Annotated in this window: 186 protein-coding genes and 11 pseudogenes (1 of these 197 running past the window's edge); 125 read left to right on the top strand and 72 right to left on the bottom strand. The window is 66.9% G+C overall.

Annotated elements, in window-relative coordinates:
- The 29 genes from SSPN_RS61000 to SSPN_RS0135845 all read left to right on the top strand — a co-directional run.
- On the top strand, positions 1 to 1629 hold a 1629-nt coding region (locus tag SSPN_RS61000), incomplete at its 5' end, for a coiled-coil domain-containing protein (protein WP_010314515.1).
- The gene (locus tag SSPN_RS57285; protein WP_010314517.1) at positions 1556 to 2710 is read left to right on the top strand and encodes a hypothetical protein; all 1155 of its coding nucleotides are present in this window, start codon (positions 1556 to 1558) and stop codon (positions 2708 to 2710) included. The genes SSPN_RS61000 and SSPN_RS57285, both read left to right, overlap by 74 nt.
- 44 nt (positions 2711 to 2754) lie before the next feature.
- Entirely contained in the window at positions 2755 to 3228 is a 474-nt protein-coding gene (locus SSPN_RS58040) for a hypothetical protein (protein ID WP_192814562.1), read from the top strand.
- Positions 3203 to 4000, top strand: coding sequence for a hypothetical protein (locus SSPN_RS58045; protein ID WP_192814560.1), 798 nt, complete (start codon positions 3203 to 3205; stop codon positions 3998 to 4000). The genes SSPN_RS58040 and SSPN_RS58045 overlap by 26 nt, the downstream gene beginning before the upstream one ends.
- A 270-nt stretch (positions 4001 to 4270) precedes the next feature.
- Positions 4271 to 4618, top strand: a complete 348-nt coding sequence (locus tag SSPN_RS55950) for a hypothetical protein (protein WP_143539584.1) — start codon at positions 4271 to 4273, stop codon at positions 4616 to 4618.
- Positions 4619 to 5712: 1094 nt separating this feature from the next.
- Positions 5713 to 5937 (top strand): hypothetical protein, encoded by a 225-nt coding sequence (locus SSPN_RS61010; RefSeq protein WP_029536065.1) that lies wholly within the window; start codon positions 5713 to 5715, stop codon positions 5935 to 5937.
- Between the two features lie 43 nt (positions 5938 to 5980).
- A complete protein-coding gene (locus SSPN_RS0135735) occupies positions 5981 to 6847 on the top strand; it encodes a hypothetical protein (RefSeq protein ID WP_010314523.1) in 867 nt (288 codons plus the stop codon).
- Entirely contained in the window at positions 6823 to 7494 is a 672-nt protein-coding gene (locus tag SSPN_RS49635) for a Pvc16 family protein (RefSeq protein ID WP_010314525.1), read from the top strand. Before SSPN_RS0135735 ends, SSPN_RS49635 begins: the two co-directional genes overlap by 25 nt.
- Positions 7495 to 9078 carry a phage tail sheath C-terminal domain-containing protein gene (locus tag SSPN_RS0135745; protein WP_010314527.1) on the top strand — a complete coding sequence of 528 codons (1584 nt, stop codon included), beginning with the start codon at positions 7495 to 7497 and terminating at the stop codon, positions 9076 to 9078.
- Between the two features lie 28 nt (positions 9079 to 9106).
- Entirely contained in the window at positions 9107 to 9553 is a 447-nt protein-coding gene (locus SSPN_RS0135750) for a phage tail protein (protein ID WP_010314529.1), read from the top strand.
- A gap of 70 nt (positions 9554 to 9623) precedes the next feature.
- Complete coding sequence (locus SSPN_RS0135755) at positions 9624 to 11243, top strand: phage tail sheath family protein (protein ID WP_170121562.1); 1620 nt, start codon at positions 9624 to 9626, stop codon at positions 11241 to 11243.
- Entirely contained in the window at positions 11236 to 11676 is a 441-nt protein-coding gene (locus SSPN_RS0135760) for a phage tail protein (RefSeq protein ID WP_010314534.1), read from the top strand. The genes SSPN_RS0135755 and SSPN_RS0135760 overlap by 8 nt, the downstream gene beginning before the upstream one ends.
- Entirely contained in the window at positions 11673 to 11879 is a 207-nt protein-coding gene (locus tag SSPN_RS0135765) for a hypothetical protein (RefSeq protein WP_029536066.1), read from the top strand. The genes SSPN_RS0135760 and SSPN_RS0135765 overlap by 4 nt, the downstream gene beginning before the upstream one ends.
- Before the next feature lie 14 nt (positions 11880 to 11893).
- Positions 11894 to 12571 (top strand): CIS tube protein, encoded by a 678-nt coding sequence (locus SSPN_RS0135770; protein ID WP_010314538.1) that lies wholly within the window; start codon positions 11894 to 11896, stop codon positions 12569 to 12571.
- A complete protein-coding gene (locus SSPN_RS49640; RefSeq protein ID WP_010314540.1) occupies positions 12568 to 13641 on the top strand; it encodes a phage late control D family protein in 1074 nt (357 codons plus the stop codon). The genes SSPN_RS0135770 and SSPN_RS49640 overlap by 4 nt, the downstream gene beginning before the upstream one ends.
- A 140-nt stretch (positions 13642 to 13781) precedes the next feature.
- Positions 13782 to 14399 carry a phage baseplate assembly protein V gene (locus SSPN_RS0135780; RefSeq protein ID WP_158309697.1) on the top strand — a complete coding sequence of 206 codons (618 nt, stop codon included), beginning with the start codon at positions 13782 to 13784 and terminating at the stop codon, positions 14397 to 14399.
- A 30-nt stretch (positions 14400 to 14429) separates the two neighbouring features.
- Positions 14430 to 14819, top strand: coding sequence for a PAAR domain-containing protein (locus tag SSPN_RS0135785; RefSeq protein WP_010314544.1), 390 nt, complete (start codon positions 14430 to 14432; stop codon positions 14817 to 14819).
- 2 nt (positions 14820 to 14821) lie between these two features.
- Positions 14822 to 15241 carry a GPW/gp25 family protein gene (locus SSPN_RS0135790; RefSeq protein WP_010314547.1) on the top strand — a complete coding sequence of 140 codons (420 nt, stop codon included), beginning with the start codon at positions 14822 to 14824 and terminating at the stop codon, positions 15239 to 15241.
- Positions 15238 to 17220 carry a putative baseplate assembly protein gene (locus tag SSPN_RS0135795; protein ID WP_010314549.1) on the top strand — a complete coding sequence of 661 codons (1983 nt, stop codon included), beginning with the start codon at positions 15238 to 15240 and terminating at the stop codon, positions 17218 to 17220. Before SSPN_RS0135790 ends, SSPN_RS0135795 begins: the two co-directional genes overlap by 4 nt.
- Before the next feature lie 68 nt (positions 17221 to 17288).
- A complete protein-coding gene (locus SSPN_RS0135800; protein ID WP_143539585.1) occupies positions 17289 to 18443 on the top strand; it encodes a hypothetical protein in 1155 nt (384 codons plus the stop codon).
- Between the two features lie 84 nt (positions 18444 to 18527).
- Complete coding sequence (locus SSPN_RS0135805) at positions 18528 to 19442, top strand: hypothetical protein (RefSeq protein ID WP_143539586.1); 915 nt, start codon at positions 18528 to 18530, stop codon at positions 19440 to 19442.
- 143 nt (positions 19443 to 19585) lie between these two features.
- Positions 19586 to 20386, top strand: a complete 801-nt coding sequence (locus SSPN_RS0135810; protein WP_148272100.1) for a hypothetical protein — start codon at positions 19586 to 19588, stop codon at positions 20384 to 20386.
- The gene (locus tag SSPN_RS0135815; RefSeq protein WP_010314558.1) at positions 20383 to 21324 is read left to right on the top strand and encodes a hypothetical protein; all 942 of its coding nucleotides are present in this window, start codon (positions 20383 to 20385) and stop codon (positions 21322 to 21324) included. Before SSPN_RS0135810 ends, SSPN_RS0135815 begins: the two co-directional genes overlap by 4 nt.
- 25 nt (positions 21325 to 21349) lie before the next feature.
- Positions 21350 to 22525 (top strand): hypothetical protein, encoded by a 1176-nt coding sequence (locus tag SSPN_RS0135820; protein ID WP_029536069.1) that lies wholly within the window; start codon positions 21350 to 21352, stop codon positions 22523 to 22525.
- Between the two features lie 4 nt (positions 22526 to 22529).
- A complete protein-coding gene (locus SSPN_RS58050) occupies positions 22530 to 25211 on the top strand; it encodes a hypothetical protein (RefSeq protein ID WP_010314563.1) in 2682 nt (893 codons plus the stop codon).
- Positions 25208 to 27295: an ATP-binding protein gene (locus SSPN_RS0135830; RefSeq protein WP_010314565.1), complete on the top strand. Its 2088-nt coding sequence runs from the start codon at positions 25208 to 25210 to the stop codon at positions 27293 to 27295. The genes SSPN_RS58050 and SSPN_RS0135830 overlap by 4 nt, the downstream gene beginning before the upstream one ends.
- 24 nt (positions 27296 to 27319) lie before the next feature.
- The gene (locus SSPN_RS0135835) at positions 27320 to 27658 is read left to right on the top strand and encodes a hypothetical protein (RefSeq protein ID WP_143539588.1); all 339 of its coding nucleotides are present in this window, start codon (positions 27320 to 27322) and stop codon (positions 27656 to 27658) included.
- Positions 27659 to 27686: 28 nt separating this feature from the next.
- Complete coding sequence (locus SSPN_RS0135840) at positions 27687 to 28328, top strand: hypothetical protein (RefSeq protein WP_010314570.1); 642 nt, start codon at positions 27687 to 27689, stop codon at positions 28326 to 28328.
- A gap of 9 nt (positions 28329 to 28337) precedes the next feature.
- Positions 28338 to 29201, top strand: coding sequence for a hypothetical protein (locus SSPN_RS0135845; RefSeq protein ID WP_010314572.1), 864 nt, complete (start codon positions 28338 to 28340; stop codon positions 29199 to 29201).
- A 50-nt stretch (positions 29202 to 29251) separates the two neighbouring features.
- Here SSPN_RS0135845 and SSPN_RS49645 read toward each other — a convergent pair whose 3' ends face one another.
- Positions 29252 to 31201: an eCIS core domain-containing protein gene (locus tag SSPN_RS49645; protein WP_202798990.1), complete on the bottom strand. Its 1950-nt coding sequence runs from the start codon at positions 31199 to 31201 to the stop codon at positions 29252 to 29254.
- A gap of 779 nt (positions 31202 to 31980) precedes the next feature.
- Here SSPN_RS49645 and SSPN_RS0135855 point away from each other — a divergent pair.
- Positions 31981 to 32406, top strand: coding sequence for an SsgA family sporulation/cell division regulator (locus tag SSPN_RS0135855; protein WP_010314576.1), 426 nt, complete (start codon positions 31981 to 31983; stop codon positions 32404 to 32406).
- A 374-nt stretch (positions 32407 to 32780) separates the two neighbouring features.
- Here SSPN_RS0135855 and SSPN_RS0135860 read toward each other — a convergent pair whose 3' ends face one another.
- The 8 genes and pseudogenes from SSPN_RS0135860 to SSPN_RS0135890 all read right to left on the bottom strand — a co-directional run bounded on the left by SSPN_RS0135860 (position 32781) and on the right by SSPN_RS0135890 (position 42946).
- Positions 32781 to 35867, bottom strand: coding sequence for a discoidin domain-containing protein (locus SSPN_RS0135860; protein WP_010314577.1), 3087 nt, complete (start codon positions 35865 to 35867; stop codon positions 32781 to 32783).
- 212 nt (positions 35868 to 36079) lie between these two features.
- A pseudogene (locus SSPN_RS61015) lies at positions 36080 to 36377 on the bottom strand (IS30 family transposase); the annotation flags it as partial.
- Positions 36378 to 36744: 367 nt separating this feature from the next.
- Positions 36745 to 37797, bottom strand: a complete 1053-nt coding sequence (locus SSPN_RS0135865; protein WP_010314578.1) for a terpene synthase family protein — start codon at positions 37795 to 37797, stop codon at positions 36745 to 36747.
- A gap of 98 nt (positions 37798 to 37895) precedes the next feature.
- Entirely contained in the window at positions 37896 to 38897 is a 1002-nt protein-coding gene (locus SSPN_RS47490) for a Rieske 2Fe-2S domain-containing protein (RefSeq protein ID WP_192814561.1), read from the bottom strand.
- A 95-nt stretch (positions 38898 to 38992) separates the two neighbouring features.
- Positions 38993 to 40003, bottom strand: a complete 1011-nt coding sequence (locus SSPN_RS47495; RefSeq protein WP_083822303.1) for a Rieske 2Fe-2S domain-containing protein — start codon at positions 40001 to 40003, stop codon at positions 38993 to 38995.
- A gap of 95 nt (positions 40004 to 40098) precedes the next feature.
- Positions 40099 to 40902, bottom strand: coding sequence for an aromatic ring-hydroxylating dioxygenase subunit alpha (locus tag SSPN_RS0135880; RefSeq protein ID WP_010314581.1), 804 nt, complete (start codon positions 40900 to 40902; stop codon positions 40099 to 40101).
- Positions 40848 to 41150, bottom strand: a complete 303-nt coding sequence (locus tag SSPN_RS63130; protein WP_148272102.1) for a Rieske 2Fe-2S domain-containing protein — start codon at positions 41148 to 41150, stop codon at positions 40848 to 40850. Before SSPN_RS63130 ends, SSPN_RS0135880 begins: the two co-directional genes overlap by 55 nt.
- Before the next feature lie 710 nt (positions 41151 to 41860).
- Positions 41861 to 42946, bottom strand: a complete 1086-nt coding sequence (locus tag SSPN_RS0135890) for a polyprenyl synthetase family protein (protein WP_202798991.1) — start codon at positions 42944 to 42946, stop codon at positions 41861 to 41863.
- A gap of 1525 nt (positions 42947 to 44471) precedes the next feature.
- Between SSPN_RS0135890 and SSPN_RS0135900 the strand changes: the two genes are divergently transcribed.
- Both SSPN_RS0135900 and SSPN_RS63135 read left to right on the top strand, forming a co-directional pair.
- Complete coding sequence (locus SSPN_RS0135900; protein ID WP_010314587.1) at positions 44472 to 45758, top strand: hypothetical protein; 1287 nt, start codon at positions 44472 to 44474, stop codon at positions 45756 to 45758.
- A 7-nt stretch (positions 45759 to 45765) separates the two neighbouring features.
- Positions 45766 to 46067: pseudogene (locus tag SSPN_RS63135) on the top strand (hypothetical protein); the annotation flags it as partial.
- A gap of 91 nt (positions 46068 to 46158) precedes the next feature.
- Here the strand turns inward: SSPN_RS63135 and SSPN_RS0135905 are convergent.
- From SSPN_RS0135905 to SSPN_RS0135930, 6 genes are all read right to left on the bottom strand, one after another.
- Positions 46159 to 46893, bottom strand: coding sequence for an SDR family NAD(P)-dependent oxidoreductase (locus SSPN_RS0135905; protein WP_010314589.1), 735 nt, complete (start codon positions 46891 to 46893; stop codon positions 46159 to 46161).
- Between the two features lie 17 nt (positions 46894 to 46910).
- The gene (locus tag SSPN_RS0135910) at positions 46911 to 47852 is read right to left on the bottom strand and encodes an MBL fold metallo-hydrolase (protein WP_010314592.1); all 942 of its coding nucleotides are present in this window, start codon (positions 47850 to 47852) and stop codon (positions 46911 to 46913) included.
- The gene (locus SSPN_RS0135915; RefSeq protein ID WP_010314594.1) at positions 47849 to 49645 is read right to left on the bottom strand and encodes a hydantoinase B/oxoprolinase family protein; all 1797 of its coding nucleotides are present in this window, start codon (positions 49643 to 49645) and stop codon (positions 47849 to 47851) included. The genes SSPN_RS0135910 and SSPN_RS0135915 overlap by 4 nt, the downstream gene beginning before the upstream one ends.
- Entirely contained in the window at positions 49642 to 51756 is a 2115-nt protein-coding gene (locus SSPN_RS0135920) for a hydantoinase/oxoprolinase family protein (protein WP_010314597.1), read from the bottom strand. The genes SSPN_RS0135915 and SSPN_RS0135920 overlap by 4 nt, the downstream gene beginning before the upstream one ends.
- A 317-nt stretch (positions 51757 to 52073) precedes the next feature.
- Positions 52074 to 52835: an SDR family oxidoreductase gene (locus SSPN_RS0135925; protein WP_010314600.1), complete on the bottom strand. Its 762-nt coding sequence runs from the start codon at positions 52833 to 52835 to the stop codon at positions 52074 to 52076.
- The gene (locus SSPN_RS0135930; RefSeq protein WP_010314601.1) at positions 52832 to 53767 is read right to left on the bottom strand and encodes a beta-keto acid cleavage family enzyme; all 936 of its coding nucleotides are present in this window, start codon (positions 53765 to 53767) and stop codon (positions 52832 to 52834) included. Before SSPN_RS0135930 ends, SSPN_RS0135925 begins: the two co-directional genes overlap by 4 nt.
- A 105-nt stretch (positions 53768 to 53872) precedes the next feature.
- Here SSPN_RS0135930 and SSPN_RS47500 point away from each other — a divergent pair, with 105 nt between their 5' ends.
- The gene (locus SSPN_RS47500) at positions 53873 to 54592 is read left to right on the top strand and encodes a GntR family transcriptional regulator (protein WP_010314602.1); all 720 of its coding nucleotides are present in this window, start codon (positions 53873 to 53875) and stop codon (positions 54590 to 54592) included.
- A 114-nt stretch (positions 54593 to 54706) separates the two neighbouring features.
- On the opposite strand, the gene SSPN_RS55965 is transcribed toward SSPN_RS47500, so the two are convergent.
- A complete protein-coding gene (locus tag SSPN_RS55965) occupies positions 54707 to 55015 on the bottom strand; it encodes a hypothetical protein (RefSeq protein WP_143539589.1) in 309 nt (102 codons plus the stop codon).
- Positions 55016 to 55206: 191 nt separating this feature from the next.
- Positions 55207 to 55758, bottom strand: coding sequence for a TetR/AcrR family transcriptional regulator (locus SSPN_RS0135945; RefSeq protein ID WP_237710930.1), 552 nt, complete (start codon positions 55756 to 55758; stop codon positions 55207 to 55209).
- A gap of 435 nt (positions 55759 to 56193) precedes the next feature.
- On the opposite strand from SSPN_RS0135945, the gene SSPN_RS47505 reads away from it, so the two are divergent.
- From SSPN_RS47505 to SSPN_RS49650, 13 genes and pseudogenes are all read left to right on the top strand, one after another.
- Complete coding sequence (locus SSPN_RS47505; protein ID WP_010314606.1) at positions 56194 to 57348, top strand: alpha/beta hydrolase family protein; 1155 nt, start codon at positions 56194 to 56196, stop codon at positions 57346 to 57348.
- Positions 57349 to 57411: 63 nt separating this feature from the next.
- Positions 57412 to 58845: an APC family permease gene (locus tag SSPN_RS0135955; protein WP_010314607.1), complete on the top strand. Its 1434-nt coding sequence runs from the start codon at positions 57412 to 57414 to the stop codon at positions 58843 to 58845.
- A gap of 16 nt (positions 58846 to 58861) precedes the next feature.
- Positions 58862 to 60485: pseudogene (locus SSPN_RS47510) on the top strand (long-chain fatty acid--CoA ligase).
- Between the two features lie 757 nt (positions 60486 to 61242).
- Positions 61243 to 63165 carry a hypothetical protein gene (locus SSPN_RS0135965; RefSeq protein WP_010314611.1) on the top strand — a complete coding sequence of 641 codons (1923 nt, stop codon included), beginning with the start codon at positions 61243 to 61245 and terminating at the stop codon, positions 63163 to 63165.
- A 301-nt stretch (positions 63166 to 63466) separates the two neighbouring features.
- Entirely contained in the window at positions 63467 to 63976 is a 510-nt protein-coding gene (locus SSPN_RS0135970; protein WP_010314613.1) for a MarR family winged helix-turn-helix transcriptional regulator, read from the top strand.
- Positions 63973 to 66501: an MFS transporter gene (locus SSPN_RS0135975; RefSeq protein ID WP_010314615.1), complete on the top strand. Its 2529-nt coding sequence runs from the start codon at positions 63973 to 63975 to the stop codon at positions 66499 to 66501. The genes SSPN_RS0135970 and SSPN_RS0135975 overlap by 4 nt, the downstream gene beginning before the upstream one ends.
- A gap of 264 nt (positions 66502 to 66765) precedes the next feature.
- Positions 66766 to 66933: a hypothetical protein gene (locus SSPN_RS55970; protein ID WP_010314617.1), complete on the top strand. Its 168-nt coding sequence runs from the start codon at positions 66766 to 66768 to the stop codon at positions 66931 to 66933.
- A gap of 268 nt (positions 66934 to 67201) precedes the next feature.
- Complete coding sequence (locus tag SSPN_RS47515; protein WP_010314620.1) at positions 67202 to 69475, top strand: polyprenyl synthetase family protein; 2274 nt, start codon at positions 67202 to 67204, stop codon at positions 69473 to 69475.
- Between the two features lie 15 nt (positions 69476 to 69490).
- A complete protein-coding gene (locus tag SSPN_RS0135990) occupies positions 69491 to 70096 on the top strand; it encodes an ABC transporter ATP-binding protein (protein WP_010314621.1) in 606 nt (201 codons plus the stop codon).
- A 69-nt stretch (positions 70097 to 70165) separates the two neighbouring features.
- The gene (locus tag SSPN_RS0135995; protein WP_203218538.1) at positions 70166 to 70891 is read left to right on the top strand and encodes an ABC transporter permease; all 726 of its coding nucleotides are present in this window, start codon (positions 70166 to 70168) and stop codon (positions 70889 to 70891) included.
- A gap of 140 nt (positions 70892 to 71031) precedes the next feature.
- A pseudogene (locus SSPN_RS61020) lies at positions 71032 to 71145 on the top strand (helix-turn-helix domain-containing protein); the annotation flags it as partial.
- Between the two features lie 474 nt (positions 71146 to 71619).
- Entirely contained in the window at positions 71620 to 72981 is a 1362-nt protein-coding gene (locus SSPN_RS0136000) for a wax ester/triacylglycerol synthase family O-acyltransferase (RefSeq protein WP_010314625.1), read from the top strand.
- Between the two features lie 113 nt (positions 72982 to 73094).
- A complete protein-coding gene (locus SSPN_RS49650) occupies positions 73095 to 73475 on the top strand; it encodes a hypothetical protein (protein WP_010314626.1) in 381 nt (126 codons plus the stop codon).
- Positions 73476 to 73503: 28 nt separating this feature from the next.
- On the opposite strand, the gene SSPN_RS47525 is transcribed toward SSPN_RS49650, so the two are convergent.
- The 3 genes from SSPN_RS47525 to SSPN_RS47530 are packed head-to-tail and all read right to left on the bottom strand — an operon-like array spanning position 73504 to position 78388.
- Complete coding sequence (locus SSPN_RS47525) at positions 73504 to 76689, bottom strand: cation-translocating P-type ATPase (protein ID WP_049887723.1); 3186 nt, start codon at positions 76687 to 76689, stop codon at positions 73504 to 73506.
- On the bottom strand, positions 76650 to 78125 hold the full coding sequence (locus SSPN_RS54070) for a heavy metal translocating P-type ATPase (protein WP_049887724.1): 1476 nt from the start codon (positions 78123 to 78125) through the stop codon (positions 76650 to 76652). The genes SSPN_RS47525 and SSPN_RS54070 overlap by 40 nt, the downstream gene beginning before the upstream one ends.
- Positions 78122 to 78388 carry a hypothetical protein gene (locus SSPN_RS47530; protein ID WP_049887725.1) on the bottom strand — a complete coding sequence of 89 codons (267 nt, stop codon included), beginning with the start codon at positions 78386 to 78388 and terminating at the stop codon, positions 78122 to 78124. The genes SSPN_RS54070 and SSPN_RS47530 overlap by 4 nt, the downstream gene beginning before the upstream one ends.
- 875 nt (positions 78389 to 79263) lie before the next feature.
- Between SSPN_RS47530 and tkt the strand changes: the two genes are divergently transcribed.
- Genes tkt through zwf form a run of 5 tightly spaced genes read left to right on the top strand, consistent with a single transcriptional unit; the run spans position 79264 to position 86564 of the window.
- Positions 79264 to 81324, top strand: coding sequence for a transketolase (gene tkt / locus SSPN_RS0136020; protein ID WP_010314629.1), 2061 nt, complete (start codon positions 79264 to 79266; stop codon positions 81322 to 81324).
- Positions 81321 to 82406 carry a transaldolase gene (gene tal / locus SSPN_RS0136025; RefSeq protein WP_010314631.1) on the top strand — a complete coding sequence of 362 codons (1086 nt, stop codon included), beginning with the start codon at positions 81321 to 81323 and terminating at the stop codon, positions 82404 to 82406. The genes tkt and tal overlap by 4 nt, the downstream gene beginning before the upstream one ends.
- A gap of 29 nt (positions 82407 to 82435) precedes the next feature.
- Positions 82436 to 84091: a glucose-6-phosphate isomerase gene (pgi, locus tag SSPN_RS0136030; protein WP_010314633.1), complete on the top strand. Its 1656-nt coding sequence runs from the start codon at positions 82436 to 82438 to the stop codon at positions 84089 to 84091.
- On the top strand, positions 84088 to 85122 hold the full coding sequence (gene gnd, locus SSPN_RS0136035; RefSeq protein ID WP_010314636.1) for a phosphogluconate dehydrogenase (NAD(+)-dependent, decarboxylating): 1035 nt from the start codon (positions 84088 to 84090) through the stop codon (positions 85120 to 85122). Before pgi ends, gnd begins: the two co-directional genes overlap by 4 nt.
- Positions 85119 to 86564 (top strand): glucose-6-phosphate dehydrogenase, encoded by a 1446-nt coding sequence (gene zwf, locus SSPN_RS0136040; RefSeq protein WP_010314638.1) that lies wholly within the window; start codon positions 85119 to 85121, stop codon positions 86562 to 86564. The genes gnd and zwf overlap by 4 nt, the downstream gene beginning before the upstream one ends.
- Positions 86565 to 87053: 489 nt before the next feature.
- Here zwf and SSPN_RS0136045 read toward each other — a convergent pair whose 3' ends face one another.
- Positions 87054 to 87992, bottom strand: a complete 939-nt coding sequence (locus SSPN_RS0136045) for an alcohol dehydrogenase catalytic domain-containing protein (protein WP_010314640.1) — start codon at positions 87990 to 87992, stop codon at positions 87054 to 87056.
- Between the two features lie 162 nt (positions 87993 to 88154).
- On the opposite strand from SSPN_RS0136045, the gene SSPN_RS0136050 reads away from it, so the two are divergent.
- The 3 genes from SSPN_RS0136050 (at position 88155) to SSPN_RS0136060 (ending at position 91327) form a co-directional block, all read left to right on the top strand.
- The gene (locus tag SSPN_RS0136050) at positions 88155 to 88976 is read left to right on the top strand and encodes a mycofactocin-coupled SDR family oxidoreductase (protein ID WP_010314643.1); all 822 of its coding nucleotides are present in this window, start codon (positions 88155 to 88157) and stop codon (positions 88974 to 88976) included.
- 914 nt (positions 88977 to 89890) lie between these two features.
- The gene (locus tag SSPN_RS0136055) at positions 89891 to 90733 is read left to right on the top strand and encodes an enoyl-CoA hydratase-related protein (RefSeq protein WP_029536074.1); all 843 of its coding nucleotides are present in this window, start codon (positions 89891 to 89893) and stop codon (positions 90731 to 90733) included.
- Positions 90734 to 90820: 87 nt separating this feature from the next.
- Positions 90821 to 91327, top strand: a complete 507-nt coding sequence (locus SSPN_RS0136060; RefSeq protein ID WP_044576887.1) for a nuclear transport factor 2 family protein — start codon at positions 90821 to 90823, stop codon at positions 91325 to 91327.
- Positions 91328 to 91372: 45 nt separating this feature from the next.
- On the opposite strand, the gene SSPN_RS63140 is transcribed toward SSPN_RS0136060, so the two are convergent.
- Positions 91373 to 91711 (bottom strand): TetR-type transcription factor C-terminal domain-containing protein, encoded by a 339-nt coding sequence (locus tag SSPN_RS63140; RefSeq protein WP_394378721.1) that lies wholly within the window; start codon positions 91709 to 91711, stop codon positions 91373 to 91375.
- A gap of 223 nt (positions 91712 to 91934) precedes the next feature.
- Between SSPN_RS63140 and SSPN_RS0136065 the strand changes: the two genes are divergently transcribed.
- From SSPN_RS0136065 to SSPN_RS0136105, 9 genes are all read left to right on the top strand, one after another.
- Entirely contained in the window at positions 91935 to 92615 is a 681-nt protein-coding gene (locus tag SSPN_RS0136065; RefSeq protein ID WP_010314648.1) for a carboxymuconolactone decarboxylase family protein, read from the top strand.
- A 137-nt stretch (positions 92616 to 92752) separates the two neighbouring features.
- Positions 92753 to 93253: a nuclear transport factor 2 family protein gene (locus SSPN_RS0136070; RefSeq protein WP_044576890.1), complete on the top strand. Its 501-nt coding sequence runs from the start codon at positions 92753 to 92755 to the stop codon at positions 93251 to 93253.
- A 30-nt stretch (positions 93254 to 93283) separates the two neighbouring features.
- On the top strand, positions 93284 to 94060 hold the full coding sequence (locus tag SSPN_RS0136075) for an enoyl-CoA hydratase-related protein (protein ID WP_010314652.1): 777 nt from the start codon (positions 93284 to 93286) through the stop codon (positions 94058 to 94060).
- Between the two features lie 424 nt (positions 94061 to 94484).
- Positions 94485 to 96065, top strand: coding sequence for a class I adenylate-forming enzyme family protein (locus SSPN_RS0136080; protein WP_010314653.1), 1581 nt, complete (start codon positions 94485 to 94487; stop codon positions 96063 to 96065).
- The gene (locus SSPN_RS0136085; protein WP_029536075.1) at positions 96062 to 97579 is read left to right on the top strand and encodes a class I adenylate-forming enzyme family protein; all 1518 of its coding nucleotides are present in this window, start codon (positions 96062 to 96064) and stop codon (positions 97577 to 97579) included. The genes SSPN_RS0136080 and SSPN_RS0136085 overlap by 4 nt, the downstream gene beginning before the upstream one ends.
- The gene (locus SSPN_RS0136090) at positions 97579 to 100836 is read left to right on the top strand and encodes an acetyl-CoA carboxylase family protein (RefSeq protein WP_010314655.1); all 3258 of its coding nucleotides are present in this window, start codon (positions 97579 to 97581) and stop codon (positions 100834 to 100836) included. Before SSPN_RS0136085 ends, SSPN_RS0136090 begins: the two co-directional genes overlap by 1 nt.
- A 120-nt stretch (positions 100837 to 100956) precedes the next feature.
- On the top strand, positions 100957 to 102846 hold the full coding sequence (locus SSPN_RS0136095; protein ID WP_010314656.1) for a flavin-containing monooxygenase: 1890 nt from the start codon (positions 100957 to 100959) through the stop codon (positions 102844 to 102846).
- A gap of 268 nt (positions 102847 to 103114) precedes the next feature.
- Positions 103115 to 104374, top strand: a complete 1260-nt coding sequence (locus SSPN_RS0136100; RefSeq protein ID WP_202798992.1) for an MFS transporter — start codon at positions 103115 to 103117, stop codon at positions 104372 to 104374.
- Positions 104375 to 104408: 34 nt separating this feature from the next.
- Positions 104409 to 106094 carry a class I adenylate-forming enzyme family protein gene (locus SSPN_RS0136105; RefSeq protein WP_203218539.1) on the top strand — a complete coding sequence of 562 codons (1686 nt, stop codon included), beginning with the start codon at positions 104409 to 104411 and terminating at the stop codon, positions 106092 to 106094.
- Positions 106095 to 106154: 60 nt separating this feature from the next.
- On the opposite strand, the gene SSPN_RS61940 is transcribed toward SSPN_RS0136105, so the two are convergent.
- The 4 genes from SSPN_RS61940 to SSPN_RS0136125 all read right to left on the bottom strand — a co-directional run bounded on the left by SSPN_RS61940 (position 106155) and on the right by SSPN_RS0136125 (position 109079).
- Positions 106155 to 106499: a TetR family transcriptional regulator gene (locus SSPN_RS61940; RefSeq protein ID WP_083822306.1), complete on the bottom strand. Its 345-nt coding sequence runs from the start codon at positions 106497 to 106499 to the stop codon at positions 106155 to 106157.
- Positions 106500 to 106777: 278 nt separating this feature from the next.
- Positions 106778 to 107971, bottom strand: a complete 1194-nt coding sequence (locus SSPN_RS0136115) for an acetyl-CoA C-acyltransferase (protein ID WP_044576750.1) — start codon at positions 107969 to 107971, stop codon at positions 106778 to 106780.
- Positions 107972 to 108016: 45 nt separating this feature from the next.
- Positions 108017 to 108763, bottom strand: a complete 747-nt coding sequence (locus SSPN_RS0136120; RefSeq protein ID WP_010314663.1) for an enoyl-CoA hydratase/isomerase family protein — start codon at positions 108761 to 108763, stop codon at positions 108017 to 108019.
- A gap of 70 nt (positions 108764 to 108833) precedes the next feature.
- Entirely contained in the window at positions 108834 to 109079 is a 246-nt protein-coding gene (locus SSPN_RS0136125) for a hypothetical protein (protein ID WP_010314665.1), read from the bottom strand.
- Positions 109080 to 109229: 150 nt separating this feature from the next.
- Here SSPN_RS0136125 and SSPN_RS0136130 point away from each other — a divergent pair, with 150 nt between their 5' ends.
- A complete protein-coding gene (locus tag SSPN_RS0136130) occupies positions 109230 to 109925 on the top strand; it encodes a TetR/AcrR family transcriptional regulator (RefSeq protein WP_010314669.1) in 696 nt (231 codons plus the stop codon).
- Between the two features lie 446 nt (positions 109926 to 110371).
- Here SSPN_RS0136130 and SSPN_RS47535 read toward each other — a convergent pair whose 3' ends face one another.
- Positions 110372 to 110701, bottom strand: coding sequence for a nuclear transport factor 2 family protein (locus SSPN_RS47535; RefSeq protein ID WP_010314671.1), 330 nt, complete (start codon positions 110699 to 110701; stop codon positions 110372 to 110374).
- 412 nt (positions 110702 to 111113) lie between these two features.
- On the opposite strand from SSPN_RS47535, the gene SSPN_RS0136140 reads away from it, so the two are divergent.
- From SSPN_RS0136140 to SSPN_RS47545, 8 genes are all read left to right on the top strand, one after another.
- The gene (locus SSPN_RS0136140; RefSeq protein ID WP_010314674.1) at positions 111114 to 111611 is read left to right on the top strand and encodes a flavin reductase family protein; all 498 of its coding nucleotides are present in this window, start codon (positions 111114 to 111116) and stop codon (positions 111609 to 111611) included.
- 17 nt (positions 111612 to 111628) lie between these two features.
- The gene (gene ribB / locus SSPN_RS47540) at positions 111629 to 112768 is read left to right on the top strand and encodes a 3,4-dihydroxy-2-butanone-4-phosphate synthase (protein WP_010314675.1); all 1140 of its coding nucleotides are present in this window, start codon (positions 111629 to 111631) and stop codon (positions 112766 to 112768) included.
- A 50-nt stretch (positions 112769 to 112818) separates the two neighbouring features.
- Positions 112819 to 113973: an LLM class flavin-dependent oxidoreductase gene (locus tag SSPN_RS0136150; RefSeq protein ID WP_010314677.1), complete on the top strand. Its 1155-nt coding sequence runs from the start codon at positions 112819 to 112821 to the stop codon at positions 113971 to 113973.
- A 29-nt stretch (positions 113974 to 114002) separates the two neighbouring features.
- Positions 114003 to 114407: a nuclear transport factor 2 family protein gene (locus SSPN_RS0136155; RefSeq protein ID WP_010314679.1), complete on the top strand. Its 405-nt coding sequence runs from the start codon at positions 114003 to 114005 to the stop codon at positions 114405 to 114407.
- A gap of 89 nt (positions 114408 to 114496) precedes the next feature.
- A complete protein-coding gene (locus SSPN_RS0136160) occupies positions 114497 to 115603 on the top strand; it encodes an LLM class flavin-dependent oxidoreductase (protein ID WP_010314682.1) in 1107 nt (368 codons plus the stop codon).
- A gap of 34 nt (positions 115604 to 115637) precedes the next feature.
- Positions 115638 to 116471 (top strand): mycofactocin-coupled SDR family oxidoreductase, encoded by an 834-nt coding sequence (locus SSPN_RS0136165; protein ID WP_010314683.1) that lies wholly within the window; start codon positions 115638 to 115640, stop codon positions 116469 to 116471.
- Between the two features lie 270 nt (positions 116472 to 116741).
- Entirely contained in the window at positions 116742 to 117857 is a 1116-nt protein-coding gene (locus SSPN_RS0136170) for an LLM class flavin-dependent oxidoreductase (RefSeq protein WP_010314685.1), read from the top strand.
- A gap of 239 nt (positions 117858 to 118096) precedes the next feature.
- Positions 118097 to 118687, top strand: coding sequence for a polysaccharide deacetylase family protein (locus SSPN_RS47545; protein ID WP_237710931.1), 591 nt, complete (start codon positions 118097 to 118099; stop codon positions 118685 to 118687).
- Between the two features lie 375 nt (positions 118688 to 119062).
- Here SSPN_RS47545 and SSPN_RS47550 read toward each other — a convergent pair whose 3' ends face one another.
- From SSPN_RS47550 to SSPN_RS47555, 10 genes are all read right to left on the bottom strand, one after another.
- Positions 119063 to 120109: a Gfo/Idh/MocA family protein gene (locus tag SSPN_RS47550; RefSeq protein WP_010314688.1), complete on the bottom strand. Its 1047-nt coding sequence runs from the start codon at positions 120107 to 120109 to the stop codon at positions 119063 to 119065.
- A 22-nt stretch (positions 120110 to 120131) separates the two neighbouring features.
- Positions 120132 to 120872, bottom strand: coding sequence for an SDR family oxidoreductase (locus tag SSPN_RS0136185; RefSeq protein WP_010314690.1), 741 nt, complete (start codon positions 120870 to 120872; stop codon positions 120132 to 120134).
- 30 nt (positions 120873 to 120902) lie between these two features.
- Positions 120903 to 122201 carry an MFS transporter gene (locus SSPN_RS0136190; RefSeq protein ID WP_029536078.1) on the bottom strand — a complete coding sequence of 433 codons (1299 nt, stop codon included), beginning with the start codon at positions 122199 to 122201 and terminating at the stop codon, positions 120903 to 120905.
- A gap of 104 nt (positions 122202 to 122305) precedes the next feature.
- Positions 122306 to 123409: an FAD-dependent oxidoreductase gene (locus SSPN_RS0136195; RefSeq protein WP_010314695.1), complete on the bottom strand. Its 1104-nt coding sequence runs from the start codon at positions 123407 to 123409 to the stop codon at positions 122306 to 122308.
- Positions 123399 to 123827, bottom strand: coding sequence for a RidA family protein (locus tag SSPN_RS0136200; protein WP_010314698.1), 429 nt, complete (start codon positions 123825 to 123827; stop codon positions 123399 to 123401). Before SSPN_RS0136200 ends, SSPN_RS0136195 begins: the two co-directional genes overlap by 11 nt.
- Positions 123824 to 125062: an aminotransferase class I/II-fold pyridoxal phosphate-dependent enzyme gene (locus tag SSPN_RS0136205; RefSeq protein ID WP_010314700.1), complete on the bottom strand. Its 1239-nt coding sequence runs from the start codon at positions 125060 to 125062 to the stop codon at positions 123824 to 123826. Before SSPN_RS0136205 ends, SSPN_RS0136200 begins: the two co-directional genes overlap by 4 nt.
- Positions 125063 to 125065: 3 nt before the next feature.
- Positions 125066 to 126709 (bottom strand): hydantoinase B/oxoprolinase family protein, encoded by a 1644-nt coding sequence (locus tag SSPN_RS0136210; RefSeq protein WP_010314702.1) that lies wholly within the window; start codon positions 126707 to 126709, stop codon positions 125066 to 125068.
- The gene (locus SSPN_RS0136215) at positions 126706 to 128781 is read right to left on the bottom strand and encodes a hydantoinase/oxoprolinase family protein (protein WP_010314703.1); all 2076 of its coding nucleotides are present in this window, start codon (positions 128779 to 128781) and stop codon (positions 126706 to 126708) included. The genes SSPN_RS0136210 and SSPN_RS0136215 overlap by 4 nt, the downstream gene beginning before the upstream one ends.
- Positions 128782 to 128916: 135 nt before the next feature.
- Positions 128917 to 129588, bottom strand: coding sequence for a GntR family transcriptional regulator (locus tag SSPN_RS0136220; RefSeq protein WP_010314705.1), 672 nt, complete (start codon positions 129586 to 129588; stop codon positions 128917 to 128919).
- Positions 129589 to 129992: 404 nt separating this feature from the next.
- On the bottom strand, positions 129993 to 131462 hold the full coding sequence (locus SSPN_RS47555) for an aspartate aminotransferase family protein (RefSeq protein WP_202798993.1): 1470 nt from the start codon (positions 131460 to 131462) through the stop codon (positions 129993 to 129995).
- Positions 131463 to 132045: 583 nt separating this feature from the next.
- On the opposite strand from SSPN_RS47555, the gene SSPN_RS57300 reads away from it, so the two are divergent.
- The 3 genes from SSPN_RS57300 to SSPN_RS0136245 all read left to right on the top strand — a co-directional run bounded on the left by SSPN_RS57300 (position 132046) and on the right by SSPN_RS0136245 (position 133819).
- Entirely contained in the window at positions 132046 to 132210 is a 165-nt protein-coding gene (locus tag SSPN_RS57300) for a hypothetical protein (protein WP_010314711.1), read from the top strand.
- Between the two features lie 359 nt (positions 132211 to 132569).
- On the top strand, positions 132570 to 132809 hold the full coding sequence (locus SSPN_RS0136240; protein WP_148272104.1) for a hypothetical protein: 240 nt from the start codon (positions 132570 to 132572) through the stop codon (positions 132807 to 132809).
- Positions 132806 to 133819 carry a methyltransferase gene (locus tag SSPN_RS0136245; RefSeq protein ID WP_049887727.1) on the top strand — a complete coding sequence of 338 codons (1014 nt, stop codon included), beginning with the start codon at positions 132806 to 132808 and terminating at the stop codon, positions 133817 to 133819. The genes SSPN_RS0136240 and SSPN_RS0136245 overlap by 4 nt, the downstream gene beginning before the upstream one ends.
- A 48-nt stretch (positions 133820 to 133867) precedes the next feature.
- Here SSPN_RS0136245 and SSPN_RS62340 read toward each other — a convergent pair whose 3' ends face one another.
- The 5 genes from SSPN_RS62340 to SSPN_RS0136270 all read right to left on the bottom strand — a co-directional run bounded on the left by SSPN_RS62340 (position 133868) and on the right by SSPN_RS0136270 (position 139709).
- Complete coding sequence (locus tag SSPN_RS62340; protein WP_337466399.1) at positions 133868 to 134293, bottom strand: transposase; 426 nt, start codon at positions 134291 to 134293, stop codon at positions 133868 to 133870.
- Positions 134179 to 135090 (bottom strand): L-tyrosine/L-tryptophan isonitrile synthase family protein, encoded by a 912-nt coding sequence (locus tag SSPN_RS0136255; protein ID WP_010314720.1) that lies wholly within the window; start codon positions 135088 to 135090, stop codon positions 134179 to 134181. Before SSPN_RS0136255 ends, SSPN_RS62340 begins: the two co-directional genes overlap by 115 nt.
- Before the next feature lie 70 nt (positions 135091 to 135160).
- Positions 135161 to 136381 carry a cytochrome P450 family protein gene (locus SSPN_RS0136260; protein WP_010314722.1) on the bottom strand — a complete coding sequence of 407 codons (1221 nt, stop codon included), beginning with the start codon at positions 136379 to 136381 and terminating at the stop codon, positions 135161 to 135163.
- Between the two features lie 19 nt (positions 136382 to 136400).
- A complete protein-coding gene (gene asnB / locus SSPN_RS0136265) occupies positions 136401 to 138218 on the bottom strand; it encodes an asparagine synthase (glutamine-hydrolyzing) (protein ID WP_010314724.1) in 1818 nt (605 codons plus the stop codon).
- A gap of 144 nt (positions 138219 to 138362) precedes the next feature.
- A complete protein-coding gene (locus SSPN_RS0136270) occupies positions 138363 to 139709 on the bottom strand; it encodes an MFS transporter (protein ID WP_044576756.1) in 1347 nt (448 codons plus the stop codon).
- Between the two features lie 190 nt (positions 139710 to 139899).
- On the opposite strand from SSPN_RS0136270, the gene SSPN_RS0136275 reads away from it, so the two are divergent.
- Genes SSPN_RS0136275 through SSPN_RS0136290 form a run of 4 tightly spaced genes read left to right on the top strand, consistent with a single transcriptional unit; the run spans position 139900 to position 143235 of the window.
- Positions 139900 to 140907, top strand: a complete 1008-nt coding sequence (locus SSPN_RS0136275) for an ABC transporter substrate-binding protein (RefSeq protein WP_237710932.1) — start codon at positions 139900 to 139902, stop codon at positions 140905 to 140907.
- The gene (locus SSPN_RS0136280; RefSeq protein ID WP_010314731.1) at positions 140904 to 141977 is read left to right on the top strand and encodes a FecCD family ABC transporter permease; all 1074 of its coding nucleotides are present in this window, start codon (positions 140904 to 140906) and stop codon (positions 141975 to 141977) included. The genes SSPN_RS0136275 and SSPN_RS0136280 overlap by 4 nt, the downstream gene beginning before the upstream one ends.
- The gene (locus SSPN_RS0136285) at positions 141974 to 142744 is read left to right on the top strand and encodes an ABC transporter ATP-binding protein (RefSeq protein WP_010314733.1); all 771 of its coding nucleotides are present in this window, start codon (positions 141974 to 141976) and stop codon (positions 142742 to 142744) included. The genes SSPN_RS0136280 and SSPN_RS0136285 overlap by 4 nt, the downstream gene beginning before the upstream one ends.
- 59 nt (positions 142745 to 142803) lie before the next feature.
- Positions 142804 to 143235 carry a zf-HC2 domain-containing protein gene (locus SSPN_RS0136290; RefSeq protein ID WP_010314735.1) on the top strand — a complete coding sequence of 144 codons (432 nt, stop codon included), beginning with the start codon at positions 142804 to 142806 and terminating at the stop codon, positions 143233 to 143235.
- 913 nt (positions 143236 to 144148) lie between these two features.
- On the opposite strand, the gene SSPN_RS61030 is transcribed toward SSPN_RS0136290, so the two are convergent.
- Positions 144149 to 144406 (bottom strand): hypothetical protein, encoded by a 258-nt coding sequence (locus tag SSPN_RS61030; RefSeq protein ID WP_049887728.1) that lies wholly within the window; start codon positions 144404 to 144406, stop codon positions 144149 to 144151.
- 65 nt (positions 144407 to 144471) lie between these two features.
- Here SSPN_RS61030 and SSPN_RS47560 point away from each other — a divergent pair, with 65 nt between their 5' ends.
- Positions 144472 to 145920, top strand: coding sequence for a bifunctional copper resistance protein CopD/cytochrome c oxidase assembly protein (locus SSPN_RS47560; protein WP_010314739.1), 1449 nt, complete (start codon positions 144472 to 144474; stop codon positions 145918 to 145920).
- 168 nt (positions 145921 to 146088) lie between these two features.
- Positions 146089 to 148301 (top strand): annotated as a pseudogene (locus SSPN_RS47565) (heavy metal translocating P-type ATPase).
- Between the two features lie 161 nt (positions 148302 to 148462).
- Here the strand turns inward: SSPN_RS47565 and SSPN_RS47570 are convergent.
- Both SSPN_RS47570 and SSPN_RS0136315 read right to left on the bottom strand, forming a co-directional pair.
- A complete protein-coding gene (locus SSPN_RS47570) occupies positions 148463 to 149203 on the bottom strand; it encodes a zf-HC2 domain-containing protein (protein WP_010314741.1) in 741 nt (246 codons plus the stop codon).
- 64 nt (positions 149204 to 149267) lie between these two features.
- Positions 149268 to 149837, bottom strand: coding sequence for a sigma-70 family RNA polymerase sigma factor (locus tag SSPN_RS0136315; protein ID WP_010314742.1), 570 nt, complete (start codon positions 149835 to 149837; stop codon positions 149268 to 149270).
- A gap of 215 nt (positions 149838 to 150052) precedes the next feature.
- Between SSPN_RS0136315 and SSPN_RS61035 the strand changes: the two genes are divergently transcribed.
- From SSPN_RS61035 to SSPN_RS0136330, 3 genes are all read left to right on the top strand, one after another.
- Entirely contained in the window at positions 150053 to 150418 is a 366-nt protein-coding gene (locus SSPN_RS61035; RefSeq protein WP_010314746.1) for a cation transporter, read from the top strand.
- Positions 150419 to 150446: 28 nt separating this feature from the next.
- Positions 150447 to 150629, top strand: coding sequence for a hypothetical protein (locus SSPN_RS61040; protein WP_010314747.1), 183 nt, complete (start codon positions 150447 to 150449; stop codon positions 150627 to 150629).
- 167 nt (positions 150630 to 150796) lie between these two features.
- A complete protein-coding gene (locus SSPN_RS0136330) occupies positions 150797 to 152128 on the top strand; it encodes a helix-turn-helix domain-containing protein (RefSeq protein WP_143539591.1) in 1332 nt (443 codons plus the stop codon).
- A 177-nt stretch (positions 152129 to 152305) separates the two neighbouring features.
- Here the strand turns inward: SSPN_RS0136330 and SSPN_RS0136335 are convergent, their stop codons facing one another.
- The 5 genes and pseudogenes from SSPN_RS0136335 to SSPN_RS63145 all read right to left on the bottom strand — a co-directional run.
- Positions 152306 to 153790 (bottom strand): aldehyde dehydrogenase family protein, encoded by a 1485-nt coding sequence (locus tag SSPN_RS0136335; protein ID WP_010314751.1) that lies wholly within the window; start codon positions 153788 to 153790, stop codon positions 152306 to 152308.
- Positions 153777 to 155387 carry an AMP-binding protein gene (locus SSPN_RS0136340; protein WP_063713980.1) on the bottom strand — a complete coding sequence of 537 codons (1611 nt, stop codon included), beginning with the start codon at positions 155385 to 155387 and terminating at the stop codon, positions 153777 to 153779. The genes SSPN_RS0136335 and SSPN_RS0136340 overlap by 14 nt, the downstream gene beginning before the upstream one ends.
- Position 155388: 1 nt before the next feature.
- Positions 155389 to 155808, bottom strand: coding sequence for a 3-aminobutyryl-CoA ammonia lyase (gene kal / locus SSPN_RS61045; protein ID WP_010314755.1), 420 nt, complete (start codon positions 155806 to 155808; stop codon positions 155389 to 155391).
- The gene (locus SSPN_RS61050) at positions 155805 to 156230 is read right to left on the bottom strand and encodes an MDR/zinc-dependent alcohol dehydrogenase-like family protein (RefSeq protein WP_237710933.1); all 426 of its coding nucleotides are present in this window, start codon (positions 156228 to 156230) and stop codon (positions 155805 to 155807) included. Before SSPN_RS61050 ends, kal begins: the two co-directional genes overlap by 4 nt.
- Positions 156199 to 156309: pseudogene (locus tag SSPN_RS63145) on the bottom strand (hypothetical protein); the annotation flags it as partial. The gene SSPN_RS61050 and the pseudogene SSPN_RS63145, both read right to left, overlap by 32 nt.
- Here SSPN_RS63145 and SSPN_RS61945 point away from each other — a divergent pair.
- Positions 156284 to 156406 carry a hypothetical protein gene (locus SSPN_RS61945; protein ID WP_272941796.1) on the top strand — a complete coding sequence of 41 codons (123 nt, stop codon included), beginning with the start codon at positions 156284 to 156286 and terminating at the stop codon, positions 156404 to 156406. The pseudogene SSPN_RS63145 and the gene SSPN_RS61945 overlap by 26 nt on opposite strands.
- A 140-nt stretch (positions 156407 to 156546) precedes the next feature.
- Here SSPN_RS61945 and SSPN_RS63150 read toward each other — a convergent pair.
- Positions 156547 to 156843, bottom strand: a pseudogene (locus SSPN_RS63150) (alcohol dehydrogenase catalytic domain-containing protein); the annotation flags it as partial.
- Between SSPN_RS63150 and SSPN_RS61950 the strand changes: the two are divergent.
- The gene (locus tag SSPN_RS61950; RefSeq protein ID WP_272941797.1) at positions 156814 to 156936 is read left to right on the top strand and encodes a hypothetical protein; all 123 of its coding nucleotides are present in this window, start codon (positions 156814 to 156816) and stop codon (positions 156934 to 156936) included. The pseudogene SSPN_RS63150 and the gene SSPN_RS61950 sit on opposite strands and share 30 nt — an antisense overlap.
- Before the next feature lie 435 nt (positions 156937 to 157371).
- On the top strand, positions 157372 to 157581 hold the full coding sequence (locus SSPN_RS0136365) for a hypothetical protein (protein ID WP_143539592.1): 210 nt from the start codon (positions 157372 to 157374) through the stop codon (positions 157579 to 157581).
- A 15-nt stretch (positions 157582 to 157596) separates the two neighbouring features.
- Here the strand turns inward: SSPN_RS0136365 and SSPN_RS0136370 are convergent, their stop codons facing one another.
- Together SSPN_RS0136370 and SSPN_RS0136375 are read right to left on the bottom strand one after the other, a co-directional pair.
- Positions 157597 to 159294, bottom strand: coding sequence for an FAD-dependent oxidoreductase (locus SSPN_RS0136370; protein ID WP_010314764.1), 1698 nt, complete (start codon positions 159292 to 159294; stop codon positions 157597 to 157599).
- Between the two features lie 34 nt (positions 159295 to 159328).
- Positions 159329 to 160696: an aldehyde dehydrogenase family protein gene (locus SSPN_RS0136375; RefSeq protein ID WP_010314766.1), complete on the bottom strand. Its 1368-nt coding sequence runs from the start codon at positions 160694 to 160696 to the stop codon at positions 159329 to 159331.
- Positions 160697 to 160931: 235 nt separating this feature from the next.
- Between SSPN_RS0136375 and SSPN_RS63360 the strand changes: the two are divergent.
- The 9 genes and pseudogenes from SSPN_RS63360 to SSPN_RS0136415 all read left to right on the top strand — a co-directional run.
- Positions 160932 to 161036: pseudogene (locus tag SSPN_RS63360) on the top strand (hypothetical protein); the annotation flags it as partial.
- A gap of 120 nt (positions 161037 to 161156) precedes the next feature.
- A pseudogene (locus SSPN_RS63365) lies at positions 161157 to 161446 on the top strand (alanine dehydrogenase); the annotation flags it as partial.
- Positions 161447 to 161656: 210 nt separating this feature from the next.
- A complete protein-coding gene (locus SSPN_RS0136385) occupies positions 161657 to 163039 on the top strand; it encodes a glutamine synthetase family protein (protein ID WP_010314770.1) in 1383 nt (460 codons plus the stop codon).
- 39 nt (positions 163040 to 163078) lie between these two features.
- Complete coding sequence (locus SSPN_RS0136390; RefSeq protein ID WP_010314772.1) at positions 163079 to 163852, top strand: SDR family NAD(P)-dependent oxidoreductase; 774 nt, start codon at positions 163079 to 163081, stop codon at positions 163850 to 163852.
- A gap of 1 nt (position 163853) precedes the next feature.
- The gene (locus tag SSPN_RS0136395) at positions 163854 to 164573 is read left to right on the top strand and encodes a gamma-glutamyl-gamma-aminobutyrate hydrolase family protein (protein ID WP_029536083.1); all 720 of its coding nucleotides are present in this window, start codon (positions 163854 to 163856) and stop codon (positions 164571 to 164573) included.
- 10 nt (positions 164574 to 164583) lie between these two features.
- Complete coding sequence (locus tag SSPN_RS0136400) at positions 164584 to 165747, top strand: cytochrome P450 (RefSeq protein ID WP_010314777.1); 1164 nt, start codon at positions 164584 to 164586, stop codon at positions 165745 to 165747.
- A 5-nt stretch (positions 165748 to 165752) separates the two neighbouring features.
- Positions 165753 to 165953 (top strand): ferredoxin, encoded by a 201-nt coding sequence (locus tag SSPN_RS0136405; RefSeq protein ID WP_029536084.1) that lies wholly within the window; start codon positions 165753 to 165755, stop codon positions 165951 to 165953.
- A 4-nt stretch (positions 165954 to 165957) separates the two neighbouring features.
- On the top strand, positions 165958 to 167130 hold the full coding sequence (locus tag SSPN_RS0136410; RefSeq protein WP_010314781.1) for an NAD(P)/FAD-dependent oxidoreductase: 1173 nt from the start codon (positions 165958 to 165960) through the stop codon (positions 167128 to 167130).
- Positions 167131 to 167253: 123 nt separating this feature from the next.
- Positions 167254 to 168954 carry a helix-turn-helix domain-containing protein gene (locus SSPN_RS0136415; RefSeq protein WP_237710950.1) on the top strand — a complete coding sequence of 567 codons (1701 nt, stop codon included), beginning with the start codon at positions 167254 to 167256 and terminating at the stop codon, positions 168952 to 168954.
- Between the two features lie 52 nt (positions 168955 to 169006).
- Here the strand turns inward: SSPN_RS0136415 and SSPN_RS0136420 are convergent, their stop codons facing one another.
- From SSPN_RS0136420 to SSPN_RS0136430, 4 genes and pseudogenes are all read right to left on the bottom strand, one after another.
- Complete coding sequence (locus SSPN_RS0136420) at positions 169007 to 170464, bottom strand: APC family permease (RefSeq protein ID WP_010314784.1); 1458 nt, start codon at positions 170462 to 170464, stop codon at positions 169007 to 169009.
- A gap of 803 nt (positions 170465 to 171267) precedes the next feature.
- Positions 171268 to 171423 (bottom strand): annotated as a pseudogene (locus tag SSPN_RS61055) (polyprenyl synthetase family protein); the annotation flags it as partial.
- 425 nt (positions 171424 to 171848) lie between these two features.
- On the bottom strand, positions 171849 to 173879 hold the full coding sequence (locus SSPN_RS0136425) for a phosphocholine-specific phospholipase C (RefSeq protein ID WP_010314785.1): 2031 nt from the start codon (positions 173877 to 173879) through the stop codon (positions 171849 to 171851).
- 67 nt (positions 173880 to 173946) lie between these two features.
- Positions 173947 to 174141 carry a hypothetical protein gene (locus tag SSPN_RS0136430; RefSeq protein WP_010314786.1) on the bottom strand — a complete coding sequence of 65 codons (195 nt, stop codon included), beginning with the start codon at positions 174139 to 174141 and terminating at the stop codon, positions 173947 to 173949.
- Positions 174142 to 174250: 109 nt separating this feature from the next.
- On the opposite strand from SSPN_RS0136430, the gene SSPN_RS47580 reads away from it, so the two are divergent.
- From SSPN_RS47580 to SSPN_RS0136460, 7 genes and pseudogenes are all read left to right on the top strand, one after another.
- A complete protein-coding gene (locus SSPN_RS47580) occupies positions 174251 to 174844 on the top strand; it encodes a CBS domain-containing protein (RefSeq protein WP_101376627.1) in 594 nt (197 codons plus the stop codon).
- A gap of 94 nt (positions 174845 to 174938) precedes the next feature.
- A complete protein-coding gene (locus tag SSPN_RS47585; protein WP_143539593.1) occupies positions 174939 to 175190 on the top strand; it encodes a hypothetical protein in 252 nt (83 codons plus the stop codon).
- Positions 175191 to 175379: 189 nt separating this feature from the next.
- Positions 175380 to 175664 carry a hypothetical protein gene (locus tag SSPN_RS0136445; protein WP_010314790.1) on the top strand — a complete coding sequence of 95 codons (285 nt, stop codon included), beginning with the start codon at positions 175380 to 175382 and terminating at the stop codon, positions 175662 to 175664.
- Positions 175665 to 176009: 345 nt separating this feature from the next.
- Positions 176010 to 176120: pseudogene (locus SSPN_RS63155) on the top strand (DUF1348 domain-containing protein); the annotation flags it as partial.
- Positions 176121 to 176307: 187 nt separating this feature from the next.
- Entirely contained in the window at positions 176308 to 177411 is a 1104-nt protein-coding gene (locus tag SSPN_RS0136450) for an inorganic phosphate transporter (RefSeq protein WP_029536085.1), read from the top strand.
- A gap of 17 nt (positions 177412 to 177428) precedes the next feature.
- Entirely contained in the window at positions 177429 to 177653 is a 225-nt protein-coding gene (locus tag SSPN_RS0136455; protein WP_010314795.1) for a hypothetical protein, read from the top strand.
- Positions 177654 to 178529: 876 nt separating this feature from the next.
- The gene (locus tag SSPN_RS0136460; RefSeq protein ID WP_010314798.1) at positions 178530 to 178955 is read left to right on the top strand and encodes an SsgA family sporulation/cell division regulator; all 426 of its coding nucleotides are present in this window, start codon (positions 178530 to 178532) and stop codon (positions 178953 to 178955) included.
- A gap of 382 nt (positions 178956 to 179337) precedes the next feature.
- Here the strand turns inward: SSPN_RS0136460 and SSPN_RS0136465 are convergent, their stop codons facing one another.
- The 5 genes from SSPN_RS0136465 to SSPN_RS0136485 are packed head-to-tail and all read right to left on the bottom strand — an operon-like array spanning position 179338 to position 190767.
- On the bottom strand, positions 179338 to 181071 hold the full coding sequence (locus SSPN_RS0136465) for an ABC transporter ATP-binding protein (RefSeq protein WP_010314800.1): 1734 nt from the start codon (positions 181069 to 181071) through the stop codon (positions 179338 to 179340).
- On the bottom strand, positions 181068 to 182825 hold the full coding sequence (locus tag SSPN_RS0136470; protein WP_010314802.1) for an ABC transporter ATP-binding protein: 1758 nt from the start codon (positions 182823 to 182825) through the stop codon (positions 181068 to 181070). Before SSPN_RS0136470 ends, SSPN_RS0136465 begins: the two co-directional genes overlap by 4 nt.
- On the bottom strand, positions 182822 to 189322 hold the full coding sequence (locus SSPN_RS0136475) for a non-ribosomal peptide synthetase (RefSeq protein ID WP_010314804.1): 6501 nt from the start codon (positions 189320 to 189322) through the stop codon (positions 182822 to 182824). The genes SSPN_RS0136470 and SSPN_RS0136475 overlap by 4 nt, the downstream gene beginning before the upstream one ends.
- Positions 189319 to 189510: a tautomerase family protein gene (locus SSPN_RS0136480; RefSeq protein ID WP_010314807.1), complete on the bottom strand. Its 192-nt coding sequence runs from the start codon at positions 189508 to 189510 to the stop codon at positions 189319 to 189321. Before SSPN_RS0136480 ends, SSPN_RS0136475 begins: the two co-directional genes overlap by 4 nt.
- Positions 189511 to 189519: 9 nt before the next feature.
- Positions 189520 to 190767, bottom strand: coding sequence for a DegT/DnrJ/EryC1/StrS family aminotransferase (locus SSPN_RS0136485; RefSeq protein WP_010314808.1), 1248 nt, complete (start codon positions 190765 to 190767; stop codon positions 189520 to 189522).
- Positions 190768 to 191037: 270 nt separating this feature from the next.
- Here SSPN_RS0136485 and SSPN_RS0136490 point away from each other — a divergent pair, with 270 nt between their 5' ends.
- Positions 191038 to 192114: an LLM class flavin-dependent oxidoreductase gene (locus SSPN_RS0136490; protein ID WP_010314811.1), complete on the top strand. Its 1077-nt coding sequence runs from the start codon at positions 191038 to 191040 to the stop codon at positions 192112 to 192114.
- A gap of 16 nt (positions 192115 to 192130) precedes the next feature.
- Entirely contained in the window at positions 192131 to 193282 is a 1152-nt protein-coding gene (gene solA / locus SSPN_RS0136495; protein WP_010314812.1) for an N-methyl-L-tryptophan oxidase, read from the top strand.
- 8 nt (positions 193283 to 193290) lie between these two features.
- On the opposite strand, the gene SSPN_RS0136500 is transcribed toward solA, so the two are convergent.
- A complete protein-coding gene (locus SSPN_RS0136500; RefSeq protein ID WP_010314813.1) occupies positions 193291 to 194622 on the bottom strand; it encodes a (2,3-dihydroxybenzoyl)adenylate synthase in 1332 nt (443 codons plus the stop codon).
- A 209-nt stretch (positions 194623 to 194831) separates the two neighbouring features.
- Between SSPN_RS0136500 and SSPN_RS58870 the strand changes: the two genes are divergently transcribed.
- The 8 genes from SSPN_RS58870 to SSPN_RS0136535 are packed head-to-tail and all read left to right on the top strand — an operon-like array spanning position 194832 to position 207418.
- Positions 194832 to 195764 carry a condensation domain-containing protein gene (locus tag SSPN_RS58870; RefSeq protein ID WP_202798995.1) on the top strand — a complete coding sequence of 311 codons (933 nt, stop codon included), beginning with the start codon at positions 194832 to 194834 and terminating at the stop codon, positions 195762 to 195764.
- Positions 195662 to 200290, top strand: a complete 4629-nt coding sequence (locus tag SSPN_RS61060) for a non-ribosomal peptide synthetase (RefSeq protein ID WP_420188684.1) — start codon at positions 195662 to 195664, stop codon at positions 200288 to 200290. Before SSPN_RS58870 ends, SSPN_RS61060 begins: the two co-directional genes overlap by 103 nt.
- Entirely contained in the window at positions 200287 to 201381 is a 1095-nt protein-coding gene (locus SSPN_RS47595; RefSeq protein ID WP_044576768.1) for a saccharopine dehydrogenase NADP-binding domain-containing protein, read from the top strand. Before SSPN_RS61060 ends, SSPN_RS47595 begins: the two co-directional genes overlap by 4 nt.
- Positions 201378 to 203210, top strand: coding sequence for a Gfo/Idh/MocA family oxidoreductase (locus tag SSPN_RS0136515; protein WP_010314816.1), 1833 nt, complete (start codon positions 201378 to 201380; stop codon positions 203208 to 203210). Before SSPN_RS47595 ends, SSPN_RS0136515 begins: the two co-directional genes overlap by 4 nt.
- Positions 203207 to 204418, top strand: coding sequence for a cytochrome P450 (locus tag SSPN_RS0136520; protein ID WP_010314818.1), 1212 nt, complete (start codon positions 203207 to 203209; stop codon positions 204416 to 204418). Before SSPN_RS0136515 ends, SSPN_RS0136520 begins: the two co-directional genes overlap by 4 nt.
- 5 nt (positions 204419 to 204423) lie before the next feature.
- On the top strand, positions 204424 to 205206 hold the full coding sequence (locus SSPN_RS0136525; protein WP_101377291.1) for a thioesterase II family protein: 783 nt from the start codon (positions 204424 to 204426) through the stop codon (positions 205204 to 205206).
- A complete protein-coding gene (locus tag SSPN_RS0136530) occupies positions 205203 to 205955 on the top strand; it encodes a class I SAM-dependent methyltransferase (protein WP_203218541.1) in 753 nt (250 codons plus the stop codon). Before SSPN_RS0136525 ends, SSPN_RS0136530 begins: the two co-directional genes overlap by 4 nt.
- Positions 205952 to 207418 carry an MFS transporter gene (locus SSPN_RS0136535; protein WP_010314824.1) on the top strand — a complete coding sequence of 489 codons (1467 nt, stop codon included), beginning with the start codon at positions 205952 to 205954 and terminating at the stop codon, positions 207416 to 207418. The genes SSPN_RS0136530 and SSPN_RS0136535 overlap by 4 nt, the downstream gene beginning before the upstream one ends.
- A gap of 151 nt (positions 207419 to 207569) precedes the next feature.
- On the opposite strand, the gene SSPN_RS47600 is transcribed toward SSPN_RS0136535, so the two are convergent.
- The 7 genes from SSPN_RS47600 to SSPN_RS0136575 form a co-directional block, all read right to left on the bottom strand.
- Positions 207570 to 209078 carry an ABC transporter ATP-binding protein gene (locus SSPN_RS47600; protein WP_010314826.1) on the bottom strand — a complete coding sequence of 503 codons (1509 nt, stop codon included), beginning with the start codon at positions 209076 to 209078 and terminating at the stop codon, positions 207570 to 207572.
- The gene (locus tag SSPN_RS0136545) at positions 209075 to 209884 is read right to left on the bottom strand and encodes an ABC transporter permease (RefSeq protein WP_010314828.1); all 810 of its coding nucleotides are present in this window, start codon (positions 209882 to 209884) and stop codon (positions 209075 to 209077) included. The genes SSPN_RS47600 and SSPN_RS0136545 overlap by 4 nt, the downstream gene beginning before the upstream one ends.
- A complete protein-coding gene (locus tag SSPN_RS0136550; RefSeq protein ID WP_010314829.1) occupies positions 209884 to 210834 on the bottom strand; it encodes an ABC transporter permease in 951 nt (316 codons plus the stop codon). The genes SSPN_RS0136545 and SSPN_RS0136550 overlap by 1 nt, the downstream gene beginning before the upstream one ends.
- Entirely contained in the window at positions 210831 to 212372 is a 1542-nt protein-coding gene (locus SSPN_RS0136555) for an ABC transporter substrate-binding protein (RefSeq protein WP_010314830.1), read from the bottom strand. Before SSPN_RS0136555 ends, SSPN_RS0136550 begins: the two co-directional genes overlap by 4 nt.
- A gap of 32 nt (positions 212373 to 212404) precedes the next feature.
- Entirely contained in the window at positions 212405 to 212641 is a 237-nt protein-coding gene (locus SSPN_RS0136560) for a ferredoxin (protein ID WP_010314831.1), read from the bottom strand.
- Between the two features lie 498 nt (positions 212642 to 213139).
- On the bottom strand, positions 213140 to 214603 hold the full coding sequence (locus tag SSPN_RS0136570; protein WP_010314834.1) for an NCS1 family nucleobase:cation symporter-1: 1464 nt from the start codon (positions 214601 to 214603) through the stop codon (positions 213140 to 213142).
- A 338-nt stretch (positions 214604 to 214941) separates the two neighbouring features.
- Positions 214942 to 215778 (bottom strand): FCD domain-containing protein, encoded by an 837-nt coding sequence (locus SSPN_RS0136575; RefSeq protein ID WP_083822312.1) that lies wholly within the window; start codon positions 215776 to 215778, stop codon positions 214942 to 214944.
- 174 nt (positions 215779 to 215952) lie between these two features.
- Between SSPN_RS0136575 and SSPN_RS47610 the strand changes: the two genes are divergently transcribed.
- The 5 genes from SSPN_RS47610 to SSPN_RS0136600 all read left to right on the top strand — a co-directional run bounded on the left by SSPN_RS47610 (position 215953) and on the right by SSPN_RS0136600 (position 221096).
- Complete coding sequence (locus SSPN_RS47610) at positions 215953 to 217503, top strand: NCS1 family nucleobase:cation symporter-1 (RefSeq protein ID WP_237710935.1); 1551 nt, start codon at positions 215953 to 215955, stop codon at positions 217501 to 217503.
- A gap of 38 nt (positions 217504 to 217541) precedes the next feature.
- A complete protein-coding gene (locus tag SSPN_RS49665; protein ID WP_010314837.1) occupies positions 217542 to 218501 on the top strand; it encodes an NAD-dependent epimerase/dehydratase family protein in 960 nt (319 codons plus the stop codon).
- 4 nt (positions 218502 to 218505) lie between these two features.
- A complete protein-coding gene (locus tag SSPN_RS0136590; RefSeq protein WP_010314838.1) occupies positions 218506 to 219249 on the top strand; it encodes an SDR family NAD(P)-dependent oxidoreductase in 744 nt (247 codons plus the stop codon).
- Positions 219250 to 219388: 139 nt separating this feature from the next.
- Positions 219389 to 220084, top strand: a complete 696-nt coding sequence (locus SSPN_RS0136595) for an AroM family protein (protein WP_083822314.1) — start codon at positions 219389 to 219391, stop codon at positions 220082 to 220084.
- 34 nt (positions 220085 to 220118) lie between these two features.
- The gene (locus SSPN_RS0136600; protein ID WP_010314842.1) at positions 220119 to 221096 is read left to right on the top strand and encodes a polysaccharide deacetylase family protein; all 978 of its coding nucleotides are present in this window, start codon (positions 220119 to 220121) and stop codon (positions 221094 to 221096) included.
- A 181-nt stretch (positions 221097 to 221277) separates the two neighbouring features.
- Here the strand turns inward: SSPN_RS0136600 and SSPN_RS53020 are convergent, their stop codons facing one another.
- The gene (locus SSPN_RS53020; RefSeq protein WP_202798996.1) at positions 221278 to 222672 is read right to left on the bottom strand and encodes a mandelate racemase/muconate lactonizing enzyme family protein; all 1395 of its coding nucleotides are present in this window, start codon (positions 222670 to 222672) and stop codon (positions 221278 to 221280) included.
- 513 nt (positions 222673 to 223185) lie between these two features.
- Positions 223186 to 223881 (bottom strand): GntR family transcriptional regulator, encoded by a 696-nt coding sequence (locus SSPN_RS47620; protein ID WP_083822315.1) that lies wholly within the window; start codon positions 223879 to 223881, stop codon positions 223186 to 223188.
- Positions 223882 to 224087: 206 nt separating this feature from the next.
- On the opposite strand from SSPN_RS47620, the gene SSPN_RS47625 reads away from it, so the two are divergent.
- The 7 genes from SSPN_RS47625 to SSPN_RS49675 form a co-directional block, all read left to right on the top strand.
- Complete coding sequence (locus SSPN_RS47625; RefSeq protein ID WP_010314850.1) at positions 224088 to 224984, top strand: dihydrodipicolinate synthase family protein; 897 nt, start codon at positions 224088 to 224090, stop codon at positions 224982 to 224984.
- 4 nt (positions 224985 to 224988) lie between these two features.
- The gene (locus tag SSPN_RS47630; RefSeq protein WP_010314852.1) at positions 224989 to 226119 is read left to right on the top strand and encodes a mandelate racemase/muconate lactonizing enzyme family protein; all 1131 of its coding nucleotides are present in this window, start codon (positions 224989 to 224991) and stop codon (positions 226117 to 226119) included.
- Positions 226116 to 226901 carry an SDR family NAD(P)-dependent oxidoreductase gene (locus SSPN_RS0136625; protein ID WP_010314854.1) on the top strand — a complete coding sequence of 262 codons (786 nt, stop codon included), beginning with the start codon at positions 226116 to 226118 and terminating at the stop codon, positions 226899 to 226901. The genes SSPN_RS47630 and SSPN_RS0136625 overlap by 4 nt, the downstream gene beginning before the upstream one ends.
- Positions 226898 to 227908 (top strand): M24 family metallopeptidase, encoded by a 1011-nt coding sequence (locus SSPN_RS49670; RefSeq protein ID WP_143539594.1) that lies wholly within the window; start codon positions 226898 to 226900, stop codon positions 227906 to 227908. The genes SSPN_RS0136625 and SSPN_RS49670 overlap by 4 nt, the downstream gene beginning before the upstream one ends.
- Before the next feature lie 71 nt (positions 227909 to 227979).
- Positions 227980 to 229359 (top strand): flavin monoamine oxidase family protein, encoded by a 1380-nt coding sequence (locus SSPN_RS0136635; RefSeq protein WP_010314869.1) that lies wholly within the window; start codon positions 227980 to 227982, stop codon positions 229357 to 229359.
- 67 nt (positions 229360 to 229426) lie between these two features.
- Complete coding sequence (locus SSPN_RS0136640; protein ID WP_010314871.1) at positions 229427 to 230308, top strand: transporter substrate-binding domain-containing protein; 882 nt, start codon at positions 229427 to 229429, stop codon at positions 230306 to 230308.
- Positions 230309 to 230348: 40 nt separating this feature from the next.
- A protein-coding gene (locus SSPN_RS49675) for an ABC transporter permease subunit (RefSeq protein ID WP_010314873.1) crosses the window boundary here: on the top strand, positions 230349 to 230686 show its 5' portion. Its footprint extends 298 nt past the window's final position; the window shows 338 of its 636 coding nt (coding positions 1-338); it begins with the start codon at positions 230349 to 230351; its stop codon lies off the right edge, out of view.

The raw sequence follows: 230686 nt of genomic DNA on the forward strand, positions 1-230686 counted from the left end.
GCTGGCGAGGGTTCCGGCGGGGTTACGCGGCGGAAGGTGGACGCGGCCGCTGCTGTTGGGGCTGTTTCCGGGAGTCCGGGTGATGGTGGGAGTGGGGTGCTCACGGCGGCGGAGCAGGCAGCACCGCAGGACCCGAGTGCGGAGTCGAAACAGAAGGAATATAACGCGAAGCATTACCAGGCGAGAAAGGCTGCTGCCGCCCGGGTTGTGGAGTTGAAGAAGCAGGGGCCGCTGACTGAGGAGCAGGAGGCGGAGTTGGTGGAGCTCCAGCCGAAGGCGCAGCAGTTGAAGAAAAAGCAGGATGCAGACGCGGCGCGGTCCCACGCGAGAAAGGTTGCTGCCGCCCGGATTGCGCTGTTGGAGGCGTTGGCGGAGCGGGAGCGGCTGACTGGGGAGAAGGAGGCGGAGTTGGCGGAGCTCCGGCCGAAGGTGGCGCAGCAGAAGCAGAAACAGAAGGAAAAGAGCGCGAAGCGGTCCCAGGCGGGAAAGGCTGCTGCCGCCCGGGTTGCGGAGTTGAAGGCTCAGGAGGAGCTGACTAAGGAGGAGGCGGCGGAGCTGGCGAAGCTCGAGGCGGAGGTGGCGAAGCAGAGGGAAAGGTGGAGGAAAGCTAGCGCGAAGCATCGCCCGGCGAAAAAGGCCGCCGCTGCCGCCGCGATTGCGGAGTTGGAGGCGTTGGAGGAGCAGGGGACGCTGACTTCGGAGCAGCAGGCCGAGCTCAAGTTGCGGCGAGAAATAAAAATGAACGAAACTGAGGTACATCGCCTGGTAAACCAGGTAACGCTAGGGAACAAGACCGCTAAGGAAGTCAAGGCGCTGGAGGCGTTGCCGCGGAGTGTTGAGATTGAGGCCAAGCTGCCTACGTTGCGGAGCAAGGTGGCTAGGTTGGCCGCGTTTGCGGAGCCGTTGAAGGAAACGAAACAAAGGCTTGCGGAAAGCAGGAAGAAGCTCAAGCTGATGCAGGAGGCTGGATCGGGGCGGATTGCGGGTTTGGAGGCAAGTGGGCAGCAGGATGAGCAGAGCGCAATGGTTTCGAGCGGGGTATCGGAGTGGACTGGGGCTGATCGGGACGAGCGGGGCCAGGGGATGGCCGACTTCGATCTCGGTGCGTGGCTTGATCGGGAGCTGGCGGATTTGGATGTGTCGTGGGATGCGGGTCCGGCGGAGCAGCGTGGGGCGGAACGGGACGCGTGGTCGGGTGGGGGCGTTGATCTCGGTGCGTCGGTTGATGAGGCGATCGAGGATTCAGCTGGCGACGGGCAGGCTGCGGCATCGCCGTCCACTTTGGACGAAAATCGGCAGACGGATTTGGAGGCGTTGCGGGAGTCGGATGCGGCTATGCAGACGGAGTGGGGGGAGCCGCGAGAGGGGTTGGACGAGGCTGATCAGGGGCAGGTGGAGGGTGCGATCCGCGATGCGGCGCAGGATTCGCGGGTTGCGCAGCTGCGGGAGTCGCTGAAGCAGGCTGAGTCTGACCTGGCTTCGTTGGAGGCGTTGCCGGGTTGGGACGAGAACCTGCGGGCGGAGTTCGCGACGTTGCCGATGTTCGATCAGGGTTATGCGGACGGACTGGGAGCAGGCGCAGCGGCGTATCGAGGCGTTGCGGGCGGAATTGGCCGGGATTGCGGATGACGAGCGCAGGGGTGCACAGGGTGGGGTGTCGCAGGATGTGGGGGAGGGAGTGGGTGGTGTCGAGGCGATTGCCGGAGGGTTTGATTTCGCCGAGTTCCTCCCCGACTACACCGACGGGGAGGGTTCCGTTCGGTCGTTTGGGGTTGAAGGCGATAACGGTCTGTCTTTCGGTGAGCCGTTTCCGGCGTCTGCGGTGTGGCCGGGTGCGGGGGGTGCGGCGGAGTTTGGGGTGTGGGGGGTTGCGGGTCCGGTAGTGGGGGGGGGGTCGGTTGGGGATTGGTATCGGTTTCTGCCGGGGGTGAATCAGGCTAATTTTGGTTCCGGTGATGAGCGTTATCAGGTGAACTGCCAGGAGGCGGTGGTGGCGCTTCACAATTCTGTCGGGTTCGGTCGGCAGTTTGTGGCGGGTCCGGCTGGTGTTGATCGGGATCCGGCTGGGTTGGAGGCGGCGTTCGGGGCGAAGGCCCGGTGGGTGGGGGGTGTTGCTGGGGTTGAGCAGTATGCGCGGAGCGGGCCGGTGGGTGTGGGTGTGCCGGTGATTTACCAGCGAGCCGACGGTAGCGCGCATGTGATCGCTGCGGTGCATGCCGGGGACCGCGATGGGCATGAGGTGGTGGATCTGCTGGATCCGCAGAAGGGGGAGGTCGCTGAGAAAGCTGATGTTTTGGCTGCGACCAAGGTGTGGGTGATTCCGGTGCCAGAGGCCGAACCGGACCGGGCGATGGTGGTGTTGCCGCCCAGTGGTTCCGGGTTGCGCAGCCAGGGCTGGGGATCCGGGCTGCCCATCGAGGTGACGGGCCTGAAGCGTCAGCCCGGTGCGTCCAGGCCGGAGGCCGGGAAAACCGGCCCGAAAGGCACGACGAGGACACGGGGGGAGATCGATGAGCGGGCGGAGGCTGGCGAGAGTTCGTGGGCGGTGGTCGACCAGAGTTCGCGGAGGGCCCGGCAGGAGGTGCCAGCAGCCGCTGCTGGGATTGACCCCGGGAGTCCGGGCAAGAGCTGCTCACCCCGACCGATCAGCCAGCGCAACAGGACGAGCGGAGTGCGCAGCGGAAACAGAAAAAGAAGGAAATTAGCGTGAGGCATCGCCGGGTGAGAAGGGCCGAAGTCGATCGGGTTGCGGAGTTGGAGGAGTTTCCGCTGACTGAGGAGCAGGAGGTGGAACTGGCGGCGCTCCAGCCGAGGGAGGCGCATCGGAAACAGCAAATGAAGGCAAAGAGTGCGAGGCATCGCCGGGTGAGAAGGGCCGAAGCCGATCGGGTTGCGGAGTTGGAGGAGTTGGCGGGACGGGCGCCGCTGACTGAGGAGCAGGAGGCGGAACTGGCGGCGCTCCAGCCGAAGGTGGTGCAGCGGAAACAGCAAAACACGGAAAGAGCCGCGAAGGATTACCAGACGAGAAAAGCTGCCGCCGATCGGGTTGCGGAGTTGGGGGAGTTGGTGGGGGGGGGGGGAGGAGCAGGAGGCGGAACTGGCGGCGCTCCAGCCGAAGGCGGAGCGGCGGAAACAGCAAACGAAGAAAAAGAACGCGAAGTATTACCAGACGAGAAAAGCTGCCGCCGATCGGGTTGCGGAGTTGGAGGAGTTGGCGTCGCTGACTGAGGAGCAGGAGGCGGAACTGGCGGCGCTCCAGCCCAAGACGGCGCAGCGGAAACAGCAAAAGAGGGAAAGGGACGCGAGGTATCGCAAGGTGAGAAAGGTCGCCGCCGCCGGCGCGATTGCGAGCTTGGAGGAGTTGGAGGAGCAGGGGCCGCTGACTTTGGACCAGCAGGCCGAGCTCAATTTGCGGCGGGAAATAGAAATGGGAGAAAAGGAGAGTGCTCGGCTGAGTGGGCGAGTAACGAGACTGAAAGAAGGGGCTGCGGAGATCGAGGCGTTGGAGGCGTTGCCGCGGAGTATCGAGATTGAGTCCAAGCTGCGTACGTTGCGGGACAAGGCGGCTGAGCGGGCTGATCCTGCGGAGCAGTTGAAGGAGACGAGGCGAAGGCTGGCGGAAAGCAGGACGAAGCTCAAGCTGATGCAGGAGGCTGGGTCGGGTCGGATTGCGGGCGTGGTGGCAAGTGGGCAGCAGGATGCAATGGTGCTAGGTGAGGTGGGGGAGTGGACTGGGGCTGGGCAGGGCGAACAGGACGCGGGGCCGGCTGACGTCGATCTCGATGAGTGGCATGACCGGGCGTTGTGGGAGTCGGATGAGCACACGGCGGATGCGGTGGAGGGCACGGAGGATGCGGTGGAGGGTGCGGAGGATGCTGGCGTGATGCAGGGGGAGGATCCTGCCTACGAGGAGTTTGTCGCGACCGCGTTGACCGCGTTCCTGCGACAGGATGCTGGGGAGGGTGCGGCGGATGCTGGGGAGTCGGGTAGTGGGCAGTGAGGCGGTGAGGGCTGGGTATCGGCGGACAATCAGGCTGGAAAACCCACCACAGGCGTGAATAATGCAGGCATCTCCAAGGATGCCCGCCAGCTTCGGCAAAATCGGGCAACGCCCTCCATAGCGCCCTGCGTTGCCTCGGCGAGCGTGCCAACTCCGAACTCAAAACCACGTGTAAAAGGCGCTCCACCGCTACCGCGGCTGCCCCTGGCGCCTCGGTGACATCGTCGCCGCCGCCCTGGTCCTGCTTTATCACGAACACGACCGCATCGCATGACCAAACAAGAGTCGATCACACAACGCAACAAGAAGTTACGCGGAAACGCTCACAATCTTACCCAACTCGGCGGTACATGGATTCCAAAGATCCCCGCTCATCCGCGCGCAACTACACAGCGTAATAGCTATCATGTCACAAACGGTGCATTAAAAAACAGGATTTCTTTACATGGCACAAGGGGGCGATGGCGCAGCAATGCGCCGCCGCTACGCGGCTGGCGTATGGCGTTCTGCCTGATTGAAGACCACGGCCTGGGCGGCAAGACGACCCGCATCACTCCGCTGAATGGACGCTCGGTTGGTGCTTTCGCTAATCTAGAAAAGTGTTCACCTCTGGCGTAGTGTCACCCGATTGACCTATACACTTTGCGGATCGACTACGGCAGTCTAGCTACTTAGAAACTTCCGCCGGCTGAATCAGAAACCTGGGTAGTCCGAGAATGGGGAGCTGCGTCACTGTCGGCTGAATACGGTCACCTGCGCGTCTTTTGTGTGAAGGGGAAACCATTAATGCCGTCCTCGAAAACACTCGATGCCGTTTTTACTCCAGCCAAGGTCGAACCGGGTTCCAGTGTGCAAGTCAGCATTAGCGGACTGCCGTCCGATGTCCGGTCGGTCAGCATCGTGTCCGCAGCTGTCGAAGGCGGTCCAGAACCGCAAACGCTCGATGTGACCGTCGGATCGGATGGTGCGGGCACGGCGTCCGGCGACATCGTAATCAATTCTGACCTGACGCCCGGAGAACAGGCAATCGAAGTGCGCCGAGACGGGCCAGATGGCGACGTGGTCGGTAATGTTACTTTCACGGTGAGCGAATCGTCCGATCCTGTCGCTACGCCAAAAAGCGGGAGGGCCGGGCCTCCCGGCGCCAAAGGCGATAAGGGAGATAAAGGCGACCCCGGGCCCAAGGGGGACAAAGGCGACACCGGCCCCAGGGGTCCTAGGGGAGATAGGGGAGACCAGGGCGATCCGGGCGAGAAGGGGGATTCTGGTCCCAAGGGAGGCTCCGGTCCGAAAGGTGACCGCGGTGATAAGGGCGAGCCGGGTGCCGCCGGTTCTAACGGCCGGAAGGGCGATCCTGGAGAAAAGGGCGATCCTGGAGAAAAGGGCGATCCCGGTCCGAAGGGGGAAACTGGCCCCAAGGGGGACGCTGGCCCCCAGGGGGAAACTGGCCCGAAGGGGGAAACTGGTCCCAAGGGAGATGCCCCAAGGGGGAAACTGGTCCCAAGGGAGACGCTGGCCCCAAGGGGGAAACTGGCCCCCAGGGAGCCGAGGGGGGCCGTGGCGAGAAGGGAGACGCTGGCCCCAAGGGCGACAAGGGGGATCCTGGAAAGGACGGAACCGCCGGGCACCCAATTCTTGTTGACGACTACACGATATCAGCCAACGAGTTGCGAACCCGTAAGCTGAACACGATCTGGTCCAGGAACGTGACCGTGAAAAATCTTTCCCCGGATACCGTCCTGTTGTCATCCAAGGAGGGTCAGGGGATTGCACATGATTACCTGGCGTCCGTGGAAGTGTCCGGTTATGAGCGCTTCAAAGATGGCTTCACCATCTTTCTCCGGAAGGTGACCGAGCCGGCCTGGACCGAAAAGAGCGGTAAAGTCCTGGTGCGCACCGTTGTCTACTCCGCGGCCCCCTCTCAGTTCGGCGACTGAATTCGACGAACATCTTCTCCCATTCCGAGCGTGAAGGCTGGTCATGGCAGACGACTTCGACGAGAGCAACGTGAATCCACCCGACGACCCGGACGCCGTACTGCGTGAGCTGAAAAATCAGGCTGACTATGGAAAATTGTTCGCCGCGACGCTGGCCAAAGATTCGACGAGTATCGACAAGGCAGTCGGTGAACTGACCAAGAATCGCGCCGATATCGACAAAAGCGAAAAGGACTACGTCACCGGCGACTATCTGAAGAAGTTTTCCGAACTGCGGGCACGCATCGACGACAAATGGCCATGCCTGCGTCGAGTGCTCGAAGAGAATGCTGACCTTGCCGACCTGGTCATACGAACATTTCGCGAGGACATCCTCCAGGCGGGGAAAAAACTGGAGGAGATCACCGAGCACCTGACGCGGGCACAGCAGGAACTCGACTCGCGGACACGGGAACTCGCCGACAAACAGCAGGCCCTCAAGGACCTGCTGACCCTGCCGGCTGATCTGGTGAAACAGCTGACCACAATGACCGGCCTGGAAAAGCGGGTGCAGGATGCCGCACAGGATCCCACGAGAGCCTTCGAGGCATATGCCACGGCCGACGAGATCATTCGGCAGTTCGAGGAAGAACTCTTCATACCGACCGTGGATGAATTCCACCGGCTCGTGTTCGCCCGCTGGGGTGAGGTGGTCCGCTCCCAACGGGAACTGGCGAAGGCCCAGGACAAGGTGTCCAAACTCACCGGCAAGAAGACAACGGTCGAGCAGGCAGTGAAAGACCTGAGCAATGACCGAATCGCCGAACTGTTGCGGCGCTGGACCTCAGCACTGCTGCGGTCAGTGACCTCGTCACCGGATGAAGAGCGGGTTGAAGAGGCGGCGGAGTGGGCCACGTCCACGTCGCCCTGAACTTGGTCAGCCGGGCGTTGCGCGAGGTACTGGCCCTCGGATACCGCGCCGACCCGGTGGTGGACGCGCTCGTGGGAACGAAGGGTGTCGTGTTCACCGATCCGGGCGAGACGGCCAAGGACGCGCCGGGATGCCTGTCGCTGTGGCTGTACCGGGTCATGGAGAACGGCTATCTGCGCAACATCCCCGTCGAGGAACCACCGGGATCGACCACCCGTCGGCAGCCGCCGCTGTCGTTGGACCTGCACTACCTGCTGACCCCGTTCACCTCGTCGGCCGAGAACGACCAGATCCTGCTCAGCAGTTCGATGCAACTGTTGCACGACAACGCCATCGTCTACGTCCAGGACCCGGTCGCGGGAACGATCGATGAGATCAGGGTCGTGCTCGGCCGGCCGGAGCAGGCCGAGCTGACCGGGATCTGGGAAGCACTACACGCCCCGTACCGGCTCTCGGTCACCTATGTGGTGCGGGTGGTGCGGATCGACAGTACCCGCGTGGACGACACAGCGCTGGTCGTCGACGTGCGAACGATCTATTCGTCGCTGTGGCCAGAATCGGGGACGGTTCCCCTGGAGATCTCTGACCGTCATTTCGCCCCACCCAACGGTGAATCAGCCGTCCAAGAACGCAACCGAGGAGGGTAGATGCCCGAGTACCTCTCTCCCGGCACCTACGTCGAAGAGCTGCCGAGCGACGTGCTTCCGATCCAGGGGGTGAGCACCAGCACCGCGGGATTCGCCGGCCTGACCGAGCGTGGCCCGACCCAAGCGACACTGATCACCTCATGGCCCGAGTACCAGCGTTGGTACGGCGGCATCCTCGACCCGGCCCAGTCATATCTGCCGATCGCGGTGCAGGGGTTCTTCACCAATGGCGGCCAGCGGGTGTTCGTGGCCAGGATCGTGCCGGAGTCGGCCACGACCGCGACGCTCACCCTGCCCGCCGATGGCGACGGAGCGCCGAAGGTCACAGCGGTGGGCCCAGGCGGGTGGGGCGGGCGGGTGTACGTCAAGGTCAGCCCGGCCACGAAGAACACCAAGGGGTTCCGGCTCTCGGTGGCCTATTACCGGGGCAAGCCGCCGGAGACCATCGACGTGGTCAAATTCCCGCCGACGGTGTCCGAGGACTACGACGAACTCGGTGCCGACCGCAGCGCCGGACGGTTCGCGGAGGGTGTGGTCAACCCCGCCTCGCACCTGATCTCGCTGTCCTGGCCGAAGGACAAAACCCCCTCCGTGCCCAGCAACGGGGACTGGACCCCGCTCGCAGTCGAAGCCGACGACCCCTCGGTGAAACCGACCGCCAAGGACTTCCAGGGCCGCGACGGATCCGGCGGGTCCGGCCCCACCGGTCTGGCCGCGCTTGCCGCCTTGGATGAGGTTGCCATCCTCGCGGTGCCCGACGCCGTAAACGCTGCCCTGATAACGGACAGCAACGAACGCGTGACCATCGTCGGGAGCGTCCTCGACCAGTGCGAGTCGCTGCGGGACCGGTTTGCCATCCTCGACGTGGAGCAGGGCGCCTCGGACGTCAAGTCCATCGCCACCCAGTTCGTCTCCCGCCGGTCCAACTACGCGGCCATCTACTACCCGCACCTGCGGATACTCGATTCGTCCAGCCGGGCACCGATCCTGGTACCGCCAAGCGGATTCGTCGCCGGGATCTACGCCCACAACGACGTCACCAGGGGCGTGCACAAGGCGCCGGCCAACTACCAGGTGCAGGGCATCCTCACCCGGGACGTGCAACCCGGTGTCGGGCCGCTGGAGTTCACGATCTCCAAGGGACAGCAAGACATACTCAACCCCCAGGGTGTCAACGTGATCCGGGACTTCCGGACCACCGGGCAAGGGATCAGGGTATGGGGCGCTAGGACGATCTCCAGCGAACCGGACTGGACCTACATCAACGTGCGCAGGCTGTTCACCTACGTTGAGGAATCGGTGGAAAGAAGCCTGCAGTGGGTGGTGTTCGAGCCGAACTCCGAACCCACCTGGGCCAGGTTGCGCCGGACGGTCGACACCTTCCTGGAGCAGGTATGGCGGGACGGCGCGCTGATGGGCAGCACCCGCCAGGCGGCCTACTTCGTCCGGTGTGACAACTCCACCATGTCTGTCGACGACATCCTCAACGGCCGCTTGATCTGCTTGATCGGCCTCGCCGCGGTGCGTCCCGCGGAATTCGTGGTGCTGCGCTTCTCGCAGAAGACCATCGAGGCCGCCACCTGATCCCGACCGACCATCTGGAGAAAAGACGATGGCACAGACCGGAAAGCGAGTCGACCCGTTCGCGGCGTTCAACTTCACCCTCGACATCGACGGACTCGCCGGGTCGCACGGTTTCTCGGAGTGCAGTGGGGCCAACACCGAGCAGGACGTCATCGAGTACCGCGAGGGCAACATGGACTTCACGGTGATCAAACTGCCTGGGTTGAAGAAGTTCGGCGACATCACCCTGAAACGGGGCTTCACCACCAACCGGGAGCTGTGGGACTGGCGGCGTGCGGTACTGGAAGGCACCGTCGTGCGTCGCACCGGCCACATCGTGCTCAACGACGAGGCAGGCAAGCCCGCACTGCGCTGGAAGTTCACCAACGCCTGGCCGAAGCAGTACTCCGCGCCGTCGCTGAGCGGCACCGCCACCGAGGTGGCGATCGAGGAACTGGTGCTGGTCGTGGAAAGCTTCGAGTTGGACGCGGCGTAACATGCGCGGCCAGTCGACCAGCACCGTGCTCTCGAACCCGCTTGGCGCGCACCGTACCCCGGGTGTCCGGATGGAATGGCTGGACGCCGCACCGCAGGGCCGTAGCATCGTACCGACCGACGTCGCCGGTTTCGTCGGCGTGGCCGAGCGCGGACCGCTGCACAGCGCGGTCCGGGTCGACGGCCTGAGCCAGTTCCAGGGGGTGTTCGGCAGGACGCTTCCGTATTCGTACCTCGCGTACGCGGTGGAGGCGTTCTTCGCCAACGGCGGCAACCGATGCTGGGTCGTCCGGGTCGCCAACCCGGACGATGCCGTGGCCGCCAGCGCGATCGTGCCGGTCGGGGACGCCGACACCGCGTTGGTGGTGACCGCCAGCAGTCCTGGCACCTGGGGCAACGCGGTTGAGTGCCATGTGCGGCCGATGATGCACGGAAGATTCTCACTGGAACTGCGCTGCGGTGGGGTTCGCGAGGTCTGGCGCGGGCTGGCGAGCGCCCCGGACGCCTCGGCTGGCCGAGACCCGATCGCCGTCCTCAACGATCTGGTGACCGGTTCTCGTTTGGTGGCGGTGCGGTGGTGGGCCGACGGTGTTGGGTATCCAGCGGGCACCGCCGTGGGGTATCCGTCAGCTGGCTCCGCCGACGGCGTGCTGCTCACCGGCGGTGCCGACGGTCTGTCCACCCTGCGTCCCGAGCATTTCGGCGCAGAGCCGACTCGATGGGGTGTCGAGGCGCTTGACCTGGTCGACGAGGTTTCCTTGGTGAGCGTGCCAGACTGCTTCTCGCCTCCGGCGTCGCAGGGCGGGGTGCCCAGACCACGGCCCTGTGCCCCAAAGTCCTCAGTGGAGCTTCGTCCGCCGCGCCCGGTGTTCGACCTCGCGGCGCTCGCCCGGGTGCAGCAGGCGGCAGTCTGGCACTGTGAACGGCGGCGGGACCGGGTCGCGCTCTTGGACGTCCCCCGCGAGGGCGTGGACGGTCTCCCCGCAGGCACGGCTGACGTGATCGCGTGGCGAGACCAGTTCGACTCTTCCTACGCCGCGCTGTACCACCCCTGGATCGTGGTGCCCGACCGTAACGTGACCAGCCGGACGCCTACCAGCCGGACCATAGTCCCGCCCAGCGGCCACGTCGCCGGGCTGTGTGCGTTGGGAGACAACACGACTGGCGTGCACAAGGCCCCGGCGGGCAGCGTGCTCCAACTGGCCATCGACACGGCCGTCGACCTGGACTCGGTGGAGCACGGCGACCTTGACCACGCCGGCGTCAACGTGATCCGGATGGCACGCGGTGTCCGGGTACTTGGCAACCGGACGCTGACCAAGCGGCACTCGTGGTTGGGGCGGCTGAACGTGCGGCGGCTGCTGGTGGCATTGGAGGAACAGGTCGCCGTGGAGACCGCGTGGACCACGTTCGAGGCCAACGGGACCAAACTCTGCGGCGAGCTGGAAAGTTTGGTGCGCGATGTCCTCGAGGACGCCAGGCGCAGAGGTCTGCTGGCCGGTGCGACACCGGACGAGGCGTACTCGGTGTGCTGCGACGAGTCCGTCAACCCTCCTGCGGATCTGGCCGAAGGCAGGATCGCCTGTCTGATCGGGATTCAGCCACCACCGCCGGCCGAGTTCCTGGTGGTCCGAATGGTCCGGACCCCGGCAGGTGTGCTGGCCGAGCAGCCGGGAGGCGGCAATGGCTGAGCTGGGCACGCAGACCTACCCGTTCGTTGGCTTCCGGTTCGAGGTGCGACTGGATGCGCTGTCGGTCGGTGGCTTCAGCGAGTGCGGCGGCCTGCGGCTGCGCACCGAGATCCAGGACTTCATTGAGGGCGGGCTGAACACTCACGTGCACAAGCTGCCCGTGCGGGTTACGCAGAGCGACATCACCCTGCGGCGCGGGGTGGCGGACCGGGTGCTGTGGGACTGGTATGCCGAGCTGGCGGCAGGAACCGTCCGCCGACGCGGCGGCGCGATCCTGGTGCGCGACGCGAGCGGTAGCAAGGTGGTGGCCGAATGGCGGTTCCAGCGCGCCCTGCCGGTGACCTGGATCGGCCCGGAGCTCGACGCGTCGCAGAGCCGGGTCGCGGTGGAGACGATCGAACTGGCCCACGAGGGTCTTGAACGGAGGAGATGACAGCCGTGCCACTGCACATCGAGAACATGACCAGCCAGGTGCGCACTCAACCCGACAGTCCTTCGTGGACGGACGGGGAGCTGGACCGGATCGTGGACCTGGTGGTCGCCCGGCTGGACCGCGACCGGCGGGCCGCCGCGATGCTGGCGGAGGCCACCGACTTATGGCCGGACGCCGGTGGCCGTCGGTCGAGCGCAGGCTAAGAGGTCCTGAGCCGATGACCCTCACCAAGATCCACTTTGAGGTCCTGGACAAGGCCGCCGTCGACCGGGCCCGTGGCCTGCTCGACCAGTTCGACGCCCAGTTCAACCCGGCCGACTACACCCTGACCAAGGGCGCCCAGTTCGCCGAGATCGGCATCCCCGGGGTGGATTCGCCGATTCTCCAGTTCGTCCGGGGCGATACCGAGCGGCTGACCCTGGAGCTGCTGTTCGACACCACCGAGTCCGGCATGGGCGACAAGGCGGTCGACGTGACCACGCTGACCAGGCACGTCTACCAGCTCGTCAAGATCCAGCCGGCGACCCATGCCGCCCCCCGGTTCCGGGTCACCTGGGGCAAGGGGCTGTCGTTCACCGCCGTCGCCGAGCAGGTGCAGCAGCGCTTCACCCTGTTCAGCCCGGCAGGCATTCCGCTGCGGGCGACGGTGACCCTGACCATGCGGGAGTACAAGTCGCTGGAGACCCAGCTCGCCGAGCTGAAGCTCCAGTCCCCGGATCACACCAAGATCCGGGTCATCGCCCGGGGGGACACGCTGGCCGGCGTCGCGGCCGAGGCATACGACGATCCCCGGCACTGGCGAACGATCGCCGACGCCAACCCCGGCGTCGATCCGAGGCGACCAGAGCCGGGGACACTGCTGGAGATTCCGCCGCTGCCGTTGGGGACCTCATGAGCACCGGCCAGGTGATCTACCAAGACCAGGACTTCTACGTTCCGGCGTTCGAGGTGAACCCGCCGGGCAAACGAATGCCGCGCGACGTGTTGCACGACGTGCTGGACGTGACCTACCGCGACGGTATCGACGAAGTCGACAGCTTCTCGATCACAGTGAACAACTGGGACAGTGCCAAACGGACGTTCAAATACAGCGACAGCACCACCTTCCTGCCTGGTAAGAAACTGGAACTGTGGGTCGGCTACCGGGGCAAGGGCGCACTGAGCCGGCTGATGACCGGTGAGATCACCGCGATGCGACCGAGTTTCCCGGCCTCCGGCCGGCCGACGTTGGTGGTGACCGTGCTCAACCTGCTGCATCGGTTGCGCGACAAGCAGAACACCTTCGTATACGAGAACAAAACCGACAGCCAAATCGCCAAGCAGGTCGCCGACCGGCTCGGTGTGCCGATCCGCACCGCGCCCTCGGCCGAACAGCCGTATCCGTACCTGTTGCAGGACAACGAGTACGACGTGCTGTTCCTGATGAGACTGGCCGCGCGGGCCGGCTACGACCTGTGGGTGGACGAGGAGCGCGGCGGTGGCAAGGCCGTGCTGCACTTCGAGCCATCGGCCGCGGCCGGTCGGGTCGACTACCGGTTGACCTGGGGCAAATCGTTGATCGAGTTCGAGCCGACGCTGAACACCGCGCGGCAGGTCAACGAGGTGGTGGTGCGGGCGTGGGATCGCAGGCGCAAGAAGCAGATCACCGCGACCGCGAAACGGGGGTCCTCCGGCGACCCGGCCGTGCGGGCCGCGTTCGCCGGGCGGGGCGAGGTCATATCCGCCGTTGTCGCCAGTGAGCAGGAGGCACACCGGATCGCCAAGGACCGGCTCGCGGAGATCGGGCAGAGCATGGTGCAGGCCACCGGGTCCACGGTCGGTCTGCCGGAGCTGAGGGCCGGCCGCAAGATGCGCATCGACGGGCTCGGGCGTCGATTCGATGGTACCTACTTCGTCACGGGAACCCGGCATTCGCTGGGTGACTCGGGCTACCGCACCTCCTTCGACTGCCGCCGAGAGGACTGAGAGCTTATTTGACAACCGCCGAAGCGGCTTTCTACGCCATACCTGAGGTTCCGCTAAATGACCGGCTACAAAGCCATTTTCAAGCACCCCTGAGAGGACAGATGCCACATTTCGCCGGACAGGGCCTGCTGGTTGGTCTCGTGATCGACCTGAACGATCCGGAACACCTCGGCCGGGTGAAGGTCAGCTACCCGGAACTGGGCGACGTGCGCAGCGACTGGGCCAGGCTGGTCACCCCAATGGCGGGCAAACGCAGGGGAATGGTGTTCCGTCCGGAGACCGGCGATGAGGTACTGGTCGGTTTCCTCCAGGGCGACAGCCGTGCGCCCTACGTCCTCGGCTCCGTGTGGAACGCCGCGGACCCGCCTCCGGCCGACGACGGCAAGGCAACCGAGAACAACTGGCGGTTCATCACGTCCCGAAGTGGCCACGTGATCCGGTTCGACGACACGCCGGGCAAGGAGAAGGTCGAGGTGATCGACAAGGACAAGCAGTGCTCGGTGACCATCGACAGCACCAGGAAGCAGATCACGATCAAGGCAGGCTCCGGCGGAATCAAACTGTCCGCACCGGAGGGGACCATCACGCTGTCGGGCAAGACCATCGAACTCGACGCGAGCACCACCGTTAAGGCGAAGGCCGATCAGAGCCTGGGACTGACTGCGGGCACGTCACTGAAGGCCGAGGCCGGCACCACATTGTCCACGACGGCCGGGCAGAAGGTCACCATCCGTGGCCTGACCGTGGACATCAACTAGAGAACGTTGCTCCTGGAGGGAAGACAGCGCATGGGCAAACCGGCGGCGAAGCTAGGGGACCGGGTCACCGGGATGGACACCCACCTGGTGCAACCACCCGGTCCGGTGCCACCGACCCCGGTGCCGTTGCCCTTCAGCGGCACGCTGATCGGGCAGCTGTCCCGGAACGTCCGGATCGAGGGCCGGCCCGCGGCCACCGTCGGCAGCACCGCGACGAACCTGCCCCCGCACATTCCGCCGGGCGGGACATTCGTCAAACCACCGACCAACCAGGGCCGGGTGATGGTCGGCAGCCTTACCGTCCGGATCAACGGCAAGCCCGCGGCGCGTGCCGGAGACCCCGTGCTGACTTGCAACGACCCGGTCGACCTTCCAGTCGGCAGGGTGCTGGCCGTGGGCACCGTACGGATCGGGGGCTGAGCATGGACATCGACATGCTCGGCAAGGGGATGGCGTTTCCGATCCGGTGGGATGTGGCCGGTCGGCCGCGGCTGGTCGAAGGCTCGGAGAAGATTCAGCAGGGCATCTTGATGATCATGGCAACCGCGCTCGGGGAACGCGTCATGCGCCCCGACTTCGGTTGTGGCATCCACGATCTGGTTTTCCAGCCCAACACCGCGACCCTGCATGGTGTGGTCATCGAGCAGGTCCGGGAGGCGCTCATCCGGTGGGAGCCCCGGATCGACCTGCTGGACGTGCGGGCCGAGGTTCCGCCGGACACCCCGCACTGCCTGCTGATCCGGGTCGACTACCGGATCCGCGCGAACAACGCGACCCAGAACGTGGTCTATCCGTTCGTTCTTGACGAGGGCGACGCCGCCGTGGCCGGAGGCCGGCGATGACACTCGACTTCCCAAACCTGGACACCCGGACCTACGACGACCTGGTGGCCGAGGCGCGGCGGCGGATCATCCGGTTCGTGCCGGAGTGGACCGACTTCAATGCCAGCGATCCGGGCACCGCGCTGGTCGAGCTGTTCTGCTGGCTTACCGAAACCCTGCTCTACGAGACCAACCGGATGCCCGACCTGGCCTACGTGAAGTTCCTGGAACTGGTCGGGTTCTCGCAGCATCCGGCGGTGCCGGCCACCGTCGATCTCACGTTCGTGCCGATGGCCCAGGTGCCCGACGCGCGGGTGTCCAGTGGCACCCAAGCATCGGCCATCGGCGCCGACGGCTCACCGGTGGTGTTCGAGACCGACGAGGACCTGGCGCTGGTGTCCTATCCGCTGACCCACATCGGGGTCGCGCACCAGGGCCAGTACTCACCCGTGCTCCAGCCGTTGATGGACCCGCCGCCCACGTACCGGCCGTTCGGCTGCCGACCGAAGCACGGCGACGCGCTGTACCTGGGGTTCGCCCCGCTGGCTCCGGTCGCCGACGGCACCCCCGCGCCACCGGCCCGCTTCCCCGAATTGCTGCGGTTGCAGGTGAAAGTGCCGCCGGAGGCGGGCCTGCTCCAGTCGCTCAGCGCGGCGGAGGTGAACGAGCTTCCGGACCCGCCGGTGCAGCTGACCTGGGAGTACCAGGCGCATCGCGGTTCTGACACCGCCCTGGAGTGGCGGCCGGTGTCCGTGCTGAGCGATACGACCGGCCGGCTGACCCACGACGGCTACCTGGTGATCGCCGGCCCCCAGGACGTTCCCCTGACGTCCGTGCGCGAGGTCGACGGCGAGCGCTACTGGCTACGGTGCCGACTGGCCAAGGGTGCCTACGCGGAGGAACTGGAACCGCTGGTCGAAGCGGTGTCGCTGAACACTGTGAGCGCCCGAAACCTGGTCACCGAGCACGAGGAGCTGCTGGGACATTCCGAAGGGCACCCGAGCGAGACCTACCAGCTCCGGCAGACCCCGGTCGAGCTGACCAGCGTCGTCCTGGAGACGCGTGCGGAGGCCGGCCCCGCCAGACGCTGGAACGCCAAGGCCGATCTGCTCTCATCCGGACCGGCCGATCCGGACTTCATGCTGGAACCCACTACCGGGGTGGTCACTTTCGGCGACGGCCGCCGTGGCCTGATTCCCCCGGCTAACGCCGAAATCGTGGCCGCGAGCTATCGCCACGGCGGTGGTGTCGCGGGCAACGTTCCCGCCGGGGCGGTGATGACCCTGCTGGCCGAACTCCCCGGGGTCGACCATGTCACCAACCACCGACCCGCCACCGGCGGCGCCGACCGGCAGTCACTTGAGGAGCTCAAGACCTCCGCGAAGGCGATGCTGCGCAGCCAACGCCGGGCGGTCACAGCGGAGGACTACGCCAGCTTCGCCCGGCAGGTTCCCGGGGTCGCCGACGCGATCGCCCGGCCGCTGGTCCACCCGGATCATCCGGGCGAGCAGGTTCCCGGTGTGGTCACGGTCGTCATCGCCGCCCGCCGCGAGGCGTACGGGCCGCGCGTGGCCCCGGTGCTACTCGCCACGGTCTGCCGGTCGCTGGAGCGGGTTCGGGTGCTCGCCACCGAACTGCATGTCACTCAGCCGGAACTGGTCGAGTTCGCACTCACGATCACGCTGCGGCGCCTTCCCCCGGACCGGACTGAAGATCAGGTCAAACAGGACGTGATCAAGGCGGTCAAGCGGTTTATGGACCCCTTCGCCCCCGGACCGGGCGCGATGTTCCGCACCGAGCTGCGGTTCGCTGACCTGTGGCGCGAGCTGCTTTCGGTTACCGGGTTCCAGAACGCCACCGACATCGAGATCGACGTTGAGCCGGCGCCTACGGAGACGCCGAACAAGCAGACGTACACGGTGCGGCTAAAGCCAGGCCAGCTCGCCGTGCTCAAACCTGACGGCGTCACGGTCACGTTCACGAAGGGCGGGGACCGATGAGGCCGAGGGGACCGACGCACTGGCTGCTGGACCAGCGCACCGGATGGCGCACCGCGACCCGGGATCAGGTGTCCGACCACGGCGACCTGACGGTGGTACCGACCCACACTGTTGGCACCTGGACCAGCCTGGTACTGGACAGCCGGATCGACCAGTGCGCGTGGGACCGGGTGGAACTGGACTTCTCCAGCATGCCTGCGCAGAGCGTGGCCACAGTGGAGACTGCATCGTTTCACCAGCCACCTTGGCAGATCGACGAGGGCGACTGGACCAGAAGCGGCCATCACCACGCACCGAACGACCTGGCGGCGCACACCGTCGACTGGCCGGTACGGTCCGGACCGGGCCGCTATCTCGCCGTCCGGTTGCGCCTGACGCGGCCGACCGGCGGTACCCTCGCCATCCACGCGATGCGGGTGCACTATCCCAAGGCGACGTGGCTGGATTTCCTTCCTGCGGTGTTCCGCGCCGACGACGAGAGCCGGGATCTGCTGGAGCGTTTTTTCGGCGCGCTGGGCGGTGAATGGGATCCGATCATCGCCCGCATCCGCGATCTGCCGGCATCCTTTGATCTCGGTGCCGTGCCGGGCGGGGTGCCCATGCGGTTTCTGGCGAGCTGGTTCGGCATCGCACTGTCCACGGGCCCCACCAGCGCGGCGGAAACCGTGCGTTACGAACGCGAACGCAGAATGCTTCAGGCGGGCGTCGCGGCCATGCAAATCAGGGGTACCCCGGCGGCGTTGCGGATACTGCTGGTCGCACTGTTGACCAATCTCACCGGCGTCAACGTCGGGCGCACTCACTTTCCAGTGCTGCTGGAGGGAAAGCCTGCGGTAGGCGGCTGGTTCATCCTCTGCCGACCCGACCGGGCGGTGTTGTGCGGCCCGACCCAGCTGTGGGGCGCAGAAGCGGTCGGCCGGCTGCGGATCGGGACCTATTCCCAGGTGGGCAAGGCAAAGCTGATTGGTGTGGGCGATCCGGCTAAGGATGCCGCTGCCGTCATGACCACCGGGCACCACTTCCGGGTCTACCTGCCGTCGGCCTGGCTCGAGATCGAGGGTGTCCGGGACGCGGTCCGCGCGCTGATCGACGCGGAACGGCCGGCCACCGCCAGTTACGAACTCTGTGCGGTGTCCGGCCGGGTCGTGGTCGGAGCGCAATCCATCGTGGGTGTCAACACCATTGTGTCTCCTCCTTCTCTGCCCGCCGCGACGATGAATTGAGGTGGCAGCCCGGTAATGCCCAGCACCTTTGATCCCCTGACCACACAGCAACTCGAACGCAACCTGTACTTCACCGGGAAGGCGATGGCCGCGAGAGACTTCGCCGCTGATCCAGATTATTCGTTGCGGGTTCACCGGGCACACAACCGGTTGTGCCACGGCTGGGGAATCCTCGATGGGCTGGTTGTCAGTGCTGTCTCGTCGACCTGTGTGCGGGTCGGCCCCGGCGTCGGGCTCGACAGACACGGCCGGGAGGTGGTTCGCGGCAAGCAGCCGGACGTCGACGTGTCGCTCTGTTCCCTGCCGGCACTGCTGTGTATCCGCTATCACGAGGAAACGACCGAACCGGTCCCGCCGGTATCCATTGCATCGGCCGACGCACCGAAGTCCGAGTACAACCGGGTGCGGGAAAGCGCGGAACCCGTGTGGGTCACCGACCGCACACGATGGCAGAAAATCATCACCAATGATTGGTACGACGACCAGGGTAACGAAGACCGGGACCTGATTCCGCTTGCCGTCGTTCGCAATGTTGGCGACGGACAACCCTGCACGGTCGAACCCGTACGGCAAACCCTGTTCCCGCCAGGCCGGTTGACCCGGATCTCATCGGTGAACTGGCCGCATAACGGGGTATCACAGTTGCGCGATCTGGTCGTGCGCTTCGAGCGTCCGCTGCACGCCACCGCGCATGGCGTTTCCCCGAACACCTTCCTCGTCCAAACGGCTACGGGCCCGTTCGCGGACCGGAAAAGACTGCCCTGTCCAGATGGGAGATCACCGGAACTGGATACGGCCAGGAAGGTCATCACCTACCCGGTTCCGGCTGTCCCGGTGGGACACTGGGTGTACGTGTCGCTGCTTTGCGATTTCCTGACCGACGAGAACGGTCTGCCGGTCGACGGTAGTCATCTCGGCGGTCAGTTGCCGAGTGGCAATGGTGTCCCCGGTGGCGTGTTCGACAGCTGGTTCCAGATTGGCGCGGCGGTGACCTCATGACCACAGACTCCTTGCCCAGCAGTGCATCGGTGTATCCAACGTTCGCTTGTGGACAGGTGTTGACCAGTGACGATCTCAACAGGATCATCTCGTGGGTCACCTCGGTCAGGCGGCTGGCCGGGCAGCGCGATGGCTGGGGTGTCGTGCAGGGACTCAACGTCTCCGCAACATCCGGCAATGTCACGGTCGGCCCTGGCTACGCGATCAGCCCGACGGGGCAAGACCTGGTGCTGGTCGCTGATCGGCAGGTGCCCCTCGATCCGACACCGGGAATATATGACGTCAGCATCGCCTACGCGGAGACGAAAAGCGGCGACAAGGATCATCCCCTGGTAACCGAGGACGTCGAGATCACCGTGGGCCCGGCGAAAAACGCGCGCGCCGTGGTGAACGAAGCCATCGCCGATGCAACGAACCTGGACCTCACAAAAATGGCGGCGCTGCGGGTTTGGCTGAACAATCGCGTCACGACGAATCCGCCTGGTGGTGCCTGCTTCAATCCCGAGTGGATCAACGGTTCGTGGGGTGAGTTGCCCGGCCACTTCCTCCACTTGCTTGGCTGGTGGGCGGCCGACATGTTGCGGACCGCCGCGGACAAGCCGCCCACCGGCAAGGGGTTGACTCTCGCCCAGGTGGTGGTTGGGGCGCACGGTGAGCCGGAGGTCGACATGACCGTGCGCAGGATGCTGCACGGACCGCCGGGCGGCACGAGGCTACCGACGGATGCCTATGGCCGGGGGCTGAGTGAGGCGACCGCCATGTTCACCGCAGGTGGCGTGGTCGTAGCCGAATGGGCCGAATGGAATCCGGCCACCGTTGCCGAGGTCAGGACCCTTTTCCCGACCGTCGGCTCCGGCGATCTCGTTCAGGTCCGGCACGCCATCCCGCCAGGCGGGCACACACCGTGGGTAGTGGGCCTGAAAAAGATCGGCACACTGCCATGAACGGATCCGCGACGCCGCCCGAACGTCCGCATTACCTGGAAGGGCAGTTTCTGCGCACCTGCGATCTAGTGGACGAACAGGCTTACCTGGTGGAAAAGCGGCGCCAGCACGAGTTCAACCTGCACGACGGCAACCCGGCCTTCGACGAATCACAGCAACCGGGAACCGGCACGAGGGTTGTCGCTGCCGCGGTCTGTGGCCCAGCAGGCCATGAAATGGCGCTCGAACCCGTATTCGCCTTCCGGGTCAGTGGTGCTGACGGTGCCGTTCGAGAGCTGCTGGCCATCACCGCCGCAGGAAGATGCGAGCTGGCCGGAGGGCTCAACGCCCAGGACGTGACCACTGGCAAGGCGGAGATCGGCTCGCTGGAGCGGCTACAGACCCAGGCTCGGCCGTGGAACTGCTACCGCCCCGACAGCACCGAGGGGCAAGAGTTACGAATCGAGCTGGAGCCGCCGCTCATACCCGGCGCGGTGGACCGGAGCCGGTTCGTCGTTGGCACGATGTCTTCATCGGAGTCTTCATCGGACTTCGTCCCGGTGCTCACGGTTGATGCGGGTGGCAATACCGCCGTACGCGGGCGGCTCAGGGTGCGCGGTCCGATAGTCCACGCCGACCCGGAGGGTTCCTCCACCAACGCTGCGGCCCTCGGTGTCTCGCTGCGGAAGCAAGATAATGGTGCGGAGCGCAACCAGATCACCGCGGACATCACGGTCGTCAATCTCTCCTCGAAGCTGATCAGCGCCCTGACTATCGTGCTGGTCGTCGACAGCCAGAAACCGAAGCCGGTTCCATGTCAGCCGTTTCTCAAAGCAGAGGGCGTGATCACGACTCCGGCCGAAATTGACGGCGAGGCGGAAAAGGTCACGGCGATAGCATTCGGTGTCCTGCCGGGTGGTGTGTTGTGCCAGGCCAGCGGCGTCCTTGACCTGTCGTGACCGATCTGACGCACCGGAGGTGACCATGTCGAGCGATTCGATCAAGCGGGTGCAGTATTACGACGACCAGATCCTGCGGCTGCAGGATTTCACCGACGAACAGGACTACCACGTCGCCATGCGCAGGCGGCACAACATCTCGGGCCATGCCTGGGGAATCGCTTCCGGCCTCACAGTGACGCAGGACAACAACACGGTGTCCATTCAACCGGGATTCGCTGTGGACGGTTATGGCCGGGAACTCGTGCTTACCAACCCCACCGTAGTGGCGGAGGTCAAGCCGAGAACTGACAGCGCGTTCACCTATGACCTTTTCCTGTGCTATCAGGAAACGTCGAGCGACCCGGCACCGAAGGCGTTCGATCCGGACCAGCGGGATACCCGCTGGACGGAAGAACCGGTTCCCTTCGTGCAGCAGGTGACAAAGCCGTCCGAGCCGCCGAATCCAGACCAGCCACCGCTGGTGCCCGAGTGTGACTGGTCGTTCGACGCCACCTGCCTACCGCCCAGGGCAGCCAAGAAATGGCCGGTGTTCCTGGCCAGGATCACCACCAACCCGACCGATCCCCAGCTCACCATCGACCCCGGTCAGCGTCGCTATGTCCGAGTCATTGCCGCGAGGGTCGAACACCCCGCCAAGACCACAGCGGTGAACGTCGGTCCGGACCGGTTCTCCGTGGAGATCAAGAAGGAAGGCGACCAGGACACTTTCGAGTCCGGCAAGGTTCCGGACCTTACTGTGGCCGACGACGGAGTCACGGTGGCCCAGGGACTTACCGTGCCCGGCGAACTCGCGGCTCGAACGCTTCGATTCGCTGAGCCGATCACCGGAGAATCCGATGCGCAACCGTGGCGCATGTACCTGGCTGACAACAACGGTTTTCGTGAGCTTCGGATTGAACTGCCGGCAGGCAAGGACAAGCCGGCCCTGACCGTCGGAGCGTGGTCGGAGCTGGAGAAGAAGTTTCTGCCCTGCCTGACCGTTGGCTCCGATCGCACAGTGACCGTGGACGGGACGCTGGTCGTCCGGGGCGGCATGGACGGTGTCACCGGCGGGTCGCAGGACGCGAACCTGCCGCTGGCCATAGCCACCCTGCTCGACGCCGACCAGAACATCCTCGCCGCCCTGGCCACCAGCCTGCTCACGAATTACCCAGATACCGCGCGGGCGCTGGCCGGGCGTCTCTCCTCGCAGGGCTGAGGCGATGGACAGCCGGATCGACTCGCTGCACTGCGAGTACCTAGTGGGCCAGCGGGATTCCGCGGCAGCTCGGGCGTTCGATCAGATCGCCCGCACAACCCTGCCTGGCGCGCTGGACACGGCGCTGACGGCGTTGACCGGTATCGGCGAGGCCGTGTACGTGTGCCGTGACATCCGATCCGACTGCGTACTAGACCCAGACGCGCCGGACCTCGCCCGTCGCTGGGCCGAAGCGCTCGCCGGAGCGATCATCCGCGCGATCGGCGACGAGGGGCAGGACGGGATGAAGGTGATGCGGTTCGCCGACCAAGCCGACTACACCGCACGCTATCTCGCCGACCATGTCCACGGCCGAGCGGTTGGCCGCTGGTACTACCGGCCACTGGCGCCCTCCGGCCACCGTCCGCCTGATGTCACCGTGCTCGACGCGATCCGTGGCCCGTCCGCCGGTCCGGTTCTGGCGGCCCTGCACCGGCAGGGAACACTGCCGGACGTCCTGAGCGTGCTGGATGATGATGCCCACACCGCAGTGGCCGAACAGTGGTGCCTTCCCACTGACCCGACACCAAAGGAACCAGTTCGGTCGGGCGGGGTTCGCATCGCCGATCTCAGTACACTATGGACTCTTGGGGTGGTGCTCCCGGAGGACATCGTCCGGCGGCTGGGTCGTTGGCATTCGTCCTCGGCGCTCGCCGACGACGTTTTCAGCGTGCTGCGACGAATCGGACTCCGAGGCTTGCTGCGCCGCACCGGGGCGTTGCTGCCGGAGGCGGCCCGCGCCCGGGTGCCGTGGGAACTCAATCGACTCGGTGTCACCCAGTTTGATCGTTGGTTATCCGATGCCACTCTCTCGGTCGCGGCTACCTACTCGCCGTTTGGTGTGGCGGGCTCGTGGCCGTTCTCGCGGTTGGGGATGGAGTTGAACCTGGTGTTCCCCCGTGGGACACCTGGGCACGACTGGCGATTGTCACTGATAGGCACGCCGGATCAGCAACTGTCCACTGTGACCACGATGGTCGAGGGCTGGCTCGCCGCCATAGCGGTTCGCTTGGGCGGAACACCGGTGCTGCTGGGATTTGGCGCGGCACTCGCCGCCGATATGGCTGCCGATCGTGACCACCAAACCGCATCCGGCGGCGTTGCGCCGTCCACAGCGGAAAACATGCCTCCCATTCCGGAATATGTGCAGCCCGTCCGGGAAAATGTGTCGTCTGCGTCGGAGAATGAGCCTTCGTTGCCCGATAATCTGCCGTCCGCGCCGGAGAATTTGTCTTACGTGCCGGAAAATCTGCCGTCTGCGCCGGAGAATGAGCCTTCGGTGCCGAGAGACGTGATGCGCGCAGCGGAAAGAGAGCGGCGCGAAGCGGAAAATATACCGTACGCGGTGGTGAACGTGAACTCGCCACTTCTGCTCCCGGACTTCACCAGATTTCGCCCGGCTGTCGTTCTGGCGAACCAGGACGATCCAATCGCCGGGGCGATACGGCCGGAGCTTGGCGGGGAAACACCGAGCACCGTCTTGGCGTTCTTTGCCGACCACGGCGTTCCCCTGCTACGCACCGGATCAATCGCTCGCGCCCAGGACAGCGTGTTCGCCGAGTGGAGGGTCGCGATGGCGCACAGGCTGGGCGGAGTTCCGGTCGAGCTCGGCCGAACCACTCCGGCTCCAGCCGCGCCGACGCCAGCCATCCCGACGGCGGCCATCCCGACCCCAGCGACGCCGACCCCAGCGGCGCCGACCCCAGCCACTCCGAGCCCAGCCATGACGACCCCGGCGGCGGGCGGGCCACCGGCGGCAAAGGTACGGGACGCGGCACGCCGACTGCTCACCGACGCACCCGGGGCGGTGGAGCTCGGACAGCGGATCGGAGCCGCCGGGCCGGGACACTATTCGACGGTTTTGCTCACCGCCGCCCTGATCGCGGAACATCCGGACTGGGCAGGCAAGCCCACAGTCATCCAGGTGGTCACTGATGCGATGGCCGCCTGGCGAAACCCTGACGGGTCGGCCGAGTCGGATGAGCTGGCCCGCGTGTTGACGATGACGGCCGTGAACAGGCCCGACGAGATCGTGACCAGCCCGAACGCGGGAGTGTTGCTGCTCCTGCGCTCCGTGTCGGACCTGCGCCTGCCCGCGCTGCTGACGCGCGCCGGTTTCGCGGACGGCCTCTCGGCAACACTGTTGGCCGTCGCCGCCCGGCTGACGGGCACCAACCCGAGCGATCCGGCCGCGCACGTGTTCGCTGGGCTTCCCGAGCAGTCACCGGGCACCTTGCTGGAACTGTGGCGGCAGGCCGACGGCGACCGCTGCGCGAAGGTCCGTGACGCGGTGATCCTCGCGGCGCAAGCCCAGCGGATCACGCTGGACAGCGATCCCGCCGACGCACTACCGGATGGGCTGCTCGGAGTGCCGTCGGCCGACGCCACGGTCGGTCTGGTTGCCGTCGCCGTGCTGCGGGCTTGGTCGCGGTGGCTTGGCCAGTTCGCCGAGTCCAGCCCCGGCTATCTGGCCGGCCATTTCCTGTGCCGGGCCGGGACTGTGCGGCTGACCGAGAACGAGGTCGTGGTCGAGCTAACCGGCGGCCCACTCGACGTCATCCTGCACCTCGCCGGACACGACGCGCCCATCGCGGCGGTGCCCTGGCTGGGCAGGCGGAACGTGACCTACCGGATCGGTGCGCGATGACCGACGAAGGATACCCCGACAGCCTCACGCATCTGCGGCAGGAACTGGCCCGGATACAGCTGTTACTGCGGGCATGCGCCGAGGACGAGTCCGGCGAGGAATCGGACCACCGCCGCGAGGCCAGGAACATGGCGATCCTGATCGGCAAGCGGCTGGCGGCATCAACCGTCGAACTGCGGTTACCCGCCTTGGTGGACACCTTCGGGCTGGACACCCACCAACGGGATGCGCTGCTGCTGTGCCTCTTGTCCGAAGTGGACGCCGACAGCAGGCGACTGGTCAGTGACCTGACCGACGGCCCGGTCACTGCGGGACTCGCGCTGCGGACCGTCGCGGCTGACCTAGCCGGGATGGCCGAGACGTGGTTGGTGTTCGCCGCGGAGGGGCCCCTCCTCGCCCACGGCCTCGTCGTCGTGGAGCCCACGGGTGAACTGCGGCTCGCCGATCGGATCATGCGTCACCTGCTGGGCTCGGACCTGGTGGACAGCCGGCTCACCGGGATCGTCAGGCAAGCGGCCCCAGCGCCCTGCCCCGCCGGGGCCCTGATGCCCGATCACGACCGCGCCGCGGCCCTGTGCTCCCTCATGGTGGAACGCGAACCGGCGATGCTGCTACTGCATGGGCGACCCGGCGCCGGCCGCCGGACACTGGCGGCGGCAATCTGCGCGGAAGCCGGCGCGACCCTGCTGTTCGTCGACGCGCGGGCCGCGCTCACCGGGCAGTGGCCGGACGTGGTGCGGCTGTGTTACCGGGAAGCGCGGTTGCGTGACGCGATCGTCTGCTGGACGGGCATCGACCAAGTGACCAGCAGGGAGCATGACCACTGGGCCGTGCTCGCCCACGCCGCGGCGGCCTATCCGCGGCTGACCCTGCTGGTCGGCGACACGGAGTGGGATCCGCCTGAGCACTCCTGCCGGTTTCTGCGCATCGAGCTGGGTATCCCAGGATTCCCGGACCGCCGCCGGTGGTGGCGGGCGATGCTGCCACCACCGGCGGCCTTCGCCGCACCGGCCCCGGACCCCGACGATCTCGCGGCGACGCTGGCCGCGACATTCCGGTTCACCCCCGGCCAGATCAGCGCCGCCATCGAGACCGCAACCGGACTGGCCCGGTTGCGATCACCGGGTCCGGCCCGATTGCACACGACAGACCTACAGGAGGGTTGCCGCCGCCAGTTCGGGCGTGGCCTGGTCGCCTTCGCTCGCCGGATGCCGCCGAGCGCCGGGACGACCCTGGACGACCTGGTGCTACCCGACCGAAACCGCCGCCAGCTCACCGACCTCGCCATCAGGATCGCCGCGCGCGGCCGGGTAGTCGACGAACTTGGTTTCGGTGTCCGGCTCGGTCTGGGCACCGGCGTTCTCGCGTTGTTCACCGGTGTCCCGGGGACGGGAAAGACCACGGCCGCCCGGTTGCTCGCCGCGGGTCTGGGCGTGGATCTGTACCGCGTTGACCTGGCCGCGATCGTCAGCAAGTACGTGGGCGAGACCGAGAAGAACCTGGAACAGGTCTTCGACGATGCCGAGCGCACCAACGCCATGTTGTTCTTCGACGAGGCCGATGCCCTGTTCGCCAAGCGTGGGGAGGTCCGCGAGTCGCGGGACCGCTGGGCGAACATGGAGATGGCGTTCCTCTTGCAACGCGTCGAGGAGTTCAGCGGGGCGGTCATCCTCGCGACGAACCTGCGGCAGAACGTCGAACCGGCACTGCTGCGCCGGCTGCACGCCGTGGTGGACTTTCCGCTGCCCGACGCCGAGTCGCGACGCCGGATCTGGTCGGGCATGTTCCCCGCGTCGGTCACCCCGCCGGACCCCGCCGAGCTGGCCGAACTGGCCAAGCGGTTCCCGATCTCTGGTGGCGACATCAGGAACGTCGTGCTGGACGCGGCGTTCCGGGTACTGGGCGCCGACCAGGACGCCACCTCGATCGGGCTGCACGACCTGGTTGTGTCGGTGGGCCGAGAGTACCGGAAGCTCGGTCTCGCGATCAGCCCGGCGGATTTCGGCGAGACGTTCTACGACTGGGTGACGCAGGATCTGCTCGCCGTAGCCGGAAAAGAAGCGGAAACGACAGCCCAGGACTGACGTTTCCGGTGACAAGTCTAGGAGGTGGCCATGTACGGGAACTTCGTAGCCGGAACGGTCGGCGCGAACGGGAAACCGGTGGCAGGAGAGGGATTCACCGCTGAGCTGGCTGGCAAGCCGGGAATCATCACCGTGACCTTCCTGCCCGGATGGATCTTCACCGAACCACCAGCCGTGGTCGCGACGCAGATCCATCCGGACAAAGACGATCCGACGATCACGCCGAACACGCTGTCCAATGTGGTGATTCGATGGGTGACACCCCAAAAGTTCCAGATCGTCACCGGGGCGCCCAACGGCCTGCCGCTGGCGCGGAAGTTCAGCTTTGTCGCCATCGGCATCATGGGCACACCCAAGAAATAATCGTCACCGCAAGCGGAAGGAGTGAATCATGGCGAACACCTTGGTCTGGCTCACCTTCGACGGAAACTCGTGGTCACCTGAAACACCGGTCGGCGATGCGGACGATCCAACCGATCTGGCAATGGTTGTCCAGCAGGACAAACTGAACCTGCTGTTCTCGACAAAAAGCGCGAAGAAGGTGCTGACATTTGACGAAAAAGGCAAAGCGGGGCAGGTGGCTGTCAACGCGGAGACTGACGATCAACGATTCGCCGAGCTGAAATCTCAGACCGAGGCGTACCAGGCGCTGCCGGTAACCCGGCCCAGTCTCCGGAAATTCATCGTGGCCTCCGCGTGCTACCGCGGCGCGGTGCGGTACGTCCACACCGGCGAGGACCCGACCGGACCGCTGATCTGGCGGACATTCCTATCGGCCAAATGGAGCAGCGAGTATACTTTTCCCAACACCGCCTGCGGTCCCGATCCGGCGCTGTGTGTCTTCGCGGGGGTGTTGCACTGTTTCCACCGGGGTGTGGACGGCGAAAATCCGGACAACCCCAGGATCTACTGGAGTGTCAGCGACGGTCTCGGCTGGAGCGCCGACCGGCAGACACCCTTTTTCTCACCGGCCCCGATCACGGTCGCCGCGCACGTGGGCAAGCTCTTTTGCGCCTACGTCAAAAGTTCCTGAGGTGGGGAGATGTCGCCACGCGCCAAGAAACTCAAAAAAGACGACCGGTCGATCGCCACTCCTGAAACGCGGGATAGTTCAACCGCCACCGTCGACGGCGGTGCATTCGCCGGTGCCGCGATCCACGTACTCGATACCACCCGGCATGTCCCGAACACCCCCGGCCGCTTCGAGCCGCCCGTTCCAGTGCAACGCATGTTCGCACCGGAGAAGGCGCCTGGCCAGGTCAGTGGGCCGGTCCTGCAACGACAGTGGGAAATCAAGCAACCCTGGAACAATCCCACCGATGACGGCGGCACGTTCGGCCGCTCGATCGCCCAGGAGGATCTGGCCACGATCACCGCCGCGGTCGAAAAGGTGACGGCGAAGGCCGCCACAAGTCGGCCGCGCCTGGTATACCTGGGGATCGGCGTGGGGAACCCTACCGGCGCCTGGGGAAACCCCACCGGGCAGCCGCAGCTGGACATGGGCACGCAGATCCGTCCGGGTTTCCTCGCCGAAGCCGAGCAGCAGAAGTTCTTTGTCATCGCCGTGAACTTCAACACCGGGGGAGACGACCCCGTTCAGGAGTTGAGCAGTTCGGAGAGCGGAATCCATTTTCACGTCAATGCACACGCACCGCTGCTGACCACATCAGAACTGGACAAGCAGGCCGTAAACCTGCTGAAGGGACTGGCGGCGGGCCCGAATGACCGGCTCGTAGTGATGAATGCCGTCTCCAACCACCAGTACCAGGCACTCACCGAGCTCGTGACCGGATTCAAGACAAGAGGTTCCTACCTGACCTCCTACGGGAAACCGGTGAGCAGCACGCACTCGTGCCGCTCAATCAGCGTAGGGCGATGGCCAAGAAGTCAAGCCTGGCCACACTGAGCGATGTCTTTCCCGACTTCGAAGATCAGTAGGACGCTGCCACGGCCAGCTCACCTGCGTCGGGCGAGCAGGCCGCGCAACATGTCGAGGACTCTCGATGAGGACGGTATCCGGCCTTTGTTGACTCCGTCCACGAGCTCGTAGGCTGCCAGCGCCAGCGGCTGGAGCTGCTCGACGCTCTGATGGTCCGTGATTCGTCGAAACTCGGCAATGATCGCGGTGACTTGCGCGTTGGACGGCCCCACCTTGTCGGCAGTAGTTCCCATAGCGCCGAGCGAGGCGTGGATCGCCTCGGCTCCGGCGAAGTCCGGGCGAAGCGTGGAATTCTTGGGGTTCTTCAGCAGGTCGACACCGCGCACGATGTTTCGGAGCCAGTCGCCGCGGGCGAGTTCTACTGTCGTCTCCGTCCGGTCACCTGCTGTGCCGCGCTCCACAGACTGCGGGAAAACTCGCACGTTGTGGTCCGTCCCGGCTGCCTCGAGGACCAGCGAGACGAACTCCTCGGGGTTTTTCTCATAGCGGTTCCGCAGCGGTTCCGGCAATTGGCGGAAGTTGTGGGCGAAGTCGGTCCGCGACATCAGCACGCCCGCGATCGTCTTGGAGTTGGCCTTCTTTCCCATGCTGTCGGCCTTAGCGAGGTAGTTGCACAGCAGGGTCACCAGCCCGACCAGTTCTTTGGTGCCCGCGGTATTCCCATAGACGTCGTGCACCTCACGGGCGGCGTTCTGCGCCGCACGCTGCATGTATGGCTTGTCGAGGGTGAACAAACCGGCGTGCCGTGGCGCAGGCGTTCCGGTCAGGTAGCCGACCATGTCGCCGATCTGGCCGAGTGCCAGGCCTGCGGTAGCCTGCGGAGCGAACATCAGCGGCTGGCCGTCCGGGTAGATCACGCGGTCGGGCTTGGGGTTCGCCGGGTCGATCTCGCGTACGGGGATCTCCTTGTCCTGCTGGCGGCGGTTGAGAGTGCGGATCATCTCGACGACCGCGTTCATGACCCGTTTCACCTCGCCGCGGCTGTTAAGGGGAGCGGTAACCCACTCCAGGTTCGAGCCACCGCTGGGGCTACTGTCAGCGGTCAGGGCGAACCGGTCACCATCGATAACGTGCTCGCCTTTGCTCAGGTTCTTTCCGGGCAACGGCGGCTCGCCGAGCTCGTTTCTTTGCAGCCGATCCAGATTCAACCTCGTCAACGCCATCCGATAGCGATGAAAGTCGAGTTCCCGTGCACGGGCCAGCCATTCCAGGCCGGACTCGGTCGGTTTGCCGTCATTGAGAACCGGACCTTTTTCTTGGGCAACGCGGCTCAGCTCCGCAACGAGGCTCAGCTTGGCGTCGCTGGAAAAGCCCAGTTTCTCCAGAGCCTCAGCTGGTTCCGATGTGAGCAGGTGGGCCAGCAGCGGAGCGCCTGCCTTCCGGTCGTAGTCGCGTTCGGCCTCGCTGTAGGTGGTCTTCTCAGTATCCGTCGAGGGTTCTCGCACGTTCCACTGCGCTTCGAACTCGAAGCCCACGGCACGTTGAATGGCCGTTGGCTGGGCAGGACGTCCGGTGGTCGCGGCGTGCGGTGCGTGACCGTTCATTGCCCGCGTGGCATTGGCCTGCGCTGCCCGTTCGTAGCTGTCCCCAGGGGCGGAGACCCGTAGGCCGGCTCCTATGTTCGTGCTGGACACGGAGCCAGCGCGTTGCTGCATCACATGGGTCAGCTCGTGTGCCAGCACATGCCGTCCGGTGTTCGAGGACGTGTCGTAGTGGCCCTCCCGGAAAACGATATGCGATCCCGAAGTGAACGCGTTGGCCTGAACCGACGTGGCCGCGTCGTGTGCTCTACGGCCGGTGTGGACGCGCACGCCGGAGAAGTCAGCGCCCAGCCTCGCCTGCATGTCGGTGCGCACCGCGTCGGGCAGTTGATGGCCGGGCGAGCTCAGCACGTTATGCACCGCCGAGAGCTGCCCCTTGCCGTCGGGAGCCCGTTGGACCGGGCCGAGCGCGTGGCGCAGGATCATGGTGTCGGCCTGGGTGATTCCCGATCGGCCACGCGAGCGCGGTACCACTTGTCTTTCCTGCCGTTGAAGACGCCGCCGGACCCGCATCGTGACTCCAAAATCTTGTTGATGGTCAGAACGAAAGGTTCTGGATGCCCTGGCCGCTGAGTGAGATCTGCGCTCGGTCGCTGGTCATGGACTTGCTGGCGGGGGAGGGACGTCCACGGGGGTGGGATGCGGGCAGTGCACATGACCGCCGGAGCCGCAGGACTGGTGCCGGAGCGGCTGCTGGTCACTGGGCAGCGTGTCGTCTAGGTGCCGGGCACGCTGGTCAACGGCACCCAGCGCTATCACGGCGCCCTGCGCCGGGCCTGCTACCTGGCCGCACTGTCGGCGACCAAACACGTCGCGGGGAAGCTGCACACACAGGTCCTGATCGCACGTTCGAGTATGGCATCGGGCACCGGAAGTACGGAACATCCGTCACCTGTTCAGCGGGGCGTAGGCGGTGACTCTGTTCGCTGACGCGCTCACTCACCAATCCGGCATGACACGACGGATTAGCACCGATTCTCCGCAGCGGATTCGGCCCTGGTTTGATCGTGATCTGATGGCGTAAGGTCAGGATCTCGGCGTCCTTGTCCCGGTCGCTCATCGGCAGCAGGCGCAGCATGGCGAACGTGTTTGTCACGCCTTTGCCGGGCGAGCAGGGGCCTGAAGACTTCGTGAAGAAGGTATGAACCCAGGGCGGGCATGCTTCGTTATGAGGGTATGGGAAGCCGATGCTTGGGAGTGCGGACATGATGGCAAACGATCACGGCACGGTGCTCGCCACCATGATCTTCAACCTGGTAGCCCCGGCGGGAGTGATCGCGCCAGTTGGCGTGCAGCTGCGGTACGACAGCCGCAATCCGTACGAGATCTCCATGAAGCTCAACGTGGGCACGGACGGTCAGGTGGACTGGGTGATCGCCCGCGACCTGCTGGCCGACGGGCTGATCGCCGAGGCAGGCGAAGGCGACGTGCGCATCCGCCCCCGACTGGACGATCCGACGTTGGTCATGATCGAGATGAGCTCGCCGTCTGGGCAGGCGACCTTCGAGGTGAATGCTGACCAGCTTGCGGACTTCGTGAACGACACCTACGACGTGGTCGCGCCCGGTGACGAACACCGGTGGATGAACGTCGACGAGGCGCTGAGCCGGTTGCTCTCGCACAACCTGTAATGGCCCGGTTCTCCCGAAGCGCCGCACGCCAGGCGGCTGGCTGGGGAACCTGGCGGCGCTGAACACCTGAAGACTCCGCCACGCTGCGTCTCCGAGCCGGGAATCCACCCAGCGCAGGCGCAGCGCTGCATGCGGGAATTCGTCGCCGTCGAATACGTCGCTGCACCGCGCTAAAAGCCGTTGTGATCCTGAAATCCAGGTCCCCAGCCGTGTCGCTTGGGAGATCATCAGGGGGTGTCCCCTGATTCCGATCCCATCCAGTTTTCCCGTCCACGGGAACCATCTCAGGCGCGGCGTCGTCCTCGCAGGCCGGGTGTGCGCGCAGCCAGACGCTGATCGCCGAATCCAGTTTGTCGCCGTCGCCGACCACATGATTAACCGAACCTTGCTGGTCGCACCCTCATCCTGGTGAGTTCGGCGTCCCCGGCATGACCGCCGTGTACCCGGATCGCCACGTAACGCGCGGCACCGGCCAAGCGCACTGTCGTGCTCCTGCGGGAGGCCGGTGGGGGCGCTGGCGTGTACGTACGCCCGTCGGTGCTCGTTTCGACGGTGACGGCGGGCGACAGCCCGTCGGTCCACGTCAGTTCGACCTCGCCGAGCTGCCAGACCGCGCCGAGGTCGACGACCATCCGGCCGTCGGGGCCCGGGTGCCAGGAGGTCCGCTCGTCGCCGTCGACCGCTGCGCTCGGTGCGGACATCCCAGGGGGCAGCGGTTCGGTCGGGAACGTTGTGGCCCCCAGGGCGAGATCATCCAGGGGGTAGGGTCGGGTGTTGCGGGCCTTGATCGTCACCGTGCGGCGTCCCGGCACCGCCACTTGGCGCGGTGGCTCCCCGGCGGGCTGCACCTGGAGGCGCAGTGGCGGTCCGGCGGGTGCCGTGAGCCGGAGTGTCGCGCCGTCGGCGACGGTCGCCTGCAAGCCGACGGGCAGATGAGGCCCTTCGGCGGCGCGCACGGTAAACCAAGCCGGTTCGACCCGTCCTTCTGCTTCGGCCAACGACATCGTGAGATCACTGCCGGCCATCGTGATCACCTGAACGCCACGGTAGAGCGAGACGGCGCCCCCGGCCTCGGGTAGTGCGACGGTGCCGCGCACCGCCGAGCCGGACAGATTGAGCATGACGAGGTATCCGTCGAGCACGGAAGTGCGCACTGCGGCGACACTGGACGTCGGACGCGGCGCCGTCGCCGCAGTGGCCAGGGTGCGCGGATCCGGGTGGCATTCGACTTGCAGGGGTGCCGCGCTGCCGTCGGAGAGCAGGATCTGGTCACCGGTGACGATGATCGGGTTCGGAGAACCGGTCACGACGAACCCGGCACGCCCATCGACGTTGAGCCAGCCTCCGTTGGTGCGGACCGCCGGTCGCGGGTAGGTCGCCGCGGCGGTCCAGGTATCCCCGTCCTGCGAGGTCTCGATGCGGTAGCGCCGTCCGGCCGCAGCCTCCCACGCGATCATGACGCGGTCGAACCGCTGTGCCGAGCGAAGATCGACGGCGAGCCAGCTGTCGGCGCGCGGGCGATCGGCCGCGGCGACCGCCCAGCGCGTGGTCGCATCGCCGTCGGTCGCGTACTTCGCTTCCTTGCCTGGCGACGCTGACGAGGCGAACGCGGTACCCGCGCGGGCAAGGTCGGTCCCGTCGGTGCCATCGCGCACTTCGAAGGACAACACCGAATAGCCGTACGTCGGATCCGGTAGCACACCGAGCATCCGGACGTAGCGTGCCGTGACCGCAGGGAAAACGACCTCGTCGGTCCGGCCGCCGCCGGGCGGGGGTGCGGGAGCGGCCGGGACGGTCACGGTCCGCTCGGCGGTGTGGTAAGTGCGTTTACCGTTCAGTCCCGGAATGCCAGGCATGTCGAGGTTGTAGACCGACACGACGCCCTCTCCCGAGGCCAAGCCGGTCGTCGCGTATACCGCGGCGCCCGAGGGAAGCGTGGCGAAACCGGCGTAGCCGTTGTCGAACTTCAGCACGGCTGCGGTCGCGTCGAAACCGTCCCGCACCTTCGTCCAGGTCGCGGCGTTCCGCTTCAGTGTCTTGAGCGCCGTCGATGGCAAGAGCATCGGCGTCGCACCGCTTACGACGAACAGCCAGTCGTCGTGATGGGGCTGCCAGGCGAACTTGACGAAGCCCGGCTTGCTCACCGCCGCCGTCCACGCGGAAGACGTTCGGTGCGCCATCAATCCGGGCCCCGCACCGAAATCGCTCACGCCTATCGCGTACGCGTCGAACTCGGCCTGGCTCACCGCCTGCACCGGGCCGCTGTGACTCGCGCGCCATTCGTGCAGCAGGTAGCTGATCGCGATTTCCGCGCGGGCCTCTGGCTCGTACTTCGGCTCACCGGAGAACTTCGTGATGCGATCGGCCGGCGGGTACGCCTGGTAGGGCTCGAGCCGCTCGGCAAGCTGCACCTCGGCGCGTGCGGCGTAACGGTCGCCGAGTATTTGGGCGCGGAAGGCGAGCGGGAGGACGTCGCGACCGTAAAGATGTTCGCGGTCCGCCACCATCGGCATCAACGGTTCGCCCGCGTCGCTGGCCATCAGCAGCATGGTGTGCCACAGCCGCTCGCCGTTCGGCTGAGCGGTGAGCACCTCCGGCAGCGGCTGCCCCGCGAGCAGGAAATGCATCGCGTTGCGCCCGGAGGTGCGCCACAGCTCCTCCTGATAGTGCGGGCCGAACGAACCGTGGTTCTCGACCAGGAACGTGTCGTACAAGTTCTCGGCGGTGTTGGCCGAGATCGGCACGCCGTCCACCACACACGGGTTGGCCAGGTCCGCGACGGGCAGGCCGGTCTCGTTGCGGCTCCACTTACCAAACCACGCACGCCACGCCACGGCTTGCGGGTCATCCGGCGCCCAAGCGATTCCCGGGGTCAGTGCCTGGGCGTATACGCCCATCTCCTCTAACTTGGTGTCCCCGACATGCCCACCGGACAATCCGAGTGGCGTCCAGCCACCAGACAGCGGGTCGTCACCTGAGCCCAGCCCCGCCGTGTAGACGGCTTGGCCGATCGCGATCTTGTCTAGATTCGCCCGGGTAGCATCGTCCAGATCGCTCCACATTAGACGACCGGCGAGCTGGAAATAAGACTGGAACGTCGTGTCGAAGTACAGCCGGCGCCCCCACTCGGTGCCGCCGGTGATCACGTTCGATGCGGCGAAGTGCCGGATCGTGTCGACGGTGTGCCGGTGCAGCACCTCCCGCTCGACCCCAGCGACCGTCGCGTCGTAGCCCTTCCTGGTCAGCAGGACGGCGTTGCCGAGAACCACGGCGAACGTGAAGTCCTTGGCAGGGTAGATTCCTGCGGCCCGGTCGAACTGTCGCTCGGCCCAGCGCGTGTGCCGCAGCAACACCCTCAGGTAAGTTGCCGCCACGTCGTCCGAGGCGCCCTGGCGCCGCGAAACGATCGGCGCGGCCACGGCCCGTGCCCAGGCCATCGGCGTCACCAATCCGGCGGCCACGAGCGCGAGCCCACCTGCGCCGGACGCCCGGAGAATCCGTCGGCGAGAGCGCTCAATACTCAATATTCTCCACCCTGTTGACAACGCTGTCAGCGACGAATAGCTGATTCTGGTTCGTTCCGGCGTGGAGAGGCAATGCCGCGGGGCAAACCTGTCTGTTTTCAGACAACCGCACTACCTGCTTCGCGTGATCGTCGCAACGGTGACAGGGCTCATGATGGCAGCGCGAGGTTGAAGACTTCAGCGGGTGTCCGCCATCTCAGAATCTTGCGGGGCGTGTGGTTGAGCCGTTCCTCAACTGCTTGCAGGTCCGAGGGTGTGTGGACCGATAGGTCGGTGCGCTTGGGAAAGTACTGACGCAGCAATCCGTCTGTGTTCTGGTTCGTTCCCCGCTGCCACGGGCTGCCGGGGTGCGCGACAGAACACACCCTCGCGCAGCAGTGGCGCGATCTGCCCGTGGTAGGCCATTTCCGATCCCTGGTCCCAAGTTAGTGTGAGCCTGGCCGCGTGGGCAGGCCACGCAGTGCGCCTCGCCATCAACACGCCCTTCATGATCAGGCGTGTTGCGACAGGCCCTGGAATCCAGGTGCCGAAAAGTGGTCAAAATTCGGCTCTGTCTCACTTTCCGTGAAACCGCAACCGCGCCCTCGCGATTCGCTGTGCCTCACCTGCAACATCACGAGACATGACATCCGAACCGCAACAGGGACGATGTCTGCTTCACGGAAAGTGAGACAGAGCCCAAAATTTCGTGCCGTTGACACCGCCCGGTGAAGGTGACTTATCTGCGACGGTTCGGCTGCCCGAAAAGCGGCTCACCCAAGGCTCATCTACGAAGATCCCGGATACCCCCGACCCCGATATCGGAGCCGTAGGCCTATTGGATTCCGGAAACTTCGGGGTGCCTTGAGGGCTGGCTGGTGCTCTTGGGTGGGACCTGGAGGGGGCGGGTGGCGGGTACCTTGTAGCGAGGGCAGTCTAGGTGCCAGGTGTGGCTGCCGCCGATCCAGTGTTTGATGCAGTTGATGAACCGATCAGTATCTGCGCGTTCGTCCTGCGCTAGCGCCTGGTAAAGGTCGGAGGCCAGGAGTTGTTGCTCGGTGGCCAGGAAGTTCTCAACGATGGAGTGAGCGATCGACTCGGCCATCCGGGCGGCCTCCGGCCAGGTGCACTGTTCCTGGTAGGCGAGGACGATCACGATGTTGTCGGTGTTGCCCTCACTCCACTCATTGCGCGCGGAGACCAGGTCGTTACTGATGGAGATGAGGTCGACCGCGTCCCGGCGTAATCGCAGCATCGCCTCGGTGGCGTGGATGGCGGTGGGGACCTCGAAGCGTCCGGCTGCCTCGATCCAGTCGAACGTGGTCTCAGGCCCTGAGGTCTTGCGGCGCAGGTCGAAGTACTCCTCCAGTGTGGGGATGGTCTCGGTGGCGTTGTTGCGGGCTTCCTGGAGGTAGCCCTTGAAGGTGGCCCGCCAGTGGGCTTCGTGCCGTGCCCGCCATGCCGTGGAGGTGCGGGCGTGCAGCCTCTTGTTAAGCGTCCGCCACGCGTGAACCAGCGGGACGGCCACGGCCTCGGCAGGCTCACGGGAGGGGTCGGTCATGCCGTAGAAGTAGGCCTCCAGGACGTCCTCGGTCCACGGGAAACGCGCTTGGCGGTCGAGGGAGTCGTCCCACAGCCACGCCCACCCGACGCAGTCGGTGACTAAGTCGAGGTCCTCGCCGCTGGCCCAGGGGTAGACGTGCGCGATGAACAGAGGGAAGTCTGCGTGCTTGTAGGCGTACTCCGACTTGCGGTCTGGCCACAGACCGTGCTGGGCCACCCAACCGTAGTGTCGCTCTCGGGCCCGGTCCACATCCGGGCTGACCTCCGACGGGAAAGGCAGAACGAGGCGTACGCCGTCGATGCCGTAGTCGGTCTCGATGTGCATAGGGTTACTCCTGGATATTCAGCGGAATGATGGGAGACCGTCACGTTCCGTTCGGTGGGAGCCCGGGGTGCGATCCCCCGGGCTCCCGCGTGCCAGCATCAGCCGGTCTTGGGACGCGAGAGCACATCACCTCTGTCCTCAACTCCCGAGCGGGGCGATGGAGTTCTCAGGTTGGTCGGCGGATAGAACTTGCTCGCCCACTTGCGATACGCCCCGATAAGCCCGTCCTTGCGGGAAAGTTTCGGATGCTCCACGTACCTCTTGTGGTGCCAGATTGGGACGTCAGTCATGATGTCCCGCTTTAGAGCTTTGAAAATGCCCGCGCTGACAGCCCGCGCCGCCCCGCTGGAGGCCTGGGAGCGCAAGAAGTCAGGCAAGTTGCGGCCCCAGGTAACGCGTGAACTCACGGCCAGGTGCAGACGAACACGCCAAGGGGCGATGGCGGTAGGTAGCACCCAGTTGACAGCATAGATGCCGAATTCGGGTAAGTCGGCGACGACGCAAGTGCCGCCCAGGCCGAAGGCTGTCGTGCTCACGACGTGCTGCCGTTGGCCGAGAAGTGGCAGTTGCCTATTGATCTTGCTCTCGAGGTGGTAGATCGGTCCGTCTTCTCGTGCTGGGGAGGCCTCGCCGATGAATTCGACTCCGTGGAGCGGCTCGATGTGCCAATAGTCGAAGGCGTTCTCGCCTACCTCCTGAGGATGGCTCGCTAAGTCCGTTACTTGGTACACCGGAGCGTGGTCGCCGGTCAGGTCCATCTCCGGCAGTTGCCAGGAGGGAGCGTCGCCGTTGTGGTGATGCCAGGCCCAGACGATTCCGTAGGCTTCGGTGATCTCGACCAGGCTCAGGGACGCCTTGGGTGGCGGGCCGAAGGGCGTCCGAACGCATTTCCCATCCACATCGAAGCTGAATTTGTGGAAGGGGCAGACCAATTGTTCTCCATCGACTGTTCCCCCTGCGCCAAGATGCGCCCCGAGATGGGGGCAGTACGGGCGGGACGCCCGCAGTTTCCCGCTGCGGGTGCGATAGATGACGAGGTCTTCTCCCATGAAGGTGCGTGTTTGCACTACCCCAGGAAGCCATTCCGTGGAGAATCCCACACAGAACCAACCATTGGGGTACGGAAGCGGTGGTGGTGCGGGGCTGGCTACTTGCAGCTGGCTTTGTGATCCAGGTGGTGTGTAACTACGGATTTTCATTTGCACCTCTCTAGATCGCCATTCGGCAGGCTGGGCCGGTGCGCGACGAGCGGGGTACCGGCTGTGCCCCGGCTGGTCGGCGGATAGAACTTGCTCGCCCACTTGCGGTACGCCCCGATAAGCCCGTCCTTGCGGGAAAGTTTCGGACGCTCTACATACTTCTTGTGGTGCCAGATCGGGAAGTCACGCCTGACGTCCTGCTCTAGAGCTACGAGCATGCCGGAGCTGACGGCCCGCGCCGCCCCGCTGGAGGCCTGGGAGCGCAAGAAGGCCGGTAAGTGACGGCCCCAGGTAACCCGTGAACTGACAGCTAGGTACACACGAACACGCCAAGGGGTGATGGGGGTAGCTAGCACCCAATTGACAGAACGGACGCCAAGTTGTGCCAGGTCCATGATGACGGAAATGCCGCCCAGACCGATGACATTCCCGCTTATTAGGTGCTGCCGATCGCCGAGAAGTGGCAGCCGTCGATTGATCTTGCTCTCGAGGTGGTAGAACGGTCCGTCTTCTCGTGATGGGGAGGCCTCGCCGAGGAATTCGACTCCGTGGAGAGGCTGGAGGTGCCCATAGTCGAAGAAGTTCTCGCATACATCCTGAGGATGGCCCGCCATGTCTGTCCCTCGGAACACCGGGGCGTGGTCGCCGGTCAGGTCCAGGTCCAGGTCCTGCAGTTGCCAGGAGGGAGCGTCGCCGTTGTGGTGATGCCAGGCCCAGACGATTCCGTAGGCTTCGGTGATCTCGACCAGGCTCAGGGACGCCTTGGGTGGCGGGCCGAAGGGCGTCCGAACGCATTTCCCATCCACATCGAAGCTGAATTTGTGGAAGGGGCAGACCAATTGTTCTCCATCGACTGTTCCCCCTGCGCCAAGATGCGCCCCGAGATGGGGGCAGTACGGGCGGGACGCCCGCAGTTTCCCGCTGCGGGTGCGATAGATGACGAGGTCTTCTCCCATGAAGGTGCGTGTTTGCACTGCCCCAGGAAGCCATTCCGTGGAGAATCCCACACAGAACCAACCATCGGGGTACGGAAGCGGAGGTGATGCGGGGCTGGCTTCTTGCGGCTGGTTTTGTGATCCAGGTGGTGTGTAACTACGGATTTTCATTTGCACCTCTCTAGATCGCCATTCGGCAGGCTGGGCCGGTGCGCGACGAGCGGGGTACCGGCTGTGCCCCGGCTGGTCGGCGGATAGAACTTGCTCGCCCACTTGCGAAATGCCCCGATAAGCCCGTCCTTGTGGGAAAGTTTCGGATGCACCAGATGCTTCTTGTGGTGCCAGATTGGGAAGTCACGCCCGATGTCCTGCTGTAGAGCTACGAGCATGCCGGAGCTGACGGCCCGCGCCGCCCCGCTGGAGGCTTGGGAGCGCAGGACGGCAGGGAAGTGACGGCCCCAGGTAACATGTGAACTAACGGCCAGGTGCAAACGAATGCGCCAAGGGGCGATGGGGGTAGCTAGCACCCAGTTGACAGAACGGACGCCAACTTGGGCTAGGTCCACGACGACGCAAATGCCGCCCAGGCCGATGACCTTCCCGCTCACGAGGTGCTGCAGATTGCCGAGAAGCGGCATTCGCCGATTGAGCTTGATGTTTATGTCGTAAAACGGTCCGTCTGCTCGCGGTGGGGAGACCTCGCCGAGGAATTCGACTCCGTGGAGCGGCTGGATGTGCCCATAGTCGAAGGAGTTCTCGCATACCTCCTGAGGATGGCCCGCCATGTCCGTTGCTCGGTACACCGGAGCGTGGTCGCTGGGCAGGTCCAGGTCCGGCAGTTGCCAGGAGGGAGCGTCGCCGTTGTGGTGATGCCAGGCCCAGACGATTCCGTAGGCTTCGGTGATCTCGACCAGGCTCAGGGATGCCCTGGGAGGCGGGCCGAAGGGCGTCCGGACGCACTTCCCGTCCACATCGAAGCTGAATTTGTGGAACCGAGATGGGGGCAGTACGGGCGGGATGCCCGCAGTTTCCCGCTGCGGGTGCGATAGATGACGAGGTCTTCTCCCATGAAGGGGCGTGTTTGCACTACCCCAGGAAGCCATTCTGTGGAGAATCCCACGCAGAACCAACCATTGGGGTACGGAAGCGGTGGCGGTGCGGGGCTGGCTTCTTGCGGTTGGTTTTGTGATCCAGGTGGCGTGTAACTACGGATTTTCATTTCCACCTCTCTAGATCGCCATGCGGCAGGCTGGACCGGTGCGCAACGAGCGGGGTACCGGCTGTGCCCCCATACAGAACGAGCGCGGGGAGATCGGCAGTACTGTCCACGGTCGCGGGGTGCGAGACGAGGTCTCCACCACGTAATGGCTACGGCCAGCAACCGCCTTTCGTTGTCGACTCAGGCCTCCGGGGAGCGCACCGGCCGCCAGCGTATTTCCATCCGGGCCGGATTACCAGGTGCGCTTCCCGCACCCATGTCGGGCACTGGTCAGGCGTTCGGCGTAAACGGTCGCGGGGCCGCCTGACTTCGTCGGGTTCCTCTCCGGAGAGCAGTCCGGCCGTGACAGGAACGACGGTGGTTGTCCGCTGCGACTGTCGCTTGTGGAGAGGCGAGCAGGTTGGCGGACCAGCGGGGTGGTTGCGGTGTCCGAAATTCGACGCGACGACGGCGAACGAATCGCCGGGTGGCTTGTGGAACAGCGGAGTGGACCGCAGGGTGCCCGGTGCGGTGGCCGGTGGTGGTGAGCAGCAGGATGCCGGCTCCGGTGGTGCCTCCGACGCTGAAGCGGCCATCGTCAAGGCAGGTAGGTAACACTCGCTCTTGTTGCTTTCCAAAAGGTGACCCCTGGCCATGACCCTCCTTTCACGAGGTTGACTGTGCGACGCTTCGGATGGCACTCCAGCACTTGCGGCGTCCGGAGGGTGTCGTCATCGGGTGCGCGTGGTCGCGGCGTGGGCCATCGCGCGCAGGTTGACTTTCGCGTCGGCCGTGATCGGGGCGTTGTCCAGTGCGGTCAGTGCGGCGGCGGTCCGTTGGGTGATCATGGTTTCGACCATTGCGCGGGCTCCGCAGTCGGTGATGATCTCGCGTAGGGTAGCGGCGCCGTCGGCGTCGAGGCCGGGGTTGCCGTACAACTTCTCCAGCTGTTCGGCCTGGGTAGGGCTGGCTTGCTGTCGAGTCAGTGCGATGAGCACGGTGGGTTTGCCCTCACGTAGATCCCCTGTGGTGGACTTGCCGGTGGTGGCCGGATCGCCGAAGACCCCGAGGATGTCGTCGCGCAACTGGAACGCCTCACCGAGCGGGAGTGCGAAGTCGGTGTAGGCCCCCAACACCGCCGGGCTCGCGCCGGCCAGAACGGCGCCCAGGTGCAGCGGACGTTCGACGGTGTACCTGCCGGACTTGAGCTGGATGACGCGCAGCGCCTCACGCACGCCACCGTTGTGGCCGAGCAAGTCCAGGTACTGACCGAGCACGAGCTCGGTGCGGGTCTGGTGCAGCAGGTCACGGGCCCGGCGCCAGCGATCGGTGGGAATGGCACAGGAGTCGACGAGTGCGTCCGACCACACCAGACACAGGTCGCCGGCCAGGATCGCCAATGCCAGGCCCGCGTGTTCGGGGATGCCCGGCCACTGGGTGCGCCAGTGCAGGTCGGCCAGTTCCCGGTGCAGCGTCGGGCGACCTCGGCGGGTGTCGCTGGAGTCCATGATGTCGTCGTGGATCAACGCGAAGGCGTGGAAGATCTCCAGCGAGGCTGCCGCACGAATAACGGCTTGCTCGACGGCTTCGGAGCGCTGGTCTTCGGCGCCGAGCCAGCCCCAGTAGCAGAAGAGTGGGCGTAGCCTTTTCCCCTTGCTCAGGACGAACTCCTGGACCTTCAGGAACACCTCGTTGATCGGTTCCTGTTCCCGGAACTGCGCGCCGGCTTGATCGAGGAAGGCCGCCAGCAAGCGGTTGATGCGCTCACGTGGTTCGGTGTGGTCTACCAACTGGCCTACTGTGCTGCTCTCGGGCACGCTCGGCTCCCAAATCGGTCTGTTGTCACCTGTAGGGTGTGGTCGAAGCGGGGTTGGTGGGTGCGCATTCGGTAGTGCGGCGCTTCGGCTACGGTGCGCGTCCGACCGAACGTCCATTGTGGACTCGATTCAGATCACGTGTGCCGCCCACCTGCGTGGGATCTCCCTCTGATGCGCGGCATGGTGGTTACTCGCCGCTTCCCGGCTGTCCAATGGTGGTGTGTAGTGGCATTGGCAGATGGGAAAGTGCGGGTCTTGTTGGCGGTGGTGATCTCCTGCGCCTCACCTTAGCCGCACTCGGCCAGGTGGTCCAGAGCCTGCATCACCAGGTGGTCCAGCACTTGGGAGTCAATCCGGAGGTGTTTGCGGTGCTGGTCGCGTCAGGATGATCAGGGGCGGCGGGCCTCGCGCGAGCGGGCGGCGGCGGGGGCCATCCTGTCATGGATTCGGCTGGGGTCTTGTCACCGAGCACGATGCGGGGTCGGGTGTTGAGCTCGCGGGCGACCCTCTACGAGATCGCGTGCGGTGTGGACGGACAGGTCGGTGCCCAGGGCGTGTGCAAGGTTGATCTGTGGGCTGCGGGGGGTCTCTGATCAGGCAGGACGCAGGACGAGGGCGCGACTTCGATGGGAGATCATCGGGTGTTGAGTCCATGATGGCGTACCCGAAAGCTGCGCTCGTGTCTTTATCTTTCCCGGTCCCGGCTGCGTTGAATCAACCCGCCCGCACCGTCGAGTCGCTGCGGGGCCGTATCGACGGCCTGTGGCAGGCCTTGGATGGGGGCGAGTACGGCGATGCTACCAATCCATTACGCATTACTAGTGCCACTTACTATAGTCGAGCTAATTTTAGCTTTATCCAGATAAATGGCACGTGTTGAAGCTGTACCTTGATTTTATGTATGCCATACCAATCGTGGTTCCAAAGTTGTTTACGCGAGTGGGGCATTTTTCGGCGATCGGGGAACTCGCGTGAACGGAAGGGAAAGGGGACCAGCGATGCCCACGCCTGCAGAGCGTACGTCGCGTTCCGGTCGTGACAAGCCACCTGAGGCTTCCATCGAAGGGACCTCAACAGCTGCCCGAAGCACCAAGGTCACGGTAAACATCAACGCCGAGACCGAACAAGCACTGCGCATGGTGGCCGACCGCGAAGGGGTCACAACGCGGCCGTGACGCAGAGCTAAAAGCCGGTCACGGCCGTTGTCCATCCGATGCGGAGCCGGAGGCCGGTCCGGCAGAGCCGGGTTGATGGGCACTGAACTGGTCAGCGGCATTGCCGGGCTCGGTGAAGGTGGGTGGGCGCAGACTAGTTTTGCCTCCGCTGTCTGAGCAGTGGCCTGTTCATGTGCGGCGATGGCCTGCTGTGTTTCCGCTGTCGGCGACGAGATCACACAAACCCAAAGTCGTCGGCCAGCCTGCGCAGTGGGGTGCGGGGACTCCCTGCTGTGGTGTCCTTCGGCGCGAGAGTGCTCAGATCGCGCTCGTTACGCTGTTTGCAGGTCTGCTTGGGCAAGGGTGGTGTAGTGGTTTCCGACGGAGCCGAATCGGCGGCCGAAAAGCCGCCTTTACCCGAGGTGGCGGACGAGGACGTCGCCTGGCGTCCGCGCTGGTGGTTCCTCGGGGTCTTCGCTGTACTCGCCGCGATCCACCTCGTTGGTGGCTGGGCGTCGACGACCGCGATCGGCCTGGCTGTGGGCTTTGCCTGCACGCTGGTCCTGGTGTTCGTCCGGCGGCTGCCGCCGTGGCTGACCGGTGGGTGGTGGTCACCGGGACCGTGGTTGTCGCGCTCCGGGATACGGGCCCGCCGCAACAGGCTGACATGTGTGCTGCTGCTCGTCTGGTTGCCGGCGGCGGCGATCGTGGCCGGGATAGCCGAACATCCCCCGCACGGTGTCGACATCGTCTATGCCGTGTTCGTGCTGGGCTGTGGTCTGAGCCTGTTGGTGTTGGTGCTGGTTCGATGGGCGCGCACTCTCCGCATTCTCCGCCTCCTCGCCGGTTCGCGGACACCATTGCCAGCCCGCATCGACCAACAAGAGCTCGTCGATGGCGACCCTCTCGCCCGGTACGTCACGGGGACCGTGATCTTCCCGGACGGCTCGCCGGGGTATTTCACGCTGCGCGACTGCCCCATTCCCCTGGTCGCGGCGATCGAGCACACTGGGCGGCTCTGGGTTACCTCTGCCCTCCCGGGTACGGTGCTCGCCGGGTTGCCCGATGGTGATGACTTCGCACATGCCGTGCTCGCTACCTCCCAGTCCGGCCTGCACGGCCGGGCGCCGATCTCGCGGGCGGCCTTGGGCCGGCATCTTCGCCCTCGGACGTTCGCCCTCGCGACCGTGATGGTTCTAGGTGTTGCGCTGGAGATCACGGTGTTCGTCACCTTGGGCGGCGCGCTGACATGGGTGCTGCTGGTGCCGCTGCTGCTCGCCGTCGTGGCCGCCGTGAACTGGCGGTCGCGTGTCGCGTCCCCGGTGCGGCTGCTCGCGGCTGGCCCGTGGACAGAAGTCGCTGCCGCCGTCGTGGCACAGGACATCCGGCCCGGACGGCCGATGTTGGGCTGGGCCCGGTTCTCCGATGGAATCCGCGCCCGTTTCCGCGTCGCGAACTGTCCACCCGACATCGCCACCGAACTCGTTAACCGACGCCACCTTTGGGTCGCGGGCGAACCGCGCGAAGGCAAAGTCGCCATCGGAATTCCCGACAGCGACACCTTTGCCATCGCCGTTTTCACCGTGAAGCAGCGAGAATACCGGCGCACCCGGGCACGGCGATCCCCATCTCTGGAGACGAATGATCGGACTGGATGAACGCTAGGTCCGCGCCTGGACCTCCTGGTACCGGTGGACCCCTCGTACTGCTCGCCCACCTGTTCCTGGCCATCAGCACCGCCACAGCCCGAGCCACACCAGCGCCCGATGGGATGATCTTGTTGACACCCAACGAGATCCGGAATCTGTTCGCCGAACTTATCCTCGCGCGCCTGCGACCTGCCTTGCACATCCTGCGCCGCTCGAACTGGCGACGACGACACCAACACCGCGCCCAACAAGCCCCAGCGACAACAAACCCACGAGCCATGCACATTGCAAACCTCTGTTGAAGTACTAGCTCAATAGGGCATCTCGCTTTCTCGCGATCCAACCGTTGCCCAACGCCACCGTTGGATCCAGGCCTGTCGAGCACAACGACGAGGCGCAGTGCGAGGTGCTAATGCGCGGTCCAGCCGCCGTCGACGACGAGGCTTGTCCCCGTGATGTAGGAGGCCGCATCGGATACCAGGAAGACTGCTGCGGGCGCGATGTCGGAAACCTCGCCGATACGGCCAAGTGGCGTCTGTTCGAGCATCCTGGCCTCATAAGCGGGGTTGGCCAGAACGTGCTCGTTCATCGGGGTTCGGACGTTGCCTGGCGCGAGTGCGTTGACTCGCACCTGGTGCTTGGCGGCGTCGAGCGCCAAGGCACGGACGAGGTTCTCCACCGCGCCCTTGGTCGCGCAGTAGGCGCTCGCCCCGGCAAAACCGACGACTCCCGCGATAGAGCCCAGGAAGAGCACCGAGCCGCCCGGTTCCATCTTCGCCAGTGCGTGCTGCGTCATGTCGAACGGAACCTTGACGTTGACGTCCCATTGCCGTTCCAGCGAAATACTCGGATCGTCGACCTCGCCCACCTCGAACAGTCCTGCTGCATGCACCAGAACATCCAGTCTCCCGAACGTTTTCAGCGCGCCTGCGACAGCCCTGTCGGAGGCGCCTGCCTCACGCAGGTCCACTCGGCACTGCGCGACCCGGCCACCGCTGTTCTCAATCTGCTTTGCTATCCGGCTGAGCCGCTCCGGATCTCGGCCGACAATCGTGACGCAGGCCCCGGCATCGGCAAGGGCTTGAGCGATGCCGGCTCCTATTCCCGAGCTCGCGCCTGTGACGAGCGCGGTCTTTCCGGACATGTCGATCCTCATCGGGGTCAGCCTTTCGTTTTGTCGAGCCATCGAAGAATCCCGGCGACGTTGGTTTCCGTGGAGTTCAGCGCCTCGAACTTGGCGTCCACATCGGGCATCGCGGCCAGATCGGCGTATCGCGCACGAGTCCGATCGCGCACAGCGGCGACCGCGTGCTCCAGCTCCGGTGTGGTGGCTCGCGACAGGCGGACCGCATCCACCCACAGCCGCAGTTCCTCGGCCGCGCGTTCCAACGCATCGCTGGTGTGCCGCGCCGGGCCGAAATGGCTGAAGAGCAATCGGGCAGGCGCGAGTTGGCGGAACAGGCCGAGTGAGCGGAGGGAGCTGTCGAGGTCGAAGTCCGGTGGTGGAGTCGCCGGCTTCATCGTGCCGGTTTCCGGCATGTAGAGGCCCGCCGCGTCGCCCACGTACAGGTCACCGGTCGCGGAGTCGAGCAACCCCAAGTGGTGCTTCGCGTGCCCCGGGGAGTGGTAGCTGGTGAGCGTTCGGCCACCGCCGAGGTCGATCACGTCCACCTCGTCCACTGCCTGGATCCGCGCCGCATCGGTCGGACGCAGCAACCCGAAGACTTCTTCCAGCACTGGCCCGTAGATCTGCCCGGCGCTGGCGAGCAGTCGCTTCGGGTCGGCCAGGTGCTTGGCGCCTCGCTCGTGCACGACGATCTCGGCATCGGGGAAGGCAGCTGCGATATCGCCAACGCCACCGGCGTGGTCGAGGTGGATGTGCGTGACGACGATGGTGGCGAGATCGTGCGGACCCACTCCGAGATAGCTCAGTGCCTTGATGACGGCAGGCGCTGAGCGTGCCGTGCCCGTTTCGATGAGGCACGGGCGCTCGCTCCGGATCAGATACGCGGCTGTGATCCCGTCGTAGTCGGCCATGTAGGTGTCGATCAAGTACACCTCATCCCCGAGATCGCGGATCTGAGCCTTGTCGTTTTCCGTCATCGCAGCAGCCCCGGATCTGACGCAGCACGCAACTCCACGGTCGCCGCGTCGTCCACCAGCCCGGTTTCGGTGACCACGACCTGGTAGACGTCCTTCGCTCGTTGTGGCGACACCCATCTCTCTGCCACGTCGCGGGCGACTCGTGCCGGATCGCGTTCGGTCGGAGGACCGTAGCCGCCACCACCGGAGCTGTGGGAAACGATCTTCTCGCCGGGCTGCAGCAGCACGCGAGCACACGCCGGGATCGGGTGCAGGACACCGTCGGCGTCCCGCTGGAACTGGTCGGAGCGCGCTCCCGGAAGACCGCCACGCCCGCCGAGTGCGGGGTTCACGGTGCCGTCGCTGACGTACGCCACCTCGATGGGGCCGCCCGTCGGGCCGTACTCCACGAGCGCGCCCGGTGCGCCGCGGAAACGGCCAGCGCCTTCGGTGTCCGGCAGGATCCGCTGCTGTTCGATCCGAATGGGGTGGTGGATCTCGTCGATTTCCACGCTGTCGCGGAACATCATTCCGGCGTTGCCGACGTGACCGATCGTCAGCCAACCGTCCGCCTGCGGGCCAGCAGCGCCTCCGGTCACCGAGGGCAGCATGATCTGGTTGACGAACGGCGCACCGCCATGCCGCTCGTCCCGTCCCGAGAGCACACCCCAGGCAGGAGGCTGTGCCGGGCCGGTCTCCGCCATGCCGAACCCGTCTCCGAGGTCGGCGAAAGCGCGTTGGACCGCATTGGTGAGTCGATCGGCAAGGTTGGTCGTGGCAACAGAACAACTCGCCGGGTGGCGGGGGATCCCGACCGCGCAGTTCTCGCGCAAACGGATCTGCAGTCGCCGGAAGCTACCGCCATTGGGTGGGACAGCCTGCCCGAGCGAATTGAAGATCCCGATCATGGCGGCGGTCAGCGACGTCGACTCGGTCAGGTTGAGGCCGCTGGGCTGGCAGTCCACATTGTCCCGGAGGTCCACCTCGATGAGCGCCTCTTCCTCTTCCGATCGGACCTCGACGGTCACCGACACCGGGATACCCCCGGGCACCCCGGGAAACGGGTCGTGCTCGCTGCGGGAAGTCACCCGGCCAGCAGGAAGCGACCGGATTGCCGAGATCATGCGCTGCTCTGAATAGTCGAACCACGCTTCCGCGTACTCCTCGAGCACCTCCCAACCGACCTCGTCGCCGAGAGCGAGAAGCTGGCGTTCTCCGACGCGGGCAGCGCCCAGCATCGCCAGGTAGTCGCCCCACCATTGGTCGGGAACCCGAATCCTGGTCTGGCACATGCGCACGATGTCGCCCACGTCCTGGTAGTCCTGCTGGATCCTGACGCAGGGGAAGATCAGTGCGCCCTCCTCGTATACGTCCCGCACGTCGGCCGAGTACGTGGTCGGCGCCGCGTTGCCGCAGTCGGCCTGATGGGCCTTGACCAGCAGGGTGAATCGGTGTTGTCCGTCGGCGTCGACCACCGGAACCAGCAGGCTGTGGTCCGCGGCGTGGGAGTTGCCGTGGTAGGGCGAGTTGTGCAGGAACGCGTCACCGGCCCGCACCACGGGATGGAACTCCGCCATCGCCTCGGCGAGCAGGTCCGGTCCGCGCATGACGTGGATCGGCAGGCTTTCCGCCATCGCCAGCAGGCGCGCGTCGTGGGTGATGATGCAGCAGGAGAAGTCCCGAGCCGTATTGAGGACTCCGGACCGGCCTGTGCGCGCGAGCGTGTTCATCATCGCGCGCACCACGCTCTGCAAGCGGCTGGTCAACAAGGCGAGTCGGACGCCGTCCATGTGCGTCGAGTCGACCGTGGTCATCGGGGTAGCGCCTCCTTCGTAGTTTCCGTGGTCCGCCGCTGGGTGAGCGGAATCTTGACGGACAGGCTGCCGCTCGCGGTGCGGGTCGCCTGGGCACCGGGGTCGATGACTACGGTCGTCACCGCGGACTCGACGATCGCCGGCCCGAACAGTTCCTCGCCCGGCTCCATGAGTTCGAACGGCACCACAGCCGTTTCGACCAGTCCTGTCTCGGGGAAGTAGGCCGTACGCGAGTGCCTGGTACCGCCGGCGCTCGCAGACACGAGTTCCGGGTTCTTGTCGGTGTCGTTGAGCCGGCAGCGGACTCGTGCGCGCCAGCCGACGACCTCGACGGGCGACTCGGCGTCGCGGATGGCGAAGATGTCTTCGTGGACCGCGTGGAAGTCCTGCCGGAGCTGCTCGACATCTTCGTCGGAGGCGAATCGGCGGACACGCAACGGCACTTCCAACTCCCACACCTGGTGCGGGTAGCGGGCCTCAGCGAACAGCTCGATGGTCGTTTCCACGGCACCCGAGCCAGGGCCTTCGGCGAACTTCTCGGAGCGCCGCCACAGGTCATCGAGAACCTCGCGGACGCCATCCCGGTCGAAGCCGGTGGTGACCGTGCGCGAGGTCGCCGCGAATTCCGCGCTGAGGTCGGACATGAGTGCACCAGCCGCGCTGAGCACGGCCCCGACCCCGGGCAGGAGGACACGCGAGCAGCCCAGCCGCCGCGCGATGGCCACGGTGTTGAACCCGGCGGCGCCACCGCCGCCAACGAGCACCGCTTCTTCGACGGGGATGCCCTGGTTCAGGGTGATTTCTTCGATGGCGCCCACCATGTGCTCGGTTGCGAGGTGGAGGATCGCTTCTGCGGCCGCGTGCGCGTTCAGGCCCAGGGGACGGCCAACGTGGCGGAGGACGGCTTCCTCAGCTGCTGCGGCGTCGAGCACCATTCGTCCACCGAGAAAGTACTGGGGGTCGATGTATCCGAGCACCAGGCAGGCATCCGAAACCGTCGGTTGCTCGCCGCCGCGGGCGTAGCAGACCGGGCCCGGTTCCGCGCCCGCGCTCTGCGGTCCCACGCGCAGCATCCCGCCGGCATCGACCCAGGCGATCGAGCCGCCGCCGGCACCGACGCTGCGGACGTCGACCGCCGGGAAACCCGTCATGTAACCGAAGTACTGCGGACCGAGCCACGCTTCGGTGGTCACCGGGATCCGGCCGCGATGTACCACGCTGACGTCGTAACTGGTTCCTCCGGTGTCCGCGACGATCGCGATGTCGACGTCGGCATCGACGCGTGCGTAGTGACGCCCGGCCACCGGTGCCATCGCGGGACCCGAGCCGATGGTGTGGATCGGCGCCTCAGCGATGTCGTCCGCGTCCTGGACGCCGCCCGCCGACGTGTTGATCAGCAACCTCCCGCGGAACCCGTGGTGCGTGAGATCCCGCTCGAGCGCGTGGAGGTACGTGCCCATCAGCGGCTTCAGCGACGCGTCGATGGCAGTCGACGAGGCTCTGCGGTACTCCCGGATGATCGGGTTCAGCAAATGGGAGAGCGTGTAGGGAATCCCGGGCAGCTCTTCCTCGATCAGCTCGCCGATCCGCCGCTCGTGGGACGGGTTCACGACCGACCACAGCAGACACACCGCGACCGCTTCCACCTCACGTTGCCGCAGTTCGTTGAGGGCCTTTCGAGCGGCTTGCTCGTCCAAGGGCCGCACCACAGATCCGTCGGCTCCGATTCGCTCGGGCACCTGCACCGTCAGCGCACGCGGCACGTACGGCGCGGGGTAGTCGCGCGCGAAGTCGAAGGGATCCGTTCGCCCACCCTCGCGGAATAGCAGGATGTCCGGGTGGCCCTGCGTCGTGACGAGGCCCGTGCGAGCGGTATTGCCGGTGAGAATGGCGTTGAGCGACCTCGTCGTGCCGTGGATGAAGGTGTCGACCTGGCCGAGGAATTCCGCCAGGGACTCGCCACGCGCCTCGGCGGCGACCTCGACGGTGGCGAGCACCCCGCGCAACGGGTCCAAAGGAGTGGTGGGGCTCTTGAAGATCTGAACCTGGCCCTTGTCGTCTTCGACGACGAGGTCGGTGAACGTGCCCCCCATGTCGGTGGAGACGCGCATGTCAGTTGTTCCCTTCGGCTGCGTCGGGTGAGGTCTTGTCCCAGGGATGTTCGGAAATGGTGAATAGAGGCGTGGCTTTGCAGGTGTCGCGCCAGATGGCGTGGGCCGCGCAGCACGCCGAGCAGATGGAGTCGCCAACGGTCAACGGTCAACGGTCAACGGGCACTCGCAGGCATCGGGCTTGATCACCGTCGTTGCGCAGCTGCCGCAACCGACCTGCATCGCCGGGCGCTTCGAGCTCCTCATCGGTCATCGGGTTGGTGTCCCGCCACGCCGGAGTTTGCGTTCGAACCAGCTGCAGCCGCGGCTGGTGGATCTCAGGCGAGAGCCCCGAGATCCACCGGAACGCACGTCCCGGTGATCGCCGATGCGGCGGGGCTTGCGAGGAAGGCGAGCGTGGCCGCCACCTCCCGCGGTTCCACGAACCGCTTGGCAGCGTGCTCGGTGACCAGGTCCGCGATGACCTCCTCGGCGCTGCGTCCGAGGAGCTCGGCTCGTTGAGCGACCTGATCCTCGACAAGCCGGGTTCGCATCCACGAGGGCGCCACCGCGTTGGCCGTCAGCCCGTGATCTGCGCCCTCCAGCGCCGCCACCTTGACCAGTCCGAGCACGCCGTGCTTCGCGGCCACATAAGCGGCTTTGAAGCGTTCGGCGACGAAGCTGGAGGTGGACGCGGTAACCAGCACCCGCCCACCTGGCTTCGACACGAGGTGGGGCCATGCCAGCTTGAGCAGGGTGAACGGGCCGGTCAGCAGCACGCCGATCAACCGTTCCCATTCCTCGACCGGGAAGTCCGGGATCGGTGCCATGTGCTGCACGCCGGCGTTGAGCACGATGATGTCCAGACGACCGTGTGCGTCGAGCACGGTGTCCAGTGCCTGGGCGTTTCCTTGCTCAGTGCTGATGTCGGCGTGAACGCAGTCGGCGCCGTCGCGGTCGACGCCCACCACATGGGCACCGCGGCACGCGAACTCCTCCCGAACCGCCACTCCCAGAGCGCCTGCGGCGCCGGTGACCAGAGCTACTTTGCCTGCCAGGGAAGTGTGATCAGCCGGCTCGTGTGGGGAAAGTGCGGTCATCGTGTTTCCTCCGCATCCCACTTCGTCAGTCGCGACCGCAGTTCGGTAGCGCTGGCGATGGGGCGAGCGAGCCGATCCGCGAGGTCGACAGCGACCTCGACGAGTTCGGCATTGCTCCTCGCCTGGCGGTCGCGACGCAGCCGTAGGTTGTCCTCCATGCCGACCCGGCAGTCCATGCCCAGGGCGAGTGCCACAGCGGCGTGCCGGAACTGCGTGGGGTATCCGACAGCAGCGACCCCGAAGTCGGCCAGGTCATCGCCGAGGACGTGCAGGGCGCGGTCCCGAAGGACGAACAGGTCCTCGATCGCATTGCCCGCACCCCCCAGCACGCCCAGTACGCATTGGATCCGCACCGGCGGCGCGAGCGTGCCTTCGTCGATCAGGAATCGCGCCATCGCGATGTGGCCGAGGTCGTACGCTTCCAGTTCCGGGGTAGCGCCGACGTCCCGACAGGCCGCAGCGCACTCGCGGAGCATCGAGAGCGTGTTGATGAAGACGCCCTGGCCGGACTTCTCGAGCAGTTCTCGTTCCCAGTCGGCTTCGACCCTGGGCCACCGCGCGGGTGTCGGGTAGCCCTCGTAGTTCATCGTCCCTAGGTTGAACGTCGCGATGTCCGGGCGCGCCGCGCGCATTCCCGCCAGCCGCTCGTCCAACGACATGCCCGGCGAGCCGCCCGTCGTCACGTTGATCACGACGTCGCTGCTCGCACGGATCGCGGAGACGATCTCTTCGAAGAGCGTGGGGGAGGCGCTCGGGCGACCGCTGTCGTCGCGGGCATGCAGGTGGACCGAGCTCGCACCCGCCTCCGCCGCGGTGAGGGCGTCGGTTGCGATCTGCTCTGCGCCCCGGGGCAGGTACGGACTCTGACTGGGCAGAACGTCGCCTCCGGTCACTGCTGCGGTCAGCGCGGACGAGCGATATCGATCTGACATGGCGTTCTCCTGTGCCTCTGATGAGCAGCCGCTCGGACATGTCGTCGGATCGTAGGATTGTCCGTCAATCTGGTCAATGGTCAACTGGGGCGGTACGCTGCGCGTGTGAAACTGGAGGAAAACCCGAAGATCACCGCGAGTGCGGGCCAGGCGTCGGTGCAGCTCGGCCGCATTTCCACGGTCGAGGCCGTCACGATCGAACTGCGCCGCAGGGTGCTCGACGGCAGCGAAGCTGCTGGCTCGGCGCTTCGCGAGCTCGACCTTGTCTCGCTGTTCGGGGTGAGCCGTCAGTCGGTGCGCGCGGCGATTCAAGTCCTCGTGCACGAGGGACTGCTGCGCCACGAGCCCAACCGCGGTGTCTTCGTGCCGATGCTCGCAGCCGATGACGTGCGCGATATCTACTCGCTGCGCACCGCGTTGGAGCTCGAGGCGGTCACCGTTCTCGTCGGGCACCCCGACAGGCTGCGACCTGCCCGCAAGGCGCTGGACGAACTCGCGGCGCTTCCGCCCGACGCGGACTGGGGAGAAGTCCGCGATGCTGATCTCGGATTCCACGCTGCCCTCGTTGATGCGCTCGGCCGCCCGCGAACCAGCCGGGCGTTTCATTCCGTGCTCGGCGAGTTGCGCCTGGCGTTCCGGCAGCTCCGCGCGGAACTCGAGGACCATGCCGAAGTGGTGCGTCAGCACCGCGAGATCCTCGAAGCGGCAGAGCGCGGCGACCTCCCGCTCGCCGCGGAGCTCACCAGAACTCATCTGGACGACGCCGTCGAGGCGATCTGTTCGGGTGTGGCCGCTGGCCACTCGGCTGAGACGGGTACAAGCTGATCAGCCCGGCCACGCGCTGATGTTCGTCGAGCGGCGCCAAGCGATTCCATGTGGACGGTCCGGTGCCGTCCCGTGTAATGGTGTTCGGGACGGTACCGTAGCGACCCGAGGTGGTCAATGACCGATCAACTCGACGACGCTCGCAGGCGGCGAGCCCATCAGATCGTCGAGCCACGAACGACTGCTCGCGTACGACATGGCGGGGTTCGCAGACCTGTGGGCCCCGACGACATGATGGATTTTCCGTTGCAGAACTTCATAGGAGAGCATCCGCTTGCCGAGGCGATCCGGGACTCTAATTAGTGAGTTCGTTACCGCGTGCGGTGACGGGAGACTCGCCTTCGTCGATGCGAGGTACATCGGTGCCACCGCCGCCGCGTTGTTGGTCGACGACACGGCGCACAACAGCTCGCTGTTCGTCACCGGCCCGTGAGTTGCTTTCCTACGGGGAAGCGGCTGCGCTGATCTCGGCAGTGGTCAGGCATCCGGTCCGGCACATCGGTCTCAGCGTGGACGGGCGGGCCAAGCTCGTCCACTGACCGAATCGCGCGGTCGCCGGAGTCGTGGGCCCACGCCGGCCCCGTTGTCCTGCGGCCTCCGCGGCACCGCAGCGCCTACCCGGCCGAATGGTGCGATGTCGGGTTTTTCATTGCAGTCAGCGCGAAATCGGTCAGGTCGTCCAAGTAGTCGGACGTGACCGGCATCCGCCGAACGCTCAGCCTCCAGAAGATCTGCGCTCCGAAGAGATCAAGAACCAGTTCGCGGTTGATCGCCGGGGCGAGCTCGCCGCGCTCGATCGCCCTCTCCAGGATGGCCTCTGCTCGGATCCGCCTCGGAGCGTCGATGTGCGTGCGCAGCGCCTCTGCGAGGGTCTCGTTCCGGTGTGCCTCCGCTACGAGGTCGGGCAGGATCCGACCGAGCCGGGGGTCGTCGAGCCACTGAATGACCGCTTCGAAGACCGAGCGAACGTCGTCGCGCAGCGATCCTGTGTTCGCGAACTCGGCGAGGAGCAAGCTCAGGCGGGAGACCACGTCGACGGCCATTTCCTGCTTGGAGGGCCACCGCCGGTACAGCGCACTTTTACTCGCGCCCGAACGTCGTGCGACGGCGTCCATGGACAGCCGTCCGTAGCCCTTCTCGGCGAGCTCGTCGAGCACTGCCTCCACGATCGCGTCCGTCAGTTCGGGACGGAGTACTGCAGCCCCCGTCGGGGTCCGGCGTGCTTTGCCCGTCATAAGTCCACGGTATCAGGTATGGACGGGTCGGTACCGTTCGGAGTAGCCTTGACGGGACGAGTCCGACTCGACCGTTCCTCGGGCGGTCGAAATGCTCACGAAGCAACACGTCGGCAACGTTCGGGGCATCTCGAAGTCGATCACGCCCCGGCCAACTCCACGCAACAACGCAGCGGCGGCCCAATTGTGGTGGGAATTGCCCATCCTGGTGCCTGCAGGCGAATCGCGTTCTCAGTCAGCCCGCTCGCTCGATCGTTCCGCTATCGAACGGAGCGTGCTCTCGGGGCGAGTAGCAGTACGAGCCCGGCGGCACGCCTTCCCCGGCGTTGAGACCTGATCTGTTACCCAAGTAAACGGAGTGACTAGATGTATCGCCACTTCCCAGCCAACTACTGGTGGTCCTTGATGTTCATGAACGCCCTTGCAATCGGGGGCGAAATGACCGAGATGGAACCCGCCTGCAGGCCGCTGAAGGAGATCGCCAAAGCCGAGGTCGATGACGCGGAGAACAAGGAATGGGTTCAGGCCTGGTCTGCACTCGGCAGCCGGGTCGAGGCACTCGGTGATGTGGACGCCGCCGGCAATATGTGCGCCGGTGCCACGCGGAAGTACCTGCGGGCCGCTGCCTACTCGTTCGTCGCCGAGGTGATGCGTCCAGCCAGCGACCAGGACCCGGAGAAGATGGCGGTCTACGACGCCGCGCAGCGGGCGTTCAGGAAGGGCATCGAGTGGTCGGGACTCCCGATCGAGTTCGTGGACGTGCCATTCGAGGGTGCGACGTTGCCGGCGATCTTCGTTCCAGGGCGGAGCCCGGACGGAAGACCTGCCCCTTGCATGGTCCACTTCGATGGCAAGGACGACGTCAAGGAGGTCACCTACCTGCGCCACCGCCAGGGAATGGCCGACCGCGGAATCTCCCTCCTGATCGTCGACCACCCCGGAAGCGGGGCCGCGTTGCGCAAGCAGCAGCTCTACGCACGGCCGGACATCGAGGTCGCGGCCACGGCTGCGGTGGATTACCTGGAGACCCGCTCGGATGTCGACATGGGGCGGATCGGGATCATCGCCCAGAGCATGGGCGGTTACTACGCGCCGCGCTCGGCCGCGTTCGAGAAGCGGTTCAAAGCGTGCGTCGTGTGGGGTGCGGCCTGGGACCTGGACGAGCTGTGCGCCGCCGACCCGGCCCTGGAACAGCCGAGCTTCTGGAAGCCGCTCGGCCCACTGCCCGACACCGCCGCCGTGAAGCGCCGGTTGGCGGACTTCAAGCTTTCCGATCATCTGCACGAGCTCAAGTGCGCTCTGCTGGTCTTCCACGGAGAGCACGACGTGCAGGTACCACTGTGGACAGCGGAACGCACCTATGAACGTGCGATCAACGCGTCCAGTCGTGAATTGCGCGTTTTCACCGAGGCAGAAGGAGGCGCGCAGCACTGCCAGGCGGACATGTTCTCGCAGGCCACTGATCTCATCGCCGACTGGTCGGCACGCTTCTTCGGCACTGACGCCGGCGTCGTGAAGTAACTCGCTTAGCAGGTCCGGTCTTTCGGACCTTCGGTTCCCTCTTTCCAACGAATGGAGTCAACGGTGACTCAGCGTGGTAACAACGACGGTTCGTCGTCGGGTGCTCAACTCAAAGCGAACAGCGTCGGCATCTTCGGCATGGTGTTCATGGTCATGGCCGTAACGGCGCCGCTGACGGCGATGGCCTCCAACATCTCTCTCAGCCTGGCCTTCGGGGTCGGTGCCGGCACGGTCGGCGTGATCGTCCTAGTCACGCTGATTCTTCTGGTCTTCAGCGCGGGGTATGTCGCCCTCAGTCGCCACGTCGTCGACGCGGGCGCCTACTTCGCCTACATATCCCGGGGTCTCGGTCCAGCAGCCGGAACAGCATCCGCGATCATCGCGACCATCGCCTACAACGCGGCTGCGGCGGCAATGGCGACTGCGGTCGGCTACTTCGGCAACGTGGCGTTGTCGACGTACCTCGGCGTCGACCTGCCGTGGTACGCCCTGACCGCTCTCGTTCTCGCCGTGACATGGCTCATCGGCTTCCTCGGGGTGTCGGCCGCCACCGGTGTCAACGCATGGGTCTCGGTATCCGAGTTCCTCCTCCTGCTGGTACTGGTCGTGGCTGTGCTTGTTCGCCGGCCGGCGGGGTTCTCCCTCGACGTGTTCGCCCCGCACAGCGTGTCCGGCGGCAACATCGGTCTGGCGATGGTTTTCGTCCTGCTGTGCTTCGGTGGATACGAAGCTGCGGCCATTTACGGCGAGGAAGCGCGGGCCGCGCGCAAGAACGTCGCTCGGGCGACGTACACAGCCCTGGTGCTGTTGGCGTTTGTCTTCCTCGCCGCCACCTGGGCCGTGGTCGCTGCCGTGGACGATGTCGTCGGTGCCGCCCGAAAGGACCCTGGCGTGCTCGTCATCGACATCGCCAACACCTACCTCGGAAACTGGGTCGGTCCGGTGCTGACGTTGATGATTACGTTCAGCTTCTTCGCGGCCGCGATCTCGTTTCACAACATGGCCGCGCGTTACATGTTCTCGCTCGGCCGAGTTGGGCTGCTTCCCGGAGCGTTGTCACGGGTGCACTCGCGGCGCGGAACGCCGGTGGTCGCCGGCACGACTCAAATGCTGATCTCAGTGGCTGTCGTGGCTCCGTTCGCGATCATCGGCGCCGACCCACTCGTCAACCTGTTTCCCGCGGTCTCCGGAATCACATCGCTGGCGATGATCTACCTGTTGTCGGCCTGCTGCGCGAGCGTCGTTCGTGCCGCCAAGCTGGGACGGATTACCGGATCTGCTTGGTCGGTGCTCGTTGCACCCGTCGTCTCCGGTTTAGCACTTGTCGGTTGCGGCGTCCTGATCTTGTGGAATTACGGCGAAGTGACCGGGAGCGACTCCGTCGTGATCAACCTGCTGCCCAGCGTCCTCGTCGTAGGCGCGGTTTACGGGGTACTAGCGCACCGTCGCCGCAGAAGCGCTCTTTCGGAGCTGACAGTCGTGGCCGGGGACGGTTGAGTCCTAGGAGATCACTATGCGTAGCACGATGCAGGACCGTCCGCTTTCTTTGGCGACACTGCTGCAATACGGCACCACGGTCTACGGCAATGGCGAGGTTGTTACCTGGAGGGGCGACAGTGCCCGACGTCGGTCATACGCGGAGCTAGGTGCGCGCCGCGCAACTCGCCCATGCGTTGGCTGCCCTCGGCGTAGACGATGACCAGCGGGTTGCCACGTTCATGTGGAACAACGCCGAGCACCTCGAGGCTTATCTGGCCGTGCCTGCTATGGGTGCGGTGTTGCACCCGCTCAACATTCGTCTTTCCCCGGAGCAGATCGCGTATATCGCGAACCACGCCGAAGACAGGGTGTTGATCGCCGACGGGAAGCTTGTTCCGCTGCTTTCGCAGGTGCTCCCGGAAATGAAGACGGTGGAGCACCTGCTCGTGACATCGCCGGGGGACCTCTCGGCGCTCTCGGACACGAGTGCACAGGTGCATTCCTACGAAGAGGTTCTCGCGCGGCAACCGGTTGAGTATTGTTGGATCGCCGGTAACGAGCGTGCCGCCGCCGCGATGTGCTACACGAGCGGGACGACCGGAAATCCGAAGGCCGTGGTTTACTCGCACCGTTCGATCTGGCTGCACTCCATGCAGGCGTGCATGGGGCAGGGGTTCGGGGTCGCGGAACGGGACCGGGTCTTGGCAGTCGTCCCCATGTTCCACGCCCTGGCATGGGGGCTGCCGTACGCCTCGCTGATGACCGGGGCAGACTTGCTGATGCCGGATGAGTTCCTGCACGCCAACCGATTGGCCGCCTTCATCGCCGCTGAACGGCCCTCGATCGCGGGAGGTGTGCCCGCGGTCTGGACGACGTTGCTCGACGAGCTGGAGGCGAACCCGGCCGATGTTTCGTCATTGCGTGAGGTGTTCATCGGCGGATCCGCTTGCCCTCCGAACTTGATCCGGTCGTACCAGGAAAGGCACGGAATCACCGCGATCCAGTCTTGGGGCATGACGGAAACGTCGCCGATCGGTTCGGTAGCCCGAGAACCTCACGAAGCGGGCGAGGCGACGGCGTGGGCGCGGCGCCTTTCCCAAGGCCGGTTTCCGTCTGCGGTCGAGGCACGACTGGTCGGGATTGACGGTCGACCGCTTCCGCACGATGGCGAGAGTATCGGCGAGCTGCAGGTGCGTGGGCCTTGGGTCACGGGAACCTATTACGGGGCCGGGGACACCGAGCAGTTTCAGGACGGCTGGCTGCGCACCGGCGATGTCGGCGCGATCAGCTCTGACGGCTTCCTGACGCTGACGGACCGCACCAAGGACGTCATCAAGTCCGGAGGTGAGTGGATCTCCTCGGTCGAGTTGGAGAACGCGCTCATGGAACATCCCGCGGTGGCCGAAGCTGTCGTGGTAGGTGTTCCGGACAGGCGGTGGGGAGAGCGGCCGCTCGCGGTGGTGGTGCTGAGGGCCGGCACGTCGGCCGATTTCGCAGAGCTCCGCTCGTTCCTCGCGACCAGGTTCGCCAAGTGGCAACTTCCGGAGTGGTGGACGTACCTTCAACAGATCCCCAAGACGTCCGTGGGCAAGTTCGACAAGAAGACCCTGCGCCGGCTGCACGCCGATGGAAGTATCACGGCCAGCATGGCAACGTGATCAACTGGAGCAGCACTGCGCTCGATATGAAATGGCACCATCGTGGCCAAAGCTCCGTACCAGTTGAGCAATGCGGGAACGCTGCCATTGGTTCCGTATCTGCCGTCTGCCGCCGATGGTCCGTGACGAGTCCGCATCCTGTGTGTGCGGGCGAATCAGGCCCAGAGCACAGGAAACGCTCTGCCCATCGTGCCGTCGTCGAGCCGTCGACCAGCACGGCGAGCGACTTGCCGAGCCGCTGGAGGAGGTCACCTACGACCACCGCGGCGTCCGTTTGAGCGGGAGTGCCGCCTGCAGCAAGCCGATGCACAAGAACATCCCCGGAGAAGCGCGACGACTCCACCAAGGAGCTATTCCTGAACTTAAGTTGCAGTCTTAGGCAAACTGACATCCGGCACGACAGGGCTGGGCCATTCGTGCGAATCTTCGTCGTCGTCCGCATAGGCGGCGGTGTGGTTGCAGATAATCGGCTGCGGCTCCGGAACAGGTCGCTGGGGAACGGGAGGAACTTCCGCTGGGACAGCCGAGGAACGGGCAAGACCCCCTTTCGGGGTTTCACCCGTCGCACTGCCGACTTTGCCAGGATTGGATTTCCCGATCCGGCGCCGCTCGGGGGCACGCGTCGAACCTGCATCGCCAGCCGTATCCGCCGGCGCACTACCCGGCGCTCCCGCCGCACTATCCGGTTCCGCCGCCGCAGCCGTACTTCTTCCAGCGGAAGCGTTGGCAGGAGCAGGCCAAGCGGGTTGTCCTGACCGTGGTCGCGCCGTGGATGGCGGCGCGGTTCCTGCTCAAGCCGAAGACCGGTGAACGGGTTCGTGACTGGAAGCTGACGCTGCTCGCGTCCTTGCGCGCGGTGTTCGTCACGTTGGCGGTGGTGGCGGCGATCGTTGACCTCCGGCGGCCGGGGGGCGTGCTCGTCGGCTCGTGGGACGTCTTTGCGCACATCTGGTTGCCTGCTGCGTTGCTCGTTCCGGTGCTGTTCGTCGGGCTGCTCTTGGCGACGCGGTCCGGTCAGCGGAGCAGGTTGTTCCCGGGGGCGCTGCGGATGCTGTGGCGGCTGCTGCTCGGCGCGGTCTGCATCTCGTTGTCGTTGCTGGTGTTGGGGCAAGTAACCGATGAATCCCCGTTGGTGGAGCGCGGAACGCTGCGCATCGTGGAGGACGGCCGCGTAACGGACCGCCACTACGAGACCACCCGCGACGGGGACGGCAACCTGATCACCCGCTTCGACAACGGCGACACGGTCGTCTCCGACGAGGAGGAGGCCGACGCGCTCACCGAGAGCATCGGGGCGCTGATCAGCTATGTCTGGTTCCCGATCTTCGGCTGTTGTGCCATGTATTGGGCGGCGCGGTCCGGGCTGTGGTTGGGCGAGGTCCATCCGCTGCTCGGGTTGATGGGTTCGGCCGCGCTGATGTTGCTGGTCATCGGGCAGGGAGTGGCGCAGCTCGGTTCCGCGGAAACGTTGTTGCTCGTGGTGGTGGGTTGCGGAGTTGTCGGGACGCTGGTGCTCGCGGTCTTCGAGTTCAGGCGGGCTCGGGCGGTCGGATTCCGGGTCCGCAGCGGGCCGGAACCGGTGTGGCAGGACAGCGGTGCCGCGTCGCCCGACGCTCCGACGTTGCCGCTCGGACTTCGAGCACCCGTCCAGCTTCCGGAATCCGATGGAAATGCGGGGGTTTCACCGCAGTACCGGCAGCGGGCGCGTCGCATCGCGGCAGGTATCGGCAACGCGGTCGCGGTAGTGGGACGCGGGATCGCGAGGCCGTTCGGCCCGATCGCCCGCTTCGTGCGGCGAAAGCAGGTGGCACGCCAGGCTGATGCGGCCAAGCCGCGAATGTTCGCAGTCGTGGTCTTCCCGTGGTCGACGGCTAGGTACCTGTTCAAGCCCGAGGTCGGCCCGCTGCAACGGGATCGGTTGCTGGACCGGCTCGGTTTTTGGCGCACCGTCGCCGGTTTGTTCGTCGTCGTCGCCACCACGATCGGATTCCGGGGCCTGTTGGATCTGTTCTGGGACCTGGTGGGGAAGGGGTATGCCACCATCGGGCTCGCGGTGTTCATCGCGCCGTTGCCGATCTTGATGGCGCTCGATGCGCGGCGGAACGGCTACGGCCACCAGCTGTGGCCCGGGTTCGTGCGGATGGTCAAGCGGGCAGCACTCGCGCTGATCGTGATTCCGCTGCCGCTCGGGATCATCGTCGGCGTGGTGTTGCTGGCGTTCGTAGCGGCTTGGCTGACCTTCGTCGTGGTTTTGCCGCTGATCCTGCTGGGCGTAGTCGCGCTGCTGTGGTGCGTGCCGTTCGTGGTGTGCACGTTCTACTGGGCTGTGCGCACCAGCGTGTGGATGAGCGAGGTCAACCCGTTGCTCGCGCCTCTCGCGGGTACTGTGTTCGCGGTGTCGATCAGCATCCAGGAATTCGTCGGCGGCGACACGAAGAACGTTCCGCTTGAGTTGTGGCTCGCGTTGAACGTATTCGGGCTGGTCACCACGGTGTTGCTGGGAACCGCCGAGTACCGGCATGCCAAGGCGCTGGGCTACCGACTGTTGCGGTTCCAGGAGGCGGTAGCGGAGCCGGTCGATCCACCGCGTCCGAGCTCGGGGATCGTCCGCCCGGTGCTGCGTGACCTGGGCCGCTTGGCCCGCGAGCACTACCGCTACATACGGCAGTCCGACCGGTAGGCGGTCCGCCCACGTCGGCGAGCTCTGGTTCGCGGCTCAGCACCTCCGCCGGTCGACTTCCACGGTGCGCATCCCAGGGGTGGCCGAGCGGTCAGCTCCTGGTGTCCGGATATGACGGGTGCCGACGCCAAGGGCGACGCTCTCTGTAAAGTTGCACTGGGCAACTAAGGTGCGCTCGGCCACACATCCCCTAATTGAGTGGTGCGGCAGGGCCGTTCGAATGCATGCTTGTAGTCAGCAACTTGTTGCAGACAACAAGCAAACCGCTACAAAAGCGACATTCGAACCGAAAGACCGACCAATGGATCACCACACCAACGCTGAGCTTGACACCGCAGAGGAGCTTGGTGCTCAGCTCACCCGCCTGGTCCGGCTGGTCCACCGCGCCAAATCCCGATTCACGAAGAAGGGCCCGGACGGGATCGAGCAGTCCGCGTACGCGATCCTGTTCCGCCTCATCCAGGACGGGCCGCAGCGCACCGGCCGGCTCGCCGAAGCGCTGCACTCCGAGATCTCCACGATCAGCCGGCAGAGCAACGCGCTCGTCCAGCACGGCCTGGTGGAGCGTCAAGCCGACCCCGATGACGGCCGTGCCAGCCTGCTGGCGCCGACAGCCGAGGGGCAACGGATCTTCCGGGAAGCGCACGACCAGCGCGCCAGGTGGTTGGCAGAGGTGCTGGCCGACTGGTCGCAGGCCGACCGCCAGGCGCTGACCAGCCTTTTCGCTCGACTCAACACCGATATCGAAGCACGCACTCCGAGCCTCGCCGAGCCGACGTGTGCGCCACAGGCCAAGGGGGGCCACGAATGACAACGGCAACAAAGAGTCCAGCGGAATCAGAAACGGCCGGAGAAGGGCCGAACCTGACCCACCGCCAGATCGTCACCATCCTGATCGGCTTGATGTCGGGGATGTTCCTGGCGGCGCTGGACCAGACGATCGTCGGCACTTCGATCGTCCGCATCGCCAACGACCTCAACGGTTTCGACCTGCAGGCGTGGATCACCACCGCCTACCTGATCACCTCCACGATCGCGACGCCGATCTACGGCAAGCTTTCCGACATCTACGGCAGGAAGCCGCTCTACCTGATCGCGATCTCGGTGTTCGTGATCGGATCCGCGGCGTCGACGATCGCTCAGTCGATGTACGAACTCGCCGCGTTCCGCGCCGTTCAGGGGCTCGGTGCGGGCGGCTTGATGTCGTTGGCGATGACCATCCTCGGCGACATCGTGCCGCCGCGTCAGCGCGCGAAGTACCAGGGCTTCTTTCTGGCCGTGTTCGGCGTTTCGACGGTGCTCGGCCCGGTGCTGGGCGGGCTGTTCGCTGGAATCGACGAGCTGGCCGGCCTCGACGGCTGGCGGTGGGTCTTCCTGGTGAACGTGCCGATCGGCGTCATCGCGCTGTTGGTCGTCGCCAAGGTCCTCAACGTGCCGCACCAGCGCCACAACCACCGCATCGACTGGTGGGGCGGCCTGGCCCTGGCGGCCACTGTGGTGCCGCTGCTGCTGATCGCCGAGCAGGGCAACAAGTGGGGATGGAGCTCGACCGACGCCGTCATCTGCTACGCGATCGCCTCGGTCGGCTTGGTGCTGTTCCTGTTCATCGAGTACGTGATGAAGGACGCGGCTCTGATCCCGCTGCGCCTGTTCAAGAACTCCACGTTCACCGTGGCGATCCTTGGCGGGGTCATCGTCGGCGTCGCGATGTTCGGTGCGATCACGATGATTCCGCAGTACCTGCAGGTGGTGCAGGGCTACACGCCCACCGAGTCGGGGCTGCTGACGCTTCCGCTGATGGCGGGCATCATGTCCGCGTCGGTCATTTCGGGGCAGATCACCTCGCGCACCGGCCGGTACAAGTTCTTGCCGGTGATCGGCACGTTCCTGGTCGCGGTCGGCGCGGTGGTGTTCGCCCAGGTCGAGTACGACAGCCCGCTGTGGTTGCCGTTGGTGGCCGCAGGAATCATCGGGTTCGGCCTCGGAAACTGCATGCAGACGCTGATCATCGCGGTGCAGAACGCGGGGCCCCGCAGGGACATGGGTGTTTCCACCGCGGCGGCGACGTTCTTCCGGCAGATGGGCGGGACGATCGGTGTCGCGGTGTTCCTGACCGTCTTGTTCAACGTGCTCCCGAAAAACATCGAGAAGGCCTTCGGCGGTAACCTGCCGGCCGCCGCGAGCGGACAACTGGGCACCCTGCAGTCCAACACGGGTGTGATCGCACAACTGCCCGACCAGCTGCGGATTCCGGTGCTGATCGGCTTCACCGAGTCGATCACCACGGTGTTCTACGTCGCGGCCGGGGTCGCGCTGTTGGCTTGCCTCGTCCTGTTGTTCATGAAGGAGATCCCACTCGCCGGTGGCCCGGCGCCTGCTGCATCGGCGGTGGAGGGCGGCGAAGCGCTGCTTGACGAGCAGCCGACCAAGCCGGTTTGGACCGAGCCGAAGTCCACATCGGACAAAGAATTGGCGGGCGCGGGCAAGCGCGCCCTGTCGAACGGGCACGGCGAGTACCGACCCCGGTTCGCTGCCGCGATGTCGGGGGACCTGGAGGCGACTCGGTCGATCAGCGGGCATGTGCGTCGCCAGGACGGAACCTCCGTTGAAGGCGCGGTTGTGACCCTGATCGACCAGGACGGGAAGCAGGTGGCCAGGGCTGTCGGCTCCGCCGACGGCAGCTACACGGTCGCCGTCCCCGGTGCGGGGAGCCACGTGCTGATCATTTCCGCGACCGGTTGCCAGCCCGAGGCGTCCAGCGTGGTTGTCACGGAGGCTTCGACGACGTTGGACATCACGCTGACCGGCTCCGGCGAACTGGCCGGTGTTGTCCGGTCGTCCGGTGGTGGCACTCCGCTAGAAGGCATCACCGCGACGCTGACCGATGAGCGCGGCGAAGTGAACGGCGCATTCGTCACCAAGGAAGACGGCGCGTATTCGTTCCGCGGCGTGGGAGCGGGCAACTACACGCTGGTGGCCAGCGGGGATCGCTACCGCCCGATCGCGGTGACCCTGACCGTGCCGGATAGCGGACTGCTGCACCACGACATCGAATTGGTCGGTGCGGTGCCGCTCAGCGGCACGGCGCGCAGCGACGGCCGTATCGTGCCGGACGCGCTGATCACGGTGATCGACGCCGATGGCAAAACAGCGGCGGTGGCCAGAACCGACATCGAGGGCCGCTACCTGATCAGCGACCTTCCGGTGGGTGACTACACGGTGGTGGCGAGCGGGTATCCGCCGGTGTCGAGCCGGGTCAACCTGCTCGGCGGGGCCGCAACGCACGACGTGCACCTCAGCTACGACGCGGCCGAGGAGCTGACGGAACAGCCCTGAGTTCGCACACTCAATGCCAAAGGGCAGTGGGAGCAGTGCCCACTGCCCTTGGCAATCTTGATCACGAGATCAGGTGGCGCGGGAAGGGCACCTTGGCCGACTTACTTGGTCGAGGTGCCCTTCACCTCGGAAAATCTGTTCGGCCGGCCGTTCACGTGGTTTGTCTGGCCGAGGTGATCGAACGGGTGACCGCAGTGCGGTACTCGACCACCCAGACCTAACCGATCCTGCGCGAGCGGCTGGGCTGGCGCAGGCAACGCCGGTGTGCTGGCCTATCAGCCCGACCGCAGCCAGGCCGCGTTCGTGTTCCAGACCAAATACGGCACCTACAACACCGCCTCGCTGATCGAGTTCCTCACCGGCCTGCGGGAGCATCTGGATCGGCCTGGCGCGGGTCGGCAGCGGCTGCGAGCTGTGCTTCGCTTTCCTTGACCATACAGGCCTTTCACTCTAACCAAGATCACCTAAAAACCACCCCCGAAAGATCGTTAAGGGTTCGGGTGGCGTTGGTGGAAGGCGGCCGCTCGGGTCTCGGCGCTACTGGTTCGGCTCTGCCGAGAGAACCCACCACATGATCGAGGGAGAGTCCTCTATCTCACGACCACGAGGGGTGTTCAGCGGGCTACCCGATTGATCCGGAATCATCGATCTGTGGTACATAATGCGCACGATCAGTTACGGTGAGTAGGAGGTTTGGTAGATGGTGCGGTATCTGCCGGGAGCCACGATCGACCCCGTAGTGGATGATTTGCCGCACCTGGATTGCGGCATGGAGTGGTGGTACTTCCACACCCACCTCACGACCGAGCATGGTGACGACGTCGGCCTGGTCCTTGTGTTCACCCGCCACCTGGCGACGCGTGCTGAGGGGGAGCCGCTGCGCGCGCATTTCGCCATGATCGGACGGACCGATCACACGGCTGGAAGGCACACGAGTGCGGTGTGGGTTGATCGAGGCTGGATCGACACCGTGCGCACCACGATCACGAACGACGCGGTCATGGATCCCGGTGTGCGGCAGGCGCTTGTGGAACTCTTCGACGACGGCACCCCGGTCGCTCCCGACCTGCTCATGGGCGGCGAGGTGATGATCGCCGAGCGGGAGCTCGATTTGCGTTACGGCGATGTCGCGACATTGCGAAAGCTGGCGGACGGCTCTTATCACGTCACGTTTCACGACGAAACGCAGTCGTGCGATCTGGTCTTGACGCCTGTGAAGCCGCCCATCATCCAGCACGATGAGGTGTTTCAGGTCAGGTTTCAGGGCCCGGAGTCGCAGGCGTTCTCTTACTTCGCCCCAAGCATGGCGGTGCAAGGCCGCATCGGGAACGCCACAGTGTCCGGCAGCGGCTGGTACGAGCACACCTTCGGCTCGGAGTACCTGCGGCCGGACGGGGACCAGCGTTACCCGGACGGTACTTGGAACTGGACGGGGATCCAGCTGGACAACGGCTGGGAGATCAGCGCGGCGACGATCGACCACATCGACGTCAACTCCCGCCGAAGCATGTTCACCCAGCGGTTCGCCACCGCGTACTCGCCGGACTGCGAGCGGGTGTCCTGCGATGTCGAGTTGGTCGGTGACCGGCCGTGGACATCACTGTCCTCGTTGAACACCTACCCCACGCGATGGACCTTGTCCGCGCCCGCGCTGGAACTGGACGTCGTCGTCGAAGCCGAGCTCCCGCAGCAGGAAATCCTCACGATGGTCACCCACGGCTCCTATCTGGAGGCTTGCGCGAACGTGCGCGGCACCATGCGGGGCGAACCGGTGTCGGGCCGCGCGTTCATCGAAGGGATGCCTGCCAACAGGGTCGCGCGGATCGAGGAGTTCCTCGGGCGTCTTCGGGACGTCACGCACGACGAGGTGCGCAAGCTGTACCCGGATTCCCCGAGCGAAGCGCTCACCGCGGCACTCGCCGCGCGGGAGGCATCCGGCGCACCCCACGCGGTCGTGTACGACGCTATGGTCCGGCCCCTGCGCTACGTCTCGGACACATCCGGCCGGGGATGGCGGTCGTTTGTCACCTGCGCCGCGCTCGAACTGTTCGGTGTGCGGGCCGAGCAGTACCGGCAGCTGCTCGCCGTGACCGAGCTGATCCACGCGGGCTACCTCATGGTCGATGACGTGGAAGACGACTCGCCGATGCGGCGGGGCGAGCCGACTGCGCATTTGGTGTTCGGCGCGCCAACGGCCATCAACGCGGGTACCGCTTCCTACTTCGTGCTTGACCGCGTCCTGGCCGAAGTCCTGCCGGACGAGCGGCGCCGCTTACGCGCTTACGAGATCTACCTACGGGCAATGCGGGGTGCGCACGTGGGGCAGGGCATCGACATCACTGGACACCACGACGCCATGAACCTCGCGGTCGCGACCGGTGATCCGACCGCGTTGCTAGATGGTCTGCGCTGGGCGCAGCGGCTCAAGACCGGTGCCTACTCCCGTACGCTGGCCGAGATCGGCGCACTGGCCGCCGGGGCGAGCGATGAGCAAATTACTGCTATGGGCAACTACTTCGAGGCTGTCGGGCTGGCGTATCAGATCACCGACGACGTGATGGACCTCGACGGTGTCACAAACCGCCTGCCGTCTGGCGAGGTCCGCGCTACCAAGCACATCGGCGAGGACTTGCGCGCGGGCAAGGTGACGATGCCGCTGGCGCAGGCGGTGGGACGGTTGCCGCACGACCGGATGGCCGCTATCTGGACGGCCGTGCGTGACGGCAACGCCGACGACGCGAACGTGCGAGAGGTCGCTGCCGCACTGGCGGAGTGCGGCGCGGTGCAGGCCTGCTACGACGACGCCAAGGCGCAGGTCGACGCGGCGTGGGCCTCGCTGGACCCGTTGCTGCCCAAGAGTTTCGCCAAGGCAATGGTGCGCGCCCTTGGCTTCTACGCCTCGCTGCGAGAACACGAGCCTGCAGCGGGCGACCACGAGGCCGCAGCGGGCGAATACGTCAACAGTGGACAGTGAACGATGGTCCTTCGCGTGAACGAGCTATACCACCGCTACGGCAAGCGCCAGGTCTTGCGTGGCGTCACCTTCGAGGTTTTGCCCGGCAGCCTCGTCGGGGTTGTCGGCGAGAACGGAGCGGGCAAGACGACGTTGCTGCGCATCCTGTGCGGCGAGCTGACCCCCACCAACGGAACGGCCTCGGTGAGCGGACGGCTCGGCTACTGTCCTCAGCATGTGGTGCTGAACGACGCGTTCACCGTCGCCCAGCACCTCGCCTTCTTCCAGGTGGCGTACGGACTTCCCGACCTCAGCTACGCCCACGAGTTGATTGACGTACTACAGTTCGCGGACTTTCTCGATGAGCGCGTCGGTGTGCTGAGCGGCGGTACGCGGCAGAAGCTGAACCTGACCATCGCGCTCATGCACGACCCGGACGTGCTACTGCTGGACGAGCCCTACCAGGGCTTCGACTGGGAGACCTACCTGCGGTTCTGGGAACTTGCCCAGCGGTTGCGCGACCGCGGCCGCTCGGTGCTGGTGATCTCCCACCTCGCCTACGACGCCGACCGCCTCGACACGCTGCACCGCCTTGCGGCGGGCGTCCTGTGCGAAGGCTCTACTTCCCACGGAGGCCGGTAGATGTGGTGGACGCGCTTCGGTACTGCCACCCGGATGGCGTTGCTCGAACACCTTCGCAATCGCCTCGCCATGTGGCTGGTGGCGCTATATGTGCCGATCTGGCTGACCCTGGCCTACACGATAATCGCGAACATGCCCGTCCAGTTCTACCTGCGCGCCACGGACCAAACCGTGCTTGCGCAAGGCAACGAGCTGACCCAGATCTCGGGCGCGCTCAACGCCGTCACCCAGATCGTCGGCTTCATGATGTTCACCGTCACGTTCAAATCCAGCGCGTTCGACCGACGGCTTGCGATGGCGGGATACCCGCGCGGCCACCTGCTCGCCGCCAAGGTGGTCGCCCTCGTGCTGGTCTCAACCGTGCTCTCCTGCTACGCCACCGCGATCACGTGGTGCTTCTGGCATCCCCAGCAGCCGTTGCTGCTCGCGGTGAGTGTGTTCACCGACGCGCTGACCTACGGCGCGCTCGGCGTGATGCTGGGCGCGTTGCTGCGTGGCGAACTTGAAGGCATGTTCCTCATCGTCATGATCAGCATCATTGACATCTCACTGCAGAACCCGATCCCTAACCCCGCCGCGGACAGCGACTTCCTCCGCATCTTGCCGTCCTACGGAGCGATGCAAGCCGCGACCACCGCTGGATTTACCACAGTTATCCCCGTCGCACACCTGCTGCTGCAGCTGTCCTGGTGCGCCCTGCTCACCGTCATGGGACTGCTGGCGTTCCTGCGGCGGACCCGCGACCAAAACCGTGGTGGCCGCGTGTCCACGACAACCGGGATTCCCGCAACATAGTCGGGCTTGCCGTCGTCTCGAGCATCCCGGTCTTCGACCACCAATTACCGCCAGGCCCGTGAGGGAGGTCCTGACGTCTACCGGCGCGGTCGAAGTCCAGGCGCCACGGGTCAACGGACAAGCGCACCGACACGCTATTTGCCTACCTCCGACATGATCGCAGCTGGGACACCACGGCAGCGGAGCTGCAGATCCACAGACAGACACTCTCTTATCGGCTCAAGCGATCTCCGAGGAAACGAGCCGCGACTTGACACGCACCGCAGACCTGTCTGCGCTGTCTGGGCGCCTCAATTCCCGGCAGGCGTAATTTGCGGTCGGTCAGCACGGAGAGCCGTACGTCTGTTAGCCGCGCGGGCGCGAGGTGACCCGCGAGCCGGCCGAACCATCCGGTGGCGTCGGTCAGCACGGAGCCGGTGCCGGGGTGGACGGTTCCCAGTGATTGCCGAGTTGGCGTCTTCATCTGCAGCGATGCTTAAACAAGCCCCACAGGATGTACGACGAGATTGCCCAGGCTGCACGACGAGGGCGGGGTGAGCCTCTGTCGGCGAACAGGGGAGTTTCACGACGAGGTTGCTCGCGGCCACTTCCCGACACACCCATCTGAGTGACGATCCCAGGATCATTTGCGGACTCCCACGAAAGTGTCCTCCGATAGCGAGCTCAAAGCAGCAACGAGCAATGTTTGACAGGTCGCGACGGCAGAACGATTACGGTGTGGGGTAGGGATGGCGAGGCAGACTATCAGCGCGTTGGACACGGTGTTCCTGTGCCTGGAGCGGGAGCTCACTCCTATGCATCTCGGTGCCGTCGCGGTCTTCGGACCTGGTCGGCCGGTCGACGGTGCACGGCTGGTGGAGCTGATCGCCGACCGGGCCTCACGTCAACCCCGCCTGCGCCTGCGCGTCAACAAATCATGGCGGGTACCCGGTCACGCCCACTGGGAACCCCAGCCCGGCTTCGACGCGGAAAACCACGTGGCCGCGCGCCACCTGCCCTGCCCGGGCGGGGAGCCCGAGCTGGAAACGCTGGTCTCCGAACTCATGAGCTTTCCGCTGGATGTTTCCGGACCGCTGTGGGAAATCCACGTGATCATGGGTCTCGAGGGCGACCGTTTTGCTGTGTTCGTCAAGCTCCACCACGCGCTGGCCGATGGCGCGAGTGCCGTCGAGCTCGGCCTCGGCCTGTTGGACGGCTTCACCCCGGAGGACACCCTGCCCGAGCACACGATCCCGCCGAGCATCCTCGGCGCCGCTGCCTCAATGCTGAGCGACCCGGGGAAAGCGCGCCAGGTGTTCGACGAGACTCTCTCTGCCGCAAGTGACTTCCTGCAGGTGTTGCGTCGGCCTGAGACGGTCGAGATCGCCACGTCCGTGCTCGGCCACCTTCGGCTGGCCCACCGCTCACCCTTGGCGGCTCCGCACACCGTCGCCAAGCGCGTCGACATGCTCACCCTGCCCCTAGCAGATCTTCGCCGCATCAAGCGTCGTTACGGCGGCACCACGAACGATATCGTGCTCGCCATCGTCACCGGAGCGCTGCGGCAGTGGCTGGCCACCCGGGGCCACCCGGTCCACGAGCTCGACCTGCGCGCGCTCATTCCCGCCCAACACCGCCAGACCAACGACTCGGGCAACAACCAGCTCTCCGCCTACCTCTGCGACCTACCCGTCCATGAGCCCGACCCGTCGGCCAGACTCGCGCTGATCCAAAGCTCCATGCGCCGCAACAAGTCCAAGGGGCCCACCTGCGGTGCCGGTGCACTGCCCGTGCTGGCCTCTCAACTGCCGCCGCTGCTGCACCAGTTCCTCACTCCGATCGCCGCACACGCCGCCCACCTGCTATTCGACACCGTGATCACCAACGTGCCCCTGCCCGACATCGAGGTCTCCCTGGACGGCGCCCGCCTGCACCAGCTCTATCCCCTGGTGCCGTTGCCCGCCGGGCACGCCCTGTCCATCGCCGCCTGTCCCTACCGGGACAACGTCCACATCGGACTCCTTGCGAACCGAAGCGCACTGCCCGACATCGAAAAGCTCCACCACGCCCTGCCACGCGCGCTCGCCGAACTCGACGACCTCGTGCAATGATGCCCCCTGCGTCAACCTCGAGATCGAAGTCTGGCTGCGGCGGCGGGTTCGCCGCCGTGCAGGGCGGGATCGTAGAGTGTGCCGCTGGACCGGGTCTGTGGAGCAGTCGACGGGTGAGGAAGCCGCGTGGGCGGGCCCTGGCGAACAGTCGGGATGTGCTGGCGCGGGTAGCGACGCGGGCGTGGATTGTGTTGTGGTGCGCGGTAGGCAGGCGCAAGAAGGAAGTCACGGTGTTGGCTGGGGGTGTCGTGGTCCTCGCGAAGCGCGGCATACAACTGATCCAGCAGACCCACGATCCCCTCAGCGGCATACCGGTGCAGCCACCGATCCACCGTTCCGGCCAGGATTCGGGGCGAATTCTGGCGCTGACGCTGGCGAGCCCGCTAGGGGAGACGGGGCTGTCGCACTGGTCGAGCCAGGAGATGGCCGCCGATATCAAGCGCACCGAGGGCGTGGCCGTCTCTCACAACGATGTGGCGAAACTGTGGGCGTGACAACGGGTTGCCGTGGCTGGGCGCACGGTCAAGATCGTTCCGGCGTCTCTTCCGCGAGGGCAAGGGACGGCACTTGCTCCGGCGGCTGCCCGTTGGCGTGGTCTCGGCTTGCGGGGCGGTCGTGCTGGTCCGGTTGGGTGTGGTTGGCCCGGACCGGCGTTCGCCCCCATGTGAAGGAAAGCGCTCGGTCTTCGCCGCCGTCGTGATCGTGGGTTGTGGTTTCCGGGTCGGTGTGGCGATGATCGGCCACGGTCTCGACGATGTTGTCGTTTTCTGACGGCATGTTCTGTTGGTTGCGTGCTCGTGGCTGGAGGATGAGGCCGGCTGCGCTGGCGGTGATGGTGCAGCCCAGGGCGATGGCCCAGCCGTGGGGTAGTAGGGGCGTGGAGCCGAAGAAGTGGCTGAGGCCGGGGGTTTGCACGATGGCGGCCAGTGCCGCCATCGATGCGAGCGCGCCGGCCACGACGAGTGGGGTGCGTCCGCGGATGACCAGGGTCTGGCCGAGTTGGGCGCCGACGAGTGCGACGAGCGCGACGGTGTCGGCGTGTCGGCGGGTTCCGGTGGCGCGGCCGAGGAACCAGGCGGTGAACGCGGATGCGGCGGTGATGATGCCGCGCCGGTAGATGTCGCGGTGCAGTGCGGCGCCGAGGGAGGCGTCGGGTCCTTCTTCCAGGAGCATTTCCGGTGTGATCTCTGGTGGGGGACGCACTGCGATCGCCATCGCCGGGATGACGTCGGTGAGGAGGTTGACGAGGAGCATTTGGCGGGCGTTCATCGAGCCGCCGGGGGTGAGTAGGCCGGTGGCGACGGTGAAGAGGATTTCGCCGAGGTTGCCGCCGAGCAGCAGGGCCAGGGAGTCGCGCACTGAGGCCCACATGGCGCGTCCTTCGACGATGGCGTCCACGATTGTTTCGATGCGGTCGTCTGTGACTACGACGTCGGCGGCTTCCCGGGCGGCGGGTGTGGCGCGTTCGCCGAGGGCGATGCCGATGTCGGCGATTCTGATCGCGGGGGCGTCGTTGGCTCCGTCGCCGGTGACGGCGACGACGCGGTCGGTGCGTTGCAGTGTGTGGACGATGCGTGCTTTGTGCGCTGGGGTGGTGCGGGCGAATACCGCGACGTTGGCGGCTTTGGCGGCCAGTTCGTCGTCGGTGAGGGTGTCGAGGTCGGTGCCGGTCATGATCTGGTGGCCGCCCAGGATGCCGAGTTCGGCGGCGATGGCTTCGGCGGTGCTGGGGTGGTCGCCGGTGATCATGATGATCTGCACGCCGGCTTGCTGTAGTTGGTCCACGGCGGCGGCTGCGGTGGGGCGGACCGGGTCGGCCAGGGCGATCAGGCCGGTCAGCCGGAGGTTGCGCAGGCGGGAGTCGTCGAGGTCGCGGCGGCCGGTGGCGGGTCGTTCGGCGACGGCCAGCACGCGGTATCCCTGGCGGGCCAATCGGTCGAATTCCTTTTCCACTCCCAGGCGTGCGGCATCGTCGAGGGCCACGTCTGCGTTGTCGCGGCGCCAGTGGGTGCATTGGGCGAGTACGACCTCCGGCGCGCCCTTGATGCTGAGCAGGTGGTTGTTGCCGACCCGTCCGAGCACCATGTGGTAGCCCCTCGAAGGTTCGAAGGGGAGTTCCTCGACGAGTTGCCAGCCCGCGGTGCCTTCGCTGGGCTGCACCCCGAGGTCGCGGGCACCGTTGACGACTGCGCGGTCGGTGGGGTGCGGCAGGAGTTCACCGTTGTCGGCCAGCGGGCTGGCGCGCAGTGCTGCCGCGAGGATCTTTCTATCCGCTGTGGATAGGTTTTCGATGGTGCGGGTGGTGGCCCCGTTGGATACCCCGCGTAGGGCGATGCGTCCTTCGGTGAGGGTGCCGGTCTTGTCGAAGCACAGCACGTCCGCTCGGCCCAGTGCTTCGATTGTCGAGGAATTGTGTACGAGGGCACCGCGTTTCGACAGTCGCCGGGCTGCGGCCAGTTCGGCGACGGTGGCGACGAATGGCAGGCCTTCTGGGACGGCGGCGACGGCCAGGCTTACGGCTCGGCCGAGGGCCGCGCCGATGGGTTGCCGCCGGATGAGGTCCGCGACCAGTAGCAGTCCGCCGGCTCCGATGGCAATTGGCACGGTGACTTTGGTCAGGGTCCGCAGGCGCGCCGCCACCCCGCCGGGACGGTCCGGGGCGTCGTCGGGGATTGCCGCGCTGCCGGCTTCGGTGGACGCGGCGGTGGCGACGACGACTGCGACGGCGCGTCCGGCTGCGATCGCGGTGCTTTGGTAGAGCATGCAATGCCGGTCGGCGACCGCTGCCGCGGGGGTGGCGGCGGTGGTTTTGGTGACGAGTTGGGATTCGCCGGTCAGGCTGGATTCGTCGACTTCGAGCCCGTCGGCTTCCAGCAGGCGGCAGTCCGCGGGGACGGCGTCGCCTGCCACCAGGTCGATGACGTCGCCGGGTACGAGTTCGTCGGCGGGCACGCGGGTGCGTTTGTCCTTGCGGCGCAACGCGACCGGGATCGCGGTGGCATCCAGGAGTTTGCGCAATGCGCGGTCGGCGGTGACCCGTTGCACGCCGCCGATCAGCGCGTTCAAGCCCAGCACGCCACTGATGATGACCGCGTCGGCGGTCGCTCCGATGGTGGCGGAGATTGCGGCGCCTCCGGCCAGCGCGGGTGTCAGCGGGCTTGCCAATTCGTCCAGGCTCGCGAGGATCAGGCTGGTGCGGCCCGGCTGTGAGTGGTCCTGGCGACTGAGTGCGCGCTGTTGCGCATCGCCCTCGGTCAGGCCGTTCGGTGAGCTACCGAGGAGTTCCAGCACTGTGGACGGGGACATGGTGTGCCAGGGCGTGCGGGCGGTGTCGGACGGTACGGGGCGCCGGCCCGCTTGCATGCCCCAATATGTTCCGGCGCCGAGGGCCAGCAGCGCACAGGTGGAGACGGGCACGGCCGCGCGGGCCTGGCTGCCGATGGCGGGTCCGAGTGCGGCCAGCAGGGCGCCGCTGGCGGAGCCGATGACGGCGAGTTGGGCGCTGCGCCGGCTGACGGTGCGCGCGGTGGGGATCAACCGCAGCAGGGCGCACGCCTCGCCAAGGCCGGGTCCGGTGATCAGGTGCGCGCCCCACGGGGGTGGTCCGTGGCCGGTGACGCCGATTCCGAGGTCGGCGGCGGCCAGGCCCGCGCGATTGCGCGTCGAGATCACGGCGACGCCGTGGCCTTCGGCCTGCAACTCCCGCACGAGCGTCCCGCGCCGGCGGGAGCGATGCGATCGGCATCGAATTGACCCGCAAGCCGCGTGTCCGCTCCGGCGAGCACAACCGAGCCCACCTCGCGGGCCGTGGCGAGAAGCTCGTCGGTCAGGGGCGCCAGTTCCTCCTCGATTTCGACGAGGGCGACGGGGTGCCCGCCTCGGTGGAGGGTGCAGGCTCTTATGCCCCGGTCGGTGCCCTGACGAATCCTGTTTTCCAGCTCCACGTGCGGCAGATCCCCGGTTCGCGCCCTCGAGAGCGCCCAGCCGTCTTCTACCGCATCTGATTGCGTCATCACGCTGACCAAGGCGTGTGCCCGCTCCCACAATCCCGCGATGTCGACTTCGCCGTTGAGCGGAATCACGTCGCGCACCCGCTGTGTTCCGGTGCGCAGGGCCGTCGTGTCGATTACGGCCGTGTCGATCCGGTCCAGCCTTCGCAGGATTTGTGGGTCGAGCACCAGCGCATGGCGTTCGGAGAGCGCGATCCCGAGCTGTGCCGCGAACGCGTCTCGGCCCAGCCCGGCGGCTCGTGGCACCCCTGCCACCAGAAACCCCTGTGCCCGCAGCAGGCTACGTGTCACCGCCAGGGTTCCGAGGAAGGCTGCGGGCCCGGCAACGGCCGAGGCGTTCGCGACGCGTTCGATCGGTCCGCCCGGCAGCGGTGCCGGGCGGGCGCCCACGTCGACGGGCTCACACCGGTGGTACTCGGGCCGGTCGCCGAGCTCGGCTTCCCGCCGCGCCCAGCTTCGCTGCACCGCCTGGGACTCCCGTACCAAGCAGAACCGATGCGCGGCATCTGACAACAAGGTCGTCGGCCGCTGGGCCAGGGTGTTCGCCGCAGCGCTGCCGAGGCCGAACAACAAATCCGTGGCCGACGCGCCCAGCCGCGACTGGACGGCGGCGCGAGTCCCCTGCACGGAGTCAGCGGTGGAGATCAACGCCGGAATGGACGGTGGCACGGCGGGTACCGGCAGCCAGCGGGCCGCCACGGCATAACCCACACCCGCGAGGTTCGCCCCCATCACCACCGTGTTGCCGAACATCCTGGCGACATCGCCTGGGCGCACCGCGCCGGTCTCGCAGCGGGGACGCTCGCCCATGCCGCAGGCCTGCTCGGCGTCTTCCACGGCGCTGACCAGTTCAGCGAGCTCGATCGATTCCGGGTCGTGCCCTACGACCACTCGCCCCAGCGCTGCGTTGACCTCGGCCCACCGCACGCCAGGAAGCTGCGTGAGCCGATCGGTGATCTGCTCGGCCGCCGATTCGGTCCCCCGCTCGTGCACGCCGCGCACCGCGATGTGCGCGCGCCCGTCCGCGGCCCACGCCCGCCGACTGTCGCCGCCACCCAAGACACCGCGCGCGACGACCAACGCTGGCGCCGCGAGCTGCGACGCCAGCGTCTTCAACCCACCAAGCGCGGTCACGCCCCCGTGCGGTCTGAGCGAGCCCCGGACCGCGCCGGTGCTGAACCCGAGGTTCCCTCACTGGCCCGCTGCGCGACCACCGTACCGACACCGATCGCGGCCGCCACCGGCCACTCGATCACCGACAATGCCGCCAGCGCTCCCAGGCCGCCGTAAAACGCCAACTGCCCAGGAGAGGGAAGGTTCTCCCGCACGCTGTTGACCACGCCCGCGACATCCTCACGACCCGGGATGTGCACCTCCGGACGACGAAACTCCCCCATGCCAAATGGCAGCTTCACCATCGCAGCCCGCGGGCTACTGGCGTTCCCCGACGCGCCCTGTGAGCGACCACCACGGGAACCACTGGTGCGTCCCGCTTCAGACTTCGCGTTCGGGGGTTTCGTAGCCACGACGTCTCCTCAAGCAGAACTGACAACGAGTAAGCCGTGAGACTACGTTCGGTGAAGGTCCATTGAAGACTCGAAATCCGGGTTATGCCCTGTTCGAGCGACGATGACCCACTATTGCGAATCTTGGACCCAGCGCTTGTGCAGCGTGTCCGAGCAGCGACAAAACAGACAACTCGCACGTGGGGCGAATACCACGCTTCCTGCGTCTTCAGTTACTGGCCGTGGACGCAAGCGGTGTCACCTGCCCCCTGGCGTGGTGGCCGTTCACTGGCGATCTGATATGCACCGCCATCGCGGCCCGACGACTCACGGTCACCGGCTTTCCGAGGCGGTCACGTCGGCCAGCGCGTGATGCACAGCTCCGCGTCCGGGTCCGTCGGGCGCACCGCGCCCAAAAATAGATCAGGTGCGGCAATGAGCCCCTTTTCGCAATTGATCAGAAGGGCCTTAAGCCACAACCCGGCGCGGTTTTCACCAGTGCGGACGTCCGCCGCCAAGCAGAGAGGCCCCGTCCGGTGATTCGGACGTACAGCTGAAAAGTTGAGCGTGGGTGCGGGCAGACCTACGCTCGTTCAAGAGGTGGCCGACGCTCGGCCGAACATCCAAGAATCTGGCCTGCTAAGAGGGTTCTTTTCGAACCGGTGACCCGCCTCATCGCTTGGCCGCAGCTCCACCCGGCCTTTCTTGACCAGGCTCGTCGATGCAGTGCGGGCGTAGACCGTCATCGAGAGCACGGGGGCGTAGCGATGACCGATCTGGACACGCTTTCGGTGAACACGATTCGCGGTCTGTGCATGGACGCGATCCAGCAGGCGAATTCCGGGCACCCCGGGACTCCGATGGGCATGGCGCCTGTTGCATACACGCTGTGGCAGCGGTTCTTGCGCTTCGATCCTGCCGATCCCATCTGGCCGAACCGCGACCGTTTCGTGCTCTCCGAGGGCCACGCCTCCGCCCTGCTCTGGTCGCTTCTGCATCTGACCGGCGTCCGCGCGGTCGATCCCGACTACGAGGTGCTCGGCCGCCCGGCGGTAACCCTCGACGATCTGAAGTCCTTCCGGCAGCTCGATTCGCGTTGTCCCGGTCACCCCGAGTACAGGTGGACGAGCGGCGTCGAGACGACCACCGGACCGCTCGGCCAGGGGGTCGCCACCTCCGTCGGTATGGCGATCGCCGGCCAGTGGCTGGCGGCGAGATTCAACCGCGACGACTTCACGCTTTTCGACTTCGACGTGTACGCGCTCGCCGGGGACGGCTGCATGATGGAGGGCATCTCCGCCGAGGCGGCTTCGATGGCCGGGCACTTGCAGTTGTCCAACCTGTGCTGGATTTACGACTCCAACCGGGTCACCATCGAGGGCCACACCGACATCACCTTCACCGAAGACGTCGCCGCTCGCTTTCTGGCCTACGGCTGGAACGTGACCACCGTTACCGATGCCAACGACCTCGATCAGATCGGCCGCGCCTTCCGCACCTTCCAGGCCGAGACCGGGCGTCCCACCCTGGTTCTGGTACACAGTCACATCGGCTACGGTTCGCCGGTCGAGGACTCACCGAAAGCGCACGGAGCGCCGTTCGGGCCGGAGGGGGTCAGAGCCACCAAGCGCGTCCTCGGAATCCCGCTGGATGAAGACTTCCACATTCCGGACAGCGTGCCCGGCTGGTTCGCCCAGGGCATCGGTGCGCGGGGCGCCGAGTTGCGCACCGGCTGGGCGAAGACGTTCGATGCCTACCGCAGCGCATATCCCGATGTCGCCGAGGAGCTGGAGCGGATCCAGCGTCGGGAACTCCCAGACGGTTGGGACACCGCGCTGCCCACCTTCCCGGCCGATCCGTTGGGCTTGGCGACTCGCGATTCGTCCGGCCAGGTGCTGAGCGCCGTGGCCGAGGCGGTTCCCTGGATCCTCGGCGGGTCCGCCGACTTGGCACCGTCGACCAAGACCCGGCTCACATTCGGCGGAGCGGGCGATTTCCAGCCCGACGACCGGTCCGGGCGCAACCTGCACCTCGGCGTCCGGGAGCACGGGGCTGCCGCCGTCGCCAACGGAATGGCGCTGACGAAGCTCCGTCCGTACTGGTCCGGGTTCCTGATCTTCTCCGACTACGCCAAGGCAGCCATCCGCCTCTCCGCGTTGATGGAGATCCCCACCGTCCACATCTTCACCCACGACTCCATCGGGGTCGGCGAGGACGGACCCACTCACCAGCCCGTCGAGCAGCTCGCCGGGCTGCGCGCAACACCCGGGCTGCTGGTCTTCCGCCCCGCCGATGCGAACGAGGTCGTCGAAACCTGGCGAGTGGTCACCGCCCTCCGCCGGGAGCCCGCAGCGCTGATCCTCTCCCGCCAGGCCCTTCCCACCTTCGATCGCAGTCGACTCGGGGCGGCCAGCGGTGTCGCACGGGGTGCCTACGTGCTGGCAGACGTGCCCTCGGGCGAGCCCAAGGTGATCCTGCTGGCCACCGGCTCCGAGGTGTCGTTGGCCTTGGCCGCGCATGACGAGCTCACCGCCGAGGGCATCGCGTCCCGGGTGGTGAGCATGCCGTGCTGGGAGTTGTTCGACCGTCAGCCGCAGGAGTACCGCGATCAGGTGCTGCCGCCCGCGGTGACGGCCAGGGTCGCGGTGGAACAGGCCTCCACGCTCGGCTGGGACCGGTATGTCGGTGCAGGCGGAGGCATCCTGGGTATGCACACCTTCGGCGCGTCCGCACCCCTCAAACAGCTGCTCACGAAGTTCGGATTCACACCTGAGCGCGTCTCGCAGGTGGCACGCGAACTGGTCCGGGTTGAGGAGGCGATGACGTGAAAGCGACTCAGACCCTGCACGAGCTCGGGCAGAGCCTGTGGCTCGACAACATCACTCGCGACATGCTCGACTCCGGTCGGCTCCAGCACTACATCGATAACTACTCAGTCACCGGTCTGACGTCGAACCCCTCGATTTTCGACAAAGCCATCTCTTCCGGCTCGTACAACGCGGCCATCCGTGCCAGAACGGCGTCAGGACAGCCGGATGAGGAACTCTTCTTCGAACTGGCCATCGAGGACCTCCAGCGAGCTGCCGATCTCTTCCTGTCCATCCACGAGCGAACTGACGGTGTGGACGGTTGGGTTTCCCTGGAGGTCTCGCCGCTTCTGGCGTATGACACCGCGCGGACCATCGAAGCGGCGAAGGCACTGCACGCGCGAGCGGGCCGGAGCAACCTGTTCATCAAGATCCCCGGTACCCCCCAAGGACTCCCGGCTATCACCGAGTGCATTGCTTCGGGCGTACCGGTGAACGTCACTTTGTTGTTCTCGGCCGACCACTACCGGGCTGCCGCCGACGCGTACCTGGCGGGCGTCGAGCGAAGGGCGGAGCGCGGACTCGATCCGGCCGTGGGCTCGGTGGCCTCCGTTTTCATGTCCCGCTGGGATGCCGCTGTCAGCAGCGAAGTACCGGAGGAACTGCGGGACCGGCTCGGCGTCGCGGTCGGACAGGACACGTACCGGGCGTACCGCAGCCTGATGGACTCGGACCGGGTACAACGCCTGGAGAACGTTGGTGCACGCATGCAGCGGTTGCTGTGGGCGAGTACCCGCACCAAGGACCCCGACGCGTCGGACACGCTGTACGTCCACGGACTCGCCGCGCCGTTCACGGTCAACACGATGCCCGATGAGACGCTCAAGGCTTTTTACGATCACGGCGAGGTGGGGGAGCCCATGCCCGTCGACGGCAACGGCTGCGACGCGACGCTGGCGCGGTTCGCCGACGCAGGCGTGGATGTCGCGGCGCTCGCTGCCAAGCTCCAGAGCGACGGCGCGGCATCCTTCGTTGCCTCCTGGAACGATCTTCTGGCCTGCATCTCCGCACAGCGCGACGCCCTTGTCCGCCCCTCCTTCTGACCCGAACCGACCGATCCGAGGGCCGCGAGATGTCCATAACGCCCCTCCGGCAACAGCCGTCGTGGAAGGCACTCGAACAACATCACGCCGAGATCGGAACCGTCCATCTGCGTGAGCTGTTCGCTCAGGATCCGGGCCGCGGTGAGCGCTTGTGCGCGGAGGCGGCCGGCCTTTACCTCGACTACGCCAAGAACCGCGTCACCGGCGAGACGATGCGCCTGCTGTGCGAGCTGGCCCGGGAGTGCGGAGTGGAAGAGCGCAGGGACGCGATGTTCCGCGGCGAGCACATCAACGTCTCGGAAGACCGCCCGGCGCTGCACGTGGCCCTGCGCATGCCGAGGGGGAGTTCGCTCGTTGTCGACGGCGTCGACGTCGTCGCCCAGGTCCACTCCGTCCTGGACCGCATGGCCGCGTTCGCCCAGCGCATCCGGTCGGGCGACTGGAAGGGGCACACCGGAAAGCCAATCAGGAACATCGTCAACGTCGGCATCGGCGGCTCCGACCTCGGGCCGGTGATGGCGTACGAGGCGCTGCGCCACCACACCCAGCGCGGCCTGACATTCCGCTTCGTGTCCAATGTGGATGCAACCGACTTCGTCGAGGCGGTTCGCGATCTCTCCCCGGAGGAGACCCTCTTCATCGTCTCCTCCAAAACCTTCGGCACGCTGGAAACCCTCACCAACGCCCGTTCGGCGCGCGACTGGCTGGTCAACGCCCTCGGCGGCGAGCAGGCCGTCGCGCAGCACTTCGTCGCGGTCTCGACGAATGCGCCGCGCGTGGCGGAATTCGGCATCGACACGGCGAACATGTTCGAGTTCTGGGACTGGGTGGGCGGTCGTTATTCGATGGACTCCGCCATCGGTCTCTCCACCATGATCGCGCTCGGACCCGAGCAGTTCCACGACATGCTGGCGGGCTTCCACGACATGGACGAACACTTCCGCACGGCCCCGCTCGAGGCGAACCTGCCCGGGCTCATGGGACTCCTCACCGTCTGGTACGCGGAGTTCTTCGGGGTCCAGACCGTCGGAGTCATGCCCTACGAGCAGTATCTGCAGCGGTTACCTGCCTACCTGCAGCAACTCACGATGGAGTCCAACGGCAAACACGTGACCCTGAAAGGAACAGCGGTCGACTACGACACCGGACCCGTCTACTGGGGTGAGCCGGGCACCAACGGTCAGCACAGCTTCTACCAGCTCATCCACCAGGGAACCCGGCTGGTACCGGTCGATCTGATCGGCTTCGGAAAGAGCCTCAACCCGCTCGGCGACCACCACGACATCCTGTCGTCCAACATCTTCGCGCAAGCCGAGGCGCTCGCCTTCGGCAAGACCGAGCAGGAAATCCGGGCTGAGGTCACCCCACCCGAGGTCGTTGCGCACCGGGTGACGGAAGGCAACCGCCCCACCAATGTGCTGCTCGGCGAGGTCCTGACACCTCATCTGCTCGGCGCACTCGTCTCGCTCTACGAGCACAGCGTGTTCACCCAAGGGGTGATCTGGGACATCGACTCGTTCGACCAGTGGGGGGTGGAGCTCGGCAAGGTGCTCGCGGCACGGATCATCCCCGAACTTACCTCCGACGCCGAACCGGAACTCGCCCACGACTCGTCGACCAACGCCCTCATCCGCCGTTACCGCGCCCTGAAACGCTCGGGCCCGTACCCAGGAGAGCAGCCATGACAACCGACACCCCCACTCAGCTCGGCATGATCGGACTCGGCCGGATGGGCGCGAACCTCGCGCGCCGGCTGCTGCGCGACGGCCACCGCTGCGTGGTTTACGACCTCAACGAAAGCGCAGTAAAGGAGCTGGAAGACGAGGGCGCCGTCGCCGCCGGATCGCTCGGCGACCTGGTGGCGAAGCTGGAGCGGCCACGGGCCGCCTGGCTCATGCTCCCGGCCGCCGTCGTACAGCCCACCCTCGACCAGCTGACCGAGCTCCTCGACCCGGACGACACAGTCATCGACGGCGGCAACTCCTACTACCGCGACGACATCATCCGGGCAGCGCAGCTTGCTCCTCGCCGCATTCATTACCTGGATTGCGGTACCTCGGGTGGTGTCTGGGGACTGGAACGCGGCTACTGCCTCATGATCGGCGGCGAGACCGAACCCGTCGCTCGACTGGATCCCATTTTCCGGACCATCGCGCCCGGCGCCGGCGCCGCCGAGCCGACACCGAGCAGGCGGGCCAACGGGACGGCGCCGGACGGCTATCTGCACTGCGGTCCGAGTGGAGCCGGGCACTTCGTGAAGATGGTCCACAATGGGATCGAGTACGGGATGATGGGCGCGATCGCCGAGGGCCTCAGCATCATCGAGCACGCGGACGCCGGGCATCGCAAGCACACCGCCGACGCCGAAACCGCCCCGCTACGCGAGCCGGAGTTCTACCGGTACGAGATCGATATCGGCCAAGTAGCCGAAGTATGGCGCCGCGGCTCGGTCGTGGGCTCCTGGCTCGTCGACCTGACCGCTGACGCACTTGCCCGGTCACCGAAGCTGGAGGAATTCACCGGGCGCGTCTCGGACTCCGGCGAAGGGCGATGGACCGTACTGGCGGCGGTCGATGAAGGCGTACCTGCCGCCGTGATCACCACGGCGCTCACCGAGCGGTTTCAGTCCCGAGGCCTTGGCGAGTTCGCCGACAAGCTCCTGTCCGCCATGCGCAGCGAGTTCGGCGGACACGCCGAGAAAAGGAGTCGATCGTGACACGCCCGGACGACCACGTGATCGTGCTCTTCGGCGCTACCGGCGACCTCGCCAAGCGCAAACTGCTGCCCGGACTGTTCCACCTCGCCTGCGCAGGTCTCCTGCCTGACGGCTACCGCATCGTGGGCTCGGGTCGGGCGCACTCCGCACTGAACGACGATGCGTTCCGCAAACACGCGCACGATGCGGTCTCCACCTTCGGACGCTGCGAGCCGTCCGGGCCGGTGTGGGAATCCTTCGCGGACTCGCTGTCGTTCGCCGCATCCGACCCACCGGATGCCGGCCCGCTGCTCGCGGCCGTGCGGGCAGCAGAGGACTCCCTCGGCGGGCAGCCACGCAGACTCTTCCACTTGGCCGTGCCGCCCGCCGCGTTCGGATCCATCATCGGAATGCTCGGTGACACGGGCCTGGCGGAGAAGTCGAAAGTGATCGTGGAGAAGCCCTTCGGCACGGATCTCGCTTCGGCACGAGCGCTCAACCAGACGATCCACGCCGTCTTCGACGAATCGCGGATCTTCCGCATTGATCACTTCCTCGGTAAGGAGTCGGTGGACAACATCCTCGCCCTCCGCTTCGCCAACGGCATGTTCGAACCCATCTGGAACCGGGACCACATCAGCCATGTACAGATCGACGTGCCCGAGACGCTCGGACTCGAGGGCCGTGCCCATTTCTACGAAGGCACCGGAGCATTCCGGGACATGATCGTCACACATCTGATCCAGGTGCTGGGCATCGTGGCGATGGAACCGCCTGTCTCGCTCGCTGCCCAGCCATTGCGCGACGAGAAAGCCAAGGTCTTCGCAGCGTTGCGCCCCATCGAAACCGGGCACGTGGTACGCGGCCAGTACGACGGCTACCGCGACGAACCGGGAGTCGCCCCCGATTCGCAGACCGAGACGTTCACCGCGCTGCGGATCGAGGTCGATAACTGGCGCTGGGCAGGTGTGCCGTTTTACCTGCGCTCCGGTAAGAAACTCGCACAGCACCACGAGGTCATCACCCTCGGCCTGCGCGAGCCGCCCCTGAGGATGTTCCCCATCGATTTGCCCCAGCAGGAGAACTACCGAAGCAACAAGATCGTGATCGACTTCGCGGACCCCGGGTGGATCGCCGCCTGCTTCCTGGCGAAAGAGCCCGGCCCCACCATGCGACTCGCACCAGAAGCAATGACCTTCCGCTACGCGGACTCCTTCTGCCAGGAACACGGGCTCGAAGGCTACGAACGATTGATCCTGGACGCCATGCTGGGCGACCAGTCGCTGTTCACCCGGTCGGACGGCATCGAGCGCATCTGGGAAGCATCGACCCCGTTGCTCGAGAATCCACCGCCGGTACATTTGTACGCCCCCGGCTCATGGGGTCCCGAACCGGCCGTCAGCGAACTGATCGCGCCACACCAGTGGTATCTGGAGGACGCCGGCGACGTCGTGCGGAGATAGATTCGGCCTGACGGTCACTACTCGGGGACCAGGCCCATAGGCCTCAACACCTGGCCAGGCACAGGAGACGGGCGGCGCTGGGCCGGGGCGCGTCCGATGGGCCGGCGAGGTGCGGGATTCGGTGGCGGTGGCGGGATCGGGAGGGTGGTCGGTTTGGCCTTGGTGAGCGTGATCGGTTCGCCGTGATGGGAGGTGTGCACGGCCTCTCCGCGGCGCAGCTCGTACGTCGCCTCGTCGCGGTGGATGGTGCCGCAGATCGGGCCCCATCCAGCGGGTAGCCAGACAAGTCGCCGAACGATCAGGAGGTGATCGTCCAGCGATCAGGACTTGACCAGAAGCTCGTCGTCGCTTGCCGGTGTAAGTCCGGTCCGGGTAGCTACCAGTTCGTGCCTTGCGGCATGTGCTTCACTGGTCGGCCAAGGCCGATCTGGGACGACGGTTTCATTTGCGTCATCGGCAACGTAGTTCGCCAGCGGCGCCCTCCTGCGACTACTCGAGCAGGACGACAAATCGTCCGCGCACGCCGCCCTCCTGTAGCCGGCGGAGGCTGTCGGGGATCTGGTCGAAGGTGATCGGGATCGTGTCGGCGCGGATCATGCCATCGGCCAGGAGGTTGAGGGCTCCGACAAATTCGTGTTGCTCGCCGTTGGAGGCACCCACGTAGGTCAGGTCCTTGAGGACCACCTTCTGGGCGGAGATCGTCGTCATCTCGACCGCGAGCCCGATCTGGACCACCCGCCCGGATGGTCTAACGGCGTCGATTGCAGACGCGGTAGTCGTTCCGAAGCCGGCGAAGTCCACGATCACGTCAAGGTTCTGTGCTTCGAAGTCCCGGATATCGGCCGCGACACCGCTTGCCCCGAGGGCCCGCGCGGCATCCTGGGCGGCTGAGTTGGTGTCGGCGACGTAGATGGCGGCGCCTGCGGCGAGGGCGATCTGTGCGCCGAGGGAGCCAAGACCGCCGAAACCGACGATGCCGACGTTCTGGTCTTTGGTGACATGCCCGGCGGTGTGGATCGCCCGGTAGGCGGTGCGGCCCGCATCTGTGGCTGGTGCCGCTTGTTCGTAGGAGACCTCGTCGGGTATCCGGACGGCGAGAGCGGCCGGGAGGCGGACCAGTTCGGCGAAGCCACCGTTCATGGCGGTGCCGGGTCCGTCGGTGACGGCAGGCACGCCGACCCGGTCGCCGACGGCGAAGTTCCCGACGCCGCTGCCCACAGCCGTGACCTCGCCGGCGATCTCGTGGCCGAGAACGATCGGCAGATGTCCGAGAAGCGCGGTGATGGTCCCATCCATGAAGCTGACGTCGCTGTGGCACAAGCCGGAGGCCTTGACGGCGACGACGATCTCGCGCGGGCCGGGTTCGGGATCCGGCAGGGTTGTCATCTGCAGCGGCTCTCCTACCGCGGTGAACTGCCATGCGCGCACGGTGAATCTCCTAACCGCCTGCGTGCTCGGCGATACCCGAACACGATCACTAACGCTAGCGTAAACAAATTACGCTACTTTTAGCTGTTCAGAGACTAGTAGGTGTCTATGTTTGTGTAAACTACGGCCGCGCCGGAACGACTCGCCGAAGGAGACGAGATCATGGGCAAGCTGGACGGCAAGGTCGCATTCATCACTGGAGCCGCGCGCGGACAGGGGCGCAGTCACGCCATCCGCTTGGCGCAGGAGGGTGCGGACGTCATCGCGGTCGACTGGCTGCAGGACATCGCGACGGTGGACTACCCGATGTCCCGTCAGTCCGATATGGACGAAACTGCGAAGCAGGTCGAGGCGCTGGACCGCCGCATCCACACCACCAAGGCGGACGTCCGGGACTTCGCGGCACTCCAGGATGCATACAAAGCCGGCGTCGCCGAGCTCGGCCCGGTCGACATCATCCTGGGCAACGCCGGTATCTGCCAGCTCGGCAGCAAGGAGCCGGACCCGGTCCAATCCTTCACCGACGTTGTGGGGGTAAACCTGATCGGCGTCTGGAACACGGTCTACGTCGCGGCTCAGGACATGATCGACCGTGGGGCTGGCGGTGCGATCGTCCTGACCAGCTCCACCCAGGGGCTTACCGGCCGCGGCACGGACGGCTCGGCCGGCACGCACGGATACGCCGCCGCCAAGCACGGCGTCGTGGGGCTGATGCGCAGCTTCGCGAACTGGCTGTCTCCGCACGGCATTCGGGTGAACACGGTGCACCCCACCGGCGTCGCAACCCCGATGGTGGAGAACGACGTGGTGGGCCGGTACCTCGAGGAGAACCCTCAGGTTGCCCAGATGGCAGCGAACCTGATGCCTGTCGGCCTTACGGAGCCGGTCGACATCAGCAACGCAATCCTCTACCTCGTAAGCGATGACGGCCGCTACGTCACCGGAGTGACGCTTCCGGTAGACGCCGGGTTCAACGCTCGCTAGCAGGCCGGGGGCCCGGCCCCGCAGCGTGGCCCGGCCCCGCTCTAGCGGACGGCGTATCCCACGCATCCCTCGCGCACCGGAATCCGATGTTGCCCGGGATGCGGCAAACCAGGCCGGCCCCGGAGCAAACGCGGACGCCAAAGTGAGGATCGAGAAGGCTGGAACACTGACGAGCAGCAGCGACCGACGCCCGAAGCGGTCGGTCAGCAGCTGATGATCGGGGCCGGGAAGCCGCATATTCTTAGCAGCCGCAACACCACGACGGCCAACCACTCCGGCGTCCGTTGTGGACGGGACGGCTAGCGGCGGGCAACGGGACCTCGTCACCAGGCCGGCCCCGCAGGGCGCCACAACTCGATCTGTGTGGTGGTTGGCCTGGGTTTTCCTGATGGGCATCAAGCGGCTCGGATGTACTCGTTGATCAGTCCGATGAGGACGTTACGGGGTCGGATGGGGCGTCGATCGGGACGACCGTCGTCGGACCGCGTTCCGGCGGGTGTTGGTCGAGCCTACGAACACACCGACCACTTCCAGGTTGGTGGGCGTTGAGCACTGCTATGGCGTGTCCTCCGTGCGCGGTGCGGATGAATCGCCCTTTCCAGCCTCCGGATCGCCTCTCGTGTCGCCGCCACGTGCCAAGTGCGGTCGACCAGGCAGGGGACTGGCGAGGTGCCGACCATAACTCGATCTACACGAGCGTGGACTTGCAACGTTGACCGTTTACATCCGTGTAGATATCCTCGTCGGAGTCCGGCCAGGGAGATGGCGTCTGCACGTCGACGATGCTGCCCGGCGGACCGCTTTGCCAGCCGAAGGATGAGCGCCGTGACGGTGTCGTCAACCAAACCGGCCCGCTGTGCGACGAGGCGGCTTCCCGCCCGCGGCACGGGGTCACGCACGAAAGGAGTGCGGCGATGACCGCAGCGGACCACTCCGCGCTCGGCCTGCCCGAGTACCGCGACATCCGGATCGAGCACCGCGGGGCCATCTCTTGGATTGTGCTGAACCGGCCGGACAAGGCCAACGCGCTGTCGAACGCGATGCTCGACGAGTTCTCCGACGCGCTAGCACGGCTCGCGGACGCCGGAGGCGCGATCGTCGGCATCCGCGGCGAGGGCAAAGGGTTCTGCGCAGGCTACGACGTGGACCAGGTCGGCAAGCCGAAAGCGGCGGACCCGGTCGCCGACCGCGAGCGGCTGGCCCGCAACGTGAACCGCTACCTCGCGATCTGGGACCACCCCAAGCCGGTGATCGCGGCGGTGCACGGGTACTGCATTGCCGGGGCGACCCAGCTCTGCGTCTTCTGCGACATCACCATCGTCGCCGAGGACGCGAAGATCGGGGAACCGGCGCTGCCCATCGGCGGTGGGTACATCGCGCCGCTTTGGGCCCCGCTGGTGGGGCCGAAGCGTGCCAAAGAACTGGCATTCCTGCCTGGCAACACGATCGACGGCCGCACCGCGACCGAGTGGGGCTGGGCGAACCACGCCGTCCCTGCCGACGCAGTCGTCAGCACCGCCGAGGACATGGCCGAACGGATGGCCCGCATTCCGTCGGATGTCCTGAGGATCAAGAAGCTCTCCATCAACCGGACGATGGACGTCATGGGTGTCCGCGCTGCTGCCGCCCAGGTTTCCGAGATGGACGCGCTCTTGCACCTGTCCCCATCTGTCCTGGAACTGCGCGAGTGGATCGGGAGGATCGGCCTCAAGGCCGCCATCGCGGAGTTCCACAAGCCCACCTCCGGAGCAAGTTGATCGACCGTCCGCGGCCCGCCGAGGCAACGCGGACGCTTCCACCAACCCCACCGTCGGCAGCGATCGCGAAGAGAAAGGATGATCACCATGACAGACCTCGAAGCACGGATCCGCCGGATCGAGGACCGGGCCGAGATCGAGGACCTCGTCCTCAAATACTTCCTGGCCGCCGATGACGACGACTGGGAGACGCTGGGATGGACGTTCGCGGAGAACGGATCGTTCTCCGCGGGCGCCTTCCCCGGCGGCAGTGACCGGGAGTCGGTCGTCAAGTTCATCCAGGCGGACCGGCAGAACATGGGCGTGACCATTCACACCCAGAACACCACGCTGATCAAATTCACCGACGACGACCACGCCAGCGGCGTGGTAGGGGCACACCTGGAGCTCGCGCGCGGGGGCACCACGATCTATGGCGCGGTCCGCTACTACGACGAGTACGTCCGCACCGCGGACGGCTGGAAGTTCGCGTCCCGCGAGATGGCGATCATCCACGTCGGCCCGTGGGACGAGGTCGGAACCTCACTCACCACAACGAATCGCGCCCGGTGGCCCGGGGCCGACCCAGCTCCGGCCGATCTGCCCCGCGGCTGAGCGGTATCTGCCGACCCGACGCTCAGGTGGGTCGGCACATACCGTCTAAGAGGATCGCCGAAAACGTTTCCACGGTCGGCTTTCCAGTGTGCTTGCGTACCCTGGCCGGAACCGCTGATGAGTCCAGTTGACCATTCCGAAAAGCGTCTTCGCGACAAGTGAGGCCGAGCGGTCCTCTCGGAACTCACCGCTGTTTATGCCCGACGTGGTGACGTCAGTGACGACGGACTCGAAATGACGAGTCTTGCGGACCGTCTCCTTCGCCCACGGGGTCGTCTGGAAGGCCACCTTCCCATGTCCTCCTGGACATACACGTAGACGTCGGAGAACTTCGCCTCGGTACGAGGTGAACTGCAACTCGATCAGCATCCGGAGTCGCGGCATCGAAGCCCTTCTCCTTCAAGACGTCGCCCTCGATCTGGGCACTGCGCCGGCGCTTCGCCAAACCGCTTCCGGTCGGCGCAGCGGGGTGGCGTGCCGGAGAAGCCGTGGTCAAGACGGTACCGCCGCGTTTAACGGGCATCGCCGGCCTCGCCCCGGTTCCAAAGAATTGGGGGAGCACCCCCATGACCGATTCCGCACAATGCACGGAAGGGAGGGCCGGCGCGTGACCGATCCTCGAGAATTCCTGGTGACGCTCGAAGGGTTGCGATCCGAGGCTCAGTCGCTGCTCACCGACGTCCCGGCAGGCGAGGACCTCGATTCGGTCTCCGCCTCTCTCATCCGGTTGGCCGTGCACGCCGCCGTGTCGACCCTGGACACCCCCGGCATTGACCGGGCCATCCGGGCCGCGCTGGACGCGGGGGCAAGCGCCGCCCAGGTTCACGAGACGCTGGTCGTGGTGTCCGGGCTGGGCGTGCACTCCCTGATGGAGGGGTCGCGGCGGGTGCTGGACGCGGTCGTCGAACGCGGGGACGGGCCGAGCGAACAGCTTGATGACGAGCGGATCGCCATGCGCGACCGGTTCCAGGGGGACGACCCCTACTGGGTGGGCTTCGAGGAGGAGGTCCCCGGTTTCCTGGACGCCCTGCTCCGCCTGTCTCCCGAGGCATACCAAGCGTTTTTCGACTACTGCGCCGTTCCCTGGCGGACTGGCGCGGTGCGTGGGCGGGTCAAAGAGCTCATGTCGATGGCGACCGACGCCACCCCGACCCACCGCTACCTGCCGGGAATGCGCCTGCACCTGAAAAACGCGGTGAAACTCGGCGCGAGCCGCACCGCCATCCTGCACGCTCTCGACATCGCGGCCGCGGCACCCTCGCACCCCGGGGTGCCCGCAGCCGGCTGATGGAGCTCAAGGCTGGCCGGATCGCCCCCGCCCGCAACCACTTCCTCCCTTGTTTACGCAAGTGTTGACGGTAAATCTACACGAACGTAAACTGCGCAATACCGCCGGTCTGATCCTGGACCAAGAACGGAGTGACGATGAAGGTCAACGACGACAACCTCCTGGCGACCGTCCAGCGCCTGGTGGACCGCCAGGAGATCGAACGGGTCCTCTACGACTACGCCCACTACCTCGACCACAACGAGCCGAAGAGCCTGGTCGCGCTGTTCATCCCCGGCTGCCACATCGCGTACGGCCCGGACCACGGCGCCGACGGCTCCGACGCCTACCTCGCCACGCTGGCGCACGAGAAGTTCGGGATCGGCGCCTTCTTCGCCGGCACCAGCCACCACGTGTCGAACGTCGTCATTGACTTCACCGACGAGGACACCGCGACCGTGCGGTCGCAGGTCTACGCGTGGCACCGGTACAACCGGGAGCGTCCGGACGGCATCGTCATGGGCCAGTACCACGACACCTTCGTGCGCACGGCCGACGGCTGGCGGATCGCCCGCCGCGAGCTCAAGCACGCCGGCACCGAGAACTACCACGCCAAGGGCAACGCCCTGAACCCGATCCCGCGCAACAACGCCGTCTGATCCGGGCCCACGCGAGGAAGCGAGCCAAGAGTGTCCGACGAACTGCTCTTCGAGGTGACCGACCATGTCGCCCGGGTCACCCTCAACCGTCCCAAGGCCCTCAACTCGATCTCCCACGAACTCGACGTCGAGCTGGCGAGGACCTGGGACACGATCGACGCCGACCCGGACATCTGGGTCGCGGTCCTGCGCGCCGTGGGCGAGAAGGCCTTCTGCGCCGGTGCCGACATCAGCGGCGGCACCGAGGCCGACGCCTCACGGCTGGCCCTCGGTGGCGGGCTGACCGGGATCGGCGGCCCGCTCCGGGTGCTCAAGAAGCCGTTGATCGCCGCAGTGCAGGGCTACGCACTCGGCGGCGGGTTCGAGCTGGCGATGTGCGCCGACATCATCGTCGCCGCCGACAACGCCAAGTTCGGCCTGCCCGAGGTCAAGGCCGGCATCATCGGTGAGTGCGGGGTGATGCACCGGGCGATTCGCCAGCTTCCACACCACGTCGCACTGGCGCTGGTGCTGACCGGGGAGCGGCTGCCCGCCTCCGACGCCCTGTCCTACGGGCTGGTCAACGAAGTCGTCCCCTACGCCGAGCTGGACGAGGCCGCGATGCGGTGGGCCGCGAAGCTGACCGCGGCATCGCCACTGGCCCAGCAGGCCGCCAAGCATGCCGTGCTGAAGGGGCTGCAGGGTTCCCTGGAGGTCGCCCTGGCCACGAAGTACGAGCCGATCGAGGCATACGCCAACTCGGACGACGTTAAAGAGGGGCGCGCGGCGTTCACCGAGCGCCGAGCTCCCCAGTGGACAGGCCGCTGAGTCCAGCGCAGTGACCCGGTCGGGACCGGTCAGTGGGCGGCGTCGGGTAGCGCGACGAGCATCCGGCATCCGCGTTCCCCGGTCCGCCAGCCGTGGCCGTCGCCGTGCCGGACCGCCGTCGCCGGGGTGGAGCTCGATCTCCTGCTGGTCGAGCACGAGGACGATCGACCCGTCGATCACCATGTCGAGATCCACGCTCCGGGGGCGGTGCATCCCGTAGGTAAAGGACCGGCGGGAAGTCGTAGACCCGCCAGGAGGTCGCGCATCGGCGCCGGGACGGCCCAGGCGCTTGTGGACGGTGGCGAGACGAGAGCGGCCGGCCTCGTCGCTGGCCGTGACATAAACCTTGACGTCCGCAACGGTGCCGCCCCGGACGCTTTTCAACAAGAGCGTAAACGCGTCGACGAACCGAGAGGGGCCTTGCATGACTGACTTCCATGACGACAGCGATGTCTCCACGGGGCGCACGCTGTGGTCGTTGGCCACCGGTTGGGCGGCCCGGCGGGGCGACGAGGACGTGCTGGTGTCCCTGCCGCAGTCCGGCACCCCCGAGGGGATGCGGTCCATGCCCTGGGCACGATTCGTCGACGACGTCGCGCAGTTGCGCCGAGCACTGGCCGCCGCGGGCGTCGCGGACCAGCGCACGGTCGTCCTCGCTCTGCCTAACTCGCCGCTCGCCGTGGCGATCTGGCTGGCCGTGCCCGCAAACGGCGCGGTGATCCAGGTCGTCGACCCGGACGGCGGCATCCTGGCCTTCGAGCGCGCCGTCGCCGCGACCCGGCCGGTGCTTGTCGTGGCCGCCCGGGAGAACGCCGCGACGATGCGCGAGGCGATCTCCCGGATCCAGGTTCCGACGCGGCTCGTGGTCCCGACGGAGCTGGGCGTCGATGCCCTCCGGCACGAGATCGATGGACTGCCCCCGTCGTCGGCCGCAGCGCCGGACGCGACCCCAGACCTCGTGGCCGGGCTCCTGCCCACCTCCGGTACCTCCGGCGCGCCGAAGCTGGTGAAGCTGACGCACCGCAACTACGTCATGGCCGCCGAGCGGCTGGCCCGCAACACCGGTTTCCTCACATCGGACCGGCACTACCTCTGCTCGCCGTTCTTCCACACCAACGGCCAGCTCTACCTCTGCGCACCCGCGTTCGTCACGGGCGGGTCGGTGGCGATCGTGCCCCGGTTCAGCGCGTCCGGCTACTTCGACGCCGCCCGGTGGACCGGCGCGACGGTCAGCTCGATGGTCGCCCCGCCCATGCGGATGGCCCTGCACCGGGCGCTGGAGCGCGGCGGCGCTGTCGACCCGGGCGGACTGCGGCTCGTCCAGTACGGCATGAATCTCAGCGAAAACGACTGGCGGGCCTGGGACGCGCTGCTGCCCGGGATCGACACCCGGCAGATCTACGGGCAGACCGAGTCCGTCACCGGGGTGCTCGGCGGGGCCCCTTGGGAGGCCGACGACCGGCGGACCATCGGACGTCCGTTCGTCGGCGTCGAGCGGGTCCGGCTGGTCGGCGACTCCGGCGCGGAAGTCCCCGACGGCGAACCGGGCGAGCTGTGGATCCAGGGCACCCCAGGGCGCTCGCTGATGCTGGGCTACGACAACGCACCCGAGGCAACCGCGGAGACGCTGGTCGCCGATGGCGACAGGGCTTGGCTGCGCACCGGCGACCTCATGGTCCGGCACCCCGATGGTCGCTTCGAGTTCCGTGGCCGCCGGATGCACATCATCCGCCGTGGCGGGGAGAACCTGTCCACCTACGGTCTTGAGCTCGACCTCCAGTCTTGCCCACTCGTCGGGGACGTGGCGGTCAGCGCGCAGGAGGACGACACGCTCGACGCGATCGTGGTCGCGCACGTGATTCCGGCGGAGGGGTACGACGAGGCCGCCTTCCGGGCCTGGTGCGTGGAGAATCTAGGCAAGCGCGGGGTGCCCGACGTTGTCCGGGTCCACGAGTCGTTCCCCCGTACCGGCAGCGGGCGCGTGATCGTCCGGGAGCTGGGATGAGCGGCCCCTGGGCGGACGGGGTGCGCCGGTGGGCCAGCACCGGCCGCCGCGCGCTCACCACCGACGACGCGCCCCCGCTGACCTACCGGCGCTGGGTGGACGAGGGCGACGCGCTGGCCCGGGCCCTGATCGGCGCTGGCCTGGCCCCAGGCGCCCGGGTCGCGACGCTACTGCCCAACGGGACCGAGCTGCTAACCGCGCTCTACGCCTGTGCGCGGGTGGGCGTTACGGCTATCCCGGTCAGCACCTGGGCGACCGGCCCGGAGCTGCGCCGGGTGCTCGACGCGGCGCAGCCAGACCTGCTGCTCACAGCCGACACGGTGCCGGGTTCGCCGCGCGAGCTGCCGATGGGCGCGTACATCTGGGGCGAGACCACGGGCCCCGCCCTTCCCCTCGCCGATCTCCTCGAACTGGGCGGCCGGGTGGGCGACGGGGCCTGGCTCGCCGCCGTAAACGCCCCGGACGCGGGCAGCGACTTCGTGGTGCTCTACACCTCCGGCAGCACGGGCGCGCCGAAAGGCGTCGTGCTCTCCCAGGGCGCCGTCGCACGCAACGCCGCACTGATCGCCGACCGGATGGGCTTCGCCGATGGCGAGCGCGTCTACACCTACTTCCCGCTGTTCTTCAGCGGTGGGTTGTGCAACGCACTGTCCACGACCGTCGCGGTGGGTGCCGAGCTGGTCACCCAGGCCAGGTTCACACCCGCCGGGGCCGCCACGCTCATTCACGAGCGGCGGTGCACCGCCCGGGACGTCTGGCACGACGGGTTGGCGCGGGTGGCGGCCGAGCACGCGTTCACCCACGAGGACCTGCGCCGCATGCGCCGGGGCCTGGTGGTCGACGCCGCGCTGCTGGCGGCCCACGGTGCCGTCGACGACCTCGGCGTCGACATGTACGGCATGACCGAGACCGCCACCGCCTTCACCTGTGGACATCACCGTGACCCGGCCGCGGTACGGCAGACGACACAGGGCCGACCGCTGACCGGCAACCTACTGCGGATCGTGGACCCGGACACGGGACGTGAGCTAAAGGCGGGCGAGCAGGGCGAAATCCTCGTCCGCGGGCCGAACATGATGTCCGGCTACACCGATGACACCCACCTGGCGCTGATCGACGAGGACGGCTTCTTCCACACCGGCGACGTCGGGTCGCTGACCGCGGACGGGCACGTCCGCTACGCGTGCCGCACGAAGACCATGATCAAGGTCAAGGGGCTCACGGTGCAGCCGGAGGAGGTCGAGGCCGTCCTGACGGCGTGCCCCGGCGTGCGGCGGGCGGTCGTTACCGGCCTAGGCGCGGGTCACGAATCGTCCGGGATCGGCGCGATCGTGGTGCTGGATCCCGGCACCGCCCCGGCGGAGGTCGCCGCGTGGTGCCGCCGCGAGCTGTCCTCGTACAAGGTCCCCGAGCTGCGGTCGGTCGCGGAGGCCGATTTCCCGCTCTCCGCAAGCCTGAAGAACGACCGGCTCGCCGCACGAGCACTGTTCCCGACCCTGCCAGCGGTGCCCTGATGCCGGGCCTGCTGATCGCCAACCGCGGCGAGATCGCGGTGCGGATCGCGCGGACCGCGCACGCCCGCGGGATGCGGGTGGTCGCGGTGCACGCCGCGGACGAAGCCGGCGCCGCGCACGTCCGGGCCGCCGACGACGCCGTTGCCCTCGACGGCACGGGCCCCACACCGTTCCTCGACGTCGAGCAGCTCGTCGACGCCGCCGTGCTGGCCGGCTGTCATCTGCTGCACCCCGGCTACGGCTTCCTGAGCGAGGATCCCGGCCTCGCCCGGCGCTGCGCGGAACGGGGTGTCGGTTTCGTCGGCCCCTCGCCAGAGACGCTAGAACTCCTCGGGGACAAGACCGCCGCCCGGGAGCTGGCCGAGCGGCTCGGGATACCGGTGCCCGAGGCCACCCGGGGCGAGCTGACCGACCCGGCGGCCGCCGCGTTCCTGCGGGAGCTCGGCCCGGGTGCGGCGGTGATGGTCAAGGCGCGCTCGGGCGGCGGTGGTCGGGGTATGCGGGTGGTCCACGATCCGGACCTGCTCGCGGACGCGATCGCCCGCTGCAGATCCGAGGTCGCGCGTGCCTTCGGACGCGGCGAGGTCTACTTGGAGCGCTACCTGCCCCGCGTGCGCCACGTCGAGGTCCAGCTGCTGGGCGACGGCCGCGAGGTCGCAGTGCTCGGTGACCGGGACTGCAGCGTGCAGCGCCGGAATCAGAAGATGATCGAGATCGCGCCGGCGCTGACGGTGCCGGGCGATGTCCGGGAGCGGCTCGCCGAGGCGGCGCGGCGGATCGGCGACCACGTCGGCCTGACCAGCCTGGCCACCGTCGAGTTCCTGGTCGACGCCGATACCGGCGAGCACCGGTTTCTCGAGGTCAACCCCCGGCTGCAGGTCGAGCACCCCGTCACCGAGGAGGTTCTCGGGATCGACCTCGTCGGCGCCCAGCTCGCCGTCGCCGAGGGCGTCCCGCTGAGCCGGCAGGCCCTGGTCGCCGCGGACGCACCGGGCGGACTGGCCGTCGAGGCGCGAGTCACCCTCACCGGGCGGCCGGCCGCCGAGCTCACCCGGTTCGCGCTACCGGCGGGTCCAGGGGTGCGGGTGGAAACCCACGCCGAGCAGGGCAGGCCGGTGCCGATCGCGTATGACCCATTGCTGGCCAAGGTCATAGTCCACGACGCGAGCGGCGATCTCGCCGCCGCCATCGAGGCCCTCGACGCGGCGCTCGCGGCGTTCGTCGTGGACGGCGCGCCAACCGACCTGGCCCGCCTGCGCGACCTGCTCGGCCGACCGGAGCTGCGCAAGGGCCAGGCGACCACGGCGTGGGCGGACGAACTCCTCGGCGAACCGGTCACGGCGGACTCCGCGACGGAAGCCGGGATCGACCTGGTGTGCTCGGGCATCTCCGGGACTGTCGTCGCGGTGCCGGGCGCACCCGGGGCGCGCGTTCGGCGAGGCGAGCCGCTCGTGGTCGTCGAGGCCATGAAGATGGAGCACGAGATCGTCGCGCCCGTGTCCGGGACGCTCCTGGCCCTGCGGCCCGCGGTGGGCGAGATGATCGGCGAGGGCGACGCCGTCGCCGAGCTACAGCCCGTCACCGGCGTCGACCCCGCCGACGACGTCCGGGTCGCCGTCGACCCCGGCCACATCCGCTCCGACCTCGCCGACGTGCGGCGTCGCCACGACCTCGGCCAGGATGCGCATCGCCCCGACGCCGTGGCGAAGCGGCACCGGCTGGGAAAGCGGACCGCGCGGGAGAATGTCGCGGCCCTGTGCGATCTAGGGACTGCGGGCGATCTAGGGACTGCGGGCGATCTAGGGGCTGCGGGCGATCTAGGGGCGGCGGGCGATCCCGGGGCCGCCCTCGACGATCCGGCGTCGTTCCAGGAGTACGGCGCGCTGGTGATCGCCGCCCAGCGCACCCGGCGGCCGGTCGAGGAGCTCGAGCGCACCACCCCCGCCGACGGTCTGGTGGCCGGGTTCGGCCGGGTCCACGGACGGCCGGTCGCGGTCCTGGCCCACGACTACACCGTCCTGGCCGGCACACAGGGCGTGCAGCTGCACAAGAAGGCCGAGCGGCTGTTCGAGGTGGCGGCCCGGCGGCGGACCCCGGTCGTGGTGTTCGCCGAGGGCGGCGGCGGTCGGCCCGGGGACGTCGACAACGCGGCCAAGGCGACAGGCATGGACCTCGGGACGTTCGTGGCCCTGGGCAGGCTCAACGGGCTGGTGCCCACTGTCGCCATCGCCTCCGGCCGGTGCTTCGCTGGCAACGCCGCACTCGCTGGCGCCTGCGATCTGCTCGTGGCGACCGCCGACGTGAGCCTCGGGATGGGCGGTCCCGCCATGATCGAACACGGCGGACTGGGCCGGTTCACCGCCGAGGAGATCGGGCCGCTCGAAGTCCAGGTGGCCAACGGTGTCGTCGACGTCGCGGTGGCTGACGAGGCCGAAGCCGTCGATGTCGCCCGCCGGTACCTGTCCTACTTCCAGGGCCCGGTCACTGACTGGGACTGCGCGGACCAGCGGCTCCTGCGCCACGTCATCCCGGAGAACCGGCACCGCGTGTTCGACGTCCGGGAGCTCGTCGAAATCCTCTGTGACACGGGTTCGGTACTTGAGCTGCGCCAGGGGTTCGGCGCCACCGTCCTCACCGCGCTGTGCCGGATCGAGGGGAGGCCGGTGGGACTCGTCGCGAACGACGGGGCCCGGGGCGGCGGGGCGCTCGACAGCGACGCGGCGGACAAGATGGCACGGTTCCTGCAGCTCTGCGACGCGCACGGGTTTCCCGTCGTATCGCTATGCGACACCCCCGGTTTTCTCGTCGGCCCGCAGGCGGAGCGGTCGGGCGGCGTCCGGCACTTCGGGCGGCTTTTCGTGACCGCTCCCAATCTGTCCGTGCCGCTGTGTGCCGTCGTGATCCGCAAGGCCTACGGTCTCGGCGGACAGGCGATGGCGGGCGGGAGCTTCCGGGTACCTGACGCGATCGTCGGCTGGCCGACGGCCGAATTCGGCGCTATGGGGCCTGAAGGTGCCGTGGCGCTGGGCTACCGCCGGGAGCTCGAGGCCATCACTGATCCGGATCGCCGCCGGGCGCGCTTCGATGAGCTGCTCGCGGACTACGTCGCACAGGGCAGCGCGGTCAACGCGGCATCGGTTTTCGAACTCGACGACGTCATCGATCCGGCGGACACGCGTGCCTGGATCCGCGGCACGCTCGACACCCACGATCACGGGATCCGGGCCTCCGTGCGGAGGCGGATCGACACATGGTGAACACCCCACATCGGAGATCACCGAGCGCAGGAGCCAAGAACGACATCGCCACCACCATCGGCGCCAGGTAGGAGAAAATACATGGACAGCCCGACCACACCGGGTGCAACGACAGACCGGATGACCGAGGAACAGGTGCGCGCCGCGGTCGCCGTAGCCAACGTACCGAGCCTGCTGATGGTGCTCTTCCAGTTCAGCGGCGACGCACGCTGGCTCCAGGCCCCTTACCTCCCCACCCGGGGGAAGGGACTCGTCGACCACGACTCCGGTGGGCTTCCGGATGCGGTCCAGATCGAGATCCGAGAGGCCTCCGTCGACGTCATCCTGCGTCTGCAGGACGGCGAGACGCCTGCCATCACCGCTCCCTCCCCTGAACTGACCGCCCGGATGATGAGCGTCTGCATGGGCGAACCGGTCGGGAGCGAGCAGGGCGAGATGCTGGCTGCGGAAGTCGCTCGCCGGATCGACCCGGACCAGCCTGAGCTGGCCCTGCCGCCCGTTCACGCCCCGGCCGGGTTCAAGCTCTTACTGATCGGCACCGGGGTGGCGGGCGTCGCCGCAGTGCACCAGCTCGAGGACATGGGCGTCGACTACGAGATCCTTGAGCGTCAGCCGGACGCAGGTGGGGTCTGGTGGATGAACACCTACCCCGGCTGTGGTGTGGACACCCCGAGCCACCTCTACTCGTTCTCGTTCGCGCGCAACGACTGGAGCCGGCATTTCGAGCTGCGCGACGACATCCAGCGCTACTTCACCCAGACGCTGAAGGATCTGGGCGCCGACCAGCGCATCCGCTACAACACCGAGGTGCTCTCGGCCACCTACGACGAGGGGCGCAACAAATGGGCCCTGCGGGTACGCTGCGGCGACGCCGAGGAAACCCTTGAGGCGGACGTTGTGCTGACGGGGGTTGGTTCGCTGAACCTGCCACGACTTCCCGACGTTCCGGGCCGCGACACGTTCGCCGGGATCCAGTTCCACTCGTCACAGTGGCCGGAGGACCTGGACGTCGACGGGAAACGAGTCGTCATCGTGGGCGCGGGCGCGAGCTCCATGCAGATCGCACCCGCCATCGCCGACCGTGTCGGCCACCTCACGATCGTCCAGCGCTCGCCGCAATGGGTCGCGCCGTTCGACAAGTTCATGCAGCCGATCACCGCCGAGCTGCGCCGCCTACTGCAGGGCTGCTCGCTCTACTTCGCCTGGTACTGGATCCGGCTGTTCTGGCAGTTCGGCGACAAGGTGATCGAAGCTCTGCGCGTCGACCCCGAGTGGGAACACCCGGAACGTTCGGTCAACGCCCGCAACGACGCCCACCGCGAGTTCTTCACCCGGTACCTCACCGACCGTCTCGCGGGCAGACCTGACCTGATCGAGAAGTCGCTTCCCGAATACCCGCCCTTCGGCAAGCGGATCCTGCTCGACAACGGCTGGTTCGAGACCATCCGCCGCGACGACGTCGACCTCGTCACCGACCCCGTCGCGGAATTGCGGCCCGGCAGTCTCGTGACGGCCTCGGGCGCCGACCTCCCGGCGGACGTCGTGATCTGGGCGACCGGTTTCCAGGCCGCCCGATTCATGTCGAGCGTCGACGTTCGCGGCCGCAACGGCGCCAGGCTGAGCGACGTGTGGGACGGCGACAACCCGAAGGCCTATCTCGGCGTCTCGGTGCCGGGCTTCCCCAACTTCTTCATGCTCGGCGGCCCGAACTCGTTCCCGGGCAGCGGCAGCTTCCTGTACTTCATGGAAGTCCAGATGCGGTACGTGCGAGCGCTCCTCACGACAATGTTCGACCGCAGGATCGCCGCGCTCGACGCCCGCCAGGACATCACCGACGCCTACAACGAACTCGTCGACCGCACCCATGACCGGACGGTGTGGACCCACCCCGGAATGCAAACCTACTACCGGAACTCGCGCGGCAGAGTCATTTTTGTCATGCCGTTCCTGAATGCCGAGTACTGGCAAATGACGAAGAACTTCAACCTGAACGACTACACGATTCGCTAGTCATTCATAACCGAACCAACGGCAGCCGGGACCGGCCGGGTCCCGGCTCGTCGGCGTGCCCAGAAAAGCTTTCGCACGCCCCTGACGTCGTTTACTCTGACGTTGACAGCGTGGAAAACCTGTGCGAGCGTTGCCTTCCCGGCACAAAGACGTTCGGGCAGGCAGCTCAGGAGGAGTCGTGTCCTTATACGACATCGGACGCGCATCTGCGGATCCTGCACCCGCCACCACCCAGGTCATCGATCTGAAAGCTTCTCGACGCGCCTTGGTGGCCGGGTCGCTCGGCAATCTCGTGGAATGGTATGAATTCGCGATCTACGCTTATATGGCTACGATCATCGCCCCCCTTTTCTTTCCCTCGACGAGCTCCGCGGCGAGCATTCTCTCGACATTCCTCGTATTCGCTCTCGCATTCTTCCTGCGGCCTCTCGGCGCCGCGATCTTCGGGCCGCTAACCGATCGCTGGGGCCGCCGGCCAGTGCTGCTGCTGATCATCACCATGATGGCCCTCGCGACAGCCGCGATCGGCGTCCTGCCCACCCACGCCGCGGCCGGCGCCCTCGCCCCGATGCTGCTGACCCTCTGCCGCATCGCGCAGGGCATCTCGGCGGGTGGGGAGATGGGCGGAGCGGTGTCGCTCATGGTCGAATCCGCCCCATCCGGCAAGCGCGGCGCCTACGGTGCCTGGTCTTTCACCGGCACGACCCTCGGCTATGTGCTCGGCGGCGCCGTCGCCACGATCCTCTCCCTGACCCTGTCGCCGGCGGCGCTCGCGTCCTGGGGCTGGCGGGTCGCGTTCCTCCTCGCCCTGCCGATGGGTCTCGTGGTCGTCTACATCCGGCTCAAGGTCGATGAGACTCCGCACTTCAAGGAGGTCGTGGCGGATCGCGAAACGGTTCCCGCGGCGCGCGCCAAAGCACCCTCGGCCGCGAGGCGACCGCTCGGATACCTCCTCGCCACCGCGGCCGTGGTCGTCGTCTACAACGCGATCGGCAACACCTTCATGGTCGGGATGCCGACGTTCCTGTCGAAGAGCTACCAAATGTCGTTCGCCCAGTCGTCAGTGCTCGCGCTGGTCACGGGCCTGGTCGGGGGTCTGACGATGCCGTTTTTCGGTGCGCTGTCCGATCGGGTCGGCAGACGTCCGGTGCTGCTGGCGGGGACGGTCAGCGTGGTCTTGCTCTCCTATCCGATGTACATGATGATTGGCCTGGGATTCGGCGGCGGCCTGGTGGCGCTCTTCGTGGCCGGAATCCTGATCGGCGTCGTCGGCGGCCCGATGCCGGCGTTCCTGTCCGAACGCTTCCGTACCCGGAACCGGGCGGCAGGCGTGTCGCTGACCTACGCGCTCACGGTGGCGATCTTCGGCGGCACGGCACCGTACGCGATCACCGCGATCGCCGATGCGACCGGCGACCGGCTTTCCGCCGCCTATTACACCCTCGGCTGCGGTCTGATCAGCCTGGTGGGTCTACTGGCCGTCAGCCGCGTCCACCGTTCCCAGCACCAAGAGGCACTGGAGGACTGATCGTCCTCGTCGTGAGCCCGGAAAGGGAGCAACCGTGCATCGCGTCAGACTCGACGACGGAGGGCGCCTCGTGGCCGGTTCCGGAATCTTCAGCGAGAGCGTGCCTCTCGCCGACCTCCTGGTGCGCTCGGCGCACTTGCACCCCGAGCGCACCGCACTCGCCTTCCCGGGCGTCCGGATCAACTACTCCGAACTGCTCGACGGTGCGACCCGTACGGCCCGGGCGCTGCACGCACTCGGCGTGCGCCGGGGAGACCACGTCGGCGTGCTCATGCCGAACTCGCCCGAGTTCGTCGAGTCCTTCTTCGGGGCGGCTCTGCTCGGCGCCGTGATCGTGCCGATCAACGCCCGCTACCGCAGTGCGGAACTCGGTTATGTGATCGACCACGCCCGGCTCCGGGTCGTGCTGATCACTGACCGAATCGCCGAACGCACCGACTTCCGGAGGCTCCTCGCCGACGCCCTCCCTTCGGTGAACGCGGCGGACGCGCCCGGCGGCCCATTCGCCGAGGCACCCCACCTGCGGCACCTGGTGATTGTTCGCGGCCGCGGGGGTGGCTCGTTCCTCGGTGCGGACGAGTTCGCGTCCCTCGCGACCACCGTCGACCCGTCCGTCGTGGCCGAGGCCCGCAGCAGGGTTCGGTCTCGTGACGTCGCGCTTCTGCTTTACACCTCCGGGACCACCGCCCATCCAAAGGGATGCCTCATCAGCCACGAGGCCATTTCGCGCGGGAGCATGGGCCGGATGACGGAGAACGTCCCGCTCGGCGAGCGGAACGTGTTCTGGTGTCCCAGCCCGATGTTCCACATCGCCTGCATGCAGGTCTTACTGGCATCGATCGGACTGGGAGGCACGTTCGTCACCGACACGCACTTCCGGCCGGACAGCGCGTGGCAGCAGATCGTCGAGCACGATGTCACCTCGCTGTGGCCGTGGTTCCAGGCCGTGATGCTGGGCCTCGAGGGTGCGGCGGGATTCGACCCGGCGGCGATCCCGGACGTCCATTCTTTCAGCCTGATCGGCCCGCCGACGTTCCTGCGGCGTATCCAGGCGTTGTTCCCCCGGGCCGCGCACATCAACGGCTGCGGGATGTCCGAACTCTCGGGCTACTACGCCATGTCACCCCTCGAGGACGATCAGGAAGCCCGGGCCACCACCGGCGGCAAGCCGGTGAGCGGGGTCGAAGTGAAGATCGTCGACCCGGAGACGGGCGAGGATGTCCCGCGCAATGCTCTCGGCGAGATCCTCATCCGCGGCTACCTGCAGATGGAGGGCTACTACCGCGACCCGGAACGCACCACCGAGACGATCGACGCGGACGGCTGGCTGCACTCCGGGGACCTCTACCGGATGGACGACGCCGGGCACATCTCCTACGAGGGCAGACTCAAGGACATGCTCAAGGTCGGCGGCGAGAACGTTCCCGCGATCGAGGTGGAGTCTTTCCTCTGCACACATCCCCACATCCGGATCGCCGAGGTCGTAGGGATACCAGACGATCTGCTCGACGAGGTGCCCGTCGCGTTCGTCGAGATCGAGCCGGGTGTCAGCCTGGACGCGGACGAGATCATCGCCTGGTGCCGTGGACGGATCGCCAGCTTCAAGGTTCCCCGGGCGGTCCACTTCAAGACAGCGGGGGAGTGGCCGATGTCCGCGACGAAGGTCAACAAGGTCGCGCTGCGCAAGGAAATCGCGGCGCTGATGGCCCGCACCGCCTGACTACCTGGCGCCGCACACGCGGAGAAGGGTTGGTGGTGAATGCCGCCATCGGTCGCTTTCCTACCGGCGCTTCAACCCGTCGTACAGCAAAGCCGAGAAGGTCTCGATTACCTGGTCGGCTCGGTACCTGCGCACCTCGGGCGTTTCCAGATTCACGATATGAGTGCCCTCGATGAGATTTTCGGCTAGCACTCTCTTCGCGGTCGCCTGGAACACCTCCTGGAAGAGCTCCTCCTTGCTCGCGAAGTAGTAGTAGATGGCTGCCCGGTCGGTGCCGAAGCGAGCGGCGATGTCGGTCCGCGCGAGGACGTGACAAATCGCCCCGGATGCCGGTAAACACGACCGAAAACGGAGTTCACGAGGAGTGAATACGCTGAATAGCGCAGGGAGTCCACCGTCGGCGATCTGCTGGAACGCGACGTACTGACGTTCCTCACTGGCGCGACACTACGTGCAGCTGCGTCATCGAGATCCTCACCGAACCTGCCGACGCTCCTCGTCGGCGGCTGGCGACTGCGCTGGCCGCGTGCAACAACGCCCAACCCGGCACCGGAGACCCCACCGCGCCTCACGCCCGGCCAGGATACGGGCGTGAGGCGCCTTCACTTCAACACAGCACCACTTCCAGCAAGGTCACCTACCCGCACCAACCTCACCTTCCGCGCCCGTGGCGCACTTAAAAATCAAGCTCCGGGCCGGCCGGTTCGGATGATCAAGGCATCACCTTGTCCTCCTCCGCCGCACAGCGCGGCTGCACCGACTCCGCCGCCGCGGCGCCGCAGTTCGAGCGCGAGGGAAAGAACCAGGCGCGCACCGCTCATTCCGACCGGGTGCCCCAGCGCTATCGCACCACCGTTGACGTTGACCTGGTCCGCCGACACGGCCAACTCGCGTATCGACGCGATCGCGACTCCGGCGAAGGCCTCGTTGATCTCCAGCAGGTCGAGGTCGGCGACTGTCAGCGATCCGTCGCGGCGCAGCGCGTCCCGGATGGCGTTGGCAGGCTGACGCAGCAGCGATGGATCCGGACCCGCGACGGTTCCGTAGGCGCCGATCTCCGCCAGCCACGGCAGGCCCAGCGCCTGCGCCCGGTCCTTGCTCATCACCACTACCGCGCATGCGCCGTCGGACAGCTGTGAGGACGACCCTGCCGTGATCGTGCCATCCTCGGCGAAGGCTGGCCGCAACCGCGACAAGTGGGCGGCCGTCGTCTCCGGACGAATCCCCTCGTCCTGGTCGACGACCGTCTCGTTACCCTTGCTGGACACGGTCACCGGCACGATCTCCTCGGCTAGCCGCCCCTCCTTCGTCGCCGCGGCCGCGCGCGTGTGCGACTCGGCGGCGAACGCGTCCTGCTCGGCCCGGCTGATTCGCATCGTCGCCTGGTACCGCTCGGTCGCCGCGCCCATCGATACCCCGTCGAAAGCGCAGGTCAACGCGTCGACGTCCAGCGCGTCCACCAAACCAGTGCCGCCATAACGGAAGCCCCGCCTAGCCCCGGCCAGCACGTGTGGCGCGCTCGTCATCGACTCCAGGCCGCCGGCCACCACTGTCTCGTACTGCCCGACGGCGATGAGCTGGGCCGCCTGCGCAATCGCCGCCAGCCCCGACAGGCAGAGCTTGTTGACAGTCGTCGCGGGGACCGTCATCGGGATGCCCGCGCGGGCAGCGGCGAGCCGGGCCGGATTCGGTCCTACACCGGCCTGCACAACCGTGCCCATGATCACCGCGTCGACATCGGCACCGCTGAGGCCAGCACGCGCCACGGCCTCCTGGATCGCGATACCGCCGAGCGCAGGCGCTGTATGCGCCGCGAGCGCGCCGAGCAGCCGCCCGACCGGAGTGCGCGCCCCTGCCACCACTACTGCTTCCGCCATTGTTTTTCTCCCTTCACGACGGTCAAGGACTGCAACACCTGGCTGTTACCGCGCCGAGCGGGACCGCTCCAGCGCGCCGAGATACCCGCTAATGGCCTGCTGGGTGTCGGTCGAGGACCACATCGCCAAGACGGCCTGATCATCTTCGCTGCGCGCCGCGATCCGGTCGCGTGCCGGTTGCTGGAGTTGCCTCTTGCTGAACGCGAACACTTCGGCCGGGATTCGCGCCATCCGCTGCGCATGTCCGACCGCCGAATCCAGCAGGGCAGCTGGCAGCTCGATGTGGTCGATCAGCCCGATCGACCGTGCCTGTGGCGGGTCCAGCAGGGCCGCGGTGAGCACCAGTTGACTAGCCACAGGGCCGACCGCATGCCTGATGATCTCCAGCGCGCTGGTGGGAAATGGGACGCCGACGCTGAGTTCGGCGAGCCCGATCGTGCCCTGCGACATCACCCGCAAGTCGCACGCCGCCGCCATCACGCACCCGCCGGCGATCGCATGGCCGTTGGCGGCGGCCACCACGGGACCGGGTCGGTCGAAGATCGCCAGGAATGTCTCGGAGAGGGCGGGCAGGAACTGCTCGACGTAGGCCGTGCCGCCGTCCAGGATCCGCCGCAGGTCGACGCCCGCTGAGAACGCCGTGTCGGTCCCGGTAAGCACCAGTGCCCGTTCCTCGTCGATCTCGTGCATGGCAGCTGTGATCGCCTGCAGCAGGTCGAGGTCAAGCGCGTTTACCTTGCCATGCCGGAGCCGCACGACCGTGACTCCGGACCGTTCCTCGATGTCCAGCATGATGCCTCCTGATCCAGGCGAGGTGAACTACGAAAATCCCTGCGGTGCAGGGAAAGTTGGTAAAACTCGGCTAGTCGGTGGTCGGCTCCGCCGTCGGCTCGCTGAGGGGAGCCCGCAGCGCCGCGCGCCATGCCGAGTTCGGCCGCCTTAGCCTGGAACACCAGTGGGCTTTGTTGATCTTCGTGACCGACATCCACCACTCCCCGGGCGCGATGAACCGGACTTCCCGCGCGTCGCGCTCGGGATAACGGGTGGCCGACCGCACCAGTAGGTCGCCGACGCCCAAGACCTCGGCCCATTGCCCGTGTTCACCCATACTGATCTCCAGTCACCGACGCTCGCTGGTCTATCGCGCAACGCATTCCCTGCGGTCGCCGTTTCTTCGCCTTGTCACACACTCGTTTTGTGTGCGGCACGCACCTCGCCCTGAACAATTCCCGCGGGTCGAAGCAGGTAGAGTTTGGACATGGCCAACCCCGCTAAACGCCCTCCCGAAGCCACTCGAAGCGGCCTCAGCCAGCGCCGCCAGAGTGCACAAGTCGAGGGGGGTGCCGCCTACCGGGCGAAGCGCAACGAGCTGCTGCAAATCGCCGGCGAAGTGTTCAAGGATAAGGGTTACGAGGCAGCGACGCTCAACGACATCGCCGCCCGCTTCGGCACCGACCGCGCCGCAATCTACTACTACTTCGCGAGCAAGCAGGAGCTCTTCCAGGAGGTCTTCCAGGCCACTGCGAAGAAGGTCCTCGACGACAACCTCGCCGAGGCCACCCGCATCGCCGGCCTCGACATCGACGCCCATCAGAAGCTCCACCGCCTCATCGAGTTGCAGATCACCTCGTATGAGGCGAACTACCCGTATGTCTATGTCTACATTCAGGAAGACATGGGAAAGGTCGCCTTCCAGACCACTTCTTGGGCCAAGGAAATGTTCCGAAAGACCCGCCGTTTCGAACAGATCGTCACTGATGTCATCACGTCCGGCGTGCGCGAAGGAACATTTCGCGACGACCTGTCCGTGCCGCTGGTCGTGAAAGCATTGTTCGGAATGGTGAACTGGACCCACAGGTGGCTCAAACCAGGCGACCGGAAATTCACCGCGCAGCAGGCCATCGACACGTTCTCTGCACTCCTCTTCGACGGCTTGCACCGCACATCCGAGTAACGGAGGCGGCGGTGCGCCGTCTACCCGGGAAGGTTGGCGGCCGCCGGCTCCTTGTCCGGCGAGCACGCACGAAGCCTGCTTGCGAGCGAGGTTGCGACGTCCTCCGACGGGCCGGACGTGGATCGCCAGGTACCGGTTGGTGTTGCGCGCCCAGCGTTCCCGGTCGGCGACCGGGTCCGGCGCTTCAGGCTTTCCCGGCCGGTCGATGTCGTCGCCCGCGCGGAATCCCTTGCCTGCGCCACGGATACTGATCACGGTGCCGCCGGCATGCGCCAGCTGTTCAAGGGCATCGAAAAACGCGCCGAGCATTGCGTTGGACAGGGCATTCGCCTTCGCCGGCCGGTTCTGCACGATCCAGCTGATCGGCCCGCGATACTCGACCAGCATCTCCCCGTACTCCGGCGGTACCGCCTCGTGCTGCCCACCGTGCCGGTCGGACACTGCGGTCACGACTCTGCGTGTCCGATCGGGATCTGCTTATTGATGTCGATGTACACGACGCCGTCAGCTCGCGACTCGCGGCGAGCGAAGCGCCAGCCGTGGTCGTGTCCGGACCGAGGTCGACGACGACGTCCGACGTGGTGGCTGGTCGCGGCGGAGAAACTACCGATGCCGCCCGTTTTCTCCCGGTACGCCGCATGCCCTTCCGCGCCGAAGCCCTGCCCGTAGGCCACGTAGCAGTCCTCGGTGAACAGCGTCGCGATCTCGTTGGCGTGGCTCATGTCGAGATGGAAGGCGTAGTCGGATGGCGGGCGGTGGACGCGCTCGGTCTCCACCAGTTCGGCGACGAGTGCCTCGGTCGGTTGTGGGTCGTCGTCACAGTTGTCTCCGGATCGACTGGGTGGCGGCGATGACGTTGCGCACTCGCAGGACCGACCGGTCGGCGTGCGGATCGGTAACCGCCTGCTCCGCGGAGCAGGTGCTCCGGACACTATCTACATATTCGTAAACTTTCAACAGGGCACTTTGCGCCACATCGTCCCGCCTGATCTTCTTGTCTGCTCTGATCCATCAGGCAGCAGTTTACATAGACGTTGACAGTTTACGTTGATGTAGATAACTTTGTAGTACCGATCACATCAAAGTTCGCCGGCCGCCACCTACGAGACCGGGTCAATGCCAGATGGACGCCGCTGCGGGATCCAAGCGCAACAGCAGCCAGAACGACTACCTCGAAGGAGAAGGTCGATGGTCGAGCTCGAACCCAGCAACGGCGACCCGGCACAGCTGCGCCGGGTGTACGGTTGCTTCCCCAGCGGCGTCACCGCGGTCTGCGCCATCGAGGACGACACGCCGGTCGGGATCGCGGCCAGTTCGTTCACCTCGGTGTCGCTCGATCCGGGCCTGGTGTCGGTGTGCGTGCAGAACACCTCGGCGACCTGGCCCCGGCTGCGCACACTGCGCAGGCTCGGAGTCAGTGTGCTCGCCGAGGAGCAGAACAAGGCCTGCCGGACCCTTTCGCTCAAGACCGGTGACCGGTTCGCCGACTGCGAGTGGAGCGCCAGTGCCAACGGCGCGGTGTTCGTGCACGGCGCCGTCGCCTGGCTGGACTGCTCGATCCACAACGAGGTGCCAGCCGGCGACCACACCATCGTCCTGCTGAACATCCACGCCCTGCGCGCGGAGCCCGACCGCGCACCGCTGGTCTTCCACGCCAGCCGCTTCCGCCAGCTCGTCGCGGTCTGAGCCGAGAGGACTCCACTATGGACATCGCAACTGCCCCGCCCCGAAAGACCGTGGAGACCGCGATCGCCCAGATCTCCGAGGGAAGACCAGTGGTCGTCGTCGACGACCAGAATCGGGAGAACGAGGGGGACCTCATCTTCGCCGCAGAGCTCGCCAGCCCAGAGCTCATGGCGTTCCTGGTCCGGCATAGCTCGGGGTTCGTGTGCGTCGCGCTGCCGCAACCGGACTGCGACCGGCTCGTGCTGCCGCCGATGCACCACACCAATTCCGATAGGTTCGGCACTGCGTATCGGGTCACGGTCGACGCCGCGTCCGGGATCGGCACCGGCATCTCCGCTCGTGACCGCGCACGCACCGCCCGGCTGCTCAGCGATCCGGGCGCTCGGCCCGCAGACTTCACCCGCCCCGGCCACGTCGTCCCGCTCGCCGCCCGCCCCGGCGGCGTGCTCGAACGCCAGGGCCACACCGAGGCCGCCGTCGACCTGACCCGCCTGGCCGGGCTCCGGCCAGCCGGCGTGCTGTGCGAGATCGTCAGCACCCGCGAACCGCACCGGATGGCCCGCCGCGACGAGCTCGCCGAGTTCTGCGCCAAGCACGAGCTCGTCATGGTCGGCATCACCGAGCTCGCCGCCTATCGGCAGCTGGTCGAGCGCCGGATCGAGCGGGTGACGTCGATCCGGCTGCCCACCGAGGCCGGGCCCGTTCACACCGTGGGCTACCGGTCCACCATCGACGACACCGAACACCTCGCCCTAGTCACGGGTCGCCTCTCCGGAGAGCACGACGTCCCAGTACACATCCACGTGGAGTGCCTGTTCGGTGACGTTTTCGGTTCCTCGCGGTGCGGCTGCGCCCGCCGCCTCGACGCCGCGATGCGCGAGATCACCGCGCGCGGGCAAGGCGTTGTGATCTACCTACGGCCCGGCGGCCCGAGCACCCTCCAAACCCTCCAGGTACGCGACACCTGCCACGTCCACTCCCGCTGCGACGAGGTCCTGGAACTCGCTGACCTCCGCGGTCTCGCCGTGCAGATCCTCCGTGATCTGGACGTGCGCGGAATCAGGCACCTGCACAACCCGCCGTCGGTGCGCGCGGCCTTCGACGAGCTCACCCCGGACGCGGGCGGGCACGCCGCGCCGCCTGGCGAAGTCGCATAGCACCACTGGACACGACCTGTCGCGGGCCGAATGAAGAAGGAGACGCCCCAGTGAAGTTCCACCTCATGCAGACAGGCGTGATCGGCCGCCGACACGAGCTTGAGCAGGGCATGGCCGGCCAGCGCCCGGATCTCTACCAGCGCTATCTGGAAGAGGTGAAGGGCTACGTCCAGCTCGCCGACGAGCTCGGCTACGCCAGCTACTGCTCACCCGAGCACCACCTGCAAATCGAGGGCTTCGAGATCACCAACCACCCCGGCATGTGGGGTCTTTTCGTTGGCACGCACGCGAAACGGATGAGCGCCGGAATCCTCGGCTACGTCCTACCCACGCACAACCCGGTCCGGGTCGCCGAGGAGATCGCCACCCTCGACCATATGCTGCAAGGGCGGCTCATCGTCGGCTTCACCCGCGGCTACCACGCGCGCTGGGTCGACGCCTACGCCGCGGTCCGCGGAGTCGGCGCCACGAACGTCACGCACGCAAAGGCAAAAAACGAGCAGGACGCGATCAACCGGGAGATCTTCGAGGAGTCCGTCCAGGTCGTCAAGAAGGCCTGGGAAAACTCGATGTTCTCTCACAAAGGAAAGTACTGGGAGTTCCCGCCAGAGGGCGGCTCGGCTGGACACCCGGGTTACGCCGAGTTCGGTCAGGGACAGGACGAGAACGGCATCGTCCGGGAAATCGGCATCGCGCCCAGGCCCTTCCAGAACCCGCATCCCAAGATCTACGGCGCCTTCGCCTACAGCATGCGCACGGTCGACATGTGGGCGCGGGAAGGCGGCAAGCAGGTCGTGTTCGCCACTGACCTCGACTTTTGTGAGGCGCTGTGGAACCGCTACGCCGAAACCGCGAAGAAGGCCGGCCGTGACGTGCTCCGCGAGGAGATCGGTGCGTGGGGCGGGTTCCTAATCCTCACCGACGACAAGGAACAGGCCGCGCAGCTCGAGGCCGAACACCGCTGGTTCTGGGACAAGTGGTTCATCCCGCACGGCCAGCAGTTCCCCAACGTGCTCATCGGCACCGCCGACGATATCTCCCGGCAGATCGAGCAAGCCCACGACCGGCTGGGCTTCAATGAGTGCTTCCTCATGTTCGGCCAGGGACACCTCGAACCTGGCCGCAACAACGAGGAACTGGTCCGGTTCGCCGAAGAAGTCGCGCCCCGCTTCGCCACTAAAGACAGCGACGGAACGCTTGTCTGATCGTCGCTGATCATCATGAGAGGACAACGATGCCGAGCACCGAAGCGAGCAAGGAAACCGTCGCGCAATTCCTCAAGATCTTCTCGTCCGGGGATGTCGGGAAGATCCTCGACGTCCTCAGCGACGACGTCACGTGGTGGGTATCGGGCCGCCTTGACGGCATGTCGGGGTCGTACGACAAGACCGGGTTCGCTCAACTGATCAGTGGCGTGGCCGACGTCTATGTCGATCCACTGAAGATCACGCCGATCTCGATGGTCGCCGAAGGCGACAAGGTCGCCGTCGAGGCCGACTCCTACGCCCAGCTCAAGGACGGCCGGGTCTACAACCCGCGCTGCCACTTCCTCTTCCAAGTCACCCCGGACGGGCGCATCGCCCTAGTTCACGAGTACCTCGACACCCAGCACGCAAAGGACATTTTCTTCGCGGGGTAGCGAACCGGCCCCTGCCGCTGGTTCACCGCACGCCGTTTGCAGCAAGGCAACTGAACAACGAAGTCCAGCCGAGCCAGGAGAGAGCAAACATGGATTCCGGACTCATCCACATCCCGTACATGCGTCCCGAGCGGACCAGCCGCCAGACCTTCGAGTGGGCACTGGAGAATGCACGTCAGGCCGACCAGGCCGGGTTCACCGAATTCATGGTGGCCGAACACGCGACCCAGAAATGGGAGTGCATCCCGACCCCGGAACTGGTCATCGCCGCAGCGGCCACCCAGACCGAGCGGATCAAGTTCGCGCCGATGGCACATCTGCTGCCGCACCACCACCCTGCCGATCTCGCGATCCAGGTCGGATGGCTGTCGCAGATCCTCGAGGGCCGCTACTTCCTCGGAGTCGGCGCGGGCGCGTACCCGCAGGCGTCCTACCTGCACGGCATCACCGACCTCTCAACGAACCCCGCACGGGTACGCGAGTCGCTGGAGATCATGGAAAAGATCTGGAAGCGGGAGCCCTTCTTCTATGAGGGCCAGTTCTGGAACGCCGGCTACCCGGAGGAGGTGAACGACGGACTCGGCCACGACGACCACAAGCTCGCCGACTACAGCCCCTGGGGTGGCAAGCTGGACATCGCCGTCACCGGACTGTCGGTGAACTCGCCGTCGATCAGGTTCGCGGGCGAGCGCGGCTTCATGCCGGTCTCGATCTACTCCGGTTCGTCGATCCTCAAGACACACTGGGAGACCTACGAGAAAGCCGCCCTGGCGCACGGTCACACCCCGGACCGGTCGAAGTACCACGTCTCGCAGACGGTGTTCGTCGCCGAAACGGACAAGGATGCGAAGAAGCTGGCCATGCAGGGCGGCATCGGCTACGCGTTCGAACGCTACCTGTGGCCGATCTGGGAGCGGTTCGGGATGCTGGAGGGCTACATCAAGGACGTCGGCGCGGAACCGTCGGACGTCGACCTGGAATGGATCTGCGACAACGTCTGGGTCGTCGGTTCGCCCGAGACCGTGATCGACAAGCTGAACCGGCTCTACGAGTTCACCGGCGGCTGGGGCACCCTGCAGGTCGAATCGCACGACTACATGGACGACCCGTCGCCGTGGTTCCAGTCGCTGCGGCTGATCGCGCAGGAGGTCGCACCGAAGATCCAACTGCCGTTCAGCTCGCCCGCCAGCCACTGAGCCCGAGCCGACGTCCTAGGGCAAGGAGTGATTCGTGAGCAAGATCCTTGAGGGACAGGTCGCGTTCGTGACCGGCGCCGCCCGCGGGCAGGGCCGCAGTCATGCGGTGCGACTCGCGCAGGAGGGTGCGGACGTCATCGCGGTCGACATCTGTGCCCAGATCTCGTCGGTGGAAATCCCGATGGCGACGAAGGAAGATCTGGATGAGACCGTGCGGCTCGTCGAGGCGGAAGGCCGGCGGATCGCAGCAAGCGTGGCCGACGTGCGTGACGGCGTTGCGCTGACCGAGGCAGTGCGTGCGGGTGTCGCAAAACTCGGTCGCCTGGACATCGTCTGCGCCAACGCCGGCATCTACGCGCTGACGCTGGATGAGCCCACGGATGTCGCGGAGAGGCGACGCTTCTGGCAGGACACGATCGACGTCAACCTCACCGGCGTCTGGAACACGGTGGAGGCCGCGGCACCGATCATGATCGAGGCTGGACGCGGCGGTGCGATCATCCTCACCGCTTCGACGGCGGCGTCGAAATCGGCGGCCAACCACAGCCTCGCGATGGACGCCTACACCGCCGCCAAGCACGGAGTGGTCGGGCTGATGCGGAACCTCGCGGTGGACCTTGCCTCGCACTCGATCCGGGTCAATACGGTGCATCCGACCGGAGTGCACACTCCGATGGTCGAGAACGAGGTGGTGGGGCGCTACATGGCGGTGAACCCGGGCTTCGCGAAGCTCGTACAGAACTCGCTCCCGGTCGACGCCGTGGATCCGGTGGACATCAGCAACGCGATCGTCTACCTGGCCTCGGACGCGGCACGCTACGTAACCGGCGTCCAGCTCCCGGTCGACGCCGGATTCCTTGTCAAATAGCCACTCGAGGAGCCAGCCGCAATAACCAAGCCTCCAGACGACCGCTGCGGGCCGGCGGACCCCGGCCTCCACCACACCGGTTCGCCCCACACGTCACCAACACCGATCCGTGCTCCGGGCCAGCGACGCGGGCAACGCGCCACCGCGAAGTCGGGTCCACACGGCCCGACCGTTCCAGGTTGCCTTCCGGTTCCCATCCCGTCCACCGACAGCCCGATTCCCGGCAGCAGCCGTCACCACATCGATGAGTTCAAAGGAGAACCACTGATCATGAAGAGCGGAATCTTCCACGTCCCGTACATGCGCCCGGAGCGCACCCCCCGCGAGGTGTTCGACTACTCGATCCTGATCGCCCGCGAAGCCGATCAAGCGGGCTTCTCCGACTTCATGATCGGCGAGCACGCCACTCAGGCCTGGGAAAGCGTGCCGAACCCGGAGCTCGTCATCGCTGCCTGCGCCCGGGAGACCGAACGCATCCGTTTCGCGCCTATGGCCCACCTACTCGGCCTGCACCAGCCCGGTTCTCTCGCGATCCAGGTCGGCTGGCTGTCTAAGGTCCTCGAAGGCCGTTACTTCCTCGGGGTAGGCCCCGGCGCCTACCCCCGAGACGCGATCCTGCGCGGACAACCGGCCGACCTGTCCGAGGCCCGTCCTCGCCGCGACGAGGCCTTGCAGATCATGAAGAAGGTCTGGGACCGCAAGCCCTTCCACTACGAGGGCAAATTCTTCAGCGGAGGCTTCCCTGCGGAGGAATCCGAGTCCGCTGAGGGCGCCGAGTTCCACATGATGCCGGACTTCTCGCCGTGGAAGAGCCCGGAGGACCTCGAGATCGCGATGACCGCCCTGTCGCACAACTCCTCGTCGATGCGCTATGCCGGCGAACAGGGCTTCTCCCCGATCTCGTTCTTCGGTGGCCTGGAGGTCGCACGCTCGCACTGGAACATGTACGTGGAGGGCGCCACTTCCAAGGGCCTCCCAACCGACCGCAACCGTTTCCGGATCTGCCGGGACATCGTGGTGGCCGACACCGACAAGGAGGCCAAGAAGATCGCGATCAACGGCGGCCTCGGGCACTGCTGGCGGCAGTACCTGATTCCTGTCTACAAGCAGTTCAACATCCTCAACGGCTATGTGGACGACTCAGGTACCGGCATCGACCCGGCCGACGTCGACATGGACTTCATCGCCGAGCACATCTGGATCTGCGGGTCCCCGGAGACGGTGATCGCCAAGATCGAGAAGATGCAGGATGACATCGGCGGCTTCGGCCAGATCGTCATGAACACCCACGACTACCTCGAAGACCCCAAACCCTGGATCGAGTCAATGCACCGTATCGCCACGGAGGTCGTGCCCAAGGTCCGCCCGGCCGTCCCCACCGCCTGACCGCGGCGGGGGAGGAGTGCGTGTTCTGCCCCGGCACATCTGGGGCAGAACACCACCCGGTTCGGCCTGGACAGCCGCCCACCGACCCTCCCCGGAGGCCCATGACACCTATGAAAGGAGTGGACGCGCCAATGATGACTTAGTTTCGGGATAGTCACGGTAGGCGCAGAAGGGAAGCCTCTATGGGCCAGCGTAGTTTGGTGAACAACGGATGGGCTCCGGCGGCCACATCCGAGGTGGTGACCACGACCGAGGACGGCGGCATGACTGTCGCGTTCACCTTTGATGACGGCCCCGATCCGACCTACACGCCACAAATGCTCGACCTGCTCGCCAGATATGGGATCCGGGCGACATTTTGCTTGATCGGCGAGCAGGCGCAGGCCTACCCGGATCTGGTCCGCCGGATCGACGCCGAGGGTCACGAGCTGGGCGACCACACGATGACCCACCGCGATCTGACCACCCTCAGCCAGGAGGCAGGCTACGCCGAAGTCATGGACACCTACTCGCTCATCGTCAACACGACGGGCCGGGACATCTCGTACTTCCGGGCACCATATGGCCACTGGACGGAGTACACGAACACGGTCGCGGCCGTCCAGGGGGGCATGCAACCAATCGGCTGGGCCGTGGATACGAATGACTGGCAGAGCCCAGGCGTTCAGGCGATCGTGGACGCCGTGCGCAACGATCCTGCGACGCAAGGCGGCATCGTGCTGATGCATGATGGCGGAGGGGATCGCAGCCAGACCGTCGAGGCGGTGAACCAGCTCATTCCGTATCTGCTCGATCAGGGCTATACATTCGATTTCCCGCTCTACAAGTGACAAGCCCGGCGGAGCGCGTCGGCGAGCACCCGCGACAGCTCTCGCAGGCGACAATGCGCCGTTCCGAGTGACGGTCCGTGACCCTGTGTCGTCCTCTCGGTGGCATCGTCGACGCAACCAGTGGGACCGGGTCGACACGGCGTGCAGCTTGGCCAACCGGGAGCCGGCGATCTTCGGGTCGTCACCCAGCTCGGCTTCGTAGCTGAAGCAATCATCGGTGGCCACTCCGCGACGACGCACTTGGCCGCCGCCAGCAGGCGCTCGAGGTCGTCTGGCCCGGTGCACGAGCATGATCAGCCGCCCGAAGCCGCACGTGGCGAGAAGGGCTCTGCGTTTCCGGGCAGTGCTGGCGGGCCCCGAGCGTGCTCGAGAGCGTCAGGGCTGCGTCGGTTGATCTGGACGTGTTTCCTGTTGGCATGGTTCGTATCGTTCCACCGACTCGGCACTGCCTCTGGAATCGAGGCTCCGCCGCGTCGCACTCACGGCCGCTATACCGTTCAACACCTCTTCGAGTGGCACCGGGTAGGGCGTTGATCGGTTGCGCACCGCCGTCGCGAAGGCCTCCAGTTCGGCTCGTTCGGGATCGCTTCCGGTGAAGTGGAAGGATTCGAGGTTCTCTCCGCGACGGGACACCGTGACGGTTGCCTGATCGGTCATCCGCGCCCAACCGTCGGTGCCGAACACCTGCAGTCCCCAGTTCGACGCCGTTGCGGTGAGCGTGCTCAGGTACCCGGTCTGGCCGCCCTCGAAGTCCAGGCAAATGTCGGTCGTGTCATCGAGGTCGATCTCCAGGTGCTGTCGCCGAGATCGGGCCGTCAGGTTCGTCACCTGGCCGAGAAGACCGATCATGCAGTCCAGCGTGTGCACGCCCATCAAGGTCAAGCCCCCAGCCGGGGTCTGCGTCCGATCGGCATGCCACGCGTCGTCGGTGTAGCTCATCCCGAATGGGCCGGAGAAGTTTCCCTCGATGTGCAGGAGGTGACCGAGGGCTCCGGACTCGATCTGTTCCCTGATCTTCAGGTAAGCGGGGAGGAAGCGGCGGTTGAAGCCTACCGCTAGTACTCGGTCCGACCTCCTGCATACGTCCGCGACGGCCTTCGCTGAGTCGAGGTCCAAGGCGAGCGGCTTCTCGACGAAGACGTCGCGGCTGGCGGCTGCCGCCGCGCAGACCTGGTTGGGGTGCTCGCTGTGCGGGGACGCAATAACGACTGCGTCGACCGCCGCTGTGCTGATCAGTTCTTCGAACGACGAGTCGACGAGTCGGATGTCCTGGCTGTCGGCGAACGGTCGGGCCTTGTCCGGGCTGCGGGTGAAGCCCGCGACGACTCTGATCAGCTCGCCGCGCGGGACGCCGGCCTCCTGGACCGAGTTGACGAGGCGTTGGCCCCAACGGCCGAGACCTACGATCCCAACTTGCAGCATGTCGGTATGTCCCATCCGGGTTCTAGTTCGCGGCGCCGCCGTCGATGATCACGGTTGATCCGGTCATGTAGCTGGACTCGTCGGATCCGAGGAACACCGCGAGTGCAGCGATGTCGGAGGGCGTTCCCATCCTGCCGACGGGTTGCCGAGTTGCGAAATCGGCCAGCGCCTTGGCTGGGTCCTCCATCGACTCGATCCTGGCTCGCATCGAGGGCGTGTCGACGGTCGACGGGCATATCGCATTGCATCGGATGCCGCGGCTCGCGTAGTCCGCTGCCACCGACTTGGTCAGGCCGATGACCGCCGCCTTGGAGGTCGAGTACGCGAGTCGTTGCGGAAAGCCGCGGACCGAGGACTGCACCGACGACATGTTGATGATGCTTCCAGCGCCGGTTCGCAGCATTTCCGGCAGGAACTGCCTGATCAGGCTGAACATCGAACTGACATTGATGCGGAAGGCGGCTTCGAGGTCGTCTCCGGTGCAGTTCAAGATGTCGCCGACGTGAACGACTCCGACGCCGTTGAAGAGGATGTCCGCATGTCCGACCTGGCTGGCGAGATCACCGGCCTCCGCAGGATTCGAGACGTCCACCACCGCAGTGTCGTAGCCCGCTCGGGTGGAGAGATCGGTGAGTGCGGCTGCATCGCGGTCGATGGCCCAGACGCGCGCGCCCTCGTCCGCGAACATTTCTGCGGTGGCACGTCCGATTCCCTGCCCCGCGCCGGTGACGACGGCGGTCTTGCCGGCGAGTCTGGTTCCCATGAGCGCTCCTTCCACCGGGCCGGTGGGCCGTCAGTCTTGGACGCGGCTGTTGTACGTCTCGGTGAGGTAGATCGTGCAGAACGTCGTCACCACCGCAGAGAGGATCACGTAATAGGCAGGCACGCCCGGGTCGCCGGTGCTGGTGATCAGGGCGGTCACGATGAGCGGGCCGCCGCCGCCGAAGATCGCGAGTCCGATGTTGTAGCCGATCGAGTAGGACGTGGTCCGCACCGACGTGGGGAAGAGCTCCATGAGTGCGGTGTGGATGACGCCGGTGTGGCCGGCGAAGATCACGGCCAGCACGACGATGCCTAGAACCGCGAGTGCGAAGCTCCCCTGGCCCATCACGAGGTAGGCGGGGTAAGCCACGACGGTCATGATGATTCCCGAGCTGATCAGGACCGGTCGCCGTCCGAACTTGTCCGAGAGCCGAGCCGCGACGGGGATCGCCGCGATCAGCGCCATTAGTCCGATCGATGTGATCGTGAAGCTCGCCGACGAACCGAACTTTAGCTGTTTGGACAGGTAGGTGGGCAGGTAGTTGAACAGCACGTAGTAGCCGACGCTGTTCAGCAGGGGGAGCGCAGCGGCCATGAGGAGGCGTCGCCGGTTGTCGCCACTGCGGAACGCGTCCTTGACTGGGTGCGTGGCGAGCTCGTCGGTCTGGCGGAGTTGTTCGAATGCGGGGGGTTCGGAGACCTTTCGCCGGATCCAGACCCCGACCAAACCCAGTGGCAGGGCGACCAGGAACGGAATGCGCCAACCCCAGCTGTGCAGGGCATCCTCGCTGAGCGTTCCGGTCAGGACGACCCCGAGCAGCGTGCCGACCAGGAGAGCCCCGAAGCTGGCTGCCTGGACGAAGGAGATGCAGAAGGCGCGCTTACCGGTGGGGGCGTGTTCGCCGACGAGCGTCACGGCAGCAGCGACCTCGCCGCCCGCGGAGAATCCCTGTGCGAGGCGGAAGAGAAGTAGCAGTACCGGGGCCGCGAGTCCAAGTACTTCGTATCCCGGAACGACACCGATGAGGGTCGTGGAGATGGTGATGATGGTGAGGGACAGCAGGAGAGCCGAACGTCTGCCGACGCGGTCTCCGATCATCCCGAGGATCACGCCGCCGAGCGGACGGAACAGGAAGGTTACTGCGAAGATGCCATAGGTCAGCAGCAGCCCGGTGCCTCCGCCGCTCTTCGGGAAGAAGACGGTGGAAATCACCGGCGCGAATGATCCGTAGATGCCGTACTCGTAGAACTCGATGAACATTCCGGCGCTGCCAGCTACCGCTGTCTGCCGAACGTTAGGTGCGGTGGTCGTCCTAGTTGTTGTTGTCATCGGTACAGCTCCTCTGCGAGGAGTAGGGGTGTCGTCGAAGAAGTCGCTACCGGGCTGTCGGCACAATTCGACGCTAATGGGGGGCGTTGTCTGGCAGTTGTAGCTCAGACGTGCGAGGAAAGAGCGAAACGATCCGGTGTCTCGGTGACGCCAAGTGCGATGTCGCTGATCAATTCACCTAGGGCTGGGGCGAATTTTGCGCCCTGCCCGGAGCATGGCGATGCAATGGTTATAAGGCCGCGGCGGTCCAGTACGAATTCCTCGTTGCGGGTGCGCGTGTAGAGGCAGGTGTCCTCCCGAAGAGGGGATGGTTGAAGGCCTGGCATCCACTCCTCTACGAAGGAACGCACGAGGTGCCGCGTTCGGGTGTCGGGAATGCCTGAGCGAGACGACGGTGTCGTCGTCGGTCCTGGATCGTGCCGGCCGATCTTGACTGCCGGTCGTGGACCTCCGTCCGCGCCGGAAGGCAGGCCGAAGAACTGTGCGTTGTGTTTGCACACCAGTACCGGCCATGCTCCGGTGGTGTCGGTTCGCCCGAAGTGGAAGACGTTTTGTTCAGTCACCGTCAGGGCCGGCGGTCGGGTCTCCGGGAGTGCCTGGGGCAGGAGGTCGGGCAGCCAGGGGCCGGCGGCGAGCACGACGTGCCGGGCGGTGTAGGTACCGTTGGAGGTAGCAAGGACAACATGTTTTTCTCGGTGCTCGATCCTTTCGACCGTGGTGCCGATCTTGATTTCGGCGCCATCTTTCTCCGCGACGGCGAGCGCGGCTCGGATGGTGGCTTCCGGATCAAGGTAGCCCGCGTCGGCGTGGAACAGCACCTCCGTTGGGAATCGCATTCCGGGAAACCGCTCTGCTGCTTCGTCGGCGTTGAGTAACTCGCAGTCGACTCCGTTCGCCGTCACCGCTTCGTATAGCTCGCGTGGTCGGCGATCGTGTCCGTAGTCCAGGCAGCCCGTGAGCGTCAGTAGGGGGATACCTGATTCGTCCTCCAGTCGCCGCCAAAGGGGAAGGGCCTGGGCGGCCATTTCTGCGTACAGCCTGACGGGGTGTGCGCAGCGGAAGATTCGCGATGTCCCGTGCGAGCTGCCTTCGCTGTGCCCCAGGGGACGGGCTTCGAGTAGCAAGACCGATCGGCCGCGCTCGGCCAGCGACCGGACCGTGAGGCTCCCGGTGAGCCCAGCACCGATTACCGCGACGTCATGAACCATGATCGCGCTCCAGAGTCCGGACGGGGATCACGGCGGTGACCTCGATTTCTCCGTTCGGAAGGTCGGATTGCACGATGGCGCGGGCCGGCGGCGTGTCGGTCGGCCCGATCACGTCTTGGTAGACCGCGTCGAACTCCGTCGCCTGAGACCGGGGATCGCGCAGGTAAACGGTGACGAATGCGGCATCGGCCAGCCGGGTGCCCGCGGCATCGGCTATGCCATTGAGGTTGGCCAGGGTGAGACGCGCCTGGGTCCGGAAGGGCTCGTCGGTGCATCGGCGCCCATCGGGCAGGCGTGGGGTCTGCCCCGAGATGTAGAGGGTGCCGTCAGCGAGTACGGCCTGGCTGTAGGTGCCGGCCGGGGGCGGAGCGTCGGCACTCGTGATCGCCAAGCGCGGGACGGGACGAATCGTGGTCATGCCGCACCGTTCCGGTGCAGGTCGTCCAGCACGTCGACGATGCGTCCGAGAGCCCGGTCCCAGACCTGCTCGTCGCGGGCATAGCAGACGCGGAAGTGCCCGGTTCCGGACGGCCCGAACTGGTAGCCGGGGCTGATGAGCACGTCCGCGCGTGTCGCGATGGCCTCGGAGATGGCGCGATCCGGCAGGTCCAGGGCCGTGACGTCGGGGAACAAATAGGCCGTGCCTTGCTGCGGGGCGAGGCCGACCCAGGACAGCTGACTGAAGTGCTTGATCGTGAGGGCGCGCAGTCCCTGGAGCTGTTGGATCCGGTCCGCGACCCAGTCCACGTCGTCGACGAGCCAGCCTTTGAGGACGTGCTGGGCGTACCCGGGGGCGCGCAGGGCCGTCAACGAGAGCACGTCTTCCGCGGCTTCCCGGATCCGGCGCGGGGCCACCACCACCCCGAGGCGGTAGCCGCTGAGCGATTCGGTCTTCGAGGGACCTAGAAGGGTCACGGTGCGTTCGCGCATTCCTGCCAAGGAAGCGAGGTGGACGAACGAGGTGCCGTCGTAGACGAGGCGTCCGTAAAGCTCGTCGACCAGAACGGTCACGTCGTGCCGCACGGCCAGCTCGGCGATGCCATCGAGGACCTCGCGCGGGTAGACCGCGCCGGTCGGGTTGTTGGGGTGGGAGAAGACGAACAAGCGCACCCCAGCGCGGAAGGCGTCCTCGAGGCGGTCGAGGTCGGGTACCAGCTCGCTGGTTTCTTCGGTGCGGCGCCGCAGCGGCACGTGGGTGACCTGGGCGCCGAGAAAGGTCAGGATGCGCTCGCTGAACAGGTAGTCGGGGTCGACGAGTGCCACCTGCTCACCCTGGTCAACCAGGCCGGCGAGGACGGTGAAGAGCCCGGCCTGGGTGCCCGGGGTGAGCATGATGTTGTCGTCGGGGTCGACGTCGAGACCCAGCCAGCGTGTCAACGGCCCAGCCAGACAGCCACGGACGTCGTCGCTGCCTTGGTAGGTCGTGTATGCCAGAGCGCCGTCCCGAGCGGCGGCAGCAAACCTTTCGGCTGCCCAGTCCGGGGCCGGAAAACGCACCGTGTCGAAGTGCGTGGTGTCGAGCGTCGTCGGGCTCGTGCGAGCCAGGAGGGCCTTGTCAGCCAGACGTGCGGAGCCACCGTCGGCGCGGTTGTCGATTCCAGCGGCTTGAATTCGCCCGCTCGGACCCAACTCGGCATGCGTTCGGTCGTTCACGTTCTACTCGCTTTCGGTAGTGTCACTCGCGGCCAGATTCAAGACGGCAGGCCCGTAACCCCCGCCGCCTGCCGTTTGGATCGCAAGGCTTTGGCCCGCGGTCAGCGCGATCTGGCCCATTGATGGCAGATCATGGCGGCCACTGTCGTCGGTTCTCCAGCACCGCGAAGAGGAACCGTCCGCACCGCCGTGCAGGCCCCACGGCCGAGTCGTGGTCCGGCTCGTCGCGATAACCGCGACCGCGTTCCCCCGAGTCAGGGTCAGCTCGCGGATGAGGCCGTCGCCGCCGCGGTGGCGCCCCGCACCGCCGGTCCCGCAGGCGATTTCGTAGCGTTCGACCCGGAGCGGATACTCGCGCTCGATCACTTCGCAAGGGGTGTTGCGGGTGTTGGTCATGTGCGTGTGCACGGCGTCCCCGCCGGGCTCGATGCTCGTCGCCCCCTGGCCCCCGCCGTAGGTCTCGACGTAGGAGTAGGGCTCGCCGTTCGCCGGATCGGTTCCGCCGATGGTCAGGATGTTCTGGCTGCCGCAGGAGGCGGCCGGAGCGAGTCCCGGGGAGAGCCGGTCGAAGGCCCCCAGCAGGGCGTCGACGGTCCGCGTGGAGGTTTGGATGTTGCCGTTCGCGACGGGGGCCGGGAATTGGGCCGAGACCACCGAACCCGGACGGGTGAGCACGGTGATCGGGCGCATCAGCCCCGCGTTGGAAGGCAGCGTTGGGTCGGCGAGGACTTTGACGACATAGGCGACGCATGCCTCGGCGACTGCTGATGAGCAGTTGGTCGCACCGGCGACCTGGTCGGCGCTGTCTCTGAGATCGACGGTGATCTCGTCACCCCGCTTGATGATGTGCGCGGTAATCGGGATCCGCTGTTCGCAGACCCCGTTGTGTTCCAGGTAGTCAGTGAACCGGCCTTCCCCGTCAGGAAGCGCGCCGAGAGCCGCCCGCGTCCGGCGCTCGGAGTAGTCGACCAACGCCTCGCAGGCGGTGTCCAGCCGTTCGGAGCCCCAGTCCTCGACGATCTCGAGGATCCGCCGGACCCCGATCATGTTGGCCGACACCTGCGCCATCAAATCGCCCCGGGTCTTGCCCGGCGTGCGGACGTTGGTGAGCAGGAGGGCGAGCACATCGCTGGCGAGCTCGCCCTGGTTGTAGAGGTGCAGCGGGGGAATTCGGACACCTTCTTGGAAGATTTCCGTGGCATGAGTGGCCATCGAGCCTGGAGTGATACCGCCGATGTCCACGTGGTGGGCCATGTTCGCGATCACGGCCACGAGCCGCCCGGCGGCGAACACCGGTGTGATGACGCAGGTGTCGGGCAGGTGCGAGCCGCCGAGGTAGGGGTTGTTGGTGAGCAGAATGTCACCGGGCCGCAGCTTCTCGCGGCCGATCTCGTCGAGCGTGCGCCGCACGAGCGTCGGCATCAGCCCGAGGTGCAGCGGGATGTGTTCGGCCTGTGCGATGAGTTCGCCGCTTGGCCGGTAGATCCCTGCGGAGCAGTCTCGCCGATCTTTGATGTTGGGCGAGTACGACGTCCGGATGAGGGTGGTGCCCACCTCCTCGGCGATGGACTCGAGCCGGTTGCGGGCGATCTCCAGGTCGACGGGGTCGAGTGCGGCTGGGTTCGGGGCTGGGGCCGTGCGCGTCATGAGTTGTCCTCGGCAGTGAGGTGCAGGAAGCCGTGCTCGTCGACCCGGCAAACCTGGCCGGGGGCGATGACGACGGTTGAATCGAGTTGCTCTGCGATCAGGGGGCCGGTGATCGGGATCCCGGCGGGGAGTTCGGATCGCAGGTAGACGGGGGTGTCGTGCCAGGCGCCTTCGAAGCGGACCGCTCGTTTGGCCAGCGGCGCGGGGATCTTGGGTGGGCGGTCGCCGGCGGCCTCGGTCGATGCTGGCACCGGGATGGTGGCGGTGCACCGTGCCGCGACGATTTCCAGTTGGGCGTCCGGGTCGTCGAAGCCGTAGCGTTCCCGGTGCGTGCGGTCGAATGCTTGCCGCAGGAGCTGAGGGGACGGCGCCCAGGGGACGGTGAGTTCGTAGCTCTGGCCGAGGTAGCGCAGGTCGACGAGCCGATCGAGGGTCGATCCGGTGCTGTTTCCGCCGGTCTCCTCGGCCAGGAATCGCTCGGCACGGCCTGCCAGGTCGTCGAGCACGGACTCGATCTCGGCGCTGGCGGTGGCGTCGTTGGTGGGGACCGCGGCAACGAAGTCGCTGCGGACCGGGGCATCGAGCATGCCCATTGCGGAGGCAATGCCTGGGTGCGGTGGGATGACGGCTGACCGGAGGCCGAGCTCGCGCACCAGGTCAGAGGCGTGCAGCGGTCCGGCGCCGCCGAATGCCATCAGAGTGCACTCGCGGAGATCGACTCCGCGCTCGACGCTCACCTTGCGCACGCCGCGGGCCATCGTCGCTGTGATCACGCGCAAGACACCTTCTGCGGCCTTGTCGACGTCGAGACCCAGCTCACCGGCGAAGTCTTGCATGCGCGCCTCGGCGGCGGTCCGGTCGAGCATCAGCCTGCCACCGAGCAGCGAATCACCGAGCCGACCGAGCAGCAGGTGCGCGTCGGTCACGGTGATCTCCTCGCCTCCGCGGCCGTAGCAAATGGGGCCCGGGGTGGCGCCAGCGCTCTGCGGGCCGACCCGCAGCCCACCACCGCTGTCGCGCCAGGCGACCGAGCCGCCCCCGGCGCCGATGGTGTGCACGTCGACCGCCGGCATGCGAAGCGGGTAGCCCTCGATTTCCCCTGAGGTCATCTCGTCGGGCTGGCCGGCGCGGATCAACGCGATGTCAGTGCTGGTGCCGCCGATGTCGAAGCTGACCACCTTGTCCAGGCCGAGCAGCCCAGCCCACCTCGCTGCCCCGATGACCCCACCGGCCAACCCGGACAGCAGGGTGCGAACGCTCTGCTCCCGCGCAGTCCGCGCACTGATCAAACCGCCGTTGGATTGCATGACCCACAACCGTGCCGGGACACCCAAGTCGGTGAGGCGCTTCTCCAGCCGCTCCAGATAGGAGCCGACCTTCGGCTGGACGTATCCGTTGAGCACGGCGGTGCTCGTGCGCTCGAATTCGCGCATCTCGGCCGAGACGTCAGTTGCCGCGATGACCGAGGGGGCTACCCCTGCCGCCCGCAGCAGGTCTGCGACCCGGCGCTCATGGGTCGAACTGGCGTAAGCGTTGAGCAAGGACACGACTACGACGTCCACGGAGGCAGCCGCGATCTCAGCGACCAGCGCCCGCACCTCGGCGTCGTCGATTGCCCGGAGTTCGCTGCCGTCAGCGGCGACGCGCTCGGTCACTTCCCAGGTCAGCTCCGGTGCGGCGAGCGGCGCGGGCCGCCGTGAGGTTGCCTCGTAGAGGTGCGGTCGGGACTGGTACCCGATGGCGAGCAGATCCCGGAAGCCCGCTGTGGTCACCAGGCCAACTCGACTGCCGGTCCGGGTGATCAAGGTGTTCGTGGCCACCGTCGTGCCGTGGACGAACCGCTCCACCCGCTCAGGGCTTTCGCTCAGTTCGGCCAGCGCCTCCACCACGCCATCAACGACCGCAGCGTCCGGGGAGCTCGGCGAGGACGAGACTTTCCAGACGAACACCGAGCCGTCGGGCTGTGAGACCGCGATATCGGTGAACGTCCCGCCGGTGTCGACGGCGATCCGTAGGCCGAGCGCGCTGAACGTGTTGACCCCAGTAGCACCCGAACCGGGCTGCTGTTTCATGGCGGCATCTCCGTGGGTTGTGGCGCCTGACACTCCCCACCCTCACAGAGGCGTCCGCAAACTGTCAACAATTTGACGGAAAGTGTTAACAGTTTTGAAAGACGGCTACTGCCCCATGCGCCGCTTCGAGCCAGCTCACGCGTTGGCCCGCGACGACATGATCAAGGCATCCCGCAGCCGCTCGTAAGCACCCCGAAGGTGCTCCTCCGTGAGGCGCACCAGCAGATCGGCATCGCGTGCGGTGAGTGCCTCCAGCAGCGCTTCGTGCTCGCCGATGACGATGTCGCGCGAGGTCACCGCGTTGGTGTTGCGCGAAATGAGAAACAGCGTCACCTGGGAGCGCAAATCGGCCCAGGCCTGGTACAGCCGGTCATGTCTCGACGCCTCGTAGATGTGGTCGTGGAAGGCCGCGTCCAGGCGACTGAGCTCGACTAGGTCCTGGCCCTCCAGCGCGGCATCCATCTTGGCGAGCACCTTGCGCATCTTCTGCAGGTCCGCGTCGGTGGCATTGGTGGCCGCCCGCTGCGCGGCGAGTGTCTCCATCGAGCCGCGGAGGCTGTAAATCTCCTCGACATCGCGCAACCCCAGAACGACCACCCTGGCCCGACGATTCGGCTTCGAGGTGACCAGCCCCTCGCGCTCCAGGGTCGCCAACGCGTCCCGCACTGGACCGCGGCTGACCCCGAGCTGATTGGCAAGCTCCGTCTCCGGGAGGATTGCGCCGGGCTCCACTTGACCGGTCAGGATGGTTTCCCTGATCTCGGCGACAACTCGCTCGCGAAGCGGCAGCGCATCTACCTTGCTCATCGACATCGTCGGTTTCGGCGCCATGCACCAGATTGTAAACTGTCAACAGTTTGGGCTAACGTGCGACTCCACCGGATCCAACACGTGATCACCCGTAGGCAACCAGTGGTGAGGCTCTGGGCATCGACTTCCGGCGCGTCTTGCGGCTCCACCGACGGCGGGCGGATCACCTCCGCCGATGGCGCACCGACGCTCGCGAGCAAAATCGACGCCGCTGTCAACCGAGGAAGCACTTCCCGGTAGCCCGGAACTTGAGTTTCCCCGGCGGGGTGAGTCGGGTCAAAGTCTTTGCCGCACAAAGGTATTCACGCAAGCAAGCCGCCGGCGATTTCATCGGTGGGGTCGATGCGGTGGCTTTTTCTGGAGCCGTCGATCTCTTGGGCTGGTCCGCTGTTTCTGTGCGGCTACGGGATGTTGGCGCGGGGGCGGGTGGTGGGCGGCTGGGTGGTCTGTGTCCGGTATTGGCGGCGGAGGTATCGGGCGGCTAGGCCCTTCAGGCCTTGTGAGAGCAGGTCGTCGAAGCCTTCGACCAGCATGTTGATGTGCTGTGGGCGGATGGTCAGGGGTGGTTCCAGCCGTACGACGTTGCGGTTGTGATCGGTGAAGGCGACGAGGATGCCGAACTCGGAGAGCAGTTGACTGCCGGCGAGCATGGCTACGCTGCCCCGTAGCGGCTGGTCCAGCATCCCCGCCATGCGTCCGGTCAGGCCCGGTAGGCAGCCGCTGAGGTCGGCGAACTCGATGGCGGCCATCAGCCCGCTGCCCCGGACGTCGCGGATCAGTTTTGGGTGGCGGCGGTGCAGCCAGCGCAACCCGTTGAGTAGGTGCTTGCCCTGCTCAGCGGCGTTGGTCAGGAGGTTCTCGTCGTGCAGGATGTGTAGCGTTTCGATCGCTGTGCAGCAGGCTTCGCCCATGCCGCTGAAGGTCGCGGGTCCGTGTACGAGTGCGTTGCGGGCGCCGCTGTAGGCGCGGTCGTGGATCTCGTGGCCGGCGAGTACGGCTGAGATCGCTGTCTTGCCGCCTCCGAGGGCTTTGGCCAGTGTGACGATGTCGGGGGTGACCCCGGCGTGTTCGAAGGCGAAGAACCGGCCTGTTCTGCCGACGCCGCACTGCACTTCGTCGGCGATCCACAGCACCCCGTAGCGATCGCACAACTGTCGTACTTGTTTTAGGTAGCCGGGTGGGGGCAGTACGACTCCGGCGCCGCCCTGTACGGTTTCCAGGATCAGCACGCCGATGCCGGGGTCGCGGCGTAGCTGGTCTTCCAGTGCTGGGGTGTCGCCGAAGGGAACGGCGTGGCGGTGTGGCAGGACTTCGAAATGTCCCCGGTAGAACTGCGAGTCGGTGACGGACAAGGCGCCGATTGTTTTGCCGTGGAAGGAGTTGTGTGCGTAGGCGATCTTGGCGCGGCGTGGGCCTTGTGCCCGTTCGGCGAGCTTGAGCGCTGCTTCTACCGCTTCCGAACCGGTGCAGTAGAGCATTACGCGGTCCAGGCCCTCCGGTGCCAGTGTGGCCAGGTTCCGGGATAGGGCGGCGACGTACTGCGACGGCAGGGTCAGCCCGAGTTCGTGGCGTTGCTGTTCCTGGAAGCGCCTGCGGACGTCCAACAGGCGCGGATGGTTGTGCCCGAGTGCCATCGTGCCGAAGCCGCCGAAGAAGTCGAGAATGCGGCGGCCGGAACGGTCGACGTAGTGCATGTTCTCGGCGTGGTCGATGGTGATCCGGTCGAATCCCAGCAGCCCGAATGCCGTCCACTGGCCTGGGCTGATGTGCTGCCGGTAGATCTCGGCGATCGTGTCCTGACCGAGCTGTGTCGCTTCGTCGACGCTGAGCAGTTCCGGGTGTGCGGGAATCAGCTGTTCTGCGATGGACACGATGACCTCCGGGGTAAGCGCGCCGTTGTTTGGTACACGCACCTCGGTCCCGCTGGCGTTGTCCCCCACACGACGCGCGGGCGTGTCGTCTCCGGCACGGGTACCCACCTCGGCGGGCGAGTTAACGTCCGTTGATGACGATCGTCGACGACGCCACCGCCCAAGACCTCCCGCCACTCTTGCCGAGTTGCCGCTCAAGCACCGCGATCTGATGGCGTAAGGCGAGAATCTGTTGCTATCCAGGTGGTCGCGTCTTCGTGTGTTGAGGACGGATCGCTGGACTGGGTCGGCGCTCGCCTTGGGCGAAAGGTGCCCGGGCGCAGCAGTTGCCCGACACATGGCGCTCGCGTTCTTCGTTGTGGTGTTGGAGGGAAGGCATGAGGGTGCGGAAGACGGTTGCCAGTGGACGGTTTCGCCATTTTCGCGGACGAAGACCAGGCATTGGTGGTGGGCGAGAGTATGCCACCGTGGTGGCAGCCGGTTCCGCTGTGGAGGCAGAGGATCAGGTAGGTGAGGGGCACCCTTGGGTGGCATAGCCGCTCAAGGGTGCCCCTCACCTCTAGATGCGGGCTTGGTTACAGACGTGGACGATGGTGCCTTCGGCCGGGCGGCCGGTATCGGTGCGGGCATGGTGCGGTTCGTCGCCGCGGGCTCGTCGACTGCCTGTGGTGGTGCCGGGCTGGGCCTGGTGGAAGCCAGGCGGATCGGTCCGGGGGAGGATTTCATCAGCTCCCTGGCGACGGGGTAGGACATCGATGGGCAGCGCACGAGCTTCGCCGAGCAGGTGGCCACCGTGTGCGCGGTGCTGCTTACCGGCGATGAGACGGTGGTGCACGTGCTGGGCAAGGGCATGCTGGCGCTCTTTCGCGTGCCGCAGCAGCTCGACCTGCTGCGGTTGGATCCGTCGGCGGTTACCTTGACGGTGGAAGAGGTTCTGCGATTTCGCTCCATCGGACGCCGGGTTTCGGGGTGCCGCTTCACCCCGCCGAGGGCGTCGAGACCGGTGGAACGCCGATGGCCAAGGGGAAACGGTGCTTTTTGGGGGACTGGTCGGCGAGCTGGGGCGAGGGCCGTTTCGCCGACCCGTAGTACTTCGTGGTCACCCGGTTGCCCTACCAGAACCTGTCGTTCGGTACCGGCGCGTGCTACTGCGCGGGAGCCGCACTCGCCAGGTTGCAGGCGGCGGTGGTGATCCCCAGCCTGCTGAACGGTTTTCCGGGTTGGGGCTGTCCGTGGAAGCCTGCTGAACGGTTTTCCGGGTTGGGGCTGTCCGTGGAAGCCGCCGGCGCGCCTCGCCACGACGGCTTCATCCTCGAAGATCCGCGCGAACGGCTGGTGATGTGGTGAGCGACCCGGCGCGGCAGGTGCGGGAGTTGCTGTACGGGCAACTGCTGTCCCGCGCCTTGCAGGCTTTCGCCGTGCTGGGCGTGGCCGACGAGCTGGGCGACGTGGTCAAGTCGCTGGACGTCCTCGCCGAGCGAGTGGGCGCCCGGCCGGAACCGCTGCGCAGGCTGCTGCGGGCGCTGGCGGCCTTCGAGGTCCTTGTGGAGCCGGAGCCGGACCACTTCGGACTCGCTGTGCTGGGTCACGCACTGCGGTCCGACGCCCCGGGTTCCGCGCTGCCCACCGCGCTGCTGGCGACTGGGGAGGTGGGGCAGGCATGGGACCAGTTACTCGAGACCGTCCGAAGTGGACGACCAGGGTTCGAGCGGGCCTTCGGCACCAGCTTTTTCGGCTACCTGGAGCTCAAACCGGGACTGCGCACGATGTTCGACCGTTCGCAGGAATCGGGTTTGCGGGCCGAACTCCCGGACATCCTGCGGGCCGTGGACCTCGCCGACGGCACGGTGGTGGATGTCGGCGGGGGCGACGGTGCGCTGCTGGCCGGGGTGCTTTCCGCCGCGCCCGGCTTGCGGGGTGTGCTGGTGGACCGGCAGGATGCGGTCGCGGCGGCGCGGCGGCGGTTCGAGGCCGCCGACATGGCCCACCGCTGCGAGGCCCGCATTGGTGACTTCTTCGGTCCGTGGCCCGAGGGTGCGGAGATCTACCTGCTGCGGCACGTCCTGCACGACTGGGAGGACGAACGCTGCGCCGCCCTGCTGCGCGGCGGTCGGCGTGTGATGGCGCCGGGCTCCCGCCTTCTGGTAGTCGAGTTCGCCCACGCGCGCCGCGGGGAGTCCGGGCCGGACGCGCGGACCGCCGCGCTGATGGACCTCTACATGCTGTCGCTGTTCGACGGCGGTAGGGAACGCACCATCGCAGAACTCGTCGGGTTGCTCGACGCGGCGGGGCTCATGGTCGACTCCATCGCCCCGCTGCCCACAGGAGCGGTGGTCATCAACGCGCGGAAGGGATGAATCATGATGCACAGCAATGAAAGTTCGTTCGGAGCCCACCGGACCCGGTCACTCCTGCACTAAGGCGAAATAGGTGGTTGCCTTACTGAGAATCTCCTTCTCCGGCTCCGCTACCCGCTTACGCAGCTCCCGCAACTCCGCCCGCTCGCCGGTCGCCAACTCATCCGCTGGGCCGGTCTCCGCGTGATCGGCGGCTCGCACGCAGCTACGCAGAGTCTCATGGTTGACACCCAACTGGCGAAGGGCCTCCCGCAACGGACGATCAGAGGAACGAACAAGCTCAACCACCGCATCCCTACGGAACTGCTTGGCATACTTGCTTGACGGCGCAGTGTGGCTGCGACGGTCCCGGTCGTAGCTCAGCGGGCCAGCACGTGGTCGGGGCGGCCGTCCCGCTGGATCACGGTGCCGAGCGGCTCCGCGCGAGCCCGCGGCAGTAGCTCGGTACGGCCGTCCGGGTGCCGGACGACGCAGGAGTGCCAGGGTGTCGTCCAGATGTCGGGCGCGTCGAGCAGGCGGATCCCGAACTTCGGTGATCCGGCCGGCTGGGGGTGGATGGAGAGCCGGACGGCGTCGGGGTGGTGGCGCTCGACGCCGCGGCCCCAAGCGGTGCTGCGCCGGACGACGCCGTAGGCGCGCTCCCGGCAGCGGCGCTGCAACGCCGAGCGGCTGCCTTCGAAGTCCGCGGTGTCTTCGAAGAGGAACCGGGTGATCCCGCGGTAGAGCCGCAGCGCCTGTTCATCGCGGCGAACTTCGGCGCGCACCTGGTCGAGGGTGGGGGCGTACTCGGCTTCAAGCCGGCTCCGCTTGTCGTCGCAGGAGGCGTCGCCGAGGACGTCGCGCAGGTCGAACGTGCCGAACGAGTCCAGTTTCTCGGCTGCGATGAGCGCGCGCAGCTCGGCGGCGTAGGCGTCGATGTGGTCGTCGGGGACGCCGATGAGGTCGCCGAAGACGTGGCCGTCGGAGCAGATCAGGATCCGCGCGCCGGGCGCGTGCACCTCAGCGATCCGGGTGCATAGTGCGTCGAGGAACCGCAGCGCGAGACGTTCCCCGGCGTCGGGCAGCCTGCCGAGTACCTTGGCGGGGTTCGGGGACTTGCATGGGAAGCCGGGCAGGGTGAACACGATTGGCTCGTCCGCTTCGACGAACGCGCGGAGCCGGTCGAGCTGCAGGGTGAACGCCGACGGGGGTGCGTCGTCGGTGCCGCGGCGGTGGCGCAGCAGGAGCGCGAGGATCTCGGCCGTTAGCTGGGTGGTCGTGGTGGTGAGCATGCGGGGGACTCCAGGTGGGGACGACGGCATGGCGCCGCGGCGGTCCGCGGCGCCTGCCTGGGGGCGGGGGTCAGTCGGTGGTGACGGGGAGGCCGCTCACGCCGCGGCCGAGGACCGCGGGGACCCAGTTCAGGTCCTCCTCCGGGATCGCGAGCCGGAACCCGGGCAGCCGGTCGAGTAGCGTGCCGACGGCGATCTGCAGCTCGGCGCGGGCGAGTGCGGCGCCGGGGCAGAAGTGGATGCCGTGCCCGAACGCGAGGTGTGGGTTGGGGCTGCGGTCAAAGTCGAGCCGGTCGGCGTCCGGGAACCGCTCGGGATCCCGGTTGGCGGCGCAGAGAGAGACGATGATCGAGTCGCCGGCCGGGACGCGGCGGCCGTGCAGGTCGGCGTCTTCGGCGAGGAACCGCCAGGTGGTCAGCTCGAAGGCGCTGTCGTAGCGGAGGAGTTCTTCGACGGCCTGGGGTAGCAGCCCGGGATCGGCGCTCAGGCGCGCGAGCTGCGCGGGGTGGCGCAGCAGCGCGATCAGCGCGGTGGTGATCTGGTTGGTGACCGGCTCCTGCCCGGCGACCAGGAGCTGGAAGATCATCGAGTCCAGCTCTTCCCTGCTCAGGAGGCCCTTCGCGTGCGCGGTGACGAGACCGGCAAGCAGGTCGTCGCCGCCGGTTTCGCGCTTGTCCGCGACGACGTCGGCGATGTAGGTCTGCAGCTCGTGCAGGAGGTGCTCGTACTCCGGGCGCCGAGGGTCCTTCGGTCCGACCGGGGCGACGACCTTGCCCCACTCGCGGCGGAACTCCCCAGCGAGCGCGCGCGGCAGGCCGATCGTCTCGGCCAGCACCAGGAACGGGAACTTCGCGGCGAACAGCTCGACGAGGTCGAGCGGGCCGCTCGCGGGAAACTCGGCGACCAGGGCGTCGGCGATCTCCTGAAACCGCGGGCGCATGCCCTCGACCCGGCGCGGTGCGAAGGCGTCCAGGACCAGCTTGCGCATGGTCGTGTGCTTCGGCGGGTCCTGGTGCAGCAGGTGGACCTGCAGCTGGGAGTGCTGGGGCTCGGGCATGATCGACGCCAGCGCGCGCCAGCCGTCGTTGCCGAGCGAGTGGTTCTTGCCGAGCCGCCGGTCGTTGAGCGTCGCGTGCGCGGCCTCGTAGCCGGTGACGAGCCAGGCGTTGACGCCGCTCGGGAACGCGACTCGGTGCACCGGGCACTTTTCTCGCATCGCGGTGTAAAGCGGGTAGGGGTCGCGTTTGTACTCGGGGCCGTACAGCGGGACGGGTTCTTCGGGTAACGGCATGGGTTCTCTTCCTGCGGGTTTACAGCGTGATGGCCGGATTGTGGTGGTCGAGCCAGAGGGCGAGGTCGACTACGCGCTCCAGGCGCAGCCGGTGCCCCCACTCGAGCCGGTCGGCGGGGGTGTCCAGCAGCGGCTTGATCTGTGTCTCGTCGACGATGTCCCGGACTTGACCGTCCCGTGTGGACAGTGCTTCCGCGGCCAGTGCCTGCAGGCCGCGGTTGTATTCGGGGTGGTGGGTCGCCGGGTAGTGGTTCTTCGGCCGGGTGAGCACGGACTCGGGGATGAGCCCGGTGCCGACAGCACGCAGGAGGCTCTTCTCGCGGCCGTCGAAGCTCTGGAGCGCCCACGGTGCGTTGAACGCGTATTCGACCAGGCGGTGGTCGCAGTAGGGGACGCGGACCTCCAGCCCCTGAGCCATGCTGAGCCGGTCCTTGCGGTGCAGCAGTTGCCGCAGCCAGCGGGTCAGGGACAGGTGCTGCATCTCGCGCTGCCGGTGTTCTTCCGGAGTTTCGCCGTCTAGGTGCGGGACGGCGGCGAGGGCGTCGCGGTAGGTGTCGTCGCGGAACGCGGCGACATCCAATCTCGCCGCGACGTCCGGGTGTAGCGGGACAGCGGCTTCGTCGCCGGTTACCAGCAGCCACGGGAACGTCGGCGCGGCAAGCGCTTTCGGGTTGTGGAACCACGGGTAACCGCCGAAGACCTCGTCCGCCGCTTCGCCGGACAGCGCCACCGTCGAGTGCTTCCGGATCTCGCCGAAGAGCAGGTACAGCGAGGTGTCCATGTCGCCGACGCCGATGGGCGAGTCGCGGGCGACGACGACGGCCGCGCGGTTGGCGGGGTCCAGCAGCGCCATCGGGTCGAGCACGACCGTCGAGTGGTCGGTGCCGATGAAGGCGCCGGCTTTGGCGGCGAACGGCGTGTCGTGGCCGGTGCGCAGGACGTCGCCGGTGAACTGCTCGGCCTGGTCGCTGTAGTCGACGGCGTAGGACCGCAGCCGTTCGCCACCGGCGCGCAGCTCGTCGGCGATTAGCGCGGTCACGACGCTGGAGTCGAGCCCGCCCGAAAGCAGGCTGCACAGCGGGACGTCGGCTTCGACCTGGGTGCGGGCCGCGTGGTCGACGAGCTCGCGGACGCGCTCGATCGTGGCGTCCCGGTCGTCGGTGTGCGGTTGCGCTTCCAGCTGCCAGTAGCGGGTTTCGGTGATGCCGCTGCGGTCCAGCACGACGATGCCGCCGGGTTCGACCTCCCGGACGCCCTGCCAGAGCGTGGCGCCGGTGGAGAACAGCAGGCTGTAGGCCTCGCGTAGGCCGTCGGCGTCCACTCGCGGGGCCAGTTCGGGGTGCGCGAACAGCGCCTTCGGCTCGGAGGCGAAGGCGAGCCCGCCGGCGACCTTCGCCCAGAACAGCGGTTTCACGCCGAGCCGGTCGCGCACCAGCACGAGCCGCTGCCGGGGCCCGTCCCAGACCGCGAAGGCGAACATGCCGTGCAGCCGCGTGGCCAGTTCGGTGCCCCACTCCTGGTAGGCGCGCAGCACGACCTCGGTGTCGCTGCGGGTGCGGAACTCGTGCCCGCGGCGGCGCAGCTCGACCCGCAGTTCGTGGTGGTTATAGACCTCGCCGCTGTAGCTCAGGACCACGTCCCCCGCAGTCATCGGTTGGACGCCGCCTTCGAGGTCGAGCACGGACAGCCGCCGGTGCCCGAGCGCGGCGTGCTCGGCGAGCCAGGTGCCCGCCGCGTCGGGGCCGCGCGGGACCAGGGTCGCGGTCATCTCTTCCAGCACGGGCGCGAGCGCGGTGGCGTCCCGGTGGTAGGACGCCCATCCGGTGATTCCGCACATGGGTGGTTCCTAATGAGTCATGAGTCGGCCGTCCGGCAGACTCGGGTCTGGTAGCCGCCGGCAGGTGAGCACTCTTGGTTCCTGGACGTGTGAGTCCTGACGAAAGAGCGTGCCCTGCCGGTGGGCCGGGAGAGTTGATCACTTTCAGGAGTGGACCGGTACGGCCGGGCGGAGCGCGAGCAGGACAACGGCCGCGCAGGCGGCCACGGCGGCGAGGACGAGCCCGGCCAGGACGTTCGGGCCGTAGCCGCTCAGCGCCCAGGCCGTCGTGGCCAAGGCCGGGCCGAGCGCGAAGCCGAGGCTGCGGCCGAGCTGGACGACCGCGCCGGCGGTGTTCATCCGTTCCGGGGCGGCCGAGGTGAGCACAAGGAGCTGGGCCGGGCCGCCGTAGAGACCCATCCCGGCTCCGGCGATCGCCAGCCGCCAGGCGACGTCCGCGGGGTGCCAGGCCGTGCCGAGCGGGAGCAGCAGGAGCAGCCCCGCCGCTGTAAGGGCCGCGCCGGTGACGGCGGTACGGCGGGCGCCCCACCGGTCGGCCAGTTTGCCGCCGACCGGCCCCAGCACCGCCATCGCCGCGGAGAAGACCAGCAAGGTCAGCCCGGTCGCGGCGGCGCTGATCCCATCGGTGCGTTGCAGGTGCAGGGAGACGAGGTAGTTCATCGCGCCGAACGCGGCGGCCAGCGCCAGCACCGCGAGGGTGACCCGGCCCGGGCCCGGGTCTCGCAGCAGGTCGCGCACCGGTTCGGCGCCCGGTCCCCGCAGCCACAGGATGAACGGCACGACCGCGACGGCGAGCAGGAACAGCCAGCGTCGGTCGTCTCCGCCGAAGGTCAGGGCCAGCAGCACCGACGTCAGGGCGATTGCGGCTAGGCCGCCGTCGGCCAGTGCTCGCCGCTCCGGTGCCCGCAGCGTCCCGCCGCCCGGCGCGTACTGCTTCGCCAGCAGAAACGCCAGGACGCAGAACGGGATCTTGACGAGGAAGATCGTCCGCCAGCCGAATGCGTCCAGCAGCAGGCCGCCGACGGCCGGGCCCACGATGGCTCCCAGCGGGCCCAGTGTCGCGGGCACGCTCATCGCCCGGCCACGGGTCTCGGGGCGTACGGCCCTGGCGGCGACGACGGGCATGAGCACGAACAGCCCGGCGCCGAAGATCCCTTGTGCCACGCGGGAAGCGAACAGCCAGGCCGGCCACGGTGACAACGCGGAGGCCAGGCTGAAGACCGTGAATCCGGTCAGCGCGGCCAGCAGCGCGGGGCGCAGCCCGACCTGGTCGAGCCAGCGCCCGGCCGGGATCAGCAGGGCGACCACCGGCAGCTGGTAGGCGAGCGCGGCCCACTGCGCGGCACCCGGCGAGATCGCGAAGGTGCGGGAGATGTCGGCCAGCCCGACGTTGACGATGTTCATGTCGAGCATGGCGACGAAGGACACGAGCCCGGCGACCGCGACCAATGGCCAGCAGTCCTCATCGGGTGGGTGCGAGCGTGACGGCATGACGGAAGTCCTCCCAGGGCGGCCCGGAATCCCGGGCTCGAACCCAGAAGTCGGTCACTCGATCGTGTGAGTTCCGGACCTACCCCTGTGAGGTGATTCACCGGCTTTCTGGAGATCGCGGGGAACCAAGTCACCCGTCCGTGCGACAACTGCTCTTGGAAACGTCTACAACCGCCCGAGGGAGAACCCGGTGAGAGCACTGCGCTGGACAGTGGCGGCCGCCGCCGTCCTTTTCGGACTGTCGGCCTGCGGCAGCGCCGACCCGACCTCGCCCGCCGCGGTGCCTTCGTCGGCCCTGCCCAGCTCCTTGGAAATGAGTGGGCACCCGCAGGACCCGGCCTGCCCCGAACTCCCGCAGCTGTCCGCGCCGCCGCAGCGTGTGGTCACGATGGACGGTGGCGCCGCCGCGATCCTCGAACGCCTGGGTGTCGCCGACCGGATCGTCGGAACGGCCGCGCCGGACTTCTTCAATGCCTTCACCGGCGACGAAGCGGCGAAGCTGGCGAAGATCAAGGTGCTCGACCCGGGCCAGGGCAACGCGGAGGCCGTGATCGCGGCGAAGCCCGACCTCGTGGTCGGCATCTCCAGCTACAGCTTCGGCGGGTTCGACGGCACCCCGACGGTCGACCAGCTGGCCAAGGCCGGCGCCAAGTCGCTCGTCGCGTGCGACATCGCCAAGGGCACCGTGGTGAAGGACCTGTCCGCGACGACCACGTTCGTCCAGCAGGCCGCGAAGGTCTTCGGCGTCGAGCAGCGCGGTGCCGAGCTGGTCGCCCAGATCACCGCGTCGATCGACAAGGTCAAGAGCACCTCGGGCACGCCGGTGTGGGTGCTGGCCCTGTCGACCCCGCCTGCCGCCGGGCAGCCGGTGATGGCCCAGGGCGGCACCGGGCTGGCTAACGGCGTCATCACCCTGGCCGGTGGAAAGAACATCGCCGAGGACGCCATGCAGGACTTCGCCAGTCTGAGCGCCGAAGAGGTCGTCAAGCGCGACCCGCAGGCGATCGTCGTGATCTCCGGCTTCTCGCCGGGCAGCGACGACGACCTGCTGAATTCCATCCGCAGCAGCCCGGTCCTGGCCGGCACGACGGCCGTGAAGGAGAACAGGTTCGTCGTGGTGCCTCAGAGCATCCTGCTCTCGCCGAGCGTGCTCAACGGCGACGCCGTCGCGAAGATCGCCGAAGCACTCCACAAGTGACAGTGCGTCGGGAACACTCGCCCCGGGGAAGTGGCCTGCTCGGTGGGATTCCGATCGAGGTGGTGCTGGTCGTCCTCGCCGCGGCGCTGGTGCTTTCGGCCCTGGTCGCCGTGGGCCTCGGGCCGGTGTCCATCTCGCCCGGCGAGGTGACGTCCATCGTGGGTGCCCACCTCGCCGGGCGCGGCGCGGCCGGGCCGTTCGACTTCATCGTGTGGGATCTGCGCGTGCCGCGGGTCCTGCAGGGCGTCTTCGTCGGCGCCGGGCTGGCCGTCGCCGGGCTGCTGACTCAGGCGATGGTCCGGAACCCCCTGGGGGAGCCCTTCATCCTCGGGCTCACCTCGGGGGCGGGCGTAGGTGCCGTGCTCGTGCTGACCACGCTCGGTGCTGGCGTCGCCGGGCTGCTCACCCTGCCGCTGGCCGCGTTCGGCGGCGCGGTGGTCACCGCGCTGGTTGTGTTCGGGTTCTCGCGCACCGCAGGCCGGATCCAGGCCGGCCGGATGGTGATGACCGGCATCGCGGTCGGCCAGCTGCTCGCCGGGGTCATCTCGTTCCTGCTGCTGCGCACCAAGGACGTTGATGCGCAGCAGCAGATCCTGTTCTGGATCCTCGGCAGCCTCGCCGGTGCGCAGTGGCCGCTGACGCTGACCTGCGCGGCCGTCGTGCTCGTCCTGGTGATCGCCTCGGCGGGCGGTGCCGGCCGGCTGAACCTGCTGGTGCTCGGCGACGACGGTGCCGCCGCGCTCGGGCTCGACGCCGCCCGCGCCCGCGCCGTGCTGCTCGTCGTCGTCGCGTTGCTGACCGGGACCGTCGTCGCGGTCTCGGGCAGCATCGGGTTCATCGGGCTGATCGTGCCCAACCTGACCCGGCTGCTCGTCGGCGCCGACCACCGCCACGCGCTGCCGGTCACGGTGCTGCTCGGCGCGCTCGTGATCGTCTGGTCCGACACCGCCGCGCGGCTGGTGCTGGCCCCGACGGAGCTGCCGATCGGCATCCTCACTGCCGCCATCGGCGTCCCGCTCTTCCTGGTGATCCTGCGCCGCAGCGCGGCGGGAACGGTGGGCCTGTCGTGAAACTGGTCTTCGACGGCGTCTCCGCCGGTTACGCCGAAGTTCCCGCGGTCCACGACGTGACCTTGACGATCGCGCCGGGCGAGTTCGTCGCCGTGGTCGGGCCCAACGGCAGCGGGAAGTCCACTTTGCTCAAGACCGTCTACCGCGCGCTGCGGCCTCGCGCGGGGGCGGTGTTGTTCGGGGACGAGGACGCGTGGATGGCCCGGCATCGTGACGTCGCGCGGCGGGTAGGGGTGCTCGGCCAGGACCAGGCCGGCGGTTACGACTTCACCGCGCGCGAAGCGGTGCGGCTCGGCCGGTACCCGCACCTCGGCGCGTTCGACCGGCTCACCGCGGCCGACGAGGCGGTCGTGGCGGACGCGCTGGAACGCACCGGGGCCACGGTGTTCGCGGACCGGCCACTGTCCACATTGTCTGGTGGTGAGCGGCAGCGCGTGCTGCTGGCCAGGGCGCTGGCCCAGCAACCGGAGCTGCTGGTGCTGGACGAGCCGACCAACCATCTTGACCCGGCGCACCAAATCTCCGCGCTGAGCCTGGTGGCGTCGCTCGGTGTCACGGTCGTGGCCGCGTTGCACACATTGGACCTCGCGGCCCGGCACGCCACGATGATCGTCGCCCTAAAGGCGGGCACGATCGCCGCGGCGGGGCCGCCCGGCGAGGTGCTGACCCCCGCCGTCTTCCGCGATGTGTTCGAAGTGGACGGCAGTGTGGTCGCCGACCCGGTCGACGGGCGGCCGCGCGTGCTGCTTCGCGAAATGCGCGGCTGACTCAGGATTCGGCGAGCGCCTCCGGGAACCGACCGGCCGCTCCGGCCGACTTATCCGATATGGACTGTCAGCGTTGTCGAGAGGCGCTCTCGGCCCTGGCCGACGGGCAGGCCGCTCCCGGTGAGGAGGCCGCCGCCGGGAGACACCTCGCGAGCTGCCCGGCCTGCCGGGTCGCGGCCGAGGGGATGGCCGCGGTCACCCGGTGGCTGCGGGTCCGCCCCGCCGTGCCGTCCCGTGACTTCGTCCCCGGCCTCCTGGCCGTCTTCGACGCGCAGGTGGCCGGGCGATCCCTCGTCGGCGCGAGCGTCGTCGCGTTGTGGGAACAGCCCCGGCCGGACGACGGACAACATTGCACGGCGCGCCGGCCGTGCTGCGTACCGGACCACGTGGTCGTCTGGGGCGTCGGCACGGCGAGCTGCGGGTGCGCCGCCGGCTGCGGGTGCGGCTGCCAGGACGGCGCCCCCTGCCAGTGCCACGCCTCTGTGGCGTGAGCGGAGAGCCCCGGCCGCGCTCGGCGGCGCCCGGATCGAGCTGGCCGCGGTGTTCTGCACGGCCGCCGGTAGGTGGTGAGCGCGGTCGGCGGTCCGAGCAGGAGACGCGCGGCTGTCGGCCGACGTGAAGGCGAGGTGGCCGGATGGCAAGCAGCCGCAGGTGGTCCAGCAGGTCAGCGTCGTGAACTCGCCCGCCGACGACCTCGATCTGTTCGCAGGTCCACCGGCAGAACGCGAAGCTGCACACCGACGCCTCCGCAGACGAATTATCCACAGTGGACTTCGGGCGCGGCTCGCCCGCCGGCGGGCGAGCTGATCGCACGCGGCGCTGCCGGTGCCAGGCAACCCCGTAGCGCCGATCGGGCAGGTTTTCCCACCGCCGGAACCCTGCGGTCCACGGTGCCGGTTTCATGAGGACGAGCCCGGCCACCGCAGGCGGCATGCCGGGCCACGGCGGCACGATGGAGATGCCGGGGATGCCCGGGATGTCCATGCCTCCGCGTCCGGCTGTGCTGCGCCTGTCGACGTGGCGACCGTCGCCGTCGTGCTCGTGGTCTTCTTAACCTTGGCCGGCCTGGTCTTCCTGGCCCGGGCGATCTCCGACGCGCGTGGGCGCGGTCGGCGCTGCGCAGCCTCGGGGCGGCGCGAACGGGATGATGGCACTCGGCATGGCCCAGATGCTGCTGACCATGACCTGAGGCAACAGTCCGAAGTGGACATCCGATGTGCGGTGTCTCACACTCCGGAACCCGGGCCGGGCTCGGTCCGACACCTGGGAGGTGAAGACGCCCCGGTTCCGCGCCGTGGTCGTGTCGGCGGTGGTGGCCGGGCTCGCCCTGCTACTGCTCGTCGTCGCGACCGCGGGCGACGTTTACGCGCCCTTGGGCAACTCCGACCCGGGGGCGCTGACCACCTACGGGTTCGCCGTCGTCCGGTTCGTGGCCGACGCGGCCGCGGCCGGCTGTTTCGGCGGCCTCGTGTTCGCCACGTTCGTCGCGCCCGGTCGCCGGACTGGTGCCCTGTCGGCGGAGGCGTACGCGGCGAGCCGGTTCGCCGCGGGCTGCGCGGCCTGCTGGTTGGCCGCCGCGCTCGTCGCCGTGCCGTTCTCGGCGGCGGCCGCCTCGGGCCTGCCCGTCTCGCGCGTGCTGCGGCCCGAGGTGTTCCTGCCCATCCTGAACGCGACCGAGGAACCCAAGGCCTGGCTGTGCGTGGCGGTCGCGGCTGGCGTGCCCGGCGATGGCCTGGCGCACGGCCGTCGCGGCGGCGGTGGCCGCAGGGGTAGGGCTGCTGCCGCTGGTGTCCGTGGGGCGCGTCTCGGTGGGTGCCGGGCACGATCTGGCGACCAACGCGATGTTCTGGCACGTGCCCGCCGCGAGCGCGTGGCTCGGTGCGCTGGTGTCGCTGCTGGCCCGGCTGCGGCGCGGTCCTGCGGTCGAGGAACTCATCCTGCGCCGTTACCACCGGCTGTCGCTCACGTGTTTCGTGGTGACCGCCCTGTCGGGCGCGGTGGCCGGGTTCGTGTTGACCCGGCCGGACGGGCTGGTCAGCCGATACGGGCTCGTCCTCGCGGTCGAGACGGCGCTGCTGTTCGCCGCCGGGTTCGGCATCGCCGCGTGGCGCCGCCGCCGCTGCGGTGTGCGGCTCGTCGTGGCGGAGTTGGTGCTGCTGGCCCTGGGCACCGGTGGCTCGGCGGCGCTGACCGTGCTGGTCCCGCCCGCGTTCGTCAATCACCCGGCCACCGTGCATGAGATCCTGCTCGGCTACAGCCTCGACGCTCCGCAATCGTTTGCCCGGCTGGTTGGGGACTGGCGTCCGGACCTGCTGTTCGCCCCGCTCGCCCTGATCGCCGTCACGGCGTACCTGTTCGGGGCCCGGCGGTTGCGGCGCCGCGGTGACCAGTGGCCGCCGGGGCGGGTGGTGGCCTGGCTCGGCGGCTGGGTGATCGTCGTGGTCGTCACGTCGTCGGGGCTCGGCGTGTACTCGCCGGGGACGTTCAGCCTGCACATGGTCACGCACATGGCGCTCAACATGTTCGCCCCGGTCCTGCTGGTGCTGGGCGGCCCGGTCACGCTCGCTCTCCGCGCGCTGCCGGCGGGTGCGCCCGGCGACGTCCCGGGTGCCCGTGAGTGGGTCGCGTCACTGCTGCACGCCCCCGTGACGCGGTTCTTCGCCCACCCCGCGGTGGCGGCCATCCTGTTCGCCGGGTCGTTCTACGCGCTGTACTTCTCGGGCCTCTTCGGCCAGGCGATGCTCTACCACTGGGCGCACCAGCTGATGAAGGTCCACTTCCTGGTGACGGGCTACCTGTTCGCCTGGGTCGTGGTCGGTGCCGACCGGACGCCGCGGCAGCTGCCGCACCTGGCGCGGCTGGGCATGCTCTTCGCGGTGATGCCGTTCCACGCCTTCTTCGGCGTGATCCTGATGAGCAAGCAGACGGTGATCGCCTACACCTACTACCACTACCTCGCGCTGCCGTGGGCCGGCGACCTGCTCGCCGACCAGCGGCTCGGCGGCGGCATCGCCTGGGCCAGCGGGGAGATCCCGATGGTCGTCATGGTCGTGGCCCTGCTCGTGCAGTGGGCTCGCGACGACGAGCGAACGGCCCGGCGGGCCGATCGCCACGGCGACAGCGAGATCGAGGCGTACAACGCGATGCTCGCCGAACTGGGGTCACGACGCGGATGACGAGTCGCTCAGGCCTCCCTCCTCCGGTGCATTCCGGTCCACCACCGGTCCAGGAGTCGGCCCGTGAACCGGAGAAGTTCCAGGGGAAAGTAATCTCTTGATCGCGACTTCGGTGACCGCCCGGCCCGCCACCAGCTCAGCCACCCGGTTCACCCACGGAGAAATCGCATGACAATCGCTGCTGCCCCGGCCACCGGGGAGGTCCGCACGGTCGACCTGGCCGTGACCGGAATGACCTGCGCCGCCTGTTCGGCGCGCGTCGAACGCACCCTCAACAAGCTCGACGGCGTCCGCGCGTCAGTCAACTACGCGACCGAGCGCGCGACCGTGCAGGTCCCCGCCGAGCTCGGTGACGAGGTCCTCGTTGAGCGCATCCGCAAGGCCGGCTACGGCGCCCGCGTCCGTGGCGAGGACGACGACGAAGACCTCACCCTGACCCGGGTGCGCGACCTGCGCCGCCGGCTGATCGTCGCCGCCGTGCTGGCCGTGCCGCTGTGTGATCTCTCGATCACCCTCGCCCTGGTGCCGTCGCTGCGCTTCCCGGCCTGGCAGCTGGTGTGCCTCGCCCTCGCGGTGCCGGTGGTGTTCTGGGCGGCGCTGCCGTTCCACCGGGCGACGCTGCGGAACCTGCGCCACCGGTCGTCCAGCATGGACACCCTCGTATCGCTCGGCGTACTGGCGTCCTTCGCCTGGTCGGCCTGGGCGACGCTGTTCGGCGGCCACGAGCCGGGCTACTGGGTCGGGTTCGGGCCGACCGCGGCCGGTGCCGACGCGATCTATACTTCGAGAGCCGGTCCCGGCGCAACGCCGCCGGGCTGCTGGCCGCCCTGGACGCGCTCGCCGCGAAGGAGGTGCGCGTCCTTCTCGACGGCGTTGAGCGGATGGTGCCGGCGGGCGAGCTGACGGTCGACGCCCTTTTCGTCGTCAAGCCCGGCGAAGCCTTCGCCGCCGACGGCGTCGTCGAAAGTGGCAGGTCTACTGTGGACGTCAGCGCGGTCACCGGCGAGCCGGTGCCCGCCGAGGTCGTTCCGGGCGACCGCGTGATCGGTGCTTCCGTGAACCGCGAGGGCCGGCTGGTGGTGCGCGCCAACGCGGTCGGCACCCACACCCAGCTCGCCCAGATGACCGCGCTCGCCGAGCAGGCCCAGGCCCGAAAGGCCTCGGTGCAGCGGCTGGTCGACCGGATCTGCGCGGTGTTCGTACCGGTCGTGCTGGTGCTGGCGCTGCTCACCCTGGGCGGGTGGCTGCTCACCGGGAACCCGGTCAGGGACGCCTTCACCGCCGCCGTGTCAGTGCTGATCATTGCCTGCCCGTGCGCGCTCGGCCTGGCTACCCCGACCGCGTTGATGGCCGGGGTCGGCCGCGGGGCGCAGCTGGGCATCCTGATCAAGGGCCCGGACGCGCTGGAGGCGAGCCGCCGGGTGGACACCGTCGTGCTCGACAAGACGGGCACGGTGACCACCGGCCGGATGACCGTCACCGGCTGCCACCCGGCGCCCGGCCGTAGCCGCAGGGACCTGCTCTGGTTCGCCGGCGCCGCGGAATCAGGTTCCGAGCACGCGATCGCCGCCGCCGTGGTGACGGCCGCGCGCGCGGAACTGCCCGAACTGCCGGAGATCTCGGCGTTCACCGCGTTGCCCGGGCTCGGCGCGGAAGCCACTGTGGACGGTTACGCCGTCCTGGTCGGCAGCCCCCGCCTGTTCGGTGAACGCGGGATCATGGTCCCGGAGTTCGACGATCTCGTCGACGAAACCCACGCCGCCGGAGCCGTGCCAGTGCTCGTCGCGGTCGACGGTGAGGCCGCGGGGCTGCTCGAGGTCCGCGACGTGGTCAAGCCCTCCGCCGCGGCGGCCGTGGCCGCACTGCGTGCACAGGGATTGCGGACCGTGCTGCTCACCGGCGACCACGAGGTCGCGGCCCGTACGGTCGCCGCCGAGATCGGTGTCGACGACGTCCGCGCCGAGGTACTGCCCGCGGACAAGGCCCGCGAGATCGAAGCGCTGCAAGCCACCGGAGCCCGGGTCGCGATGGTGGGGGACGGGATCAACGACGGTCCCGCCCTGGCCACCGCCGACCTCGGCATGGTCATGGCCCACGGCAGCGATATCGCGCTGCGCTCGGCCGACCTGGTGCTGGTGCGGGACGACCTACGCGTCGTTCCCGACGCGATCCGCCTCGCGGACCGGACGCTGCGGATCATCCGCGGTAACTTGGCATGGGCCTTCGGTTACAACGTGGCAGCACTGCCGCTCGCGGCCTTCGGCCTGCTCAACCCCCTCATCGCGGGCGCGGCTATGTCGCTGTCCTCGGTGCTGGTGGTTTCGAACAGCCTGCGGCTGCGGTCCTTCGACGGTTCCGGTGGCGAGGAGAGGCACGACTGACGGCGAGGAAGAAGTCTGACGTGGTGACCGCGAAAAAGGCGTTGTCGGCAACGCCTGGACGACGATCGCGGCGGGCAACTCGTGAAATCCCTTGGAAGTAGCGCGTTTGACGACATCGACCTCGATATCCCGTGGTGCACCATAAGATCGTCTGAGTCGCGTCAGCTGGCGCGTCGGTAGCCGGTGGGGCCGAGTCGGCGTCCGCCGTCTTCGGTGCGGGTGGGGCCGAGTTCGTCGGCGACGTGGTCGTCGGTTGCCGCCAGATCGTCGTTCACCGGCCGCAGGCCGGCCGGGCGGGGCCGCGACCGCCGCTGGTCGCGACGGATCAAGAGCAGCAGCACGAGTCCCAGCACCAGCAGGATGTGCGAGGCCAGACGGCTCACCGTGACGTCGCCGTTGACCAGGTCGACCACGCTGAACCCGGTCAGCACCACGAGGAAGGCGGCGAGGACAGGCAGCAGACCGGCGACTGCGCGCACCCGCACCGCGGTCCAGACGAACCCGAGGCCCAGCGCCAGGTTCCACGACGTGCTTTCGTTGAACAGGTGCCCGCTCATCATCCCGTCCATGCCGTGCAGGTGGCCGCCGTGATCCAGCCCCAGCACCTGCACCGTGCCCAGCACGAGTTGGCACATCCCGACGAACGCGAGCAGGATCCGCGGCCAGCGCGGAAACAGCCGATCCGGCAGGGGCGCTGCGGCCGCGAGCACCGACTCCGTCAGGTCGGGTGTCGGTGCGACAGCTCGGACCCGGATCGCCCGGGACAACTCTGCCGCCCGCTGGTGCCAGGCCCGGCACGCCTCGCATTCGTCGAGGTGCCGCTCGACCTGCTCGTCCGGTATGGGCGACGGCTCGCCGTCCAGTCGGGCCGACAGCGCTTCGCGGTACGGGTAACAGTCCACGTCTATAGAGTCGCGCCACCTCGAGATCGAGTTCCCGCGGGGTCGCAACCGCTTTACAGGTGACTCAGCCGGTACCTTCCGAGGACTGTGCGTGACGGTCCAGCAGGGCATCCCGGCCGCGCGCGACCCGGGAGCGCACGGTGCCGATCGCACATCCGCATATCTCGGCAGTTTCCTCGTAGGTGAGCCCAAGGACTTGGGTGAGCAACAGCGCTTCCCGTTGGTGGGTGTCGAGGCCGTCCAACAGCATGTTCAGCTCGACGAGGTCTTCGAAACCGGGGCTCTGGTTTCCTGCTTGTCTCAGGTCGGCGGCGGTGTTCCAGTCCACCGAATCCGCGACCTTGGGCCGGGCGCATTCGGCCCGGATCTGGTCCACGACGGCCCGGCGGGCGATCGACAACAGCCAGGCCCTCGCTGAGGAGCGAGCGGCGAAGCGGCGGATGCTCTTGATCGCTCTCAGATACGTTTCCTGCGTGAGGTCGTCGGCCTTGCGAACGTCGGTGAGGTGCGCGATGTAACGCCACACGTCCCGCTGGGTCTCCCGGATGAACTGCTCCAGCGAGCGACGATCACCCGACCCGGCTGCCAGCGCGAGCTCGGTCAGCCGGGCGTCCTCGGCCGCGGAGTGACTCATAGCCGAGCAGGCTAGTCGCTCCCAGACTGCGGACGGGTCACCGCTCCCTCCTTGTGGCGCTCGACACGGGTTGGCCTGGTGTCCCTTCGGGAACTTCCCGGCTTTCCCGCACGACTTCTTGGACAGCCTGCTCTCAAACCACATGGGTTTGGGGGGCACGGCTCCCACGGTACGGACCCGGCCGCGCGCGGCCTTTCGTGAAAGGTGCACCCGGCTTGTCCTCGATCTCGTTGCACGCCGACGACACCACCAGTCGTGAAGTCGAGTTTTCGGTGGATGGCATGACGTGCGCGTCGTGCTCGGCGCGCGTTGAACGCAAGCTCAACAAGCTCGACGGCGTGCACGCCAACGTGAACTACGCGACCGGACGCGCAAGAGTTCTCGCCCCGGCGGAGGTCGACAACCGGATGCTCGTCGACACTGTGGAGAAGGCGGTTACCGGGCCGAAGTCGTTCCCGCCGTTGCGGATGCCGCGCCGCCGCAGGAATCCGACGACCCGCTCCGGGACCTGTGGCGGCGGCTCGTGGTGTCGATGCGGCTGTTCATCCCGCTGTGCGACCTTTCCGTCCTGTTCACGCTGATGCCGGCCGCTCGTTTCCCGGGCTGGCAGTGGCTGCTCGCCGGCTGGCCATCCCGGTGGTCGGGTGGGCCGCTTACCCTTTCCACCGTGCGGCTTTCGCCAACGCCCGGCACGGCTCGTCTTCGATGGACACGCTGGTCTCGATCGGCATCCTGGCCGCCGCGCCGTGGTCGGCGTGGCTACGCGCGCTCACGCGGCACGGTGGCAACTGAGCAGGGGGAAGTGGTTCCGGTCAGATCGGAAGTCCGGGGTCTTCCACGCCGATGATGACGGAACCGGCGGTTGACTCGGAGGTTTGGGCGGAGGGTTGGCCGGGAGGCCCGTCATTTGGTCAGTTCACCGCTACCCTGCGAGTTGGGCCAATCGCAGAGAGGTAGCTGTGACCGCTAAGCCGAACCACCGACTTGTGGCCGCGCGCGGTGCCCTCGGGCTGACGCAGGAAGCCCTAGCCGACCTGGCAAACGCGCAGGTGGAACGCAACACGGGCAAGCCCGGCGCGATGGACGCCGACTACATCAGCAAGCTAGAACGCGGGATCCACAGGTGGCCTGGCAAGCACTACCGATGCGCGCTCCGCGAAGTGATGGGGGCTCCCGCAGACATTGATCTTGGCTTCTACTCTACGCGGAGCAAGGCAGCTACCGTCGTTAGTGATACATACGAGGTAGCCCTAGGGAGTGACGACGTGAAGCGACAAGCGTTCCTCCGCGCGCTGGCAGCCACGGTAGCGGGCATGGGAGTTGGCAACCCGGCAGCTGAGGCGCTTGGTCGCGCTGCCATTGGTGATGCGCCGTCCCGCGTGGGACCTGCCGATGTCCAACAAGTCGATCATGCCATCAACCTTTTTGGACAATGGCAAGACCTTTACGGCGGTGGCGTCTGCAAGGATGCACTAGCTGGCCAGGTGAAATGGGCAACCCAGCTGCTCAACGCGAGCGCCACAGATCAAATCAAGAACGATCTATACCGTTCGGTCGGTTTCCTTGTTGACGTGGCCGGATGGGGCGCATTCGATGCGGGGGATCACCGTGCGGCGCGCAACTACTTTCAACTTGCAATCTACTGCGCAGAACAGGCGAATGATTGGGGTCTGCGGGCAAACGTCCTGTCGGACATGGTACGTCAGGCAATTTACGTCGGGAATCCCGATGACGGATTGAGTCTCATTGAGCTAGCCCAGGTGCGACAGGACCGGCAAACACCTACAGTGCGCGCGATGCTGTCCGCAGTCCACGCCCATACCCTGGCAAAAGTCAATCGGGGCGAAGATAGCTACGCCGCCGTTATGGCGGCTGAACAACATTTCAGCAACCAGAATCCCGCGAACGACCCGCCGTGGATTACCTACTTCAACGCGGCCGATCTTGCGGGGGACGCGGGGCACGCGCTACTTGACGTAGCACTGACCGGCAATCACATCGAAGCGGCACGTAGCCGCCTACGACAGTCGGTTGACTCCTACTCGCCAGGCCAAGCCCGAGCGCGCGCGTTCTCGCTCGGCAAGCTGGCGATCCTCGAACTCAACGTAGGCGATGCCGCTCAAGGAATCTCGTACGCCGAACAAGCTGTGGACGCGGAGGCCCCACTTCGGTCCCAACGCGCTATAGACGATCTGACCGAAGTGGGGAAAGCCCTAAGCGCACGAAAGAACCTTGCGGGTGCCGTTGAGGTTCGATCACGAATCAGGCGCGCGATCAGTGCCCAACCCTGACCATGAACAGCGATACCCCGCCGCAGTGCCGGGTGCTATGACGTATCGGTGTGGCGTGGGCCGGGGGCAGGGTTCTCGCCCTCCCCCCCCGGAGATGGTCACGCGGCGTCGGTCCAGCACTTGTTCAGAGTGGGGATGATCTCGCGGCCGCTGGTCGAGGGTGGGCAGGTTTTCCGGTCAGATCGGAAGTCCGGGGTCGTCCACGCCGATGATTCGGCTGCCTTGGAAGAACCGCACCATGTCGAAGGGCCCGTGTCCGCCGATTCCGGCGTTGTTCCAGAAGGTCTGTTCGGAGCCGTCGGTCAAGTCCGCGAGTTTGCAGCCGTTGATGCGGATTTCGCCGGCTGGGATCCGGGCAGCGGTGTCCAGCGCGGCGTCGAGGTCGCTGCCGAACACGAAGCCGGCGAGTCCGGTCTCCGGTCCGCTGGCAGCCGCCAGGGCTTCCTCGACCGAGCCCACCGGGTGCACGGTCACGGCCGGGCCGAACAGTTCGGACTCTGACTTCTCGGCGGGGAGGCCGACGACGACGGTCGGGGAGAAGAACCAGCCGCCGAGCGCCGGGAGGGATGCACTCGTCAGTGCCTTGCCGCCGTGCTGGACCAGGTCGTCAACACGTTGCTGGAGGTGCGCCCGGTGCGCGGAGTAGGCGAGCGGACCGACGTCGGTGGTGTCGTCGAGGCAGTGTCCGATGTGGAGCTTTCCGAGCTGGCCCAGGAGCGCGTCTACCAGGTCGTCGTGCAGGTCCTCGGGCACGAGAATCTTGCCGGGGGCCTCGCACCACTGTCCGTTGAGCTTGGTCATGCCCTCTGCCAGCGCGGCCGCGGTTCCGGCGATATCGGCGTCGGGGCGGACCACAGCAGGGTTGTGCCCGCCCAGTTCGAGCTGGAGTGCGGTGAAGTTCGGGGCTGCCGCTGCGGCGACGGCGCGACCGCCCGCGCCACCGCCGGTGAATGTGACCGCCTTGACCCGCGGATCGGAGACGAGCTGCGATCCGACAGCGGCCGCGCCATGCACGAGCTGGAACGTCGTCGCAGGCAGGCCCAGCTCGTCGAGTGCGTCCGCGACGATCTCGGCGACGATTTGGCACCCGCCTGGAGCCCACTCCGAGGGCTTGAGGATCACGGGACAGCCCGCAGCGAGGGCACTCGCCAGCTTGGCCACGGAGACGAAAGTCGGTGCGTTCCAGGGTCCGATGACGACAGCGGGGCCGAGCGGCCGCCGCAACAACCGGACCTCCCGCCCAGCGGCCGGGAGCATGCTCGATTCACCGATTTCGAGGAGTTGGTCCCGCGCCGAGTTCACGCGCGGTGCGAGGGCCGAAGCCGTCGCCGTCGCGACGTGGAGCGGGTTGCCGGTGGACATCGCGTCTTCGTAGGCGATGTCGTTGATCCTGTCCGCGAGGCCGGCCGCAAGTGCGTCGAGCAGGCACACCCGATCCTCCAGCGGTGCGTTCGCCCATGTACCGCTGGTGTGGAGGTCCGTGGCCGCCGCCAGGGCTCGTTCGACGTTGTGGCTCGATGTGGCGAGCTGGGGCTGGCGGGTCTCGCCGGTGTTGGGGTCGTCCAGGGAACCGGTGAGCTTTTCGGCGGGCGCGGACCAGTGACCGCCGATCAGATCGACCTGTGCTCGGGGAGGACGTGTGTGATGTTCAGCCGAGGTCATGGCGTGCCCTTCCTGCGGTGTGCGGTCTGCTCCGGTCGTCCCAGGTGGCCGAGGTGAGGGGACGGGCGGCCAGAGACGAACGTTCGATCTTCTCGGTGGGGGTCTTGGGCAGCTCGGGGACGAGCTCGACGTACCGGGGCACCATGTGACGGGGCAGCGTCCGCTCGCAGTGCTCGACCACGTCCCGGGCGGTGAGGGGCATGTCGGCCTGGCGAACGACGAAGACCTTGATGTCGTCCTCCGACAGTTCGCTGGGGACTCCCACCGCCGCCGACTCCCGCACGGCGGGGTGGGCGTCGACCCCCGCTTCCACGTCGGTCGCGGCGATGTTCTCGCCGCGCCGCCGGATGACTTCTTTGCTCCGGGTGACGAAGTAGAGGTTGCCCCTTTCGTCCAGGCTGCCGATATCGCCGGTGTGAAACCAGCCGTCCCGGAACGCCTTATCGGTGGACTCCGGCATCGCGAAGTACTCGTTCATCACCAGACCGGGCTCGTCGGAGCGGATCAGGATCTCGCCCTCCGTGCCAGCCGCCACCGGATTGCCCGCCGCGTCGGCGATTCGGACGTGGTATTCCGGAACGACCCGGCCGCATGAACCCGGCTGCCTGGCCTCGTCGAGCGGCTGGTAGGCGGGAACGCCCGCGTCGGTGAGTCCGTAGACCTCGACCAGCGGGTGACCGAACCGCTCCTCCCACCCTGGTTCGCACGCCGGCATCGGCACGCCCCATGCCAACCGGACCCGATGGTCGCGGTCCCGGTCGCTCGCCGGCTGTTTCCACAGGATGTTGGCCGTCGCTCCCATGAAGTTGAAGACGGTGGCCCCGCAGGCGCGCACCTCGTCCCAGAACCGGGATGCGGAGAACCTCGTGCCCAGCGCAGCCGTGGCGCCTGTTGCGAGCGCAGCGCCCACGGTCAGCGTTGCGGCATCGATGTGGAAGAGGGGAAACGGCGTGTACAGCACGTCGTCCGAGCGGAAGCCGAGGTATTTGGCGTGAATCTGACCTTGCCGCACCAAATAGTGGTGGGAGAGTACGCAAGCCTTGGGCACGCCGGTCGACCCGGAGGTGAACAGCATCGTGGCCGGTGCCAACCGGTCAATCGGGGGCGACACCACAGGCCCCTCACCGCGCAGATCTGCGATGCTGCGGTGGCGGCTATTCTCGTCAGTGGTCGGCGATTCAGCAGGCTGGTGAACGAAGAACGGCATCGCGGCGTCGACGACCTCATCCAGCACGGGGGCAAACTCGGCGTCGGAGACCACTGCTGCGGGCCGCACGAGCTCCACGGCGCGGGCCAGCAAGCTGCCGGAAAGCGCGGTGTTGAGCGGAATGTTGACGGCGCCCACGCGGTTCAGAGCCAGCCAGATCAGCACGTGCTCGACGCTGTTGACCATGAACAGCGCCACGCGGTCGCCAGGCTCGATTCCCGCCGCGCGCATCCCGGATGCGTATGACTCGACGCGGTTGCAGGCATCGGCGTAGTCCACAGTGGTCGCGGGGGATCGCAGAAAGGGCTGTCGGGGACGCTGTTCCGCGTGGTGGGCGAGCAGCTGCGGCAAAATCAAGTCTGGCGGAGGTGTCTGAAGCAGCGAGTCCATGTCACGAACCTGTACCCGGAACGACGACGGTTCCTGTCGCGGACACGACCAGCACCGGTTCGTCGAGTACCCGGCCCGCGGAGGGGCCGTTCTCCGGTGCGGATCGAGCGAGTACATGAGCCGCGAACTCCACGGTCCTGCTCCGGTTGCCCACCCGGGCGACGGTGGCCGTCACCTCGAGCACGTCTCCGGCTCGCAGCGGTGCGTGGAAGGTGACGTTCGAGTACGAGGCGAACAGACCCTCGTCTCCGTCCAGGTGCAGGCACAGGTCAGTGGCGATGTCGCTGAACAACCCCATGACGTAGCCGCCGTCCACCAGGTTGCCCGCGTAGTGAGCGCGGCTGAAGTCCACGTAGCGCCGATGGGCCAAGCGGGTGCCAACCGCACTGGTGGTCTCGGCGCGAGTCAGCGTTCGGGTCATTTCTCCCCCTGGTTGAGACGAAGGATGATGCGGACCGCGGTCGGATCGGACATGGCCGTGAAACCCTCGTTGATCTGGTCGAACGGCAGCTCGGCGGTGACCATTGAGTCGAGGTCCAGGCGGCCGGCGAGGTAGTGGTCGGTGAACATCTCGACGTCGCTGAGAAACCGGTTCGCCCCCATGTAGGCGCCCTGGAGAACCCGGTCGCCGCACACCAGGGCGTCCGCCGGGATGCTGAGCCGCTCCCCTTCCGGCATCAAGCCGAGAATGGTGGCCTTTCCGGTCGGCGCGAGGATGTTGAAGGCGAGGATGTTGAAGGCGAGCTCGGCGGTGTGCGGTCTGCGGTCGGCCGACCGCCTCGATCGCGTGGTTGACCCCTCCGGGAAGGATTTCCCGCACATCGTCTGCGGTCGCCTCCGCATCCCGGCTGGCCCGAACGACGTCGGTGGCGCCGAACTTGCGAGCGAGGTCGAGCTTGTCCGCGACCGCGTCGATAGCCACGATGCGCCGGGCTCCGGCGATCCGGGCGCCCTGGATGGCGGCGATGCCGATCCCGCCGCATCCGATCACGGCGACGGTGTCCTGGGGAGTGATCTGAGCACCGTGCACCGCAGCGCCGACTCCGGTGGTCACGCAGCAACCGAGGAGGCAGGCGGCGCTGGACGGAATCCTCGTGGAGACCTTCGCCAGGGATTCTTCGCCCACCAGGAACGCTTCGGCGAAAGCACCGATGCTCCCGAGCGCTTCGACCGCGGTTCCGTCGTGCTTGATCAGCTTCGGCCGGTCCCGGCGACGCGTCTCGCTGACTCGCGCGCACTGAGTGGGACGCCCGCCCATGCAGAAGGCGCAAAGCCCGCAGGAAGGGGTGATGGTCGTGACAACGCGGTCGCCCTGGGCCACACGCGTGACGGCGCTTCCCACCCGCTCGACGACGCCGACCACTTCGTGCCCTAGAACGGCGGGTGTGCTGATGGACAGCGACCCCTTTACGTAGTGCAGGTCGCTGTGGCACAGCCCGACTCGATCGGTGTGCACGACGACCTCGTGATCGAGCGGGTCGTCGAGGAGGACGTCGCGGATGCGAAGCGGTTCGCCGGGCTGTTCCAGCACGGCGGCTCTGATCGGTAGGGGCATGAGCGCTCCTGGTAGAAGGGTTACCGCCGATCCGGATGCTCGAGCATCCCGGCGTTCTGCGCGGTGGTCCCATGCTCCGCAGACGTTCTTGGGGCGACAACGTGCGTCGCGCCCTCTGTGGCAGTGTCGTATGTGCACCGTGAACACTGGCCCGAGGTTCTCCCGCGCTGCCATTGATGGCGTGCGTACTTGGACAGGCTCATCCGACGGATGCAGGAGTGGGCACCATGCCCACTGGTGGGTAGCGGGTCATTGGTTGGCTTCACCGGATGTCGTTCAGCTGCCGCGCGGTACCGGCACAGTTCGGAGGGGAGCTCGCCGACGGGGTCGATCGCTTGCTTGGCCATGCAGTTCGCAGGGCGCGGGAGGCTCGACGGACATCCGCCCGGTGACCTGGAAAGCACACCTTTCAGATTCCTCGGGTGCACGGTGGACGGCAGCTACCTCACCTTCAGCAACGAGCGTGCGCTGAAGGCAGCCCAGATCCTCGCTGCCTCGAAGGTCGTCGCGGTCCACGAGGACTCCTGGGCGCACTTCAGCCAGAACGCACGGCAGATCCGGGAGCTCTTCGACGTGGCGGGACTCGGCGGCGCGATCACCGCCCCGGAACCCGGCGAGTCAGTCGGCCTGGCCCTCTGACATCGTGCGGTGGTCTCACCTCGTCGTTTCCCGATCACCCGCGGCGACCGCGAGCAAGTCGGTGGAGGAGGTGAGCTTGACCCGCGGCCGACGCTGCGGTTTGGCGGTCTTCTTCTCGTGGCGGTCGATCGCTTCCCACGCCGCGTAGTCGAGCGCCTCGGGCCGTCGCTCGGTCAGCAGCGTGCGGAGCGCTTCGGCGTCGTGCTCCGGAGACTTCAGGCGCCCTGCCTCGTAGTCGTCCAGCAAGGCCTGAACGGTGTCTTCGGCGCACTTCTTGTTGGTGCCGATCACCCCGGACGGTCCGCGCTTGATCCACCCGGCGGTGTAGACGCCGGCGAGCGGGTCTCCGGTCGCCGGATCGACGACCCGCCCCCGGTGGTTGGGCAGCGTGCCCTTGCCGGCGTCGAACGGCAGTCCCGGCAGTGGTCGTCCGCGATATCCGATGGAACACAGCACCAGCCCGCAGTTCAGCTCGGTGACGTCGCCGGTTGGCTGCGCGACCAGACGTCCGGAGGAATCGGCGAGCGCGTTGCGGACCACTCGAATGCCACGGACGCGGTCGTCCCCGAGGATCTCCACCGGTGAGGTCAGGAACCTCAGCTCGACCCGCTTGTCGCCGCGTCCGGGCGGCTGTCTGGCGAGTTCGGCGAGGACCTCTGTCTTGAGCACACCGATGTCGTGTCGGCTCAGGGCAGCCGCGCTGACCGGGTCGAGCGCGGCATCCGCAGGATCGACGACGACATCGAAGTCGCCCGTGTCGGCGAGCCCGAGGAGTTCGGGTGTGGTGAACGCCGCTTGCGCCGGGCCACGTCTGCCGAGGACGAGTACCTCGGAGATATTGCTGGCGGCCAGTGCTTCGAGTGCGTGGTCGGCGATGTCGGTGCGGGCGAGCCGGTCGACGTCACTCGCGAGGATGCGGGCGACGTCGAGGGCGACGTTGCCGTTGCCGACGATCACCGCGCGTTCGCCGGAGAGGTCGAAGGTGCGGTCGGCGAAGTCGGGGTGGCCGTTGTACCAGGCGACGAACTCTGTCGCGGAGTGGCTGCCCGGCAGTTCCTCGCCCGGGACGCCCAGCGAGCGGTCCGCCGCGGCGCCGACGGCGTAGAGCACAGCGTGATGGTGGGCGAGCAGCTCGTCGTGGCTGAGGTGCTCGCCGATGTCGACGTTGAGGTGCAGGTCGAGGTTCTTGCGCCGGGCTGTGCCGGTGAACTGGCGGGTGATCTCCTTGGTGTCCTGGTGATCCGGCGCGACGCCGTGGCGCACCAGCCCCCACGGAGTGGGCAGGCGCTCGAACATGTGGACTTCGGCCTGCAGACCCTTGCGGCTGAGCACCTCCTCGGCCGCGTAGCAGGCCGCGGGGCCGGAACCCACGATGGCGATGCGCAGCGGTTCGGCTTCGGAGACCTCGACCGCCGGCTTGCGCTTCTGGTACTGGGTCTCCGGATAGTCCTGGTGGGCCGGATCGCGGAAGTAGCGCGCGTTGATGTCGAGGTAGCGCTTGGCATTCCCGGTGAGGTCGAAGTCCGGGCTGATGGCCTCCACCGGGCACACATCGACGCAGGCCCCGCAGTCGATGCAGGTGTCGGGGTCGATGTAAAGCATCTCCGCGGTCGCGTAGTCCGGTTCGTCCGGTGTGGGGTGGATGCAGTTGACGGGGCAGACTGTCACGCAGGTCGCGTCGTTGCAGCAGCTCCGGGTGATCACGTAGGTCATGTGCACTCTCCGCCGGCAGTCCTGGCGCCCGTCATCAGGCGCCGGTCGAGATGTAGATGTTCTTCAGCTCGGTGTAGCCATCGATGGCGGCCAGTCCGAGTTCGCGGCCGATCCCGGACTGCTTGAAGCCACCGAACGGTGTTTGGACGCGAACCGAGGAATTCGAATTGATCGACAGGGCCCCGCTCTGGATGCCCTGGGCGACACGTATCGCCCTGCCGACATCGGTGGTCCAGATCGACCCGCTGAGCCCGTAGATCGTGTCGTTGGCGAGGCGTACGGCCTCGTCCTCGTCCTCGAACGGAATGATCGCGGCCACGGGGCCGAAGATCTCGTCGGTGACGACGCGGGAACGGAGTTCGGGCCGGACGACGACGCGAGGTGCCATCCAGTAGCCGCGTCCCTCGGGCGTATCGCCGGCGACGACGGTGTCGAGATCGTCGGTCAGGAAGGAGGACACGCGTTCGTGGTGCGACCGGGAGACCAGCGGGCCGAGCGCGGTGCCGGACTTGAGCGGGTCGCCAATCGTCAGCGCGCGAGTGGCTTCGACGAAACCCGAGACGAAGTCGTCGAACACTGAACGCTGGACCAGGATGCGGCTGCGCGCGCAGCAGTCCTGGCCGGTGTTGGCGAAAACGCTCAACGGAGCCTCGGCGATCGCCCGCGGCAGGTCGGCATCGGCGAAGACCACGTTGGCCGACTTCCCGCCGAGTTCCAAGGTGAAGCGCTTCATGGTGCCGGCGGCCGAGCGCATCACGTCCTGACCGGTCTCGGTCGAGCCCGTGAAACTGACCTTGGCCACCTGCGGGTGCGTGGTCAGGACCTTGCCGACCGTGCGGCCAGGCCCGGAGACCACCTGCACCAGGTTCTCCGGTAGGTCGAGGGAAGCGACGAGCTCGCCGAACCTGCGCGTCGACAGCGGGGTGAGGTCGGCAGGTTTGACGACGACGGAGTTGCCCGCAGCGAGCGCGGGCGCGATGTTCCACGATGCGATCGGCAGCGGGAAGTTCCACGGTGCGATGACGGCGACAACGCCCAGCGGCTCGCGGAAAGTGATGTCCACGCCGCCTTCCACGGGGATCGTGTCCCCGAGGATCTTGTCGATCACGCCCGCGTAATAGCGGAAGCATTCGGCGACACCCTCGATCTGACCGCGTGCGTCCGCGATCGGCTTGCCGACGTCGAGTGCCTCCAGCCGCGCGAGCTCGTCCACATGCGACTCGACAACTCCGGCGATCGCGTTCATGGCCTCCCGCCGGGCGGACATCGGTAGCCGGACCCAAGCGCGCTGCGCCTCGACCGCCCGGGTCACCGCGGTCTCGGCGTCAGCGGCGTTGGAGGTGGCGAATTCGATGATCGGCTCTTCCGTGGCGGGATTGATGACAGTGTTCACAGCGGACACTCGTGGTTCCTGCCTTCGTCTGACGGGCCCACCCGCCGTGGTGGCGGAGAGCATGGTTGAGCGGGTCTTTCCATGCTCGGGACCGGGTCCTGGCACAACAACGTGCGTCATGCCCTGCTCGCAGGGCAGGCATGTGCACTGTGAACACAGACGATTTTGCCTCGGCGGCCTAGCGTCGTTTCTCAACATCGGCGTGATGACGCGATGGAGTTCGGCCGAACACCCAGGAGAATTCATGAAGGTCGGCGTACCCGCAGAGGTCAGAGACCACGAGTACCGCGTGGCGATCACCCCGGCAGGCGTGCATGAGCTCGTGCTCAACGGACACGAGGTGTCCGTGCAGGCCGGAGCCGGCGTCGGTTCCGGCATCAGCGACAGCGAGTACCGAGCCGCTGGGGCGTGTGAACGCGGCGACCATCGCGGCCGGTATGCAGGCGGAGGTCTCCCTGCTCGACCTCAACGAGGACCGGTGCTCGTCGACCTCTCGATCGACCGGGGAGGCTGCTTCGAGGACTCCCGTCCGACCACGCACGCCGAGCCGACCTACGGGTACATGACTCGGTGTTCTGCTGCGTAGCCAACATGCCACGGTCCGTGCCCAACACGTCCACGCACGCGCTGACGAACGTGACCCTGCCGTACGTGGTCGCGCTGGCCAATACGGGCTGGCGCCAGGCAGGTGCGGACGACGCCAGCCTCGGACTCAGCGTCAACACCCACGGCGGGTTGCTGACGAACTCCGTGGTCGCTTGGCCACCGGACCGGAGGCGGCATCTCCGAAGGAGGCACCGGTGGTCGACTGACGTCCCGACCGGTGTTCGGCGCACACATCACCGGAGTGCGTTGACCACGTGCGACGTGCCCCTTCAGCTCCGGGCGGCATGTGCACCGTGAACATGGACCACCACTTTGACCGCGCTTACGGTCGCCGGAAAGCCGATATGGGTAAGTGAGGAAATCATGGCATCGAGCGAGGCATCGGTAGACCGCGAACGGCTTGCGGAGTTCGCTGCGAGGAACGGGATCCACACGTTCAAGATCGGTGCGGTCGACCTGGACGGCGTCTGGCGCGGCAAGCGCGTCTCCAGCGACCACTTCATCGACAGCGTCAGCGAAAAAGGGACGTTCATCTGCAACATCCTGTTCGGATGGGACATCCAGGACGACCCGATCCCCGGCCTGGCTTACACCGGATGGCACACCGGATACCCGGACATCAACTTGAAGCCCGATCTGTCGACGCTCGCCGTTGTGCCGTGGGAGCCGGGCACGGCCTCGGTCATCTGCGACATCTACGAGCGCGACGGCCATCCAATGGAGCTGTCCCCGCGCACGGTGCTGAAGTCGGTGGTGTCGCGAGCCGAATCACTGGGTTTCGACGCACAGGCCGCCTACGAGTTCGAGTTCTTTCTGTTCCGCGGTAGTCCGCGTGAGCTCGCGGCCAGGCAGTGGCGCGACCTCGAAACCGTCTCGGACGGCAACCATACCTACAGCGTGTACCGCGACACAGGCACCGAGTTCGTCATCGGTGAGGTGCGCCGCCAGCTCGCCGAGTACGGCATCAAGATCGAGGCGAGCAACAGCGAGCACGGTCCCGGCCAGTTCGAGGTGAACATTCACTACTCGGACGCGCTGCGGGCCGCGGACAACGCGATGCTGCTCAAGCACGCGGTGAAGGAGCTCGCCGCCCGCAACGGCTTCACGGCCTCGTTCATCGCCAAGGTGAATCCCGCGTGGGCCGGTTCGTCCGGGCACGTGCACCAGAGCCTGCTGAACAAAGACGGTACCTCGGCCTTCGCCAATGCGGACGATCCGACGCGGCTCAGCGACATCGGTAGCAGCTATCTTGCCGGGCTCGTCGAGCACGCCTCGGATCTCACCGCCCTGTTCCTGCCCAACATCAACTCGTACAAGCGGACCGAGGGTGGCGAGTGGGCCGGATCGAGCTCCACCTGGGGCTTCGACAACCGGACGGTCGCCATCCGCTCGATTCCGGGGGCTGGGCCCGCCGCCCGGGTCGAAAACCGCGTGGCAGGCGCCGACGCGAACCCCCACCTCGTGCTCGCCGCGAACCTGGCCGCCGGGCTCGACGGGATCGAGCAGAATCTCACCCCGCCGCCGCCGGTCGAGGGCAACGCCTACGCCCTGCCCGCCGGGCAGGCTCCGCTGCTCCCCGCGAACCTCGGGGACGCGGCGGACAAGCTCGAAGCGAGCATCTTCGCCCGGAAACTGCTCGGCGAGCGTTTCGTCGACCACTTCGTGTCGACCCGCCGCTGGGAATTGAAGAAGTTCGGTGCGGCGGTGACCGAGTGGGAGATCGCGCGGTACCTGGAGCACACCTGATCCACGATCGAGTTTCTGCTGAATTCGAAAGGCATTTCCATGCTCACTCATGAAGGACGTTTCGCGGCTGTCACCGGCGCCGGCTCCGGCAACGGCAGGGCGATCGCGGAGACACTGCTGGCCGAAGGTGCCCGCGTGGCACTGCTGGACATCGCGCCGGAGTCGGTCAAGGAGGTCGCCGCGGAATACCCCGCAGCTGTGCCGATCAGCGCTGACGTCGCCGACCAGGGCTCGGTGCGGGAGGCGGTCCGCGCGATCGAGAACGAGTTCGGACGGCTCGACCTGCTGGTCAACAACGCCGGCATCGTCCGGTCGAGCAACTTCGAGGATCTTCCCCAGCAGGAGTGGGACCAGGTCTTCGCGGTGAACTCCACCGGGCCGTTCCTGATGAGCCAGGCCGCGATGCCGCTGCTGCGGCATGGTGTGCAGCAGCGCGGCGGGGACGCGACCGCGGCGATCGTGAACATCACCTCGGTCGAGGCGCACATCGTGATCTCCAGCAGCGGGCACCCGCAGGTGCACTACAACGCCTCCAAGGGAGCTCTGCTGCAGCTGACGCGCGCGCTGTCCGTGGAGTGCGCTTCCTCCAAGGTGCGGGTCAACGCCGTCGCGCCCGGGTTCATCGAGACGCCGTTCACCCGCGACGTTCTCGGCAACCCCGAGGTGAAGGCCTGGCTGCTGGAGCGCACGCCGATCGGCCGGATCGGTAGGCCAGAAGATGTCGCGAACGCCGTGTGCTTCCTCGGCGGCGACAAGGCGAGCTGGATCACCGGCACGACGCTGTTCGTCGACGGCGGGTGGACGGTCTACTGACATGGAACGTCCGCTCATTGCCATGTCCGCGGCCCTGGAGGTGCTGGGCACCGCGTTTGGTGACCGCGACTGCACCAAGCTGGGAGCCGATTACACCAACGCGGTTTACGCCGCGGGTGGCCAGCCGGTGATCATGCCGGTGTCGCCGGCACCCGTATCGGGAATACTGTCCAGAATGGACGGTCTCGTGCTCACCGGTGGAGGTGACCTCGATCCGTCGCTGTACGGCGAGGAACCGGACAAAGCCGTCTACGGGATCCGCAAGGACCGGGATGCGTTCGAAACGGCGCTGTATCAGGAGGCAATAGCGCTGGGCATGCCGATCCTGGCGATCTGCCGAGGCCTGCAGCTGGTGAACGTGCTGCGTGGCGGGACGCTCCTGCAACAGATCGAAGACGAGCAGTCGCACTGGCAGGAAAACCCGCCGACGAACATGAGCCACGCCATCACGGTCGCCAGCGGCAGCTCCCTGGCGGCCACGTTCGGGAACGCGGGCGAGGCCAAGGTCAACAGCTACCACCACCAAGCTGTGAAGGACCTGGGCGCAGGCCTTCAAGTGACCGCCGTCTGCGGCGACGTGATCGAAGCCGTCGAGGCGGCCGACGCCGACCTCGTCGGGGTTCAGTGGCACCCCGAGCATCTCGCCTCGACCAACGACCAGCAAGCCGGTCTCTTCACGCAGTTCGTGCAGAGGGCCGCCGAATTCCGCACCACAGTTTAGGAAGGTTTCCATGTCCGAAAACGTGACCGCCGGGCGGGAGTTCGACTACCACGGGCCGGCACTCGACAACGTCTTCGACACCTACAAGCAACTCCGTGAGCAATGCCCGGTCGGCAAGAGTGAGAAGCACGGCGGCTTCTGGTACGTCACCAAGAGCGAGGACATCTTCGCCGCCGAGCAGGATCCCGACACCTTCGCGGTAGCTCCGTCGATGCTGATGCCGGCCTTCGGCACCGACATGCCGCTGATCCCGATCGACATCGATCCGCCGGACCACACAGACTACCGCAAGGTCCTGCTGCCGCTGTTCACGCCGAAGGCGATCGCCAAGCTCGGTGACGGCATGCGTCGCACGTCGCGCGAACTAGCGCAGGAGGTCGCCGGTCAGGAGGTGGTCGACGCCTCGCACCTCTTCGCGCGTCCGATGCCGACCATCATCTTCAGCCGGCTGGCCGGGTTTCCGGAGAAGGACTGGCCGAAGTTCGACCGTTGGGTCGACGACATCATCTACGAGCGCACCGACAACCCGGAACGCGCGTGGAACGCGGGGCGAGAGGTCATCGAATACTTCGACGACCTGCTCACCTCCCGTGCGGACGAAGAACCGGCCGACGACCTCATCGGCGTTCTCCAACAGGCCGAGATCCAGGGACGCAAGCTCACCCACGACGAGCTGCTGTCCTACTGCTACCTGCTGTTCCTGGCGGGCCTGGACACGACCGCGTGGGCGATCCGCTCCAGCCTGTGGTACCTCGCGCAGAACCCGGAGGCTCAGCGCGTGCTGCGCGAAAACCCGGACGAGATCCCCACGGCCGCAGAGGAATTCCTCCGCACGCTCTCGCCGGTGCAGGGTATGGCCCGCACTTGCAAGAAGGACACCGAGCTCTCCGGGCAGAAGATCAAGGCCGGCGACCGGCTCGTTCTCGTCTTCGGCGCCGGCAACCGCGACCCCGAGGTCTACGACGACCCCGACGAGATCCAGATCGACCGCCAGAACAACCGGCACCTCGCGTTCGGAGGCGGGATCCATCGCTGCCTCGGATCGAACCTCGGTCGGCAGGAACTCGTCGTCGCGCTCGAAGAATTCCTCGAGGTCGTTCCCGAGTTCTCGCTGGCGGACCCGAGCGAGCCGTGGCACGGCGTCGGTCCGCTGACGCTCCGGATTGGAAAGTGATCGACATGTACCGCATTTCGGTTGACTCGAGCAGGTGTCAAGGCCACGCGCGCTGCATGGCCTTCGCGCCCGAGGCGTTCGACTTCGACGACGAGGGCTATGCGTTCGTCCCGGATGGGATGGCCGAGACCGCCGAGCTGTCGGAGAGCATCCGTCGCGCCGAAGCGAACTGCCCGGAGCGCGCCGTCAAGATCGAGGAAGCGTGAACCGATGACCCTCACCGGTGATGTGCTGGTGGTCGGGGCGTCGGTAGCCGCCGGTGCGTTCGTCGCGCAGCTGCGCGAAGACGGCTTCGAAGGCCGGGTCCTGGTCGTGGACCAGGACCCGGACGCGCCCTATGACCGGCCGCCGCTGTCCAAGGAATTCCTCGCTGACTCCGCCCAGTCGCCGGGTGCACCGTGGTGGCACGACGACTGCGAATTGGTGCGGGGGAGGGCCACCGCACTGGATGTGGCCACCTCGACGGTGCGCGTCGAGTTCGAAGACGGGTCGGAAAGTGCTCTGGCGGCGGAGCAGATCGTCATCGCCACCGGTTCGGCGCCGGTGCGTCTGCCCGGTGAGCCGGCCGGGGTAGCGCAGTTGCGCACAGCAGCGGATGCGCGCCGGATCCGTGACTCGGTCGCTCCAGGGCGCAGGGTCGTGATCCTCGGAGCGGGCACGATCGGCACCGAGCTGGCGTCCAGCCTCACGCTGGCTGGCGCCCAGGTCAGTCTCGTCGACCTGGCCGACAAACCCCTGGACCGCTTCCTCTGCGGGCACCTCGGGGCCGAGGCCGCAGCGTGGATCCGGGATGCGGGAGTCTCGCTGCACCTGGGCTCGCGTGTCGAAGGCGTCCGCAAGCAAAGCGGCGGCTGGCGCGTCGTGACTTCTTCCGCTGAGCTATCGGCTGACCTCGTGGTCAGCGCGGTCGGCACGCGCCCCGCGACCGCCTGGTTGGCGGGATCGGGGCTGGACGTGGCCGACGGAGTTCGCTGCGACGACAGGGGAACCGTACTTGATACGTCCGGCTCTCCCGTGTCGGGCGTGCGCGCCATCGGCGATGCTTCGGCATGGGGCTTGATCGGTGCAGATGCTCGTCGGCGCGAGGACTGGACCAATGCGCAACGGCAAGGGCGCAACGTGGCGCGTGCCCTGCTGGGAATGATCCCGGTGCATGTGAACGCGGAACCGGCGTATTTTTGGAGTCACCAGTTCGGTCGGAAAATTCAAGTCTTGGGACACCCGGACCGTGAGGCTACGCTCGTCCAGCATGTCGACGAACCGCAGCGAAAGGCGGCGTTCTACACGCTGGAGCGCGGTGCGGAGACCGTCGCCTGGATCGCCATCAACACACCCCGGGAGTTCGCCATGACCATGCGGAAGTCCATCCAGGCCCTCGGCTGAGCAGGCCACATGAGCGTCCCGACACAGGATTCAGGTGGCTTCAAAGCGCAGCTCGACCAGATGACCGAAAAGTTGGTCGCAGTTGAGCGTCGCGCTGAGACCTTGGCGGAATTGAACCGCCTGATGGTCCAGGGCGGGGATCCGACAGCGCTCGTGCAGCGGGCCGTCGACCTGGTGAAACGCGCCACCAAAGCAGCAGGGACGTTTGTCTATATCTGGGATCCTGAGATCGAGCGCCTGGTGCTGCGGGTCGCCACCACAGGTCGCCAGGCGGCCCACGTCGGCGAGATCCAGCTCCGCCTCGGTGAAGGCGTCACCGGGTGGACGGGACTGATGCGGCAGACCGTCAGACTCGACGAAGACATCCAGAGCGATCCCAGGTTCGTCAACTTCTCGGTTCTCGAAGAGCACCAGTTTCATTGCATGGTCGCAGTTCCCGTCGCGGTGCCGGGCGGCGAACTGCTGGGTGTGTTCAGCCTGTACGCGGGCGAGCCGGCCGCGTTCGACACCCACGACGTGGAGTTGGCCACCGAGGTCGGAAGTCTGCTGGCCAACGGCCTGGTCCATGCCCAGACCGTGAAAGACCTGCGCAGGGAGTCGGCGGTCTCCCGGTTCCTTATGACCCTGCCCGCGGACGCCACAAGTTCGCTGCAACGCTGCGTCGACGTCATCGCCGAGGCGATTCGTGACCAGGCGGACGCGGCGTTCTGCTCGCTGGAGCTCGCCGAACGGGGAACTCCCGACGGCAACGTCCGCCCTGGACTCGCCTTCGCCGACGACGTCGACAACGCGGTCGTGGTGTCTGCGCGATCAGTCCGGGCGAGGGCTGAACTGCACGACCTGGCCCAGCAGATCGGTTCCGGGCTGGAGAAACTCACGATCTCTTTCGGCACTCTGTTCCCGCTGGGTGCCATCACGTGTTATCGCGCGCGGCCGTTCACCGAAGCCGACAAAGGCATCGTCGATGCGCTCGCGGCGCAAGCGGCCACCCTCGTATCATCACTGAGCTGTCCGGCCATGACGACACCGTTGGCAGGCAGGTTGGCGGGGGCTCCCACACGGGAGAGCGCAGACCGGCTCCTTCGTGACCTGGGCTGGCGTCCCGGACCCACGCAACCGGTGCAGGTGCAGGTCAGCGGGACGCGATACACAACGCCGTCGGCCTTCGAACGGGTTGTGGACGCGCTTCGCGAGATGCGCGGTGGAATCGAAGGAATGGTGCTGGTCCCATCGGCGCCGGTGGTTTCGCTGTTGGTGCCGTACCAGCCCGAGCAGTGGAAGGGCTTCGAACACGCGTTGCGCACCACCATCCGGCAGCTGCGGACCGAGTCGAATGGTGGGGTGACGGCCGGTATCGGTCCGGTGGCCAACGACGTTTCCGACCTGGTCTCCGCGCTTGAAAGCGCGGAGACCGCAGGCGCGTGGGCGCAGTTGCTCGGTGACCGCGGTTCGGTTGCCCATCACGAGGACTTCGCACACCTGAGGTTGCTCCCTCGAGTCGCTCTGGACATCGGGGAGGATCTGCGCGATGTCCTGACCCGCATTTCCGAGGTCATACGCTACGACCTGCGCAACGGCACGGCGCTGGCGTCGACCCTGGAGGACTACCTCGCGAACCGCTGCTCGGTGACCGACACCGCCAGCGACCTGTTCATCCACCGCAACACGCTGCGCCAGCGGCTGGGACGCATCGAGGAACTCGTCGGGCGACCGGTCGAAGGCCTCGGGGACTGGGCGGTCGCGGCGCTGGCGGCGCGGCTCGCGCTGGCCGGCGAGCCGCGGCTGGTGCGGACACAAGCCCGGAACGCTGCGAGCGGCGAATGACCGGTCCGAACCCGCGTTGTGGGTTCGGACCGGTCATTGGCAATCCGCGGGTTTACTCGTCGGGAAGAGCCTCCACGGCGTCTTCGCGCAGCGTCCCGATCGCCGCGAACCGGGCCGGGGCCCTGCGGCGCAGCCAGATCGCGTACAGGAAACCGGTCGCCGCGATTGCCAGCACGTACACCGGGATGAACGTGACGATGAGGGAGTCGGCGCCGGCGAGGAAGGTGAGGTTTTTCAACAGGAGACCGACGACGACGAGCTGCGCCACGGCGCCCACGATCGGGGCGGCGAGCGTCTTGAGGTAGTCGCCGGTGCTGTGGCGGCCGACGCGGTTGAAGTAGCCGATCACGGCGATGGACACCAGCAGCTGAACGACCAAGACGGCCAACGTGCAGAAGATCGGCAGCCAGGTGCCCAGATGCAGGATCGGGTCCGCGCCACCGATGGCGAAGATCGCAACCGTGGTGATCGCGATCGCGGCCTGCACACCGGCGGCCAGGTGCGGCGACTTGTGCTTCGCGTGGGTTCTGCCCAGCGCCTCGGGGAGGATCCGGTCACGGCCCAGCGAGAAGAAGTACCGCGCGGCATTGTTGTGGAAGGCGAACGAGCACGCGAAGAATCCCGATACCACGAGGAAGTCCATGAGCGTGCGCACGAACGGCAGCGTGTACATGTCGGCCAGCTTGAAGTAGTACTGGTCGAGCAGCGTCTCGGCTTGCGCGGGGGAGTCGCTGCCGAAGCCGACGATGGCCGCGTAGGCGGCCAGGGCGTAAAAGACGCCGAGGGTGATCACGGCGATGTATGTCGCGCGCGGCACGCTTTGCTTCGGATCCATCGTTTCTTCGCCGTAGATCGCGGTCGTTTCGAAGCCGATCCAGGACCAGAACGCTAGGAAGAAGCCGATGCCGACGGCTGGTGCGGCGCCCCACTGCGCGGGGTCGAATGCGACGGCCATCTGACCGGACGTACCGCCGGATCCGATGGTGAACACGTCGACCACGAGGACGATCAGCACCTCGAGCGTCAGCAGCAAGCCGAGAATGCGTGCGGTGAGGGTGACCCGGTAGTACGAGATTACGAACATCGACGCCAGCGCGACGATGCTGCACCAATACCAGGGCACGCTCAGCCCGAAGTAGTTGCTGAGGAGTGCGGAGGCGTAGTGGCCGAAGCCGCCCTGGATCGCAGCGGTGATCATGCTGTACGCCGCGAGAATCGTGAAACCCACCGCGAGTCCCACGGGCCGGCCGAGGCCCTGCGAGGCGAACGTGTAGAAAGCGCCCGCTGCGGTGATCCGCTTCGCCATCTGGACGAACCCGACGGAGAACACCAGCAGAATGAGTGTCGTGGCGAGGTAGGTGAGCGCGGTGGCGAGTCCTGCGCCGCTGGACAGGGAAATCGGGATGTAGGTCGAGACTACGACCAGCGGAGCGGCGGCAGCCGTCACCATGAGCACGATATGCAGGAAGTTGATCGAGCTGCGCAACAGGTCCGTGGACGCGCTGCGCACCGACGTCTTCCTCGGGGGAGCCGCGGCTTCGGGTTTGGAAAATCGGGTCATGATCCTGCCTTCCTGCGGTGGCTCATCGCTGCCCGGGCATGCGGAGCATGGATGGGCGATTCGGTGACGTTAGCCACGGCGGGGCGGCAGCTGTATGTCCATGCGGACCACATCGGCGGACCGGGCATGTGCAGTACGCAGTGAGTCCTCAAGTGCCTGGTCCCGGCGCCGGGATGTGCACGGGATACGTCGGATCGCCCCAATGATGTGCATTTGTCCGCAGACGGTGGTGGGCGGGCAAGGGCTTTTCCCAATCAATGCCACTCCGAGTAACGAATAATCGCGCAGCGCGTTGTTGCGCGTCGTCGCTGGCGGCCGACCACATCGACGGCCACTACGACCCGGAGAACGGCATCACCGCCGAAGGCGGCCACATCAAGCGCCCACAAAGCCCCGGCGTGGGAAATCACCCCCGACGAAACCCTCTTCGGTACCCCAACGGCATCCTTCTGAGAGGCGGCACCGGTGAAGATCGAGAAAGTCGAGCTCTACCAACTGGATCTGCCCAATGCGGGCGGTGTCTACCAGCTCTCGGGCGGACAGAAGGACGGTCCGTGCCGGAGCGAGCGCTGCGGTGCGTCGTCGACAGTCGCGGGATGCGAAGAGCCGGGTCATCACCAGGCAGATCAGCTTCAAAGCCACGATCAAGCATCGTGGCCTTCGCTGGGGTTCGGCACGCTCAGGTCTCGGCCGGGTCGCCCCAGATACCCAGGAGGTCGTCGCGAGCTGGAACGCCAGGCCGAGGTCACCGTCATCACGTCGTCGTGTGGCAGGGAGAAGTTGTGCACGAGCTCGGCGGCCACCGCTGCGGGGATGGCTGCGGCCGTCGTTCTGCCGACAGCCCGGGCGACGAGCAGGGCGAGCATCGGCCGCACCGCCTTGCCCGCGGGCGTGGTGACCGGCCGACCGGCCGCCGGACACCGGCGGTGGCGCTGAGCGCGTTCGCTGCATCATGGGCTACTGCTTTCCGTCGAGGACGGGGACCACCTGCCGGGGTCGAGTGAGGTCGTGCAGGGCCAGCAGCCCGGGCCGATCCGTGCTGATCAGGTCGGCGGATCGCTTGCTGTAGCGGCCGCACCTGCGGCTCCAGTGGTAGTTGCCCGAAGATGGCTTCCGGGCGCGAGCAGCGTTCCTAGGTGCGGACGAGGCTGACCAGGTTCTTCTCTCTCCGCGCGCTTCGCCCTTCTCGAGGGAGCACACGTCGTTGACGCCAAGGTGACCTCGGCGGCGTTTTTCCGGGGGTGGCCCCTTGAATGGCGGCGAAGGCTGCCGGAGGCCGCGCCTGAAGTGGGGCGCCGGCCCCGCCGCATGGCGACGTGGCCGGCGCACGGGCTCAGCGGCCGAGGGCCGGGTCGCTGACTGAGGGGCGGCCGTCCTCGAGGTGGCCGGCGAACGTGCGGCTCCAGGCGGTTCCCGGTACGGCGACGGTCACGTCGTACCAGCCGCCGGAGGCGCGGGTGTCCAGCATTGTCCGCCGCTCCTGGACCGGGACGGCACCGTGGTAGGCGTCCTCGACCACCACGGTCACGCCTTTGGGGGCGGTCACGGTGATGACGAGCGTCCGGCTGTCGCCGTGGCGGCGGACCGTGACGGCGGCGGAGTCCTTGGTCGTGTCGCCGGCTAACCGGCGGAAGAAGCCGTTGGGTCCATGCAGCTGCACGTCGTACACCCCGGACACCGGCCAGGACGCCGTTAGGTCGTCGCCCGCACCGATGGTGTAGCTGTGCGGGGCCCCGGCCGGTGCGATGAGCCGGGCCTGGACGTGCACGCCGAGCTCGCCTTTGTTCGCGAGCTCGACCTTGATCCCGCCCTTCGAGGGCAGCTCGTGGACGTCGAGGTCGTAGCCGAGCGGGCGGGCCGGACGGGTGCCGGGCTCCTGCCTGGGCATCGCCCCGGCGGCCGGTGCCGTCGGGCGGTAGCTCGGGTGCCGCTTGTTGTCGAACGGCTTCCAGGCTTCGGTCGACGGCAGCACCGGCAGCTCTCCCACCGTGCGGGAGAAGTCGAACGCCGAGGTCAGATCACCGGCCACGGCGCGACGCCACGGGGTGATGTTCGGCTCCTTGACGCCGAAGCGCTTCTCCATGAACCGGATGATCGAGGTGTGGTCGAAGGTCTCCGAGCAGACCCAGCCGCCCGTGCTCCACGGCGAGATCACGAACATCGGCACCCGCGGGCCCATGCCGAACGCGCCGGCGACGTACCCCGGATCGCCCGGCTTGCCGGCGTAGAACTCGTTGTCGGTGGGCACCGTGGAGGCGCCCGGGATCAGCTGGTTGTTGGCGTGCGGTGGCACGAGGTGGTCGAAGAACCCGTCGTTCTCGTCGTAGGTGACGAACAGCGCGGTCCGGCTCCACACCTCGGGGTTCGAGGTGAGCGCGTCCAGGACCTGCGCGAGGTACCAGGCGCCGTAGTTGGTGGGCCAGTTCGAGTGCTCGCTGAAGGCCTCGGGCGCGGCGATGTAGCTGACCTGCGGGAGGTTCCCTGACTGCACGTCCTGGCGGAGGATCTCGAAGTAGCTCTGGCCGTCGCGGGCCTGGGTGCCGCGGCGTGCCTTCTCGTACAGCGTGTCGCCGGGCTGGGCGTTGCGGTAGTTGTTGAAGTAGAGCAGCGAGTTGTCGCCGTAGTTGCCGATGTAGGGGTCGTTGGTCCAGCCCCAGAACTGGTTGCCACCCCCGAGGCCGATCCCCTCGTCCTGGTAGACCTTCCACGAGATGCCAGCCGCTTCAAGCCGCTCCGGGTACGTCGTCCAGTCGTAGCCGAGCTCGTCGTTGTAGAGGACCGGGCCACCGCCCTTGCCGTCGTTGCCGGTCCAGCCGGTCAGCATGTAGTAGCGGTTCGGGTCGGTGTTGCCGATGAACGCGCAGTAGTAGGCGTCGCAGACCGTGAACGCGTCGGCCAAGGCGTAGTGGAACGACGCGTCCTGGCGTTCCAGGTAGGCCATCGTCACCGGGGTTTTCGCCGGGATCCACCGGTCGTAGACGCCGTTGTTGAACGCCTGCTGGCCACCCTTCCAAGCGTGGTCGAGCCCCTGCAGGAACTGCGCGCCCAGGTCCTCGGCGGTGGGGTGGAAGGGCAGGACCTCACGGACACGGACGCCGTTGGTCTGGTGCCACACTGTCTTGCCGCTCGGCAGGGTTGCCGGGTGCGGGTCGCCGAACCCTCGGACGCCGCGCAGCGAGCCGAGGTAGTGCTCAAACGAGCGGTTTTCTTGCATCAGGACGACGACATGCTCGACGTCCTGCAGCGAGCCGGTGGCCCGGTTCGCGGGGATGGAGGCGGCGCGCGCGATGGTCTGGTCGAGCATCGTCAGGGCGGCGGCACCACCGGCGATGGACAGGAACCTGCGGCGGTCGATGTCGACCATGAATGTGCTCCTCGGCTACGGGGACGCGGTTGCCCCGACAGCCTCGTGGCACTGGTTGAACGCTCTATTAGAGGCCGATGACGCGGAAGTGGCGCCCCGCCGGAGAATCAGGTATGTAGCGGCTATCGGCCTCGCCTACCTCGAGGACCGGGTGCGGACCCGTGAACAGCGCCCGCAACGCCACGGCACGCAGTGGCTCGAACGCGACGGCAAGCAACGCCTGTTCCCCCATGTGGAAGAGCTGGACAAGGTCAACGATCATCGAGCAGCCCTCGGGTCGCAATCCTTACCGAGACATCGCCCATGCGTGGCGGGCTCCGTGAACCGCGAAGAACCGCACGCTTAGGTTGATATTGTCGCAGCTCAGCGCGATGAGCTACACTCCAGCGCGGCTAGCGGCCAAATCCCGCGACCTCAACGCCTTGGTGGTCACCGACCCGACGGGCAGGCCGATAGGCGTGGTTACCGAAGTCGACATCCTGACCAAGCTGGAATTCCACGGCGGCGCCGACTATCCACCTCTGCTGGCCGGAGCGCACAGCCGCAGCCGCTGGCACGAATCATCCGCCCAGATCACCGCCGACCTGATGATCACACCCGCCAACACCGTCACCGCCGACATCTGCCTCGGCATCGCCACCCACATCCTGGCAAGCCAACGCCTCCGTCGGTTATGCGTCGTGGACGACACGAGCCGCCTCATCGGTATGCTCGCTCGCCAAGACGTGCTGCGCCTGTTCCTCCGCTGTGACAGCAAAATCGCAGCCGACATCGGACGGGAGGTCAACGCCGCTGCCCGGGGGCCGCATGACGTCACCGACGGTGTTGTCACCCTCGCCCGCAGACTCACCTCCGCAGCGCCGTCGAACGCGTCGGCCACATCGCCCATCACGTCGCGGGTGTCATCGCCGTCCACAACAACCTCACCTACGACGCCGACGCCCTCCATGATCACCGGCCTATGACAACCGTCCGGCCATCGGCCGCACCCAGCCCGATCAGCGATGACCATTCCTCGCCGAATCGCGAACAACAGAGATTAGAGTGGGAACCATGTTCATGCCGCCTGTAGAAGTCTTCGCGGCGATCGAGTCGGCGGCCGAGGCCCGGTCGATGCTGGAGCAAGCCGATCTCGGCGACCCGGCTCAGCGTGACTGGATGCACTACGAGGTGGCGCTGCTGGCGCATTGGGCGGCACTCGTCACCAAGGCCGGCGAATACACAGCGCTCGGCGAAGGCCTGGCCGACTTCGCCGCACGCTGCGAGCACCTACTCGATTCCGCAGCCCGCTGTGGTAAGCCCGGCCAGTAGCACCAGGGGTTCTGCCTGGCCTTCCCCAACCTGGTAGCGATCTTCGCGTGGAACGAACTGGTGAACGACGAACCCTGGGCGGCGAGAGATGCGGTCGAGGTGGCGGGACAGCAGGTCTAGAAATCCAGGAACACGCCGGCGTTGAAGGGAGGCTGGCCAGGTGGAGCGGGTCTGTTTTGAGGAGGAGACATGGCTACCAAGCAGCGGAAGCCGGCGGGTGCTGGGGGGACGACGGTGAATCTCCCCGGCGTTACGGCCGAGTTCCACCGCCCGGATCATTACATCCCTACTCGTGATGATCTTACTGGCGCGGCCGAGACTGTTCGGGGCTATCTCCCATCCGGCCAGATGATGGCCTTCTACGGTGGTCTTGGGGCGTTGGCGGTGTTGTCGGTGATCGACTGGCCGGTGGCGGCGGTTATCGGCGTGGGTGTCGCGGTCGCACAGCGGGCCGGCAGCGCGGCGTCGACGTAATCCGGTTGCCACGGTCCAGGCGCGAATGAGCTGCTGAGCATGCTGCGACGGGACTCTCAGGCCACGGGTACCGGCGCGGTTCGCCGCGCAGCGGTTTGGCGTGGAAACGCACCGCGAACTGCTGGCGCACCTCACCGCTGGCGTACACCATGACGTGGCCCGGGTCGGTATAGACGCCCGCTAGGCCGGTCACGGTTCCGAGGACGCCGACTTCCTCCTCCACCACCTCGCGGCGCGGGCCGTCGGTACGCGATCGCCGGTGTCCGGTTCGTTTCACGCCGAGAGCCCCAGTTGAGACCGGCGTCCTGACCACGAGGAGACGATTGACGCGCGGGCGGACAGTGGTGGCGCGGCCACGGCAACGGGCTGTGGCAGTTCGCCTCGGGCTGGCTGCTGGCGGTCCGCGATGCGGGCATCAACGCCTACCGGCTTGAGCAGTCCGAGCGGCGCCTCTGATTCGCGGGTGGTTTTCCGGTATTCGGGTACCGGCGAACGACGCACTGGTGGTGCTTCCACGCGAGGGCACCTGCCGGACGATGCCGATTCCGCAGTGCTATGGATGTTTGACCGTGGTCGGAAATCGGGCGCCACCAACAACTTTCTGCCCTCGACATCCCGGTCGGCGTTCGTACAGCATGTCGACATGGACATCTCGTTGGTGCTCCTGGTCATCGTCACCGCTATGGTGTTCGATTTCACCAACGGATTCCACGACACCGCGAACGCAATGGCGACCTCGATCGCCACCCGCGCCCTCCGGCCGAAGGTCGCAGTCGGGATTTCGGCCGTGCTCAATCTCGTGGGTGCTTTTCTGTCGGTCCAGGTGGCCCAGACAATTTCCGGCGGAATCGTCAACGAGGCCCGGATCGGTCCGTCGGTCGTCTTCGGGGGTTTGGTGGGCGCGATCCTCTGGAACCTGGCCACCTGGTTGGTCGGGCTGCCATCGAGTTCCTCGCACGCGCTGATCGGGGGGCTCATCGGTGCTACGTGGGTGGCGGCCGGTTCCAGCGCGGTGCACTTCGCCACGGTCGTCGAGAAAGTGATGGTGCCTGCGCTGGCGTCCCCGGTGATCGCGGGAGTGGTGGCCATGATCGGCACTTACCTCGCCTATGTCCTGACCCGCCGCACCTACCGATCGGTGCGTGTGGGCGGGTTCCGGGCCGGTCAAGTGGCCTCTGCCTCGCTGGTATCGCTGGCGCACGGCACGAACGACGCGCAAAAGACGATGGGCGTGATCACGCTGACGTTGATCACGGCCGGCGCGCTGCCCGTGGGTTCGCGTCCGCCGGTGTGGGTGGTTCTCATCGCCGGGCTGTCCATAGCGGTGGGTACCTACTTCGGTGGGTGGCGAATCATCCACACCGTGGGCAAGCGCATCACCGAGATCGAGTCGCCGCAGGGTTTTGCGGCGGAGGCCAGCACCGCGGCGGTGATCCTTTCCAGTTCGCATGTCGGTTTCCCGCTGTCCACCACGTACGTCGCCTCGGGCAGCGTCGTCGGAGCGGGTGTCGGCAAGAAACTGGCCGAGGTGCGCTGGGGGGTGGCCGGGCAGATGGTGGTCGCGTGGGTCCTGACCTTGCCCGCCGCGGCCGCGATCGGTGCAGTGGCCAGCGGGGTCGCCTCGCAAGGCGTCGGCGGCACGGTGCTCGTCGCCGTGGTCGCTCTCGCGCTGGCGGCGGGCGCCTTTTGGGTGTCGCGACGATATCCGATCAATGCGAAGAACGTCAACGAAGTTCCCGTGGGCTGAGAGGGGCCGGAGCAGCGATGCACATCAGTTGGACCGGACTTGGCAGCGTCTTCGTGGTCTCGCTGGCCGTTGGCGTCGTCGTCGTGGTGCTGTTCAGTCTGGGCATCGTGGCCATCGGGAAGCGCACGGCCGCGTTCGAGCGACACACGTCGTCGCTAGGGCCCACCGTGACAGCGGCATTGTGCTTTGCAGCCTGCGTCGTGCTTGTCGTCTACGGTCTCTATCTCATCGTCGCGGGCTGACCGACTGGTCGGCTCACAACAACTTGACGAGTTGCACGGCACCCGGTCTTGATCAAGATCGCTGCGCCTGTCGCGATGAAGACCGAGGGCGCCAGCCATTTGCCCAGATGCGTCAGCGCCGACACCACATTCTTGTTGCTCCCGAGCAACCAGGCTGCGACCCACCAACACCGCGACCATCACCAGGAACACTGCCACCGACAGCGCGATTCGCTGCGCGTCCAGTGTCAGGAACAACGCCGTGTAGACCGGAACCTCGTAGGCGCCGTGCGGGGCCCTGATGGGCACGTTTGACGCCGCCTCGGCGCGGCTGGCACCGCTTGCTGGCCGCCGGCGCCCGATGTCGGCGGCACGGTGCTCGATGCCGCCGAGGCCCGCCGGATGATGGCCGCCTCGCCACCTCCACGCAGCGCCGTCCCGTCGGTCGGGGAGGTCACCGACCGGTGCGTTGGTTCCCTGCGCGTGCGCTTGTAGCACCCCGGGACGGGGTCGAGCCCGCTTCCAGCGGCGGACTACCTGCACGGCGGGGGATGGGTGTTCGGTGACCGGACTCCCACAACGGCGTCGAGTTCCGGGGCTTCAGGTTCGTCTGGCGGGACTCCGCGATTTTGCGTAGGACTCCGATTGGGCCCCGGCTGGTACGGCCTCGACCGCGAGTCGCCAGGAGTACACCACGGCGGGTTGCAAGGCGTACTGGCGCAAATGACCCACTCCGGCACCTCGCCCCGGGACCTCGGCGTTTGCCGGGCGAGCAGGGGTCTGAAGACTTCGTGAAGAAGGTTTGAACCCACGTTGGGCATGCTTCGTTATGAGGGTATGAAGCCACGTTGGACATGCTTCATCTCGGGAGGGAAGCCGATGCTTGGGAGTGCGGACATGATGGCAAACGATCACGGCACGGTGCTCGCCACCATGATCTTCAACCTGGTAGCCCCGGCGGGAGTGATCGCGCCAGTTGGCGTGCAGCTGCGGTACGACAGCCGCAATCCGTACGAGATCTCCATGAAGCTCAACGTAGGCACGGACGGTCAGGTGGACTGGGTGATCGCCCGCGACCTGCTGGCCGACGGGCTGATCGCCGAGGCAGGCGAAGGCGACGTGCGGATCCGCCCCCGGCTGGACTCTTCGGGTGTGGTCGTGATCGAGTTGAGCTCGCCGTCAGGGCAGGCCTCCTTCGAAGTGAATGCTGACCAGCTTGCGGACTTCGTGAACGACACCTACGACGTGGTGGCACCCGGTGACGAACACCGGTGGATGAACGTCGACGAGGTGCTGAGCCGGCTGCTCTCGCACAACCTGTAGTGGCCCGGTTCTCCCGAAACGCCGCACGCCAAAGCGCTGGCTGCGGGACCTGGCGGCGCTGAACACCTGAAACTCCGCCGCGCTCGTCGTGGTCGGGCCGGAAGTGCCCCGTTGCGGAGGCAGGCCATCATCGTGGCGGCGGCCGATCTCCACGGCACACTTTCTTGCTGTTTCGGCAAACGGGAGTGGCCGGGGGCACGCCGGTCCGCTGGCGATGGGGCGACGGCGCCCGAGGCTCCGCTACCCGTATCGCAACGCAAGCCGCTTTGAAACACGCCTTGGTGTGCCCGCGCTGACGCCTTGGCTTGTTCGACCTCGTCGGGCAAAGCCCGGCTGTGCCGACTGTTAGGCGAAACGGTCTGCACGTGTCGCGGAGCTCCGTTCAGGAAACGGCATCGGTCAGCCGCCATCCCGCGGAGGACGCCCGCCGGTGGTAGAACCGGGCGTAGGTGCCGTCGAGCGTCAGCAACTCCTCGTGCGTGCCGCGTTCGGTCAGGGCACCGTCGTCGAGGACGATGATCTGATCGGCGGCCAGCACGGTCTGCATCCGGTGGGCGATGACCAGCAGTGTGGAGTTCTCCGACAGCGCTGCGATCGCACGTTGGACCACCACGTCGCTCTCGGGGTCCAGGGATGACGTCGCCTCGTCGAAGACCACGATCGGCGCTTGCTTGAGCAGCGCGCGGGCGATGGACACGCGTTGGCGCTGGCCGCCGGATAGCCGGGATCCCGCCTCGCCGACGGGGGTGTCGGTGCCCAGCGGAAGTTCGCTCATCACGTCGACCAGACCGGCGCGCGCGATGGCGTCGCGGACCTCGTCGTCGGTGGCGTCCGGGCGGCCCACGCGGACGTTGTCGCCGAGTGTGCCGTCGAACAGGTAGACGTCCTGGAACACGAACGCCACCATCGACATCAGGTCGTCGGTGGCGATGTCGCGAACGTCGACATCGCCGATGCGGACCTGACCGCCCGTGGTGTCCCAGAACCGCCCCAGCAGCCGGGCGACCGTCGTCTTGCCCGCCCCGGACGGGCCGACCAGGGCGGTCATGCTGTTACCGGGCATGGTGAAGCTGAGGTTCCGCAGCACCTGGCGGTCGTCGTAACCGAAGCTGACGTCGTCGAACTCCACGTCATTGCGTTCGGGGCGGACCGGACGCGACGGCTCCGGCAGCGGGCGTTCGGCGAGCAGCCGGTTGATCCCGTCCAGGCTCGTGCGTGCCATCCGGATGCTCGCACCGATCCCGGCAGCGGCGGTCACCGGCTCGGCGAACCGGCCGACCAGGACAAGAACGGCGATCACGGTCCCAGCGTCGAGCCGGCCGTCGAGTACCGACAGCACACCGAGCACCAGGGCGGCCGTCACCATCACGCGGACCGTGAACTCGAACGCGACCAAGCCTGGCACGACCCGGAAAAGCATGCTCCGATCGACGCTCCGCTGCGCCAGCAGCGCACGGTCCAGCGCCGGACCGCCGGTGCCGGCCTGGCCGAACGCACGCAGCACCGGTTGCGCCTTGGCGAACTCGACAACCCGGTTGGCGGCTTCGTCCATGCCGGCGTGCCGCTCGGCATCGGCGATCCGTACGACCCGGTTACTGATCGCGAGCACCGCCAGCAGGACCGGAATGGCCAGCACGACCGACAGCGCCAGCCGCACGTCGATCAGCAGGATGGCGATCACGATCGTCAGCGGGGTCAGCACCGAGGTGACCGCGGGACGCAGCAGGTGTGCGGGCACGCTCATCACCTGGAGCACGTGCTCGCTGTTCATCCTGCTCAGCTCGCCGACCCGGGAACGGTTGAACCAGCCCAGCGGCAGCGCCACGATCGCCGCCCCCAGCCGGTGGTGCAGCACGTTGGCCAGCCGTGAACCGGTGCGGAATGCTGCTGCCTGGGCGAACCAGGTTGCTCCCGCCGAGCCCATGCTGGCCAGCGCGAAGATCATCAGCGGCAGCCAAACCGTATCCGGTTGGTTGCCCAGGAGGGTCCGCAGCACCGGGACCAGGAAGGCGTAGGCGACCCCTTGCAGGACGGCGGCCGTGGCGAGCAACACCAGCAAGCCCCGCAGCGGTCCGGAGTTCTGCTTGCCCAGCGCGGTGAACAGCGCGCGAATCACGAGTTTCCTCCTGGCGTGGCGTGGGTCGGTGCGGCGGGTTCCTGCGCGCGCCACATGCGCGCGTATCGGCCATCGGCCTCGACGAGCTCGGTGTGGTGGCCTTTTTCGGTGATGCGTCCGTCTTCGAGTACGACGAGCTGGTCCGCGTCGCGGATGGTGGCCAGTCGGTGGGCGATCACCAGCAAGGTCCGTCCAGCAGCCAATGTGGACAGTGCCTGTTGGATCAGTGCCTCCGAGTCCGGGTCGGCGTAGGCAGTGGCTTCGTCGAGCACGAGAACCGGCGTGTCCGCCAGCAGCGCGCGAGCGATCGAGATCCGTTGGGCCTCGCCGCCGGAGAACTCCGCGTCGACACCGATCTCCGAGTGGTATCCGCGTGGCAGCGTGATGATCCGGTCGTGGATCTGCGCGGCGCAAGCGGCCCGTTCGATGTCGGCCGCGTCCGCGCCCGGTCGGGCCAACGCGATGTTCTCGGCGACCGTGCCGCGCAGAAGAACCACGTCCTGGAACACGAACCCGACGTGCCGGTAAAGGGTTTCCGGCTCCATCTCACGCAGATCCACTCCGCCGAGTGTGATGGAACCACCGGCCACGTCGTGGAACCTGACCAGCAGTTTGGCCAGGGTCGACTTGCCCGCCCCGGAGGGGCCGACGAGAGCGGTGACGGTGCCGGGTCGCAGGTCGAGGTCGATATCGGCGAGCACCGGGTCGTCGTCATAGCCGAACTCCACTCCGCGCAGCCGGATCTCGTTGCCGTTGGGCGTTTTCGGCTTCGCTGGCACCGGCAGCACCGGTTCTGCCAGGAGCGCCTGGACGTTGCGCGCCGCCGCGGTTCCGGTGCGCAACGCCTGGAAGCGCGTTCCGATCGCGGCGACCGGGCCGGCCAGTGCTGGTGCGAGCAGGACGAACGCCAGCACGTCGGGCGCGGCCAGCACGCCGGTGGCGACCATGCTCGCGCCCGCGGTGACCACGAGCAACAGCACCACGACAGGTGAAACCGCCAGCTGCGATGCCGTGGACACGCCGATGGTGGAACCCACCCAGCGGGTGAAGAACTGGTGGAAGTCGTCGGCTGCGCGCAGGAAGCGCTGGTGCGCCGTGCGGGTGCCGCCGAACGTCTTGACCACGGCGATGCCCTCGACGAATTCGACCACGCCGCTGTTGATCTCGGCGACCGCTCGCCCGTAGGCGGCCATCTGCGGGCGTGCCTCGGCCATCGCCCGGCGGAACAGCAGTGCTCCGGCCAGCGGTGGGAGGACCGAGATCGCCGCCATCCGCCAGTCGACGGTCACCAGGTACACCAGTGCGGTCAGCGGGGCCAGCACTACCGAAGTCACGTCGAGCAGGGTGTGCGCGACGAAGTAGTGCATACCGCCGATGTCGTCGTGCAAGGTCTTCTTGACGGTGCCGGAGGTTGTCTTCGAGAACCATCCCAGCGGGACGCGCCCCAGCCGCCGGGTCATGGCCCGGCGCAGGTGCAGTTGCAGCTTGTTGTCGCCGACGTGAGTGATCGTGTTGGCCGCCATCGACAGCGCCAGGCTGACCAGTACCGCACCGACGCCCAGCCACACCAGCGGCCAGGCCCGTTCCGGCCCGGCTCCGCCGGGCAGCAACACCCGGCCGAGTTCGGCGATCGCGATCAGCGGCAGCACGCCCAGGACCGAGGCCACCGCCTGAAACCCGACCGCGGTGGCGAGATACCCCCGGATCGGGGCAAGCACGCGGACGGCTTGGGCGGTGCCGGAATTCTTCGTCACAGCACACCACTCTCGTATTCGTCCATGATGGACATCTGCAGCCTGGACACCTCTGCGGCCAGGTTCGCGACGGTCGGCGAGGCCAGGAAGTCCCGCACGCCGACGTCGACCCCGAACCGCTGCTGGACCGCGCTGATCACGCGCAGCGCGAGCAAGCTGTTGCCGCCGAGACCGAAGAAGTTGGCGTCGCGGTCGTCAACCGGATGCCCGAGCAGGTCGGCCCAGACCTCGGCAAGCCCCTTCTCGACCGCACCGTCCGGTGGTTCGCCTGCGGTGCCGTGGTCGTCGGCCATGCGTTCCAGCGCCGCCCGGTCGAGTTTTCCGTTGGCGGTCAGGGGAAGCACGTCGAGCAGCGTGAACCGGGCCGGGATGGCGTAGCGGGGCAGGCGCTGGGCCAGCCCGGTGCGGACGGCCGCGGTGTCGAGCCCGTCGGTGCGCTCGACGAAGCCGTGCAGCACCCGTTGCCGCCGTTCCCCGGTGACCACGACCACCGCGTTGCCCACGCCAGGGCAGGACTCCAGCGCGGACTCGATCTCGGCGAGTTCGAGCCGGTGCCCGCCGATCTTGACCTGGTGGTCGGCCCTGCCGAGGAACTCCAGCGTCCCGTCCGGCCAGTACCGGCCGAGGTCTCCGGTGCGGTACCACCGCTGTCCCCGGTCATCGACGAACTTCTCCGCGGTCCTGGCCGGGTCGCCGCGGTATCCGGCCGCCACCCCACGACCGCCGATCCACAATTCACCCGCCACCCATTCCGGCCGATCCCTGCCCTGCTCGTCGACAACCCGGTAGCACTGGTTCGCCAGCGGCAGGCCGTAGGGGATGGAGCTCCAGCGGGCGTCGATTTCGCCCACCTCGTAGGCGTTGGACCAGATGGAAGCCTCCGTCGCGCCGCCGAGGGCGACCAGACGGCAGCGCCCGTCGGTGGCCGCCGCCAGCCGGGCGCCCAGGTCCAGCGCGACCCAGTCCCCCGAGACCAGAGCGAGACGCAGTGTCGCGGGCAGCTGCCGTCCGCCGAGGTCGGCGGCGGTGAGCAGCATGTCCAGCAACATCGGCACGGTGTTCCACAGGGTCACGCCGTGCCTGGTGACCAGTTCCAGCCAGCGGTGGGCGTCGCGTCGCTCGTCCTCCCCGGGCAGCACCACCGTGCCACCGGCGCCAAGGACGCCGAAGACGTCGTAGACCGACAGGTCGAAGTCCAATGCGGACACCGCGAGCACGCGATCGTCGGCCGTCACCGAGTACCGGCTGTTGATGTCGGCGATGGTGTTGACCGCCGCGTCGTGGGTGATCTCCACTCCCTTGGGAGTACCGGTGGAACCGGAAGTGAAGATCACGTAGGCCAGCGAATCGGGTTCCACCGGGACCGGAGCGCCCAACGGTTCGGCCCGGACCGCCGTGCTCAGTTCGAGCCGGTCGCCGCCGCCGGTCTCGTCGATCACGAGCCGCGCTCCGGCGTCGGTGTAAATGCGTTCCCGTCGCAGCTCGGGCTGCTCGACGCCGACCGGAACGTAGACGCCACCGGCGCACAGCACACCCACTGCCGCCACAATCTGGTCGGCCCCCTTGGGAAGGGTGATGGCCACGGTGTCTCCCGGCCGCACTCCGCTGCGCACCAGTGCGCCCGCCACGCGCAGGGCGCGGTCGCGGAGTTCGCCGTGGCTCAGCGTGCACCGATGGCCGTCGTGCTCCCAGATGACGGCGTCGGCGTCGGCTGGCGCGTCGAACAGCGGGGCGTGCAGCAGACCACTGGGGATCGTGCGGTCCGTCGCGTTGACGTGATCGCGGACCTGCTTCTGCCCGGCTGGCAGCGGATCGGGCAGGTTCTCGGTCCAGTCGTGGTCGGCCAACCACTCCAGCAGTCGGCGGTAGGTGACGAACATCGCGGGCAGGACGCCCTCGCAGAACAGGTCGTCCACCGCGTCCCAGGTGACCAGCAGACCGCCCTGGGACTCCAGCACCTGGTTGTCCAGACACACCTGCGGCGACTGGGAAATCCCCCACACGCGCTCGGGGAACCCCGGCGACATGTCCATCGACACCCCGTCGCCGACGCCGATCGCGCTGGTGAACACCACCGGCATGGCGTCGATGTTGCCCGTTCTGCGAGCCAGTTCCCGCAACAGCCACGACGGGGCGACGTCGCGGTGGTCGAGGTCGGCACCGAGCTGCCGCTGCATCCGGCCTGCGGCCGCCAGCCACGGTTCGCCCTGCTCCGGCCGGTAGTCGGCAAGTGACAGCGAGGTGAAATCGCCCAGCACGCGGTAGATGTCGGGATCGACCTCCCGGCGGTTGAACAGGGTCAGCGTCACTGTGAGCGGGCGTTGGCGGCTCCACGCGCCCAGCACCTCGGCATAGGCGGTGAGCAGCACGGTTGACGGGGTCAGCCCGGCGACTCTGGCCCGGTCCCGGATCGCCTGCCATTGCCGTTGGTCCAGCCAGGTCTGGTGGCGGCAGAACTGCGGTCGCGACACCTGCGAGGGGTGTCTGGTCATCGGCAGCGCGGGGCCGGGCGGCAACTCCGCCAGCCGTTCCAGCCAGTACCGCTGATCGCGTTCGAGCGCCTCGGGTTCGGGCTCGACCTGGAGCACGTAGTCGCGGAACGACATCCCGATCGCGGGCAGCTCGGCGTCCGGGGCTCGGTAGAGGGCGTCGAGTTCGGAGAACAACGTCATGATCGACAGGGCGTCGAAGATGATGTAGTCCAACCCGATCGCCAGTCTCGTGCGCCGGCCGCTGTCGGTGTCGTAGTGCAGCGCGGTCACCTCGAAAAGCGGCCATCGGCTGAGATCGAAGTAGCGGTGCGACTTCTCTTCCCGCAGGCGTGCCAGCGCCGGAGCGGGGTCGCCACCGGTGGCGTCGCGGACCTCGATCCGGAACGGGGGTGGGTCGGCCAAAATGCGTTGCGCGCCGTCGTCGTCGAAGATCGCGCGCAGCATCTCGTGCCGGTAGACGAGGCGCTGCCAGGCCCGCTCCAGCCGCTCCAAGTCGACCTCGGCGCCGTCGAACTCGGTGTACTGGTAGGTACCGACACCACCGAGCGGCAACCGCTCGTCGCGGCCGATCCAGTACGCGCGTTGAACATCGGTCGGCGGGAACGGGTCGTGGCGGTGGTCCAGGTCGGCGTGCAGGCGGGTCTGGTCGTCGGATCCGCCCAGCATCAGCGACGCCGCGAAGTCGGCCAGCACGGGCCGGGCGAACAACATCGCCAGGCGCGCGCCCGCGATCCCGGCTTCACGCAGTCTGCCGACCAGCCGGGTCGCCATCAGGGAATCGCCGCCGAGAGCGAAGAAACTGTCGTTCCTGCCGATCCGGTCAACTCCCAGCAGCTCGGCCCACACCGAGGCGACCATCTCCTCCAGCTTGCCTTCGGGCTCCTGGAACTCCGCCGCAGCAGGGGAGATCTCTTGGGACAGCAGCGAAGCGATTGCACTGCGATCCAGCTTTCCGTTGTGGGTCAACGGAAGCCGTTCCCGCACCGCGATGTGGTCGCATACCATGTACGGCGGCAGCCGGTCACCGAGCCAGGCCAGCAGGTCTGCCTCCGACACCGCCTCGGAAGCGGACACGGCGGCGGCCAGCCGGGGCACCGGCTCCGCGATGAGGGTGGCCACGGCGTGTCCGATCGCGGGGTGCGCCGCGAGCGCGGACTCGACCTCACCCAGCTCCACGCGATACCCGTGCACCTGCACCTGGTGGTCGGCGCGGCCCAGGAACTCCAACGTGCCGTCCGGCCAGTAGCGCGCGAGATCCCCGCTGCGATACCAGCGCCGACCGTCGTGCTCGACGAACCGTTCCGCCGTGCGCCGCGGATCTCCCCGGTAGCCGCGGGCCACACTCGCCCCACCGACCCAGAGCTCGCCGGTGACCTGGTCCGGGCGGTCTCGTCCTTGGGCATCGACGACCCGGCAGCCCACGCCCGGCAGCGGAGCACCCCACGGCATGGAGCGCCACGACGCCGGTACTTCGGCCACCTCGATCGCGGTGGAGTGGATCGCGGCCTCGGTCATCCCGCCCAATGCGACGAACCGGCAGTCGGGCGCGCGCTCGCGCAGCCGCCCCGGCAGGTCCAGTCCGACCCAGTCGCCGCCGAGCAGGACCAGCCGCAGCGCTGGTTCCCCGCCGTCCGCTGCCGCCAGCAGCATGTCGAGCAGCGCGGGAGCGGTGTTCCACACCGTCACGCCGTATCCGACCGCCAGCCGCCACCAGTGCTCGGCGTCGCGACGACGGGACTCGTCGACGGTCACGACCGCGCCGCCGGCCGACAGCATTCCGAAGATGTCGTAGACCGAGAGGTCGAACTCCAGCGCCGACACCGCCAGCGTGCGGTCCTGGGCACCGACCCCGAACCGGGTGTTGATCGCCGTGATCGTGTTCATCGCCGCGCTGTGCGTGACTTCAACGCCTTTGGGTTCGCCGGTCGAGCCGGAGGTGAACAGCACGTAGGCGAGTTCAGCGGGATCGACCCACGTGAGAGCCGTCGCTGGTGGGTACTGCGCTGCGTCGGACATCAGCAGCACCGGTTCGGAGGCCGCCGAGCGCACCGCGTCGCAGTACGTCGCGTCGGTGAGCGCCGCCGCTGCTGCGGCGAGTCGGTGCAGGCGGGATCGGCGTTGCGGGGGCTGGTCGACGCTGATCGGCACGTAGGCGGCGCCCGCGGCCAGCACGCCCAGCGTCGCTACGATCTGCTGCGGTCCCTTCGGCAGCGTGATCGCGACCGCGTCGCCCCGGCCGACACCGTGCGACGTCAGCAGTGCGGTTACCCGCAACGCACGCTCGGCGAGTTCGGCATAGGTCAACGACATGCCGTCGTCGACCAAGGCGACCGCGCTCGGGTGGGCGCGCACGTGGGCGAAGAACCCTTCGTGCAGAAGCTGTGACGGTGCAACCGGTTCGACGTTGTTGAGGGATTGCCGGGCAGTGGCCTGCGTGGGTGGCAGCAGCGATCCGACCGGGTTGGTCCACCGATCCTTCGAGGCGATCAGGTCGTTGATCAGGTCGCGGTAGACCTCGAATGCCGCCTCGGTGGTGCCTTCGGCCAGCACGTCGGCTCGCACGTCCCAGTTGAGCAGCAGCCCTGAGTCGAGTTCGGTGACCTGGGCGTCCAGCCAAACCTGCGGTCCCTGCGAGATGATCCACGACGGTGTGCCGAAGCAGCGTTGCAGATCGGCGTCGTAGATCTCTCCCAGCCCCAGTGCGCTCGTGTAGACCACCGGTGCCAGCACCGGGACTCCGTCGCCGAGCCGCGCCAGATCGCGCAGGACTTCGACACCGCCGTAGGCGCCGTGTCCGATCGCGGCCCGCATGTTGGCCTGCACTCCTCGCGCGCGCTCGACGAAGGGCATCGGTTCGCTGACGTCGACCATCAGCAGGATCGACGAGCTGAAGTCGCCGACCAGCAGGTCGACGTCGTCGCGCAGCAGCTCCCGGTCGAATAGCGGGAGGTTGAGCAGGAACCGGGGTTCGGTGCTCCACGCTCCGATCACCTCGGCGAAGGCGGTGGCCAGCGCGGCTGCCGGGGTCAGGCCCTGGTGTTGCGCGGCGGTGATGAGTTCTGCCTTGTCCTGCGGGGAGATCCAGTGGTGCAGACGCACGGTCCGGGGTGGGCCGGCCTGTTCGGAGCTCAGCGGCAGTCCCGGTCCGCCGGGCAGCTCGGGCAGCCGTTGCTGCCACCACTCTCGGGAACGGGCGCGTTCGGGGTCGTGCCGTGTGGCGCGGTCTGCAAGGTAGCGGGGGAAGCTGTAGTCGATCGGTGGCAGTGCGGTCCCGGCATCCTCGTAGAGCGCACGCAGATCGTTGAGCAGGATGCGCATGCTCAGCGCGTCGGCGGCCATCATGTCGAGGTCCACGTGCATCCGGGTGGAACCGTCGGGCAGCAGGGACAGTGCGACCTCGAAGACCTCTCCCGCATCGACGTCGAACCTGCGATGGGTGTAGTGCTCGCGCAGTCGCTCCAGTTCGGCGTCGTAGTCCGGCCGCTGGCGCAGGTCATGCACACGCACCGCGGGCAGCGCGCTGGTTGCGGTGATCTGCTGGCGGCCGTCGTCCAGGAACCGCACCCGCAGCATGTCGTGCCGTGCGACCAGTGCGTCCAGCGCCTTTTGCAGGCGCAGCGGTTCGACGCTCGCGCCGTCGAACTCGACGTAGAAGTGAGCGGAGACCTCGCCGAAGGGCTGTCCGGGCTGGCGGCCGATCCAGTAGGCGTGCTGCATCGTCGCCAGGTCGAACGGTGCCCGCTCGTCGACGGTGTCCGGTTCCGTTTCCAGGAAGCTCGGGCCGGAGGTGCCCAGCACCGCACCCCAGCCCGCCAGGGTCGGGTTCTCCGCCAGATCGTCGAAAGTGACCGCCCGGCCCTGCCTGCGCCACTGGCCGGCGAACCGGATCAGGCCCAGGGAGTCAAGTCCGAGTTCGAAGAGGTCGTCGTGCTCGCCGATCTCCTCGGGCGCAAGCCCGAGCGCGGTGGCGACCTCCGCGCGCAGCGCGTTGTCCGCGGCGCTCATTTCGCCTCGCCCGGTTCGCCACCGATGCCCCAGCGCTGGGCGGGGGTGCCGTCGAGGACCACCCAGGTGTTAGGACGCGTTTTCTCGCCGAGCACGCCCGCGACCGCGTCGGTGAGCGCCGAGATCAGTGCTCGCTCGGTCTCCGGCGCCAGGCGCTCCTCGAAGATCTTGACGTCGATGAATGGCATGGTGACCTCTCAGGAAATCGGTTGGCTGGAATGGAAAGCACGGCCGGGCGAGGTCAGTTCCTCGTGCAGGACCGTGCAGAGCCGGTCGACCTGGGCATCGGTCAGACCGGGGTGGCAGGGCAGGTTCACGTGGCGGTCGAACCAGCTGTTCTCGGCAACCGGGCACGCGCCCGCCCGGTACCCGCGTGCCCGCCACTCGGGCGTCAGGTGCAGCGGGAAGTAGCGCAGCTGGACCTCGATCCCGTGCCGGTCCAGCGACCGGACCAGCCGTTCGCGGTCGGGCGCGCCAGAGTCGACGAAGAACGTGTAGAGGTGGTGGGCATGCTCGGTTCCCGGTGGTGCGTGATGCGGTCGGGCGCTGGCACCCGCATGGGCCAGTGCCTCGTCGAGTCGGTGCGCGATTTCCGCGCGGCGAGCGGATAATTCCGGTAATCGTCCAAGCTGGACCGAGCCGACGGCCGCAGCGGCTTCCGACAGGGTCGCGTTGGTCCCCGCGCGCAGCACCTTGGTGTACTCGCTGGAGAAGATCTCGTCGGCGTACTTCATCCACGGCAGCAGGGGCGGCGGCCGGGTTCCGCGGACGGGGCGGGTAACGCCGTCGATTCCGTTGGAGCGCAGGCATTCCAGCCGGTACGCCCAGTCGTCCCGGTCGAAGGTGATCATGCCACCCTCGCCCAGTGTGGTGAGGTTCTTGGAGTTGTGGAAGCTGAAGCAGCCGATGTCGGCCAGTGCACCGGGGCGGCGGCCGTGGTAGCTCGCGCCCAGGGCGTGCGCGCAGTCCTCCACGACGACCGCGCCGTGGGCGTGCGCGGTGGCGGTGATCCGGTCCATTTCCGCCGGGCATCCGCCGTAATGCACCAGCAGAATCGCTGCGGTTCGCTCGGATATGAGCGTTTCGAGGACCGTCGGATCCATGTTCAGGGTGTCGGGGTCGACGTCGCAGAAGGTCACGTCGACATCGAGGTTGAGAAGCGGAGCGATGGTGGCCTGGTAGGTCTGCGGGGTGACGATCACCTCGTCGCCGGGGCGCAGGTCCAACAAGTGGATCGCCAATTCGAGGGCGACCGTTCCACTGGTCACCGACATCGCGTGCGCGGACCCGATGTGCTCGCGGAACCCGTTTTCGAACCGGTCGCGGTGGGCACCGGAGCTCAGCGGCGCTCCGGAGCTAACAAGGCTGGTGAGAGCCGCAATTTCGGCGGCGCCCAGCTCGCTTCCCCGGGTTGGGAAGTCAACCCGGTAGGTGCGGTCGAGCATAGCGGCTCCTGCATGGGTAGCAACGTGAAAACGAACTGTTTTCGAGATCGAGAATAGCAATCAACTCCGGGGTTGCAAATTAATGCAACAATTCGCATATGTCGGAGTATATAATCCTCCGAGGTCGTCAGAAAAATATGATGACCCCTATTTGAATTGAGGGCTTAAAATTTTTCTATACGGCTCCTTGACAATTCTTCTCGGGGTGGATTAACTACGGCCTAGGGGGCGGTGCGATTGCGCGCCGATTCGAGCGAAATGGAGGCCTTTATGCGGTTCGGGTTGACCTTTTTCCCGGTGATCGGCCCGGACGAGAAGTCGCCGAGCACCTATTACGACGAGTGCCTGGAGTTGTCGCGCCTGGCCGACGCCGCGGGTTACGAGCACGTGCAGGTCGTCGAGCACTACTTCTCGTCCTACGGTGGCTACAGCCCGGACCCGGTCACCCTGCTGACGGCGATCGCGGCCGCCACCAAGAACATCCGCGTGACCACCGGCGCGGTCGTCCCGGCGTTCACGCATCCGATCAAGCTCGCCGGCAAACTCGCGATGTTGGACAACCTTTCGCACGGCAGGCTCGATGTCGGGTTCGGCCGGGCGTTCCTTCCGGAGGAGTTCGCCGCTTTCGGGGTGCCGATGAGCGAGAGCCGGTCGCGCTTCGCCCAAGGGGTCGAACTCTGCCGTCGATTGTGGACGGAAGACGACGTCGTTTCCGAGTACGAGTGGGCGGCCTTCGGGCCGGTGACCATGCTGCCCCGGCCGTACCAGAGCCCTCATCCACCGATCTTCGTGGCGTCGACCACGAGCGCGCAGTCGTGCGCGGCGGCCGGCCGCGCCGGTTACCACCTGCAGGTCGTGCCGACCGTGACCTCGCGCGAGAGTCTTCAGGACATGCTGGCGATTTACCGGAAGGCCCGCATCGAGGCGGGTCACCAGGAACCGCCGCGTATCCAGATCAAATACACCTGCTACCTGGGCGAGGATCGCGCGCGGGTGCTGGAGCAGGCCCGTCGCTGGGAGCACAACTACATCGAGAAGATGACCGGCGCGGTCGCGTCGTGGGGGCAGACCCGAAGCGCGGACTACCCGGGGTACGAGCAGTTGGTGGCCAAGGTGGCGAAGTACGACTTCGGCAAAAGCCTGGCGGACAACAAGGTGTTCGCTGGAACGCCGGATGAGGTCGGAGAGCAGGTGGCCACCGTCGCCGAGTGGTTCGGCGACGACGTGACGTTGAGCCTCCAACTCAACCCGGGCGCGCTGCCACTGCCGGATGCCCGCACCGCGGTGCGGTTGTTCGCCGAGCAGGTCGCTCCCCGGTTCACCGGTATCGCCACCGCGGCGGTCTGAGCGGAAGGCGGCAAGCATGTTCGACGCTGACGTCGCGGTCGTCGGTCTCGGCGCCTGGGGATCGTGTGCACTGTGGACGCTGGCCAGGCGCGGGGTTCGGGCGGTGGGGATCGAGCGGTTCACGCCGGGGCACTCGATGGGCTCTTCCGGTGGCACGAGCCGGATGTTCCGCACCGCGTGCCTGGAACATCCTGGCCTGGTCCCGCTGGCTCGGCGTTCCCTGGAGTTGTGGCACGAATTGCAGTCGTCGGCGGGGCAGCCGTTGATCGACTCTTCCGGCGGGCTGCTGATCGGACCGCGTGACGGCCACATCATCGCCGGAACGCTGGCGGCCTCGCGGGTGCACGACCTGCCAGTCCAGATGTGGGACTCGGGGGACCTGCGCAATCGGATGCCGGTCCACGCAGGGCTGCCTGACCACCACATCGGAGTGTGGGAGCAGGGCGCCGGGCTGATCCGGCCGGAACGGGCGATCGCTGCCGCGGTGCGGATCGCCGAGGCCGCCGGGGCGCGGGTGTTCACCGACACCAAGGTCACCGGCGTCGAACTGGTCACCGACGGCGCGGTGGTGTCAACACCGGTGCGCGACCTGCGGGTCCGGCAGGTCGTGGTCACCGCCGGTGGCTGGCTGGGATCCCTTGTGGACGAACTTCCGGTGGAGACGGTCCGGATGCCGATGACCTGGTTCGAGCCGATGGCCGACCGGGAACGGTTCGTGCTGGACCGGCTTCCGGTGTTCATGCGGCAGCTGGATGACGGCGTGTGCGTCTGGGGACACGGAATCCTGCCGTGGAACAACGCGCACGCCGGCCTGGTCAAGCTCGGTCTGGAGGACTCCGACGGCCGGTTCCCGGTGATCGACCCGGAGGCTTTCGACAGGTCCGTTTCACCCGAGGACTGGGACCTGCTGGTCGGGCGGCTGCGCACGGCGGTGCCGGGGGTGCGGGAAGTTCCCGCCAGGGTCTCGGTCTGCATGTACACCCGCACCCCCGACAACCAGTTCCTGCTGGGCCGGCCGCGCCGCGATCCCCGGCTGGTGATCGCGGGCGGCTGCAACAACCACGGCTTCAAGCACGCGACGGGGGTGGGAGAGGCGGTCGCAGACCTCGTCATGGGGCGTCCACCCTCGTACGACCTCGCTTTCTGCGACCCCGACAGGTTCGGCTGATCATGCGATCAGGAGTCCAGCCGGGCGGCGAGCGCCTTCTTGTCGATCTTGCCGACCGCGGTGTGCGGGAATTCCTCGACGAGGACCAGCCGGGTCGGCAGCTTGTAGGGAGCCAGCCCGCGCTCCTTGAGGAACGCGGTGACCTCGCGCAGCGTGGGGGATTGCCCGTGGCAGACCAGAAAGGCGACCGGGACCTCGCCGAACACCGCGTCGGGCTGGCCGACCAGTGCAGCGCCCTTGACCGCGGGGTGAGCCAGCAGATGCCCTTCCACCTCGGTCGACGGGATCTTCTCCCCGCCACGGTTGATCTGGTCCTTGACCCTGCCGACGACGATCAGGTGGCCGCTGGGCAGCCGTCGCACGAGGTCGCCGGTCCGGTAGAAGCCGTCGGGGGTGAACGAACGCGCGTTGTGCTCGGCCGCCCGGTAGTACCCGCGCAGGGTGTAGGGGCCTCGGGTGAGCAGTTCGCCGGGCTCGCCGTCGGGTACCGGGTTGTCCTGCTCGTCGACGACGCGGATCTCGTCGTCCGGGCTCAGCGGCACGCCCTGGGTGGTGCACCGCAGCTCGTCGGGGTCATCGAGCCTGGTGTAGTTCAGCAAGTTGAACCCGATCGGAAGCACCGAGAGAAACACCGAGTCGCGGGTCAGTCCGCAGACCTCGGCACTGGCGCGCGCGTTGTAGGCGTAGTCGTCGTGGGTGCGGGGGATGAGCTTGGGAAGTCCTGTCGTGCCACCGGAAAGCAGCAACAGCGCCAGATCGCCGGAATCGGCAGTGCCGGCGGTGGGGCCGGTGGCGGTGGGGCCACCGCGCTCGGCCAGGTCGGCGAAGGAGACGAAGTCGTGCTCACCCGGGTCGCCGATGACGATGACGTGCTTGAGCGATTCGGCGCAGTCCTGCCGCGTCTTGCGGACCTCTGCGGCCAGCTCGCGGTAGTCGAACCGTGCGTGCCGGTCGGCGATGAAGTAGCCGACGGCTCCGGAGAGCCGCGCGAGGTGTTCGATCTCGGCTGCTCGGTGCGCGGGCATCGCGTGCACCGGGACCGCACCCACACGTTGGAGGGCGAACCAGCCGATGACGAACTCGGCGATGTTGGGCAGCTGCACGATGAAGCGATCGCCCCGGGTGACGCCCAGACCGCGCAGTCCACGCGCGACCCGGTCGACCTCGGCTTCCAGCGCGGCGTAGCTGAACCTGCGCTCGCCGTCGACCAGCGCGGTGCGGTCGCCATGTTCAACCGACCAGCTCGTGAGCAGCTGGTCGAAGGTGTGGCCCGCCCAGTACCCAGCGGCTCGGTAGCGATCCGCGTCGGTGTTGGGCCAGCCCGGCCAGTCCTGTGCCATCCGTCGTCCTTCGGGTCGGGCCAGCGGCGTGCTCTGGCCAAGGGGAGTCCACTTCTGGTTTGATAGCCTTATCGAACATGATATTCATTCGCAATAGAGTCTGACGGCTCAACTGCTGAGATGGACCCGCCTGTTGCGGGAATCACTGGAATTCGGTTCGCCGCCTGCGCAACGACGCAGGGTGCGGCCGTGCGCGAGAACGGGGCATCATGGACGTTGGGGAGTTACTCGAAGCACTTGAACGCGATGGCGTCGTGTTCTGGGTCGAAGCAGGACAGCTTCGTTTCCGCGCGCCGCGCGGCACCCTCACTGAGCAACGGAAGTCCCTGCTGCGGCAGCACAAACAGGCCATCGTCGAACGGTTGTCGGCGCCGACCAGGGCGATCGAGCACGACTCTGGCGGACGGCACGAGCCGTTTCCGCTGTCAGACCTGCAAGCCGCCTATCTCCTCGGGCGTGGTGATTTCTACGAGTACGGCGGCGTGGCCTGCCATGCCTATGTGGAACTGACCTACCCGGACCTCGACCCGGACCGGGCGCAGCACGCATGGGACGCGCTGATCGCCCGGCACGACATGCTGCGCGCCGTGGTGCACGACGAGGGCTACCAGGTGGTGCTCGAAAAGGTGCCCGAACACCGCATTGCGGTGACGGACCTGCGGGGGCAGGATGACGCAGCGGTCGAGGCGGCGGTCATGGCCACGCGTGCGCAGCTGTCGCACCGAGTCGCCGAGACCGATCGATGGCCCCTGTTCACCGTCCGGATCACCCAGGGCGATCGCCGATCAGTACTCCACCTGTCCCTGGACCTGCTGATCGTGGACTACGCGAGCGTGCAGTTGCTGCTCGCCGAGTTCGACCAGCTCTACACCGATCCGGAGCTTGAACTCGCCCCGCTTTCACTGACGTTCCGCGACTACCTGCTGGCCCGGCGCGGCAGGGCTGACTCCGCCGAGTACCGGCGCGGGACCGCGACTACTGGATGCGGCGGGTGGAGGCGATCCCACCCGCGCCCGAGCTGCCCGTTCCGGAGTGGGCGTTGGCGGCTACGGACGGCGACGTGCGGTTCCGCAGGCTTGAGGACGAACTGTCCGAGGCGCAGTGGACGTCCTTGCGTCAACGCGCCGCAGGCGTCGGGCTGACCCCGTCGGCGCTGTTGCTGGCGGCCTATGCCGAGATCGTCGGCCGGTGGAGCCGGGGACGGCGGTTCACCCTCAATATCCCGACCTTCCAGCGGCTGGACCTGCACCCCGACGTGCCCAAGCTGGTCGGTGACTTCACCTCGGTGGAACTGCTGGCCGTGGACCTGACCGAGGAGGTCGGCCTCGCAGACAGGGCTGCGGCGTTGTCGGCGCAGCTGCTCGAAGACCTCGCCCACCCGTTGTTCAGCGGGAGCGAGGTTCTGGGCGAGCTGTCCCGGCGAGCGGGTGGCGAACCGGTGCTGATGCCGGTGGTGTTCACCAGCACGATGGACACCCCGGTCACGCCGGCCGTCCCGCGCGGTGAGGTCACTTACGCCATCAGTCAGACACCGCAGGTCTGGATCGACTGCCAGGTGATGCCGCGCGGGGAGCGGTTGGCGCTGTCCTGGGACACCCGCGAGGGCGTGCTGCCGCCCGGCCTGGTCGACGACGCCTTCGCCGCTTACGTCGACCTCGTCCGGCGCATCGCCGAGGACGAGCGGGTCCTGCACCGGGCGAACCCGGTGGAACTGCCCGCGCACCAGCGTGAACGGCGATGCGTCGTCAACGACACCGCTACCGCGCTGCCCGGCGGGCTGCTGCACGAGCCGGTGATGGCCCAGGCGGAATTGACTCCGGACGTGATCGCCGTGCGGACGCCTGTTGCAGCGGTGACCTATGGCGAGCTGGCGGGCCGGGCGCGGTCGGTGGCGGTCCGGCTGCGCGCCGCCGGAGTCGGTGCCGCCGAGCCGGTCGCGGTGGTGATGGACAAGGGCTGGGAGCAGGTCGCGGCCGTGCTCGGCACCCTGCTGGCGGGTGGTGCCTACCTGCCGGTCGACACCGCGCAGCCCGCTGCCCGCCGGGCGGCCATCCTCGCCGACGCCGGAGTGCGCCTGGTGCTCACCCAGCCGTGGCTGGTCGATGCCGCGGATCCCGGCGGCGGGGCCGAAGTCCTCGTCGTCGATGAGCGGACTTCCACCGAGGAAACGGTGTCCGGATCGGCCGCGGACGACCTGGCCTACGTCATCTACACGTCCGGTTCCACCGGCAGTCCCAAGGGTGTGATGATCAGCCACCGCGCGGCGCGCAATACGGTGGCCGACATCAACGACCGCTTCGACGTGGGCGAGGGCGACGCGGTCCTCGGCCTGGCCGGGCTCGGTTTCGACCTCTCGGTATACGACATCTTCGGGCCGCTGGCGGTGGGCGGAACGCTGGTGCTGCCCGACGCGCAGCGCAGGGGCGATCCCTCGCACTGGGCCGAACTGGTCGCTGAACAGGGCGTCACGCTGTGGAACTCGGTTCCAGGGCAGATGCAGATGTTGCACGATTACCTGCGTTCGGCCCCGCAGTCACTGCCCGGCCTGCGGCTGGCGATGCTGTCCGGCGACTGGATTCCGGTCACCCTGCCCGACGCGATCCGCGAACTGCTGCCCGAACTGCGGTTGGTCAGCCTCGGCGGGGCGACCGAGGGCGCGATCTGGTCTATCCACCACCCCATCGCAGGAGTGGACCCCGCTCGGCCGAGCATTCCTTACGGCAAACCCTTGGCGAACCAGACCTTCCACGTGCTCGACGAATCCCTGCGGGACTGTCCAGAGTGGTCCGTGGGTGAGCTCTACATCGGCGGAACCGGGGTCGCTATGGGCTACTTCGGTGATGAGGACCGGACCGCGCAACGTTTCGTGACCCACCCCGCGACCGGGCGGCGTCTCTACCGCACCGGCGATCTCGGCCGCTACCTGCCGGACGGCGACATCGAGTTCCTGGGTCGGGAAGACACCCAGGTCAAGATTCGCGGTTACCGCATCGAACTCGCAGAGATCGAGTCCGCCCTGCTCCAGCATCCCGGCGTGGCCTCGGCCGCGGTGGTCGTGGACGGCCAGCGCCTGGCCGCGGTCGTCGAACCCGCCCCGTCGGTCGAGGACGACCCGTCGGAGGCGGCGGACGTGGTGGCCGCCGCGATGGAAACGGCACGGCAGTCAGAGTCCGCAGTGGACCGGGATGCACTGGCGGCATTCCTGGCGGCGATGGACGACGTGGCCCTGGTGGCGATGGCGCGAACGCTGTCCGAAGGGGGCCTGTTCGATGAAGGTGCAAGCCACGACAGCACGGAGATCCGGCAGCGGGTGCGCGTGAGCGCGGTCAACGAACACGTTCTCGACCGTTGGCTGCGGTCGCTGGTCACGCACGGCCGGCTGACCCAGACCGCCGACGGCCGGTTCACCGGACTGGTAATTCCGGAAGCAGGGGAGTGCGAGCAGGCCTGGCAGCGGGTGGAGTCCGCGCAGGAACGCGCCGGGTGGAGCAGCGACCTGGTCGAAGCGGTTCGCACCTGCGTCGACTCCCTCGACAGTCTCCTCAGCGGCGACCTGGACATCCGTGCGCTGCTGTACCCGGGCGCGCCCTCCGACGTCATGGAAGCCGCATACCGGGACAACCTGGCGATGCAGCACCTCAACCAGGCCGTCATTTCCGGGGTGCGTGCCATCGCCGAACAGCACTTCTCCGATGAAGCGTTGCGGGTGCTGGAGATCGGGGGCGGTGTGGCGGGAACGGCAGCCGACCTGGTGCCCGCTTTGGCCGAGCACTCCGTCGAGTACACCTTCACCGACCCCTCGCAGTTCTTCCTCGCTGAAGCGCGCGAGCGGTTCGCCGAGTTCCCGTGGGTGCGCTACGGGCGGTTCGACGTCGGCAAGGACATCCGCACGCAGGGGTACTCGCCGAACACCTTCGACGTGGTCGTGTGTGCGAACGTCCTGCACAACACCCAAGACGCGACCGCGGCGCTGGCGCGGGTCCGCGAGCTGCTGGTACCTGGTGGCTGGCTGGTGCTGCTGGAGAACACTCGCGACGACAACTGCGCGTTGCAGGTGTCGATGGAGTTCATGGAGGTGCGCAACGGGCCGTACCACGACGTTCGCGCCGAGCGCGGGCAGTCGTTCCTCACCGCCGAGCAGTGGTCGAGCCTGCTCGCCGAGGCCGGGGCCGAGCCCACCGTGCTTCCCGGTCGGGAAAGCCCGCTGCACCAGGCAGGTCAGCACCTGTTCCTGACCCGGCTCAAGACCGATCGCCACCGGCTGAGCCCCGGGGAGTTGGCCCGGCACGCGGCTCGCATGCTGCCCGAATACATGGTTCCCGGGCACTGGCAGCTGGTCGATGCGCTGCCGTTGACGGGCAATGGCAAGGTGGACCGGGCGACGATGCTGTCGTGGCTGCCCTCGGTGGGCAACAGCGGGTCGCAGGCGGCCGAGTCCGGGGAGCCGGTCGACGCGACCGAGCGCCAGATCGCCGCGTTGTGGGCCGAACTGCTCGACCGCGAGTACGTCGGCAGACACGACGACTTCTTCGCCCTGGGCGGGGATTCACTGCTGGTGGCCAGGCTCGTCGGGTTGCTCCGCGAGCGCGTGCCGGACGTGATGAGCCTGGAATGGGAAGTCGTGCTGCGGCACATGCTGCGCAAGCCGACGGTGGCGGCGCTCGCCGCGTATCTGCGCGGAGTCACCCGCGCCGGCGGGATCGGCGAGGACGCGCCGATGAGTGTGAAGTCCTCACCGCTGGTACGCCTACACGGGTCGGGAGCCGACCCGGTCACCGTCCTAGTGCACGCGGGCACTGGAACCGCGATGCCCTACCGGTCGCTGATCACCGAGATCCGCCGCCGGTCGGCGGGCAACGCAACGGTGGCGGCGCTTGAAATCCCGGACCTGCAGGCTTTCCTTGATGCCGACCCAGATGGACTGATCGAGGTGATGGCCGCCGACTACGTGCGTGCCCTGCTCGACTCCGGCGCGCGCAGGCTGCACGTCGTCGGGTACTGCCTGGGCGGTCTGCTGGCCACTGAGATAGCACGCGGCCTGACAGAGGCAGGCGCCGAAATCGAGTCGCTGACCGTGATCAGCAGCCACAGCCCGCGGTTCCGCCTCGACGACGAACTCCTCTCGGAGTACTCGTTCGCGGTCATGATGGGCATCGACCCGCGCGCGTTGGGTTTCCCGGCGGACGAGAACCGAGTGGCCGCCGCGGCGGCCGAGGTGCTGGCGGCCACGCCAGGAGTGATGCGCGAGGGCGGATTCGCCGAGTTGACCGGGGAATTCGCCGACATCGGAGAGAACTTCCGCAAACTCGCGGACATACCGCGGCTGCAACGCATCACGCGCATGTGCGAGGCGGTGCCCGCGTCGGCGGGCATGTATGAGCCCGAGCACATGATGAGGCTGTTCCAGACCTTCCGCCAGAGCGTTTTCGCGATCACCCGCTACGCCCCCGAGCCCTACGCCGGTGACATCACGTTCCTGCGCCACAGCGGCGCCTACCCGTTCCCCGGCAGCAAAGCAGCGGTCACCGAGCACTGGGAGGAGCTGACCCTGGGCGACTTGGAGATCGTCGACATCGCGGGCGATCACTTCAGCTGCCTGTCCGTGCAGCACTCGCCGGGAATGCTCAAGCTGCTGACCGATCTCACGAACGGGGCGGTCATCGCATGAACCTCCCGAGGGTAGGAGTGCTGGGCGCGTCGGGTGCGGTCGGCAGTGCCGCTGTCGCGGCACTGGATGAGCTCGGCGGAGTGCGCTTGCGCCTCGGTGCTCGGCGCGTCGAGGCGTTGTCCGGCGCAGACGTGCGGCGGGTCGACGCCGAGGACCGGGAAAGCCTCGCGGCGTTCTGCGCGGGTTGCGACGTGGTCCTCAACTGCGCGGGGCCGACCTATCGCCTCAAGGATGCGGTCGCGGTCGCGGCCCTGTCCGCGGGCGCCCACTACATCGACGTCGCCGGGGACGACCCGGTGCTGGAAGGACTGCGCGCCAAGGGACTTCTCGATGGTGACGGGGTCGCGGTGGTATCCGCCGGGACACTTCCCGGGCTGTCGAGCATCCTCCCGCGCTGGCTGGCCGCCGGCTTCGACCGGCCCCGGACCCTGACGGCCCATGTCGGCGGACTGGAGCGGTGCTCGCCGGTGGTGGCGGTGGACATGATGCTGTCGCTGGAGACCGGTGGTGCGGACGGGGCGGCGTTCGGCGAGCCGCTGGCGGCTTGGCGCGACGGACGGGTCCGCTCCCGGGCGCTGACCGCCCGGGAGCACGCCGAGGCGCCGCACTTCCCGGGAACGGTTGCGCTGCAACCGATCCTGAGTAGCGAAAGCATCCGGCTCGCCGAGTCGCTTCGGCTGAGCGAACTGGACTGGCTCAACGTCTGGCCGGGAAGGCAGACCTGGACCTTGCTGAGCTCCCTGCCGTCGCTGACCGCCGGTGCGACGCCGCCGGATCGGATCGCGGAACGGATGGTCCGCGCGGCCGATCTCGATTTGGCCGGACGTCGGGAGTACTACCTGATGGTCTTCGCGATGACCGGGCTCGTCGACGATGGTGAGACCGAGCGGACCGTGGTGCTGCGTGCCACCAGCAGCTATCGGCTCACCGCCACCGTGGGCGCGCTGACCGTGTTCGCGGTGCTGGCGGGCGCGGTCCCCCCGGGCGGGCACTTCGCGTGCGACGTACTCGATCCAGCGGAGGTCGTCGCGGGTCTCGGTGAGGTCTGTTCGATCGCCGACGAGTCCGACATCGAGGAGGGAGTGCTGTGACGCTGCGGGTCGTGGTTTGCGGCACCAACTTCGGCCGCCTCTACGTGAAGGCGCTGCGCGCACTGGAGTCCGAATTCACCCTGGCGGGCATCCTGAGCCGGGGCGGCGCCGCCTCCCGGGTGTTGGCCGAGCGCGAAGGCGTGCCGCATTACGACGCGGTGGAGGCGCTTCCCGACGACATCGATCTGGCGTGCGTCGTCGTGGGTTCGGCCATCTCCGGGGGTGCGGGCACCGAACTGGCCAAGGAGTTGATCGCTCGCGGGCTGCACGTCATGCAGGAACACCCGGTGCACCTGGACGAGCTCAGCGCCTGCCTGAAGCTGGCGCGCAAACGCGGAGTGCAGTACCGGGTCAACTCCCACTACCCACACGTCGGACCGGTCAAGACGTTCGTCGACGCGGCCACACGGCTGCGCGCACGCCAACGGCCCCTGTTCGTCGACGCGCTCACCCCAATCCACGTGCTCTACCCGCTCATCGACGTGCTTGGGCGTGCACTGGGCGGGATCCGGCCGTGGCGGGAGCCACCGGACGAACTGGCGGTGCTGGCAGGCGGACAACATCCGCTGCAATCGCTGTCGATGGTGATCTGCGGAGTACCGGTTTCCCTGCGGGTCCAGAACCAGCTCGACCCCGCCGACCGCGACAACCATGCCCTGCTGTGGCACCGGATCACCCTGGCCGCCGAAGGCGGCGTGCTCACGTTGGCCGACACGCACGGCCCGGTGTTGTGGAGCCCGCGCATGCATGCCCGCCGCGACGCTGACCACCGGCTGGTCTTCGACGGCCCGTCGACCCGGCTGCCCAGCACATCGATCGTGCCGGGAAGCGAGCCGGGCTCGTTCCACGACGTGTTCGACAAGGCATGGCCGGCGGCGATCGGACGGGCGTTGCGGGAGATGCGGGCGGCGATCACCGAGGGTGCGGATCCGCTCAAGGCCGGGCAGTACGACATCACGGTCAACCGGGTCTGGGCAGACGTCGCGCGTCGGCTCGGCCCGCCGGAGGTCATCCGGCCGAACGAACCGGAGGTGCTGGCGGTCGCCGAGCTGACCCATGTAGAGCCGGAACCGGCCGAGGTGGAGTCCTACTCGCCGACGGCTGAGTTCTTCGACCTGGCCGCCGCGAACCACGTTCGCGAGCACAGCGCCCCCGCCGTGCTCGCCGCACTGTCCGATATGGACACTGATGTCGGTCCGATCGTGGAGGTCGGTGCGGGCACCGGACTGCTCACCATCGCGATGGCCCGCGCACACCCGCGCGCCGAGATCCTGGCCAGCGAACCGGCAGCGGGCATGCGCGCGGTGCTCACCAGCCGCGTTTTCGCCGACCAGGACATGCGGTCACGGGTCACGGTGACCGCCGAGCGGGCGCAGGAACTCACGCTTCCGGACCGGATTTCCGCCGCAGTGGTGTGCGGGGTCGTCGGGCATCTCCCGGCCGCCGACCGGGTCCAGCTGTGGCACGACCTGGCCGCCCGACTGGCACCCGGAGGTGTCGTCGTCGTGGAACTGATGAGCATGGCCCGTCCAACGTCCGTGCCCGAAACCCGACTGGCCACCGAGACCATCGGCGACCAGCGCTACGAGTGGTGGTTCAGGGCTGAGCCGGAGACCGGCGACGTCGTGCGGATGCACACCACCTGGCGGGTGCACGACGGCCCGAACCTGGTCCGCGAGGTCGGCGATTCCTACGACTGGCGTGCTTTCGGCCTGGACGTCGTCGCAGCCGAGGCCCGCAGCGCCGGGCTCACGATGAAGCCGATGTCCGCCACCGGGTCGACACCGATCGGCCTTCTCACTCCCCAGACCGGAGAGACTCACCGATGACCGAGCAGAACACCACCGAGACGCCGCGGCAGTTCCCGATCCGCCGTGAATGCCCCTTCAGTCAGCCCGCCGCCTACGCCGCGTTGCGCACCGACGAACCCGTCGCCAGGGTCACCCTGCCCACGGGCAAGCAAGCGTGGATCCTCACCCGCTACGACGATGTGCGCTCCGTGCTCGCCGACCCGTCGATCAGCGCCGATGCCCGGCACGAGAACCTGCCCGCACTGGGGCTCGGTGAGCGGGAGGCCGCCGCGAAGTCACGGCCTTTCATCCGCACCGACCCGCCCGAGCACACCCGATACCGCCGCATGTTGCAGGCGGAGTTCACCGTCAAGCGGGTGAAGTCGATGCGACCGGGCATCCAGTCCACCGTGGACCGCCTGATCGACGAGATGGAGGCGGCCGGCCCGACGGCCGACTACGTCCCGGCCTTCGCCAACGCGGTGTCGACGTCCACGGTGCTGGAGCTGGCCGGGGTGCCCACAGCGGACCTGGAATTCTTCCGCGACGTCACCAGGATCTCCGGGGGTCGCAACAGCAGCGAACAGGAGGTCACCGCCGCCCTGGGAAACATGTTCCGCATGCTGGGCGAGCTCGTCGACCGCCGCACCACCGACCCCGGCGAGGACCTGCTGTCCAAGCTGGTGGTCAACCACCTGCTGACCGGCGAGGCCGACCGCCAGGAAGTGCTGTCCACGATCGGCATCACCATCATCGCCGGACGCGAGACCACGACGAACATGATCGCCCTGGGCACGCTGTTGCTGCTGGAACGCCCGGAGCTGCTGGCGGCCCTGCGCGCAGATCCGTCCCGGGTGCCCGACACCGTCGAGGAACTGCTGCGGGTGCTGTCGATCGCGGACTCGATCCCACTTCGGGTGGCCACCCGCGACATGGACGTGTCCGGTACCCGAATCCCGGCCGGGGACGGGATCATCGCTTTGCTTGGCGCCGCCAACACCGACCCCGAAGTGTTCGGCGCACCCGACGAGATCGACCTGTCCAGGGCCGGTCGGCACCACATGGCCTTCGGCTACGGCATCCACCAGTGCATCGGGCAGAACCTGGCGCGGCTAGAACTGGAGATCGCGCTGGGCACGATCATTCGCCGGCTGCCGGACCTGCGGTTGGCGGTGCCGCTCGCGGAGCTGGACTTCAAGCACGACGCCGCCACATTCGGCCTCGAATCGATGCCGGTGGACTGGTGATGACGATGAGCTCACGACTGGGACCGTGGCTGCGCCGGTACGCCCCGCGCCCCGCGGCGGCGGTACGGCTGGTCTGCATGCCGCATGCCGGGGGAGGAGCGGGAGCCTACCGCGCTTGGGCGGCGCTACTGCCACCATCGGTAGAGCTCGTCGCGGTGCAGTATCCGGGTCGCGAAGACCGGTTCACCGAGCCACTGGCCGAAAGCATGGACGAACTGGTCGAGGGCATCGCGGGCGCCGTGCGACGCATCGCGGACCGTCCGTACCTGGTGTTCGGACACAGCATGGGCGCGACCGTCGCGTACGAAACAGTGCAACGCCTGCGCCGGCTGAACGTAGTCGAGCCGGACTGGCTGCTGGTGTCCGGACGCCCCGCGCCACACCAGGCCGAACCCGGTGACGTGCACTTGCGCGACGACGACGGCCTGTGCGCCGAGCTGGTCCGGCTCGGCGGAACCGACACCGACGTGCTGTCCGACCCGGATCTGCGCGCCGTTGTCCTGGGCTACGTGCGCGGCGACTACCGCGTGATCGAGACTTACCGCCCGCGCCCGGAGCCGAAACTGACCTGCCCGATCGGAGTGTTCGTCGGCGACACCGATCCCGAGCTCGACGTCGCCGGCGCGCAAGGTTGGCGGTCGATGACCGCCGGGCGAACCGATGTCGAAAGCTTCGAAGGAAACCACTTCTACCTCGGCCCGCGTCGGCGGGAGGTGATCGCGGCGATCTTGCGACGACTGGATCCGGCGGTGGCCAGAACGGGGCCTGAATGGACGGACATGCCGTGAAATCTGGAAGGGGAGCGATGCGCGGCGACTACACACCGACCGCGGAGTTCTACGAACTGGTGGCCGATCGGCAGGTTCGCAGCAGCGGACCGCCCTTGCGCGCCGCGCTGTCCGATGTGGACGTCGATGCCGGCGTGGTGCTGGAGATCGGAGCAGGGACCGGGCGCGTCACGGAGGTCATCGCCGACGCCCTCCCGGGGGCACGGATCGTCGCGGCCGAACCGTCGCCACCGATGCGGGCGATCCTCACCAGCCGCGTCGCCGCCAATGACGATCTTCGCGGGCGGGTGACGATCACCGCGCAATCCGCGCCGGATCTCGACCTGCCGCCACGACTGGCCGCAGTGGTGATCTTCGGTGTCGTCGGCCACCTGGACGCTTCGGAACGGACGCGGTTGTGGCGGAGGGTCTCCGAAAGACTGGTGCCGGGCGGGATCGTCGTGGTGGAGCTGATGGGAGTGCGCACTTCCCGGCAGATCCCGCAGACGCTGTCGCTCACGGCCCGGCTCGGACGGCAGCGTTACGAGTGGTGGGTGGCCGGGCGACCCGCCGGTCCGGACCTGATGCGGTTCACCAACACCTGGAAGGTGCACCGGGACGACGTCCTCGTGCGTGAGGTCTCCGACAGCTACGAATGGTACACAGTGGACACTGAATTGATCGCAGCGGAGTCCGGTCTGCCGACCCGGCCGGTGCCGTCCGTCGTCAGCGAGGTCGCACCACCGGAACTGGCGGTGCTGGTGAAATGACCACGACCGCAACGCGAAACCCGGGCTGGACGCTTGCGCTGGTCTGCGTCGCAGGCGCTCTGATGACGTTGGACATCACCATCCTCAACATCGGCTTGGAGGAGATCGCCACAGGCCTGGGTGCGACGCTGCCCGACCTGCAATGGGTGGTGAGTGTCTACCCGCTGGTGTTCGCCGCGCTGCTGCTGCCGGCGGGCTCGTTGTCGGACCGCATCGGTCGCAAGCGGATGTTCATCGTGGGTGTCGGCGTGTTCACCGCGTCCTCGGTGGCATGTGGACTGGCGACCGGACCGGTGGCGTTAACCGTGGCCCGCGCTGTGCAGGGCATCGGCGGAGCCATGACCTACGCCCCCGCGATTCCGCTGCTGGCGCAGGCCTACCCGCCGCAGCGGCGTGCCTCGGCGATGGGTGTGTTCAGCGGTGTCAGCGCCGGCGCGGCGGCGCTGGGGCCGCTGGCCGGTGGTGCGCTGGTCGACACCTTCGGCTGGCGGTCGATGTTCTTCGTAAACCTCGTGCCCGGTGTGCTGTTGCTGGTCGGTACCGCGTACCTGATCGCCGAATCGGGTGCGGGCCGGCGCGGTGGGCGGTTCGACCTGCCCGGCACGGCACTGGCGACCGGGACTCTGTTCGCGATCAACTACACCGTGGTCACCGGAGCCGAAGGCGGCTGGAGTCGACTCGACGTGGTCGTTTCGATGGCCCTTGCGTGCGTGGGGTTGTTGGCCTTCCTGGCGGTGGAGTGCCGCAGCGCTGACCCGATGCTTGATCTCGGGCTGTTCCGCATCAGCTCCTTCTCCGGAGCGGCGGTGCTCAGCCTGCTGACCCGCATGCTGAACTTGGGAACGCTGACCTACCTCGCGCTGTGGTTGCAGGGAATGCTGGGTTACTCGCCGTTGCAGGCAGGTCTGCGGTTGCTGCCGCTCTCGGTGCTGGCGGTGGTGACCTCGCTGGTGGCCGGCAGGCTGGTCAACCGTCTCGGGCTCCTGCCGGTCCTGGCCACCGGATTCGCCGGTTTCGCGGTCGGCTTCGCGCTGCTGACCAGGATCGGCCCGGACTCGCCGTGGACGGTCGCGCTGGCGGGCTTCTTCGTCCTGGGTGCCGCCGCCGGACTGCTGTTCCCGCCGCTGATCACCATCTCGGTCGGAGTGGTGCCACCGGAGCGGTCCGGGATGGCCAGCGGGCTGGTGAACTCGTTCTTCCCGCTGGGCACCGCGTTGGGTGTCTCCGCGTTCGGCGCGGTGCTGTCAGCCCGGGTCGAGGCGGGCATGACCGGGGCGCCGGAGGCCGCGCGGGCCGCTGTGGCGGCAGGTAGGTTCGGCGGGCTCGAACCCCCGGTCGTCGACCTGGCGAAGACCGCGTTCGCGGACGGGATCGCCGCCATCAGCCTGGTCTCACTCGGACTGGCCCTGCTTGGCGTGCTGATCGCCGTGGCGACCATCCGGACTCGTCAGCTACGCGGTTAGGGCGGCACGAACTCGCAGCGCAGGTGCTTGTGAGCGCAGGCAATCCCCGTTCCGCGTAAAGCAGATCGGGCCGGGTGAAGCAGGCAACCGGATCGTGCGTCCGCAGCCGCGGGCCCCCCTGAAGGCGGTGAGATCGGCGAGGCCGATCGCATCAGCCCTCCGTGGTCGTGATGCTCGGTGCGTGCTCCACCAGTGCGCGGGTGGCCGGATGTCGCGGATCGGTGAGCACCTCCGAGACCGGTCCGCACTCGACGACCCGGCCCCCGCCGAGCACCGTCACGTGCGAGGCGCAGCGCACCACTTCGGAAAGGTCGTGGGTGATTAGCACGACGGAGAGCCGCAGCGTGGCGCGCAACTCGTCGAGCAGGTCCAGCACCGCATCGGCGGTACCTGCGTCCAGCGCGGAAGTCACCTCGTCGCACACCAGCACCGTGGGGTCGCAGGCCAGCGCGCGGGCCAGGTTGACCCGCTGCCGCTCGCCGCCGGAGAGGGAGCCGGGATAGCGGTCGAGGAAGGTCACCGGCAGCCGGACCCGACCGAGCAACCGCTCGGCTTCGCGCTCGGCCTGCTCGACGGAACGTGCTCGCATCGGTCGGGTCAGCGCGGACCGTACGGTTTCGTGCGGGTTCAGCGCTCCCGCGCTGTCCTGCGCGACCAACTGGACCGCGCGTCGCTGGTCGGCGCGGCGTCGTGCGGCGGCCGGAGCGAGCGCAACGCCATCGAGGGACATCGTGCCCGCATGACGCCGGTGCAGTCCGACCACGCAACGCGCCAGTGTCGACTTCCCGGAGCCGGACGGTCCGACGACGGCAACGCACTGGCCGGCCGCCACGCGGAGGTCGATGCCGTGCAGCACCGCCTGCTTGCCGTGCCCGGCCCTCAGCCCGGAGATGACCAACCCGCCTTCATGGTCTGAAGTGGACGGTAGCGGTGTGGTGGCAGGCCGCGGAGCGAGGACTTCGTGCGGGGATCCAGCGTCGTGCACCTTGCCTCGTTCCAGCACGAGCACGTGGTGTGCGAGCGCGCGAACCGTGGCCCGGTCATGACTGACCAGGACCGCCGCGCAGCCGGTCAACGCCTCGCCGATCAAACCACGCACGTCCTCGGCCACGGCGGGATCGAGCCCGGCGGTCGGTTCGTCGAGCACCAGCAGCGCAGGCGAACCAGCCAGCGCCCGGGTGAAGGCGACCCGCCGAGCCTGCCCCCCGGAAAGCTGGTGCGGAAACCGCCGCAGGAAACCGGCATCGGTGGGAAGCCGCATCCGCGCCAGCAAGCGCCGGATCTCGGCGGCGACCTCGTCCCCCTGGAGCCCGGACCGAATCCGCACGGTTTCGGCCAGCTGGCGTCCGATCCGGCGAGCCGGGTTGAGCGCGGAGGCCGGGTCCTGCCCGAGGAAGGAGACGATCCGACGGCGCAGCCGCATGGTGTGCGTGGGATCGAATGGATCACATTCCTGAGTGCGCACGGAGCCGGACCGGACTTCGAGCCCCGGGCGTACGTGACCGAGCAAGGTCAACGCCGTCGTGGTCTTTCCGGACCCGGACGCTCCCATCAGCGCCACGACCTCGCCCGGCCGCACTGCGAAACCGATTCCGTCGACCACCGCGACGCCGTCACGGCTGCGGGTGACGACCAGATTTTCTATCCTGGCCACCGTCATCGTCGACCTCCGATCCGGTGTGCGGCTTCGTCGGCGAGCAGGTTGACCGATACCGCGAACATCACCAGCAGCAGTGCGGGCACCAGCACCGGCCACGGGTTGAGCGCCATTCCGGGGAAGTTCTCGTTGACCATGCGCCCCCAGTTCGCGGCCGGGGCGCCCCGCCCGAGACCGAGAAATCCCGCCGTCGCGGTGAGGTGGATGGCGGCGGTGAACCGGATTCCCAGCTCGGCGACCAGGGTTCCGGAGACGGCGGGGAGAACGTCGTGGCGCAGGACCGACCACCACCGGTCACCACGAGCACGGGCGATCTCGACAAAACCGAGTGCACTCACCTGACGTGCGGCGGCGCGGACGACCCGGACCGAGAACGGCACGCACACCAGCGCGACCGCGACGAGTACGGCCAGGTCGCTGCCGGGGAACCCAGTTGCGATGATCAGCATGAGCAGCAGGGGAGGGGCTACCCCGACGACGTCGATGATCCGGACGGTGAGCTCGCTCGCGCGCCGTTCGGCGAGTCCGGTCGCCAATCCGACCACCACACTGATCGCACTGGCCAGCAGCGTGGAGCCCATCGCGAGGACGAGGACCGGCAGCCCGCCGTGCAACACCCGCACCAGCACGTCCCGGCCGATCTCGTCGCTGCCCAGTGGGAGCGGGCCGGTCGCCGGTTCGAATGGCAGCGACCGCTGCTCGGTGGGGGACCCGCTGGTCAGCAGCGGCCCGAACAGCGCGAGCACGGCGACGCCGATGGCCAGCACCGCGCAGATCGCGATCGATGCGCGGGAACGGCGGTGGTCCATCACAACCCCCGCCGGCGGGGATCGAGCAGGGCAGCGACCACGTCGCCGACGAGCAGGGCGAGCAGTGCGGTCGCGCATAACGCGAGGGAAAGTCCCTGCACCATCGGCACATCCCGGTTGGCGACCGCCTGCTGGAGCTCGTAGCCCACGCCGGGGTAGTTGAAGATCGCCTCCACCACCACGGCCCCGCCGGTCAGGCCGCCGAACATCACCGCAACGGCCTGCACGGCCGGCCCCAGCGCGTTGGGCAGCACGTGCCGAACCGCCAGCCGGCCCCCGGAGACGCCCGCCAGCCGCGCCGACTCCACGTACGGCGCGTCGACGACATCGACCACGGCCGAGCGCACGAGCCGGGTCGCTGTGGCCACGCCAACCAGCGTCAGGCTCAGCGCCGGCAGAACCAGCACCTGAGGGCTGTCCCAGGGGCGTCCGCCCACCGGGGCCAGCGACACTTCCGGTAGCAGGCCGAGCCAGGTCGACAGGGCCGCGGTCAGCGCCACCACGGTCAGGAATTCGGGAAGTCCGGCGAGGACGAGCGCGCCGCCCGAGATCACGCGGTCGCTGCGCCGCTGCGCGCGCATACCGGCCAGCAGCCCGCCCGCGATCGCCAACGGGACCGCCAGCAGGAACGCGAGCGCGGTCAGCACCAGGCTGTTGGGCAGCCGCTCGCCGAGCACGGCCACGACCGGACGCCCGCCGACCAGACCCGTGCCGAGGTCGCCGGTGGCGGCCTGGGACAGCCAGGAGGTGAACCGGTCCAGGGCGTTGCGGTCCAAGCCGAGTTGTGCGCGCAACTGGTCGCGGTCGCCCTGGCTGGCCTGCGCTCCGGCCAGGGTGTCGGTGGCATCTCCGGGCAACAGATCGGTGGCTGCGAACACCAGTGCCGACAGCGCGACCAGTGACAGTACCGCCGCGACCACACGGCGGACTAGGAACAGCGCGAGCTTCATGCCAGGAACGCGCCGGAGAAGTCCGCCCAAGGCTCGTTGGTGACGCCCTGCACGTTCGCGGCATGTCCGTTGATGGTGGGGGCGAACACCGGGAGCACCGAGTTCCCCTCCTCCCATATCAGCCGCTGCGCCTGCATGGCGGCCTCGCGCCGCTGCGCGGGGCCGGTCGCACTGCGGGCCCTGAGCACCAGCGCGTCGATGTCGGGGCGGTTGAATCCGAACGTCGAGGGTGCGCCCGCGGTGCGGGTGTTGGCGTATCCCGACAGCGGCGGGGAAGGCGGCGAATAGGTCGCAGCGAACGGGAGCTGGTAATAGGACTTGATGTCGGCGAAGAGCTGGCCCGGCGGACGTTGGTCGAGGGTGGCCTGGACGCCGATCTCCTTGAGGTTCTCGATGTACAAAGTGGACACTTCAACCAGGCCCGCGACGTCGGATCCGGTGGTCAGCGTGATCGGCATCCCGTCGGCCCCGGCCTCGCGCAGTAGTGCGTGCGCTCGTTGCACGTCGTGCGGACGCTGCGCGATTTCCGCTGCGTAGTCGGCGAATCCCAGCGACGGCAGGTCGTTGCCGACGAAGCCTCGGCCGAACAGCACGGACCTGACCATTCCCTCGCGATCCGCAGCGAGCTTGAATGCCTGGCGAACGCGCACGTCGTCGAACGGCTTGTGCGCGAGGTTCATCATGAACCCGAACGACGTCGCGTGCGGAAGTTGCCCGCTGCTTGCCCCGAACCGCTTGTTGGCCTCCAGAGTGCGGGCCTTGACCGGGCCGATGTCACCGACGAAGTCGAGCTGCCCGCCGGTCAGCGCGTTCACCCTGGCGTTGGAGTCGGGGATCGAACGCAACTCCAGAGAATCCAGGTACGGGCCGCTACCCAGGGCCAGACCGTAGAAACTCTCGTGGCGGACGAGTGTGCTTCCCTGACCGGGGACGAACTCGGTGATCCTGAACGGGCCGCAGGTCGGCATGGCCGGCGTGAAGGCCGTCGTGGCGTCCTTGACCACCAGTGTGCTCTGGCACAGCACCAGCCGACCGTCCGCGATCGGTTGCTTGGCCGGCAGCACTAACGTCAGATCGTCGACGATGCGGGCGGCGCCCAGGTCGAAGTTCTGCGCGGGTGGTTTGAGGTAGGGAAGCGAGCCGAGGAGGACCGGGGCGTTGAGCGAGTACAGCAGGTCTCGCGCGGTCAGAGCGGATCCGTCGGTGAAGGTCACGCCCTTGCGCAGCCGGAGAGTGTAGGTCCGAAGATCCGAGCTGACGTCGATGCCTTCCAGCACGCCGTAACGCACCCCGTCAGGCGCGGCCGGATCCAGTGTGCCGAGCTTTCCGTGCATTGCTCGTGCCCGCACCGAATCCAGTGCCGTCGGTCCGGTGAGGAAGTTGAGGGTTTCCGACGCGCCGCCGCCGGTGAACGCGGCGCGCAACGTCCCGCCGCGTCGAGCTGTGGCGGGTGTCGAGCCGCACGCGGTGAGCGCCGCAAGCCCCGCCGCGTACAGCGAGGAGCGGAGGAACGCGCGGCGGTGGATGTGCCGGGTCACAGGGTGATCTCCATGATGATCGACGGGCAGGGTCAGCTCGTGACTGCCACCGCGCCGGACGGGCAAAGACGCGCGGCTTCGAGCACGGCATCGCGGTGCGCAGCCGGAACTTCCGCGTCCTTCCCGCCAGCGTGCAGCAGTACGGTGCCGTCGCTGTCGTCCTGGTCGAAGATGTCGGCTGCGGCGAACACGCACTGGCCGACGCCAATGCATTTCCCCACGTCGATCGACACACGCACGGCACGCTCCGGTCTGACGGTGACGGTCATTCTGGGCGACCGTCGGTGGCGGGACACAGCCTAATCGAAGATGAAATCCATTTCCACTAAGTGTCGTTCGGAGCATGGATCAGCCACGCCGACGTCGCCGTCTTCGCCCCGGAAACCAGGGCGAAGAGGCGTTGGCCAAGGGCGGTGTCCAGTTGCATGAAGTCACATGTGATCAAGCCTTGGGCCTGGGCGTTGAGGAACCGCTTCCACGTGGGGCCATTTCGTCGCGGCACATGATCGGCGTTCCGGAGGCCAGTCCATAATGGACGGGGTTGACGTACAAGGTCCCGAAGAAGTTCGTCTTCCTGGATCCCGGCACGATTCCGCTCAATCCCAGCGTGCCACTGTTGTCCCTGACGGCGGTAGCGGGTGGTGCCCTCGTCTGCCGGGTTGAACAGGGGCACGTCCCCGTCGTGGCTACCAGCCGCCGTCGCAGTCGCGGACTTTCTTACTGGGAGATCACGCCCAGATCCGATCCATTCCTCGCACCATCTGCGGCTACGCCGCCTGTGCCACGCTCGGCTCGGTCTTGGACGAGCGGACCTGATACCCCGCCCAGTGAAGCAGTGCTGCCAAGAAGACGCCGACTAGCCAAGCGAATGGCGCAAACGGCTGAAAGTACGGGATGAGGGCTAGGCAGGCGGAGACTGCTGCAGCCGGAATGAACGATGCGAGGGCGCGCGGGTTGAACCCTCGCCAGTAGAAGTACCGACCGCGCACATCCGATCGGTAAAGATCGTCGATGCTGATGTGCTTCCGGCGCACAAGGTAGTAATCGACGAGGAGCACGGCAAGCAGGGGCCCGAGGAAGGCGCCAAGCGCCCCAATGAAGTAGTTTACGACCGCAGGGCTGGAGTAGAGGTTCCACGGCGTCACGACGAGTGAGAGCACCGCGGTGATGATCCCACCTCGCTTGAAGTTGATGAATCGCGGAAAAATACCTGCCAGGTCATAGCATGGCGAGACGAAGTTCGCCGCGACATTGATTCCGATCGTTGCGAGCGTGAACATGAAGGCGCAGATCACGAGTAGTGGAACATTGTCGAGCCGGGCAGCAAGTAGCACGGGATCGACGATCGCGTCGCCGTACACAACGAACGCACCGAGCGTAACGACGACGGACACCAGGGCGAAGAGCGCCGCGTTAACCGGCATCCCGAAGATATTGCCGATGACGATAGCCCGCCGGTTCGGCGAAAATCGTGCGAAGTCGAAAAATCCTAGCGTGACCGCCGTATTTGATCCGCAGGTCAGGAACATCGCGCCGAGAAATGCCGCTACCGTCTGCCCTGTGGACAGTGGGTGGAAGCTCATGGTCAGATCAATCTTGCCGCGAGCTGCGACGATCATGGCAACGGCCAACACCAGCATGATGACGAGAACGAGTAGTCCTGCCCAGACCTGGAATTTGCGGACTGTCTCCATGCCGTGCTGCAGGACAAGAAGCTGCAATGCCCAAACGATCAGGAAGCAACCCCACCCAAAGCCGGAAAGTCCGAGGAACTGCCACTGTGCGAACGACGCCAGGCTCGGGGCGATCCGCAGAATTAGGACGCTGAGCGCTACAGAGGCCAGGTAGGTCTGGATGCCGAACCAGAAGATTGCGACGACTGCGCGTGTCAGCGCGGGAATGTTCGCTCCGTAGACTCCGAAGCTTGCACGTGCGAACACCGACATCGGGACGCCGGTTCGTTGTCCGGCAAAACCGACGAGGTTCAGCGGGATTAAGGACAGCGCATACCCGGCCGCATAGGCAATCAGGACTTGCCATCCGCTCAAGCCGAGAAAGAACAGCCCACCTGCAAAGGTGTAGCTTCCGATACTGTGAGCGTTCGCAGTCCACATGGCAAAGATGCTGAACGCGCCCCACTTGCGCTCCGTCGCGGGCGCAAGATCGTCATTTACGAGAGCGCTACTAGCCCGATCTTCCTGCGTGATGTTGGATTGACTGGTGTCCGTCATTCAAGACTCCTCGAGCCGCGATTTGCGGGGGCGTGAGGCGGGCCTCGCGCGGAAATGCGGGAATGACAGAGGAACTTTGGGTCCTGTGCAGCGGCGAAGCGCACGAACTCACAACTGAGGTAGGCGCCGCAGTCTCGGTTGTTCGCGCCCGGGCTCCTCTGCTAGGTGAGGATTACCGCATGTGAGACCGGCCTCTGTCAACTGCGACAGACCTGGGCCAGTGGTAGACCCCGATCCACGAGTATGGGGGCGGTCTAGCGATGGCGCGGCTACTCCGCGCGAGCTGCCTCGGGGCGTAACGAAACATGCAGGCCGCCGAGACGCCGTGGCCCGCAGCATCAGTGTGGCTGCGGCGACCAGCCGGCGTCCTGCTCGACGCCTCTTCCGTTCCAGCGGATCAGCCTCTCGAGCAGCGCCCCGTCGTACCTCTCGATGAAGGCTTCAACTTCTGCGATGAGCCGGGACAGGTGGGATCGCATGAGTTCGGCTGCGAGGGCCCCGTCGTGCGCGGCGAGGGCTTCAACGATCGCTTGATGTTCGGCGACGCTGTCGCGGTCGCGATGCCGGACCTCAAGAATGACGTCGAGCGCGGCTTCCACTCGGTCCAAGGAGGGATCGAGGACGATGGCCAGCATCGCCTGCACGAGGGGGTTCTCGCTGTGGGCCGTGACCCGGCGGTGGAAGCCGAGGGCGAGGTCGCGCGGGAAGGAATCGCCGGCGCCGACCGCTGCGTCGTGATCCGTGACCAGGCCACCGAGTGATGCGATGTCGTGTGGCGTGACGAGATGTGCGCTCTCGAAGACGGCCTCGGGCTCGATGGCGCGGCGAGCCTTCAGCAGGTTGAGGACGTCTTCGGCTGTCTCGACCTGGGTCGCGTGCCGTAGGTCGGTCGCCGTGCGATCGGCTCGCAGCAGCACTCCGATCCGGTGCCGCCCCAGCGTGGTCAAAGTCCGGCCTTTCAGGCCCACTTGTTGGGTCAAGCCGTCACTGTCGAGCTCGCGGAGTCGACGAGCGATCGTCGACTCTGAGAGCTCGATGCCGTGCAGTCGAAGGCTCTCGCGGATCTGGCGAGCTCCGATCGGGCCCGTGGCGTCGTAGAGGGCGGTGAGAAGGGGGACCTCCTCGCGGTCGCCGCGGGAGGTTCCGATCGGTCCGCCCACTCCATCACTGTGCATCAGTGCGTAGCCCTCCTGCCAGCCATGCGCCAAGTATGACGGCCCCGGCAAGGCCGTCAGCCGTGGGCCTGGTGGATGGCTGCGACTACCTGTCAAAGTCGACCAAGGTCCGTCACCCTTGACAGGTATACGGGCCGCGAGGCAGCATCGTCGCCACTACGACAGCGGAGGCCAATGATGACCGCGACGAATTCTGACCTCGCGTCAGCCGATCCATCAGGCCGTTTGTACAACCCGGACCTCGCTCCGGTCCCGAAGAAGGAGCGCACCTGGGGCTGGTACAGCATTTTCGCCGTATGGATGTCGGTGGCGCACAACGCAGCCAGCTACACCTTCGCGGCAGGGCTGTTCCTTCTCGGGCTGAACGGGTGGCAGATCCTGATCAGCGTTCTGGCCGGAACATTGGTCCTCTACGTGGGCTGTGCGATGTCAGGTGTCATCGGACAGCGCACCGGCCTGCCGTTCCCGGTTCTCTCCCGCGTCAGCTGGGGCCTCTTCGGTGCGAATATCCCGGCGCTCATTCGTGGGATCATCGCCATCTTCTGGTACGGCATCCAGACGTACCTTGCCTCCGTTGCGATCAGCGTGCTGCTTGTGCGGATCAATCCCGGCCTCGAGAGCTGGACGGAGCACTCATTCCTCGGACTCCACGCTTTGGGCTGGATGTCCTTCTTGGCGTTGTGGCTGATCCAGTGGCTGGTCATTGGCTTCGGCATGGACATGGTACGAAGGTTCCAGGAATGGGCCGGGCCGGTTGTCTGGGTCGTCATGCTCGTGCTTGCCGTTTGGCTCGTCGTTCAGGCGAAGGGGCACATCGACTTCTCGCTGAGCGTCAAACAGCTCTCGGGTGGTCAGCAGGCTCACCTCATGCTCACCTCGGCCGCCCTTGTCGTGAGCCAGCTCGCGACCCTTGCCCTGAACTTCTGCGATTTCGGTCGCTTCGTCCGCAGCTCCCGCGCCGTGCGCGTCGGAACCATGTTAGGTGCGCCGCTGAACTGGACTGCCTTCTCGGTGACGTCGGTCGTCATCTCAGTCGGAAGCGTCACGGTCTTCGGCCAGGCCCTTCTGGACCCGGCCGAACTGCTCGGCAAGGTGCCGAACACCGGGCTCCTCATCGTGGGCGTATTCCTGTTCGCGTTCGCCACGATCGGAGTGAACATCGTATCGAATTTCGTATCGCCGGCATACGACCTCGCCAACGTCTGGCCCAAGAAGATCACTTTCCGACGGGGCGGCGCCATCAGCTCGGTGGCTGCGATTCTCGTCATGCCGTGGAAGCTCTTTTCCTCGCCTATCGTCATCAACTACTTCCTCGGGGCGCTCGGTGCGTTCCTCGGACCGCTCTTCGCGATCATGATGCTCGACTACTACGTCGTGCAGCGCAGGCGCGTCCTCGTCGAGGGCCTCTTCCGAGTTGACGGATCAGCGTACGCGTACAAGCGTGGCGTGAACCCGAAGGCGATCGCCGCCTTCGTCCCGTCAGCCGCGTTGAGCGCCGTGCTCGCCCTTGTTCCCGTCTTCGAAAACGTCGCGCCGTTCGCGTGGCTGATCGGCGGAGCCGTCGCGGCTGGGCTCTATCACGCGATGAACCGCACTGCTACGCGGAGGCCAGTCGTCGAGCTGGGAGTCGTCGAGGCTGGATCCGAGAGCACCGGTGCAGGACGTCTTCTCAGCCCCTCAGCGGACTCGTCGAGCGATGGGGCCATCAACCCTACAGCGCCATGACGCATGTCTTCCCCAGCGACACAATCTCGGAACGCTGTGTGAGCGAGCAGCAGAAAGGCGGTCATGAGTTGATCGCGATCGTAACCGGAGAATCTGGCTTCATCGGCCGAGTCCTCCGGCGAGAGCTTGAAGCCGCCGGCTGGACTGTACATGGCCTGTCAGCAGGGTCGTCGGACCTGAATGCCGTCGATATCGATATCTGTTCCAGCGACGTCGAAGAATTATTTCGTGACCTGGCCCCGGACATCGTGTTCCATCTCGCGGGCATCTCGGGTCCGATGCTCGCCGCCGATCAGCCGACCGAAATCGTCCGCGTCAACTGCGAGGGGACGGCTAACGTCCTGGAGAGTGCCGCGCGCGCCAAGACCCCGCGCGTCGTCTACGCCGCCTCTGTCAGCGCCTATGCCGTCGGGACGACGACCCGTCCGGAGCCCGACTCCCTCTACGCGACCACCAAGAAGTATGGCGAGATCCTGATCGACCTTTACCGTCGGCGCCTCGGAAACGGCTATACGTCGGTCCGCGTCGGCTCGGTCTACGGTCCCGGACGGCAGACATCGAACCCGATTCACACCATGATCGATGACGGCTTGCGCGGACGCCCCGTCCGCTTCAACGTCAACGAGTACGAACCCGTCATCTGGATCGACGACTGCGCCCGCCTCCTGGCCGGCCTGTCAGCAGTCCCTCACTACGAATCAGCCTATGACGCGGTCGCCGAGATGGTGGGCCACACCGAGATCGCGTACCGGATCAGCTCGCTCTTGGGCGTTCCCACTGAGCCGTACGAGGGGAAGCGGGTCGACTATCCAGCCGGGTTTGACTCCAGCGCTCTCGTCAAGGCCACCACGGTAATCCCCGAGGTGACGCTTCAGGACGGTATCGAGCGGGCCATCCGGTGGCGGAAGGCTGAGCTCGACACGTACACCCCCATCGCCAACGGTACTGACCACGGCCGCGACGGCTCGAAACTGAACGCAGGTGCCAACCATGACTGAACGTGTGCTCGACGGCAGGACGGCGCTGGTGGTGGGGGCTGCGGGCGGGATCGGCCGCTCCATCGCGTTGACCTACGCACGGGTCGGGGCGAGCCTCATGCTGGGCGATCGTCACTCGCCGCGGCTGGCGGAAACCGTCGAACTGTGCGAACGCGCAGGAGCGAAGACACACTCGACGACGGTTGACGTGACGGACCCGGCTTCCACGCAAGCCCTCATCGACGACACGGTCAAGTCGCTCGGCTCCCTGCACATCCTGGTCAACAGCGCCGGCGTCATCACTGAGGTTCCCGTCAGCGACATGACGGTCGAGCAGTGGGACGAGACGCTCGACGTAGACCTCAAAGGCGTCTTCTTGTGTTGCCGTTGGGCGGTACCTCACATGCTCGAGCAGCGCTGGGGCCGGATCATCAACATCGCGAGCCAGGTCGGGCAGAAGGGTGGCATCGGGTTCGCCCATTACACGGCTGCCAAAGCAGGGGTCATCGGCTTCACAAAGGCGCTAGCACGAGAGGTCGCCGGCAACGGCGTCTTAGTGAACGCGATTGCACCCGGCCCCATCGAGACGGACTTCGTCGCGGGCCTGGCCGCCGACACACTCGCCGCGAAGCAGCGTGAACTGCCACTCGGACGTGCCGGACTGCCGGACGAGGTTGCGCCCACCGCGTTGCTGCTCGCGAGCGAACCCGGCGGAAACCTCTACGTAGGCCAAACGCTCGGTCCGAACAGCGGCGACGTGATGCCGTAACACCGATGTGCGCACGCCGCTGTGGTGCGACGACGCCGCCTCGCTCGAACGACTCCAACGGCGAGCAGACACCCGCCCCTAACTACGAACCGCAGGCGCTGACACACCTGGGCCCATGCAACCAACCGCGAGGTGAGGAATGCCCGAACTCGTCGGCCTAGCCACTCTCGGCCGCACTCCACGACCAGACTTCGAGAAAACGTTCGCGCCATTTCTCCGAGGAAACCGCGTCAAGATGCGGGGCGCCCTCGACAACGTTGACGACGACACCATCTACAAATTGCACGACCCCGGCGGTGAGTATCCAATCCACATCCCCGTCACCAGCACAGTCGGCGTGGACATCCCCCGCGCCAGCATCAGGCCGTACCTGCAGGCGACTATCGATGCACTGGCTGACGACGGAGCCGCGGTCATCGCCATTCTCTGCGCGGGCGATCTCGGACCTGTATTCAGCGCTGTGCCACTTCTCGCGTCGGGTCGGCTGACCCCGGCGATCCTCAAGGCGACCGTTGGCGACACCCACGTCGGGATCATCTCGCCGAACGAAGGTCAAGTTCCGTTCGCTGAAGAGAAATGGCGCGGTGATGGTTTCGATGTGACCGCAAAATGCGTTCCGCCGTATGCGGCGGGAAGCGACCGCGCGGCTCGGCTGCTCGAAACGGTCCGCGAGCTTCGTGACCGCGGCGCGGCGGTCGTCGTGCTCGACTGCTTCGGCTTCAGTCTGAGTGATGCGCAACTTGCGCATCGGGAAGTAGGGGTTCCTGTCTTCTCCGCGCGAGAAGTCGCGGCACAAATAATCGGGCTGTTCTGTAGCAGCATGGCCGCCGATTAGAAACTCAAGAGAATAAGATAGGCGAAAGGAATTGATGAACGTGAACAACGACCGACTCGGCCCGTGGGAGGACGAGGTCGGCGGGCCTGTCCGCGACCTGATCGGCTACGGCCGGCACGGAGTCCGCAGCTTCTGGCCGGACGGCGCCAAGGCAGCCGTCGCGATCGTCGTCAACTTCGAGACCGGAGCCGAGGCGTCGTGGCCGTCCGGTGACCGACGGAACGATCGCATCTTCGAGTTTCCATACGCCCTCGACCCGCGATACCGCGACCTTGCCACTGAATCGGTGTCGGAGTACGGCGGCCGTGCCGGGATCTGGCGCATCGCGCGACTTCTCGACGAATATGACGTGAAGACCACGTTCTCCGGATGTGCGGTGGCCTTTGCCCGGAATCCCGAAGTGGGCGCCTACGTCAAGGAGGCGGGCCACGAACCAGGTTGTCACGGCTGGCGATGGGAGGAAGCCTGGACGCTATCGCGCCAGGAAGAACGGGAGCGCATCGCCGCCGCAGTCCAACTGATCGAAGAGTCCTGCGGCCAGCGGCCCCTCGGCTGGCAGACCAGGCACAGCGGTTCGACCCACACACGGGAACTCGTTGTAGAGGAAGGGGGATTCCTCTACGATTCAGACGCATACAATGACGACATTCCCTACTTTGTCAATGTCGCTGAGAAGAAGCACCTCGTTATCCCGTACAGCAGCGTGTACAACGACCACCGATTCGTGATCGCTCAGGGCTACTCGGAGCCCGCCGACTTCTTCAAGACGTGCAAGCATGGGCTCGACTTCTTGCGGCATGAAGGCGAGACCCATCCGAAGATGATGACCATTGGCATCCACGCTCACTGGATGGGCCAGGCCTCGCGGGCGTCTGCGCTGCAGATGTTCCTCGAGTACGTCCGCGAATTGGGTGACGTGTGGGTCGCGCCCCGTGTCGATATCGCGCGGTGGTGGATCGACCACCACCACGAGTTCGGATATGAGCAGTCGGCAGCCACCAGGGGTCGCTAGGAAACGTGCGGTACGGGCCGGCCAAAATCGGCCCGTACCGCCGCACCGGCACAAGCGCAGCCGCGGTGGTTCCAGTTGGCGCAGGGCGCGGAGCAATCGACGGGTACATAGTTTCCAACGGTCCACAACGAAACTGCCCCGACCTGCCGGTTCTCCGTCCGCGCAGGTCGGTGCTTCAGCTTCAACCGCGCTGGACAGCTGAATTACCCGGAGACCACCCGCTACAACTACCTCCTGGCTTCTGCTCAGTTGGCGCGTTATCTCGCCGAGTACGGGCCGGACCCCGATGCGCCAGCGGCGACCAAGGACCCGCGGATGTCACCAAGGCAAACATCGGCCCCGGCGAGTGTCGCGAACGTGAGGACACTCGGTCCAGGAGCGCGGCGAAGGCCTCGTCGATCTTCATTGGCCGCTGGCCCATACCGGATGTCCGTCGATGGTGATCTGTATGTCGTGTAGGTACGGCGCCAGCGCATCGAGGTCGACAGTGACGCCGAGGCCTGGCTTCTCGGGCGCCGAGACGAGGCCGTCTACGTCGCGTTCGAGGCGGGCGGGGGGGGGCGCCAGGACTCAGCGCGACCGGGTATTCGCACCATCGGTGCCGCCGTAACCCGGCATAAGGTTGCAGCGCTGCCGAAAGAGCCAGGTGTGAGGTGAACGTGTGGTTCACGTATGTCACGCCACCGTGGTCGGCGTGCTGGGCCACCTCGTACGCCGGGTGAATACCGCCGACGCGGCCGGTGTCGATCTGGATATAGGCAACTTTGCCGTAGTCGATCAGGTGCCGGGCCATGTGCGGGTTGTGCGAGGCCTCTCCGGCGGCGAGCCGAGGGCCACGGCTGGGGTTGGTCGATGCCGAGATCGCGGCGTAGGCATCGAATGCCGAGCCGGTGAACGGTTCCTCGAGCCAGGTCGCGTCGACGTCCACGAGAGCATCCCAACGGGCGCGAACGGCGTCGACGTCGGTGCGCCAGACCTGGCCGGCGTCCACCATGAGGGCTGTGTCGTTGCCGAGTCCGTTACGCGCCGCGAATAGATGTGCCGCGTCGTCGTTCGGTGTGCCGTGGCCGAAGGGGCCCCACCCGAATTTCGCCGCGACGAATCCCTGGCTGCGGATTTCTCTTGCACGGTCGTAGGTTTCGTCCGGTGTATCACCGAAAAGTATTGAAGCATAAGGAATCCGCCCGTGGCTGCGGTCGTAGCCGAGCAGCGACCAGACGGGAACGTCGCGGCGTTTGCCGAGCAGATCCCACAACGCCATCTCGATGCCTGAGTAGGTGTGGGATGCCTGAAGCACGTCCATGCTGCGATAGGCCACATCTGCCGAGATGGCGAGGATGTCCTCGGGCTTGTCGAGGCGACGGCCGAGTACCGAGGCGGACACCGGCTGGCAGGCGCCATGTGACGGCGGCGTGATGAACGCCGCTATCGAGACCAACGGCGATGCCTCGCACTCTCCCCAGCCGATGTCGTCACCGGAGCGCACTCGGACGAGGAGTGCATCCTGGCTCCCGTCCACCGCCGTGGTCACCGTCGGCAGGCTCGCGTAGAAGAAATCCACGGCGTCGATCCGCACGGGCACACCTCTCCTCGGATTTACTGATTATAGATTATCGTTAGTTAGCGCGACTGTCGAGCTGATGGATGGCCGAGCACGGGACCGTTCAACCGCGTGATCGTTGAGCAATTGGGCGGGGGAGAGCACGCGATCGGCGTGATCACGTTGTCGGCATATGCGCTCGGCGCCGTCCTGTCGGGGGCCGCTCGATGATCGGGGCGCGCGGCAGGACGGGATCGTTGCTGGTCGGCCTCATTCTCATCTTCGGGATGACTTCGCCCCTGGTGTACACCCTGGTGACCTGGCTACCGACGATCTTTCACGAGTCATCTCGGTGCGCAGCGCCGACGAGGTACAAGCCCGCGCACTATCGAACTAGGGGCAGTGCCCCGGCTACCTGCTCGCTGCGGTCGGGCTGCTGGGGTTCGGGCTTAGCCGAGGGGTTGATCCCGTCGTCGCTGGTACTCCTGGTGCAGTTGTTGCCAGTGTCCTTGATCGCCGTCGGTGATGTCGTTGTAGCGCGCAGGCTGGTCAGTCGGACTGGCCGCGCAGTTGCTCGGTCGGATGCTCGATGATGTGCTCGTGCATCACTTCTTCGATGGTGCCCGGGTCTTCACTGCGAATGGCGTCGAGGATCGCCTGATGATCGTCGACGACAACCGTTGGGGACTCGAGCCGGGTCGACATCCGGTAGATCTGCGCGCGGATCCGCGAATGCACGCTGTGCCAGAGCCGGATGGCCTGTTCCGAACCGGAGAGGTGCACCATCGTCTGATGGAACTGCACGTCCAGCTCGTTGACGGTGCGGAGGTCGTCGATCGCGGCGGCATCGCGCATCCGGCTCACGATGTCGTCCAGTTCCGAGAGGAGTTGCTCTCGCCGGGTGGCAGCGCTCTTCTTGACGCCGAACGTCTCGATCGCGAGCCGCACCGGGAGCAACAGGTTGACGATGTCCTCGGCGCTGATGTCGGTGACGAAGACGCCTCGGTTCGGGAAATGCTCGACAAGGCCCTCGTTCTCGAGCTGGCGCAACGCTTCGCGGATCGGGGCGGGGGAGACCCCGAACCTGGCCGCCAAGTCATCCTGCTTGAGTTGGGTGCCCGCGGTCAGGGAGCCGGTGACAATGTCTTCACGCAGCGTCGCGACAATCGCCTCGCGCACCGAAGTTGCAGGTAGGGATTGCCTGTGACCACCGGCAGGCACCGCAGTAGCGGACAACGTCGTCACGACCTCTCTTCTGGACTCGTACAGCTGCCCCGTCGAGCCCCATCAGGCCCGCGGAGCCCCACGGTATGAGGATAATCGTTTATCGATAGTGGTGATCCAGTATTACAGTCGGCCCCCCGGGGGCGCGCACGTGGGCAGCTCCACGGGTTGACAGGGAACAGATTATCGATAATAGTTCGCTCTGCCGCTTCGAGGAAGGGACCTCAATGACATCCGTCACCACCCTCCGTGGGATCCTCATCGCGCTCGCCACCCCGTTCTCCCAGGACGGTGCGGTCGACGAGGCGCGCCTGCGCAGCCACGTCTCGGACTTGGTGGACGCCGGAGTGCACGGCATCATCCCGTGCGGGAGCACCGGTGAATTCATCAATCTGACCAAGGACGAGCGCAAGCTCGTCACCGAGATCGTCATCGACGAGGTGGCTGGCCGTATCCCGGTTGTGCCGCACACGGGCGCGCTGCACGCCGCCGAGGTGATCGAACTGAGCCAGCACGCAAAGGACAAAGGCGCGGCGGCGATCATGGTCATCCCGCCGTATTTCGAGCCCAACACCTGGGCCGAGGTGCTGGCCCACTTCCAGAGGATCTCGGATTCGGTCGACCTGCCGATCATGTACTACCACATTCCGGAGACGACCGGGCTGGACCTGACGATCGATCAGTTCAGGGAGCTCGCCGCGATCCCGAACGTCACGTACATGAAGGAGTCTTCCGGCAATCTCAGCTTCCTGGTCGAATTGCTCGAAGACCCGGAGATCGACATCAAGGTCTTCAACGGCTGGGACGAAGTCACCCTGGCCACCTACGCGATCGGCGCGGTCGGCTCGGTATGGGGCGCCGCCAATTACTTCCCCGCCCTCGCGGTCGCACTTTATGAAACCGCAGTGGTCAAGAACGACATCGCCGCCGCACGCGAGATCTGGTCGACCATCTGGAAACTGGAGCAGCCGGTCCTGTCCGGCGGTTACGTGCAGAACGTCAAGGCGGCGCTGGCCGCGGCGGGCAAGCCGGTCGGCGATCCACGCCCGCCGGCCCTGCCCGCAACGCCCGGGACCGTCGAGACCCTCACCGCGGCTCTTGCGGCCGCAGGGCTGAAGGGCTGAGGGAATGGCGTCCATCGCACGCATCAGAGTGCGCGGTATCGGTCCGGAGATCCCACGAACCACCTGGGCCAACATGCCGCCACAACTCATGTTGATGACACTTGTCGAGATCGAAGACTCCGACGGCGCCGTCGGCTACGGCATGGCGCAGAGCTATGGAGCGGGTCAGTACGACCACTCCAACTTCGAGTCCATTCGCCCGTTGCTTCAGTTCATCATCGGTAAGGAAGCCGCCAACATCGAGGCGCGATGGCACGATCTGCACACCGTCATCACTCCCGCGACGCCCGGCACCGTGGCCGCGGTCGACATCGCACTGTGGGATCTCGCCGCGAAAAAGGCGGGCTTGCCGCTCTACCGCTACCTCGGCGGAGCGCGCGATGAGATGCCGGCGTACGCGTCGACGGCGCAACTCGACACCGTCAACGACTATCTCAAACATCTCGAGGAGATGGCCGACGAGGGGTTCACCGCCGTCAAATTCCACGCGTGGAATGTGCCCGAACGTGACCTGGAAATGTTGCGGGCGGCGCACCGGGAATTCGGCGACACGCTGACGCTCATGCACGACGCGGAAAATCGTTACGACTATTGGGGTGCGCTGCGGGTCGGCCGCGAACTCAGTGACATGAATTTCCGCTGGTTCGAGGCGCCGTTCAAGGATTACGACTTGAACAGTTACCGTCGGCTGCGTGAGCGGATCGACGTACCGATTGTGCCGCATGGCCTCTGGCTGCTCGATCTGCAAGAGTTCTATACCTACGCGGCCCAGGGCCCGTGGGACGCGGTGCGGTTCGACGCGACGATGAGCGGCGGCATTTCACAGGCCCGCAAACTGGTCGCACTGGCGGACTGTCTTGGCCTGCCGGCCGAGCAGCAGAGCTGGGGCTATTCCTTTATCCAAGCCGCTGCATTGCACATCGGACTGTCGAACCTGTCGAGCAGTTACTTCGAATCGCCAGTGCCATACGAGGCCTACGAATACGGCATCCTGAACCCGATCCGCGTCGGTAAGGACGGAATGGTTCGCCCGCCGTCGGGCAACGGGCTCGGACTCGATATCGATTGGCCGGCAATGGATGCGGCCACGCTTGTCTCGTACGAGACAACCTCTTCGACGGCCGTCGCGGCATGAACGCCATCGGTTCGCCCGAGCGCCTCGTCGTGGTGACGGGAGCCGCCAGCGGCATCGGGAGAGAGGTGGTGGAGGCGCAGCTGGCTCTCGGCGCACGAGTCATCGGCGTCGACATCCAGGCATTGGCGCTGTCTCCGGAGCAGGCGAAGGCCATCGACAATGGCCAACTGCTCGCGGTACAGCTCGACGTCCGCGACTCTGCCGCGGTGGATGCGGTGTTCGACGGGATCGTCGAGCGAGGTGAACGACTCACCGGCCTGGTGAGCTGCGCCGGGGTCGACGACGGCGGGCCAAGCCATGAGTTCGGAGACGACGCGTTCCGACGTGTCTTGGAGATCAACCTCTTTGGCACGTTCTACCTATGCCGAGGCGCGCTGCGCACGTTCGTCAGCCAGGAGACCTCTGGGGCGATTGTATGCATCTCGTCTCCCTTCGCGACCGTGTCGCCCCCAGGCGGCGTGGCTGCCTACGCCTCGTCGAAGGGTGGGGTCGCCGCGCTCACCCGCAACCTTGCGGTGGAGTACGCGAGTCGCGGCATCAGAGTCAACTCGGTGACTCCTGGCGCTACTGAGACGCCGCTCATGTGGGCCAATGCCGATCCCGCCACGGTGCCACGGATGCGCCAGCAGATCGCGGGCGAGGTTCCGCTGGGCCGTATCGCCGACCCATCGGAACCCGCCGCGGCCGTCAGCTGGCTGTTGAGTGACGCGGCGTCCTACGTCACGGGAGCCACGATCGCGTGCGACGGGGGCGTGCTCGCGGCCGGGGTGCTGACGTTGTGAACGCCGATAGAGCGCAGTCGCCGTCACGGCTGGACAGTGCCCGCGCAGTGATGGAGTCGCTGTCCATCGGGGCATTCGTCGCCACCGATCACGCCACCGTCCGGTGGCTTCTCGACGACGAACCGAAGGAAGCCACCGGCGTCATTGTCACGGAGACGAGCTTGCGACCGGTCACCGGTGACGATTTTGCCGGTGACGCCCGCGAGGTCCGAGAGCGGCTGGGGCTGGATCTGGCCGTGGTCGGGGTGGAGACATCGGCGCTTCCCGCGACGGTCGGCCGGGTGCTGGGCGGGCGGAGTTTGTACGACCTGACGCACCTGCTCGCGCCGCTCCGGTCCTGTTTGGATGAAGCCGCGTTGGATCGCGTTCGGTTCGCGAGTCGGCTGGCCAGCCGCGCGCAGACGGTGTTCCGAGAGAGACTTGCGGTGGGCGTAAGTGAGGCCGAGGTGGCTGCGGCGGTGTTCGAAGCCGTCAGTCATCCGCACGACGCACCGGCGCCCATTGTGGACCTGATGTTCGGCTTGCGATGTGCTCTCGTGGGTATGCCACCGACGGGCAAGCGCCTCGTGGCGGGAGAGACCGCACTGCTCGACTTCGCACCGCTCATCGATGGCTACTGGTCCGACTCGTGCAGCACGGTAGTGGTCGGCGCGACGCCGAACCAGGAGATCCGGCGGCTGCACGTGGCCGCCATGAAAGCGCTCGAGCGCGCTATCGCGTTGGTCGAGCCAGGGCGGACTGTCGGCGAGATTGACCGCGCCGTTCGAGACATCATGGCCGACGCCGGATACACCTATCCGCATCTGACTGGGCACGGCGTCGGACTCAAACAACAGGATTATCCGCTCTTCAGCCCGGCATCGACGGCGGTCCTCCGGGAAGGTTTCGTCCTCGCCATCGAGCCAGGTGGCTACGCCGAGGGTTTCGGCGTGCGGGTCGAGCACGTGATGCGAGTGGGTGCGGGAGGTGCGGAACTGTTGACCACACATTCCCTCGCACTCGGCTAAACGGTACGTCGTGCAGATGAACAGAAACCCTTGACCATCGAGGATCGTCCGGACCGGATGAGAGGTATGCCATGACGACGGAGAACCACTACGAAACCGTCATCGTGGGCGGCGGATTGGCCGGCCTGTACGCGGCCTATCAGCTGCGCGGCCGTCGCGTCCTCGTGCTCGAGGCGAGCGAACGCACCGGCGGGCGGATCCGATCGCACCGCATGGGTAATCGCTGGGTTAACGTCGGTGCGCACGTCTATCCGAACCCGGAGAGCATCATGGGCGCTCTCGCGGAGGAGCTGGGGATCGAGGTCATCGACATCCCCGGATCCCTCAGGGGAATCGTGGCAGACGACAAGATCATCAACCCATCGCGCGTCGAGATGCTCCCGTTCGTTCTGCCGATGCCAATGCGGCAGCGCCTGGCCTTCGTGCGCAAGGGGCTGAAGCTCTCCCTCGCCATGTCGAGGTTCAACCGGATCGAGCACCGGGTTGCCACCACCGACGAGGAACGCGACCAGCAACGCCGAGAGACAGTCGACTTCGAGGCCGGCCGGACTTTCGCCGAATTCATGAACGGTGTCCCGGCCGCGATGGACCCGCTCATCCGCGCGCTCGCTCGCCGGTCCGCCGGCGAGCCGGAACAAGTCTCGGCGGGCGCCGCGCTCATGTGCTTGGCGCACGTCATGGGACCAGCCAATGCGCCCGGGGCGACCGCTCGGGTCATGGTCGGCGGAACGGAGACCGTTATCGAGGGACTCCTTGCGGTGCTCGGGAATGACGCCGTGCGGCTCTCGGCGCCGGTCACCCTGGTCGACGCGACGTCGGAGAAGAACATTCAAATCGATTTCGAGTCGCCCTCCGGGCCATCGACGGTCACGGCCGACACGGTCATTGTCGCGACGCCGGCCCCAATCGCGCGGAAGATTCTCCACCCGATGCCGCCGGAGCTTGGCGCCGGTCTTGATTCAGTGACGTATGGTGCATTTCTCAGCGTCGGCATATTCACCAACGAGACCGCTCCCGCATCGACGGATCATCTGTACGCGATCACCACGCCTGGTAAACAGTTCGACTTCCTGTTCAATCACGCCAACCCGGTACACCCGCGTTCCGCGCACCGCGATGGCGGAGCTTTCATGGCCTATCGCGGAGGTCCGCGCGCCGAGGAGCTGATGAACGAGCCCGACGAAAAGATCGCCGCGGTTTATCTCGCGCAATTCCTCGAGATCCTTCCCGAGTACCAGGGAAAGATCGTCGAGGCGCACGTGCAGCGCTGGCCGCTGGGTACGGCATACGCGGCTCCTGGCCGCAACGCGTATCAGTCGGTGCTGGAGGCCGGACACCCCGACCGCCGGGTCGGTCTCGCCGGTGACTACTTCGACCCCCTGAGCGGCATGGAACAAGCCGTGCGTGCGGCGCGACTCGCCGTCGACAGGATCAAATTCGCCCGCAGATGAATCTTCCAGAGCGTCAGTGAGCCTGGATCTCCGAACACCGCGTTCATCACCACGACGGGAGCAGATCATGAAGCGCAAGCTCGCCACGGCAGGACTGACCGCCGTCCTCCTCTTGGCAACGGCAGCGTGCGGTTCCTCCGGAAGCTCGGGGTCATCCGCCGCGCCCAGCGACACCAGCGCGCCCCTGTACTCCGCAGTTCCCGAGAAGTTCCGGGGCGGCATCACGGTCTCCTTGCAGACCAACCAACCGCCGCTGTCCTTCCAGAAAGACGGGCAGACCGTTGGCGAGGATCCCGAACTGCTCGCCGAACTGTCCAAAGTGCTTGGTATTCACATCAAGGTGGAGCCGGCCGCTTTCGAGAGCATGCTGCTCGGCCTCGATCAAGGCAAGTACGACTTCGTGCTCCAGACCGACATCACGGCCGCGCGCGCGGCGAAGTACACGCAGCTATCACAGTTCAAAGACGGCTACACCTTCATGACCACAAAGGACAATCCTGATATCGGTAGCTCGGAATCGGACCTGTGTGGACTGACCATCGGCACGCAGTCCGGCGCCAACTACACGGCATATCTGCAGAAGGTCTCGACAAAATGCACCTCGGAGGGCAAGGGTGCGATCGTACTGGTCGCACTGCCGGATGTGCCCTCGCTGTACCTTGCCGCCGCGAGCGGTCGCATCAAGGCGCTGAGCGCCCCCGTGTCGACGCTCGGCTACTTTATCCAGTCCGATCAGGACAAGGTAGGTAAGGAGTGGAAGCTGACCGGCCCGACCTACCTGCAGAGCAAGGTCGGCTGGACCTTCCCGAAGAACTCCGAGCTGGCGCCCGCCGTCGAGAAGGCGCTGAACAAGATGATCGCAGACGGCAGCTACCAGAAGATCCTCACCAAGTGGGGCCTGCAGGGCAACATCGCCGACAAGGCAGAGCTGAATCCGAATGTGAACTGACGAGCAGACGACCCGCGATACTCAGGAAGAACGGGCGAAGATGAACGGTGAAACCCAGGCCCAGGATGTGCTGAAACCCCCGCGAGTAAAGGACGGCCGGCCGAACCTGGAGGATCTGCCCACGCGCGAGCGGATCTCGATACCGCTCATCGTGGCGACAATCGTCACGACGATCCTGACAGCGGCCGTGCTGGTGAGCTTCTTCACCAACAAGGCCGTCCAGTGGCCGATCGTCATCGGATACCTGTTCGACGGGCGCATTCTGCAAGGCGTCCTGACCACGATCGAAATCACGGCAATGGCTATGGCGCTCGGGCTCGTGATCGCGGTGACCGTCGCGCTCATGCGGCTGTCCAAAAGCAAGCTGCTCCGCACGGT

The sequence above is a fragment of the Saccharopolyspora spinosa NRRL 18395 genome (assembly GCF_000194155.1).
Classification (GTDB): Bacteria; Actinomycetota; Actinomycetes; order Mycobacteriales; family Pseudonocardiaceae; genus Saccharopolyspora; species Saccharopolyspora spinosa.

Coding starts and splice junctions, on each gene's coding strand:
- SSPN_RS0136485 (WP_010314808.1), bottom strand. CDS start 190,767: ATGCTCGACCGCACCTACCGGGTTGACTTCCCAACCCGGGGAAGCGAG.
- SSPN_RS0136595 (WP_083822314.1), top strand. CDS start 219,389: ATGCCCGAACTCGTCGGCCTAGCCACTCTCGGCCGCACTCCACGACCA.
- SSPN_RS0136130 (WP_010314669.1), top strand. CDS start 109,230: ATGGCCAACCCCGCTAAACGCCCTCCCGAAGCCACTCGAAGCGGCCTC.
- SSPN_RS63130 (WP_148272102.1), bottom strand. CDS start 41,150: ATGAAAATCCGTAGTTACACGCCACCTGGATCACAAAACCAACCGCAA.
- SSPN_RS0135785 (WP_010314544.1), top strand. CDS start 14,430: ATGGGCAAACCGGCGGCGAAGCTAGGGGACCGGGTCACCGGGATGGAC.
- asnB (WP_010314724.1), bottom strand. CDS start 138,218: ATGTGCGGAATCACCGGATGGGCGTCCTACCACCGGGACGCCACCGCG.
- SSPN_RS0136220 (WP_010314705.1), bottom strand. CDS start 129,588: ATGAGCAAGGTAGATGCGCTGCCGCTTCGCGAGCGAGTTGTCGCCGAG.
- SSPN_RS0136400 (WP_010314777.1), top strand. CDS start 164,584: ATGTCCGAAAACGTGACCGCCGGGCGGGAGTTCGACTACCACGGGCCG.
- SSPN_RS0136085 (WP_029536075.1), top strand. CDS start 96,062: ATGAGCGGCCCCTGGGCGGACGGGGTGCGCCGGTGGGCCAGCACCGGC.
- SSPN_RS47550 (WP_010314688.1), bottom strand. CDS start 120,109: ATGCTGCAAGTTGGGATCGTAGGTCTCGGCCGTTGGGGCCAACGCCTC.
- SSPN_RS47600 (WP_010314826.1), bottom strand. CDS start 209,078: ATGACGGTGGCCAGGATAGAAAATCTGGTCGTCACCCGCAGCCGTGAC.
- SSPN_RS0135930 (WP_010314601.1), bottom strand. CDS start 53,767: ATGTCAGATCGATATCGCTCGTCCGCGCTGACCGCAGCAGTGACCGGA.
- SSPN_RS0136195 (WP_010314695.1), bottom strand. CDS start 123,409: ATGGTTCATGACGTCGCGGTAATCGGTGCTGGGCTCACCGGGAGCCTC.
- SSPN_RS0136395 (WP_029536083.1), top strand. CDS start 163,854: ATGGAACGTCCGCTCATTGCCATGTCCGCGGCCCTGGAGGTGCTGGGC.
- SSPN_RS0136055 (WP_029536074.1), top strand. CDS start 89,891: ATGACCGCAGCGGACCACTCCGCGCTCGGCCTGCCCGAGTACCGCGAC.
- SSPN_RS0135795 (WP_010314549.1), top strand. CDS start 15,238: ATGACACTCGACTTCCCAAACCTGGACACCCGGACCTACGACGACCTG.
- SSPN_RS0136570 (WP_010314834.1), bottom strand. CDS start 214,603: ATGACGGACACCAGTCAATCCAACATCACGCAGGAAGATCGGGCTAGT.
- SSPN_RS0136290 (WP_010314735.1), top strand. CDS start 142,804: ATGGACTGTCAGCGTTGTCGAGAGGCGCTCTCGGCCCTGGCCGACGGG.
- SSPN_RS0136050 (WP_010314643.1), top strand. CDS start 88,155: ATGGGCAAGCTGGACGGCAAGGTCGCATTCATCACTGGAGCCGCGCGC.
- tkt (WP_010314629.1), top strand. CDS start 79,264: ATGACCGATCTGGACACGCTTTCGGTGAACACGATTCGCGGTCTGTGC.
- SSPN_RS0136185 (WP_010314690.1), bottom strand. CDS start 120,872: ATGGGAACCAGACTCGCCGGCAAGACCGCCGTCGTCACCGGCGCGGGG.
- SSPN_RS47625 (WP_010314850.1), top strand. CDS start 224,088: ATGACATCCGTCACCACCCTCCGTGGGATCCTCATCGCGCTCGCCACC.
- SSPN_RS0135855 (WP_010314576.1), top strand. CDS start 31,981: ATGATGGCAAACGATCACGGCACGGTGCTCGCCACCATGATCTTCAAC.
- SSPN_RS0135790 (WP_010314547.1), top strand. CDS start 14,822: ATGGACATCGACATGCTCGGCAAGGGGATGGCGTTTCCGATCCGGTGG.
- SSPN_RS0136500 (WP_010314813.1), bottom strand. CDS start 194,622: ATGGCACAGGACTGGCCGGGCTGGCCCAACACCGACGCGGATCGCTAC.
- SSPN_RS0135905 (WP_010314589.1), bottom strand. CDS start 46,893: ATGTCCGGAAAGACCGCGCTCGTCACAGGCGCGAGCTCGGGAATAGGA.
- ribB (WP_010314675.1), top strand. CDS start 111,629: ATGGACATCGCAACTGCCCCGCCCCGAAAGACCGTGGAGACCGCGATC.
- SSPN_RS0135910 (WP_010314592.1), bottom strand. CDS start 47,852: ATGACGGAAAACGACAAGGCTCAGATCCGCGATCTCGGGGATGAGGTG.
- SSPN_RS0135750 (WP_010314529.1), top strand. CDS start 9,107: ATGGCACAGACCGGAAAGCGAGTCGACCCGTTCGCGGCGTTCAACTTC.
- SSPN_RS0136190 (WP_029536078.1), bottom strand. CDS start 122,201: ATGACAACAACAACTAGGACGACCACCGCACCTAACGTTCGGCAGACA.
- SSPN_RS0136545 (WP_010314828.1), bottom strand. CDS start 209,884: ATGGACCACCGCCGTTCCCGCGCATCGATCGCGATCTGCGCGGTGCTG.
- gnd (WP_010314636.1), top strand. CDS start 84,088: ATGACAACCGACACCCCCACTCAGCTCGGCATGATCGGACTCGGCCGG.
- SSPN_RS0136140 (WP_010314674.1), top strand. CDS start 111,114: ATGGTCGAGCTCGAACCCAGCAACGGCGACCCGGCACAGCTGCGCCGG.
- SSPN_RS0136095 (WP_010314656.1), top strand. CDS start 100,957: ATGACCGAGGAACAGGTGCGCGCCGCGGTCGCCGTAGCCAACGTACCG.
- SSPN_RS0136335 (WP_010314751.1), bottom strand. CDS start 153,790: ATGACCTCGGCTGAACATCACACACGTCCTCCCCGAGCACAGGTCGAT.
- SSPN_RS0136405 (WP_029536084.1), top strand. CDS start 165,753: ATGTACCGCATTTCGGTTGACTCGAGCAGGTGTCAAGGCCACGCGCGC.
- SSPN_RS49645 (WP_202798990.1), bottom strand. CDS start 31,201: ATGATCCTGCGCCACGCGCTCGGCCCGGTCCAACGGGCTCCCGACGGC.
- SSPN_RS0135970 (WP_010314613.1), top strand. CDS start 63,467: ATGGATCACCACACCAACGCTGAGCTTGACACCGCAGAGGAGCTTGGT.
- SSPN_RS61030 (WP_049887728.1), bottom strand. CDS start 144,406: ATGGGCAGGAACACCTCGGGCCGCAGCACGCGCGAGACGGGCAGGCCC.
- SSPN_RS49640 (WP_010314540.1), top strand. CDS start 12,568: ATGAGCACCGGCCAGGTGATCTACCAAGACCAGGACTTCTACGTTCCG.
- SSPN_RS0136550 (WP_010314829.1), bottom strand. CDS start 210,834: ATGAAGCTCGCGCTGTTCCTAGTCCGCCGTGTGGTCGCGGCGGTACTG.
- SSPN_RS0136635 (WP_010314869.1), top strand. CDS start 227,980: ATGACGACGGAGAACCACTACGAAACCGTCATCGTGGGCGGCGGATTG.
- SSPN_RS0135920 (WP_010314597.1), bottom strand. CDS start 51,756: ATGCGCGTCTCCACCGACATGGGGGGCACGTTCACCGACCTCGTCGTC.
- SSPN_RS0136270 (WP_044576756.1), bottom strand. CDS start 139,709: ATGCCGTCACGCTCGCACCCACCCGATGAGGACTGCTGGCCATTGGTC.
- SSPN_RS0136370 (WP_010314764.1), bottom strand. CDS start 159,294: ATGACCTACGTGATCACCCGGAGCTGCTGCAACGACGCGACCTGCGTG.
- SSPN_RS0136080 (WP_010314653.1), top strand. CDS start 94,485: ATGACTGACTTCCATGACGACAGCGATGTCTCCACGGGGCGCACGCTG.
- SSPN_RS0136070 (WP_044576890.1), top strand. CDS start 92,753: ATGAAGGTCAACGACGACAACCTCCTGGCGACCGTCCAGCGCCTGGTG.
- SSPN_RS0136200 (WP_010314698.1), bottom strand. CDS start 123,827: ATGACCACGATTCGTCCCGTCCCGCGCTTGGCGATCACGAGTGCCGAC.
- SSPN_RS0135830 (WP_010314565.1), top strand. CDS start 25,208: ATGACCGACGAAGGATACCCCGACAGCCTCACGCATCTGCGGCAGGAA.
- SSPN_RS47560 (WP_010314739.1), top strand. CDS start 144,472: ATGGCCTGGCGCACGGCCGTCGCGGCGGCGGTGGCCGCAGGGGTAGGG.
- SSPN_RS0136640 (WP_010314871.1), top strand. CDS start 229,427: ATGAAGCGCAAGCTCGCCACGGCAGGACTGACCGCCGTCCTCCTCTTG.
- SSPN_RS0135820 (WP_029536069.1), top strand. CDS start 21,350: ATGTCGAGCGATTCGATCAAGCGGGTGCAGTATTACGACGACCAGATC.
- SSPN_RS47630 (WP_010314852.1), top strand. CDS start 224,989: ATGGCGTCCATCGCACGCATCAGAGTGCGCGGTATCGGTCCGGAGATC.
- SSPN_RS0136390 (WP_010314772.1), top strand. CDS start 163,079: ATGCTCACTCATGAAGGACGTTTCGCGGCTGTCACCGGCGCCGGCTCC.
- SSPN_RS0135755 (WP_170121562.1), top strand. CDS start 9,624: ATGGAATGGCTGGACGCCGCACCGCAGGGCCGTAGCATCGTACCGACC.
- SSPN_RS0136120 (WP_010314663.1), bottom strand. CDS start 108,763: ATGCTGGACATCGAGGAACGGTCCGGAGTCACGGTCGTGCGGCTCCGG.
- SSPN_RS0135745 (WP_010314527.1), top strand. CDS start 7,495: ATGCCCGAGTACCTCTCTCCCGGCACCTACGTCGAAGAGCTGCCGAGC.
- SSPN_RS0135805 (WP_143539586.1), top strand. CDS start 18,528: ATGGCCGCGAGAGACTTCGCCGCTGATCCAGATTATTCGTTGCGGGTT.
- SSPN_RS0136525 (WP_101377291.1), top strand. CDS start 204,424: ATGAGCTCACGACTGGGACCGTGGCTGCGCCGGTACGCCCCGCGCCCC.
- SSPN_RS0136535 (WP_010314824.1), top strand. CDS start 205,952: ATGACCACGACCGCAACGCGAAACCCGGGCTGGACGCTTGCGCTGGTC.
- SSPN_RS0136000 (WP_010314625.1), top strand. CDS start 71,620: ATGGCGAGGCAGACTATCAGCGCGTTGGACACGGTGTTCCTGTGCCTG.
- SSPN_RS0136315 (WP_010314742.1), bottom strand. CDS start 149,837: ATGAGTCACTCCGCGGCCGAGGACGCCCGGCTGACCGAGCTCGCGCTG.
- SSPN_RS0136125 (WP_010314665.1), bottom strand. CDS start 109,079: ATGGGTGAACACGGGCAATGGGCCGAGGTCTTGGGCGTCGGCGACCTA.
- SSPN_RS0136425 (WP_010314785.1), bottom strand. CDS start 173,879: ATGGTCGACATCGACCGCCGCAGGTTCCTGTCCATCGCCGGTGGTGCC.
- SSPN_RS0135975 (WP_010314615.1), top strand. CDS start 63,973: ATGACAACGGCAACAAAGAGTCCAGCGGAATCAGAAACGGCCGGAGAA.
- SSPN_RS47505 (WP_010314606.1), top strand. CDS start 56,194: ATGTATCGCCACTTCCCAGCCAACTACTGGTGGTCCTTGATGTTCATG.
- SSPN_RS63140 (WP_394378721.1), bottom strand. CDS start 91,711: ATGCCGCGACTCCGGATGCTGATCGAGTTGCAGTTCACCTCGTACCGA.
- SSPN_RS0136600 (WP_010314842.1), top strand. CDS start 220,119: ATGAACGTGAACAACGACCGACTCGGCCCGTGGGAGGACGAGGTCGGC.
- SSPN_RS0136210 (WP_010314702.1), bottom strand. CDS start 126,709: ATGACGCGCACGGCCCCAGCCCCGAACCCAGCCGCACTCGACCCCGTC.
- SSPN_RS0135770 (WP_010314538.1), top strand. CDS start 11,894: ATGACCCTCACCAAGATCCACTTTGAGGTCCTGGACAAGGCCGCCGTC.
- SSPN_RS0136255 (WP_010314720.1), bottom strand. CDS start 135,090: ATGCTCACCACCACGACCACCCAGCTAACGGCCGAGATCCTCGCGCTC.
- SSPN_RS0135735 (WP_010314523.1), top strand. CDS start 5,981: ATGGCAGACGACTTCGACGAGAGCAACGTGAATCCACCCGACGACCCG.
- SSPN_RS0136460 (WP_010314798.1), top strand. CDS start 178,530: ATGATGGCAAACGATCACGGCACGGTGCTCGCCACCATGATCTTCAAC.
- SSPN_RS0136385 (WP_010314770.1), top strand. CDS start 161,657: ATGGCATCGAGCGAGGCATCGGTAGACCGCGAACGGCTTGCGGAGTTC.
- SSPN_RS0136160 (WP_010314682.1), top strand. CDS start 114,497: ATGGATTCCGGACTCATCCACATCCCGTACATGCGTCCCGAGCGGACC.
- SSPN_RS47580 (WP_101376627.1), top strand. CDS start 174,251: ATGAGCTACACTCCAGCGCGGCTAGCGGCCAAATCCCGCGACCTCAAC.
- SSPN_RS0135915 (WP_010314594.1), bottom strand. CDS start 49,645: ATGACCACGGTCGACTCGACGCACATGGACGGCGTCCGACTCGCCTTG.
- SSPN_RS0136455 (WP_010314795.1), top strand. CDS start 177,429: ATGCACATCAGTTGGACCGGACTTGGCAGCGTCTTCGTGGTCTCGCTG.
- SSPN_RS0135865 (WP_010314578.1), bottom strand. CDS start 37,797: ATGCACATCGAGACCGACTACGGCATCGACGGCGTACGCCTCGTTCTG.
- SSPN_RS55950 (WP_143539584.1), top strand. CDS start 4,271: ATGACCAAACAAGAGTCGATCACACAACGCAACAAGAAGTTACGCGGA.
- SSPN_RS0135845 (WP_010314572.1), top strand. CDS start 28,338: ATGTCGCCACGCGCCAAGAAACTCAAAAAAGACGACCGGTCGATCGCC.
- SSPN_RS0135995 (WP_203218538.1), top strand. CDS start 70,166: ATGTGGCTGGTGGCGCTATATGTGCCGATCTGGCTGACCCTGGCCTAC.
- SSPN_RS0136475 (WP_010314804.1), bottom strand. CDS start 189,322: ATGAGCGCCGCGGACAACGCGCTGCGCGCGGAGGTCGCCACCGCGCTC.
- SSPN_RS58050 (WP_010314563.1), top strand. CDS start 22,530: ATGGACAGCCGGATCGACTCGCTGCACTGCGAGTACCTAGTGGGCCAG.
- SSPN_RS0135765 (WP_029536066.1), top strand. CDS start 11,673: ATGACAGCCGTGCCACTGCACATCGAGAACATGACCAGCCAGGTGCGC.
- SSPN_RS0136490 (WP_010314811.1), top strand. CDS start 191,038: ATGCGGTTCGGGTTGACCTTTTTCCCGGTGATCGGCCCGGACGAGAAG.
- SSPN_RS0136450 (WP_029536085.1), top strand. CDS start 176,308: ATGGACATCTCGTTGGTGCTCCTGGTCATCGTCACCGCTATGGTGTTC.
- SSPN_RS47585 (WP_143539593.1), top strand. CDS start 174,939: ATGCCGCCTGTAGAAGTCTTCGCGGCGATCGAGTCGGCGGCCGAGGCC.
- SSPN_RS0136215 (WP_010314703.1), bottom strand. CDS start 128,781: ATGAAACAGCAGCCCGGTTCGGGTGCTACTGGGGTCAACACGTTCAGC.
- SSPN_RS0136445 (WP_010314790.1), top strand. CDS start 175,380: ATGGCTACCAAGCAGCGGAAGCCGGCGGGTGCTGGGGGGACGACGGTG.
- SSPN_RS0136575 (WP_083822312.1), bottom strand. CDS start 215,778: ATGCACAGTGATGGAGTGGGCGGACCGATCGGAACCTCCCGCGGCGAC.
- SSPN_RS47595 (WP_044576768.1), top strand. CDS start 200,287: ATGAACCTCCCGAGGGTAGGAGTGCTGGGCGCGTCGGGTGCGGTCGGC.
- SSPN_RS0136625 (WP_010314854.1), top strand. CDS start 226,116: ATGAACGCCATCGGTTCGCCCGAGCGCCTCGTCGTGGTGACGGGAGCC.
- SSPN_RS58870 (WP_202798995.1), top strand. CDS start 194,832: ATGGACGTTGGGGAGTTACTCGAAGCACTTGAACGCGATGGCGTCGTG.
- SSPN_RS0136115 (WP_044576750.1), bottom strand. CDS start 107,971: ATGGCGGAAGCAGTAGTGGTGGCAGGGGCGCGCACTCCGGTCGGGCGG.
- SSPN_RS47515 (WP_010314620.1), top strand. CDS start 67,202: ATGGTGCGGTATCTGCCGGGAGCCACGATCGACCCCGTAGTGGATGAT.
- SSPN_RS47610 (WP_237710935.1), top strand. CDS start 215,953: ATGATGACCGCGACGAATTCTGACCTCGCGTCAGCCGATCCATCAGGC.
- SSPN_RS61050 (WP_237710933.1), bottom strand. CDS start 156,230: ATGCGGAGGCGACCGCAGACGATGTGCGGGAAATCCTTCCCGGAGGGG.
- SSPN_RS0135760 (WP_010314534.1), top strand. CDS start 11,236: ATGGCTGAGCTGGGCACGCAGACCTACCCGTTCGTTGGCTTCCGGTTC.
- SSPN_RS0136430 (WP_010314786.1), bottom strand. CDS start 174,141: ATGATCGTTGACCTTGTCCAGCTCTTCCACATGGGGGAACAGGCGTTG.
- SSPN_RS0136480 (WP_010314807.1), bottom strand. CDS start 189,510: ATGCCATTCATCGACGTCAAGATCTTCGAGGAGCGCCTGGCGCCGGAG.
- SSPN_RS0136170 (WP_010314685.1), top strand. CDS start 116,742: ATGAAGAGCGGAATCTTCCACGTCCCGTACATGCGCCCGGAGCGCACC.
- SSPN_RS0136060 (WP_044576887.1), top strand. CDS start 90,821: ATGACAGACCTCGAAGCACGGATCCGCCGGATCGAGGACCGGGCCGAG.
- solA (WP_010314812.1), top strand. CDS start 192,131: ATGTTCGACGCTGACGTCGCGGTCGTCGGTCTCGGCGCCTGGGGATCG.
- SSPN_RS0135815 (WP_010314558.1), top strand. CDS start 20,383: ATGAACGGATCCGCGACGCCGCCCGAACGTCCGCATTACCTGGAAGGG.
- SSPN_RS0136155 (WP_010314679.1), top strand. CDS start 114,003: ATGCCGAGCACCGAAGCGAGCAAGGAAACCGTCGCGCAATTCCTCAAG.
- SSPN_RS0136410 (WP_010314781.1), top strand. CDS start 165,958: ATGACCCTCACCGGTGATGTGCTGGTGGTCGGGGCGTCGGTAGCCGCC.
- SSPN_RS0136560 (WP_010314831.1), bottom strand. CDS start 212,641: ATGACCGTCACCGTCAGACCGGAGCGTGCCGTGCGTGTGTCGATCGAC.
- SSPN_RS0136090 (WP_010314655.1), top strand. CDS start 97,579: ATGCCGGGCCTGCTGATCGCCAACCGCGGCGAGATCGCGGTGCGGATC.
- SSPN_RS0136520 (WP_010314818.1), top strand. CDS start 203,207: ATGACCGAGCAGAACACCACCGAGACGCCGCGGCAGTTCCCGATCCGC.
- SSPN_RS0136260 (WP_010314722.1), bottom strand. CDS start 136,381: ATGCCGTTACCCGAAGAACCCGTCCCGCTGTACGGCCCCGAGTACAAA.
- SSPN_RS0135840 (WP_010314570.1), top strand. CDS start 27,687: ATGGCGAACACCTTGGTCTGGCTCACCTTCGACGGAAACTCGTGGTCA.
- SSPN_RS57285 (WP_010314517.1), top strand. CDS start 1,556: ATGCGGACGGACTGGGAGCAGGCGCAGCGGCGTATCGAGGCGTTGCGG.
- SSPN_RS0136415 (WP_237710950.1), top strand. CDS start 167,254: ATGGTCCAGGGCGGGGATCCGACAGCGCTCGTGCAGCGGGCCGTCGAC.
- pgi (WP_010314633.1), top strand. CDS start 82,436: ATGTCCATAACGCCCCTCCGGCAACAGCCGTCGTGGAAGGCACTCGAA.
- SSPN_RS0136340 (WP_063713980.1), bottom strand. CDS start 155,387: ATGGACTCGCTGCTTCAGACACCTCCGCCAGACTTGATTTTGCCGCAG.
- SSPN_RS47530 (WP_049887725.1), bottom strand. CDS start 78,388: ATGGGGGAGTTTCGTCGTCCGGAGGTGCACATCCCGGGTCGTGAGGAT.
- kal (WP_010314755.1), bottom strand. CDS start 155,808: ATGACCCGAACGCTGACTCGCGCCGAGACCACCAGTGCGGTTGGCACC.
- SSPN_RS0135925 (WP_010314600.1), bottom strand. CDS start 52,835: ATGACCGCACTTTCCCCACACGAGCCGGCTGATCACACTTCCCTGGCA.